Origin of the sequence: Bifidobacterium platyrrhinorum (assembly GCF_010667645.1) — a bacterium.
GTDB classification, from domain to species: domain Bacteria; phylum Actinomycetota; class Actinomycetes; order Actinomycetales; family Bifidobacteriaceae; genus Bifidobacterium; species Bifidobacterium platyrrhinorum.
Map to the genome: position 1 here is coordinate 78606 of NZ_WHZV01000001.1, position 186640 is coordinate 265245.

Consider the following 186640-nt stretch of genomic DNA (forward strand, 5'->3'; position numbering starts at 1 on the left):
CCCCCCCCCCCCCCCCCCCCCCCCCCCCCCCCGATTCGTTGAAGATCTATGCTACGCCGTAAGGCGGAAGGCTCACTTGTTGGTGACGGCCTTCTTCAGCAGGGAGCCGGCGGAGATGCGCACGCCGTAGGTGGCGGGGATCTCGATGGTCTCGCCGGTGCGCGGGTTGCGGCCGGTGCGGGCGGCGCGCTTGACGCGCTCGGCGGAGAACAGGCCGGTGAGCTTCAGGCCTTCGCCGGACTGCATGGCCTCGACGAACACATCCTGGAAGGCGTTGACGGCGGCCTCGGCCTGGGCCTTGGTCAGGTTGGACTTCTGGGCGATCTTCGAAACGAGATCAGACTTGTTGTATGCCATGAACAGCATCCTTCTTTGTCCGGGGACCGGCAACTTGGCCGCCGGTCCGTTTATTTCATCAATGATGATAGCGCATGATTGGGCCAAATACGGCATTTTCCAACGATTTCACGTGTCTCCGACGGCATTTTCGCCATGCCTGACCACATGGGTCCGCGATCGGTGAGACAGATATGGATGTTTCGCGTGGAATTGGCCGTTTTGCGCGGAATTCCAAGGATTTCGCGGTCAAATATGCGCTTTTGCCGGCGGGGCCACGACGGCCCTCCCCCGTTCGGTCCGGCATCGGCCCGTGGAACGTCCCGGACCGGGTGCCCCACGGGCCGGGACGTTCCACGGATCAGACCAGGTTGCGCCGGTCCAGCCACTTCATGGCCAACGCGCCCAGCGGGATGCGCAGCCAGTAGAAGACCACGCGGTGCAGCAGCGTGGCGGACAGCGCCACGCCCTGGGGCACGCCCACCGCCGCGAACGACACGGTGAGCGCCGCCTCCACGCCGCCCAGGCCGCCCGGCGTGGGCACGGCCGAACCGAGCGCGTAGGCGAGCATGAACACGAAGGTCGTCTCGATGGGGTTCGTGTTCACGCCGAACGCGAGCAGGGCCGCCCAGAACGCGAGCCCCGTGGTGACGTTCTGCAGCAGCGCGCCCGCCACGCTCACGGCGAGCTGCGTGGGCTGGCCGAGCACGTCGAGCAACTGGCTGAGATACCGTTTCGCGACCGGCACCACCCGCTGCATGGCCACGTGCCGCACCGGCGGGATCATCATCGCGACTGAGAACACGACGACCACGATGCCGAACACGATGGCCAGCGTGTTCGTCGGAATCATGCCGGAGAACGTGTTGCGGCCGGTGAACAGGCCGATGACGACGACGATCACCGCATACGTGGCGTAGTAGACGACCAGCGCGGCGCTCATGATCGCGGTCGCGGCCGTGTTGCGGTACCCGGACTTGCGCAGGAACTGGAGGTTCACGAACGAGGGGCCGACGCCGGCCGGCATGGACACGGTGGCGAACCCGCCGGCCACCTGGCTGGCGAACACGCCGGCAGCATCCCTCCGGCCGCGGTCCATGAGCGCGCCGAGCGACAGCGACGAGCCGATCCAGCCGCACAGGCCGAACGCGAGGCACACGAGCGCCATGACCGGATTGGCGTTGCGCACCGCGGCGATGATCTCGTCGGGCCGCATCTGCGTGAACACGACGACCGCTGCGACGATGAGCAGCAGCATCGTGATCATCGAACGCAGCGAGAACCGCGCCAGCGGCACCGGTTCCACGGCGACGTCCGCGGCGCCGGCGTCCTCCGCGGACGCGGCCGACGGTTCCGCATCGTCGTCGCGGCGTGGCGCGACGGCATCCCGCAACGCCTTCAGCGTGGACTTGTCCCACGACTCCAGCGCACGCGTGGGCGCCGGCACCGCGATCCGCTGGATGAACGGCGCGATCGCGGCGAGCGTCTCCCCGTCCCATGCGTCACGGGCCGCCGCCACCGCCTCGTCCACGCCGATCAGCGCGGCGAACAGCGCCAGCAGCTGCACCTTGTCCAAGGCGACGTTCGCAAGCGAGGACGCATCGTCGCCGTTCTGCCATCCGGCGATCACCGGCGTGCCGTCCTCGAAGCGCGACAGGACGTCGGGCGTGATGCGCCGGTGCGTGTAGCCGCGCCGGTTGGCGACGGCGAGATAGCGCATGTAGTCGACCGCGTCCGCGCGCGTGAGCGTGTTGAGGTTCGCCGGCAGTTCGATGGTGTGCGCGTTGAGCACAAGGATCGCGGACTCCTCGGTGTCGGCGATCGCGTAGGGCACGGGCGCCGGCAGCTTCACGTTGTGCAGTCCGAGCAGCATCGACAGGTGATGCTGGACCGCGTCGCGCGCCGAACGGTCGCGGCGCATCGCCACGCCGGAGAACCGCAGCCAGTTCCACAGCTGCCGCAGATACCCGGCGGTGTGGGTCTGCGCGTCCAGCACGGACACGACGTACCGCCCGCCGTCCTCGGTGTCCAGATCGTAGATGCGCGAGCCTTCGACCAGGTCGTCGTCGAGGGTGACGTGCAGCGCGCGCACGCCCGGCAGCGGGTCGTCGCGCCGGACCAGCGACGACGGGACCAATCCGACGCCGCGCAACGCCGCGACCAGGTCCTCGCCCCACACGCCCTTGTTTTGCGTGCCGACGGCGAAGCGGATGAGCATGCCGACCGTGCGTCCGCAGGCGAACGAGACGAGCATGCCGGTCACCGAATGCCATGAGAGCACCACCATGAGCGCGCCGGCGCCGTACAGGATGTTCCAGCCCCATTTGACGCCCGAACGCGTGCGTCGCGGGCCGGCCGTGGTGAGGAACGAGGCCATGCCCGCGTACATGTTCGGCAACAGGCCCGACCCGGACGCGGTGGCCGCGGAGACGAGCGACAGGGCGAGCGTCCTGTCCGCCAGGCCGGTGATGACGGTCGAGGCCAGCCACACCGTGCCGTAGCCGGCGAACATCGCCAGCGCGGAGACGGCAGCCTGCAGCCATTCGCGGCTGAACAGCAGCTGGCACAGGACCATGACCACGATGACCAGCGTGGCGAACTGCTGCAGCACGGTGGAGGGGATGCCCGCCAGCCAGTCGATGGCCCGGGCGGCCGTGTGCGCGTCCGATTCGACGCCGCGGGTCATGCCGCCCAGGTATACGGCGAACACCATGACGACGGCCGCCAGTCCGAGGGACATGGCGGCACGTGTCAGGTCACCGAAATCGTGTGTGCGCCGGGGCGCCACATCGTCGATGTGCACGGACATCGGTGGATACGACTCCTTGTGGAATCAGCGGTCGAAGGCGACGAGCTCCGACGCCACGCCCGTGTACGTGGCGGGGGTGAGCGCCTTGAGACGGGCCGCGGTCTCCGGGTCGAAGGACTGCTGGTCGATGAACGCCTCGACCTGCGCCTGGTCGATCGTATGGCCGCGCATGAGCTCCTTGACCTTCTCGTACGGCTTCTCCATGCCCGGCAGGCCGCGCAGCTCGCAGGCGCGCATCGCGGTCTGGATGGGCTCGCCGAGCACCTCCCAGTTCTCGTCGAGCTCGCGCGTGATGACGTGCTGGTTCGGGTGGATGGACTTCAGGCCGCCCATGAGGTTGTACAGGGCGAGCTGCGAGTAGCCGAGCGCCGAGCCGATGTTGCGCTGGGTGGTCGAATCGGTCAGGTCGCGCTGCCAGCGGGACTCCACCAGCGTGGCGGACAGCGTGTCGAGCAGCGAGCAGGAGAGCTCGAAGTTGGCCTCCGCGTTCTCGAAGCGGATCGGGTTGACCTTGTGCGGCATCGTGGAGGAGCCGGTGGCGCCCTTGACCGGCACCTGGGCGAACACGCCGCGCGAGATGTACATCCACACGTCCACGCACAGGTTGTGCATGATGCGGTTCGCGTGGGAGATGGTCGAGTAGAGCTCCGCCTGCCAGTCGTGGGATTCGATCTGCGTGGTCAGCGGGTTCCAGGTCAGGCCCATGCGGTTCTCGACGAACTCGCGGGAGACGGCGATCCAGTCGACGTCCGGGCAGGCGGCCAGATGCGCGCCGAACGTGCCGGTGGCGCCGTTGATCTTGCCCAGGTACTCCTGGTTCTCGATGTGCTTGAGCTGGCGGTTCAGACGGTAGACGTAGACGGCGAGCTCCTTGCCGAGCGTGGTCGGCGTGGCCGGCTGGCCGTGCGTGAGGGACAGCAGGGCGAGGTCCTTGTGCTCCTCGGCCTTGGCGGCGAGGTGGTCGATGATCTCCCTGAACGCCGGGGTCCAGACGTGCTCGACGGCGTTCTTCACGCAGCGGGCGATCGACAGGTTGTTGATGTCCTCGGAGGTGCAGGCGAAGTGGACGAGCGTCTTGAGACGGTCGTTGATGTGCGCGGAGCCGGCCGGGGCCTTGGCGAACTGGTCGTCGATGTAGTATTCGACGGCCTTCACGTCGTGGTGGGTGACGGCCTCGTGCGCGGCGTGCTGCTTGATGCCCTCGGCGCCGAAGTCCTCGGGGATGGACCTGAGGAACGCCTTCTCCTCCTCGGTGAACGGCTCGACGCCGTCGATGACCGGCCGGTTGCCGTTGCCCTCGAAGCCGTTGGCCAGGAGGATCATCCACTCCACCTCGACGCGCATGCGCTCGCGGTTGAGGGCCGGCTCGCTCAGGTATTCCACGAGCGGGGCGGTGGCGTTGTGGTAGCGGCCGTCGAGCGGCGTCAGTGCGATTGCGGGGGAAATATCGGTAAGCTTCATAACTCTTTAGGGTACTTGCAGCCGTGAACCGGTGAAACGCCGCCGATTTGTGCCATTGTGTGCGGTTTTCCTGTGCGATGTTGTGCTATTTGGCGGGTGGTTCGGGGGAGTCGTTCCCCGATTCGGCCCTTGGCCGTCCGCGCATGTTTACATGCCCGTTCCCCGTGACCGTATACTGGCGTGCGGCGTTCCCGCCCGGACCGCGCAGGTCAAGGAACGCCGACGCCGGGCGTCGTCGCGCCGCGGGCGCCATCGTCATCGCACCGTGCGCGGTCTTGGGAACCATCGAAGGGATCGTGGGAACAGCATGTCCGCCATCATCGATCGTCAGTCATCGCAATCATCATCGCAACCGTCGAACTTTGCCGCTCCGCAGGCCGCGCACGACGGGACGCGCCTCAAGTGGCGGCCGCTCGACATCGCCGTCGGCGCCACCCTGGGCGTCGCCTGCGGCGTGATCTTCTGGGGCTTCAACTTCGCGTACATGCCGATCTCGTCGTTCCTCGGCGCCGTGCTGCCGGGCCTGGCGAGCGTGACGCACGCCATGTGGTACTTCTCCGGCACGCTCGCCCTGCTCGTCCTGCGCAAGCCCGGCGCCGCCATGTACGTGAACGTGGTCGGCACGCTCGTCGAGACGGTGATCGGCAGCCAATACGGCATCGGGTTCGTGATCGTCTCCGCGCTGCTGCAGGGGGCGTTCGCCGAAATCCCGTTCCTCGTGACCCGGTACCGCGTGTTCAACCTGCCGGTGTCCATCGCCTCCGGCGCGATGGTCGCGCTCGAATACGGCTTCTACCTGCTGTTCTTCCGCTACCAGGGCGTGGCGCTCGCCAGCCCGCGCGGCATCGTGCACATGATTTCGGAGGTGGCCGGCGGCGTGGTCCTCAGCGGCGTCATGCCCTGGTTCCTCATGCTCGCCCTCGCCTCCACCGGCGTGCTCGACCGTCTCGCCTCCGGCCGCGCCCTGCTGCGCGTCCGCCCGCGGGCCTGACGCGTACTCTTCGGCTCCTTCTGCCGGGCCGCATACACAAGCGGCGGACCTCCTTTTCCGGAGATCCGCCGCTTCGTCATGTTCGCATGGATGACGTGGTTCAGATGCCGAGCGTCTCCTCGGCCACGGACCGCACCGAGTCGCCGACCAGCTCGGCCGTGTCCGACTTGGCCTGTTCGATGCGGCCGAAGAACGCGTCCGCCTCCTCGTAGGTCAGCGGGTGGCCCGTCTCCTTGGCGATCGCCATGACCTCGTCGATGGTTTGCGCCGCCGCGAGCTTCTCGTCCAGTTCCCGTTCGCTGATGCCAGTCATAGTCGGCTCCTTCACATGTCTCCCCGGCCGCGTCATCGGCGCCGTGCCGGCGGAATCGGGAACCCCGCCCTCGGGATTCCCCGGCTGGTTCCCGTTCTAGTCGTTTCCCGCGCCGGTGGGTAGCGGGTCCTCGCCGGCGTTTCCCCGGGTGGCGGGCGTGCTATGCCGTACCGCAGGACGGTCCGTGACGGCGGGCTGTAGCCGGAAAGGGGATTCCATGGACGACGGGGAGCGACGGTGGATAGGCGACACGTTGGAACGGCTCTCCCATTCGGCGTTCCGCGCGAAATTCACGCTCTCGGACAAGGACCGCGCCTACGCGCGCGCCAAGGGCAAGGCGGTCATCGACCGGCATGCGCGCGAGATGCTGCGCTCGCGCGTCGGCGACGCCACGCCGAACAACGACGGGCGGCAGACGCCATGGCGGGGCCATCCCGTGTTCACCGCGCAGCATGCCACCGCCACCTGCTGCCGCGGCTGCATCGAGAAATGGCACCGCATCCCCAAAGGGCGCGAACTCACCGACGCGGAGGTCGACCGGCTCGCCGACCTCGTCATGGCGTGGATCGAACGCGATCTCGTGAACCACCCGGTGCGTCCCAGGTGACATGGCCGCCTGTGTGGTGACCCCGGCCGGGCTCGAACCGGCGACCTACAGATTAGAAGTCAGTTGCTCTATCCAGCTGAGCTACGGGGCCAAACCCGACATATTGTAATGGCGGGACGGTGCGCGCGCAACATGGTGGCGCGATGCGGCGGCGTTCCGGCCGGACTCGGCGGCGTCCTCCGACGCCCGGCGGGGTGTGTGCCGGCCGGCCTGCGATCCGCGGGGCCCCGGATCGTCATGCACATATGATCATGCGACTTTGTTGTACAGGTGGTGGACAGGTTCATTGCCGCGTGGTACATTGCGAGGTATGACAGAGCAGTCGATCGGCAAAAGGAAACTGGCGTCCCAGCAGGTGGCGGACACCATCGCGCGGCGCATCGAACTCGGCGAGTTCCGCGACGGGGACCGTCTGGCCTCGGAATCCGACCTCGCCCGCGAATTCGGGGTGGCCCGGGGCACCATGCGCAGCGCGCTGGAGATCCTCAAAGGGCAGAACCTCGTCACCACCAAACCCGGCGTGGGCAGCTTCGTGTCCTACCACGGGCATGCGATGGAAAGCGTGCAGGGCTGGACGCGCGCGACCGCGCAGGCCGGTTCCCCCACCACCACGGAGCTCATCGAGACCGAGCGGATCGCGGCGCCCGACGAGCTGCGGCGGGCCTACGGCATGCAGGGCGACGTGCACCGCATCGTGCGCCGCCGCATGAGCGGCGCGGCGCCCGTCTCGCTGGAGATCTCCTACCTGCCGTGCAACGAGATCCTCGACCTGATCATGGAACGGGGCCTGCTCGGCGGGTCGATCTCCACCACGATGAAGGCGGCCGGCATGACGCCCTGCGGCGGCGTCCAGGATGCGACCGTCGCGTGCGTGCCCGCGCAGTACCGGTCATACCTTGATGTCGACGAGAGGGAGATGTTCCTCGAGGTGCGCCGCATCAGCTACGGCGAGGACGGGGAGCCGGTCGAATACGTGCTGTCGTACCTCAATCCGAGGCATTTCTCCCTGCATGTCGAATTCGGTGACAGGCCCGAAAGGGGGTAGTGGGCCGTTGCGGGGCGTGTTCCCGGCAGGGCTCCGTGGTCTGTAAAAAAAAGACATGCCGTACTAGACAGGTACTGTACAAGTTCATAAAACCGTGGTATGGTTGACCGCGTCAACACCGTGGTTGCCGCCACGCAAGGAAGCAAGGAAACATAGGAGAAAGCGACATGGAAACACTGTCCCGCGCGATCGGAGCGCTGACCGGACTGTCCCTGGGCGACGCGCTGGGCATGCCCACGCAGAGCATGTCCGCCGAACGGATCGCCGAGGAATACGGCGGAGGCATCACCGGGCTGGTCGACGCGACCGCCGCGCAGCCCATCGCGCCGAACATGAAGGCCGGGTCGGTCACCGACGACACCGAACAGGCCCTGCTCGTCGCGCGCCTCATCATCGAGGGCGAAGGCCACATCGACCCGATGCGCCTCGCCCACGACCTGCTCGACTGGGAGGACGACATGCGCGCCCGCGGCTCGCTCGACCTGCTGGGCCCCTCCACCAAGCTCGCGCTCGAACAGGTGCGCGCCGGCGCCGACATCTCCACGACCGGCCGTACCGGCACGACGAACGGCGCCGCCATGCGCGTCACCCCCGTCGGCATCGCCCACCGCGCCGGCGAGGCCGGCTTCGCCGACTACGTCTGGGAATCCTGCCGTGTGACGCACAACACCGTCAACGGCTTCCAGGGAGCCGCGCTCGTCGCCGCCGCCGTCAGCCACGGCATCGACGGAAGCGCCCCCCGCGAGGCCCTGGACAAGGCCATCGACGACGTGGCCGCCCTCGACGCCCCCGGCGCATGGAGCGCGAAGGCCAACGTGCTGGCGCGCACCCGCATCGCCATGTCGCTGGCCGACGAGCCGGACGACGCCGTGTTCCTGCGCCGCCTGCGCGAGGAGAACGGCACATCGGTCGAATCCAACGAATCCGTGGCCGCCGCGTTCGCCCTCGCCCGCCGCTACGCCGACGAGCCGGTCAAGGCGCTGTACGCGGCCGCGTCCATCGGCGGCGACACCGACACCATGGCCGCCATGGCCGGCGGCATGCTCGGCGCGGCCTGCGGCCCCGACGCCTTCCCCGCCGACCAGGTCGCCAAGGTGCGCGACGTCTCCCACCTCGATCTCGAACCCATCGCGTCTCGTCTCGTCGCCCTGCGCGGCTGACTCGTCCCGCAAAACCGGCAAAACCAACCACCCCCCCACTCAACGAGGAGAACCAACCATGTCAGACAACACCAACGCGAAGGCGGGAACGATCCTGTCGAAGGTGGAGCAACGCGGCATCGAACCGGTGCCGGCCGACCAGCGCAACGGCACCCCGGGACAGCTGTTCTGGGTGTGGTTCGCCGCCAACATCTCCATCCTGGGCATCCCGCTCGGCGCCACGCTCATCTCCCTCGGGCTCAACCTGTGGCAGGCCGTCCTCGCCGCCGCCATCGGCTCGTTCGGCTCGTTCGCGCTCGTCGGCCTCATCTCCGTGGCCGGACGCCGCGGCGGCGCGCCGAGCCTCACCCTGTCGCGTTCCATCTTCGGCGTGCGCGGCAACGCCGGCCCCACCCTGGTCGCCCTGCTCAGCCGCCTCGGCTGGGAGACCGTGAACACCATCACCGGCGCGTTCGCCCTGCTGTCCCTGATCTCCATCTGCTTCGGCACCTCCTCCGAGTACAAGGCCGTGCCCGCGCTCACCATCGGATGCATCCTCGTGTTCGTGTTCCTCACCGTGTGCATCTCCGCCACCGGCCACTCGTTCATCCTCACCGTGCAGAAGTGGGCCACCTGGATCTTCGGCGCGCTCACCCTCCTCGTCGCCGTCTACCTCGCCACCACCGTCGACTGGGGAAGCTTCATCGGCGCCAAGCCCGGCTCCATGAGCGCCCTCGTCATCGGCGTCGGCACCATCGCCGCCGGCACCGGCATCGGCTGGGTGAACTCCGGCGCCGACATGGCCCGCTACCAGAAGACATCCGTCTCCGCCGGCTCGCTCGTCCTCACCGCCGCCGCCGGCGCAGGCATCCCGCTGGTCATCGTCATCGGCCTCGGCTCCGCGCTCACCGCCGGCGACGCCTCGATCGCGGCCGCCGCCGACCCGATCGCCGCCGTGCGCGGCGCCCTGCCCGTGTGGGTGTCCGTCCCGTACCTCGTCGCCGCCTTCGCCGGACTGCTCATGTCGAACAACCTGTCCGTCTACTCGGCCGGCCTGACCACCATCACCCTCGGCATCCGCATCCCGCGCTACGCGGCCGTCGTCGTCGACGTGGTCGTCACCACCACCGGCGCCACCTACTTCATGCTCGGCTCCGACAACTTCTACGGCCCGTTCGTCACGTTCATCTCGCTGCTCGCCGTGCCGCTGAGCGCCTGGACCGGCGTGTTCCTCACCGACATGATCCGCCGGCGCCGCTACGACCCCGAGGCCCTGCTCGACCTGAGCGCCAAGTCCCGCTACTACTACTGGCACGGCGTCCGCCCCAGCGCGTTCGTCGCATGGCTCGCCGCGCTCGTCATCGGCTACCTGTTCTACGTGGCCCGCGTCTCCGCGGACGTGGTGTGGTTCTCCGGCCCGTTCGCCGACACCGTCATCGGCCGCAACGGCCTCGCATGGCTCGTCGCCCTGCTCGTCGGAGGTGTCCTGTACGCCGCGTTCGGCGGCCTGAGGATCGACGAGGCCGACACCGTCGAGGAGACGGCCGCCGGCGAGAACGGCAAGGAGGACTGACGATGGGCGCCACCCGCGAACCGAAGGTCCTGCACCTCGCCCAGGTCGTCGTCGACCTGACCATGCGCGTCGACCACCTGCCCGAACGCGGCGGCGACATCTTCGCCACCGAAAACGGCATCAGCGCCGGCGGCGGATACAACGTGCTCTACGCGGTGCGCCGCCTCGGCGCGCCCGCCGCCTACATGGGCGGCATCGGCACCGGGCCGATGGCCGACGTGGCGCGCAAGGCGCTCGCCGACATCGACGTCCCCGCCGAGGGCGCGACCCTGACCGACGTGGACACCGGCTACAGCGTGGCCATGACCGAACCGGACGGCGAACGCACGTTCGTCTCCACCCGCGGCGCCGAGACGATGGTGCCGGTCGACTCCTACGAGAGGATCGACCTGGTCGACGGCGACGTCGTGTACCTGTGCGGCTATTCATTCTCGCACACGTCGAACCGCGAGGCCATCATGCGCTTCGCGCGCCGCAACGCCGGCTGGGGCGGCACCGTCGTGTTCGACGTGTCCCCGATGGTCGAAACCATCCCCGACGAATGCCTCGAGACGGTCGGCCTTCTGCACCCGCTGTGGTCGATGAACGAGCGCGAGGGCGCGATCCTCACCGCGCGCTTCGGCCTCGAACCGGAATCCGGTTCCGCGGATGGCGGCATGACCGACCGCGACCGGTGCGCCGCGCTCGCCCGCCGGTTCGACTCGCCCGTCGTGCTGCGCGTCGGCGCGGACGGCGCCTGGTACGGCACGCCCGACGGCTCCGTCGAGCACGTGCCGCCCTACCGGGTGAGCGTCGTGGACACGAACGGCGCCGGCGACGCCCATGCGGGCGCCCTGTGCGCGGCGCTGTTCCTCGGGCGCCCGATGCGCGAGGCGCTCAGGCTGGCCAACTGCGCCGGTGCGCTGTCCACCACGCATCGCGGCCCCGCCACCTGCCCGCCGCTCGACGAGCTGGAGGCCGCCGCGGCCACGCTGTAACCGTGGGGTGCATGAATCTCATCGCATACGCATGATGGGGCCGACCGGTCGTTCCGGTCGGCCCCATCATGCGTATATGCGCAAAGGGCGCGGCGCCCCATGTGGAGACGGGTTGCGGAGCTACTCGCCGAGCGCCTCGTGAATGCGCCGCACGACCGCCTCCACGGTCAGCCCGTAGCGTTCGTCGAGATCGGCGAGCGGCACGCGGTCGGTGAACTCCTTGTCCGCGCCGACGTTGATGACGCGCATGCCGCCGTCCGCGCCCGCGGTGCGCCGGTTCGCGTAGTATGCGGTCACCTTCTCGCCCCAGCCGCCTTCCAGCTGGCCGTCCTCCAACGTGACGACGAGGCGGTGCCCGTCGCGCAACGATTCGAGCGCGGCCGTATCCAGCGTGGTGCACTGACGAGGATCGATGAGGGTCGCGTCGATGGGGGAGCGGCCGTCGGCCGCCGCGGACAGCGCCTTGACCACCCGTTCGCCCAACGGATGCGTGTTGCCGAGCGCGATGACCGCCACGCCGGATCCCGCCCGATCGGTGCGGTACGACAGCATGCCGGCGGGATCCCAGGCCGGGCGCACACCGGCGCCCTCCGACCCGCGCAGCACCTCCTCGGGGGACAGTTCGCGCCTCAGCGCGCGCTCCCTGTCCAGGATCGACTGGCCGGGCACGCGGATCACCACCGGGCCGTCGGACCGTCCGGGCGTGCCTGCCGGGGCCGTGGACCAGGCCAGGGCGTCGAGATAGTCGCGCGTCGAGGTGGGCGCGAGCATCGTCACCCCCGGGATGTTCGCGAACATCGCGACGTCGTACGCGCCGGAATGCGTGTTGTCCGAACCGGACAGGCCGCCGAGGAAATCGAGCACCGTGACGTGCGAACGGTTGAGGCTCATCTCCTGGAAGAACTGGTCGTAGGCGCGCTGGAAGAACGAGGCCGTCGTCGCCACCACCGGCGTGCCGCCCGCGCGGGCGATGCCGGAGGCGAACGCCACCGCGTGCGATTCGGTGATGCCGCAATCCACATAATGCGATCCGGCGCGTTCGCGGAATTCATGCGTGATGCCGTTCGAGCCCGGGGTGGCGGGCGAGACGACCACGAGCCCGGGCTCATGGGGGAAGCGGCGTTCCAGGGCCGCCATCGCCAGCTTGCCGTAATGCTTGCGCGGATCGTCCGGACGGCCCAGCGCCCTGTCGGGCGTCTGCCAGTGCGACGCCTCGCACTGGCCCTCGTGCGGCACGGCGTCCGGCAGGTCGCAATGGTCCGACTTCCACGGTTCGGCGTGCGAGACGTTGCCGGTGGCGGCGACGCCGGTATCGGTCGGGGGGACGGCGACGCCGGCATGGTCCGTGGCGCCGCCGCGCGACGCGCCCGGCGCGAATCCGGCGCCCTTGAGCGTATGGATGTGCACGACGACCGGATGGCCGATCCCCTTGACCTCCTCGAACGCCGCCACCAGCGCGTCCACGTCGTTGCCCTGCGCCACGTAACGGTAGTCGAGGCCGAACGCGTTGAACAGGTTCGGCTGGGCGGTGCCGTTCGAGGCGCGCAGCCTCGCCAGCGGGCCGTACATGCCGCCGAAGTCGCCGGCGATCGACATCTCGTTGTCGTTGAGCACGATGATGAGGTTGTCGCCCTGCTCGGCCGCGTTGTTCAACCCCTCGAACGCGACACCGGAGCTCAGCGACCCGTCGCCGATCACGGCGATCACATCGCCGATGCCCGCGTCGTCGGCGCCGCCGGAAGCGGCCAGCGCCATGTCGCGCGTCTTCGCCAGCCCGCAGGCGAGCGAGATCGACGTACCGGTGTGGCCGAGCGTGAACTGGTCGTGTTCGCTTTCCGCGGGGTTCGTGAACCCGGTCACCTCGTCGAAACGCGCCGGGTCGAGGTACGCTCCGGCGCGGCCGGTGAGCATCTTGTGCACATAGCTTTGGTGCGACACGTCGAACACGATGCGGTCGTGCGGCGAATCGAACACGCGGTGCAGGGCGACGGTGGCCTCCACCATGCCGAGATTCGAACCGATGTGGCCGCCGTGCGCATGGCCGTATTCCAGCAGCGTGGCGCGGATGTCGCGGCACAGGTCGTGCAGCCGGGCCCGGGAGAGCGCCTTGACGTCGGCCGGCCCCGAAATCCGTTCCAACATGCCATTCGCCATACGCGCATTCCCCTTCCCTGTGTTTCCTCTGCCGACGCAAGCCTAGACGCACCGGTGCCCCCGTCCGCGGCGCCTCGCGGCAATGCCCCCAACATCTCCGTAAATCCGAGGGGGCGTCCTTCCGGTCCCGGTACGCCGTGCCGTGCCGCGGCGCGTCGCCCTCCCGCACGGGCCGCGCGTGGGAGAATGAGGACGACACGACGCCGTATCCACCGATAGCGAAAGGAACGCCGATGAAGGCCGTATACGCTTCCCGCGTCAACAACGCCGACCCGCTCGCCGCACTCGCCGTGGGCGACCTGCCCGCGCCGGAGCCGAAGCCGTTGTGGTCCACCGTCACCGTCAGGGCCGCGACCGTCAACCACCACGACATCTGGAGCCTTCGCGGCGTCGGGCTGCGCGCCGAACAGACGCCGATGATCCTCGGCACCGACGCCGCCGGCGTCCTCGACGAGGACGTGCCCGGACGCGGCGGCCCCAAGGCCGGGGACGAGGTCGTGCTCTACACGTTCGTCGGCACCGACGGCGCCGGCGTGGCCCCCGGCGAGCGGCGCACCATCCTGTCCGAGAAATACCCGGGCACGATGGCCGAGAAGACCCAGGTGCCGGCCGCGAACGTGTTCGCCAAACCCGCGAACCTCGACTTCGCCGAGGCGGCGGCGCTCGGCACCAGCTGGCTCACCGCCTACTCGCTCGTGTTCCGCGCCGCCGATGCCAAGCCCGGCGACACGATCCTCGTGCAGGGCGCGGGCGGCGGCGTGTCCACCGCCGCGATCCGGCTCGCGCACGCCGCCGGACTGGAGGTGTTCGTCACGTCGCGTTCGGCGGACAGGCGAGAACGCGCGCTGGCGCTCGGCGCCGACGCCGCGTTCGAAACGGGCGCGCGCCTGCCGCGCAAGGTCGACGCCGTCATCGAATCGGTGGGGGCCGCCACCTGGTCGCACTCCGTGAAATCCGTGCGTCCCGGCGGCGTGATCGCCGTGTGCGGCGCGACCACCGGCGACCAGCCGGGCGCCGAACTCACGCGCGTGTTCTTCCAGGACATCCGCGTGCAGGGCAACACGATGGGCTCGCGCGAGGACTTCGCCCGACTGCTGCGCTTCGTCGAGCACACCGACCTGCATCCCGTGATCGACTCGACGTACGCGGGACTCGACGCCGCGCCGGAGGCGTTCCGCCGCGTGCTCGGCGGCGACATGTTCGGCAAGGTCGCCATCACCGTGTGAGCGCCGGCCGCAGCGGGGTGGGCGGGGGAGTACAGTGAGACCGTATTCTCAATAACGCGGAGGTAATGATAATGACGGACAGCAAGCCCGAAGTGGCCGTCGTCATGGGATCGTCCAGTGACTGGGAGACCATGAAGCGCGCCTGCGACATCCTCGACCAGTTCGGTGTGGCCTATCACAAGCAGGTGATCTCGGCCCACCGCACCCCGGAGCTCATGGCCGACTTCGCGCACAACGCGCGCGCCAACGGCCTCAAGGTCATCATCGCCGGCGCGGGCGGCGCCGCCCACCTGCCCGGCATGATCGCCGCGCAGACCACGCTGCCCGTCATCGGCGTGCCCGTGCGCTCCCACGCCCTGTCCGGCTGGGATTCGCTGCTCTCCATCGTGCAGATGCCCGGCGGCATCCCCGTCGCCACCACCGCCGTCGGCAACTCCGGCGCCACCAACGCCGGCCTGCTCGCCGTGCAGATGCTGTCCGCGTTCGAGCCGGAACTGGCGGACAAGCTCAAGGACTACCGCGATTCGCTCAAGGAGAAGGTGGCCGAATCCAATGCCCAGCTTGTTTGAGGAAACCCACGGCGCCACGCAGATGCTGCAGCCGGGCGCGACCATCGGCATCATCGGCGGCGGCCAGCTCGGCCGCATGATGGCCCTGAGCGCCAAGTACATGGGCTTCCGCATCGGCGTGCTCGACCCCACCCCCGACTGCCCGACCGCGCAGGTGGCCGACTTCCAGGTCGTCGGCGAATACGACGACAAGACCGCCATCCACGATCTGGCGGAGAAGTCCGACGTGCTCACCTACGAGTTCGAGAACGTGGACGCCGACTCCATCGACGAGGTGCGCCACCTGGTCGCCGCCCCGCAGGGCACCGACCTGCTGCGCGTCACCCAGGACCGCATCAACGAGAAGACGTTCATCAACAGGCACGGCATCGAGACCGCCCCGTGGCGCGAGGTCAACGACTTCGACGAGCTCGAGGCCGCCATCGACGAACTCCGCTACCCGTGCGTGCTCAAGACCCGTTCCGGCGGCTACGACGGCCACGGCCAGCACGTGCTGAGGAACGACATGGACCTCGAGAAGATCCGCGCCCGCGGCGACCGCGGCGGCGGTTTCCCCCCGTCCATCCTCGAGGGCTTCGTCGACTTCGCGTTCGAGGCGTCGATCCTCGTGTCCGGCAACGGCAAGGACTACGTCACGTTCCCGATCGTGCGCAACGACCACCGCAACAACATCCTGCACATGACGATCGCCCCCGCCGAGGTCGACCCCTCGATCGCGCGGACCGCGCACGAGATGGCGCTCGCGCTCGCCAAGGGCTTCGAACTGGCCGGCACGCTCGCCATCGAGCTGTTCGTCACCAAGGACGGCCGCGTGATCGTCAATGAGCTCGCGCCGCGCCCGCACAACTCCGGCCACTACACCATCGAGGCGTGCTCCATCGACCAGTTCGACGCGCACATCCGCGGCATCGCCGGCTGGCCGCTCATCCAGCCGAAGCTGCTCAGCCCCGCCGTCATGGTCAACGTGCTCGGCCAGCACGTGCTGCCCACGCGCGCGCAGATCGCCACGCACCCCGAATGGAACGTGCACGACTACGGCAAGGCGCAGCTGCGCCACAACCGCAAGATGGGCCACATCACCGTGCTCACCGACGACACCGCGCGCACCGTCGACGAACTCGAGGCGACCGGCTGCTGGGACGACCTCAAGGCCTACGCGCGCCCGTTCGTGCAGCCCGCCGGCGCCGCCTCCGCCAAGGAGGAGTGACCGTCCGGCATGGTTGAACACATCGAACGCCAGACCAGGCAGAAGGACGCGATCCATGCGGCGCTCGCCGGCTGCGACGAGTTCATCTCCGCCCAGGACCTGCACCGGCGCATGCAGGACGAGGGGTCGCGCATCGGACTGGCCACCGTGTACCGGCAGCTCAACGCGCTCGCCGACTCCGGCGCCGCCGACACGATCAGGCTCGACGGCCAGCAGCTGTTCCGTCTGTGCGGTGACGACGCGCACCATCATCATCTGGTGTGCAAGCGTTGCGGGCGCACGGTGGAGATCGAGCCGCCGGACGAGGCGTGGCTGCGTGGCGTGGCCGCCAGGCACGGGTTCACCGTCGAGAGCCATACGCTCGAGGTCTTCGGGCTGTGCCCGGAATGCCAGGAGGGAAGGACCGTCTGAGCGGGGCGTGGGGGGCCGGCATCATCGGATCATGGATTTCCGATGATGCCGGCCCCTCGCCGTTTTTGTGGGTTTTCGCATGGTGCTGCGGCGTGGTTGTACTCCCCGCCGTTTTCCTGGCTTCTTTGCATGGTGTTGTGGCATGGCCGTGCCCCTCGACGGACAATCGACGGTTCCCGATGCCGAGGGGCGTGGAATCCTGTCCCTCGGCGGGAATCCGCTTTCATTCCGCGTCGAGGGGCACAAGGCCGTGTCCCTCGACGGGAATTGGTCCTCACTTTGCGTCGGGGGACATGTGCCCGCAATTGTGATCGTTGGAAAATGGCGGTTTTCGATACGCCCGTTCTCGTCCGTGGCGTGGGGTCGTGCCCTTCGACGGGAATTCCTCCTCGTTTTGCGTCGAGGGGCATGGATTTCGCGTCCCCATGCGCTGCGTTGCGCGTGCCGCGGCCGCGCGGCTGCATCCGGCATGATGCCGCGGCCGCGCGGCGTGGAATGTGCATGTGCACATGCAGTACGTGCGAGTACATCCCATCGGGCGGTTGGCTGCGTCCGAATCCAGGCCGGTGGGGGCATTCGATTCCAAGGGCGACCGAAGATGACATAGCCCTGCGAAGAGCGAGGGGCATTCGCTTCCGGGGGGGGGGGACGATTTGCCATGGCGATTCCGTCCTGTGACACGCCGATTCATTGCTAATGATAATAGTTCTCAATATGTGTTATGGTGTGGTCTGTCATCAGGAAGCGGCCGGGAGGCGGCCGCGTAGAGAGGAAACATCCATCATGTCCATTCCGAACACCATCAAGGCATCCGTCATGCGCGGGCTGGCCGCCGTGGCCGCGATCGCGGCGATCGGCTCCGTCGCCGCATGCGGCTCCGGCGAGGCCGCCGACGGTTCGTCCGCGGGAAAGGTCGAGGTCGTCGCCTCCATCAACCAGTGGGGCTCCGTCGCCCGCGACCTCGGCGGCGACCACGTCGACGTCACCGCGATCATGACCAAGACCAATGTGGAGGCGCACGACTACGAGCCCACCGCGCAGGACGTCGCGAAGATCGGCGCCGCGAAGGTCGCCGTCGTCAACGGCGCCGACTACGACCCGTGGGCGTCCAAGGCCGCCGGATCCGCCAAGGCCACGCTGGTCGACGCCGCCGAGACGGGCGGGATCAAGGAAGGCGACAACCCGCACGTGTGGTTCTCGGCCAAGGTGCGTTCGGCCGCCGCCGACGCGATCACCAAGGCCTACCAGCAGGCCGATCCGGCCCACAAGGACGATTACGCCAAGCTCAACAAGGACTGGCACGCCAAGGAGGACCGGCTCGAGTCCAAGATCGGGGACGTCTCCGCCAAGACCAAGGGACTGCCGTACGCCGCCACCGAATCCGTGGCCTGGTACCTCGCCGACGATCTCGGGATGACGGACGCCACGCCGAAGGGATACAAGCAGGCCTCCGCCAACGAAAGCGAGCCGACCGCGGCCGACATCAACGCGTTCCGGAACGCGCTCGAGGACGGCGAATCCATCGACATGCTCGTCCTCAACACGCAGGAGGAGAACTCCACCACCAAGCAGATCATCTCCGCCGCCAAGGAGGGGGACGTGCCGACCGTCGAACTCACCGAGCAGATGCCGTCGCAGTACGACGATCTGCTCGACTGGATGGACGCTCTCGTCGACGATTTCGCGAACGCCGCCGCCAAGTAGGTGACGTCCGGAGCCGCCATCGCCGGGCGCGGCCCGGAATCCCTTGGGGTCGGGGTGCCCGCACGGGAATAAGGGTGTCTCGGGAACGGTCCGAGGCACCCTTTGCGTTAGGGTGATTGGTTAGGGAATCGTGTGGGATTCGTCCCTTCCATGGTTTCCCCAAGGTTAACGAAAGACAATATGCCTCTGGACGACAGGTGAACCGTGTCGCGGGAGGCGTCGGCGCGTGGGCCGGGGCCGGACACGGCTCCGGTGTCCGTCATACCGTGCCGCGGCACGGACGGATATGGGCAACCGAGACAACCGAGCGTATGGGTGAAGCAGACAGTATGAAGCAGGAATCGCACGGCAGGGACGAACGCGGCGTCGAACGGGACGCCCGAGCGACTGGCGCATCGGCCGGGGCGGCCGCCAAGGATGCGGGGACTCCGGATGGCGAGGACCGCGCGCGCGGTCGTATCTCGCCCATCCGTCCCAGGCCGTTCCCCGGCTGGCTGTACGGCGTGCTGTTCGTCCTGTTCGACATCGCCGCCGTCGCGATCCTCGAGGTCGGGGTGAGCCTCGGCGCCTCCTCGCGCGTCACCCTGTCCAGCCCGGAGGTCGGCTGGGACTTCGTCGGCAAGATGTTCAACGTCCGCGAACCCAACTTCGTGTTCCTGCTCAACGTCCTGCTCGTCGGCGTGCTCTATCTCGCGCTGCTCATGGTCTTCAACCGGTTCTGGATCGCCACGCCGGTACTGATCGCCGCGGCGATCGTCGTCGCCGTCATCGAGCATTTCAAGATCTCGATCCGCTACGAGGCCGTGCTGCCCTCCGACCTCAACTTCCTCAAGGCCGATGCGGGCAATCTCATGGGCTTCATGCCCGCCGGCGCCCATTGGGTGATCCTCGCGGCCATCGCCGTGTTCGCCGTGTTCGTCGCCGTGTTCGTGGCCCTCGACCGTCTCGACGCCCGTCGCGGCCGGCTGTTCCGCGGCTCCGACCGCCAGACCCGGTCGGCGGACGCGGTCGCCCGCCTGTTGCTCGTGCTCGTGCCCGGCCTGTTCTTCGGCCTGTACGCGATGCAGGTGAGCACCGTCGGCAGCTGGGCGAAGGGCCTCGCCACCGTGATGGGCGACAAGCCGTCCATGTGGGATTCCGTCTACGACGCGCAGCGCAACGGCCCGCTCGTCGCGTTCATGCGACAGGTCAACCCCAAGGTGATGGACAAGCCGTCCGACTATTCCGAGGAGACGATGAAGCAGGTCGTCGCCCGTTACGAGAAGGCGGCCAAGGACATCAACGCCTCGCGCAAATCCAGCCTGACCGACTCCACCGTCATCTACGTGCTGTCCGAATCCTTCTCCGACACCTCGCGCGTGCCGGGGCTGAAGACCAACAAGGATTCGATGCCCCGCATCCGCCAGATCAAGGAGCACACCACCTCCGGCCTCATGCTGTCCTCCGGGTACGGCGGCGGCACCGCGAACCTCGAATACATGGGCCTGACCGGCCTGTCCATGGCGAACTTCGATTCGTCGCTGACCAGCCCGTACCAGCAGCTCGTGCCCGGCGAGCATTGGACGCCCACCATCAACCAGATGTGGGGCGCCTCCAAGAACTCCATCGGCCTGCACCCGTACGAATCGTCCATGTACTCGCGCGCCACCAACTACAAGAAGTTCGGGTTCTCCCACTTCTACACGCTCACCGGGCCGGACGTCATCTCCCATCAGGACAGGATCGACGACAGCCGCTACGTCTCCGACGCCGCCACCTACCTCAGCACCCTGGAGGAGGTCGAGAAGTCCGATTCCAACCAGTTCCTGCAGGTCATCACCATGCAGAACCACATGCCCTACCACGGGTGGTACAAGAACAACGACTTCACCGCCGAATCCACCACCGGCACGCCGCTCGGCAAGGACGAGCAGGAGTCCATCGAGACCTATCAGAAGGGGCAGGCGATCACCGACGAGGCCACCGCCGACTTCCTCGACAAGCTCGACGCGATCGACAAGCCGATCACCGTCGTCTTCTACGGCGACCATCTGCCCGGCATCTATTCGTCCGCCAGCGAGGACGACGACAATTCGCTCGCCCTCCACCTGACCGATTACTTCATCTGGTCGAACAAGGCGTCCTCGTCGCAGGGCGAGAAGATCGACGGCGCCGCCTATTCGTCGCCGAACTTCTTCGTCGCGCAGGCCGCCGAGCACATGGACGCCAAGGTGTCGCCCTATCTCGCGTTCCTCACGCTCATGCACGAGAAGGTGGCCGCGATGGAGCCGCCGGTCGTCAACAAGATCCAGGGCTGGGACCGCATCCCCGAGGGCCAGGCGATCTACCTCGATTCCAAGGGCGACCCGATGGCCGAAAGCGACTTCGACCAGGAGACGAAGCAGCTGCTCGAGGACTACAAGCTCATCCAGTACGACATCACCGACGGCAAGAACTACCTCAAGGACACCGGTTTCATGACATTGCCGTAAAGCGGACGGCCCGGTGGGCCGTCCGTAGGCAATGTCGCGCGCTGACAGGCGCGCCGGAAAACGCGGGGCGCAGCCCCGTCCGTAATTGCGGTGCCGTTGCCGTAAAGCGGACGGCCCGGTGGGCCGTCCGTAGGCAATGTCGCGCGCCGACAGGCGCGCCGGAAAAACGTGGGGACGTCCCCCGCCGTCCGGCGACACCCGATTCCGTCCGTTGTTTTGATTTTCGCGGTTTCGGATGTACGTTATGACGGAGGTTAAACCTTTTACCCCATGATGGGCGCGGGTCTGGCCGACGTTGCAACGGCATGCGACGATCGAAGAAGATGAAACAACGGAGGAGTTGCCATGACGAAGAAGATCATCCTGGACTGCGATCCCGGGCACGACGACGCCGTCGCCATCCTGCTGGCGGTCGGCAATCCGAACATCGACCTGCTCGGCGTCACCACGGTGGGCGGCAACCAGAGCCTCGACAAGGTGACCTACAACGCGCGCGCCGTGCTGGAGAAGGCGCACGCCACCGACGTGCCCGTCCACGCCGGCTGCGACCGTCCGCTCGTGCGCAAGCAGGAGGTCGCCGCCTCCATCCACGGCGAGACCGGACTCGACGGCGTCGAACTGCCCGAGCCGACCCGCCCGCTGGACCCGGGCCATGCGGTCAACTGGATCATCGACACGATTATGAACAACGAGCCCGGCACCATCACGCTCGTGCCGACCGGCCCGCTGACCAACATCGCCATGGCCGCCCGCCTCGAGCCGCGCATCGTCGACCGCGTCAAGGAGGTCGTGCTCATGGGCGGCGGCTACCACGTCGGCAACTGGACCGCCGTGGCCGAATTCAACATCAAGGTCGACCCGGAGGCCGCCCACATCGTCTTCGAGGAGGATTGGCCCGTCACCATGGTCGGCCTCGACCTGACGCACCAGGCCCTGTGCACGCCCGCCGTGCAGAAGCGCATCGAAGGCGTCGGCACCGACCTGGCGATGTTCGTGTCCGGTCTCATGGACTTCTTCCGCAAGACGTACCAGGACAACCAGGACTTCATCGACCCGCCGGTGCACGACCCGTGCACCGTCGCCTACCTCATCGACCCGTCCGTCGTCACCACGCGCCGCTGCCCGGTGCACGTCGAACTGCGCGGCGAATACACGCTCGCCATGACCGTCGCCGACCTGCGCGGCCCCGAACCTGCCGCGGAGGAATGCCATACGCAGGTGGCCGTCAAGCTCGACTTCGACAGGTTCTGGGACCTGGTCACCGAGGCGATCAGGACGATCGGCTGATCCGGAACCCCGAAGAACCGCAAGAGACCAGAGAAAGGACCGGGAAGGACACACCATGACCGCAACCAACGCAACCAACGAAGCCGGCAACGGCGGAATGCTCGACAAAGGCGGCAAATCCGTCGTCGCGCTGATGACCGCCCTGATGGCCGCCATCTTCGCCTTCCAGCTCAACGCCTCCATGCTCTCGCCCGCGCTGACGACCATGAGGATCGAGCTGGGCACCACCGACGCGCAGATCGGCCTCACCCAGACCGTCTTCTTCACCTCCTGCGCCGTCTTCTCGCTGTTCCTGCCCAGGCTCGGCGACCTGCTCGGACGCAAGAAGGTGCTGCTCGGCATCCTCGCGCTCACCGCCGTCGGCTGCGTGATCTCCGCGCTCGCCGTGAACGTCGCGATGCTGATGATCGGCCGAGTGATCCAGGGCGTCGCCGGCCCCGTCGTGGCGATCACGCTCATCATGCTGCACGCCAAGGTCACCGAGGACCGCAAATACGCCAAGCTCATGGCCATCCTCACCTCCGTCAACGGCGGCATCGGCGGCGTCGACGCCATCCTCGGCGGATGGCTCGCCGGCACGTTCGGCTTCCGTTCCGTGTTCTGGGTGATGGTCGGCGTGGCCGTCCTCGCCATCATCCTCGTCGTGTGCTTCGCCGAGGAAAGCACCGCCAGCGAAACCCCGAAGATGGATTGGGCCGGCGTCGTGTTCCTGTCCGCCGCGTTCCTCGCCGCCTACCTCGCCATCAACGAGATCCAGAAGCTCGCCGCCGCCAACTGGCTGCTCGTGGCGGGCGAGGTCGTGCTCGCGGCCGTCCTGTTCGTGATCTTCTGGAACGTCGAGAACCGCCAGAAGCACCCGATGGTGACCACCCGCTACCTCAAGCAGCGCCGCACCTGGGGCCTGCTGCTCACCACGCTGCTCACCATGACCGGCGTCTTCGCGATCATGAACGGCATCGTCCCCGCCCTCGCGCAGGACCCGGACGCCGGCGCCGGCATGAGCGCCAGCGTCGTCTCCTTCGCCACGCTCACCCCGTACGCGCTGGTCGGCCTCGCCTTCGGCCCCGTCGCCGGCATCCTGGCCTCCAGGTTCGGGTTCCGCACCGTGCTGCGCGGCGGCCTGATCGTGAGCGTCGCCGGCGCGCTGTTCGGCGTGTTCGTATCCAACACGCCGACCGTATGGGCGCTGGTCGTCATGTCGGTCGCATTGGGCGTCTCCTACGCCGGCACCGCGAACATCATGCTCAACGGCCTCGGCGTCGTGCTCTCCCCGTCAGACAACCCCGGCTACCTGCCCGGACTGAACGCCGGCGCGTTCAACCTGGGCGCGGGCCTGAGCTTCGCGATCCTGTACGCCGTGCAGAACGCGTTCACCGCCTCCTCGGGCGCGACCGCCGGCTACGCGGCCAGCATGTTCGGCGGCGTGGCGCTGCTCGTGCTCGCGCTGCTCGCCTCGCTGTGCATCCCCAAGGTCGGCGAAGCCGAGTGACCGCATGACGATCGGGACGACGGGCCGGAATCGGATGCACCGCATCGCGCGGGAATCCGGTTCCGGCCCGTCGCGTCGTAGGAAAGGACAAGGCCGCATATGACCGACGACACGTTCCGCCGATTGAACACCACCTTCGAATCCGGGCGCACCAGGCCGCTCGCATGGCGTCGCGCGCAACTGGACGCGTTGCGGCGCATGATGCGCGAACGCGGCGACGACCTCGCCGAGGCGGTCCACGCGGACCTCGGCAAGCCCGTGGCCGAGACCACGCTCACCGAACTCGACCTAATCGCCGCCGAAGCGCGGTTCGTACGCGACCGGATGGGCTCGTGGGCGCGCCGACGGCCCGTGGCGATGCCATGGGCGCTGCAGCCGGCCCTCGGATGGACGGTGGCCGAGCCGAAAGGCGTCGTGCTCGTCATCGCGCCGTGGAACTATCCGGTGCTGCTGTCGCTTGGGCCGATGGCCGACGCGCTCGCCGCAGGCAACGCCGTGTGCCTCAAGCCTTCCGAACTGGCGCCGCGCACGTCGGCGCTGCTCGCACGGCTCGTGCCACGGTATCTCGATCCGGACGCGGTCGCGGTGGTCGAGGGAGGAGCGAAGGAGACCGGCGCGTTGCTCGCGCGGCCGTTCGACCATGTCTTCTACACCGGCGGCGAGCGTGTGGGGCGGATCGTGATGGCGGCGGCCGCGAAACATCCCACGCCGGTCACGTTGGAGCTCGGCGGCAAGTCGCCGTGCTTCGTCGACGGAACCTGCGACCTCGGCGTGGCGGCGCGGCGCATCGCGTGGGGGAGGTTCACGAACGCGGGCCAGACCTGCGTGGCGCCCGACTATGTGCTCGCCACGCCCGACGTGGCCGAGGCGTTGGCGGAACGCATCGGCGTGGCCGTACGCGAATTCTACGGGGAGGATCCCCGGCGTTCCCCCGATTACGGGCGCATCGTCAACGGGCGTCACGTCGATCGCCTGTGCGGTCTGCTGCCCGTACGGGCGGCGTCCGGCGACGGGGCGTCCGGCCCCCGCGGAACGCACGTGTTGCGTCGCGACCTGAGGGAGCCCCTCGTCAAGGCGGCGTCCGCCATAGGCGCCGTCATCGACATGGCGGGGCGTCGGCTTTCCCGCGGGGCTGTCGTTCCTGCGGGCGACGGTCCCGGATCCGGCACGGCGGATGGCATCGTCGCGGTGCCGGGCGTGGCGGATCCGGCCGGACGGGTGGTGTGCGGCGGCGTGGTCGACCGCGAGGCCCGTTACGTCGCCCCCACGGTGCTGTTCGGCACGAGCCCGGACGCTCCGGTGATGCGCGAGGAGATCTTCGGGCCGATCCTGCCGGTGCTGGTCGTGCGCGACGCGGACGAGGCCATCCGGTTCGTCAACGCACGTCCCCGGCCGCTCGCCGCGTACGTGTTCTCACGGGACCGTGCGACCCGTCTCGCGTTCGAGCGGCGCACTTCGTCCGGCGCCCTCGGGTTCGGTCTGCCGCTGGGGCATCTCATGTCCGCGCGACTGCCGTTCGGCGGCGTGGGTGCGTCCGGCATCGGCGCCTACCACGGCAAGTCCGGGTTCAACGCGTTCAGCCACGTCAAGACGGTGACGGTGAAACCGTCGCATCCGGACACGCTGCGTCTGGTCTATCCGCCGTTCGACGCGATGACGCGCCGTGTCATCGACGTGCTGCGTCGGTTGGGTTGATACGGGGTTTGTTGGGCCGATGCGGTCGGGGTCTTGCTGGACTGATGCGGACGGGGTTTGTTGGGCCGATGCGGGCCGGGTATTGCTGGACTGATGCGGGCCGGTGGGGATGGTCGGGCCGATTCGCATCGGACGGGGCCAATGGCCGCCCCACGCAGCGGCGGATATTACGGGAATCATCCCATTGCTCCGTAACATCCGCCGCTACGCATTCGCAAACGGCGGATATTACGGAGATGACCGGCTTGCTCCGTAAACAACGCCCCTGAGATGACGTAAGCGGCGGATTCCATGGAGCAATGGGATGATTCCCGTGGAATCCGCCGCTATGGCTATGGGCTGCCTCAAGCGAGGGAGGTGGTGCAGCTGCAAGGGATGCGCCGGAAGGTACGTCGACCAAGGAGCAACGCCGTTAGCACACCCTCGTCCATGCGTTCAGGTTCCTGAAGTGAGGAGGGTGGTGCAGCCGCAAGGCGTACCGGAAGGTGCGCCTTGCGAGGAGCAACGCCGCGGATGCGGCGCATTCCTCACTTCAGGGCCTTGAATCCGATGTCGTGGCGGTAGAACATGCCCTCGGTGGGCAGCGCGTCGATGATCGCGTACACCTTGTCCTGCGCGTCCTTGATGGTGGGCGCGGAGGTCTCGACGAAGAGCACGCGGCCGGAGGAGGCGACGAGTTCGCCCGCCTCGTCCTTGGCGACGCCCGCGTAGTAGACGTGGGAATCCTCGTCGACGTCGATGGCGGGGATCTTCGCGCCCTTGACGACGTTGGTCGGGTATCCGTCGGCGGCGAGCACGACGCCGAGGGTGACGCGGTCGTCATCCCAGGTGAACTCCGGGGTCTCTCCGTCGAGGATGGCGCTGATGCCGGTAGCCAGGTCGGAGGTGAGCTTCGGGAGCACGACCTCGGTCTCGGGATCACCGAAACGGGCGTTGAACTCGATGACCTTCGGGCCGTCGGCGGTGGCGATGAGGCCCGCGTAGAGGATGCCGGTGAACGGCGTGCCCTCGTCGGCCATGGCCTGCACGGTGGGGCGCACGATGGTCTCGATGGCCTCGTCGACGACGGACTGCGGGATCTGCGGCACCGGGCTGTAGGCGCCCATGCCGCCGGTGTTCGGACCCTCGTCGCCGTCGTAGGCGCGCTTGTGGTCCTGGGAGATCGGCATCGGCCAGAACTCGGTGCCGTTGACGAAGCTCATCAGGGAGAACTCCTGGCCCTCGAGGAAGTCCTCGATGACGACCTTGGCGCCGGCGTTGCCGAAGCGGTGGTCGACGAAGATGTCGTCGAGCGCATCGACGGCGGTCTCGACGTCCATGGCGACGGTGACGCCCTTGCCGGCGGCCAGACCGTCGGCCTTGACGACGATCGGCGCGCCGTGCTCGCGCACGTAGGCGACGGCCGGCTCGAGCGCGTCGAAGGTGGCGTAGGCGGCGGTGGGGATGCCGTGGCGTTCCATGAGCTGCTTGGCGAAGTCCTTGGAGCCCTCGATCTGCGCAGCGGCCCTGTTGGGGCCGAACGCCTTGAGGCCGGCGGCGGCGAAATCGTCGACGATGCCTTCGATGAGCGGCACCTCGGGGCCGACGAACGCCCAGTCGTAGCCGTTGTCCTTCATGAAGTCGATGAGCGCCGCGTGGTTCGACTGTGCGATGTGCGTGGTGCGGATGCCGTCGAGCTCCATGCCCGGGTTGCCGGGGGCGACGGTCACCTCCTCGACGCTGCCGCCGCGCTGGAGCGCGTGGGCGATGGCGTGCTCGCGCGCGCCGGAACCGATGACCAGAACCTTCTGACCCATATTCGAAGTCCTTTCACATGGTTGCGGCTCCCCTCGCGAGGGGAGCCGTGGAATGGATGGTGGTTTACTTGAGCGCGATCTGCGTGCCGTCGGCGTCCTTGACGATGGAGCCGATCACATAGCCGGCCTCGCCGTTGTCCTCGAGCAGCTTGACGGTCTCGTCGGCGCGGTCGGCGGGGACGGCGAGCACCATGCCGATGCCCATGTTGAAGATGTTGTACATCTCCATGTGGTCGATCTCGCCGGCCTTCTCCAGCACGTCGAAGATCGGCAGCACGGGCCAGGAGCCGAGGTTGATCTCGGCGGCGAGGCCGTCGGGGATCATGCGCGGCACGTTCTCGATGAAGCCACCGCCGGTGATGTGCGCGACGCCCTTGACGACGCCCGCTCCGAACAGGGGCTTGAGGGCCTTCACGTAGATCTTGGTGGGGGTGAGGAGCACGTCGCCGAGCTTCGCGCCGCCGAGCTCGTCCAGCTCGGTGTCGACGGTGTAGCCGGCCTGCTCGAACAGGGCCTTGCGCACGAGGGAGAAGCCGTTGGAGTGCACGCCGGTGGACGGCAGGCCGATGAGCGCGTCGCCTTCGGCGATGCCGGAACCGTCGACGATCTTCGACTTCTCGGCCACGCCGACCGCGAAGCCGGCCAAGTCGTATTCGTCCTCGTCGTACATGCCGGGCATCTCGGCGGTCTCGCCGCCGATCAGGCCGGAACCGGCCTGCACGCAGCCATCGGCCACGCCGGCGACGACCTGCTCGAGCAGGGCCGGGTCGTTCTTGCCGCAGGCGATGTAGTCGAGGAAGAACAGCGGCTCGGCGCCCTGGGCGGCGATGTCGTTGACGCACATGGCCACGCAGTCGATGCCGATGGTGTCGTGCTTGTTCGCCATCTTGGCGACCATGAGCTTGGTGCCCACGCCGTCGGTGCCGGAGATGAGCACCGGCTCCTGGTAGCCGAGGGAGGCGAGGTCGAACAGGCCGCCGAAGCCGCCGATGCCGCCGACCACGCCGGGGCGGTTCGTGCGGGCGACGTGCGACTTGATGCGCTTGACGACTTCGTAGCCGGCTTCGACGCTCACGCCGGCGTTCTCATATGCTTTGGGCATTGGGTTTGGTGCCTTTCTTGGGGCTGGTGGGTTGGGGCTTGTTACGTGTCAGGCGTTGTCCTGCGGACGCTCCTCGGGCTGCACGGTGTACTCGTTGCCGATGTACTTGCTCTTGTACAGCGCGAATTCGGGCAGGCGCACGCGGTCCTCGGGGGTGAGGGACTTGAGGAAGTCCTCCTCGTAGTCGTCGAGCGCGGTCGGGTAGTCGCCGTTGAAGTAGGCGACGCACAGGCCGCCGTACGGGGCGTCCGCGCCGAGGCCGATCGATTCGACCAGGCCGTCGAGCGACAGGAACGCGAGCGAGTCGGCGCCGATGTACTCGCGGATCTCCTCGACCGACTTGTGGCCGGCGATGAGCTCGCGCGTGGTGGAGATGTCGATGCCGTAGAAGCACGGGTACTTGAGCGGCGGCGAGCTGATGCGCATGTGCACCTCGGCGGCGCCGGCCTCCTTGAGCAGCTGGACGATGCGCTTCGAGGTGGTGCCGCGCACGATCGAATCGTCGATGACGACGACGCGCTTGCCCTTGACGACGCTGCGCACGGCGGAGAGCTTCATGCGCACGCCCTGCTCGCGCAGCTCCTGCGTGGGCTGGATGAACGTGCGGGCCACGTACTGGTTCTTGATCAGGCCCATCTCGTTGGGCAGTCCGGCGGCCTCCGCATAGCCGGATGCGGCGGACAGCGAGGAGTTCGGCACGCCGATGACCATGTCGGCGTCCACGCCGGATTCGGCGGCGAGGCGGGCGCCCATGCGCTTGCGGGCGGAGTGGACGTTCACGCCGTAGATGTCCGAGTCGGGGCGGGCGAAGTAGATGAACTCCATCGAGCAGATCGCCAGCTGCGTGTTGTTCGTGTACTGCACGATGCGGTAGCCGTGGTCGTTGACGACGACGATCTCGCCCGGGCGGATGTTGCGCACGAGCTCGGCGCCGACCACGTCGAGCGCGCAGGTCTCGGAGGCGAGCACGTAGGCGCCGTTCTTCATCTTGCCGAGGGAGAGCGGGCGGAAGCCGTTCGGGTCGAGCGCGCCGATCATCGCGTCCTCGGTCATGAGCAGGTAGGCGAAGCCGCCGTGGACGGTGTTCAGCGCCTCCTTGAGCTTGTCCATGAAGGTGCGCTGCATGGAGCGGCGGATGAGGTGCATGAGCACCTCGGTGTCCGAGTTGGAGTGGAAGATGGCGCCTTCGTCCTCGAGCTTGCGGCGCAGGGACGGGCAGTTGGTGAGGTTGCCGTTGTGGCACAGTGCCACGTCGCCGTCGTGGAAGCGGAAGATGAACGGCTGGATGTTGTCCGTGGTGCCGGAACCGGCGGTCGCGTAGCGGACGTGGCCGATCGCGCGGTCGCCCTTGAGGCGTTCGATCTCGCGCTCGTCGCCGAAGACCTGGGTCAGCAGGCCCAGGCCGCGGTGTCCGGTGAGGTGGCCGTGGTCGTTCGCGACGATGCCGGCGCCCTCCTGGCCGCGATGCTGCAACGCGTGCAGTCCGAAATAGGTGAGACGGGCGGCGTCGGGATGTCCCCACACGCCGAAGATGCCACATTCCTCATGAATGTCTTCGAGTTCAGCCGACAAGCCAAAGCTCCTTTTCAAACAGGGGGTTCACTAACTGTTTACCCTACCAATCGCCGGCTACATCGCCGGTGTCGCGCCGTTTCCGGGGGAGACTCCGCCATGACACACGGCGCTCGAACAAATGTTCGATTCTTTGCTATGATGGTTCGACGCGAAGGCGGGCGGGCGTCCATCCGCGTCCCCTCGCGCATGAACGCCACGGACGGAAGCGAGGTGATGACGATGGCCGCGTACGCATCGGCCGCGGGCCCCGGCCATGCTCGGGGAGACGGGCGCGTCTGCATCGCCATCGACCTCAAATCCTTCTACGCCTCCGTCGAATGCGTGGAACGCGGGCTCGACCCGTTGAACACGAACCTCGTCGTGGCCGACGAAACGCGCACCGACAAGACCATCTGCCTGGCCGTCTCGCCGTCGCTCAAGAGGCACGGCATCCCCGGCCGGCCCAGACTGTTCGAGGCGAAGGAACGCCTGCGACGGGTCAACGCGGCGCGGGCGGCCGCCGCCCCCGGCCGCCGACTGGCCGGGGAATCCTGCGACGCGCGCGACCTGGAACGCTCCCCATGGCTGAAGGCCTCGATGATCATCGCCAAACCCCATATGGCCCATTACCTCGAGGTCAGCGGCCGGATATACGGCATCTATCTCAGGTATGCGGCGCCCGAGCACATCCACGTGTACTCGGTCGACGAGGTGTTCATCGACGCCACGCCGTATCTGAAGGCGCTGGGCATGGCACCGCACGGGATGGCCGTGGCCATCGTGCGTGACATCCTGTCCGAGACCGGCATCACCGCCACGGCCGGCATCGGCACGAACCTGTACCTGGCGAAGGTTGCCATGGACATCGTCGCCAAGCACATGCCGGCCGATAAGGACGGCGTGCGCGTCGCCGAACTCGACGAGATGTCCTACCGACGGCTGCTGTGGGACCATCGCCCGCTCACCGATTTCTGGCGCGTCGGCCGCGGATACGCGAAACGGCTCGAACGGGCCGGGCTCATGACCATGGGGGACATCGCCCGATGCTCGGTGGGCCGCGCCTCCGACTACTACAACGAGGAGCTGCTCTACCGCATGTTCGGCGTGAACGCCGAACTGCTCATCGACCATGCATGGGGGTGGGAGCCGTGCACCATCGAGGACATCAGGTCGTACGAACCGGACGCGCACTCCACCAGCATCGGGCAGGTGCTCACCGGCCCGGCGGATTGGGGCACCGCGCGGCTCATCGTCAAGGAGATGGCCGACGCGCTCGCCCTCGACCTCGTCGGCAAGGGTGTGCGCACGAACCGGGTCACCCTCGCCGTCGGGTACGACATCGGCAGCCTCGACGCGGGCAAGCTCGACGATTGCGAGGATCCGGCGACGCGTCTGCTGGCCGAACGCGCCGCGGAAAGCTACCACGGCCCGGTGAGCGTCGACCATTACGGCCGCAAGGTGCCCAAACCCGCGGTCGGTTCGCTGGGGCTGGGGGAGTACACCTCGTCGTCCGCGCGCATCCGCAGGGCGATGGCCGCGCTGTTCGAACGCATCGTCGACCCGCGTCTGCTGGTCAGACGGCTCACCGTCGTCGCCGACGATCTCGCCACGGACGGCGATCTGGCCGCCGGCAAACGCTACGAGCAGCCCGACCTGTTCGCGCAGGGCGATGCCGGGGGTGATGGCCTGGGCGCCGCCGGATCGGCGGCCGGTATGACGGGTCGTTCCCGGCCATCGGCGTCGGGCGGGCGTCCCGGCGGGAACGATGGCGTCCGGTCCGGGGATGATTCCGGCGGGCGCGCCGATGGCGGAGCCGATCGCGACGCGGTGGACCGCACGCTGTTGGAGATCAAGCGACGGTTTGGGAAGAACGCGGTCGTCAAGGCCATGAACATGGAACCCGGCGCCACCGGTATCGAACGCAACAACCAGATAGGAGGGCATCACCGTTAGGCGGACAACCCGGTGGGTTGTCCGTAGGCGATGTGCGAGCCGACAGGCGAGCCTGCGTATGCGGGTGCAGCCTGTCCTTATCGACAGGAGACCGAGCGACATGGCATTGCATGAGACCCACCGATACGACGACATCATCGACATGCCGCACCACGTGTCGCGGCGGCATCCGCCGATGTCGCGCCACAAACGCGCCGCGCAGTTCATGCCCTTCGCGGCGCTGTCCGGCTACGACCGCGTCATCGAGGAGACCGCACGCCACGTCGAGGAGGAGGTCGCCGCGCGCGACGCCCAATACGACCGCGACTTCGGCGCATGACCGCGACCGGCGGCCGGCCGTATGGAAGGAAGCCGGGGCGCGGGCCGCCTTGCGGTGTAAGGTGTGTCGGCGTCGGTTCGGGCGAGAGGGGGCGCATGTCGGAGGTCGTCGTGGTGCTTGCGTTCTGCGCGATGCTGTTCGTCAGCGTCGCGCGGGGATGGTCCATCATCCCCGCGCTGCTGGCCGGCATGGCGTTGTTCGTCGGGTATGGGCTGGTGCATGGACGGACGTTGACCGCGATGGCCCGTCGTGCCGTGGGCAGCGTCCGTGCGGCGGGCATGATCCTCGTGACGTTCGCGCTCATCGGCATGATGACCTCCCTGTGGCGCGCCAGCGGCACCATCGCGTTCATCGTGGCCCACGCCTCGACCCTGATCCACGGCGTGACGGTCGTGCCGTTGACGTTCCTGCTGTGCTCGGCGATGTCGGTCCTGGTCGGATCGTCGTTCGCCAGCGCCGCGACCATGGGCGTGATCTGCATGTCGCTGGGGCTATCGATGGGCGCCGGTCCGGTCCTGCTCGGCGGCGCGGTGCTCGCCGGCGTGTACGTCGGCGACCGTTTCTCCCCGGTTTCCACCAGCGCCCTGCTCGTCGCGCAGCTCACGCACACCAACCTGTTCTCCAATCTCGGGCGCATGCTGCGCACCGGCGCGGCGCCGTTCGCGTTGAGCTGCGTCTTCTATGCCGCGACGGCCGTATACGACGCCGCATCCGGAAGCGGGACGATGGCGGCGGCCGGCTCCGGCGGCATTCCGATCGCCGGATTGTTCGCGAAGACGTTCGACCTGCACTGGTTCACCGTGACGCCGGCGGTCCTGGTGATCGTCATGGCGCTGTTGCGGGCGGACGTGCGTGTGACGATGATGGCGAGCATCGTCGTCTCCGCGGTGGTGTGCGTCGGTGTGCAGCGCATGGCATGGCGCGATCTCGCGTGGCTGGTCGTGGCCGGGTATCATGCCGGCGATCCGCGCGTCGGCGCGCTGCTCGATGGCGGCGGGGCGGCCTCCATGGTGAATGTGGCGGTGATCGTGTGCATCTCCTCCGCCTACGCGGGCATCTTCGCCGAAACCCGCATGCTCGACCGGCTGCGGCTCGCCATCGATGCGATGGGCGCGCATATCGGTGCGGCCGGTGCCACGGTGATGGTCGCGTCATGCGCCGCCGTGGTCTCCTGCAACCAGACGCTGACGATCATGCTCGCCCATCAGCTGGGTGCCGGCCTGTACGGCGACGACGAGGACGGTCGCGGCGAACAGGCCATTGACCTGGAGGATTCCGCCGTCGTCATCGCGCCGTTGGTGCCATGGTCGATCGCCGGCGCGGTGCCGCTGGCCACGATAGGCGCGCCCACGGTGAGCATCGTCGCCGCGACGTTCCTGTACCTGTTGCCGGTCACCCGTCTGATCGGTTCGGCGGTGTCATCCCGGCGTCGCGGAACGCCCGGCGATAGACGGTGACGAGCCCGTCCAGGCGCATCGATGCGTTGGCGGTGCTGGTCGAAGGCAACGGCGTCATCGGCACGTCGAAACCCGCATCGTCCAGACGCGGCGCGATGAGGCGGCGGTACAGCTGTGCCGCCTTGCCTCCGGTGGTGAACACGTGGGAGATCGGGGCGTCGCGCAGCATCGGGGTGATGTCGTTCGGCACGGCGTTGCGGATGCTCGCGTCGCTCGCCCCCGTGATGTCGCACGAGGCGATGACGTCCCACAGGGCCACATGATGCCGCAATGCGAACGCACGGCGCGATTCCGGCGTCGTCCCGACCCGGTCCGTCGGATCGTCCGGGTCGGCGAGCACCGCCTGAAGCACCGGCCAGAACCGGTTGCGCGGGTGCATGTAGTAGAACGACGCCTCACGCGATTTCGGGCTTGGCATCGAACCCAGCACCAACACCCGTGACGTCTCGTCCCATACCGGTCCGAACCCATGCTCCACATGCGTCATCAATCCGCTCATGCCGGCCATCGTAGCGTTGTTTCCCGCGTTACAGCTTTGGTTTTTATCTATCGATGATGTGCAAGGTAAGAATAAGATACTAATGGGCGCTTGATTTGGACAATCGCAGGTATCGGTTCGCTATGTCATCGAGCTGAGAGACGATCTGCGGGAACGGAAGATTAAGATCCAGCGTCCTCGCGGCAATCAGGTTGCCACCCATCGTGTATTCACTGCCGAGCACGATGCCGTCGTCGTTTTTCGCATACAGTAGCAGTCCTGATACGGCGTTGCCGAGATGCTCCTTTGAGGCCTTGTTCTTGACGTAGGTGAAGATCTGATACAGATTGCTGGAATGTAGTGTCTCCTTGCCGAAGCGCTGCTGCATGGTATGCGAGTAGTATTTCGCGTCAAGCAGCAGGATACGTCCCGCATAGGTCATGCATACGTCGGAGTGCATGACCGGAAGCCAGGGATCGTCGGCGATGACATCCCAGTCAATGTAGGCGGATGTTGTTGTAGCCTGTGGATATTCGTGCTGATAGTAGGAGAGGATGAACTTCTCATACAGGTGACTCATGCGCTTGTCGTCAAGAAAGTTCATGAGCCGTGGAGCTCCGGTACCAGGCCCGGGCAGCAGTCCCTTGGCAATGAACCAGCAGATGCCGAGCAGCATGCGATAGGTCTGATTGTTTCGGTCGAAACGGAATCGCCAATCCACCTGTCGCAGATCCACCGTAGACACGTCCGAGAAACAATCCAGGAGACGATGCAGTTGTCGGTTCCGGTCAGGTCTGATATCGGCGTGCGTGAGCAGGATCGTCGCGGATTTGATGATCCGGTTCATGTCCGTATCGTTGCAGAATACGTCGTACTCGCATACCAGACGTTTGGATATCGCATTGCGCGGCCGCATGGACTGTACCATGTCGATGCGGCCGCGCACCGTCATCAATGGCTCGGTCGTACGCCGGTATTCGTTGCGTAATCCCTGCTTGGCCAGTCGTAATAGTCCTCGGATCATGATGGCCGCGAACAGGTCCGCCGTATTGTCGAACCGTTCTCCAGCCATATCGTGGTATCCGTCACTGTCCAGTGTTTCGAAATAGTAGGTGAGCATGTGATAGATGTTGCGGATAGGAATCATCGTAATGACTCTTCCAACTGTTCGATCCACTTACCGGCCTTCTCCGTCTCGTCGAACCAGTATTCGCGAATCAGAGGTGCAAGTTCGTATCGGATGATGCCTTCGAGGGTGTCTAGGGTGGCGGTCTCCGCCGTCAGCCCGCACAGAAAACTGTGTCCTATCCTGAAACCTGGGCCGAGAGAGGGGTCCTTGGAGATTGTGTCGTTCAAGGACTTCACGCATGTGACCAACGCGGTGAACTGGTCGTTGCCGAGCGAGGCAGCGTATTTCTGGAAACCGGGTATATCGAAACCAGGCTGTAGTTCGATGAACGCGAATCTGCGCCGCAACGCATAGTCGATCATCGCTAGGCTGCGGTCGGCGGTATTCATCAGCCCGATGAGATAGAGGTTCGGCGGAACGCTGAACATTTCGTTGCCGTACATCAGCGGCATGGCGTATCGATCGCCGCGCTTGTCCGCCTCCACAAGCATGAACAGTTCGCCGAAAATGCGGCTTAGATTGCCTCGATTGATTTCGTCGATGATGAAATAGTACGCATTGTCCGGATCGGATTCGGCTTTCTTGCAGAATGAGTAGAAGAGCCCTTCGTGCAGTTCGTACCCGGTTTTGGTCGGGCGGTAGCCCATAATGAAATCCTCGTACGAATAGCTTTGATGGAACTGCACCATGGCGATTCGGTCTTCGTCCTTCTCCCCGATGATCGACCATGCCAACCGTTTTGCGGCATAGGTCTTGCCCACACCCGGCGCGCCCGTGAGAATGATGTTCCGCTTCCGCTGAAGTACGGCACAAATGTCGTCATACTGCTGGCCGTTCATATACACGTCGTCAAGGAATTGCGTCCGCGAGTAGGATTCCTGTGCGACGATGGGTGTGTCGTCCGTATCCTCGTCCGCGTACAATTCATCCAATTGACGGATTAGTTCGATCTTGTCGCTGATGTCGGTCAGCGTCTTACGAGGGGATACCTGACTGTCGATGGAGATGATTCCGAGATTCTTCCAATCGACCATTCGGGCGTTGCGATGGTCATCCTCGCGATCCGGATCGTATCGGTAGCCTTCCTTGACGACGCCACGCCCAAGAATTTCGGAAGGCTTTAGTCCTTGATAGGCGAACACCACGTCTCCCGGCTTCATGATATGGGAAAACTCCCAGATGGCCTTGCTGTTGTTCGTCTGAGTTGTGTCGGAAGGGTAATCGTGTTGAAGCTGCGCCTGGATATCCTTTCTCGAGGCGATGCTTCTGAAGTTGCCGAGATCGCCCCAGCCAAGGCGCATCATCCCATCCTTGACACATTCATCCCACAGCTCGCCGCGGGGACCCGGGCGGTATGCCCAGTAGCGGCGGCGGACCGTGTCGTTCCCCGAGAGTTCCTGGGACTTGCGTTGTTTGTTTTGCTGGTTCACGGCCTCGGACTGCGACATAGCCTTATCTGACAGTTCCGGAAAGGTTGTGTATTCGTATGAACCTGTGTTGAGAACGGCTCGGCACAGGTCAATCAGATGCATGTAGTCGGTTCCATGCGGGGTCTCATTCCTGTCGAACAGGAGCTTGGCTTGATTGATGAAATCCTTGGGCATGCATTCGGGCTGACAGAGAAACCACCTGCTGCGCCCATCGAGGGTGAGATAGTGTTCCGGTCGAATCCAGAACAGACCCATCGTGATGTTCCATTTGATGCCGATTTGTGGCCGCACCTGATCGAAAGCATCGGCAAACCGAGTTCGGGTCTCGTCGTTCGGGGAATCGGCGAAGTCGAGCGCCGCTTCGAACAGATGCCAAAGATTGTCGATGTCGTGTTCTCCTCGACCGGGTTTGAACCAATAGAACGTTGTTTTCTGATTGTTGGCGAGTGGAACGCCGGCGAAAGCATGTGGGACCGGAGCTTTCAGGGCGAACGCATCATGGAGTTTTTGAGCGATGGCGATGCGGTTCGCCGTGGTAAGACCCCGGTTGAACAAAGCGAAGAAGGTGAACGGGTCCATCTCGACGGTCTCGCCGTCGGTTTCCAGTTTCGGGAGGCCCATGCCGGCTCCGGCATACGCATTCTTCGCTATGGCATAGAGCTCGGTCCGGCGTGTGCGGTATGCGCGGAGCTCATCCGCCAACTGTGAGTAAAAATCAACCCAGGCATATGCATTACCGGTCATGAATCCTCGTTTCCTGCAGTCAGGGAGTTGGTCGGCGGCCATTGCCGATACTGCACATGGTATCTCGGCGGCTTTGTTTGGATGCATACGGATTGTGTTTTCTTCGGCATTTCGAGCGGGGTAAGACCGGGCTGGGAAATCGACAAATAGCAGGGGGGTGTCTTCCGTAATGCAGAAGACACCCCCCCTGTCGTGTTTCACGGCGGCTGAGAAGCCGCTACCCGATCAGGCGGCGAAGTACTCGACGCCGGCCTCGAAGATCGGCTGGTACTTGTCGCCGGGCACGTTCACGTACAGGCCGTTGCCGGAACGCTCCGAGTGGCCCATCTTGCCGAACACGCGGCCGTCCGGGCTGGTGATGCCCTCGATGGCGAGCATCGAGCCGTTCGGGTTGACGTCCAGGTCCATGCCGGGCACGCCCGCCTCGCTCACGTACTGCGTGGCGATCTGGCCGTTGGCCTTGAGGCGCGCCAGCGTCTCGTCGGAGGCGACGAAACGGCCCTCGCCGTGGGAGATCGCGACCGTGTGCACGTCGCCCACGCTGGTCTTCGCGAGCCACGGGGACAGGTCGGAGGCGACACGCGTGCGCACGAGGCGGCTCTGGTGGCGGCCGATCGTGTTGAACGTCAGCGTCGGGCAGGTGGCGTCCATGTCGACGATGTCGCCGAACGGCACCAGACCCAGCTTGATGAGCGCCTGGAAGCCGTTGCAGATGCCGAGCATCAGGCCGTCGCGGTTCTTGAGCAGGTCGCGCACCGCCTCGGTGACGGCGGGGGCGCGGAAGAACGCGGTGATGAACTTGGCGGAGCCGTCCGGCTCGTCGCCGCCCGAGAAGCCGCCCGGGATCATCACGATCTGGCTCTTGCCGATCTCCTCGATCAGCTTGGCGGTGGACTCGGCCACCGCGGCCGGCGTGAGGTTGTTGACGATCAGCGTGTGCGCCTCGGCGCCCGCGCGTTCGAACGCGGCGGCCGAATCGTACTCGCAGTTGTTGCCCGGGAACACGGGGATGATGACGCGCGGGCGCGCCACGCCGGAACCCACGTACACGGTCTTCTTCACGCCGGCCTCGGCCGCGTGGAAGTCGATCGTCTCGACGGTCTCGGTCTTCTCCGCGCCGCGCGAACGGTACGGGAACACGGATTCGATGCCGCCCTCCCACGCGTCCTGCGTGGCCGCGAGGTCGAGCGTCTCGCCGGCGGCCGTGAACTCGTAGGCCTCGGTGGTCACGCCGATCTCGCCGACCTCGACCAGGTTGGAGACGGCCGGGATCTTCTCGTTGTCCTTGAGCTCGACGATGAACGAGCCGTACGCCGGCTTGAACAGGTCGTCCAGCGTGATGCCGTCGTTCAGGGCCAGGCCGATGCCGTTGCCCACGGTCATCTTGAACAGCGCCTCGGCGGTGCCGCCGTAGCCCGGCGTGGAGACGGCCAGCGCGGTGCCGAAGTCGGTGAGCTCCTCGACCAGGCCGAACGCGTCGAGCAGCGCGTCCTTGTCCGGTGTGATGCCGTCGGCCAGATAGCGCGGCGCGATGCGCACGATGCGGTGGCCGGCGCCCTTGAACTCGGGGGAGGTGGCGCGCTTCATGTCGCCCACGGCCACGGCGAAGGAGATCAGGGTCGGCGGCACGTCGAGGTCCTCGAACGAGCCGGACATGGAGTCCTTGCCGCCGATCGCGCCGGCGCCGAGGTCGATCTGCGCCATCAGCGCGCCGAGCACGGCGGCCATCGGCTTGCCCCAGCGTTCCGGCTCGTCGCGCAGCTTCTCGAAGTACTCCTGGAAGCTCAGGTACGCCTTCTCATGCTCGAAGCCGGCGGCGACCAGCTTGGCGAGCGATTCGACGACGGACAGGTACGCGCCGGTGAACTGGTTCTTCTCCATGATGTACGGGTTGAAGCCCCAGGCCATCGCGGAGGCGGTGGTGGTCTCGCCGAACACGGGGAGCTTGGCGACCATCGCCTCGTTCGGGGTGAGCTGCCTGACGCCGCCGAACGGCATGAGCACGGTGCCCGCGCCGATCGTCGAGTCGAAGCGCTCCGACAGGCCCTTGTTGGAGGCCACGTTGAGGTCGGTGACCAGGGCGTGCATGCGCTCGGCCAGCGTACCGGTCGTCCATGCGGACGGCACCGAGTACGCCTGCTGCGCCTCGATGTGCACGGCCTGGTGCTTCGGCGCGCCGTTGGAGGCGAGGAACTCGCGGGTGAGGTTCACGATCTCGTCGCCGTTCCAGGTCATCACCATGCGCGGATCCTCGGTCACGGTGGCGATCACCGTGGCTTCGAGGTTCTCCTCGCGCGCGTAGCCGAGGAACTCGTCGACGTCCTCGGCGGCCACGTCGACGGCCATGCGCTCCTGCGATTCGGAGATCGCCAGCTCGGTGCCGTCGAGGCCCTCGTACTTCTTCGGGACGGTGTTGAGGTCCACGTACAGGCCGTCGGCCAGCTCGCCGACCGCCACGGACACGCCGCCCGCGCCGAAGTCGTTGCAGCGCTTGATGAGACGGCACGCGTCGCCGCGGCGGAACAGGCGCTGCAGCTTGCGCTCGACCGGCGCGTTGCCCTTCTGCACCTCGGCGCCGTCGAGTTCGAGCGATTCGACGTTGTGGGCCTTGGAGGCGCCCGTCGCGCCGCCGATGCCGTCGCGTCCGGTGCGCCCGCCCAGCAGGATGATCCTGTCGCCCGGGGCCGGGGTCTCGCGGCGCACGTGGTCGGCCGGGGTGGCGGCCACGACCGCGCCCACCTCCATGCGCTTGGCCACGTAGCCCGGGTGGTAGATCTCGTCGACCTGGCCGGTGGCGAGGCCGATCTGGTTGCCGTAGGACGAGTAGCCGGCGGCCGCGGTGGTCACGAGCTTGCGCTGGGGGAGCTTGCCCTCGAGCGTCTCGGAGACCGGCACGGTCGGGTCGGCGGCGCCGGTCACGCGCATCGCCTGGTACACGTAGGAGCGGCCCGACAGGGGGTCGCGGATGCAGCCGCCGATGCAGGTGGCGGCGCCGCCGAACGGCTCGATCTCGGTCGGGTGGTTGTGGGTCTCGTTCTTGAACAGGAACAGCCAGTCCTGCTGCTCGCCGTCGACGTCCACCTTCACCTTGACGGTGCAGGCGTTGATCTCCTCGCTCTCGTCGAGGCCGGTGAGGATGCCGTTCTTCTTGAGCCACTTCGCGCCGATCGTGCCCATGTCCATCAGGCACAGGGGCTTCTCGTCGCGGCCGAGCTCGTGGCGCAGCTCGAGGTAGCGCTCGAACGCGGCCTTGACGACCTCGTCGTCGATGGCGACGTCGGTCAGGATCGTGCCGAACGTCGTGTGGCGGCAGTGGTCGGACCAGTAGGTGTCGATGACCTTGATCTCGGTGATCGTGGGCTCGCGGCCCGCCTCGGCGAAGTACTTCTGGCAGAACTCGAGGTCCGCGAGGTCCATGGCGAGGCCGCGCTCGTCGATGAACCGCTGGCCGGCCTCGGCGTCCATCTCGTTGAATCCGGCGATGACCTCGACCTTGCCGGGGGTCGGCACGGCGGTCTTCAGCGTCTCCTTGGTCTCGAGGGACGCCTCGCGCGCCTCGACCGGGTTGATGACGTAACGCTTGATCGCCTCGACGTCCGCCTCGGTCAGGTCGCCTTCGAGGGCGTACAGCTTGGCGGAGCGCACGGTGGGGCGCTCGCCCTGCGAGATGAGCTGGATGCATTCGCTGGCGGAGTCGGCGCGCTGGTCGAACTGGCCGGGCAGGAACTCGGTGGCGAACACCTTCGCCGCGCCGAAGTCGGGCAGGTCGTTGGTGACGTCGTCCACCTGGGGCTCGCTGAACACGGTGGGCGTGGCCTGGGCGAACAGTTCGGCGCTGATGCCCTCCACGTCGTAGCGGTTCACGATGCGCACGGACTTCAGGCCGGCGATGCCGAGGATGGTCTTCAGTTCGCCTGCGAGCTGAAGGGCCTCGACGTCGAATCCGGGCTTCTTCTCCACGTACACGCGGAAAACCATGGGGTCCTGGTCCTTTCTGTGATTCGGTAAGGATTGGATGGGGTTGGGTTCGTTGGCAAAAGAGATATGGCTCCCCTTTCAAAGGGGAGCCATATGCGATGTCACTCGGCGCGCTCGATGCCCTCGGCCTCGGCCAGCTTGACCAGACGGCCGTAGATCTCCTCGTACGCGGGGATGATGTTGCCCAGGTCGCGGCGGAACAGGTCCTTGTCGAGGTGCTCGATCTTGCCGGACTTGTCCTTGAGGTCCCACAGGCGGCAGGTGTCCGGGGTGATCTCGTCGGCGAGCAGGATGGTGCCGTCGGAGGTCTTGCCCTCCTCGATCTTGAAGTCGACGAGCTGCACGTCGATCTTGGAGAAGATGTCCTTCAGGCCCTCGTTGACGGCGCGGGCGATGCGGGAGATCTCGGCCAGCTCCTCCTCGGAGGCGAGGCCGAGGGCCACGATGCCGTCGTCGTTGATGAACGGGTCGCCCAGATCATCGGACTTGAGGCAGAACTCGAGGATCGGCTTCTTGAGCGGGGTGCCCTCCTCGACGCCGTAGCGCTTGGCGAAGGAGCCGGCCGCGGTGTTGCGCATGATGATCTCGAGCGGGTACATGTCCATCTTCTTCACCAGCTGCTCGGTGTCGGACAGACGCTTGATGAAGTGGCTCTCCACGCCGCGCGCCTTGAGCAGGTCGAAGATGACGGAGGTGATGTGGTTGTTCAGGTTGGCCTTGCCTTCGATCTGGGCCTTCTTCGCGCCGTTGCCGGCGGTCGCCTGATTCATGTATTCGACCCACAGCACGTCGGGGTCGTCGGTTGCGTACATCTTCTTGGCCTTGCCCTTGTAGAGCATTTCCAGTTTCTCCATTACTCGCCTTTCAGGAGTGGAATATCTGGGTGAACTAACGGTAAAAGGGTACCAATCGCCGGCTACATGCAACACACGACCGCGGCGGATCGGCCCCGACGGGTCCCACGACGGAACGGGGCGGGAGCGGATGCGCGTGCGCGGGGACGCTACCGCACCTCGATCGTCAGCGCGTCGGCGACGCGGCCCGCCCTGGCGCGTGCGTCGGCCTCGTCCCCGCCGACCGCCAGCGCGACGGCCATGCGGCGGTGTCCGTGCACCTCCGGCTTGGCGAAGACGCGCAGGTCCGTGCCCGGCTCGGCGAGCGCACGGTCGAGTCCCGAGAACTCCGCCTCGCCGTCGCCGGCGATCACGATCGCGTGGCTGGCGGCCACCGCGCCCGCCGGCAGCGCGAGCGCGACGTGACCTTCCGTGACCGGCAGGCCGAGGATCGCGCGCGCGTGCAGCGCGAACTCGCTCAGACGCTGCGAGGCCATCGTCACCATGCCCGTGTCGTGCGGGCGCGGCGACACCTCGTTGAACAGGACCGAACCGTCGGTCAGCACGAACAGTTCCACGCCGAACACGCCCCAGCCGGTCTCGCCGCTCTCCTTCGCCTTCGCGACAAGCCCCTCGACGGCCGTGCGGGCGATGCGGCCCGCCTCGGCCAGCACGCCGTCGCCCGCCGCGGCCGGCTGCCACGACTCGCGGTAGTCGCCCGACTCCTGACGCTGCCCGATCGGCGCGCACGTCACGATGCCCGCGCTCGACGAGACCGTCAGCACGGTCAGCTCGTAGTCGAGCGGCGCCAACGCCTCGACGATCACGCGCGACACGTCGCCCTCGCCTGCGGCGCGACGGCCCTCCTGCGCCTCCGTCCATGCCGCGTCGATCGCGTCCGCCTCGCGCACGACCGACTGGCCGTGACCGGACGAGCTCATCACCGGCTTGACGACGCACGGATAGCCGACCTCGCCGGCGCCCGTGCGCAGCTCCTCCAGGGAGCCCGCGAAACGGTACGGCGTGGTCGGCAGCCCCAGCTCCTCGTGCGCGATGACACGCAGGCGCTCGCGGTCCATGCAGATCGCCGCGATCTCCGCGCTCGGCACCACCTGCACTCCGCGGGCCGCCGCATCGGCCAGCTCGGACGTGGCGATCGCCTCCACCTCGGGCACGACGATGTCCGGCCTCACCTCGTCGAACAGGGCGCGCAGCCGGGCGGCGTCCGCCATGTCGAGCACGCGGGACTCATGCGCCACCTGCTGGGCGGGCGCGCCCGCATACGAGTCGGCGGCGCACACCCACGCTCCCAGGCGCATGAGCTCAATCGTCACCTCCTTGCCGAGCTCTCCCGAGCCGAGGAACAGCACGCGCGTCGGCCGCGCGCCCAGCGGCGTGCCCAGCACGCTGCGGGGGGAGGGGGAGGGGAAGGAGGACAGGGAATCATTGGCAGTGTTCACGCTATCGGTCATGGGTCACATTCTCGCATCGACTCCCGATGAGGCGCGCCGGCACGTCGCGCCGTCGCCGGCCCATGGGGACGGGCGCGGTCCGCCGCGCCGTACGCCGCGCTGTCCTCCGGCCCATGGGACCGCGGGAACGGTCACGGAACGTTCACCGGCGTGCGGCGCGTTGATAACGCCCCATAAATACCGCGTATAGACACGCCGTTGCCGTCCGCCGGCGTGCGGCGTACGGTGAATGTCACCGATCGGTTGGGAATAAACGATCGGGCCAACGTTTTTCTTTCGGGGAACAACAGGTAGGGAGTCTTGGATGGGGAAGGGGAATCCGTCGTCCACAGGGGATCCGGTCATGGTTCCGATCTCACGCAGGGCGGCGGCGCTCCCGTCCAACCCGTTCGCCCAGGCCGACGCGCGCACCGCCGCCGCGATCCGGGCCGGGCGCGACGTCATCGACCTGTCCAAGGGCAATCCCGACGGGAAGCCTCCCGCGTTCATGCAGGACGCGCTCGCCCATGCGGCGCACGACCCGTCCCTGTTCCGCTACCCCGCGTTCGACGGGGTCCCCGCCTATCTCGACGCCATCGCGCACTGGTACCGCGAGCGCTACGACGTGGCGCTCGACCCGTCGTCCCACCTGCTCGCCACGGCCGGCGCGTCGGTGGGAATCTCCACCGTCATCGAAGCGCTCGTCGACGAGGGCGACACCGTCGTGGCCGTCGACCCGTACTATCCGCAATACGAGGGGTCCACCGCCGTCGCCAAAGGGGAGTTCGTGACGGTCCCCGCCGATCCCGGGCATGGATACCTGCCGGATCTCGACGCCGCCGACCCGGCGTTGTGGGACCGGGCGAAACTGCTCATCCTCAACTACCCCAACAACCCCACCGGCGCGGTCGCCACGCCGGAGTTCCACGAACGGGCCGTGGAACTCGCCCGCGAGCACCGGTTCGCGGTGATGAACGACTTCGCCTACGCTGGCATCGAATTCGGCGGAGACCCCTCGCCCAGCATCCTCGAGGTGCCGGGCGCGCTCGACGTGGCCGTGGAGCTCGGGTCGCTCTCCAAGATGTTCATGGTCGCCGGCTGGCGCGGCGGCTGGATCGCGGGCGCCCCCGGCATCCTCGCCGCGGCGAAGGCCGTCCACCGGCAGACCACCGTGCTCGCGCCCAGCGTCGTGCAGCAGGCCGGCGCGGTCGCGTTGGGCGGCGATTTGCGTTCCGTGGCGGTGCTCGGCGCGAACTACGCCCATCGTGCGCAGGTGCTCGCCGACGGACTGCGCGAGGCGGGATTCGACGTGGCGACGCCGCGTGGGGGCCTGTTCCTCTGGGCCCGCGTGCCGGACGGGTTCGGCACGTCGGACGAATTCACCGCCTGGCTCATCGAACACGCCGGCGTGGCCGTCATGCCCGGATCGTGCTTCGGCCCCGCCTCCGACGGTTTCGTGCGGTTCAGCCTGTTGAAGCCCGAATCCGACCTGTATCAGGCGGTCGCGCGCATCGGGCGCGCGCTGGCGTAGCCGGCGGGACGCCGCCCCTCCCCGTCGCGCGCCGTCATAGACTGGAGCAATGCGCGAACACGAATCGGAGAGGAACGGCCGCCGCCCGGCCGGCATCGAAGGTTTCGGAGCCGATGGGGTCGGCTTCGAGGAGGACATCGACCGGCCGCTGACCATCGCCCTGGTGGTCGACACGGTCGGCAACCAGGGCAACGGCACCTCCAATTCCGCCCTGCAATGGGCCGCCGAGCTCGAACGCCAGGGGCATCATGTGCGACTCGTCGGCATCGGGGCCCCCGAGTACCCGGCGCGCGTCAACAAGGTGCCGCTCGTCTCCTGGGTGGCCGCCAAACAGCAGATGCAGTTCGCCCAGCCGAGCGACACGCTGTTCCGCACCGCGTTCCAGGGCGTGGACGTCGTGCATGTCTACATGCCGTTCAAGTTCGGGCGCCGCGCGGCCAAGGTCGCCCGCCAGATGGGCATCCCCGTCACCGCCGGATTCCATCTGCAGCCGGAGAACGTGCTCTATTCCGCGGGGCCGCTACGCTACGTGCCCGGCATGGAACGGTTCCTGTACTGGCTGTTCCGCCAATGGCTCTACAAGCGGGTCGACCACATCCACACGCCCACGGAGATGACGGCCGGCCTGCTGCGCGAGCATGGCTACCGCGGCGTGACGCATGTGATCTCGAACGGCTATTCGCCGCGGTTCACCGCACGCGAGCCGCTCGACCCGGACGCTCCCGCGCACGTGCCGTTCCGCGTCGTCGCATCCGGCCGCCTCGCCCACGAGAAGGACCAGATCACGCTCATCAAGGCCGTTTCGATGAGCCGGCACGCCGGCGACATCCATCTGACCATCGCCGGCACCGGCCCGCTCAAGCGGTATCTCACGTTCCGCGCGCACCGCCGGCTCAGGCGCAACGCCGATATCGGCTTCCACCGCAACGCCGACATGCCTGCGCTGCTGCGCTCGTGCGACCTGTTCGTGCATTGCTCGATCGCGGACATCGAATCGGTGAGCGTCATCGAGGCGATGGCGTGCGGGCTCGTGCCGGTGATCGCCGCGTCGGAGCTGTCCGCGGCGAGCCAGTTCGCCCTGACGGACGAATCGTTGTTCCCGGTGCGCGACGCGGCGATGCTCGCGCGGCGCATCGACTGGTGGATCGACCACCCGGACGAGCTTGCGCGCTGGGGCGCGAAGTACGCCGAGCATACGCGCGAGCACTATTCGGTCGAGGCGTCCGTCCACCGGTTCGTCGACATGGAACGCGAGGCCATCGCTACAGCAGGGCGATGAGCCGCTCCGTCTCCTCGTCCGTGGTGGACCAGCTCGTGCAGATGCGCATCACCGTGTGCGTCTCGTCGGCCTTCTCCATGAAGCCGAGGCGCACATCCCGTCCGAGCCGTTCGATGGCCGTCCCGTCGAGCGTGACGAAGATCTGGTTCGTGGGCGCTTCGAAGGTGAGCGTATAGCCCTTCTCGCGCAGCGCGGCGCGGATGCGGTCCGCCTGCACGTTCGCGTTGCGGGCGATGCGGAAGTAAAGGTCGTCGGTGAACAGCGCGTCGAACTGCGCGCCGAGCAGGAATCCCTTCGCGAGCAGCGCGCCGTGCTGCTTGATCTCGGTGAGGAAATGACGCGGCGCGGCGGAACGCGCGTCGCGGTTCGCGAACACGACCGCCTCGCCGAACATCGCGCCGACCTTCGTGCCGCCGATATAGAAGACGTCGGCGATGTGCGCGAGGTCCCCGAGCGTCATGTCGCAGCCGGTCGCGGTCAGCCCGTAGCCGAGACGCGCGCCGTCGACGAACAGCGGCATGTCGTAGCGGTGCGCGACGTCGGCGATGGCCCGGAGTTCCGATTTCGAGTAGACCGTGCCGTATTCGGTCGACATGGAGACGTAGACGCAGCCGGGGAAGACCATATGCTCGTGGTTGCCGTCCGCATAGAAGGTCGCGCAGTACTCGTCGAGCTCGCGGGCGTCCATCTTGCCGTCGTGATGGGGGAGCGTGAGCACCTTGTGCCCGGAGTATTCGATGGCGCCGGCCTCGTGCACGTTCGGGTGGCCGGATTCGACGGCGACGACGCCGGCGTACGGCGGCGTGACCGCGTCGATGACCACCTGGTTGGCCTGCGTGCCGCCGACCAGGAACCACACGTCCGCGTCCGGCAGGCCGCAGGCCTCGCGGATTTTCCCCTTTGCACGGTCGCACAGTTCGTCCGAGCCGTATCCGGGGTACAGGTCGTCGTTGATGCGAGCGACGGCATCGAGGACCGCGGGATGCGCGGCACGGGAATAATCGTTTTCGAAGGAAAGCATGATGACGAGTGTAGTTGCCGGCGCGCCGATCGCCCGTTTCCCGCTCCCACGGGCGGGACTCCGTCGGCGGGCGGCGTGTACACCGGGATGGGGCCCGTGTCCCGCGCCCGCGGGCGGGACACGGTGGCGGGACCGTCCGAAGGTGGTTCTCCCGGGGGCGTCCGGCAAGAAGATGGCCCCCGGAACCGAAGGGAGAAGTTCCGGGGGCCATCTGTTTTGGGGAAGGAGGCGATGGTACGCTTTGCTGCTTTCGCCGCGCCGCCCTGCGCGGCCTCCTTGCAATGATGAACCACAAACAACCAGTACACGTGTGTTTTTCGCGGCCCGGCGCCTGCGCCGTGCTTCCATGCCGCGCCTCGGTGAATTCACCATCGATCGCTGTTCAGTTATCTCGAAGGCGTTGCGCCTGCGGCCTTACGGCTTTCTGCGCTTCGTTGCGACCTGCCGGATTCCCGGCCGATCTTAAACTCCGGCCTTCACTTGGAAGTATACCAAAAACCGAACATCGAATACAGGGTGACACGCCGGAAAGCCAATGCGCAGTAGGGGTGCGGGGTGTTTTTAAAACGAACACAACCGAACAATGTGACCGCTCCCATGTGCGTATGCGAGCGATTGAGGGTGTCGGTGCGGCTGTATCGGCATGGTCGCAGGGGGCGTCCGAGGCGGATGCGGCATCTGCGGCCATGCGGCCCGGAGGGTCGTTGCCGGCATGGGCGTTCGGATGGGCGCCGGGGTCGGTCGCATGTCCGCGGCGGGCCCGCCCGCCACCGGTGCGGTCGCTCGCGCTCGCGGCTGCCGGCGACGAAATCAATCCACTAAGTGTGAGGATCTGGGTGCGGTCGCTCGCGCTCGCGGCTGCTGGAGAGGCCGGTTGCGTCGTCGTCATCGGTGTGGTCGCATGGGCGGACGTCGTCGCGGATCGCGACGTCATCCCTTGGAATGCAACGCGACACGCCGTAGTTGGACAACGATGGAAACTCCTGTATTGTATTCACTCGTTGCCGACCGGCGCAAGCGGGTCGAAAGCACATGGTGGCTATAGCTCAGTTGGTAGAGCATCTGATTGTGGTTCAGAAGGTCGCGTGTTCGAGCCACGTTAGCCACCCCACCAAGGCCCCGAGGGAAACCTCGGGGCCTTTGCGTTTCGGAAAAGGAAGGATTGTCCCTCGACGGATGAACGCCGGGCGTTCGGCGCCGAGGGGCGAGGATCCTTGCCCCTCGATGAGAATCATGCCTTGTTGTTCGGCGAGGGGCGAGAGACAAAATAAAAACCGCTGGAAAATGGCGTTTTTCAATAGGGACTCTCTTCTTGCCGGCATGATTCCCGCCCCTCGGTGCCAAAAGATGCCTGCGTCGTGTCGAGGGGCAAGGAAGCGTGCCCCGCAATGTCGAAAGGTGCATGTTGATCATTGAGGGGCGGGGGAACAAATCCCGTAAGGCCAAACCACGATTATAGGCAACACAAAAGTTCCCAAAGTCCCGAAAGGCGCGTATCGACCGTCGAGGGGCGTGAGGGAGGTCGGCCTCCGTGGGGCGGCCTCATGCACGCGCGGGTCGGTGCCCAATCGTACGGGACGGGAATGCTAATGCTTTGGGGCCTCATGCACGCGCGGGTCGGTGAGTCATGCGGGGGAGAATGTCGGCCTCCGCGGGGAGGCGTCATGGCTCCTCACGGGGCTGGCGTGTCGTTGTCCTCGCGTTCCGTAATATGGATATTCGTGTGTGCCAGCGGCGTGCCTTATGTAACAGGCGTGCGGGCTGGGATATCCCGTGAATCGCATGGATCGCGCGCAGCAATGCGGCGGCGAGAGAGGAGCGGGCCATCGGGCCGGTGGGCAGTGGCTGACTTTCCGATTCGGGACAGGGGTTCCGGATGCACGGGGGAGTGTGGCTCACGGCGTTGCGGGCCTCACGGAACCAAGAGATAACACTGAATCGGAGAATTCAAGTTGCCTACTATCGAACAGCTCGTCCGTAAGGGACGTTCGCCGAAGCCGAAGAAGTCGAAGACTTTGGCGCTCAAGGGCAGCCCGCTGCGTCGCGGCGTGTGCACCCGTGTCTACACCACCACCCCGAAGAAGCCGAACTCGGCGCTTCGTAAGGTCGCCCGTGTGCGTCTGTCCTCCGGCATCGAGGTCACCGCCTACATCCCGGGCGAGGGCCACAACCTGCAGGAGCACTCCATCGTGCTCGTGCGCGGCGGCCGTGTGAAGGATCTGCCGGGTGTGCGCTACCACATCGTGCGCGGCGCGCTTGATACCCAGGGTGTGAAGGACCGCAAGCAGGGTCGTTCCCTGTACGGAGCAAAGAAGGCGAAGTAAGAGATATGTCACGTAAAGGACCCGCTAAGAAGCACGTCGTGCTGCCCGATCCGATCTACGGTTCGACCGTCGTCGCGCAGCTGATCAACAAGATCCTCCTGGACGGCAAGAAGTCCATCGCCGAGGACATCGTCTACTCCGCGCTCGACATGGTCAAGGAGAAGACCGAGCAGGAGCCGGTCGCCGTCCTCAAGCGCGCTCTGGACAACATCCGCCCGTCCCTCGAGGTGCGTTCCCGCCGAGTCGGCGGCGCCACCTACCAGGTGCCGGTCGAGGTCAAGCCGAACCGCGCCAACACGCTGTGCCTGCGCTGGCTGACCGACTTCTCCCGCGCCCGTCGCGAGAAGACCATGGCCGAGCGTCTCGCCAACGAGATCCTGGACGCCTCCAACGGCCTCGGCGCTTCTGTCAAGCGTCGCGAGGATACTCATAAGATGGCAGAGGCCAACAAGGCCTTCGCCCACTACCGCTGGTAATTCACTGGCCTGAGGAACACTAAGGATAAAGATGGCTGAAGAGCTTTCGGACCTTCATTTCGTCCGTAACATCGGCATCATGGCTCACATCGATGCCGGCAAGACCACCACCACCGAGCGTATTCTGTACTACACCGGCAAGAGCTACAAGATCGGCGAGGTGCACGACGGCGCCGCGACGATGGACTTCATGGCTCAGGAGCAGGAGCGCGGCATCACCATTCAGTCCGCGGCCACCACGTGCTTCTGGAACCGCCAGACCCACGACACCAAGGACAAGTTCCAGATCAACATCATCGACACCCCCGGCCACGTGGACTTCACGGCCGAGGTGGAGCGCTCCCTGCGCGTGCTCGATGGCGCCGTCGCCGTCTTCGACGGCAAGGAGGGCGTGGAGCCGCAGTCCGAGACCGTGTGGCGTCAGGCCGACAAGTACGGCGTGCCGCGCATCTGCTTCATCAACAAGATGGACAAGCTCGGCGCGAACTTCTACTACTCCGTCGACACCATCAAGGACAAGCTGGGCGCCACCCCGATCGTCATGCAGCTGCCGATCGGCGCCGAGAACGACTTCGCCGGCGTCGTCGACCTGGTCGAGATGAAGGCGTACGTCTGGAACGGCACCGAGGGCCTCGGCGCCAAGTACGACGTCACCGACATCCCGGAGGACCTCCAGGACAAGGCCGCCGAATACCACGAGCAGCTCATCGAGGCCGCCGCCGAAGCGAACGACGACCTGATGAACAAGTTCTTCGAGGACGGCGAGCTGTCCATGGAGGACGTGCGCGCGGGCGTCCGCCAGCTGACCATCGAGAAGAAGGCCTTCCCGGTCTTCTGCGGTTCCGCCTTCAAGGACAAGGGCGTTCAGCCGATGCTGGACGGCGTCGTCGACTACCTGCCGTCCCCGGAGGACGTGCCGGCCATCAAGGGCTTCGAGCCCGGCGACGAGTCCGTCGAGATCGACCGCAAGCCGTCCAAGAGCGATCCGTTCGCGGCCCTGGTCTTCAAGATCTCCACCCACCCGTTCTACGGCAAGCTCGTGTTCGTGCGCGTCTACTCCGGCTCCGTCAAGCCGGGCGACAACGTGCTCGACTCCACGCGCGGCAAGAAGGAGCGCGTCGGCAAGATCTTCCAGATGCACGCCGACAAGGAGAACCCGGTCGAGGTCGCCGACGCCGGCAACATCTACACCTTCGTGGGCCTCAAGAACGTCACCACCGGTGACACCCTGTGCGCCATGGACGCCCCGATCTCCCTCAACTCCATGACCTTCCCGGATCCGGTGATCCAGGTGGCCGTCGAGCCGAAGACCAAGGCCGACCAGGAGAAGATGGGCATCGCCCTCGCCAAGCTGGCCGAGGAGGACCCGACGTTCCAGGTCACCACGGACGAGGAGTCCGGCCAGACCCTGATCGCCGGCATGGGCGAGCTCCAGCTCGACATCATCGTCGACCGCATGCGTCGCGAGTTCAAGGTCGAGTGCACCCAGGGCAAGCCGCAGGTCGCCTACCGCGAGACCATCCGCAAGGCCGTCATGGACCAGGGCTACACGCACAAGAAGCAGACCGGTGGTTCCGGCCAGTTCGCGAAGGTCCTGATGAACTTCGAGCCGCTCGAGACCACCGAGGGCAAGACCTTCGAGTTCGAGAACGCCGTCACCGGCGGCCACATCTCCCAGGAGTTCATCCCGTCCATCGAGGCCGGCGTCAAGGAGGCCATGGAATCCGGTATCCTCGCCGGCTTCCCGGTCGTGGGCGTCAAGGCCACCGTCACCGACGGCCAGATGCACCCGGTCGATTCCTCCGAGATGGCCTTCAAGCTCGCGGGCTCCATGTGCTTCAAGGAGGCCGCCCCGAAGGCCAAGCCGGTCATCCTCGAGCCGATCATGGCCGTCGAGGTCCGTACTCCGGAGGAGTACATGGGCGAGGTCATCGGCGATCTGAACCAGCGCCGTGGCAACATCCAGTCCATGACCGACGCCACCGGCGTCAAGGTCATCGACGCCAAGGTCCCGCTGTCCGAGATGTTCGGCTACATCGGCGACCTGCGTTCGAAGACCCAGGGTCGCGCCATGTTCACCATGCAGATGGACTCCTACGCCGAGGTGCCGAAGAGCGTCTCCGACGAGATCATCAAGGCCCAGCGCGGCGAGTGACACGCGTCGCTACGTTGATTTGCGCCACGTCTCCGGTCAGCGGTAATATCGTGTACCGCTGACTGGGTTCTGGCTCCTTCAATGTGGCACGAAACCCAGAAACCCAGTAAACCTACGAAACGTCCAGGAGGACAAAGTAATGGCAAAGGAAAAGTACGAGCGTACTAAGCCGCACGTTAACATCGGCACCATCGGCCACGTCGATCACGGCAAGACGACCCTGACCGCGGCCATCTCCAAGGTGCTGCACGAGGAGTACCCGGATGTCAACCCGGAGTACGACTTCAACCAGATTGATTCCGCTCCGGAAGAGGCCGCCCGCGGCATCACCATCAACATCGCCCACATCGAGTACCAGACCGAGAAGCGTCACTACGCTCACGTCGACTGCCCGGGCCACGCCGACTTCGTGAAGAACATGATCACCGGCGCCGCCCAGATGGATGGCGCCATCCTCGTGGTCGCCGCCACCGACGGCCCGATGGCCCAGACCCGCGAGCACGTCCTGCTCGCCCGCCAGGTCGGCGTCCCGAAGATCCTGGTCGCCCTGAACAAGTGCGACATGGTCGACGACGAGGAGCTCATCGAGCTCGTCGAGGAAGAGGTCCGTGACCTCCTCGACGAGAACGGCTTCGATCGCGACTGCCCGGTCATCCACGTCTCCGCCTACGGCGCGCTGCACGACGACGCCCCGGACCACGAGAAGTGGGTCGAGCAGATCAAGAAGCTCATGGACGCCGTCGACGAGTACATCCCGACCCCGGTCCACGACCTCGACAAGCCGTTCCTGATGCCGATCGAGGACGTCTTCACCATCTCCGGTCGTGGTACCGTCGTCACCGGCCGTGTCGAGCGTGGCCAGCTGGCCGTCAACACCCCGGTCGAGATCGTCGGCATCCGCCCGACCCAGAACACCACCGTCACCTCCATCGAGACCTTCCACAAGACGATGGACTCCTGCGAGGCCGGCGACAACACCGGTCTGCTCCTCCGTGGCCTCGGCCGTACGGACGTCGAGCGTGGCCAGGTCGTGGCCGCTCCGGGCTCCGTCACCCCGCACACCAAGTTCGAGGGTGAGGTCTACGTCCTGACCAAGGATGAGGGTGGCCGTCACTCGCCGTTCTTCTCCAACTACCGTCCGCAGTTCTACTTCCGCACCACCGACGTCACCGGCGTCATCGAGCTGCCGGAAGGCGTCGAGATGGTCCAGCCGGGCGATCACGCGACCTTCACCGTCGAGCTGATCCAGCCCATCGCCATGGAGGAGGGCCTGACCTTCGCCGTGCGTGAGGGTGGCCACACCGTCGGCTCGGGCCGTGTCACCAAGATCCTCGCCTGATTCCCATCGGAGCGATCTTAGGACGCGCTTGAACTAGCGTTCTGAAAGGACCCCGGAACCCGCAACGGTTCCGGGGTCCTTTCGTATCCGCACGCATCCGCGGAAAGGCCGCTCGGACTCACCGCCATGCCATGACGTGTCGCGGTAGAGGGGTGGTGGCATAATAGCCAAGGCAAATTTTGGGTAAGCCCTCGACACTAGAAATAGGTGAGACATCGTGGCACAGACTACCAATGACATCAAGAACGGTTCCGTCCTGAACCTCGACGGCCAGCTGTGGAGCGTCCTCAAGTTCCAGCACGTCAAGCCGGGCAAGGGCCCCGCCTTCGTGCGTACCACCATCAAGAACGTGCTCTCCGGCAAGATCGTCGACAAGACCTTCAACGCGGGCATGAAGATGGAGTTCGAGACCGTCGACAACCGCAACCTCCAGTACTCCTACGAGGACGGCGACAACCTGGTCTTCATGGACATGACCACCTACGACCAGGTCTACGTGCCGAAGTCCATCGTCGACACCAAGTTCCTGCTCGAGGGCACCGACTGCATCGTGTCCTTCCACGACGACACCCCGCTGAGCGTCGAACTGCCGGCCTCCGTGGTCCTGACCATCACCCACACCGAGCCGGGCCTGCAGGGCAACCGCTCCAACGCCGGCACCAAGCCGGCCACCGTCGAGACCGGCGCCGAGATCCAGGTCCCGCTGTTCATCAACGAGGGCGAGAAGGTCAAGGTTAATACCACCGACGGCTCCTACCTGGGCCGCGAGAACTGATCGGCGAACCCGACCAGACGCAATCGAACCGGCAACCACCGCACACGCAAAGGACCAAGCTGCATGGCACGTTCCACCGCCCGCAAAAGGGCTCTGAACACGTTGTATGAAGCGGACGAGAAGGGCCAGGACATTCTGTCCCTGCTTGAGGAACGCATCGAGACCCCCGGCGCGCAGACCCCGCTGCCCGAGTACGCCATCGACATCGTCAAGGGCGTGGCCGAGCACCGTCACGACATCGACGCCACCCTGGACGAGCATTCGACCGGGTGGAAGGTCCGTCGTATGGGCGTGGTCGATCGCAACATCCTGCGCATCGCCGCCTGGGAGATCCTCTTCAACGATGACGTGCCGGACAAGGTCGCCATCGATGAGGCGTTGTCCCTCGCCAAGACCCTGTGCGACGAGGATTCCCCCGCCTTCATCCACGGACTGCTGTCCGCCATCTGCACGGCCAAGGAAAAGCCGATCGATTGATTTTTTCATGAAACGCCTCCCCGCAACACGGGAGGCGTTTTCATGACCGGAGACGGAAAACCCATGACCGGGCGGCGACCGCCCGGCGAACTTCAAACGGCCGCTTCGCCGCATGCGCGTGTCAGGGCGTGTGCGTCGGCGCTGGCCTATAACCTGAATTACGGATAACCCGAGAAAGATAAGGGGGATTTGGTGAGCGAGAACGCGAACTTTACCAAGGACGATGCGGTCCTTGTACTGGAGGATGGGCAGGTGTATGTGGGCGAGCCGTACGGCGCCCATGGCGCGACCACGGGCGAGATCGTGTTCGCCACCGGCATGACCGGATACCAGGAGACGCTCACCGACCCGAGCTACGACCGTCAGATCGTCGTGCAGACCTTCCCGCACATCGGCGACACGGGCGTCAACCATGAGGATCCGGAATCCTCCCGCATCTGGGTGGCCGGATACGTGGTGCGCGAACCCTCCCCGAACGTGAGCAACTGGCGCGCCGAGGGCAGCCTCGACGGCGATCTCGAGGCCAACGGCATCGTCGGCCTCGCCGACATCGACACCCGCAAGCTGGTGCGCCACCTGCGTTCCGCGGGCGTGATGCGCGCCGGCATCTTCTCCGGCGACGCGCTCCTCGGCGACGACGGCCGTCTCAAGGACGTCGACGACCTGCTCGAGGCCGTCAAGGCCACCCCGCGGATGCAGGGCCTGAGCCTGTACGACGAGGTCTCCACCAAGGAGGCGTACACCATCGAGCCGTGCGGCGAGTTCGAAGGCAAGGAGCCGCTGTACACCGTGGCCGCCGTCGACCTGGGCATCAAGGCGATGACCCCGCACCGCATGGCCGAGCGCGGCTGCCGCGTGCACGTCGTGCCCTCCACCATCACCTTCGAGGAACTGACCGCCCTCGATCCGGACGGCGTCTTCTTCTCCAACGGCCCGGGCGACCCGGAGCAGGCCGGCCCGGAGGTCGAGCTGCTGCGCAAGGTCCTCGACGCCGGCTACCCGTTCTTCGGCATCTGCTTCGGCAACCAGCTGCTCGGCCGCGCGCTCGGCTTCGGCACCTACAAGCTCAAGTTCGGCCACCGCGGCATCAACCAGCCGGTCAAGGACCTCACCACCGGCAAGGTGGAGGTCACCGCCCACAACCACGGCTTCGCCGTCGACGCGCCGATCGGCGAGACCGTCGACGCCCCGTTCGAGGGCGGCAGATACGGCAAGGTGTTCGTCAGCCACATCGACCTCAACGACGACGTGGTCGAGGGCCTGCAGTGCGTGGACATCCCCGCGTTCTCCGTGCAGTACCACCCGGAGGCCGCGGCCGGTCCGCACGACGCCGCGTACCTGTTCGACCGATTCTGCGATCTCATGAAGAACAACCCGCGCGATTCCCGCGCCGACTCCAAGGAAGGTAAGTGATATGCCGAAGCGCACCGACATCAAATCCGTGATGGTCATCGGCTCCGGCCCGATCGTGATCGGTCAGGCCGCGGAGTTCGATTACTCGGGCACCCAGGCATGCCGCGTCCTCAAGGAGGAGGGCATCCGCGTCATCCTCGTCAACTCGAACCCGGCCACCATCATGACCGACCCCGAGATGGCCGACGCCACCTACATCGAGCCGATCGCCACGCCGATCCTCGAGCAGATCATCGCCAAGGAACGCCCCGACGCGCTGCTGCCGACCCTCGGTGGCCAGACCGCCCTCAACGCCGCGATGGCGCTCGGCGAGGCCGGCGTGCTCAAGAAGTACAATGTCGAGCTCATCGGCGCGTCCCTCGACGCCATCGACCGCGGCGAGGACCGCGAGCTGTTCAAGAAGGTCGTCGACGAGGCGGGCGCCGAATCCGCGCGCTCCCGCATCGCCCACACGCTCGCCGAGGTGGACCGCATCGCCGACGAGTTCGGCTACCCGCTGGTCGTCCGCCCGAGCTTCACGATGGGCGGCCTCGGCTCCGGCATCGCGCACGACGAGGAGGAGCTGCACCGCATCGCCGGCGCCGGCATCCACTACTCGCCGACCGACGAGGTGCTCATCGAGGAGGGCATCGAGGGCTGGAAGGAATTCGAGCTCGAGCTCATGCGCGACCGCAACGACAACGTCGTGGTCGTCTGCCCGATCGAGAACGTCGACCCGGTCGGCGTGCACACCGGCGACTCCATCACCGTGGCGCCGTGCTTCACCCTGACCGACCGCGAGTACCAGAAGCTGCGCGACATCGGCATCGCCATCATCCGCGGCGTGGGAGTGGACACCGGCGGCTGCAACATCCAGTTCGCCATCCACCCCGAGACCGGCCGCATCATCGTCATCGAGATGAACCCGCGCGTCTCCCGCTCCTCCGCGCTCGCGTCTAAGGCCACCGGCTTCCCGATCGCCAAGATCGCGACCAAGCTGGCCCTCGGCTACACGCTTGACGAGATCCGCAACGACATCACCCAGTCCACGCCGGCCTCCTTCGAGCCGACCATCGACTACGTGGTCACCAAGGTGCCGCGCTTCGCGTTCGAGAAGTTCCCGGGCGCCGACCCGACGCTCACCACCTCGATGAAGTCCGTCGGCGAGGCCATGGCCCTGGCCGGCAACTTCCAGGAGTCCCTCGGCAAGGCCATGCGTTCCATCGACAAGCGCCACATGGGCTTCAACTGGGATGGCGACAAGCCGACGGCCGACGAGGTCGCCGAACTGCTCAAGGCGATCCACACGCCCACCGAGAACCGCTACCTCGAGCTCATGCGCGCCATCTGGGGCGGCGCCACCATCGAGCAGCTGTACGCGGCCACCAAGATCGACCCGTGGTTCCTCAAGCAGCTCACGCTCATCAACGAGACCGCGCAGGCGGTGCGCGAGGCCGAGACGCTGACGCGCAGGCTGCTGCGCCGCGCCAAGCTCGCCGGCCTGTCCGACCTGCAGATCGCGCACCTGCGCGGTCTGGGCGACGAAGGCGAGAACACCGTCCGCGAGCTGCGCTGGACCTACGGCCTGCGCCCCGTGTACAAGACGGTCGACACCTGCGCCGCCGAGTTCGACGCGGCCACGCCGTACTACTACTCCTGCTACGCGGACGAGACCGAGGTCAAGCCGCGCGAGCGCGAGGCCGTGATCATCCTCGGCTCCGGCCCGAACCGCATCGGCCAGGGCATCGAGTTCGACTACACCTGCGTGCACGCGGTGCAGGAGCTCGGCAAGGACTATGACACCATCATGGTCAACTGCAACCCGGAGACCGTTTCCACCGACTACGACATCTCCGACCGTCTCTACTTCGAGCCGCTCACCTTCGAGGACGTGCTCGAGATCTACGAGGCCGAGAAGAGGATGGGCCCGGTCAAGGGTGTCATCGTGCAGCTCGGCGGCCAGACGCCGCTGTCGCTCGCCGCGCGCCTCAAGGCCGCCGGCGTGCCGATCCTCGGCACCACCCCGGAGGCCATCGACCTGGCGGAGAACCGCGAGCTGTTCGGCGAGGTGCTCAAGAAGGCGAAGATGAACGCGCCGCGCTACGGCACCGCGCTGTCGCTGGAGGAGGCCCAGGAGGCCGCCCACTCGATCGGCTACCCGGTGCTCGTGCGCCCGAGCTACGTGCTCGGCGGCCGCGGCATGGAGATCGTCTACGACAACGCCCAGCTCGAGAAGTACGTGAACCGCGCCCTCGCCGAGGCGAAGGCCGACACGGTCGTCTCCGGCCGTCTGCCCTCCCCGCTGCTCATCGACAAGTTCCTCCAGGACGCCATCGAGATCGACGTCGACGCCCTGTTCGACGGCGAGGAGCTGTACATCGGCGGCATCATGGAGCACATCGAGGAGGCCGGCGTGCACTCCGGCGACGCCGCGTGCACCCTGCCGCCGTCCACGCTGTCCGACGACCAGATCCGCCGCCTCAGGGAGGGCACCTACGCCATCGCCAAGGGCTGCGACGTCAAGGGCCTGATCAACGTGCAGTACGCGTTCATGGCGAACACCCTGTACGTCATCGAGGCCAACCCGCGCGCCTCCCGCACCGTGCCGTTCGCCTCCAAGGCCACCGGCGTGGCGCTGGCCAAGGCCGCCGCGCGCATCATGGCCGGCGAGACCATCGCCGACCAGCGCGCCAACGGCCTGCTGCTGCCCAAGGGCGACGGCGGCGTCATGCACCGCGGCCAGCAGGTGGCGGTCAAGGAGTCCGTGCTGCCGTTCAAGCGTTTCCGCACGCCTGTCGGCAAGACCGTCGACATCCTGCTCGGACCCGAGATGCGCTCCACCGGCGAGGTCATGGGCTTCGACCGCGACTTCCCGCACGCGTTCGCCAAGAGCCAGCTCGCCGCCTACGAGGGCGGCCTGCCGACCCACGGCAACGTGTTCATCTCCGTGAACGACACCGACAAGCGCCAGCTGCCGCTGATGGCCGTGCGCCTCGTCGAGCTCGGATTCACCATCTGGGCCACCGAGGGCACCGCCTCCGTGTTGCGCCGCTACGGCATCGACTCGAAGATCGTGGACAAGATCTCCACCCGCGTCGACTCCGATCCGGAGGCGCCGGTGAAGGTCGTGCACGCCGAGGGGTCGATCGGCAAGAACGTCGTCGAGCTCATCGAGGACGGCGCGATCGACATGATCCTCAACACCCCGAACTCGCGCGGGTCGCGCTCCGACGGCTACTCCATCCGAGCCGCCGCCATCGCCGCCGACCTGCCGCAGTTCACCACCATCACCGAATTCTCCGCGGTGCTGCTGGCCATCGAGGCGGTCAAACGCAACGATTACCAGATCATGAGCATCCAGGAGCATTCGAAGCAGCTGTTCGCATTGGAAAGCAAGGATTTCTGATCAGGCGAAAGGATTCGCGATGAATGCCAGCCCCAAAGAGGAACGGAACAATGAACGGCTCGCGCGGCGCTCGGACTTCGGTCTGCGCCTGCGCAACTCGATGGACAAGTACGGCCCGCTGTGCGTGGGCATCGACCCGCATCGGAAGCTGTTGACCGATTGGGGCTACAACGTGGACGCCGACGGCGCGGAGATGTTCGCCATGCGCATGCTGCAGGCCGCGAACGGTCGCGCCGCCGCCGTCAAGTTCCAGTCGCCCATGTTCGAACGCTATGGTTCGAAGGGCTTCGCGGCGCTGGAACGCGTGCTGTACGCGGCGCGCCAGATGGGCATCATCACGATTGTCGATTGCCTGCACGGAGGCTTGTCCACCACGATCTCCGCCATCGCGGACGCCTACTTCAAGCCGGGCGCGCCGTTGAGGGCGGACGCGATCACGCTGCTGCCGTACTACGGCGCGCGATCGCTGCAGGGACTCATCGACGACGCGCTCGACAACGGCCGCGGCGTGTTCATCGCCTCCCTCACCTCCAACGAGGAGGGCAAGAGCCTGCAGAGTTCCATCCGCCAGGTCGGCGAATACGCCGGCAAGACGGTGGCCTACGGCATCGCCTCCACCGCGCAGAAGAACAACCGCGACGTGGACGGCATGGGCTCGGTCGGACTGGTCATCGGCGCCACCATCGGCCAGTGGATCAACGAGACCGGCGTCGACCCGGCCAAGTTCACCGGGCCGATCCTCTCGCCCGGCTACGGCTGGCAGGGGGCCGACGCCAAGGACCTGCGCACCGTGTTCAAGGGCACCAAGGGCAACGTCCTGGTGACCGTGTCTCGCTTCATCGCCTCGCACGGGCCTGACATCGCCGCGCTGAGCGAGGCCACCGAGGCCATTTCGCTCGACGTGCGGCAGGCCCTGCTCGAGGCGACCAGGATAGGCGACCTCGAGCAGCGGCATGGGGAGGAGCCGGAGCCCGCCCAGGCGAGCGGAGACGCGACCCCGTCGGGGGACGAAACCTCCGGTGACGGGACCTCCGACCACCAGGAGACCAGCGAGAAGACCAGGGAGAGCATCACCGTGAACGATACGACCACCACCGCGGCCGAAGCCGAGGAACCCGCCGGCAAGGCGGGGGAGAAGGAGCTGCACGGCGGCAGGCTGCTTGTGCTCACCGGCCCGGCCGGCGTGGGCAAGGGCACCGTCGAGGTCGCGCTGCGCAAGAAGCACCCCGAGGTATGGGTGTCCGTGTCCGCGACCACGCGCGACCCGCGTCCGGGCGAGGTCAACGGCGTGAACTACTGGTTCATGAGCGAGGAGGAGTTCGCCGCCAAGGAGAAGGCGGGCGAGTTCCTCGAGACCGCGCTCGTGCACGGCATGGCCCATTACGGCACGCCGCTCAAGCCCCTGGAGGAGCATATGGCGGTGGGCACCCCGACGATCCTCGAGATCGACCTGCAGGGCGCGCGGCGCGTCAAGGAGAAGGCGAAGGAGCTCGGCCTCGAGGTGATGACCGTGTTCATCGCCCCGCCGAGCTTCGACGAGCTGGTGCGCCGCCTGACCGGCCGCGGCACCGAGACCGAGGAACAGCGCAACCGCCGCCTCGAGACCGCCAAGGTCGAGCTCGCCGCCGAATCCGAATTCGACGTGACCATCGTCAACGAGCATGTCGAGCAGGCCGCCGACGAACTCTGGAACCTCATCGCCAAGGAGTACGGCGTCGACGCGTGATCCGATCCGGCCGTCGGCTGCGATACGGCCGCGATATGAATGAAGGCGGGCACCCCACAAGGTGCCCGCCTTCATTCATATGCGCGCCATCCGCGCGCATCGGCCCGGATCAGCCGACCGAGCGGCGCGACGTCTCGGCGCCGAAGAAACCGACGACGAGCATCGAGGCGATGGCGATCACGCTGATCGACACGAAGATGGACGTCGCGCCCAGCGCGGTGAGCATCCACCCCACGGCGATCGGCATGAGCACGTTGAGCAGCTTGGCGATCGCGTTGGCAAGGCCGACGCAGCGGAACCGCACCTTGGTGGCGAACAGTTCGGGCGCGTACACGGCCACCACGGAGGCCATCAGCGTGTACAGGCACATCATGAGCAGGAAGCCCACGACGATGGCGCCGGCCGTGGAGGTCTGGAAGGCGTAGAGCATGCCGAACACGCCGGTGAACAGGAACGCCGGCACGATGGTGCGCTTGCGGCCGATGCGGTCGATGAGCAGCGAACCGATGAGGCAGCCGACCGGGGCGCCCAGCATCATGAGCGTGGACGTGAGCAGCGAGCTGGACAGGTTGATGCCGCGCTTGACCAGGATCGTCGGCACCCACGAGGTGAACGCGTAGGAGCATACGTTGGTGGCGCCCACGGCGACGATGGCCACGAGCAGGCACACGCCGAGCGAACGGCCGCCCGCATTGCGTTCCTGCGCACGGGCGTCGGCGGCGGTGCCATCGAACTCCGGGTCGGAGCCGTTGGCCTCCAGCCGCCTCACGATCGCGTCCGCCTCGCCGTAGCGGCCGTGCACGGCCAGCCAGCGCGGGGACTCGGGGATGTCGCGGCGCAGCCACCAGATCACGGCGGCGATCAGGCCGATGCCGACGAACAGGGGGCGCCACGACCAGCGGGGGATGATCCATGCGCACAGCAGCATGGCGATCGGCACGCCGCAGTTCGCCACCAGGGAGACGATCGCGCACCAGTGGCCGCGGCGGTTCATCGGCGCGAACTCGTTGACCATGGCGAAACCGGTGACGATCTCGGCGCCCAGGCCGAGTCCGGCGCCCAGGCGGCACAGCGACAGGACGGTCATGTTCGGGGCGAACGCGCCCAGGAACGTGAACCCGCCGAACAGCAGCAGGTTGATCTGGTAGGCGACGCGGCGGCCCCTAAGATCGCCGACGAACCCGGCCAGCAACGAACCGATGAGCAGGCCGAGGAAGCCGGCCGACATGAACGTGGAGTTCTGCGCGACGGTGGACCAGTGCGTGGACAGGGCGCTGCTGGCGACCGCGCTGCCGATGTACACGTCGATGCTGTCCATCAGCATGCCGGCCGCGACCAGCGCGACGATGCGATGGAACATCGGGGTCTCGTGCGCGCGGTCCACGCGCGAGATGATGTCCTGAACCTGATGCGGATGATTGGCTGCGGCGGCCTTCCCGCCGTCCCGCTCCGCCGATGCGGAGGCGATCTGCCCTTCGGCAGTGGTCATGATGGGTACCTCTTGTATGTCATGAACCTCGGTCCGCGGATGACCGGCGCATGGTCGCCTGCCGTTGTGCGGGGCGCCCCGCGCCCGCCATCGGACCGTGATCCCGGAAAACCAAGCTTGCCGTTGTGCGGCAGTCTGTGAAAATCCTGCACGACAGATTAGGCGCGTGACGCACGGGAGCCCGCGACGGGTCATATAGTGACCGCCCGTCGCGGGCTCCCGTTCATAGGACGGACATGGCACGTCCCCCGCCCGTCCCCGGGGCGGGGGACGTGCCGGTTCACCGGCCGTCGGTTCCGGCCCCCTCCTCATGCCCGGCCGTCCGTGCGCGGCGTTCGGCGATGAGCCGGTCGGCGAGTTGCGGCTTTTCGGTGAGCTGGCCGGAGAAACCGGGGCGGATGTCCATGTGGAGCACGAGGCTCGTGCGGTAGCCCTGCTCCGCGAGCTTCTTCGCGGCCTCGCCGGCCACATGCAGCACCTCGTCCAGATCGCCCTCCACGTCGGTGAAGAGGGCGTTCGTCTCCTGCGGCAGGCCGGAGTCGCGGATCACCTCGATGGCCTGCGAGACGTACGGCGACACCTCGGCCCCCGCGCCCGTCACCGACACCTGGATGGCGGCCACCGTGTTGAGATACGGCTTGCCGGTCTTCGGGTCGATGGGGACCTCCTGTTTCACGGCGAAACGGTCAAGAGCCATCGGCGTCACCGGTCCTTCCACAGGTGGTCCATCGGTCCGGAACCGTGGCCCAGGTCGAGCATCGCGTTCAACGCACCGGTCAGGTATTCCTTCGCGTGCCGGATCGCCTCGGGCAGCGTCTCGCCCTTCGCGAGGTTCGAGGCGATGGCGGAGCTCAGCGTGCAGCCGGTGCCGTGCGTGTTCGGGTTGTCGACGCGGACGCCCTCGAACCATGTGACCGCGCCGCCGGTTTCGGCGAGCACGTCGTTCGCGTCGTTGGTGTGGTGACCGCCCTTGACGAGCGCCGCGCATCCGTATCGTTCGACGAGGTCGCGCGCCGCCTGCTCCATCGAATCGGCGTCGTCGATCGCGATGCCGGTCAGGACCTGCGCCTCGGGGATGTTCGGCGTGATGACGGTGGCGAGCGGGAACAGCTTCGACGTGAGCGCGGCGATCGCGTCGTCGCTGATGAGCTTCGCGCCGGACGTGGCGACCATGACCGGGTCGAGCACGACGTTCGTCGCGTGGTGGAACGTGAGCCGGTCGGCGATCACGTCGATGATGTCCGTCGCGGACACCATGCCGATCTTGACGGCCAGCGGCGGGATGTCCTCGAACACGGCGTCGATCTGGTCGGCGAGGATGTTCGGCTCGGTGTCCTGGATGGAGCGCACGCCGGTGGTGTTCTGCGCGGTGAGCGCGGTGATCGCGCTCATGCCGAACACGCCGTTGGCGAGCATGGTCTTCAAGTCCGCCTGCATGCCGGCGCCGCCGGACGAGTCCGAACCGGAGATCGCGAGCACGGGGGGAAGTGTGGTGGTTGCATGTGTTGGCATGACGTTCAGTCTAGTCGCGGGACGCTGGTTTTTCACCTGTTTCCGACTTGGTTTTCCTTGATTCCGGGCCGGTTGTGTGGTGTGATGGAACGGGCTTCGGATGAAGGCCGGAACCGAGCAGCGGGAGAGGGGAACCATGTCCGACGACGTGTTGCGCCGCGACGGCGTGCTGGCGCGCATCACCGGATTCGACGAGGGGCGCGTCGCCTATTACGCGACAATGCCGAACGGGCGGAGCACGCAGCTCACGTTCCCGCGGCAGGAGGTGTTCGACGTGGGCGACGTGCTGCTCGTCGGCGACGGCTTCTACACGAAGGTGCCCGCCTCCGTCTGGCCGGTGAAGCCCCGCGTCGGCGTCGTGCGCCGCGCCCTGGAGGACGCGGTCGTCCTGGAGACCTCGGACGGGCTGGAGCTCCTCGAAGGCGATTATCCGGTGGATATCGCCCCCGGCAACACGGTGGAGTTCACCGACCTGTTCGGCATCGAACGCGTGCTGTGGCCGACGGCCATCCGCCCCGGCGAATCCGACCATGACGACGACATCAAACAGTACCGGATCACGCCGAGCGCCGACCCGGACCTCACGTTCGCGTCGTTCGGCGGCTACGAGCAGGTCGTCACGCGCGCCAAGGAGCTCATCGAGACGCAGCTCGGCAACAGCGTGCAGATGCGCGCCATCGGCGCCAAGCCGATCAAGGGCGTGATCTTCACCGGCGCGCCCGGTACCGGCAAGACGCATCTGGCGCGCATCATCGCCAACGTGGCCGACGCGCAGTTCTATCTCGTCTCCGGTCCGACCATCGTGAGCAAGTACGTGGGCGACAGCGAGGAGACGCTGCGCATGATCTTCGCCGCCGCGCAGGCCGACCGGCGCGCCATCATCTTCTTCGACGAGATCGACTCGATCGCCTCCTCGCGCGACACCGACACGAACGGCGTGGGCAAGCGTCTCGTCGCCCAGCTCCTGACGCTCATGGACGGTTTCGCGTCCAAGGGCAACGTGGTGGTCGTCGCCGCCACGAACCGCATCGAGGACGTGGATCCGGCGCTGCTGCGCCCGGGCCGCTTCGACTGGCAGATCCCGTTCCCGATGCCGGGCGAGCATGACCGTCTCGCGATCCTCGAGGTGCAGGAGCGGGCGCTTTCCACCGAAGGGGAGCTGCCGCTCGCGGACATCGCGCGGCGCACCGAGGGCTGGAGCGGCGCCGAGGTGTGCGCGATCTGGACGGAGGCGGCGCTCGTCGCAGCCAAGGACCGCCGCGCCGCGATCCGCGCGAGTGACCTCACGACCGCGTTCGAGCGTGTCGAACGCCGTCCGGAGCTGCGCGCGCATAGGGGATAGGAGGAGGAACGGGACGGCACCCGCACCGTTGCGATCGGCGGTTGCGGAGACGGGCCCGGGACCTGCGGTCCTTTCGCGCCGACATGGGAAGAGCCGATCATATGACCGAGCCCCTCACCTTCACGGGTGAGGGGCTCGGTCATATCGGATCCGTCGGGGCCTCCGGATCACTCGGCGGCGGTGGAGTAGAGCTTGCCGCCCTGGGCGGTGTACTTCTCGCTCATCGCGTCGAGGCCGGCGCGGATCTCCTCGGGGCTCAGCACGTTGGCGGAGACGACGCCGTCGGCCGCGGCCGGCTGCGCGTCGGCGGCCACGCCGGCGAGCGAATCCTTCACGATCTGCTCCTGGGCTGCCGCGCCGCCGAACGCCTTGCGGATGTTCTGCGAGATGGCCATCGAGCAGAACTTCGGGCCGCACATCGAGCAGAAGTGCGCCATCTTGGCCGGCTCGGCGGGCAGCGTGTCGTCGTGGAACGCAATCGCGGTGTCCGGATCGTAGGAGAGGTTGAACTGGTCGAGCCAGCGGAACTCGAAGCGGGCCTTCGAGATCGCGTCGTCACGGTCCTGCGCGTGCGGGTGGTGCTTGGCGATGTCGGCCGCGTGGGCGGCGATCTTGTAGGCGATCACGCCCTGCTTGACGTCGTCCTTGTTCGGCAGGCCCAGGTGCTCCTTCGGGGTCACGTAGCACAGCATGGCGGTGCCGTAGCGGCCGATCTCGGTGGCGCCGATCGCGGAGGTGATGTGGTCGTAGCCGGGGGCGGTGTCGGTGGTGAGCGGTCCCAGGGTGTAGAACGGGGCGCCCTTGCACACGGCCTTCTCCAGCTCGATGTTCATGCGCACCGTGTCGAACGGCACGTGGCCCGGGCCCTCGATCATGACCTGCACGTCCTTCGCCCAGGCGCGCTCGGTGAGCTCGCCCAGCGTCATCAGCTCGCTCAGCTGCGCCGCGTCGTTGGCGTCCGCGAGGGAGCCGGGGCGCAGGCCGTCGCCGAGCGAGAACGCCACGTCGTACTTGGCGAAGATGTCGCACAGTTCGTCGAAGTGCGTGTACAGGAAGCTCTCCTGATGGTGGCGCAGGCACCAGTCGGCCATGATCGAGCCGCCGCGGGAGACGATGCCGGTGACGCGGTTCGCGGTGAGCGGCACGTAGCGCAGCAGCACGCCGGCGTGGATCGTCATGTAGTCGACGCCCTGCTCGCACTGTTCGATCACGGTGTCGCGGAACAGCTCCCAGCTGAGCTTCGAGGCGTCGTCCTCGACCTTCTCCAGCGCCTGGTACATCGGCACGGTGCCGATCGGCACGGGGGAGTTCCTGAGGATCCACTCGCGGGTGGTGTGGATGTCGTTGCCGGTGGACAGGTCCATCACGGTGTCGGCGCCCCACTTGGTGGCCCACGTGAGCTTCTCGACCTCCTCGTCGATGGACGAGGTGACGGCCGAGTTGCCCATGTTCGCGTTGAGCTTGGTGAGGAAGCGGGAGCCGATGATCATCGGCTCGGCCTCCGGGTGGTTGATGTTGCACGGCATGACGGCGCGGCCGGCGGCCAGCTCGGAGCGCACGAGCTCCACGTCGCAGTTCTCGCGGGTCGCGACGTACTGCATCTCCGGGGTGACGATGCCGTGGCGGGCGTACCACATCTGGGTGACCGGGTGGTCCTTGGCGCGCATCGGCTTGTGCGTGCGTCCGCGCCATTCCTTCGTGGCGCGGCCGCGCTTGATGGCGCGCTTGCCGTCGTCCTGGAGGTTGCGGGCGCGGCCCTCGTAGTCCTCGATGTCACCGCGGTCGCGGATCCAGTCGAGGCGCAGGGGCTTCAGGCCCTCCTTCGGATCGCACTTCGGGCCTTCGGTGTTGTAGTCGTGGAACGGCGGGTTCGGGCCGACGCCGGGCGTGTCGGAGAGCTTGATCTCCGTGTACGGCACCTCGAGGTCGTAGGAGCCGTACTGGTAGTCGAAGTGGACGGTCTTCGTCTTGCGGATGTGCGCCTTGTCGCGCTGCTTCGAGCCGCGGGCGGCGATGTCGACGCGCTGCTGCTTGGCGAGCTTCTGCGCCTCCTTCGCCTCCTTGGCGTTCGTGAACTTCCTCTCGGCGGCCTCGGCGCCCGGCTTGGCGGCGCCCTCCTGCGCGGCCTGCGTATCGGCGGCCGGCGTGTGGGTGACGATGCGCGGGGCGTAGCCGTGGCGCTTCTCGCCGCGCACGGCCTTCCAGCCCTCGACCATCGCGCGGGTGGCCTCCTCGGGGTTCTCGGCGCCCGCGATGGCGGAGACCGCGAACCAGCCGGCGGCCTTGGTGCCGGCGAGCATGGCCATGTCGTCCGCGGTCACGCCGCCGCCGACCACGACCGGGAACTCGCTGGCGGCGCAGATCGTGTCGATCTGGCGCGCGTCCAGGGTCTTGCCGGAGCCGTCGTTGCCGCCGACCGAGGCCTCGGGCTTGGTGGAGGAGACGTGCAGCGGGCCGGCGCCGATGTAGTCGATGCAGCCGTCGGGCAGCTCGTTGATGAGACGGACGAGGGACTCGGTCTCGGCGGACAGGCCGACGATCGCCTCGTCGCCGAGCAGGGCGCGGGCCTCGCGCGGCTCCATGTCGGTCTGGCCGATGTGCACGCCGTCCACCTTGATGCCCTTGCGTCGGGCCTGCCACACGACGTCCGCGCGGTCGTCGATGACGAACGCGACCGAATCGGACTTGGCGTTGTCTTCGATGATCTGCGCGACGTCGCGGGCCATCTCGGTCAGTTCGGAGGCGTCGGCGCCCTTGGCGCGCAGCTGGATGAACGTCGCGCCGCCGTGCAGGGCCTGGTCGACCACGTCGGTCAGCGGGCGGCCCTTGCAGTCGTCCGGCCCGACCACGAAATACGCGGAGAGGTCGAACGAATCGCGCATGGACGCGTAGGGGTATTCGTTGCTCATTGTCTGTTCCTTTGTGATTGGTTGGTGGAAGTGCGTCGCATCCCTCACGGGGCGGGATGGGGGAGAAGGGAAAGGGGACGGCGATGGGTGATGGCCGGCGCGGGCGCGGAAGGCAATGCCCGCGCCGGCCGCCGGTCAGTCGATGAGGATCTCGCTTGCGGCGACCTCGTCGGCGGTCGTGTTCCACAGGGCGTCGAGGAAGGCGACCTGGAACGAGCCCGGCCCGTGGCTGACGGCCTCGGCGGCCTCTCCCGCGCGGTTGTACAGCGCCGTCGCGGCCAATGCCGCGGTCAGCGGGTCGGCGACCGCCAGGTACGTGGCGGTCACGCCGCCGAGCGAGCATCCGGCGCCGGTGATCTTGGACATCATCGCGCTGCCGCCGGGCAGGCGGTAGACGGCATGGCCGTCGGTGACGAGGTCGACGGCGCCGGAGACCGCCACGGCGGCCTCGCCTTGCGGGGCGGAGGCGGCGAGGAAACGCGCGAGGAGCTTCGCCGGCCCGACCGAGGAGTCCACCTCGTCGACGGATTCGACGCCGGCCGGACGTGTGGCGGCGTCAGGGGAGAACAGGCCCCACATCGAGGCCAACGCGATGATCTCGGAGGCGTTGCCGCGCACGACGGTGGGCGGGGCGGCGCGGAAGGCGCGCAGGATCTCGGTGCGCGTCGCGCCGATGCCGGCGGCCACCGGGTCGAGCACCCACTTGTGCCCCGACTTGCGGAAGGCCCTCGCGATCTTCGGCAGCGCGTCCTTGTAGAAGGGCAGCAGCGTGCCCACGTTGACGTAGTCGGCGCCGGACATGGCCGCGGTGTCGATGACATCGTCCGGCAGGAAGCTCATCGCGGCGGTGCCGCCGGCGGCCAGCTGCGCGTTGGCGACGAGGTTGATGGTGACGAAATTGGTGAACGACTGCGCCATCGGCGTCGTGTCCCTCACCGTCTCCACGGCCCGTCTGATGCGCCCCCTGACGTCGTCGATGGCGTCGGCGGTACGAGATACGTCGCTCATATGGCTGTCACTGCTCCCTACGCTGGTCTTAACCAACAGGTTCAAAGGGTCGGGCGCGGGGCCCATCTCAACCCGGCGCGTTCCCGGGTTCCCCTGCATGTTTCGTTATCGGATTCGACGCTATGCGCCAATATGGACAAGATGTGACGAAAGGGCGTCCGCCGGGGCCGGAACCCTTGCGTGTCGGGCATCGGCGTGGTAAGGGCGCGGCCGTCTTCCCCCGGTCGCCGTATGCAGGTAGTCTGAACGGGTTGTAAGACCCCAAACCGTTCAAACCAGAAGGTGCATTGTGGCTCAGTCCAAACTTGATGAAGTCGTGTCCCTCGCGAAGCGTCGTGGTTTCGTGTTCCCCGCCGGCGAGATCTACGGCGGGACCCGTTCCGCATGGGATTACGGCCCGCTCGGCGTCGCGCTGAAGGACAATATCAAGCGCGAGTGGTGGCGTTCGATGGTCGTCACCCGCCCCGACGTCGTCGGCGTCGACACCTCCATCATCCTGCCGACCCCGGTGTGGGTCGCCTCCGGCCACGTCGCCGTGTTCAACGACCCGCTGGTCGAGTGCCTGAACTGCCACAAGCGCAACCGCGCCGACAAGCTGCAGGAGAGCTACGCCGAGAAGCACGGCGACAAGCTGCCGGAGAACGGCATGGCCGATATCGTCTGCCCCGACTGCGGCACCCGCGGCAAGTGGACCGAGCCGCGCGACTTCAACATGATGCTGCGCACGCACCTCGGCCCGGTCGAGGACGAGAACAGCCTGCACTACCTGCGCCCGGAGACCGCGCAGGGCATCTTCGTCGACTTCAAGAACGTGATGACCTCCTCGCGTTCCAAGCCGCCGTTCGGCATCGCCAACATGGGCAAGTCCTTCCGCAACGAGATCACCCCCGGCAACTTCATCTTCCGCACCCGCGAGTTCGAGCAGATGGAGATGGAGTTCTTCGTCGAGCCCGGCACCGACGAGGACTGGCACCAGTACTGGATCGACGCCCGCACCCAGTGGTATCTGGACCTCGGCGTCAAGCCGGAGAACCTGCGCCACTACGAGCACCCGAAGGACAAGCTGGCCCACTACTCGAAGCGCACCGTGGACATCGAGTACAAGTTCGGCTTCCAGGGCTCCGACTGGGGCGAGCTCGAGGGCGTCGCCAACCGCACCGACTTCGACCTGTCCGCGCACGCCAAGCACTCCGGCGAGGACCTGAGCTACTTCAACCAGGCCACCGGCGAACGCTACGTGCCGTACGTCATCGAGCCGGCCGCCGGCCTGACCCGCTCCCTGATGTGCTTCCTCGTCGACGCCTACGACGTGGACGAGGCCCCGAACACCAAGGGCGGCGTGGACAAGCGCACCGTGCTGCGCCTCGACCCGCGCCTGGCCCCGGTCAAGGCCGCCGTGCTGCCGCTGAGCAAGAAGCCCGAGCTGCAGTCCGTGGCCCAGGACCTGGCCGCCGACCTGCGCCAGAACGAATGGATGATCGACTACGACGAGTCCGGCGCCATCGGCCGTCGCTACCGCCGCGAGGACGAGATCGGCACCCCGCTGTGCATCACCGTGGACTTCGACACCCTCGACGACCACGCAGTGACGATCCGCGACCGCGACACGATGAACCAGGAGCGCGTCGCGCTCGACAAGGTCGCCGATTACGTGGCCGCCCGCATCGGCGAGAAGCGCACCCGCGTGCCGATGAAGCCGGTCTCCATGGGCGGCGAGGCGTGGCCCGACTCCGTGAAGATCAACGAAGCCGGCGGTCTGTACTAAGTTGACGTCCGCCAACGAAACCGTCATCGACGAGCGCGGGGACTCCCTCACCGGGGAGGATCCGCGCTCGCCGCGTCATACCGCGGCGCCGATGCCCGCCATCGCGCCCGTGCGCATCGGGGGCATCGAGGTGCCCACCCCGGTCGTGCTCTCGCCGATGGCCGGCGTGACCAACTGGCCGTTCCGCGTGATCTGCGAGGAATACGGCCCCGATGGCCTGTACGTCGCCGAGATGATCACCGCCCGAGCCCTCGTGGCCCGCAACCCCAAGGCCCTGCGCCTGTGCCGCTTCGCGCCCTCCGAGCGCGTGCGCTCGCTGCAGCTGTACGGTGTGAACCCCGCCATCGTCGAACAGGCGGCGAGGATCGTCGTCGACGAGGACATGGCCGACCACGTCGACCTCAACTTCGGGTGCCCGGTGCCCAAGGTGACGCGCCGCGGCGGCGGCTCGGCGCTGCCGTGGAAGACCGACATCTACACCGACCTCATCCGCCGCGTCGTCAGGGTGTGCGGCGAGGCCGGCATCCCGGTCACCGCGAAGATCCGCGTCGGCATCGACCATGACCACGAGACCTTCCTCGAAGCCGGCCATATCGCGCAGGAGGAGGGGTGCGCGGCCGTCACGCTGCACGCGCGCACCACCGCCGAATACTACGGCGGCCACTCCGACTGGAGCCGCATCGGCGAGCTCAAGGAACGGCTTGACATCCCCGTGTTCGGCAACGGCGACATCTGGGGCGCCGACGACGCGCTCGCGATGATCCGCGAGACCGGGTGCGACGGCGTGGCCATCGGCCGCGGGTGCCAGGGCCGGCCGTGGCTGTTCGCCGACATCAGGCACGCCTTCGAGGGGTCGGACGAACGGTTCAACCCCACGCTCGGCGAGGTGTGCCGTGTGATCCGCCGGCATGCGGGGCTGCTCGTCGAGTTCTACGACGGCGACGAGCGCATGGCCGTGCACGACCTGCGCAAGCATGTCGCCTGGTATCTCAAGGGGTTCCCGGTGGGAGGCTCCACGCGCAGGGCGTTCATGGAATGCGAATCCCTGGCCGACGTGGACCGCGAGATCGCCCGGCTCGACCCGGACGTCGAATTCCCCCCGCGCGTGGTGGACAAGCCGCGCGGGCGCGTGCGCTTCGCCAAGAAGGTGCATCTGCCGTACGGCTGGCTGGATTCGCGCACGACGAGCCACGAGGAGCGCGAGACGCTCTTCGGCGACGACCCCATGGACGCCAGCTACTGAAAAACCAACCCGCACCAAGCCCAAAATGCGTGTTACACGCGCGAAAATATCACACAATACGGCCTTGCCCTGCGCTAGTCTAGGGTGTAACCGTGAAGTGACAGGAGCCAAACGTGAGCGAGATCGCCCAGACTGAGTTCAACGACAAGACCAACATCAAGGTCGTCGGCGTAGGTGGTGCCGGCGGCAACGCCGTCAACCGCATGATCGCCGAAGGTCTGCAGAACGTTGAATTCCTTGCAGTCAACACCGATGCCAAGGACCTGCTGCGCTCCGAAGCGGACGTGAAGATCTCCCTGTCCGACCAGTCCAGCCGCGGCTTGGGCGCCGGCGCCGATCCTGAGAAGGGCGCCAAGGCCGCCCAGGACCACCAGTCCGACATCGAGGAGGCCCTCAAGGGCGCCGACATGGTGTTCGTCACCTGCGGCGAGGGCGGCGGCACCGGCACCGGCGCCAGCCCCATCGTCGCGCGCGCCGCGCACCAGCAGGGCGCGCTCACCATCGCGGTCGTCACCCGTCCGTTCTCGTTCGAAGGCCCCCAGCGCTCCGCGTCCGCCGAACTCGGCATCGACAACCTTCGCCAGGAGGTCGACGCGCTCATCGTCATCCCGAACGACCGCCTGCTCGAACTGTCCGACCGCTCCATCACGATCATGGACGCCTTCAAGACGGCCGATTCCGCGCTGCTGTCCGGCGTGCAGGGCATCACCGACCTGATCACCTCCAACTCCTACATCCACGTGGACTTCTCCGACGTCACCGCCATCCTGCGCGGCGCCGGCACCGCGCTGTTCGGCATCGGCTCCGCCCGCGGCGAGGACCGCGCCACCCAGGCCGCCGAGCTGGCCATCAGCTCCCCGCTGCTCGAGGAGAGCATCGAGGGCGCCCACGGCGCGCTCATCAACGTCGCCGGCCCCACCGACATCGGCCTGCAGGAGGCGTCCGCCGCCGTGGAGCTCGTGCGCAAGGCCATCCACCCCGAGGCCCAGATCATCTGGGGCCTCGCGCTCGACGACGCCTACGGCGACGAGGTGCGCGTCACCGTCATCGCGGCCGGATTCGACACCGCCAAGGAGGCCGCCATGAACGCCGCCTCCCAGCCGCTGACCGCGGCCCCCGTGCAGAACGCCGCCCCGGCCGTCCCCGCGGCCCCGGCCCAGCCGCAGCCCGCCCAGCCGGCTCCGAACGCCGCGCCGCAGCCGGCGCCCGGCGTGCAGCCCATCCAGCCGGTCCAGCCGCAGCCGGTCCAGCCGGAGACCCAGCAGACCCCGGTCCAGCCGGCCCCCGCGGCCCAGCCCGCATCGCCGTTCACCTTCGCCCCCGCGGGCGGCGCCACGCCGCAGCAGCCGTATCAGGAGTACCCGTACGCGCCCGACGCGAACGACCCGGGCGATCTCGACATCCCCGATTTCCTGCGCTGATCGTCGGACACCGACCGTTAGACGAAAGAAAGGACCTCAGACATGGCTGGGTTCATGAAGAACGCGATGTCCTACCTCGGCATGTCCGACGTGGCCGAGAGCGACGACGACTTCAACGTCGACGAGGAACCGGAGACCCCGGCCCCCGCGGGCCCGTCGTTCGATTCCGACCACACGGTGACGCCGATGCCCACCAAGCCCGCCGCGGCCGCCGCGGCGTCGCCGGCCCCGTCCGCGGCCACCGCCGGCCGTGGGCAGAACCCCTTCCAGGGCAGGCTCAGCCGCATCACCACCATCCATCCCAAGTCCTACGAGGACGCGCAGATGGTGGGGCGTGCGATCCGTGACGGCGTGCCCGTCGTGCTCAACCTCACCGGCGTGCCCGAGGCGATCGCGTACCGCATCGTGGACTTCTCGGCGGGCGTCGTCTTCGGCGTGCACGGCTCCATGGAGCGTGTCACCCCGCGCGTGTTCCTGCTCAGCCCCTCGCAGGTGAACATCAAGGTCGAGGAGCCGGCCGCCGCGAACACGGCGCGGGACCTGTTCGCCGACTGATCCCCTTTCCTTTTCGGCCGTCCCGTCTTCCCCGCGATGCGTTTCCCGCGGCGGTCGCCGCGGGGCATGCGTTCCCGGAACGGCCATGGTTCTCCATGCGTCCCTTCGGCATCCCGCCGGAGGGACGCCGTTATGTCCGGAGCGAACGTTCCGCAAGTCTTGGTACGGTGATGGCATGCTGTTGCTCCTGCTCAAACGCATCCTCGACGGAATCATCGACGCCTACATCACCGTGCTGTTCGTCCGCATGATCCTCGACTGGGTGTCCGTCCTCGCGCCGCGCTGGTATCCGAGGGGCGTCGTCGCATGGCTCATCGACGTCGTCTACCGTCTCACCGAACCGCCGCTGCGTTGGCTCAGGAGGTACATCCCGCCGCTGCGTCTGGGAGCCGTGGCGTTCGACATGGGCTTCCTCGTCCTCTATTTCCTGCTTGTCGTGCTGCGCGCGCTCGTCTGAACCGGTCCGCGCCCGTCCGGACACGTTGCATAAACGCGGGAAAACTGCGTGAATGCTGGGGGTACGTGGTAAGGTCATGTGTTGATACCAACGTAAGCGAGGCACAGCCCCAAAGCGAGGTGTAGATTTATGGCTCTGTTGACGCCTAAGGACATCAGGGAACGTACTTTCCAGACGGTGCGTTTCAAGGAAGGATATGACGTCGACGAGGTCGACGATTTCCTCGACCAGGTCACTGAGACCGTTGAAGCGCTCGGCAAGCAGGCCGTCGCCGGTCAGTCGACCCAGTCGCTGGGCCCGGACGTGACCGCCCTCAACAAGAAGATCTCCGAGCTGAACGCAACGGTGCAGCAGCTTCAGGGAGACAACGACAAGCTCAAGGCCGCCGCCCAGCAGGCCGCCGCGGGCGGCGACCAGGCGCAGGCCGTGGCCGCCAAGCTCGCCGAGGCCGAGGAGTCCAACCGCGCCCTCGCCTCCCAGAACGAGCAGCTCAAGGCCCAGGTGGACCAGCTGAACTCCCAGATCGACCAGCTCACCGCCCAGGCCGCCCAGGCCTCCGGCAACCAGGACGCCGTCGCCCAGCAGATCGCCGCCGTGCAGAAGGAGCGCGACCAGTTCCGCGCACAGAGCGAGGATCTGGGACGCAAGCTCGCCGCCTTCCAGCAGCAGGCCGCCGGTCTGCAGCAGCAGGCGCAGCAGGTCCAGGAGCTCACCCGTCAGCTCGAGGAGTCCAAGAAGCGCGAGAACCAGCTGCGCGAGCAGGTCTCCAAGGTCGAGCCCGACACCGAGACCGGCTCCCTGCGCAAGATCGCCGGCGCCGCCGCCGGCGCGGGCAGCGAGCCCGAGCGCGCCACCGCCATGCTCACCCTGGCCATGCAGCTGCACGACCAGTATGTGGACAAGGGCAAGGCGAAGGCCAAGGAGATCACCGAGAAGAGCCAGAACGATTACAACAACCTGATCGGCAAGGCCAACGACTACTCCAACCGCACCCGCACCGAGGCCGACGAGTACAACAAGCGCGTCCACTCCGACGCCGACGAGTACGCGAAGCGCACCCGCTCCGACGCCGACGCCTACTCCGTCAAGACCCGCCAGGATGCGGAGACCTACCTCGGCACCAAGCACAACGAGGCCGACCAGTACGAGGCCGAGGTCCAGCGCCGCGCCGCCGAGTACGACCAGAAGGTCCGCGCCGCCGCCGACGAGTACGGCAAGAAGACCCGTACCGCCGCCGACAACTACGGCGAGAAGACCCGCAACGAGGCCGAGGACTACGGCAAGAAGACCCGTACCGCCGCCGACGACTACGCCAACCAGGTGCGCGAGAACCTCACCAACGAAGCGAAGGCCATCGAAGGCAACATCCAGGGCCTCAAGCAGTTCGAGACCGAGTACCGCGCCCGCCTCACCGAGTTCCTCGGCCAGCTGGTCAACCAGGTGTCGGACAACAACACCTACAACCAGACCGAGCAGTCCGGCAACTGACGGTAGGTCGACACCCCGGTATGAACAAGGTTCACCATGGACGGCCGCGCGCTCGCGTGGCCGTCTTTGCATGTGTCGCGATCGTCGCCCTGGCCGCCGACCAGCTCACCAAACTGTGGGCGCTCGGCGCCCTGGGCGACGGCCGCACCGTCCGCGTGGTCCCCGGCCTGCTCTCGCTCACGCTGGTGCGCAACCCCGGAGCGTCCCTCGGGTTCGGTTCCGGCGCCACGTGGATGATCTCGTTGCTGGCCGTCGCCGCGTGCGTGGCCCTCGTGGCGCTCGCCGTGCGCACCGCGTCGATGGCGTGGTCCATCGCGTTCGCGTTGGCGTTCGCCGGCGCGCTCGGCAACCTCATCGACCGCGTCGTCTACGCGCAGGGCTTCCTCGACGGCAAGGTCGTCGACTTCCTCAACTACGGATGGTCGGTGGGCAACGTGGCCGACATCTTCCTCATGGTCGCGGGCGTCGCCATCGGCCTGATGATTCTGCTCAACGTGCCGTTCGGGGCGAAGGGCGCCTCCGCCGCGGGGAACGATGGGGCCCCGGGCGGGACCGGCGTGAAGGGCGAGTCGGCATGAGCCGCCTGGCCCCGGCGCCCGATGCGCTGATAGGGAGGCGTTTTGACGTCGCCGTATCCAAGATGCTCGGCGTCTCGCGTTCCAAGGCGGCTGAACTCATCGACACCGGCCAGGCCAGGGTACTGGGTCGCGCCATCGCCAAATCCGGCATCCTGCAGGCGGGGGAGACCGTCGAGTTCGATCTCGTGGAGGAACGCAAGGAGCCCGAGCCCATCGCCAACGACATGGCCGTCGTCTACGAGGACGACGACGTGGTGGTGGTCGACAAGCCGGTCGGCGTCGCCGCCCACGCGTCCGTCGGATGGACCGGGCCGACGGTGCTCGGTTCGCTGCGGGACCGCGGCGTGCACATCACCTCGTACGGCGCGGCCGGCCGGGAGGGCATCGTCTCCCGCCTCGACGTGGGCACGAGCGGGCTCATGCTCGTGTGCAAGTCGGATCTCGCCTATGTGGAGATGCGCCGTCAGTTCGCCGAACACGAGGTCGTCAAGACCTACCATGCGCTCGTTCAGGGATCGCTCAAGCAGGACAAGGCCACCATCGAGGCGCCGATCGGGCGCGCGAAGGTGTCCGATTTCCGCTTCTGCGTCACCCCCGCAGGCAAGCCGGCCGTGACCCACTGGGACGTGATGGAGCGGTTCGGTTCGGAGGCCACGCTCGTATCCGTGAATCTGGAGACCGGGCGCACCCATCAGATCCGCGTGCACTTCTCCTCCATCGGCCACCCGCTCGCCGGGGACCACATGTACGGCGCGAACCCGGTGCTGGCCGCCGAACTCGGTCTGGACCGGCAGTGGCTGCACGCCATGCAGCTCGAATTCCGCCATCCGCGCACCCGCATCTGGACGACCGTCACCTCGCATTATCCCGCCGATCTCGCCCACGCGCTGGGCGTGATGCGCACTCGTCACGCCGAGGACGCGGCCCGCGCGTCAGCCGCCGGCGACGCCGATTAGCGTCAGCGCCGCGAACGGCAGCAGCGTGCACGCGGCCACGGCCGACGCCACGGCCGCGCGCACGGCCACCGGTGCGCGGGCGCGTACGGATCGCGCCATCGAGGCCACGGCCATGCCCAGCGCGACCGTGGCGGCGGCCGGGGAACACATCAGCGATATCCCACCCGCCACCAAGGCCAGGACCAGCATCGGATCGTCGCCGTGCAACGCCACGGTGCCCAGCAGCCCGGCGGCCAGCAGCGCCGCCGAGACGAGCGCCAGCGCCAATGCGGGCGTCGCGAACCCATCCGTCGGGGGAGAGGGACGTCCCGCATCCGGGGTTCCGGCAGGGGACGTGCCGAACGGTGGTGGTTCGGTCATCGGAGTCTCCTTCGCGTCACGCCACGCGGTCCCGCCGCGTAGCGTCACGGTCCGGCGTGGCTCATCGTACGGGCGCGTCCATCACGGCGCCCTGGTCCCATCGTCGGCGATGACGGGCGCGGGATGCAACCACGGCCGGGGGATGTGTACGGAGCTCCTCCCGCAAATCTTCACATGCTCACCTGGACGGCAGGTCCGTGCCCGCCGTACCGCCGTATTCGCGCGCGAGATGCTCGCCGGTGAGCCTCAGCCGTTCGCGCAGCGACGACGGTTCGAGGATCTCGATGCCGCGGCCGTCGGCGTACTGCAGGGCCCACCACAGGGTGGCACGTTCGTTGGCGACGACGCGCACCTCGTATTCGGATTCGCCGGTGCGGGTCACGGACGCATCGTCGAACCAGTCGTAGAGGGGCTCGAGCGACCCGGTGATGCGCATGCGGATCGGCACCGCCTCGCCGGTGACCGGGTAGGGGCGTTCGTTCATGTGCGCCACGACGTCGAACGGGGTGCCCGGCACGGCGCTGAAGCTGTCGAGGCTCCGCTCGAGCGTGTGGTCGGCGTCGCTCATCGTCAGGTCGCGTAGACGTTCGACGTGCAGGTAGGACAGGTCGTCGTACGGGTGCATGTGGCACACCAGGTAGTACATGTTGTTCTTGTACATGAGATGGTACGGGTCCGCATGGTATTCGCGCGCCGTGCCGTCGGCGTCGCGGCGGGGCACGAGTTCGCCGTCGATGTCGTACGTGCAATAGCGGAACGTGATGGCGCGCTCGTGGGCGATGGCGTCGTCGAGCAGCTCGATGGTGTTGAGGAACTCGGTGTTGTGGTTCCTCGGCGTGGACATCCTCCCCGGGCCGTACGGCCGGTCGGCCCGTCCCGCGAACGCATGGACCTTCGCCACGAGGTCGCGCAGGTAGTCGCCGTCCGAACGGGAGAGCATGGCGCCGTCGGTGAGCAGGCGCATCTGCGCCGTGTCGAGGATCGGGTCGATGGTCCAGCCGGGGCGGGGGTCGGCGCTTTCCGCATGCGCGAGGTCGGCCCGGCCGATGCGCCGCACCCGCCGCCCGAACGGGGACATGGAGCCGAGCGTGCGCAGATGCCCGCGCACCGTCTTCTCGTTGACGTCCAGCGCCTCGGCGATCTCGGCCGCGGACAGGCCGTGCTCGCGGTCGGTGCGGGAATCGAGCAGTTCGAGGATCTCCACCACGATCTGCGCGGTCGAGGAGGCGGGCGTCTCCCGCCCCTTGGTTCGGGCCATCACGCGTTCCTTCCCATGGCGGACCGGATACGACTACCTGCGATTATAGGGAATCCGGCGGGTGCGGGAGGACGCCGCCGGGGCCCGTGGCGTTTCCGCGGAACGCCCCGCGGCACCGCGGGGACCGGGGAGGCCCGGCGAGGGAGTGAACAGGGCGTGCGGTAGTCTGGTGGGCATGGCAAATTCGGGAAACTTCGTGCACCTGCATAACCACACGCACTATTCGCTGCTCGATGGGGCGTCCAAGATCCCGGACCTGGCCAGGCACGCGGCCGAACTCGGCATGCCGGCCGTCGCCATCACCGACCACGGCAACATGCACGGTGCGTACGAGATGTACACGAACTGCGTGTCCGCCGGCGTCAAGCCGATCATCGGCATCGAGGCGTACGTCACGCCGGAGACCGCCCGCCAGGACAAGTCCCGAGTGCACTGGGGCACCGAGGACCAGCGCCGCGACGACGTCTCCGGCGGCGGCCTGATCACGCACATGACCATGTGGGCGGAGAACGACGAAGGCCTCGTCAACCTCATCAAGGCGAGCTCCGTGGCGAACCTCGAAGGACGCGTCATGCGCTACCCGCGTATGGACAAGGAGGTGCTCGCCACCTATGCGAAGGGCGTGATCGCCTCCTCCGGGTGCCCGTCGGGCATCATCCAGACCAGGCTCAGGCTCGGCCAGTTCGACGAGGCGCTGCGCGCCGCCGGCGAGTTCCAGGACATCTTCGGCCGTGACAACTTCTACATCGAGCTCATGGACCACGGCCTGAAGATCGAGAGGGAGGTCACCTCCGGGCTGCTCGACATCGCGAAGAGGCTGGGCGCGCCGCTGCTGGCCACGAACGACTCCCACTACGTACGCGCCGAGGACGCGGAGGCGCAGGACGCGATGCTGTGCATCAACTCCGGCTCGCACCTGGACGACCCGGACCGGTTCAAGTTCGACGGCACCGGCTACTACCTCAAGCCCGCCGAGGAGATGCGCGAGCTGTTCCGCGAGTTCCCCGAGGCGTGCGACAACACCATCGAGGTGGCGGAACGCTGCAACGTGATCTTCGACGACCACGAGGACGGCGCGTTCATGCCGCAGTTCGACTGTCCCGAGGGATGGGACGAGGCGTCGCTGTTCCTCAAGAAGGTCGAGGAGGGCCTGGAGCGCCGCTACGAGGGCAACGTGCCGATCGAGGTGTCCAAGCAGGCCGACTACGAGTGCGGCGTGATCTGCCAGATGCAGTTCTGCGGCTACTTCCTGGTGGTCGCCGACTACATCCAGTGGGCCAAGGACCATGGCATCATGGTGGGGCCGGGCCGAGGCTCGGCGGCAGGCTCCATGGTCTCCTACGCGATGGGCATCACCGAGCTCGACCCGCTCAAGCACGGTCTGATCTTCGAGAGGTTCCTCAACCCGGAACGCGTGTCCCTGCCGGATATCGACGTCGACTTCGACCCGGACGGCCGCCTCGACGTCATCGACTACTGCGGCGAGAAATACGGACGCGACAAGGTCGCCCAATGCGTGATCTACGGCGTCATCAAGACCAAGCAGGCGCTCAAGGACTCGGCGCGCATCATGGGCTACGAGTTCGCCATGGGCGACAGGGTCACCAAGGCGCTGCCGCCGAGCAAGAACGGCAAGGACGCGTCGCTCAAGGAGATCTTCGACCCCACGTCCAAGCGGTACGCGGAGGCGCGCGAGTTCCGCGAGCTGTACGAGTCCGACCACGACGCGCACCAGATCATCGACAAGGCGAAGACCATCGAGGGCCTGATCCGCCAGACCGGCGTGCACGCCTGCGCCACCATCATGGGAAGCGCGCCCATCACCGACACGTCGCCGCTGCTGGAACGCACCGACGGCACCGTGACCACCACGTTCGAATACCATACGTGCGAGACGCTGGGCCTGGTCAAGATGGACTTCCTGGGCCTGTCCAACCTCACGGTCATCCAGGACACCCTGAAGAACATCGTGGCCAACGGCAAGGAGGCCATCGACTACACGAAGATCCCGCTCGACGACAAGGCCACATACGAGCTGCTGTCGCGCGGCGACACGCTCGGCGTCTTCCAGCTCGATTCCGACGGCATGCGCTCCCTGCTCAAGATGCTCAAGCCCGACAACTTCAACGACATCTCCGCACTGATCGCCCTGTACCGCCCCGGCCCGATGTCGATGGAATCGCACATCAACTACGCCAAGCGCAAGAACGGGCTGCAGAAGATCACCCCGATCCATCCGGAGCTCGACGAGCCGCTCAAGCAGGTGCTCGATGAGACGTACGGCCTGATCATCTACCAGGAGCAGGTGCAGTCCGCGGCGCGCATCCTCGCCGGCTATTCGCTGGGCAAGGCCGACGTGCTGCGCCGAGCCATGGGCAAGAAGAAGCCCGAGGTGCTGGCCAAGGAGAAGATCCCGTTCTTCGCGGGCATGAAGGAGCACGGGTACTCGGAGGAGGCCGCGCAGGCCGTGTGGGACGTGCTGGTCCCGTTCTCCGGCTACGCGTTCAACAAGGCCCACTCCGCCGCCTACGGCCTGATCTCCTACTGGACCGCGTACCTCAAGACCCACTACCCGGTCGAGTTCATGGCCGCGCTGCTGCAGGGCACGAAGGACAACAAGGACAAGACCGCCCTGTACCTGGGCGAGGCGAGGCGCATGGGCATCCAGGTGCTCTCTCCGGACGTCAACGAGTCGCAGTTCGCGTATTCGGCCGTCGGCGACGTCGTCCGCTTCGGCCTGGGCGCCATCCGCAACGTGGGCGACAAGGCGGTGGCCGACATCGTCGCCGAACGCGGCGGCGAGCACGGCAGGTTCGTCAACTTCATGGACTTCATCCGCCGCGTGCCGCTGACCGCGCTCAACAAGCGCCTCGTCGAATCGCTCATCAAGGCCGGCGCGTTCGACTCCATCGACCCGAACCGCCGCGCCCTGTTCCAGATCCACGAGACCGCCATCGATTCGGTCGTGGGCCTGAAGCGCAAACAGGCGGAGGGCCAGTTCGACCTGTTCTCCGACGACGAGGACGGCGGCGCGGAGGCGATGGGTGACGCGTCCGTCACCGTGCCCGACGTGGAGGAGTGGGACAAGAAGACCAAGCTCAACTTCGAACGCGAGATGCTCGGCCTGTACGTGTCCGATCACCCGCTCTCCGGCATGACCGCCGTGCTCGCCGGCCTTCGCGAGATGTCCATCGCGCACCTCGTCGACCGGGCGAAGACGATGGGCGAGGGCCAGCAGGTCACGCTGGCCGGCCTGGTCACCAGCGTGGACCGGCGCGTGTCCAAGAAGGGCAACGCGTGGGCCATCGTCACCATCGAGGATCTGGAGAGTTCCATCCAGTGCCTGTTCTTCGGCAAGGTGTACGAGGCGGCGGCCGCCGAGCTGGCCGTCGACCAGGTGGTGCAGATCCGCGGGCAGGTGGAGCTGCGCGACGAGACCGTGTCGCTGCGCGCCACGGAGATGCAGGTGCCCGTGCTTGAATCGGTGGATGAGCGGCCGCTCGTCATCACGCTGCCCGAGGTGGCCCTCGACCGCACGCACATGATGCGTCTCGGCCAGGTGCTCACCGGCCATCCCGGCTACTGCGAGGTGAAGCTCGCCGTCCTCGACGAGAAGGGGGCCGCCGAGGTGTTCACCTTCGGCGACCGTTTCCGCGTCAAACGCGACACCTCGCTGTTCGCCGAGATCAAGATCCTCTTCGGCCCCGGCTGCCTGCCCGCGGCGTAGGGCCCCGCGGGCAGGACGTCGCCGGTCATCCGGTCATCCGGTCAGCGGCGCAGCGGTTTGAGCTGGAACACCTCGTCGGACTGGTCCGCCACGGCGGGGGAGTGCGTCACGATGATCACGCACCTGCCCTCCTCATGGGCGAGCGTGCGGAAGATCGCCATGATGTCGTCCTGCGTGGCCATGTCCAGGTTGCCGGTCGGCTCGTCCGCCAGGATGACGTCCGGATCGTAGCCGAGCGCGCGGGCGATGGCCACGCGCTGCTGTTCGCCTCCGGACAGGTGCAGGATGCGCTCGTTCGCGTATTCGGCGGGGAGCCTCACCTTGGCGAGCAGTTCGACGACCAGGTCGTGCTTCGGCCGGTCGAACGTCTTGCCCGACGCCTCCATCGACAGCGTGATGTTCTCCTCCACCGTCAGGGCGGGCAGCAGGTTGAAGCTCTGGAAGATCACGCCGATGTCGTGGCTGCGGAACCGGTAGCGGTCCGCCTTCGCCAGGTCGCCGCCGTTGTAGAGGATCCTGCCCCCGGTGGGCGTGGTGAGCCCGGACAGCAGCGAGAGCACGGTGGTCTTGCCGGCGCCGGACGGGCCGACGATCGAGATGACCCGCCCCGCGTGGAAGTCGTGGCTCAGGTCGTCGACGACCTTCTTGCCGCCCTTCGTGTACGAGTAGGAGACGTGGTCCATGGCGAGCACGGCGCGGGGTGCGGCGCCTTGTGCGGGCGTCTCCGTCGCGTTCCGCGGGATGGGGGCCTCGCCGGTGCCGGCGGGGACGGTCGTTCGGATGGTTTCGGTTTCGGTGGTCATGATGGTGTCCTTCTTCGGAGGGGGGTCAGGAACGGTCGGCGAGGATCTGGAGCGGCTCGTAGCGGATGATCGCCACGATGCCGGCCAGCGCGGAGACGAGCGTGAGGGCGAGGCCGATGAGCACGAGCTGGCCGACCACCTTGAGGTTCACGGTGGCGTCGATCTCGCTGACATAGTCGACCGCCTGCGAGAACCCGCCGGGGCCGCCGGAGCGCGCGGGCTGGGAGGACTGCGTGTCGGACGAGGAACCGGAATCGGAGGAGCCCGAGGAACCGTCCGAGGAATTCGACTGCCGCGACCCGGTCGAGGAACCGTCCGAGGACCCCGACGACGAGCCGCCGGGCGCGCCGGGCATGTCGGCGTCGCGGCCGAACTGCGCCTGGCGGCTGGACGCCTGGGACTCCTGCGAGGAGACCTGCTGGGCGAGCAGCTGGTTCGACACGGGCACCGAGGCCGCGGCGCCGCCGGCCACGCCGAGCGCGATGCCGATCATCGTGACGATGAGCAGCTCGACGACGAACTGCGCCGCGACCTTCGACTTGCGGATGCCGATGGCGGTGAGCACGCCCACCTCGTACTTGCGCTCGCGCACGTTGAACAGGTTGAGGACGATGAGCACCACGGCGCCCACGGCCAGCACGATGATCAGCAGCGTCAGCGCGAACCTGGCGAGGTTGTCGAGCGGCACGAGGCTGGACTCGTAGTTCTCCACGTCCGCCGAGGAGACGGTGTACGTGTCGTCGAGGCCCGCCTTCTCGACGTCCTTCGCGAAGGTCTCGTAGTCGTCCTTGCTGCCGAGCACGTAGGTGAAGCTCAGCTGGGTGCGGGATGCGGAGGTCTGCGTGGTGGCGGAGGAGTCCGTGGACGAGGAATCCGAGGAGTCGGAGGAGCCGGTCGATTCGGTGGACAGGCCGAGCTTTTTCAACGTGCTCACCGACGTGTAGATCGCGTTGTCCGGGTCGGAGGAGGTGCCGCCCATCGGACCGTTCGCGCCCGTGTTCTCGGAGGTTGTGTTCTTGTAGATGCCCACGATGGTCAGCTCGTAGGTCGTGTCGTCCCCGGACAGGTCGGCCACGGTGATCGTGTCGCCCACCTTCAGGCCGTTGAAGTCGGCCAGGGCCTTCGAGATGATCACATCGCCGTCGGAGGAGGAATCGTATCCGAACACCTTGCCGCCGGACATCGTGAACGTGCCGTTGGAGGCGGCGGCCACGGCCGAGTCGGAGGAGAAGCCCACGAGCGAGAAGTCCCCGGAGTCCATGCCCATGCCGCCGCCCTGGCCGACCATGCCGCCCGGGCCCGCGCCCTGGCCGTCGCCGGCGGACGACGCGTCGGAGGAGGCCGAGGAATCGGAGGAGCCGGACGAGTTCGCCTCGTTCGACGTGGTCGACTCCACCGGCTGGAACGCGTCCGTGGCGTTCACCGACGTGGTCTCCGTGTAGTACGTGGACACGCTCACGCTGGAGGCCTTCGCGTACTTCTCGTATTCGGACAGCGACAGCGAGGACTGGTCGAGCGCCTCGCGCATCGCGTCCACGTCCGGCTTGCCGGACGAATCCGACGAATCGGACGAATCCGATGATGATGACGCCTTCTGCGCCTTGCTCATCATCGCCTCGCGGTCCACGCCGATGGTGGCGGTCACGCTCGTGGAGCTCAGACCGTCCTCGCGGGCCGTTTCGGCCGCGCCGCGGATGGCCAGCCCGATCGTCGCGGCGGCCGCGATGATCGCGACGATGATGACGATGAGTATGTTGCGGCCTTTGTTGCGCACGACCGACCGCCATGCGTTCTTCAACACGAACATGGGTTGTTCCCCTATGCGTCCACGCGCGCGGCCCTGTGCCCCGCGCCTCTCGCCCCAGCATGGGACGCGAGCTTGGAAGCGGGCTTGCCCCATGCTGGACGTCGGTCGGTGGACTTCGGGGGTATCTCCTCCGCGTTCTCTGAATGGAAGCTGGATATGCCGTGCCGCCAGCGCCCGCCGCCGGTGCGCTCGCCGGCGTCGTCACCGTCCGACGCGATCGAACCCGGCGTGTTCGCCCGGCGCCTGGTCGGTGTGGTTCGTCATCCTCCCCTCGTAGTACAGCGTCTGCCTGAGCTCGCCTTCGATGATCCCGGCGAAGTGGCGTTCATGGGTGGTCACCGCCGGTCCTCCCAGATCGGAGGCGTTGCGGTACGCGGCCTGATGGTATTTGAGCCAATGGCTCAGTTCCTGCGTCTTCGACGGATCGGCCACCGGGGCGCCCGCATACGGGCTGTTCCCCCATACGTTGGAGGCGACGCCCGGCGAGCAGGAGCCGTCGGTGTTGAGCGTGGGCCCCTGCCGGTCCGGGGTAGGCTGCACGGTGCCGCGCACCGTCATCCATTGTTCGGTCGCCGGGTTCTCGGCGCCGTCGAGCGAGGCGACGAGCTCGTCCTCGATCTCGATGCTCGTCACCCACGTCTTCGAAGGAACCGGATGGTTCGCCACCGGGGAGCCGGCCGTCACGATATGCCGGATGTCAAAGCGTTCCGACTCGTCGGCGGCTATGGCGGCGGCCACGATGCCTCCCTGCGAGTGCCCGACCATCGCCACGGGCTCGTCGGGGCCGATGCCCGCCCGTTCCATCGCCTCGACCACCATGCGGGCGCTGTCGGCGCGCCGCCGGCGTTCGGGGTCGTCGCTCATCAGCTCCACGTTCTGCTCCCATCCGAACGGCGAATCGCCCCTGCCGTCCGTGCCCGGGATCGTGACCAGCCAGGCGTTCGTGCCGTCGGCGCGCTCGTAGCGCTGCACGGCGACGGTGGCGTAGCCGAGCCCGGAATCCAGGTCGATCCTCCCGAGGCGCTCCTCGGCGAGCCGGCGCAGGTTCTCCAGCGAGTCTTCCACCGAGGCGGACGCGCGCACGACCTCGGTGCGTGCCGTGACCTGCCGGACCTGGAGATGATCGCCCTGCACGATGTCCTTGAGGGGGCCGGTGACGTTGGCGATCTTGCCCGCGGCCTTGTTCACCTCGTCCGTATGGGGCACCCCCTTGCCCGGGACGATGCCGGCCACCAGCGCGCCGACGCCGCTCATATACCCCTCCTGGAACGTCGAGGTGACCCAGGACGAGGCGGCGGGGTTCGGCCGGCCCTCGACCAGCCAGCTTCCCGCCAGCCCGCCGACGGCGGCCGATCCCATGATCCACGTGGCCCATCCGGGCAGCAGCTGCGTCCCCGCCTGCGTGAGTTCGGTGACGGCGCGGCGCACGCCCGCCTCCGCCTCGGAATACAACCCGTGGGCGCGGATGAGCAGGTCCGCCATGCCGCGCATCTCGTTGCCGGTCCGCTCCAGCTCCCCGGCGCGGGACCGGCAGGCGGCGATCAGGCGGTCGTAGGGGAGTGTCTCATGGCCCTGCGCCGCCGCTGCGGGCGATCCCGAGGCCAGCGCGGGGCACAACGGCGCGCCGACCCGTTCCGAGCCGAGCCGTAGGGCGGCCTGCGACCATGCGGACGCCTGCGCGCACAGGCCCGCGCCCGCGTCGTCCAGCGCCGTGGCGGCGGCGCGGTATTCCTCCTGCGTGGCCGGCGACGATTGGTGTCCGCCATGGATATGGGAGACGATCTGCCAGTTCATCGAAACCTCCTCACACGATCCGTACGGTGGCGGCGGCGTCGCCGTCGTGCGCGTCCAACGCCGCGCGGATGGAGGTCAGACGGTCCCGGAACAGCAGGGCGGCATTGCCCTCCCAATCGATGCCGCGCGAGGCGGCGAGCGCCGTGCGGGCCGTGTCCGTGACCGTGGCCGTCGTGGCGGCGAGATCGATGATGCGTTGCCGGCCGGCTCTCGCCGTCTCGTGGCACCGGCAGCCGGAGGCTTCGAACATGGGCGTCGGCAACGCGCCGAAGGGCGACGGGGTCGTCGACCCGCCGGAGAGGGTGGCGGGGCCGAACGCCGTCGGCGAGCGTCGTCCGTGGAGCGTCGGCGGTCCGCCGTCGATGATGCATATGGTGTCCATGCCGCCATTGAACTGCGGATCGTCCGGTGCCGTCCAGCGTGCGCGGGGCATGTGGTCGGAGGTCCCGGTTATCCACATATCCGACAAGACCGTTGGCATGAACGGGGCCGGGAATACGGCGATGGCCCCCGACATGCGCCTGGAGGGCGCCGTCGGGGGCCATCGGTCCGGAAGCCCTCCACACGACGCATGGAGGACAGGGGGAGAGCCGGTCGGCCCGTCACCACGGTTTGGTGGTCTGGCTTTTCGTCGACTGGTCCTTGGTGGTGTTCCGCTGCTTGGTGTCGCCGTTCGACGGCGTGGACTGCTGGTTCGCCTTGAGCAGTTCCTCCACCTGTTGCTTCTGCTTCGCGGTCAGTCCGCCGCCCTGCTTCGCGTTGCGCGAGGAGCCCGAAGCGGTGCCGGACCCGGAGGCCGAGGAGGAGCCGGAACCGTCCGTGCCCTTCTGCCTGGCGACCTCCTTGACGGTGCGGCTGGTCAGTTTGCGGGAGACCTCCGCGTTCGATTCGATCGACCGGCGCACCTGGGGCACGAGCAGGAACCCGAGCGCGCCGGCGTCCTTGAACTGGGCGTCGGTCTGCTGCTGGCCGGCGCTGAGCGCGTCGAGGTCGGCATCGGCCTTGCCCGCCGTCTTCAGGTTCTCGTTGAGAGAGGCCGTGGCCTGGTTGAACCGCATGATCGCGGCGAGGTTCAACCCCGCGACGCCGGCCCCGCACAGGGCGATGACGGCGAGCGCCGCCAGGGCGATGCGCACGCCGAGCGAAGCGCGTGCCGCGGGCTTCGCGGGCCCGTCGGCACCGCGGTCCTCCCGCGTGGCGTGTGCGTTGCGTGATGTGCGTGCGCTCATAGCAGCCTCCTTGACAGGGCGAACTGTGCTCCGGCCTCCCAGGCCAGCAGCGCCGTCAGCGCGATGGCCAGCGGCCATACGACGGGCGTGAGCCTGGTGCGGCGTTTCGCGGTATCGGTCATCTTCCATGCGTCGGAGACCTTCGAGGACAGGGCGCGGTCCATCGTCGCGCCCGAGGAGAGGGCGAGATACGAGCCGCCCATCTCGTCGGCGATGTCCTTGAGGTTGCCCTCGTCCATCTTCGACACGCCGGGCTGCCCGGTGTCCGGGTCGGTGACCCATTCCTGCGTGTCCGCGGACGAATCCGACACGCCGTCGCTGATCTTCGGGATGTTGCCGCCCTCGGTCGACCCCACGCCGATGGCGTAGGCGTCGTCGAGGTAGCTGCGCAGCGTGGAGAACGTGCGGCGCGCCTTCGACGAGGTCTGTTCGCCGTCCGTGATCACGTACAGCACGACCGCGTCGTCGGGGTGGTCCTCGCGGATCTGCTTGAGGGTGGTGACCAGCTGGTCGAGCGGCGCGTCGAGCGTCGAACCGGCCGACACGCTCGTCGCCTCGGGCACGAGCGTGTTCGCCCAGCTGCGGATCGCGGGGGCGTCCGGGGTGAGCGGCACGTCCAGCGTGCCGGAGGCGCCGAAGCGCAGCGCGGCGAAGCTGGAGTCCGCGTACATGGACGTCAGGTCGTCCACGGCCTTGCGCGCTGCCTCCAGTCTGGTGATCTTTGCGTCGGAACCGTACGTGGCGTCGTCCACGGCCATCGATCCGGTCACGTCCACGGCGACGACCACATCGGTGGCGTTCACCGCGCGCGATGTCGTCGACGAGACCATGCTCGGCGTGAGGACGATCGCGGCGGCGAGCAGGCAGGACAGCGTGCGGCGCACGCACGAGCCGACCGTCTCGTCGCCGGCGGCGCCGCGGGCGTGCCGTATGACGCCGACGACGGCGAACAGGAGCATCACCGCGGCGAGGGGGCCTCCGACCGGCCAGCCGAACGTGGGGGAGAGCGTCCATGAACCCAGGGAACTCATCGCTTCAACCTCCAGACCACGATCAGCCAGCCGGCGAGCGCCACGACCAGGGCCGTGGCGAACCATGCGGGATCGTCCACCAGGGCCGCCTGCCGGGCCTTGCGGTTCTCGGATGCGCGGCGTTCGTCGATGTCGCGCACCAGCTCGTTGACGCTCGAACCGTTGGATTGGGTGAGGAACACGCCGCCATGCGATTCGACGAGGCGCTTCATCTCGGTGGTGGTCGCCTCGCCCTCGCTTTGCGTGGGGCCGGAGAACAGGCCGTCCACGGTGATCTTCGCCTTGCGGGTCAGGTCCAGCGCCTGGGCGAGCGTGTACGTGGGCGTGCCGGACACCACGTTGTCGGTGGCGAGCACGATCGACGCGGCGCGGGTGCGCGCCGTGCCCGAGGAGTCCGCGGAGGCCGAGCCGTAGGCGAAGCCGGGCAGCATCGCCGCGCAGGAGACCACGCCGTCACCGATCAGCGAGGTGGTGTCCTTGCGGTTCTGCGTGCCTTCGAGCCAATCGGCGATCCGCTGGTAGTCGGAGTCGCTCATATGGTCGATGTCGTCCTGCGATTCGACGCCCTTGAGCGCCTTCGACGCGGCGTCCAGCTGTTCGGTGACCAGATCGTAGTCGTCGGTCAGCGGGAACACGGTGCGCGAGGTCGAGTTGAAGATGCTCATGCCGATGCGCTCGCCCTCGAAATGCTTCACGAGGTCGCGGTACGTGTCGATCACCTGGCGGTCGTAGGGGAGCGTGGAGCCGGACACGTCGAGGCACAGCACGATGTCGCGGCTCGACGAGCGTTCCTCGCTGCGGTCGACGGTCGCGGGGCGTGCGATGAGCGCCACCGCCAGCGCGAGCGCGGCGACGAGCAGCGCGGCGGCGAGCCGGTTGAGCCACCGCCACAGGCGGAACAGCCTCGAGGCGCGTTCGGTGTTGAGGTCGTCGTCCAGGGAGAAGACGCGCAGCGCGTCGGAGGGGGTGCGGCGGCGCGCGAGCGCGACGATCAGGATGACGACCGCCGCCGCGGCGAGGCCGCCGGCCAAGGCGGCCCAGGGCCATTGCCATGACAACTGCATCAGCGTCCCCACCTTTCCACGAGATTCGACACCCAGCCGGCCGCCTCCTCGACGGTGACGCCGCGCGCGTGCGCGTCCACCGTCATGTCGGCGAATTCCGGCGGGTAGAGCGCCGCCACCGTCATGCGCAGCAGGTCGAGGCCCTGCCGGGTCGCGGGGTTGCGCGGTTCGCGGCGGATGTCGGTGAGCGTATGGGACTTCATGTCGCGCCCGGTCGCATCGGAGGCGAAGTCGCGGGCGATGGCCGCCAGTTCGGCGAACGCCTCCTCACGGTCCAGCGAACCGTCGGCGTGACGGGCCGTGACCTCGTCGATGCGCCCCCGCCAGTACGCCTTGTCGCCCATGGCGCGGTGGGCGCCGCGGGCGACGGCCTTCGGCTTCGCCCTTTTCGGACGGGACAGCACCACCACGCAGGCGATGAGCGCGGCCGCCAGCAGCAGGCATGCCGCCAGCACGGCGATGAACGGCCCCGTCAGGTCGATCTGGCCGACCGGGGTCAGGTCCTTCGAATCCAACGCGAGATTCGTCATGCGGCACCTCCCGTCGGATTCGGTCCGGAGCCCGTCCGCGGTCGGCCCGGCGTCACGCCGGCGATCGCGCGGGAGACCAGGCGCACGAACGCGTCGAACATCGCCTCGCTGGAGGCGGCGTGGATCATATGGCCCCCCGCATGCGCGAGCTCGCGCTCCAACGCGGCCGCCATGTAGGCGCGATGCGTGTCCACCTCGGCCGCCGCGCGCGCGTCGGCGAGGAAGGCGGGCAGGCGGCGCGCGCCCATGCCGTCGAGCACCGCCGCGCGGCGCGCGGCCGAGAACGGGTTGACGGTGGCGACGTCGATGAGCACGATCGGATGGGTGCGCGCGATCAGCCGGATCGCCTTGAGCTGGTCCTCGCCGAGCGCATGCTCGTCCGTGGCGAGGACGATCAGCGCCTGACGGTCCTTGATGCGCCGTGCGTAGGCGAGCAGGGCGTCGATGTTGCGGCCGTGGTCCCAATCCCGTTCCAGCGCGCGGTCCAGCGTGCGTTCGAACTGCGCGAACCCGCCGTTGAACGGCACGCGCGTGATGCTCGCGGCGTCGGAGAACACCAGCGACAGGTCGTCCGAGCGGCGCAGCGACAACGCGGCGAACATGCGCAGCGCGTTGGCCGCCACCTCGAACGCCCGTTCGCCGGACTCGCAGGCGCCGGTCATCTCGCGGCCCACGTCGAGCAGCATCCACACCCGCGAGGTGACCAGCCGCTCGCGGCGCACGACCATCGGACGGCCCTGCCTGGCGCTCGTCTTCCATTCGATGAGACGCGCCTCGTCGCCCGGCTCGTAGGCGCGCACGTCCATCAGCTCGTCCGACCCGCCGGGCCGGTGCGACGCATGCTCGCCCTCGATCACACCCAGCGCCTTGCGGACCGTGGGCAGGCTCAGCTGCGTGCCCAGCGCCTCGATCCTGGCCCTGACCGGATCGTCGGTTGCGGTGCCGATCATGGAACGGGGACCGCCTGGACGATGCGGTCGACGACCTGGTCGGCGGACACGCCGTCCGCCAGCGCCTCGAACGTGAGCACGATGCGGTGCCTGAGCACCTCGCGCACATACGACTTGACATCCTCCGGGACCACGTAGTCGCGGCCCTTGAGCAGCGCGTTCGCCTGGCCGATGCGCACCAGGGCGATCGAGGCGCGCGGCGAGGCGCCCAGACGCACCAGCGAGCCGAGGCCCTGCACGGGCCGGGATCCGGCGCCGCGCGAGGTCGCCGCCAGATCGACGGCGTACTGCATGATCGCGTCCGAGACGTGCACGCGGCGCGCCGCGGCGCGCAGGAACTCCACGTCGCGGATGGAGACCTGGTCGGCGGACAGCTGCGCCGGGTCGAACACGTCCGAGCCGCGGCGCGTGAGCAGCGCCAGCATGCGGCGTTCCTCGTCGGCGGTCGGATAGGTCATCACGGCCTTCATCATGAAGCGGTCCATCTGGGCCTCGGGCAGCGAGAACGTGCCCTCCTCCTCGATGGGGTTCTGCGTGGCGATCACCATGAACGGCTTCGGCAGCGCGATGCGCTCGCCGCCGATCGTGGTGGCGCCCTCGGCCATCGCCTCGAGCATCGCGGACTGGGTCTTCGCGTTCGAACGGTTGATCTCGTCGAGCAGCACGAAGTTGGCGTGGATCGGGCCGATCTGCGTGGTGAACCGCTGCGAGGCGAAATCGAAGACCTGCGTGCCCACCAGGTCGGACGGCATGAGGTCCGGCGTGCACTGGACGCGCTTGAACGTGCCGGACACGGAGGTGGCGAGCGTCTGGGCCGCCGTGGTCTTGGCCAGGCCGGGCACGGATTCGATGAGGATGTGGCCGCCGGCCACCAGCGTGAGGATCAGCGATTCGCGCAGGTTGTCCTGTCCGACGAGCGTCTGCGCGAAGCGGGCGCGGATGCGGTCGGCCAGCGCCGCGGCCCGCTTGACGTCATCCGCGGCCAGCGCGCTGGCCGCCACGGGGACCCGCATCGTGGCGGGCTGAGGGGGCATCTGTGGTTTCGGAGGGAAAATTGCCATGCGTTCCACTGTAACCACGTGCGGTGACCGTCTCTCAGGGCAGGCGCCAGTCGACCGGTTCGGCGCCCATGGCGACGAGCGCCTGGTTGGCCCGGGAGAACGGATGCGAGCCGAAGAACCCGCGGGAGGCGGACAACGGGCTCGGATGCGGGGATTTGATGATGACCGCGTTGGTGAGCAGCGGCTCGAGGCTCTGCGCGTTGCGGCCCCACAGGATGGCCACCAGCGGCTTCGGCTTGCCGGTGGCGGGGTCGACGCGAGCGTTCAGGGCCCGGATGGCGGCGTCGGTGACCTCCTCCCAACCCTTGCCGTGGTGCGAGTTCGGACGCCCCACCTGGACGGTCAGGCACCTGTTGAGCAGCAGCACGCCGCGTTCGGTCCATGGCGTCAGGTCGCCGTTGGAGGGCATGGGGGCGCCCGTGTCCTCGACGAGTTCCTTATATATATTGACCAGGCTCTTGGGCAGCGGGCGCACGTCCGGCGCCACGCAGAAGCTCAGCCCCACCGGGTGGCCCGGGGTGGGGTAGGGGTCCTGGCCCACGATGAGCACCTTGACCGAGTCGAAGGGGACGGTGAACGCGCGCAGGATGTTGCGGCTCGCCGGAAGCCACCGGCGCCCGGCGCGGTGCTCCTCGCGCAGGAAGTCGCCCATGCGGTGCACCACCGGCTCGACGTCGGCCAGCGCCGACGCCCAGCCGGGTTCGACCAGTTCGCTCAACGGTTTGATTCCACTCATGCGCATCACTTTACTTGCGTCGTCCTAGAATCGTGCATATCCGGTGCATGCCGCGTGGCGGGATCGCCGGCGGGGAGGCGCTGCCGTTACACTCGGTGGGTAGTTCGACGCGAATGGAGGTCAGCATGGCGAAGAGCGAGAAGGACGGGTCCGGGGCCTACGAGCCGGATGTGTTCGACAATCCGCCCAAGGGGCCCGCGGGGGTGCACCGCGGCTCCCGGTCGGCCTTCGCGAGGTTCATGCCGTTCGTGGCGGTCGTGATCGTGGCCGCGCTGTGCGGCGTCGGCGCCTGGGGCGTCTTCTCCGGCGAGATCGGCAAGATCTCCATGCCCTGGTCGTCGTCTTCGTCTTCATCGTCCGCCTCGTCCTCGTCTTCGTCCGCCTCGTCCGACGCCGCCAAGAAGGCCGCGGCGGCGAAGAAGGCCGCCGCCGCGAAGAAGAAGGCCGAGCAGGAGGCCGCGGCGAAGAAGGCCGCCGAGGAGCAGGCGGCGCAGCAGCAGGCCCAGGCCGAGCAGCAGGCGCAGGCCGAACAGGCCGCGCAGCCGGACAAGGCGGCATCCGTGCGCGTCATCAACGGCACCGGCATCTCGGGGTATGCCGCCACCAAGCAGGGCGTGCTCGCCTCCGCCGGGTACACCGACGTGGTGGCCTCCAACCCCACGGGCACCCTGCCGGGCGCCACCGTGGTGTGGTACGAGAACGACTCCGACAAGGCCACCGCCGAGGACGTGGCGAACACCCTCGGCATCTCCAACGTCCAGCAGGCCTCCGGCCTGGGCGCCACGGTCGTCGTGGTCCTGATGAGCTGAGCCTCGCGGCCCGCGGCGCCGATGCCCGCGGGCCGTTCCGTCATTCGGGCGCATCCCCCTCGGAGCCGGTGATTGACTTGTTGTTGACAGGGGTCGCGTCTATACTGGCCCTTTAGTCGCGAGGCGGGGGGAGCGCGGTGTTGTAGTTCTTTATTCCCTCCGTGTCGGGAGAGATTACAGCTCACACAGCTAAGGGAAGTGCAACATGGCGCAAGGAACCGTCAAATTTTTCAGCAACGGCAAGGGGTACGGCTTCATCACACCGGACGGTGGCGGTGACGACGTGTTCGTCCATTATTCGGTGATCCAAGGGGAGGGGTTCAAAACCCTCGACGAAGGCGACAAGGTCGAGTACGAGGCCGAGAAAGGGCCGAAGGGCATGCAGGCCACCAAGGTGGTCAAACTATGACCCTGTGATTTTGCCCACACTGAAATCCCCTGGTTCGTGAGGTTGAGGATTCGGACCCCTCAGGTTGCCCCGGTCGGTATGACGGGGCTTTTTTCATGCCCGGATTCATGCCCAAAGCGCAATCGCCGACGACGATGTTGGCACTCGGACGGGCGGAGTGCTAATGTCGCAGTTAGCACTCGGAGGTCGAGAGTGATAACCGGCGGCTGACGGCCGGTCGTCGCGGACGGCCATGCGGGTGAGAACCGGTACCCAAGCCATTTGGAGGAACAGACAACCATGGCAAAGATCATCGCTTATGATGAGGAAGCCCGTCAGGGCATGCTGGAGGGCCTCGACAAGCTCGCCAACACCGTCAAGGTCACCCTCGGCCCGAAGGGCCGCAACGTCGTGCTCGACAAGTCCTACGGCGCCCCGACGATCACCAACGACGGCGTCTCCATCGCCAAGGAGATCGACCTCGAGGATCCGTACGAGCGCATCGGCGCCGAGCTGGTCAAGGAAGTCGCCAAGAAGACCGACGACGTCGCCGGCGACGGCACCACCACCGCCACCGTGTTGGCCCAGTCCCTCGTGCACGAGGGCCTGAAGAACGTGGTCGCCGGTTCCAACCCGATCGCGCTGCGCCGCGGCATCGAGAAGGCCTCCGACGCCATCGTCAAGGAGCTCATCGCCGCCGCCAAGGACGTCGAGACCAAGGACCAGATCGCCGCGACCGCGACCATCTCCGCCGCCGATCCGGAAGTCGGCGAGAAGATCGCCGAGGCCCTCGACAAGGTCGGCCAGGACGGCGTCGTCACCGTCGAGGACAACAACCGCTTCGGCCTGGACCTCGAGTTCACCGAGGGCATGCGCTTCGACAAGGGCTACATCGCCCCGTACTTCGTCACCAACGCCGACGACCAGACCGCCGTGCTCGAGGATCCGTACATCCTGCTGACCTCCGGCAAGGTGTCCAGCCAGCAGGACGTCGTCCACGTGGCCGAGCTGGTCATGAAGACCGGCAAGCCGCTGCTGATCATCGCCGAGGACGTCGACGGCGAGGCGCTGCCGACCCTCATCCTCAACAACATCCGCGGCACCTTCAAGTCCTGCGCCGTCAAGGCCCCGGGCTTCGGCGACCGCCGCAAGGCCATGCTCCAGGACATGGCCATCCTCACCGGCGCCCAGGTCGTCTCCGACGAGCTCGGCCTCAAGCTCGACTCCGTCGACGTGTCCGTGCTCGGCCACGCCAAGAAGGTCATCGTCTCCAAGGACGAGACCACCATCGTGCAGGGCGCCGGCTCCAAGGAGGACATCGACGCCCGCGTGGCCCAGATCCGCGCCGAGATCGAGAACACCGACTCCGACTACGACCGCGAGAAGCTGCAGGAGCGTCTCGCCAAGCTGGCCGGCGGCGTCGCCGTCATCAAGGTCGGCGCGGCCACCGAGGTCGAGGCCAAGGAGCGCAAGCACCGCATCGAGGACGCCGTGCGCAACGCGAAGGCCGCCATCGAGGAGGGCCTGCTGCCCGGCGGCGGCGTGGCCCTCGTCCAGGCCGCCAAGAAGGCCGAGTCCGATGAGGCCGTCACCTCGCTGACCGGCGAGGAGGCCACCGGCGCCGCCATCGTGTTCCGCGCCATCGAGGCCCCGATCAAGCAGATCGCCGAGAACGCCGGCGTCTCCGGCGACGTCGTGATCAGCAAGGTCCGCTCCCTGCCGGACGGCGAGGGCTTCAACGCCGCCACCGACACCTACGAGGACCTGCTGGCCGCCGGTGTGACCGACCCGGTGAAGGTGACCCGTTCCGCCCTGCAGAACGCCGCCTCCATCGCCGGCCTGTTCCTGACCACCGAGGCCGTCGTCGCCAACAAGCCGGAGCCGAAGGCCGCCGCCCCGGCCGCCGGCGCCGACATGGGCTACTGATCGAGCGCCATGGTCCGATGACCCGGGTCGCATGACCCGTGTCGACCGAAGGGCTCCCGTCCGTCACCGCGGACGGGAGCCCTTTTCGCGTTGCCGCGACGTGCGGCGTCACCCGGCGAACAGCCGCGCCGCGGACGATTCGGCGTCGGAGTACAGCGTCGACGCCTGCGTGAGCGCCTGCTGCATCGCCTCCAACGCCGTCTCCATCTGCTGCTGGGACGCGCGCCATTGCGTCGCGAGCGACGCGAACCGGCTTGCCGCCGCTCCCCGCCACACGCCTTGCAGGGCGTCGAGGTTGGCGTACATGCCGGCCACGGCCTGGCGTATCTGCCCGACCGACGCCTGCACCGCGGCGCTCGAGGATCGGATCTGTTCGGAATCGACCTGGTATTGTGCCATGATCGTCATCTCCTTGTCTTCGTCGACCGATGGATCGTATTGCGGTGCACCGCGCGTCCGGCGCTTGGTGCAGCCGGTCGCTAAGGTGGAGTCTATGACGTTTGCACGGAATATCTCAGGAACAACGGGTGATGTGGTCGGAGCTCCCTCCAACGGCGTGTCGCGGGGCGTGAAATGGCTTGTCTGCGCGGTTCTGGCGCTGGCGTGCGCCTTGTGGATAACTCCCGGGGCCATGGCCGCGGACTCGGCGACGCTCACCGACAGCATCACCGACACGCAGAACCTGCTCGGCTCGAACGTGTCCGCCGTCACCGACCGGATCAAAAAGACCGAGGAGAAGACCGGCGTGCATGTGCGTCTGATGTATGTGGACAGCTTCCAGACCAAGAAGAAGACGAGCGACCTGGTGTGCGCCGCGCTGGAATCCACCGATCCGGCGCCCAACACCGTGCTGCTCGCCGTGGCCTCCGGGGACGGCAGCCTCGCCGTATGCGTCTCCAGGAACTCCGACGAGTGGCTGCGCGACCAGAAGACCGTCGACGCGCTGAGCGACGCCGCCATGCAGCCCCTGACCAAGCAGGGCGAACAGGACTGGTCCGGCGCCGCCATCGCGATGATGGAGGAGATCGAACAGCAGAAGCAGACCTCCACCACCTCCGGTTCCATTCGCATCGGCGTGATCGTCATGGGCGGCGTGCTCGCGGTGCTCGTGGTCGTCATCGTCGTCACCGTGATCGTCCGCCGGCGTCGCGAGGTCGCCGGGGACGCCAAGGATGTCAAGGACGTCAAGGACTCCGTCGTGGAGGGCCCCTCCGGCTCCGCCGACGGATCGGACGCGCCCGGGGAGGACGCCACGTCGGAGGGCGGGCGCCCGATGACCCGCCGCGAACTGCGCGAGGCGCGCAAGCGCAGACGCGGGCCGTTCCGCCGGTAGGATGCCATCCCGCCGTCGTCCCGCCTCCGGCCCGCGCCCGCCCGTTGCGGCCGGTCGGCGGGACGGACAGGCGGCAAGGAATATCCAGAACGCTTTCAGGAAACCCTCAGAGTGACGGTTCAAGCTGGGAGCCATGAGCAAGCCCATTGAAGCATCGATCGTCGTCGTCGACGACGAACCGTCCATCCGCGAACTGCTGGTCGCGTCCCTCCATTTCGCCGGTTTCGAGGTGAACACCGCCGCATCCGGCTCCGAGGCCATCGAGGTCATCGAGAAGGTCCAGCCCGATCTCATCGTGCTGGATGTGATGCTGCCGGACATCGACGGTTTCACCGTCACCCGCCGCATCCGCCAGGAAGGCATCGACGCCCCCGTGCTGTTCCTCACCGCCCGCGACGACACGCAGGACAAGGTGATGGGGCTGACCGTCGGCGGCGACGACTACGTCACCAAGCCGTTCAGCCTGGAGGAGGTCGTCGCCCGCATCCGCGCCATCCTGCGCCGCACGCGCGAACAGGTGGAGGACGACCCGATCATCCGCGTCGCCGACCTGGAGATCAACGAGGACTCGCACGACGTGACCCGCGCCGGGCGGACCGTGGACCTGAGCCCCACCGAATACAAGCTGCTGCGCTACCTCATGGACAACGCCGGGCGCGTGCTGTCCAAGGCGCAGATCCTCGACCACGTGTGGCAGTACGACTGGGGCGGCGACGCGGCCATCGTCGAAAGCTACATCTCCTACCTGCGTAAGAAGGTCGACGGCGTCGAGGTCGTGGGCGAGGACGGCGAGAAGCACAAGGTCACCCCGCTCATCGAGACCAAGCGCGGCATCGGCTACATGATCCGCGAACCGAAGTCATGATCGTCCACCCGCAGGGCATGCAGCCGGCCCAGGCGGCCGTCGCCGCCAAGGCCCCGGCCTCCGGCGCGCCGAACGGCAAGGCCGGCGGGCCGGAGGCCAAGGGGTCGCGACGCCGGTTCGGCGGGTTCTTCCTCGACCGTCTCGACCGCGTCTCCCTGAGCGCCAAGCTTGTCGCCGTCACGCTCGTCGTGCTCATCGTCGGCCTCGTCGGCATCTCCGCATCCATCCGCCAGCTCGCCGACAGCTACCTGCTCGACAAGACCGACACCCAGCTCAACTCGCAGAAGGACCTCGTCTTCCGCAACATCGACCTGCTGCGCGACAAAAGCAGCAACAACGGCCTGAACTCGTACTTCCTGCAGATCAGGTACGTCGAGAACGGCAAGCTGACCGACAAGATCGAGACCCCGCTGTACCCGATCCTCGAGGGCAACGTCGTCTCCACCCCGCAGCTGCCCACCAACAGCCAGATCACCGCCGACATGATCGGCAAGCCGTTCACCACGAACGCCGTGGTCACCACCACCTCCCGCATGGGCGCCGGCTCCGGTTCGGCCTCTTCGGGCGGGGCCTCCTCCGGGGCGCCGGTCGCCTCCATCGTCACGCCCGGACGCAAGGTCATCCAGGCGGCGAACTCGCCGTGGCGCGTGGCCGCCTACCAGTGGTACGACGACAACGACAACTACAAGGGCGTCGTGTTCATCGGTCTGTCGCTGGCCGACCAGATCGACCTCATCAACACGCTGACCAAGTACTGCCTGACCGTGGGCCTCGCCATCGTGCTGCTCGGCGGTTCGCTGGCCGCGCTCGTCATCCAGCGCACGCTCGACCTGCTCAAACGCATCGAGAAGACGGCGGCCAAGATCGCGGCCGGCGACCTGAGCCAGCGCGTGCCGTGGGCGCCGGAGAACACCGAGGTGGGATCGCTGTCCGCGTCCCTGAACACCATGCTCGCGCGCATCGAGACCAGCTTCCACGAACAGGAGCGGACCACGGCGAAGATGAAACGCTTCGTCTCCGACGCCAGCCATGAGCTGCGCACGCCCCTCGCCGCCATCCACGGGTACGCGGAGCTGTACACGATGCAACGCGGCATGCCCGGCGCGCTCGAACGCGCCGACGAATCGATCTCGCACATCGAGAAATCCAGCCAGCGCATGACCGTGCTGGTCGAGGACCTGCTCTCGCTCGCCCGCCTCGACGAGGGGCGCGGCATCGACATGACGCAGACAGTCTCGCTCACCACCGTGGTCGCCGACGCGCTCGACGACCTGCACGCGCTCGACCCCGAACGCGAGGTGACGCGCGGCACCGTCGCGTTCACGCCCGCCACCGACCTCGACCATCCCGCGTCCATCGCCATCGAACCCGGCGACATGGCGTCCGTGTCCCTCACCGGCGACGCCTCGCGCCTGCGCCAGGTGGTGACCAACATCGTCGGCAACATCCACCGCTACACGCCGGCCGATTCGCCCGCACGCGTGGGGCTCGGCGTCATGCCGGCGTCGATCACGCCGGAAAGCCTCTCCCGGATGCCCTCCGGCGACGAATCGATGCGCCACTTCCTCGAGGCGGCCGAGGTGGGACGGTCCATGAACACCGGGACCAACTACGCCGTGCTACGCTTCGAGGACCACGGCCCGGGCGTGCCGGAGGAATCCCGCGCCCAGATCTTCGAACGCTTCTACACGGCCGACCCCTCCCGCGCCCGCGAAAAGGGCGGCACCGGTCTGGGGCTCGCCATCGCACAGTCCGTGGTCAAGGCGCACAAGGGCCTCATCTGCGCCACGCCGACCGAAGGCGGCGGCCTCACGTTCACCATCGTGCTGCCCATCGGCCCCGTCGCGCCGGCCGCGGGCGCGCCGGCCGCCTCCGACGCCGCGCCCGGCGACGCCAGGTCGAGGGACAAGGGCAAGGGCCGGGAGAAGGGGCACCGCACCTCCTGGTTCTCCCGCTGAACGGCCGTCGCGCCGCGGCGCCTTCCCGCCGCCGCCCCGTTACGCCGAGGGCGTCGGCGGGGGAGTGCGGTAGAATGATTCGGCTTAAGGATTGTGACAGTAGGAAAGCGAGAGTGTACGATGCCCACCGGTCGAGTTCGTTGGTTCGATGCCGCCAAGGGTTATGGCTTCATCACCAGTGAGGAGGGCAGGGACGTGTTCCTGCCCGCGGCCGCGTTGCCCACCGGCGCCACCACGCTGCGCAAGGGCGCGAAGGTCGAGTATTCCGTAGTGGAGGGCCGCAGGGGCCCGCAGGCGATGGACGTGACGCTGATCGCGTCCGCCCCGTCGCTGGTCAAGGCCACCCGTCCCAAGCCGGACGACATGGCGGCCATCTGCGAGGACCTCATCAAGATGCTGGACGCCGCGGGCAACACCCTGCGCCGCCACCGCTACCCGTCCGCCGCCGAAAGCCGCAAACTCGCCACGCTGCTGCGCGCCGTGGCGGACAACTTCGACGTGGAGGACTGAGACCGTCCCATGACCGATACCATCGAATCCAACGTGCCCGGCGACCAGGGCGCCGCGACCGAACCCGACCCGCGCGATCTGGCCCGCGCCGTCGCCATGGAGGTGGCCGAGGAGCCCGAGCAGGTCGGCGACGTCGTCGACGTCATCGACCTGGGCGACGGCGTCGCCGATTTCCGTCTCGCCGCCCATATCCGCGGCTACGAGGGATGGCAGTGGTCGGTGACGCTCTACCATGACGCCGAGGTCGGCACGTGGACGGTGAACGAGTCGTCGCTGATCCCCACCGACGACGCGCTGATGCCGCCGGCGTGGATTCCGTGGAAGGACCGTCTGGAGCCCACGGATCTCGCCCCCACCGATTCGATCGGCACCGACCCCGACGACCCCCGTCTCGAGGACGGGTTCCGCAGGACCGTGCCGGCCGGGGACGAAAGCGACGCCGCGAGGACCGCGGGGGATGCGACGGCCGCCGCGGACGTCGGCGACGCCGGGGCGCCCGATGGGGCCGACGGGACCGGCGAGGCCGATGCCCGAGCCGACACGGAGGACGCCGCGTCGGACGGCGAAAGCGTGCAGGCCGACGCCGCCGCGGACGCCGAGGCGAAGGACTCCCCCGAGGACGTGGACGAGGCCGTCGAGGAATTCGACCTGTCCCGCAGGCACGTGCTCTCCCCGCTGGGGCGGGCGCAGACCGCGAAACGCTGGTACGAGGGCCCACGCGGCCCGAAGGCCATGTCCACGAAGACCGCGTCGGGCCACCTGTGCTCGACGTGCGGCTTCTTCGTGCCGCTCAAGGGCGAACTCAACCTGCTGTTCGGCGTGTGCGCGAACAAGTGGAGCCCGGACGACGGCCGCGTCGTCTCCGTCGATCATGGCTGCGGCGAGCATTCCGAGATCGAACCGCCGGAGCCGAGCAGGCTGTGGGTGCAGTCCAAGCCGGCGTTCGACGACCTGCACATCGACATCATCGCGCAGCAGCCGCGCGAGGACCGTGAGGACCTCGACGACGACACCGCCACCGAGGAGGACATCGAGGAGAACACCGAAATCGACGCCGACTCCGTGGACGTGGAGGAGAACACGGTCGATCCGGGCGACGGGCCCGAGCTCGAGGCCGTGGTCGACCTCGCCCCGCCCGAAGAGGACGACACGGCCTCCGACGGCGAGGCCGTGTCGGAGGACACGATCGCGGACGGGCCCGAGGCGACGGCGGAGTCCGTCGAGCCCGCCGAATCCGGGACCGACGAGCCGTCGGGAGAAACCGGACAGGACGAGGTCCCGACGACGGCGGATACCGACGACGCCGGGGAGGCCGCCGAGTAACGGCGCCCGGGAACAGTCCGTCGAAGACACGTGTGGGGTCCCGCGAAACGCAGGTTTCGCGGGACCCCACACACGTCCATCACGTCGAGCGCGCGGCCCGGAGCCCCGGCCGCCATGGAGGAACGGCCGGGACGCCGCGGCGCAACGCTTCGTTCCTATCGGTTCAGTGGACCACGGTGGTCGTGCATTCGGCGAAGTTCACGATCTGGCGCGACACCGAACCGAGGAAATGCGCGTCCAGACCGCTCAGCCCGCGCGAGCCGACCACCAGATGGCTCGCGTAGCGCGAGGCGGCCACCAGACCCTTCGACGCGGTGATGTGGAAGGCATGCGACCGCACCTCGAGGCCTTCGGGGACCGGCGTGTCCGCCAGCAGGCCGGCCAGCAGCTCCTCGGCGCGGCGCTGGCCCACCTCGATCGGCGCGACCGCGCGCTCGTACCCCGGCACCACGCCCAGGTCCTTCAACTGCCAGCAGAACAGCACGTGCAACGGGGCGTCATGCAGCCGCGCCTCGCGGATCGCGAACCCGAGCGCATGGCGCGACGTCTCGGAACCGTCCACGCCCACCACGACCGGCCGGCGGGACTCCTCGACCACGCCCTCGCTCGGCACGTAGTGCACGGTCTCCTTGACCGGCGTGAGCGCGTTGGCGATGTCGTCGGTCACCGACTCGTCCTCGCCGCCGGCCACGCGCACCACGGTGACCGGCACCTGCGCCTCCTCGGCGAGCGAGGCGGACAGCGACCCCATGAACCAGCGCGCCACGCGGCCCAGCGAACGCCGCCCCACCACGATCTGCTGGGCGTTCCTGCCGATCTGCAGCAGCGCGGCCGTGCCCGAGGCCTTCACCGAAGTGAGCTTGAGCCGTTCAGGGTCGAAATCGACCCCGCGCGAGGCCTCGTCCACCCATTCGCGCAGCTGGACGGCGATGTCGTGGCGCACCTTGGCCCACGCCTCCTCGCCGTCCGGTTCGGGACCCATGTCCCACGAATGCGTCCAGCCGAACACCGCGTCGACGCGCTGCCCGGTCAGTGCGGCCTCGCCCATCGCCCACTTGAGCGCGGCGAACGACTCATCGGAACCGTCCACGCCGACGACGATGTCGGCATCGGCCTGCCGTACGTTCATCATGAACCTCCCTTGGTCTTCGAGAACATCCACCTGGCACCAGCATATCGCCATGCATACGTCCTGAGCGGAATAACGGGACGAAACCGCCCAAACGTCACCGCGAATCGCTAGACTGGCGGGCAGTGTCAATCAAGGAAGGACAATAATGTTCGAACGGTTCACAGACCGTGCGCGGCGCGTGATCGTGTTGGCGCAGGAGGAGGCGCGCTCCCTCCAGCACAACTACATCGGCACCGAACATCTTCTGCTCGGACTGATCCGCGAGGGTGAGGGCGTGGCCGCCAAGGCGCTCGCCGCCAAGGGCGTGGAACTGGACGCCACCCGCAAGCAGGTCGAGGAGATGATCGGCAAGGGCAACGCGACGTCCAACGGCCACATACCCTTCACCACGCACGCCAAGCAGGTGCTCGAACTGAGCCTGCGCGAGGCGCTGCAGCTCGGCCACAGCTACATCGGCACCGAGCACATCCTGCTGGGCCTCATCCGCGAGGGCGAGGGCGTCGGCACCCAGGTGCTCATCAAGATGGACGTCGACCTGGGCGAGCTGCGCTCCGCCACCATCGACATGATCCGCGGCAACTCCGGCTCCGGCGACGGCAAGGGCGATCTGGCGAACGCCGGCGGCGTGGCCGACAAGTCCGCCAAGTCCGGCTCCGCCATCCTCGACCAGTTCGGTCGCAACCTCACGGCCGAGGCCGCCGAGGGCAAGCTCGACCCGGTCATCGGCCGCTCGAAGGAGATCGAGCGCGTCATGGTCGTGCTCTCCCGTCGCACCAAGAACAACCCGGTGCTGATCGGCGAGCCCGGCGTGGGCAAGACCGCCGTCGTCGAGGGCCTGGCGCAGAAGATCCAGGAGGGCGACGTGCCGGAGACCCTCAAGGGCAAGCAGGTCTACTCGCTGGACCTCGGCTCCATGGTGGCCGGCTCCCGCTACCGCGGCGATTTCGAGGAACGCCTCAAGAAGGTCCTCAAGGAGATCAAGACCCGCGGCGACATCGTGCTGTTCATCGACGAGATCCACACGATCGTCGGCGCCGGCTCGGCCGACGGCGCGCTCGGCGCGTCCGACATGCTCAAGCCGATGCTCGCGCGCGGCGAACTGCAGACCATCGGCGCGACCACCACCGACGAGTACCGCAAGTACATCGAGAAGGACGCGGCGCTCGAACGCCGCTTCCAGCCGATCCAGGTGCACGAGCCGACGATCGCCGAGACCATCGAGATCCTCAAGGGTCTGCGCTCGCGCTACGAGAACCACCACAAGGTGACCATCACCGACGGCGCCCTGCAGTCCGCGGCCGAGCTGTCCGCCCGCTACATCCAGGACCGCAACCTGCCCGACAAGGCCATCGACCTGATCGACGAGGCCGGCGCTCGCCTGCGCATCAAGCGCCTGACCACCCCGCCGGAGTTGAAGGAGCTCGACCAGAAGGTCGCCAAGCTCTCCGCCGAGAAGGAGCAGGCCGTCAAGGACCAGGACTTCGAGAAGGCCGCCTCCCTGAGGGACGACCTCGAGAAGATGCAGGCCGAGCTCAAGGAGAAGCAGAAGGCCTGGCACGAGGGCGAGTCCGACGTGAAGATGGTCGTGGACGAGGACGTGATCGCCGAGGTCATCTCCTCCACCACCGGCATCCCCGTGTTCAAGCTCACCCAGGCCGAGTCCAAGAAGCTCCTCAACATGGAGAAGGAGCTGCACAAGCGCATCATCGGCCAGGACGAGGCCGTCTCCGCGCTGTCGCGCTCCATCCGCCGCACGCGCGTGGGCCTCAAGGACCCGAAGCGCCCCGCGGGCTCGTTCATCTTCGCCGGTCCGACCGGCGTGGGCAAGACCGAGCTGGCCAAGACGCTCGCCGAGTTCCTGTTCGACGACGAGGACGCGCTCATCCGCGTCGACATGTCCGAGTTCTCCGAGAAGTACGCGGCCTCGCGCCTGTTCGGCGCGCCCCCGGGATACGTCGGCTACGAGGAGGGCGGCGAGCTCACCGAGAAGGTGCGCCGCAAGCCGTTCTCCGTCGTGCTGTTCGACGAGATCGAGAAGGCCCATCCGGACATCTTCAACACGCTGCTGCAGGTGCTTGACGACGGCCACCTCACCGACGGCCAGGGCCGTAAGGTGGACTTCAAGAACACCATCATCATCCTGACCACCAACCTGGGCACGCGCGACATCGCGAAGGCGGCCAACACCGGCTTCAACCTGGGCGCGAACACCGAGTCCAGCTACCAGCGCATGAAGGACCAGGTCAGCTCGGAGCTCAAGCAGCAGTTCCGTCCCGAGTTCCTCAACCGTCTGGACGACATCATCGTGTTCCGCCAGCTCACCGAGCCGCAGGTACGCCAGATCGTCGACCTCGACGTCAAGCAGCTCAACGACCGCCTGTTCGACCGCCACATGTCGCTCGAACTCACGCCGGCCGCCAAGGACCTGCTCGCGCAGAAGGGCTTCGACCCGCTGCTCGGCGCGCGTCCGCTGCGCCGCGTGATCCAGCGCGACATCGAGGACGCCATCTCCGAGAAGATCCTCATGGGCGAGCTCAAGGACGGCCAGCGCGTGGTCGTCGACGCGGAGGGCGAAGGCATCCTCGGCGAGTTCACGTTCAAGGGCGAGGACTTCGAGGAGCCGAAGACGGACACGGAAGGCGGCGAGGACAAGGCGCAGGGCGAACTCGTCGGCGCCTCCGCCGGCGCGCCCGAACCCGGCGAGACCCCGGCGACGGGCGATTCCGCGCAGGAGTGATCTCCACTCCGCCCGACCGGACCATGATCGAGGGGCGGCCCCCATACGGGGCCGCCCCTCGTCGTATTCCCGGCCGGACCGCGCACGGAGCCGACCGCATCGGCCGCGTGCGCGTCATGCAGATCGCCGCCGTGCTGTTCGTGCTCAGCGCGCTGTTCACCGGTCTGGCCGACAACATCGCCCTGTTCGTGATCTTCCGCATCGTCGGCGGCCTCGGCGTGGGCTTCACCTCCGCCATCGGCCCGGCGTACATTTCGGAGATCTCGCCGTCGTCCAGACGAGGGTTCCTCACCGGCTTCCAGCAGATGGCCATCGCACTGGGCATCGTCGCCTCGCTGGTCGTCAACGACTCCTACCTGCTCGGCTCCGGCAGCGCCGCCACCGTCTTCTGGGGCGGCCTCGAGACCTGGCGCTGGATGCTGATGACCACCGCCGTGCCCGGCGCCGTCATGCTCGCGCTCACGTTCGCCCTGCCCGAATCCCCGCGCTACCTGGTGATGAAGGGACGCCGTGACGAGGCGTCCAAGGTGCTCGCCGAGGTCGTGGCCGACGCGCACCCCGGGCGCACCATCGACCAGATCGCCTCCACCCTGCAGGGCGAGACCCAGCCCAAGGTCAGCGACCTCAAGGGCGACGTGTTCGGCCTCAAGGGCGTGGTCTGGGTCGGCATCGGCGTGGCCCTGTTCCAGCAGGTCTCCGGCGCGAACGTCATCATGTTCTACGATTCCAGCCTGTGGAAGGCCGTCGGCTTCAGCGAGTCCGCGTCCATGACCATCGCCGTCGTGCGCGCCCTGCTCGCCACCGCCGTCACCGTGCTCGGCATGCTCATCATCGACAAGGTGGGACGCCGCGCCATGCTCAAGGTCGGCTCGCTCATCATGGCAGCCCTGCTCGTCGTGGTCGCCGTGTGCTTCAGCCAGTCCACGATGACCGCCGACGGCGGTATCAACCTGCCGGGCGCATGGGCCGTCATCATGATCATCGGCGCCTACGGCTTCTTCCTCACCTACTGCGCCACCTGGGGCGTGGCGATGTGGGTCGTCATCGGCGAGATCTTCCCCAACCGCATCCGCGCCGTCAGCGTGGCGCTCGCCACCGCGGCCAACTGGGTGGGCAACTTCCTCGTCTCCACCACGTTCCCGCCGCTGCGCGACAGCCTCGGCCTGACCTGGACGTTCGCCCTGTACGCCGTGATGGCCGTGCTCGGCTACTGGTTCATCGCCAAGAAGCTGCCCGAGACCAACGGCGTCGAACTCGAGGACATGAAGGCGGACATCTGATGCTGCCGGATACGCAAGGAACCGACCTGCAGGGCGCCGACGCGCTCATGTTCGACAGGAACGACGGCCTCACCGAGGCGCAGAAGCGCATCGCGCGGGAATGGACCTACTTCGACGAGGACCTGGACGGGGCTGACCCGGCCATCGCCGCGCAGGTGCTGCGGCACCGGACGAACTTCGCCCACAACGACTTGCCGCGTTACGCGTTCAAACGCGACATCCCCGACGACGTGGTCCTCTACCGGGACATCCCGTACATGGACGACGGCCCGTCCGCCAAGGGCGCGGGGCGCGAGCATCTGCTCGACGTGCTGCTGCCCCGCGACGCCGTGGTGCGCGGCGGCGCGCCGATCCCCGTGATCCTCGAGATCCACGGCGGCGCCTTCTTCTACGGGTTCAAGGAGATCAACCGTGCCCACGCCATCGCATTGGCGCAACACGGGTACGCGGTGGCCAGCGTGAGCTACTCGCTCTACCCGGCCGTGGACTTCCTCGCCCAGCTGCGCGAACTCGCCGAGGTGACGCGGTGGATCCGCGAGGAAGGCGGCCGCTACCTCCTCGACGCCGACCAGGCGTTCATCACCGCCGATTCCGCGGGAGCCGTGCAGGGCCTGCACCTGTTGGCCGCGATGAACAACAAGGACTACGCCGACCTGATCGACGTGCATCCGGCGAGGCTCGGCGTCCTCGCGCTGGGCTTCAAGTCCACGATGCTCGACCTCGACCGGCTGTTCGACCCGGACGCCCGCGACGCCGGCGGGCTCGTCGAGGAACTGGCGCCGTTCTTCGCGAAGTACGCGGACACGGTGCGCGGCAGCGGGTTCGAACGGCTCGACGATGTGCTGCGCGCCGCCGGCATGCCGCCCACCTGGGTGGCGACCAGCACCGACGACTTCCTCGAGGCCACCAGCCTGGAGCTGGGCGCGCGGCTGCGCGACCTCGGCGTCGACCACCAGGTGCTCGACTACCGCGCCGGCTCGCGCGAATGCCTGCCGCACAACTTCATCGTCGGCATGCCCTGGCTCGAGGAGAGCCGCGACGCGGTCGACTCGATGATCGGCTTCTTCACCGACCATCTGACGCCGCGCACCAGCCTCGTCGCCAGCGAGTGACGGCGCCGCCCCGGCGCGATACGACGCGGGCGGGCCGTGACGGGAATTCCTCTTTCCTCCCGTCACGGCCCGCCCGTTTTTCACGTTCCGGCCCTGTGCCCCGTGGGCCGGAACCGTCCCATTCGCATGCAGGCGAGGCTCAGCCGCTGAAGTCGACCTCGCCGAGCTTCTCGATGAGCTTCATGTTCTCCGAATAGTCGACCGGGCAGGCGATGATGTCGATGCCCGAGCCGGAGCGCAGCGCGGCACGCAGCGTGGGGTAGAGCTGGTCGGCCGATTCGATGAGATGCCCCTTCGCGCCGAAGCTCATGCCCAGCTCCACCACGTCCGGGTTGTTGAAGTCCACGTACTCGTGGCTGCCGTCGTGGAGGTCCATCTTCCACTTGATCAGGCCGTACGCCTCGTCCACCCACACGAGGATCACGATGCGCGCGCCCACGCGCACCGCGGTCTCGATCTCCTGCACGTTCATCATGAACGAGCCGTCGCCCATCACGGCGAGCACCGGCCTGCCCGGATGCTCCAGCGAGGCCGCCACCGCGCCGGGCAGCGTCCATGCCATCGTGGACAGCGAATTGTCGATGACGCACGTGTTCGAATAGTAGGTGGGGTAGAGGCGGGCCATCCACATCTTCAACGCGCCCGTGTCCACGAGCGCGATGTCCGTGTCCTCCTCCATCGCGCGGCGCGTGTCCGCGACGATGCGCTGGGGCTTGAGCGGGAACGAGTCGTCGTTCGCGTACGACTCGTACTCGTCCGTCAGCAGCTCGTGGATCTTCGGATGGGAGACGCCGAACGTGACGCGGTCGCGCCGCAGCGCGTCGATGAGCGCCGCGAGCGTCGCGTCGATGTTGCCCATGATGTTCAGGGCGGTCGAGTAGTGCGCGTCCGTGTCCTCGATGAACGTGTTGATGTGGATGATGGTCTTATCGTCGTTCGGGTTGATCTTCTTCGGATCGAACTGCTGGATCGAGAAGCCCACGGCGATGATGAGGTCCGCCTCGTCGAACGCGAAGTTCTCGTAGTCGTGGCGCATGAAGCCGACCACGCCGAGCGCCAGCGGGATGCGGTCGGAGATGACGCCCTTGCCTTCGAACGTGGTGGCGACCGGCACGTTGAGCTGCTCGGCCAGGGCGAGCAGGCGGTTCTCCGCATGGCCGCGCGCCACGCCGTTGCCGGCGAGGATGATCGGGTGCTTGGCGCCGCGGATGATGCTCACGGCCCGGTCGATGGTGTCCGTCGTGGGCGCGAAGCTCATCGGGTTCGGCAACGGCAGCGGGCGCGCGTCGGCCGGTGCCGGCATCTCGGCCACGTCCTCCGGCAGGATCAGGCAGGTGGCGCCCGGGCGGTTGCGCTGGGCGATCGAGAAGGCCTTGCGCACCATCTCCGGCACGGAGGCCGGTTCCATCACCATCGAGGTCCATTGGGTCAGCGGGCGGAACACGCTCACCAGGTCGACGATCTGGTGGGACTCCTTGTACAGACGCGTCACGTTGCCCTGCGCGCAGATGGCGACCATCGGCGTGGTGCTCGCGTTCGCCTGCGCGACCGGCAGGGTGAGGTTCAGCGCGCCCGGGCCGAGCGTCGCCAGGCATACGCCCGGCTTGCCGGTCAGGTGGCCCTGGGTGGCGGCCATGAAGCCGGCGCCCTGCTCGTGGCGGGTGAGGATGAATCGGATGCGGCCGTCGCGTTCGATGGCCTCCATGAGCGGGATGTTCTCCTCGCCGGGGATGCCGTACATGGTCTCGACGCCCTCGTTGACCAGGCATTCGACGAACAGGTCGGCGACGGTGCGGAGGTGTTCCCGTGCTTGCTGCGGTTCGGTTGTTGCTGCGTTCACGGTAGGGAAGTGTAACAGGCAGGATGTGCGACGCCGTTCCACGGTATGTTGCCCGTTCCGCCTTTCGGACGGTCCGGCCGGCATGCCGCGGGACGGCGCATGGGGTGCGTCCGCGGGGCGGTTCAGCCCAGCAGGGCGAGGTCGGTGTCGATGCTCTCGTGACGGGTGAACAGCGTGCGTCCGCCCCTGACCGAGCGCAGCACCGAGCAGCGCTCGTACACCGCGTCGAACACGCTGGAGGCGTCGAGCACGATGAAGTTCGCCGGCTTGCCGGCCTCGAGGCCGTAGGAGTCGGTGATCCCGAGCGTCGTGGCGCCGTTGACCGTGAGGAACTTCAGCGCGTCGTCGATCTCCTCGAAGCTCATGAGCTGCGCCAGATGCAGCACGTAGTCGAGGATGAGCATCATGTTGCCGTTGCCCACCGGGTACCACGGGTCCTGCATGGAATCCTGGCCGAGCGACACGTTCACGCCGGCCTCGGTGAGCTCCTTGACGCGGGTGATGCCGCGGCGCTTGGGGAACGTGTCCTGGCGGCCCTGCAGGTACAGGTTCTCGGTGGGGGCGCACGCGAAGTTGAGGCGCGCGGCCTTGAGCAGCTTGGTCAGGTGGAAGAAGTAGGCGTTGTCCGCCGAGCCGAGCGAGCAGGTGTGGCTGGCGGTGACCTTCGGGCCGATGCCCGCGCGGTAGGCGAGCGCGGCGAGCAGCTCGACGTAGCGCGAGTTCGGGTCGTCGGTCTCGTCGCAGTGCACGTCGACGAGCCTGCCGTACTTGGAGGCGAGTTCGACGACCGTGTGCATCGAGCGCTCGCCGAACTCGCGGCACTGCTCGAAGTGGGGGATGCCGCCCACGCAGTCGGCGCCCATGCGCAGGCCCTCCTCGACCAGGTCGGCGCCGGATTCGCCGTTCGGGCCCTCGTACGAGTACATGCCCTCCTGCGGGAAGCTCACGATCTGGATGGTGACCGTGTCCTTGAGCTCCTCCTTGAGCTCGAGCAGCGCCTTGAGGGAGGTGAGGTTCGGGTCGGTGACGTCGGCGTGGGAGCGGATGAACTGCACGCCGTGGAGCATCTCCTTCCTGATGCCGATCCTGGCGCGGCGCTTGACCTCGTCGACGGTCAGGTCGGACTTGGTCTCGCTCCAGCGCTGGATGCCCTCGAACAGGGTGCCGGTCTCGTTGACGGCGCCGGGCTTGCGCGCGGTGAACACGTAGTCGAGGTGCAGGTGCGTGTCGCAGAACGGCGGGCAGACCAGCTTGCCGCCCAGATCCACCGTCCCGACGCCCGTCAGGTCGCGGCCCTGCGCGGCGAGCGACGCCTTGAGGTCGGGGCCGATGGCGGCGAACGCGCCGTCCTCGACCAGGATGTCCTGCAGCGGCGCGGTGTCCGCGGCGGTGCTGCCGGGCCTGCCGGTGGCGATATGCGCGTTGGTGAACAGTGTGGTGGTCATCGTCGTTCTCCTTGCATTGCATGTTGCGGGGCGGTTACGTCCGGGCGGCGCCCGCGTAACCGACTGCGGTTATTGTCGGCACCACGCTTTGCGGCGAGGTTACGCCGCGGGCGCGGGGACATTACCGAGAAATGGACGGTTTGTATGGTCGTGACGATCGAGGGGGCGCTGCGGGACGAGCGGTTCCGGCTTGCGCTGCCGCATGTCGAGGTCGAGGGCGCGGGGCTCGGCAGGCCGGTGCGCTGGGTGTTCACCAACGAGCGCGAGGACGTGGCGAACTTCCTGTCCGGCGGGGAGATGCTCGTCATCGAAGGCAGCGCGCTGACCCGCCCCGACCGGTCCATGACCGACCTGCAATACGCGAAAAGCCTTGTCGATGCGGGCGTGGCCGCGCTGGTGGTCGAGCTTGTGGAGGGCGTCACCGCGATGCCGCCGCGCATGCTCGACGCGGCGCGGCGCACCGGGCTCACGCTCGTCGGGCTCAAGGCCCGCGTGCCGTTCGTCGACCTGTGCCAGTCGGTGAACACGGCCATCGTGCGCGAACGGATGAGCTTCCAGCATGAGGTGGACACCATGTCCAATGCGTTGCGCGAGGGGTTGTCCCACGTGAACGGCATCGACGCCGTGGCCGGCGTCATCGCCGGGCTGTTCGGCGAGTCCGTGGCCGTCTTCGACGCCGACGGCCTGCTCGCCGCCGAGGCGGGAGGCCCGTTCCGCGCCGGCGAGCCCACCGTCGTCATCGCCCTGCGCGGCCGCCCGCGTCCGGTCGGTGCCCTCGAGATCTCCTGCCGGGCCTCGACGCTCGACGACGAACGCAGGCGCGCCGTCGCCTCCATCGTCGCCCCGGTCGCCGCGCTGCACCTCGACGGCGGCGCCCGCGTGGGCATGATCCGCCACCTGACCGAAGGCCCCGCCGACGGCGTGCACGCCACCGCCGCCGAGGCCGGCGACGCGCACGCCATGCTCGACGCGCTGGGATTCGCCGGATCATGCATCTACATGCCGTTCGCGTTGCGGTTCCGCTCCCTGGTCGAGGGGCTCGACGCCGTCTCGACGATGATCGAACGGTTCTGCGCGCGACGCGGATGCGACGTGGCCTGCGTGCTCGAAGGAGACGTCATGGCCGGCTGGCTGTCCGCCGCCGACCTGTCCGACGGGCTCGCCGAGTTCTCCGGCCGGTGCCTCGACGCGTTGGAGGGGCTCGGCGGCGACGGCATATACGTCGTGCACGGCAAGGTCGCGATGGACACCGTCGCGCTGGTCGACGGCTTCGCCGGCGTGAACGACGTCCTGCGCGGCGGGGCCCGTTACGGCGAGGTCGTCGGCACGATGGCCGCGGCCGTGGACCGTTTCGTCGCCACCGGCGACATGGACGAGGCGGTGCGCACGCTCATCGTGAGGACCATCGGGCACGACGTGCTCGACTCGCCCATGCTGCTGGATACGCTGTGCGCCTGCTTCGACAACCTCGACAACAAGACCGGCGCATGCGCCCAACTGGGCATCAGGCGGCAGACGCTGTACAACCGGTTGGACAAAGTGACCCAGATGATCGGCGTCGACCACAACGACCCGCGTGACTGGTCCACGCTGCTGTTCGCCGCCAAAATCGCCGAGGCGTGGCGGCGGGCGGGCGGCGCGCGGGACGGCGGCGGCCATGGTCAGTCTGTCCACCACGGCCCGGAAACCATGTAACCGGGGGTTCACCTGCGTGCAAATCCGGCGGCGCATAGTCGAGGCCAACGCGGCGCACCGATCGATCGGCCGCGACGGACGACAACCGAACACGAATACGACTTCACCACCGATACGGCCCCGCAGGGCCCGATCCCATGAAAGGACGGTGACATCATGACCACGGCGACGATCCCCTCCGCCCGACTGATGCACTCCACCACTGAAACCGAAGAACAGCGCATGGTCGGGAAGGTCGCGCTCTCCTCCTTCCTCGGCAACTTCATCGAATGGTTCGACTACGCCTCCTACTCCTACTTCGCCACGACCATCGCGCTCGTCTTCTTCCCCACCGGCGACCACACCGTCGCCATGCTGCAGACCTTCGGCGTGTTCGCGCTGAGCTTCGTCCTGCGCCCGATCGGCGCCCTGTTCTGGGGCAGCTACGGCGACAAGCGGGGACGCAAGGCCGCCCTCGCCCACTCCATCATGTTCATGTCCGGCGCGAGCTTCCTCATCGGCTGCCTGCCGTCCTATTCGGTGATCGGCGTGGGCGCGCACATCCTGCTCCTGCTGCTGCGCATGGTGCAGGGCTTCTCCGCCTCCGGCGAATACGCCGGCGCCGCCACCTTCCTCGGCGAATACGCGCCGACCAGCCGCCGTGGCATCTACTGCTCGCTGATCCCCGCCTCCACCGCCATCGGCCTGCTCGCCGGCTCCACGCTCGCCACGCTCATGACCGCCCACCTGGGCACCCACGCCATGGTCGGCTGGGGATGGCGCGTGCCGTTCCTGCTCGCCGGCCCGCTCGGCCTGATCGTCCTCTACATCCGCACCAAGCTGTCCGATTCGCCCGTCTACCAGTCCATGACCGACGCCCTCGACGCGAAGTCCGGCGCCGCCGCGGCAAAGAGCGGCATGTTCGCCCCGCTCGCCGAGCTCTTCCGCGACCACGCCAAGGCGCTCGTCATCAGCTTCGGCGCCTGCGTGCTTAACGCGGTCGGCTTCTACACCGTGCTCACCTACCTGCCCACCTACCTGTCCGACACCGTCGGCATGGACGCCACCAAGTCCGGCACCATCACCACCATCTGCCTGGTCGCCTACGTGTTCATGGTGTTCGGCATGGGCCACATCTCCGACATGTTCGGCCGCAAGAAGGTCCTCATCGGCGCCTGCGTCGCGTTCATCGCACTCACCGTGCCCGCCTTCCTCATCCTCAACACCTCGGGCTTCCTGCCGGTCCTCATCGTCGAACTCGCCATGTGCGCCACGCTCACCGCGAACGACGGCACCCTGTCCAGCTACCTGACCGAGACGTTCCCGACCTCCGTGCGCTTCACCGGATTCGCGTTCAGCTTCAACCTCGCCAACGCGATCTTCGGCGGCACCGCCTCCTTCGTCGCCACCGGACTGATCGCCCTGACCGGCTCATCCATCGCCCCCGCCTGGTACATGGTCGGCGTCGCCGCCATCGCCCTGGTCGCCATGATCCTGTCCCACGAAAACACCGACAAGGACCTCAACCACATCTGATCCCCGCGACGGGCCGGGCGGGAGGATACTTCCGCCGGTCCGCCGGACGGGCGGCTCCCCCCGGGCGGGGGAGCCGCGTCCTATATATGGACGCGTCCCGTGCGCCAAACCAGCCACGCGCGCACGCGCGACCACCGAACCCATAACACCCACAACACCCATCAAAGGAGTACAGCAATGGGCAGCAACCGCCGAATGGACCACATGACCTGGCCGGAATTCAAGGAGGCGAGGAACCGTCCCGTCATCGTGCCCATCGGATCGACCGAACAGCACGGGCAGCACCTGCCCATCGGCACCGACGCCATCCTCGCCGGACACGTGGCCGAGGACCTCGCCGAAAGGATCGACGGCACCGTGCTGCCCACGCTGAGCTACGGATACAAGTCCAAGCCCCTGTCCGGCGGCGGCCCGCTGTTCCCCGGCACCATCGACATGAACGGTGTCACCGTCATCGACCAGATGCACGACGTGCTCTCCGAGCTCATCGCCGACGGCTTCACCAAGATCGTCGTCATGAACGCCCACTTCGAGAACGAGGCGTTCATCGTCGAGGCCATCGACCTGGTCACCCGCGAGACCGGCGGCGTCGCCACCATCGTCGAGACCAACTGGTGGGACCCGCTGCCCCAAGACGTCGTCGACAAGGTGTTCGACGGCCTGGTGTTCCCCGGCTGGGCGCTCGAGCACGCCGCCGTCACCGAAACCTCGCTGATGCTGCATTACGCCCCCGAACTGGTCCACATGGACCGTGCGGTCGAGGAGGCGGGCGCCAGCGCCAAATCGTACGTGCGCTACCCGGTGCGTCAGGGCGACGTGCCCGCCCACGGCGGTCTGGCCAACCCGGCCGGCTCCAGCGCCGAACGCGGCAGGCTCATCGCCGACGCCTGCGTGGACGAGGTGGCGCGCGTGTGCGCCGCCGAATTCGGCGACTGATCCCCGGGGCCGGCCCCGGACCGGCCAAGACGCCACTAAGAATTCACCTGGCGGTAGGCCGGCGGGACGCATCCGTTCAACCTGCGGGCATAGCCTGCAAACGTGAGCAGGATGAAGTCGAGCCGGCGCACGAAGGCCGGCGGGCGGCCGGGGGCCGCCATCGCAGTCGTCACGTTTCTCGCCATAGCGGCCCTTGCGGTTCCCCACGCGTTCGCGTCGAACCCGGGGGCCGTTCCCTATGCCGACACGCCGCAGGGCTCCCAACGCACCGTCACTGTGGCCGACATCACCGACTTCCACGGGCACATCGAACGCGGCGAGGACGTCGCCGCCGGGTTCGCGCTCGCCGACGCGCACAACCCCGGCCACATGGTGCCGGTCTCCGCCGGCGACCTGGTGGGCGGCAGCCCCTACGAATCCGCGTTCGAACAGGACAGGCCCACGCTGGAGATGGCCAAGGCGTGGGGGCTGACCGTCTCCGCCGTCGGCAACCACGAATTCGACCGCGGCGTCGCCGACTTCGACGAGCGCATCGCCGCGCCCGCCAACGGCATCGACTGGCTGTGCGCGAACGTCTCCGCCGCCAACAAGTCCGCCGACGGCCGGCTCGACCGGGTGAAGGACTACGTGATCCGCAACGTCAACGGCAAACGCGTGGCGTTCGTCGGAGCCCTCACCGATGCGCTCGGCGCGGTCGCCACCCCGCGCATCACCGCCGACGCGGATCTCGGCGAGACCGCCGTGCACGCCATCAACCGCGTCGCCGACCAACTGAGCGACGGCGACGAATCCAACGGTGAGGCCGACGCGGTCGTCGCGCTGCTGCATGCCGACGCCTCCGCCGCCGCGGGAACCGGGGCCGACGGGCTCGACCGCAACGTCGACCTCGTCTACGCCGGCCATAGCCACGCCGTCAAACGCATGAGGACCGCCGCCGGCGCCCCCATCGTGGAGGCCGGAAGCTTCGGCAGGCAGATGGCCGTGCAGGACCTCGTCATCACCGGAGCCGGCCGGGCCGCGACCGTCGACGTGCGCGACGTGGACCTCGGCAACGGCATGACCCCCGCGAACGCCGCGGGCGTCTACGACCTCGCCGGCGTGTCCGGCTCCTCCGCGGGCGCCGCGCACGTGAAACAGGCCGCATGGGAGTCGGCGGGGGAGCCGTCCGCCCGCGTGCGCCGGGCACGCGCGGTCTGGACGAAGGCCTCCGCCGCGGCGCGCCGCGTGGGCTCCAAGGTGATCGGCACGATCGGCAGGGGCGCCTACTTCGGCAAGGTGCCGTCCGACGGCACCGAAAGCGCGCTCGGCGTGCTCGTCGCCGACGCCGAACGCGAGGCGGTCATGCGCGACCTGTACGCCGGCGACCGGATACCCGTCGTCGGATTCTCCAACGACGGGAGCCTGAGGACCGCGAACCTCGACGCGAACGGGGACGGGAGGATCACCCTGCGCGAGGCCGACAGCATGATGGCCCTGCAGTTCAAGGTGGCGAAGACCACGCTCACCGGCCGGGGGCTCAAGGCCGTGCTCGCCCAGCAGTGGCGCAGGCACGGCGGCAGGACCGTCGTCTCGCGGCTCGGCGTGTCGGGCAACGTGCGGTACCGGTACGTGACGGGAGGACACGCGCCCTCCGTGCCGGGGGAGGGGGGCGACGACCTGGGCGGCGCGTCGATCGTGGACCTCACGGTCGACGGACGCCCGATCGGCGACGACGACCTCGTCATCGCCGCGTCCAACTCGTTCCTCCTCCAGGGCGGCGACCGGTACACCGCGTTCCGCGCCGGCACCAACTACCGCGAGTTCGACGAGGGGTACGGCGCGGCGCTCGTCGACTATCTCGGCCGGCATCCGGGCGTGCGCGTCCCGCTGCCCGTCACCGGCACCGTGCTCGTGTGAGCGGGATCGCGGCCGATGGGGCCGCGGGACGCCGTGCCGATGCGACTGTTCGACCCCGCTGACGAGAGGCCGGACGGCGCGACCGGGGGCATACGGAAGGGGGGGGCGCCGTGAATTCACGGCGCCCCCCTTGGTCGGTGGCTTGCCCGGCGTGCGGAATCACTTCACCGCGTTGAGCCACTGCTCCTTGGTGGCCTTCTCGGCCTCGAGCTTCGCCTTCTTCTTCGGGTCGGACTCGGCGGCGATCTTCGCGTCGAGCTCGGCCAGCTGCGCGTTGAGCTGCTCCTCGAAGCTGGACTTGCGGGCGTCGGCCTCCGGGTCGGACTGCTTCCAGGCGGCGTCCTCCACGGCCTTGATCTGCTTGTCGACCGCGTCGAGACGGCCCTCGATGCGGCGCATGTCGTCACGCGGCACGTAGCCGATCTGGTCCCACTCCTCCTGGATCTTCGCGAGCTCCTGGCGGGCGCGCTTGGCGGCCTTCTCGTCGGCGACCGGCACGAGCGCCTCCGCCTTGACGAGCAGCGCCTCCTTGGCGGCCAGGTTCTCCTTCTCCGAGGAGCTGATCTGGTCGCGGTCGGCCTGACGCGCGTTGAAGAACGTGTCGGCGGCCTCGCGGAACTGCGCCCACAGGGCGTCGTCCTCGTTGCGGCCGGCGCGGCCCGCCTTCTTCCAGCGGTCCATCAGCTCGTTGAAGCGGCGGGAGGTCTCGCCCCAGGAGGTGGAGTCCTTCAGCTCGTTCGCCTCGGCGATGATCGCCTCCTTGGCGGCGCGGGCCTCCTTGCGCTCCACGTCGCGGGCCTGGGCCCACTTGCGGCGGGCCTGGTTGAACGTGGTGCGGGCGGCCGAGAAGCGCTTCCACAGCTCGTCGGCGTCCTTCTTGTCGATGCGCACGTTGTTGCGCTGGTGCTCCTGCCACTCGTCGAACAGGGCGCGGAACTTGTCCGCCGTGGAACGCCAGTTCGTGTTGTCGCCCAGGGACGCGGCCAGGGCCTCGGCCTTCTCGACGATGGCGGTGCGGCCCTCGATGGCCTTGGCCATGGCGGCCTTGCGGGCCTCGGCGATCTCGGCCTTCTTCTTCTCGCCGGCGGCCTTGAGCTCCTCGTACTGGGCCTTCAGCGCGGCGATGTCGCCGACGACGGCCGGCTCGGCCGTCTCCTCGGCGAGCATCTTCAGGGACTCGTCGATCTCGCGCGGCTTGACGTTGCGGGACTTGAGGCGGCCCGCCAGCGCGTCCAGCTTCGACTTGAGGTCCAGGAAGCGGCGGGCGTACAGGGCCAGCGCCTCCTCCTTGGAGACGTCCGGGAACTGGCCGACCTCGCGCTCGCCCTCGCCGTCCTTGACGTAGACGGTGCCGTCGTCGTCGACGCGGCCGAACGCCTCGGCGGCCTTCACCGCGGCCTCGGAATGGCCCTGCTGGGCCGGAGCGGCGACATGGGGCGCGGCGGCCGGCTTGTGCGCGAACGCGGCCGGGGAGGGCGCATGCGGCTTCGGCATGGCGGACGGTTTCGGGGCGGCCGGCGCGGCAGCGGGCTGCGCTGCCTGCTCGGCGTTCTCGGTGGTGTTCTCGTTTTCGGTGACGTTGTTCTCGTCGGCCATGGCCAGCTCCTTACAGCTTGGAAGTGTGTGCGGTGTGCGCCCCGCATCGTGAAGAATACGCGATGTTTGACGCAACCCTCACCTATTATATTGATTTCGTGGCTAAAGGCGCATCAATATCAGGATTTCCAGAGTGGCTCCCCTCTGAACGCGTTGTGGAGCAGCGTGTCATCGACACGCTCCGTGAGGTTTTCGAGCTCAACGGCTTCCTCGGCATCGAGACCCGTGCCGTGGAAACCGGGGCTTCCCTGCTGAAGAAGGGCGAGACCAGCAAGGAGATCTACCTGCTGTCCCGTCTGCAGGAGGTCGGCCGCGAGTCCGACACCCCGGTCGAGGAGCGGCTGGGTCTGCACTTCGATCTCACCGTGCCGCTGAGCCGGTACGTGGTCGAGCATTCCGGCCGGCTCGCCTTCCCGTTCAAGCGTTGGCAGATCCAGAAGGTCTGGCGCGGCGAACGCCCGCAGGAGGGCCGCTACCGCGAGTTCGTCCAGGCCGACATCGACGTGATCGGCCAGGGCGACCTTCCCGACCACTACGAGGTGGAGCTGCCGCTCGTCATGGTCTCGGCTCTTGAGCGTCTGCGCGCGTTCGGCCTGCCGAAGGCCACCGTGCACGCGAACAACCGCAAGCTGTCCGAGGGCTTCTACCGCGGGCTCGGCCTGACCGACATCGAGGGCGTGCTGCGCGAGATCGACAAGCTCGACAAGATCGGCGCCGACGAGGTCGCGAAGCTCCTCGTCGGGGAGTGCGGCGCGTCCGAGGCGCAGGCGCGCGCCTGCCTCGAGCTCGCCGAGCTGACCGCCGCCGACGGCGCCGAGCTCGCCGCGAAGTTCGACGCGCTGTGCGCGGCCCACGGCATCGCGGACGGTTCCGAGGCGTACGCGCTCGCCAAGCAGGGCCTCGACACGCTCGCGATGATCGTCGACCAGGCCGCGGCCATCCGCCCCGGCTCCGTGATCGCCGACCTCAAGATCGCGCGCGGACTCGACTACTACACCGGCTCCGTCTACGAGACCTTCCTCGACGGCGCCGCGTCCCTGGGCTCCATCTGCTCCGGCGGACGCTACGACAACCTCGCCTCGCAGGGCAGCCGCAAGTACCCGGGCGTGGGCCTGTCCATCGGCCTGAGCCGCCTGGTGAGCTACATGCTGCACACCGCCGGCGCCCACGCGAGCCGCGTCTCGCCGGCCAGCGTCCTCGTCGCCGTGTGGAACGAGGAGGACCGCGCCGCGTCCAACGCGATCGCGAACACGCTGCGCTCGCGCGGCATCGCCGCCGACGTGGCGCCCACCGCCGCCAAGCTCGGCAAGCAGATCAAGTACGCCGACAAGCTCGGCATCCCGTACGTGTGGTTCCCGGGCCAGGGGGGCGAGGGCGACGAGGTGAAGGACATCGTCTCCGGCGACCAGAACCCGGCCGACGCCACGTCATGGGAGCCGGATACTGTTAATGCCCGGCAAACCGTTGTTATTGACTGATTTTTTCGTCAAGCACTGAAAGAGGAAGCATGAGCCAGACGGCTTACAGAACACACCATGCCACCGAAGTCACCGAGGCGCTGGTCGGCGAGAAGGTCACCCTCGCCGGTTGGGTCGACCGTCGCCGCGACCACGGCGGCGTCGCCTTCATCGACCTGCGAGACTCCACCGGCCTCGTGCAGGTCGTCATCTACGACGAGGACATGGCCCGCCCGCTGCGCAGCGAGTTCGTCATCCAGGTCGTCGGCGAGGTCCGCCTGCGTCCGGAGGGCAACGAGAACGAGCATCTCGCCACCGGCAAGATCGAGGTCGTCGCCGAATCCATCGAGGTGCTCGCCAAGTCCGACGCCCTGCCGTTCCAGGTGTCCACCGCGCTCGAGAACGAGTCCGAGAACAAGCTGCCCGGCGAGGACGTGCGCCTGAAGTACCGCTACCTCGACCTGCGCCGCCCGTCCATGCAGCACAACCTCAAGCTGCGCTCCGACATGGCCAAGGCCGCCCGCCACGCCCTGGAGGACATGGACTTCACCGAGGTCGAGACCCCGACGTTCATCAAGTCCACCCCGGAGGGCGCCCGCGACTTCGTCGTGCCGGCCCGCCTCGTGCCCGGCTCCTGGTACGCGCTGCCGCAGTCCCCGCAGCTGCTCAAGCAGCTGCTCATGGTCTCCGGCGTCGAGCGCTACTACCAGCTGGCCCGCTGCTACCGCGACGAGGACTTCCGCGCCGACCGCCAGCCCGAGTTCACCCAGCTCGACATGGAGATGGCGTACGTCGACCAGGAGGACGTCATGGCCATGGCCGAGAAGGTCATCGCCGCCATCTGGAAGACCGCCGGCTACGAGGTCCAGCTGCCGCTGCCGCGCATCACCTGGCAGGAGGCCATGGACAAGTACGGCTCCGACAAGCCGGACCTGCGCTTCGGCAACCCGCTCGTCGAGCTCACCGAATACTTCAAGGACACGCCGTTCCGCGTGTTCCAGGCCCCCTACGTGGGTGCGGTCCTGTTCAAGGGCGGCGCCTCCACGCCGCGCCGCCAGTTCGACGCGTGGCAGGAGTGGGCCAAGCAGCGCGGCGCCAAGGGTCTCGCCTACGTGTCCTTCACCGAGGACGGCGAGCTCAAGGGACCCGTCGCCAAGAACCTGTCCGAAGCGGAGCGCGACGGCCTCATGGAGGCCGTGGGCGCCGAGCCGGGCGATGCCGTGTTCTTCGCCGCCGGCTCCCGCGAGTCCTCCCAGCTGCTGCTGGGCGCCGTGCGCGTCGAGCTCGCCTCCCGCGCGGGACTCCTGGACCCGAAGAAGTTCGCGTTCACGTGGGTCGTCGACTTCCCGCTGTTCAAGCGCACCGACGATCCGGACGACGACGACGTGGCGGTCGGCCACTCCAAGTGGACCTCCATGCACCACCCGTTCACCATGCCGTCCAAGGACTGGATCGACAGGTTCGACCAGGATCCGGAGCACGCCATGTCCGACTCCTACGACATCGTCTGCAACGGCGAGGAGATGGGCGGCGGTTCCGTGCGTATCCACCGCGACGACATCCAGGACCGCGTGCTCAACGTCTTGGGCATCTCCTCCGAGGAGGCGGCCGAGAAGTTCGGCTTCCTGCTCGAGGCGTTCAAGTACGGCGCCCCGCCGCACGCGGGCATCGCCCTCGGCTGGGACCGCACCGTGTCGATCCTCGCCGGCGCCGACACCATCCGCGACGTCATCGCCTTCCCGAAGGCGGGCGGCGGCCGCGATCCGCTGACCGGCGCCCCGGCCCCGATCTCGGCCGAGCAGCGCGCCGAGACCGGCGTCGACTACGACCCGGAAGAGGACGAGGACTGAGATAGTCCCCACCCGCCAAAGGGCGAGCCTCCTGTCGGGGCTCGCCCTTTGCGTATCCCGGTTCACGATTCGTCAAAGGCGGGAATCATGAACCCGACACCCGGTCCACAAACCATTCGTCATGGGAGACGACGACCAGCGCGCCCGGGTAATCGGCCAGCAAGCGGGCCAGCGACTCCTTCGACGACAGGTCGAGATGGTTCGTCGGCTCGTCCATGACGATCAATTGAGGACCGGCCGGCAACGCCAGGCACACCAGGAGCTTGCGCAGTTCGCCCGGCGACGGTGATCCCCCGGCCAACAGCCGGTCCGGGTCGGCGTTGAGCCGCGCGTACGCGCCCAGCACGCGGGCCCGGTCGCCGGAGGACAGCCCCTGCAAACGGCCCATCGCCGCAACGCGGTCATCGTCGGTGAGTTCCTGGGCGACAATCAGTTTCGGCACGTCGGCGACGTGCGCGAGCATCGTGCGCAACAATGTCGTCTTGCCGGTGCCGTTCGTCCCCGTCACCGCGACATGGTCGCACGGGCCGATCGAGATCGTCGGAATCACGAGTCCCGCCGCCGGCACGTCATCGGCGGCCGACGACAGTCGGATGCGTCCGCCCGAGACGACGGCCCGCGACAGCCTGGACGAGTCGAGACCCAAGCCGTCCTCGCCCACGGCTTCCGGCCCGGCATCGGCGGCGTCCCGTCCGTCGAACCGGATCACGCCCGACTCCAGTCGTATCAACTCGCGTCGCCGGCTCGGCGCGATATCCATCCAGATGTCGCCGTCGTAGCGTTTCGCCGCGACCGTGAGCTCCGCCTCGCGCCGCCGCGCCGCGTCCGCCCGGGCGTCGAGCCGCGCGTAGGCGCGGGTGACGCCGCGGTCGAGGCCGGTCATCTTCGCCAATTGGCGTCTGTCCCGCGCGTCGTGGTCGTGCCGGTCGATATGTCGGCCGTTGCGTTTCGCCGCCTCGACCTGCCGCACCTTGTCGAACCGTCTCGCGCGGGACGCCGCCAATCGGGCGGTCTCGCGCCGCGCCTCGGCCAGCGCCTCGGCGTCGGCGTCGTCGCGCGCCTCGATCGCCGCCGCGGTCCGCGTCCATCCGCCGGGATGGGTGTCGACGACGGTCACGTTGCGCGTGCCGACGTGACGTCGCGAGAAGACGACGCACCGGCCGCACACCGCGTCGATGAGAGACGCGTCGTGCGAGACGACGACGCCGATGCCGCGGTATACGCGCATCGCGTCGATGATGCGCGCCCGCGCCTCGGCGTCGACATGGTTCGTCGGCTCGTCGAGTATCAGCACGTCGGGGCGTGCGGCGAGCGCGCAGGCGAGCTGCATGCGCTTCCTCTCGCCGCCGGACAGCGTGTCGTAACGGTACGGCCAGTCATCGCCCACGCCAAGCGTGTCGCGTACGGCGATCGTCTCCGGCGACCAGTCGGCGGCGAACGCGTCGAGATGCTCCGGCGGGATGTCGACGCCCTGCGGGCAATGGCCGATGACGAGACGCTTCGGATCGGGCGCGACGGCGCCCTGATCGGGGGCGAGGGCGCCCCGTGCGATGGCCATGAGCGTGGATTTGCCGATGCCGTTGTCACCGACGACGGCGGTCCAGCCGTGCGGGAACGACACATCGACGCCGGAGAACAGCGGTTCCGGAGCGTCCGGATAGGTGAAGCCGATGCCGGTGAGGGTGAGGATGGAGGGTTGCATGAGGGTCACGCCTTTCGTTCTGGGCGTACCGCTTGGGATGATATGACGATGACGGCGGGGAACCGGATACGGTCAACGGGCCCAGCGCATATGTCGCCTGCGATCGGCCACGCCCGGACGGGCGGAAGCCGGAGCCCATTGACGGATGACGCGCGGCGGCACGCTTCGGCGCGTGGTTCCGCTGGAGTGCCGTCATCCTTCACAGGCGCAACTTGGGTGGGTTCCTTTCATAAGGGTCCCGTGGGGGACCCGACTGTCCGACGGGGGTAGTGTACACCATGCGCTGGTTCACGATTTCCGGTCCAAGCGAATCGTGAACCGGAGAACGGGTTATAGGCAACGGGTATAGGCCGGGCGGCGTGGGATGGACGGGCCGTCGTTATGGTGGGCGGGTGATGAAGCCATCGGCCCGGCGGCGGACCGGCCCGGGGCGATGGGCGGTCGGCATATACGAAGGGGGACACATGACGTTGGAGATACTGGACTGGCATGACGGGGACCTGCTGGCGAAGCCGGTGTTCGACAGGCTCAACGCACTCGTGGCGGCCGGCGTGCCCGAATCCAAGATCCTGGGCGTGACCATCAACACGGACGAGGAGTCGGACACCGACCTGTGGTGCCCGAAGTACGGCATACCGTTCGCGATCACCGGCAACGTGGTCGTCGTCCACACGCACAAGACCCGCAAGGCGCCGCCGCAGTTCGCCGCCGCGTTCGTCACCGCGGACACGCGCGCCGACCTCAACGGCGTCGTCAAGCACACGCTGGAGGTGTCGAAGGTGAGTTTCGCGCCCATCGCGGCCGCCGTCGAGGCGACGGGCATGGAGTCGGGCGGCATGTCGCCGATCGGTCTGCCGGAGTCATGGCCGCTGCTCGTCGACCAGCACATCCTGTCGATTCCGAAACTGTATCTGGGAAGCGGCATCCGCCCTTCGAAGCTCGTGGTGGACGGTTCGATCTTCGCCGACATCCCCGGCGTCACGTTCGTCTCCGGACTGGGCCGGCTACGTCCCGCGGCCCCGGCCGTGTGAGGGTCGGCGGCACGCGACGGCGTCCTGGCGTGAGCGTTCACATGCCCGATGGCCCGGAAACGGCGGAATGACGCCCGTCTCACATAGTGAAGAGACGTGGGGCGGCAGGTAGCCCTCTGGTAACACGCTGCGGTTATACTCGCGGGCTATGTCAGAGAAACAAGAAGAAACGCGACCCGTGGCGCCGCTGGTGCCGGGCGCCGAGACCTCCGGCCATCCGCTCGTCGAGCTGACCCACGTCGAAAAGCACTTCGGCGACCTGCACGTCCTCAAGGACATCAACCTCACCGTGAACAAGGGCGAGGTCCTCGTCATCGTCGGACCCTCCGGCTCCGGCAAGTCCACGATGTGCCGCACCATCAACCGACTCGAGACCATCGACTCCGGCGACATCCGCATCGACGGCAAGGCCCTGCCCCAGGAGGGCAAGGAGCTCGCCAACCTGCGCGCCGAGGTCGGCATGGTGTTCCAGTCCTTCAACCTGTTCGCCAACAAGACCATCCTCGAGAACGTGACGCTCGCGCCCATCAAGGTGCGCCACATGGACAAGAAGGAGGCCGAGCGGCTGGCCATGGACCTGCTCGCCCGCGTCGGCGTCGACTCCCAGGCCAACAAGATGCCGTCCCAGCTCTCCGGCGGCCAGCAGCAGCGCGTCGCCATCGCCCGCGCCCTCGCCATGCGCCCGAAGGTCATGCTCTTCGACGAGCCGACCTCCGCGCTCGACCCGGAGATGGTCAACGAGGTGCTCGACGTCATGGTCGAGCTCGCCCACGAGGGCATGACCATGCTGTGCGTCACCCACGAGATGGGCTTCGCGCGCAAGGCCGCGGACCGCATCGTGTTCATGGCCGACGGCCAGATCCTCGAGCAGAACACGCCGGACGAGTTCTTCGAGCACCCGAAGACCGACCGCGCCAAGGACTTCCTGTCGAAGATCCTCACCCACTGACGCACCGGGGAAGGGACAAGAAGGACAAGCAATGACGTTCAAACCATCAATGAAACGGATGGCGTGCCGCGTGGTCGCCGCCGTGGCCGCGCTGGCGTGCACGATGTCGCTGGCCGCCTGCGGTTCCGACGAGGCGGGCAAGATCCGCATCGGCATCAAGTTCGACCAGCCGGGCCTCGGCTTCAAGAAGTCCGGCACCTACGTCGGCTTCGACGTGGACGTGGCCAAGTACATCGCCAAGAAGCTCGGCTACTCCGAGGACGAGATCATCTGGAAGGAGGCCCCGTCCAAGCAGCGCGAGGCCATGATCCAGAACGGCGACGTGGACATGATCCTCGCCACCTACTCGATCACCGACGAGCGCAAGAAGGCCGTGTCCTTCGCCGGGCCGTACTTCGTGGCCGGCCAGGACCTGCTCGTGCGCAAGGACGACACGTCCATCAACGGCCCCGAGGACCTCAACGGCAAGCGCCTGTGCTCCGTCACCGGTTCGACCTCCGCCGCCACCGTCAAGGAGAAGTTCGCCTCCGAGGTGCAGCTCATGGAGCAGCCCGGCTACGCGGAATGCGCGACGGCCCTGTTCTCCGGCATCGTCGACGCGGTCACCACCGACGACATCATCCTCGCCGGCCTCGCCTCCGCCTCGCGCGGCAAGCTGCGCGTCGTCGGCAAGCCGTTCACGCAGGAATACTACGGCGTGGGCATCAAGAAGGGCGACACCAAGCTCGCCGCGCAGATCAACAACGCGATCGTCGACATGATCCAGGACGGCTCCTGGAAGCGTGCGATCAGTGACAACACCAAGGGCACGGCCTACACGCCGAACGCGGAGTACAACCCGCCGACGCCCGACGAGGGCGAGGGGGACAAGTGATGAACGGATTCCTCGAACTGTTCGGACAGTACGACGTGCCCGGCGCGTTCCTCGTCAACATCGAACTGACCCTGTGGAGCGCCCTGTTCTCGATGATCCTGGGCGTGATCCTCGTGGTCATGCGCATCTCGCCGATCTCGTCCCTCAGGGCCGTGGCCGGCGCCTACGTGGAGCTGTTCAAGAACCTGCCGCTGACCATCATCATGGTGTTCATGGTGCTCGGCGCGTACGCGCAGCTGAAGCTCACCTTCTCCAACACGTTCGCCACGAACTTCTTCTGGCTGGCCGTCATGGGCCTGAGCCTGTACACGGCCGCGTTCGTGTGCGAGTCGCTGCGCTCCGGCATCAACACGGTGCCGCTCGGCCAGGCCGAGGCGGCGCGCGCGCTGGGCCTGGGCTTCATGCAGTCCGCCACCGAGATCATCCTGCCGCAGGCGTTCCGCGGCTCGGTCGCCCCGCTCGGCAACACGCTCATCGCGTTGCTGAAGAACTCGACCGTCGCCGCCGCCGCATCCGTCTCCACCGAGACGTCGTCGCTGATGAGCCAGATGATCGAGTTCCGACCGGACGTCATCATCCAGATCTTCCTGATCTTCGCGTTCGGCTACGTGATCCTCATCATCCCGATCGGCATGCTCACCACGTACCTGTCCAACAAGCTCGCCGTGAGGAGGTGAGACGCACATGGCCGATACTTCCAATTCCGTCCTGTTCGATGCGCCCGGTCCCAAGGGCCGCCGCACCATCCGCACCATCAACTGGATCGCCGGCATCGTCTTCGCCGTGCTGGTCGTGCTCATGCTCATGCGTCTGCACAACCCGCCGGACGGCGAGAACCAGCTGAGCTGGGAGCTGTGGAAGCCCGCCCTCGAGAAGGAGGCGTGGACCGACTTCTACCTGCCGGGCCTGTGGATGACCGTCAAGGCCACCGTGCTCGCCGTGGTCGGCGCCGTCGTGTTCGGCCTCGTCTTCGGCGTGGGCCGACTCCTGCCGAACCCGCTCGTGCGCGGCGTCTCCGCCGTGATCGTCGAGTTCTGCCGCGCCGTGCCGGTGCTGCTGCTCATGATCTTCTTCTGGCGCTGGTTCGCCTTCGCCGGGTTCCCGAGCCCCTCGTACTGGGCGGTCGTCATCGCGCTCGTGCTCTACAACGGCTCCGTCGTCGCCGAGCTCGTCCGCTCCGGCGTCGGCAACCTGCCCAACGGCCAGCGCGAGGCCTCGCTCGCCCTGGGCCTGACCGAAACCCAGTCCCTCATCCAGATCGAGGTGCCGCAGGCCGTCTACGCCATGCTGCCCGCCGCCGTCACCCAGCTCGTCGTCGTCCTCAAGGACACGGCGCTCGGCTCGATCATCATGTACACCGACCTGCTGCAGGAATCGCGCCGCCTCGGCTCGATGTACTTCAACATCCTGCAGACGCTCGTCATGGCCGCGGTCATCTACTTCATCGCCTGCTGGCTGCTGTCCCGCCTCGCCGAATGGCTGCCGGAACGCATGCAGCAGCGCACGGCCGCGCCCGCCGAGCCCGAGCCCGTCGCGCCGATCGCCGCCGGCGACCCGTCGAACATCAACCAGATCGCCGTGGCCAAGGAGGTCGAGGAGCTGCCGCTCGGCGGCGCGCCCCGCCAGTACCACGTGCACCACCGCGGCACGAACGCGTCGATCCGCAACTGGCGTCGCACCCGTTACGAGCAGGGCTATGACGCCACGCAGCCCGAATCGCAGATCGACCCCGAGACCGGGCGCCTGATCCGCGACGAGGAGGCCGAACGCAAGGCGAAGGCCGCCAAGGCCGCGTGCCTCGCCGCCAAGGCCGCCAAGGAGAACGGCGGCGAGACGGCCGAACGCCACGACCAGTACGGCCACGGCGAAAAGCACGACCGCGCCGTCTTCAAACCGCATGGCGACATCGGCAAGAAGGGCCACGACGACATGGGCCATCGCCCGAGGATCTGACCGGCGACGGACCCCGGTCCGCGACGACGGGCACGGACTCGCCGGCCGCTAATCCGGCACGAAGAGTTCACCCACCGTTCGACCGGCGCCCGCGCTACGTAGCGAAACGGCGGATAGGTTAGGGAACATGACACCGTTCCCGAACCCATCCGCCGTCGTCGTATCCGCGTCCGTCCGCGCGTCCGTCCGCATGCTCGTCCGCAGGGTCGCGGCGGCGTTGGCCGCCGTCACGGCCGCCGCCGCGCTCGCCGTCGCGCCGATCCCCGGAACCGTTCCCGCCGCACGCGCCGACCAGCTGCCCAACCCCGACTGGGTGGCGCTCCTGTCCGACTACGAGAAGGACTACTGGAAGGTGCCCACCAGCGCGAAGGACGGCGGCAAGGTGCTCGACAAGGCCGTGATGAAACGCGACGAGGACCTCGCCGTCGCCATCAACCACAAGGGCGCGGAAAACGCCGACGCCGAAGGCCTCACCCCGCAACGCAAACGCGCGCTCGTCGACTCCGACCTGCTGCCGCGCGAGACCATGCCCGACGCGCTCGGCCCCGTGCTCGGCCGGTACATGAGCGAAGGCATCAACGAACATAAGCTCGGACGCGTCGTCGACCTGTTCCGCTTCAACGTGGCCTCCACCTACCTGTCCAAGCGGGCCGCCATGCACCCGCGTCCCTACCTCGACCGGTCGCTGAGCACCTACAACGGCACGAACGACCTCGCGGGGCTGCCCGCCACGCTCGACATCAGGGAATCCCCGTCCTGGGGCGAGCACATCCCCGGCTACTCCAACCTGCAGAAGAACAGCTCCTACCCGTCCGGGCACACGACCATGGCCTACTCGTGGGGCGTGGCGCTCGCCGGCATGATCCCCGAACTCGCGCCGCAGATCATGGCGCGCACCTCGGAGGCCGGCAACAACCGCATCGTGCTCGGCGTGCACTATCCGCTCGACATCATGGGCGGGCGCATCGGCGGTTCCGCGCAGAACGGGCAGTACTGGCACAACGAGTTCGGCACGTCGGTCGCGCCCGCCGCACGCCAACTGCGCGACTATCTCACCGCACGCTGCAGGGCCGACGGCCACGGCGCGACGCTCAAGGCGTGCATCGCGAACCTCAAGGCCGCCGGCGAGGGCGGCTACACGAACGGGTTCCTCGACCCCGTGGCCGACGAGCCGGTCAGGGACCAGGCGTCCGCCGTGCGCGTCTACGACAAGCGCATGACCTACGGCTTCGCGCAGGAGAAGTCCGAGAAGGGACGTCCGTTCACCGCGCCGCGCGGGGCCGCCGACGTGCTGCGCCTCGCATACCCCGAACTGCACGCCGACCAGCGCGACGCGATCCTCAAGGCCACCGCGCTCGACTCCGGCTACCCCCTGTGGAAGTCGTCCGAAGGCTGGCAGCGCATCGACTGGGCGAAGGCCCTGTGCGCCCGCGTCACGTTGGATGAGAACGGCGACGTCGTCAAGGTCGAGACCGCCGACGAGACACGTCTCGACGGGCCCGCCGTCGTCAACGCGCGATACGCGGACCGGGGAGGCCACCCCGCCTCCGACCGGGCGGCCGGCGAGAACGGCGACGGGCCGGCCGGCCCCGCCGGGTACGTCACGGACATGGAACGGCAGGCGTTGACCGTCGTCGCCATCGGGACCGTCGGGGTCGCCGCGGTCGCGGGCGCGATGCGGGTGCGCGCCGCCCGCCGACGCAGGGCGTGACGGGCCGTGGTCCCGCGGCGACACGGCCCCGGGGAGGGAGAGACGTCCGGTCGCGTCAGCCCAGACTCGACAGCGTGGGCGGGATCGTCTCGGTCAGCGGGTCGCCGAACGCGCGGTTCGACTGCGCGTACTTGAGCTGCATGCCGATGACATGGTCGGCGTAGACGATCTCCTTGATGTAGTAGATGTACCCGCCCTTCGCATAGCTCACGTAGATGGACGGGTCGGCGTTGAGGTCGTAGGTGATCTCCACGCCCGCGTTCGCCTCGACGCGCGCCATCTCGCCCGCCGCGGAACCGGTCGTGTTGGCCGCGCGCCACGTGGTGATCGTCACGCCGGAGCCGTTGAACGTGTACCCGGTGCCGTCCGACGTGTCGCCCGACTTGCGGAAGTTGTCCGGCACGCCGATCGAATAGCCGCCGGCCGTGTTCGCGTACTGCCTGAGCGTGGAGGACGGGGGAACGGAGGCGTCGGCGGAATCGGAACCGTCGGCGTCGTCGTCCGTGGCGCCGCGGTCGCGGTAGATGTAGCGGATGATGAGCTCGGACGGGTCGTCGCCGGCCGCGTCCACGATGTCCGCCACGGGACGCCTGCACATCTTCGGCGTGTACGTGACCTTCACCTTCGTGCCGTCCGACGTGACGGTGCGGGCGCGTGAACCGGAGAAGTCGAACGTGTTGTCGGCCATCACGTCGCCGTCGGCGTCCTTGAGGGTGATGCGCGCCTTCGGATCGTCGAAGCGGGTCGCCGAGCCGTCGGAACAGGTGGAGGTGACCAGGATCGTGACGACCAGATCGTTGCCGGACCGTTCGACGGACACGACCTGCATGTCCGGGTCGGCGTCGCATGAGGCGGCCGTCGCGCCGGACGACGACCCGTCGCCCGAGGATCGCGACACCGTGGCCTGCGGCGTGGCGTGCGTGCGCTCGTAGACGTTTCGTCCGACGAAGACGCCCGCGACGAGCATCGCGACGGCGAGCACGGCGGCGACGGCGACGAGCGCCGTCTGCCCGCCGGTCCACGGCCGGCGTGCCGTCGTTGCGGCCTGCCCCGGCGACGGCGTGGAGACCGCGGCCTGCGGCGCGGTCTGCGGCGGTCGGGGCACCGGCGGCATCGGATGCGCCGGCGGCGGCGTTCCGGGCGTGCGGTCCGGCGCCGCGTCCACCACGGTGGCGTCGGCGCCGGCGGGCACGAGATTGCCGCATTCCGTGCAGAACCGGTCGTCGTCCTCGAGCGGCGCGCCGCATGTGGGGCAGATCGTCATGATTGCTTCCTCTCCTCGACGCATGTTCCGTGCGTTTCCCTGTGGGGCGGCCGTGGAACCCACCGGGCATCATGGGCCGTCCTGTCTCAATAGTAGGCCGTGCCGCGGGCGTAGAATCGGAAGGCATGGGCAAGGACGACAGGAAAAACGGCAAGGGCGGCAGGGACCGTGCGGGGACGGGCAAGGATGCGCGCAAACGCGTCGACAAGGCGATGGACCGCGCCGAGGAGCTCATCGGCGCGGTCGAGGAGTCGGACAGCGTGGCCGAGCGTCTCGCCCGCGCCGCGAAATCCAGCGAACTGCTCAGCGCCGTATGGTCGCTGCCGCCGGCGCAGCGGCTCATGTTCCATCATGGCGTCGATCTGGGGGAGCTGGCCGCGACCGGCGCGGGGGAGACCCCCGGCTTCGACGGCGACAAATACGACGGCGAACGGTTCATCGACCTGAGTTCATCGGGCATCGCCCGCTACCAGCGGCTTCTGTACGCCAACGGCGTGAAGGGCTCGCCCAGGCGGCTGCTCATCGTGCTGCAGGGCATGGACGCCTCCGGCAAGGGCGGCATCGTGCGCCACGTGTTCCGCCAGGGCGACCCGATGGGCATCCGCTACCACGGCTTCGGCAAACCCACCGAGGAGGAGGCGTCGCACGGGTTCCTGTGGCGCGTGGAGCGACAGCTGCCCGACCCGGGGTGGATCGGCGTGTTCGACCGTTCGCACTACGAGGACATCGTCATGCCGCACATCTACGGCACCTTCCCCGAAAGCGTGTGGCGGGGACGCTACGACATCGTCAACGAGTTCGAGCGGGACCTGGCGGCCTCCGGATGCGCGATCATCAAGATCTTCCTCGTCTCCAGCCGTGAGGCGCAGCGCGGGCGCTTCCTCGCGCGCCTCGACGACCCCACCAAATACTGGAAGTTCGACGTGTCCGACCTGGACGCGAGGGACCGCTGGGACGACTACATGGACGCCTGGCAGGAGGTGTTCGAGAGGACCAGCACGCCCGCGGCGCCGTGGTATCTCGTCCCCGCCGACGAACGTTGGTATTCGAGGGCCGTCGTCTCCGAACTGCTGCGCACCACGTTGCGCAACATGAACATGACCTGGCCGCCGCTCGAGGCGCAGGTCGACCCGGATGATGCGCGCAGCCGCCTCGCGGCGTAGTCCCGCGCCCCGGGCCGGACGCCCCGGTGTAGACTGGACGGGAGGAAGTCTCCGGTCGACGAGGTCGTCGGCATGGTGCGGTTCGGGATGTTCGGGGTGTCGCGCGACCGGTGAAGCCACGGGAGGGGACATCATGCGGTTCTGTATGCAATGCGGTCGGAGGAACAGGGACGGGGCGAAATTCTGCGCGGGATGCGGCGCCTCGCTGGTGTACGAGTCGGCTTCGCGTCCGGCGGAACCCGGGACCGGGGGTGCGGCCGCGTCGATCGATGACGCCACGGTAGTCTCGTCCGGGGCTGGCCGGCCCCCGCAGGTCCCGTTGCCGCCCCGGGAGCAACAGCCTGCGTCGTCCGTCGGGGATGCCGTGACGGCCACGCCTTCCGTGTCGGCGGGTGAGGCGGTCACGGCGGAGGATTCGATGCCGGAGCGCGGGCGGACGGTCCCGACGCCGCGGGAATCGACGGCTAATCCGCGCCGCGGCGTGACGACGTTCGGCGAGCTGGCGCATGAGCATCGGGAACGGGACGAGGACGCGAAGGCCCGGGAACAGGCGCCGGCCGCCGGCGGACGGGGCGCGCGGGGCGACGAATCATACCGTCGCGGCGCGTCCATCGACACGAACACGAACGCCGCGGACAGCGGAAGCTTCGGCTGGGCGGTGCTCGGCTTCTTCGTGCCCCTGGCCGGGATCATCCTGTACTTCGTGTGGAAGACGGAACGTCCCTCCAACGCACGGCGATGCCGCAACGGCGCCATCGCCGGCATCGCGGCCAACATCATCTTCGGGCTCGTCATCCGCGCCGTGACCTACGCCGCCGTGCAGAGCCTCAACGACCAGATCACGTCGTCGCAGTCGGCGTCATCCGGATCGTCCGGCGGCACGACCGGGAACGACACGTCCGCATCCGGCGGGTCGTCGGCTTCCGGCTCCACGGCCTCGGACGACGGGTCGTACGGCGACCCCGACGACTGGCGTCTGTCCCTCGACGGGTTCGGCCCGGTCAGACTCGGCATGACCGCCGCCGAGGCGGAGGCGACCGGAGGATTCAAGTACATGGACGCCTGCGACGTGGGCGCGCTCTACTGGACGGGAGACGGCGGCAAGGCGGATGACCTCAATGTCGTGGCATGGCTCAACGAGCAGGGGTACGTGTGGAGCATCAGCACCGATGGCACGTCCACGGCGGACGGTGTCACCTCGTCCACCACGTTGTCCGACCTGAAGTCGATATACGGGAGCCGGCTCATCAAGGACAGCAGGCCGGACCACGACACCTATGTGGTGAACGGTTCCGGGTCGTATCTGCTGTTCACCATCAACGACGACACCGGAACGGTGGGCCATCCGAACCATATAGCCCAACTCATCGAGGGCAACGTCACGGCCGACACCGTCCCCAACGCGTTCAGCTGCAAGACCGCCTACCGCGACTGACTCGATCGGGTCGCGCAAGCGGGAGCGGAAAGGGACGGCCATGGCCGGTGCGCTCCTGCGGCTACACTCGTGAAGCATGATTGACGAGAAGGAATACGACGACATGGATCGCGACGACGCGACGCGCGACGACGCGGACACCGCGACCCGCTACGGGTCGCTGGGGCGGCTCGCCCCCGCATGGGACGGACACGAACGGGAATGCAACCTCACCGACGACGACATCTACGAGCGGTTCTTCGGCTGGGTGGAGGACGTCAAGGGCATCGAGCCGTGGCCTCACCAGGAGGAGGCCATCATGGACCTGCTCGCCGGCGACCACGTGATCCTCAACACGCCCACCGGCTCCGGCAAGTCGCTGGTCGCGCTCGGCATGCACTTCGCCGCCCTGTGCACCGGCCGCCGCTCCTACTACACGGCGCCCATCAAGGCGCTCGTCTCCGAGAAGTTCTTCGACCTGGTCGACGTGTTCGGCCGCGACAACGTGGGCATGATCACCGGCGACAGCCACATCAACGCGGACGCGCCGATCATCTGCTGCACCGCCGAGATCCTCGCCAACCAGGCGTTGCGCGAGGGCGAGCACGCCGACATCGGCATGGTCGCCATGGACGAGTTCCACTATTACGGCGACCCCGAGCGCGGATGGGCGTGGCAGGTGCCGCTGCTCACCCTGCCGCAGACCCGGTTCCTCCTCATGAGCGCCACGCTCGGCAACGTCGACGCGATCGCCGACAAGCTCTCCGACCTCAACGACGTGCCCGACGTGGACGTGATCGCCGACGCGCCGCGACCCGTGCCCCTGAGCTACGAATACACGCTCGACCCGCTGGAGAAGACCGTCGAACTCGCGTTCAGGAACGGCGAGACCCCCATCTACGTCGTCCACTTCTCGCAGGACGCCGCCTTGGAGACCGCCCAGGCGCTCGCCTCCACCGGCGTCTCCAGCAAGGAGCAGCGCGCCGCCATCGCCGAGGCCATCAAGGGCGTGAAGTTCACCACCGCGTTCGGCAAGATCCTGCAGCGGCTCCTTCGCACCGGCGTCGGCATCCACCACGCCGGCATGCTGCCGCGCTATCGGCGCCTCGTCGAACAGCTCGCCCAGCAGGGCCTGCTGCCCGTCATCTGCGGCACCGACACGCTCGGCGTCGGCATCAACGTGCCCATCCACTCGGTCGTGCTCACCGCCCTGACCAAGTTCGACGGCACGAAGATGCGCCGGCTTAGGGCCCGCGAGTTCCACCAGATCGCCGGCCGCGCCGGCCGCATGGGCTTCGACACCGAAGGCCTCGTCGTCGCCGAGGCGCCCGAATACGAGATCGAGAACCAGAAGGCCATCGCCAAGGCGGGCGGCGACCCGAAGAAGCTCAAGAAGGTCAAGCGCAAGAAGGCGCCCGAAGGCTTCGTCACGTGGAACCAGGGCACGTTCGACAAGCTCATCGACGCCGCCCCCGAAACGCTCGTCCCGCACCTCAAGATCACGCACTCGATGGTGCTCAACGAGGTCGAGCAGGGAGGCGACGCCCGCGCGCGCATCGACGACCTCATCGACGATTCCGCGCAGACCCCCGACCAGAAGGAGAAGCTCCACCAGCGCGCCGACGAGATCTTCCAGACCCTGTTCGACACCGACGTGATCGAGGTGCTCGAGGGCCGCGACGGCGGCAGGGACTACGTGATGACGCTCGACGTGCCCGACGACTTCGCGCTCGACCAGCCGCTCAGCCCGTTCCTGCTCGCCGCTCTGGAACTGCTCGACCCCGAGTCGGACACGTACGCGCTCGACGTGATCTCCATGGTCGAGGCCACGCTCGACGACCCCAAGCAGGTGCTGCGCGCCCAGGAGCGCGCCGCCCGCGACAAGGCCATGGCCGACATGAAGGCCGACGGCCTCGACTACGACGAGCGCATGGACCGCCTCCAGGAGATCACCTACCCCAAGCCCCTGGAGGACATGCTCGACGCGGCGTTCGACCAGTACCGCCACGACGTGCCGTGGGCCAACGACTACTGGCTGAGCCCCAAGTCGGTCGTGCGCGACATGGTCGAGACCGCCTCCGACTTCACCGGCTACATCGCCCGCTACAACATCGCCCGCTCCGAAGGCACGCTGCTGCGCTATCTGTCCGACGCGTACCGCGCGCTCGCCCGCACCGTGCCGCCGGAGAAGCGCGACGAGCAGCTCGACGACATCATCGCCTGGCTGCGCGTGCTCGTGCGCTCCATCGACTCCTCGCTGGTCGACGAATGGGAGAACGCGGGCGCGGACGGCTCCACGGACGCCTCCGAGGCGGCCGCCTCGCTCGCCGCCCCCGGCGCGCGCGACGCCGTCGTCGAGGACCGCCGCGGCCTCACGGTGCTTGTGCGCAACGCCCTGTTCCGCCGCGTGCAGCTCATGGACCTCGACGACCCGGACACGCTCGGCGCGCTCGACAAGGACTGGGGCTACGGCGTGCACGAATGGGAGGACACGCTCGACGACTACTACGACGAGCACGAGTACGTGAACACCGACGCGAAGGCCCGATCCGCGGAGCTCTTCATGCTCGACACGAAGCACGAGAAGGACGAGCATTCGTGGAGGGTGCGCCAGATCATCGACGACTCCGACGGCGACCACGACTGGGCCATCGAAGGCGTCGTCGACCTCGACGCCACCCAGGAGGGCGGCGAGGTCGTCTTCTTCGACTACAAGGTCGGCGACGAATGACCGACAACGACCTGTTCGCGGCGTCGGACGCGCCGGACGGGGTGACGCGTCCGCTCGCCGTGCGCATGCGCCCGCGCACGCTCGACGAGGTCATCGGGCAGTCCCACGTGCTGGGGGAGGGCTCGCCCCTGCGCCGTCTCGCCAACCCGGCGTCGAAGGGCTCGCTCACCGCGCCCAGCTCGATCATCCTGTTCGGGCCTCCCGGCGTCGGCAAGACCACGCTCGCCACGATCGTCGCCCGCCAGTCCGGCCGCGTGTTCGAGGAGCTGTCCGCCGTGACCAGCGGCGTCAAGGACGTGCGCGCCGTGCTCGACCGCGCGCACGAACGGCTCGTCGCGCGCGGCCAGGAGACCGTCCTGTTCATCGACGAGGTGCACCGCTTCTCCAAATCCCAGCAGGACGCGCTCCTGCCGGCCGTCGAGAACCGCGACGTCACGTTCATCGGCGCGACCACCGAGAACCCGAGCTTCTCCGTCATCAAACCGCTGCTCTCCCGTTCCGTCGTCGTCAAGCTCGAATCGTTGGAACCGGAGCAGCTCGACGACCTCGTCCGGCGCGCCCTCGCCTCCGAACACGGGCTCAAAGGCGAGGTGAGGGCCACCGACGAGGCGATCGGGGAGATCGTGCGCATGGCGGGCGGCGACGCGCGCAAGTCCCTGACCATCCTCGAGGCGGCCGCCGGCGCCGTCACCGGCGACAAGGCGCGCGAGAAGGGCAGGCGCCGACCGGTCATCACGCCCGACGTCGTCTCCACCGTGATGGACGTGGCCACCGTGCGCTACGACAAGGACGGCGACGACCATTACGACGTGATCTCCGCGTTCATCAAATCGATGCGCGGAAGCGACCCGGACGCGGCCGTGCACTACCTCGCGCGCATGATCCGCGCCGGCGAGGACCCGCGGTTCATCGCTAGGCGCATCATGATCGCCGCCGCCGAGGAGGTCGGCATGGCCGCCCCGCAGATCCTGCAGGTGACGGTCGCCGCCGCGCAGGCGGTCGCGCTCGTCGGCATGCCCGAGGCGCGCATCATCCTCGCCGAGGCGGCCATCGCCGTCGCCACCGCGCCGAAGTCGAACGCCAGCTACACGGCCATCAACGAGGCGCTGGCGGACGTGGACGCCGGGCACATCGGCGCCGTGCCGCTGTACCTGCGGAACGCCCCCACCAGGCTCATGAAGGAGTGGGGCAACCACGAGGGCTACAAATACGCGCACGACTGGCCGGGCGCGGTCGCCCCGCAGGAGTACCTGCCCGAGGACCTGCGCGGCCGGCGCTACTACCGGCCGAACGACCGCGGCTACGAGCGCGAGGTCGCCGCCAGGCTGGAACGCATCGAACCCATCCTGCACGGCGGCGATGACGGGGTACAATGTTGACGACCAATCAGCGGTCCATGGGGGACCGGGACGACGCCGGCGGTGTGTGGCGGGAAAGGAAGGGGCGATGACGCAGGACGAAGGCGCGGGGAAGATGATCCTCATCGTCGACGACGACCAGGCGCTCGGCGAGATGCTCTCCATCGTGCTCGAGAACGAGGGGTTCCGCACCACCACGTGCACGGACGGCCTGCGTGCCGTCGAGGTGTTCCCCACGGTCGCCCCCGATCTGGTGCTGCTCGACGTGATGCTCCCCGGCATCGACGGCACCGAGGTGGCGCGGCGCATCCGCGAATCCTCCTCGAACGTGCCGATCATCATGCTCACCGCCAAGTCCGACACCGTCGATGTGGTGGCCGGGCTCGAGGCCGGAGCGGACGACTACGTGCCCAAGCCGTTCAAGGTCGCCGAGCTGCTCGCGCGCATCCGCGCCCGGTTCCGCATCCGCGCCAAGCTCGCCGAGGCGGCCTCCGAGGGTGCGGGCGGCGCCGGCGAGGCCGACCCGCAGCGCATCGAACGCGGCTCCGTGGTCATCGACCGTCCCGGCCACACCGCCACCAAGGACGGCGTGGAGCTCAACCTCACGCCCATGGAGTTCGAGCTGCTCGCCGTGCTCGCCGCCGGCAGCGGCGAGGCGATCAGCCGCTCCACCCTGCTGAGGAAGGTGTGGGGATACGAGGGCAACGGCGACACCCGCCTGGTGAACGTGCACATCCAGCGTCTGCGCGCCAAGGTCGAGGACGATCCCGAGCGCCCGCGGATCATCGTCACCGTGCGCGGCATCGGGTACAAGTTCGTGCCCCCCCCCCCCGAACCCGCGGCCCGTCCATGAGCCGCGCCACCGCGCCCCGCGCGCGCATCGGCAGGCGGTTCAGCTGGCGCAGGCTCCTCAAATCCGGCCGCGCCGAGGTACGTCGCTCCCTGCAGGCGCGCACGGTGGCCATGGTCGTGATCGTCACGCTCGCCGTGGCCGTCGTGTTCTCCGTCGTGTCGATGGTCTCGGTGCGCTCCACGCTGCTCAACCAGGTCTCCACGCAGGCGCGCAACGACTTCTCCAACATGGTCGTGCAGGCGCAGTCCGGACTCGATTCGGCCGACGTGTCCGATTCGGTGCAGTACCAGCAGCTCGTCAACGACATCGCCTCGTCCCTGCAGAACGAGGGCCCGTCGAACCTCACCAGCGTGTACCTGTGGGGCAAGGACAGCGAAAGCCGCCTCATCGTGCCCGTCTCCACGGACCCCACCTACGAGTCCATCGTCTCCGACGACATGCGCTCCTCGGTCGGCTCCGACACGCACAACAAGGTGTTCTATCAGGCCGTCGCCCTCGACGCCGATCACGGCCCCGACGTGCCCGGCGCCGTGCTCGGCACCACGCTCGACTTCGGCGCGGCCGGCGGCATCGAGTTCTTCGCCCTGTTCTCCTACGAATCGCAGGAGAGCTCGCTCACCCAGATCCAGATCAACCTCATCGCCGTGTGCCTGGCGCTCAGCGTGCTCGTCGGCCTGGTGGTGTGGTTCACGCTGCACGGCATCGTGCGCCCGGTCAGCGAGGTGGCCGTCGCCGCAGAGACCTTCGCCGCCGGCGACCTCGAGGCGCGCGTGCCCGTGACCCGCAACGACGAGATCGGATCGCTGCAGGACTCGTTCAACACGATGGCCGACGCGCTCAACCAGAAGATCGACGAACTCGAGGAGGCCGGCGCCATGCAACGGCGCTTCGTGTCCGACGTGAGCCACGAGCTGCGCACGCCCGTCACCACGATGCGCATGGCCTCCGACCTGCTCGACAGCCGCAAGGACGAGTTCGACCCGTCCACGAAACGCACGGTGGAGCTGCTCGGCGGCCAGATCAACCGGTTCCAGGACATGCTCGCCGACCTGCTGGAGATCTCCCGCTACGACGCCGGCTACGCGGCGCTCGACCTGGTCGAGACCGACGTGCGCGAACCCATCCGGGACGCCGTGGACCAGGTGAAGGGCATCGCCGAGGCCAAACGCGTGCCCATCCACGTCTACCTGCCGAACGTCGAGGTGCTCGCCTTCATCGACGCCAGACGCATCATCCGCATCGTGCGCAACCTGCTCGCCAACGCCGTCGACTTCGCCGAGGACAACCCCATCGAGGTGCGTCTGGCCGCCAACCGCAAGGCGGTCGTCATCTCCGTGCGCGACCGGGGCGCGGGCATGGGGCCCGACCAGGTGCCCCACGTCTTCGACCGGTTCTGGCGCGGCGACCCCTCGCGCGCCCGCACCACCGGCGGCACCGGACTGGGCCTGTCCATCGCCATGACCGACGCGAGACTGCATCAGGGCACGATCCGCGTGCGCTCCGAACTCGGCGAAGGCACCTGGTTCCTCGTCATGCTGCCGCGCGACCCGGCCCGTGGGGCCGTCGCGGACACGGACCTGCCCGTCGACTTCCGCCACGGCACCGACCGCCCGCTCATCGTCGGCGGCTTCGGCGTCGCCGACAACCGCAGCGCCGACTACGTCAGACGCGCATCGGACGATGCGGATCCGTCCGCCGCGGACACGGCGGAAGGATCCGACGGGCCCGGCACGCACATCATCGACCACAGGGAGGAACGGCCATGAGGACGCCCCGCATCCCCCGCGCGCTCGCGGCCTGTGCCTGCCTCGTCGCGCTGGTCGCCCCCGCCGCCTGCTCCAGCCCCATCGGGCTGCCGTCCGCCGGCGGCGTGCAGGAATACGCGCCGGTCTCCCAACAGACGAAGCGCGTGTACACCAATCCGGAAGGGCCCGTCGCCGACGACCAGCCGGAAGGCATCGTCGAAGGCTTCTTCAACGCCATGCCCGCGGGGGTGCAGTCCGACGGCTACCGCGTGGCCCGCGAGTTCCTCACCCCCGCCGCGTCCTCCGGGTGGAAGGGCGACACCTCGGCCGTCGTCTACGACGGCACCCCGGTGTTCACCCGCAAGGCCAGCGCCCAGACCGGATCGCCCGAAGGCGGCGGCATCGTCGTCGAAGCGGAGCTCTCCGTGATCGGCACGCTCGACTCCCACGGCCTGTACACGCCCTCCGACGCCTCGCAATCCACCGTGATGACCTTCACCATGGCCAAATCCGACGGGCAGTGGCGCATCTCCCGCCTCGACGACGGCGTGGCCGTCTCCTCCGCCGACTTCGACCAGGTGTTCCGCCAGGTCTCCGTCTACCGCCTCGACGCCTCCGGCAGCCGCCTCGTGCCCGACGTGCGGTGGCTCAGCTGGCGCAACTGGCGCACGCTGGCGGTGCGCGAGACGCTCGAGAACGGAAGCTCCTGGCTGTCCGGCGCGGTGCGCGACGTCAACGACGCGAACGCCACGCTCGCCGTCGACAGCGTGCCGTTGGACAACGGCACCCCGCGCATCCAGCTGAGTGCCGACTTCCTCCGCCTCGGTTCCGACGAGCGCGCCCTGCTCGTGCGCCTCATCCGCCTCACCCTGGGCGACGGCGTGGCCAGCTCGCGGATCGAGGTCACCTGCGAGGGCAACGACTATTCGGACATCGACGGCTCGGTCGACCTCGTCGACCAGCAGCCGAGCGTCGGCCTGTACACGCTCACCGACGGGCGCGTCGTCTCGCTGGGATCGTCCAGTCCGCTGCGCGTGGGCGAGACCGGCTACGAGAGCGTCGACGGATTCGTGTTCTCCAAGAGCGGGGGAGCGGTGCTGCGCGACGACGGCGTCGTGGCCTGCCTCAAGGCCGACGCCTCCCCATGCGGCGTGATGTTCGACGGCACGCGCATGTCGTTCATCGCCGCGGGCACGGACGGCGAGGTCTGGGCCGTGGACGCCTCCGGCCACAGCCTGTACGTCTCGCGGGGCGGCGAGGAGCGCCACCTGTCCGTCCCCTGGCTCGGCGACCGGGCCATCCGCGCCGTCACCGTCTCGCCGGAGGGCGCCCGCCTCGCCGTCGCCGTCGACGATGGGGTGCTGCTCACCGGCGTCGCGCGCGACGGCGACCTGACGCCCGCCGGACTGTCCGACAAGGCCACGGCCGTGTCGCTCCAACGCGGCGTGACGATGCTCACCTTCTACAACGACCTCAACCTCGTATACGTCACCGAACCCGAGGAAAACGAATCCGGCACGGTGCAGCGGGCGTTCCGCCAGATCGCCCCCGGCCCCCCCGAGGACCAGCGCCTGCCGAGCGGCGCCACGGTGGTCGCGCTCGCCTCCGGGCAGGTGGCCCTGTACCGCAGGCTCGCCGTGCTCGACGGCGGTGGCACCGTGCGGTCCGTGTCCGGCTCGCTCGACGGCTCGTGGTCGATCGCCGACTCCCAGGTCACCGCGCTCGGCGAACAGTGAGCCGCCGGACGCGGATACGACGAAGGCCCTCCCATGGGGAGGGCCTTCGTCGCCGCGCATGCGGGCCGTTCCCCGCGTCGGGGACGGCCGGGACGGTCAGATGCCGCCGTACTCGCTCTTGAACAGCTCCTGCGGAACCTCGGAGTTCAGCGGGACCTCGTAGATGAGGTACTGCATGTTGAACGGGATGTTGAACAGGTGACGCTTGACGCCGTACACCTCCTCGGTGCCCAGGAAGTTGAAGTTGTCCGGGCATTCCGGCTCCCACTTGGCGAGCAGGTTGGCGGCGTCGCCGATGGTGGCGGCCACACCGGCGAGGTGCTTGATGCCATCCACCTGCTTGATGATGAGGAACACGGTATCCATGGGTCTCCTTTCGTGTGCGTTGTACGGCGCCACAACCTGCCCATGCGTTGCAAAGCGGGGCGGCGGCGCCTCGTTACGGCCCTCCCATTATTACTCGAAAACCGCGGAACCGCGCCGAAAACAAGGGCTTTGCAAAGGTTGTTACCAAACCGTTATCAAGACGTTATCGAAATGTTATCGCCATGGATTGAACATGCATGGCTGTTGCTTCATACTTGAACACGTCAACGACAGATGTTCGGACCGCCGGGGAACGAGCCCCGGGGGGTTTGACAACTCGAGGAGGAGTAAACCATGAAGAATTGGAAGAAGGCCGTGGCCCTTGTCGCTTCCGCCGCCGCGCTGGTGAGCGTCGCCGCCTGCGGTTCGGGCAGCTCCAGCAGCTCGGACAGCGGCAAGAAGACCGTCGGCTTCGTCGCCGTCGGCCCCGAGGGCGGCTTCCGTACCGCCAACGAGAACGACATCAAGTCCGCCTTCAAGTCCGCCGGCTTCGACCTGATCTACTCGCCGACCCAGAACAACGACCAGCAGAAGCAGATCCAGGCCTTCAACAAGTTCGTCAACGACGAGGTCGACGCCATCATCCTGTCCTCCACCGAGGATTCCGGCTGGGACGAGTCCCTGAAGAAGGCCGCCGAGGCCGAGATCCCGGTCTTCACCGTCGACCGTAACGTGGACGTCAAGGACTCCGAGGCCAAGAAGGCCATCGTCTCCCACATCGGACCGTCCAACGAGTGGGCCGGCGAGCAGGCCGCCGAGTTCGTGAACAAGAACTTCCCGGACGGCGCCAACGGCTTCATCCTCGAAGGCCCCGCCGGCCTGTCCGTGGTCAAGGACCGCGGCGCCGGCTGGGACGCCAAGGTCGCCAAGAACGTCAAGGTCCTCGAGTCCCAGTCCGCCAACTGGTCCACCGATGAGGCCAAGACCGTGACCGCCGGCCTGCTGGACAAGTACAAGTCCCAGAACCCGCAGTTCATCTTCGCCCAGAACGACGAGATGGGCCTCGGCGCCGCGCAGGCCGTTGACGCCGCCGGCCTCAAGGGCAAGGTCAAGATCATCACCATCGACGGCACCAAGAACGCCCTGCAGGCCCTCGTCGACGGCGACCTCTCCTACGTGATCGAGTACAACCCGATCTTCGGCAAGGAGACCGCGCAGGCCGTCAAGGACTACCTGGGCGGCAAGGACGTCAAGTCCGACATCCAGATCGAGTCCAAGACCTTCGACGCCACGTCCGCCAAGGAAGCCCTGGATTCCAACTCCCGCGCCTACTGATCCACGTTCCACCGCATCGGTGGATGAAGGATAAACGAACCTGAACATGATGGTGCACGGCTCAACCCGTGCACCATCATTCATGTTCGGCCGAAATATCACAAAACGGTAACAATCCCACTGTTCAAAGGCAACGAAATGACAGACAAAACCCCCATCGTCGTGATGAAGGGCATCACGATCGAGTTCCCGGGCGTCAAGGCCCTGGACGGCGTCGACCTGACGCTGTACCCGGGCGAGGTCCACGCCCTCATGGGTGAGAACGGCGCCGGCAAGTCCACGATGATCAAGGCGCTCACCGGCGTGTACAAGATCGACGCGGGCTCCATCACCGTCGAGGGCAAGCCGCAGCAGTTCAACGGCACGCTCGACGCGCAGAACGCGGGCATCGCCACCGTGTACCAGGAGGTCAACCTGTGCACGAACCTCTCCGTCGGCGAGAACGTCATGCTCGGCCACGAGAAGCGCGGCCCCTTCGGCATCGATTGGAAGAAGACCCATGAGGCGGCGAAGACGTACCTCAAGCAGATGGGTCTGGAGCACATCGACCCGCACACCCCGCTGAGCTCGATCTCCATCGCCATGCAGCAGCTGGTCGCCATCGCACGCGCCATGGTCATCAACGCCAAGGTGCTCATCCTCGACGAGCCGACCTCCTCCCTCGACGCCAACGAGGTGCAGGACCTGTTCGCCATCATGCGCAAGGTGCGCGACTCCGGCGTGGCCATCCTGTTCGTCTCCCACTTCCTCGACCAGATCTACGAGATCACCGACCGCCTGACCATCCTGCGCAACGGCAAGTTCATCAAGGAGGTCATGACCAAGGACACCCCGCGCGACGAGCTCATCGGCATGATGATCGGCAAGTCCGCCGAGGAGCTGTCCCAGATCGGCGCCAAGAAGGCCCGCCGCGCCATCGACCCCGGCGAGAAGCCGATCGTCGACGTCAAGGGCCTGGGCAAGAAGGGCACCATCAACCCGGTCGACCTCGACATCTACGCGGGCGAGGTCGTCGGCTTCGCCGGCCTGCTGGGCTCCGGCCGCACCGAGCTGGGCCGTCTGCTCTACGGCGCCGACAAGCCGGATTCGGGCAAGTACGAGCTCAACGGCAAGCAGGTCTCCATCAACGACCCGGCCACCGCGCTCAAGAACAAGATCGCGTACTCCACCGAGAACCGCCGCGACGAGGGCATCATCGGCGACCTGACCGTGCGCCAGAACATCCTCATCGCCCTGCAGGCGACCCGCGGCATGTTCAAGCCGATCCCGAAGAAGGAGGCGGACGCGATCGTCGACAAGTACATGAAGGAGATGAACGTGCGCCCGGCCGACCCGGACCGCCCGATCAAGAACCTCTCCGGCGGCAACCAGCAGAAGGTCCTCATCGGCCGCTGGCTGGCCACCCACCCGGAGCTCCTCATCCTCGACGAGCCGACCCGAGGCATCGACATCGGCGCCAAGGCCGAGATCCAGCAGGTCGTCCTCGACCTCGCCTCCAAGGGCATGGGCGTCGTCTTCATCTCCTCCGAGCTCGAGGAGGTCGTGCGCCTGTCCGACGACATCGAGGTCCTCAAGGACCGCCATAAGATCGCCGAAATCGAGAACGGCGACACCGTCTCGCAGTCGACCATCGTCGAGACGATCGCCAACACGAACGTGAAGAACTGAAAGGAGGGATGATGGCTGACAAGAAGCAAGAAGAGAAGACCAACGTCTTCAAGAAGCTGCTCTCCTCGAACATCACCGTCGAGGTCATCGCACTCATCCTGCTGATTTTGCTGTGCACCGTGTTCGATCACGCGTTCCTCGCCCTGAGCTGGAACGACAACACCGGCGGCCTCGCGGGCCCGATCATCACGATGCTCCAGGAATCCGCGCGATACCTGATGATTGCCACCGGCATGACCCTGGTCATCTCCACCGCGGGCATCGACCTGTCCGTCGGCTCCGTGATGGCCGTCGCCGGCGCCGCCGCCATGCAGGCCCTCACCGGCGGCATGAACGTGTGGGCCGCCATCCTGCTGGCCCTGGTCATCGGCCTGGCCGTCGGCTGCATCAACGGCGCGCTCGTCGCGTTCCTCGGCCTGCAGCCGTTCATCACCACGCTGATCATGATGCTCGCCGGCCGAGGTTTGGCGAAGGTCATCACCTCCGGCGAGAACACCGACGCCACCTCCGTGGCCGGCAGCGAGCCGCTCAAGTGGATGGCCAACGGCTTCATCCTCGGCATCCCGGCCAACTTCGTGATCGCCGTCGTCATCGTGATCCTCGTCGGCCTGCTGTGCCGCAAGACCGCCATGGGCATGTTCATCGAGGCCGTCGGCATCAACCCCGAAGCCTCTCGCATGACCGGCATCAAGCCCAAGCAGATCCTCTTCCTCGTCTACGCGATCTCCGGCTTCCTCGCCGCGATCGCCGGCCTGTTCGCCACCGCATCCGTGATGCGCGTCGACGTGGTCAAGACCGGCCAGGATCTCGAGATGTACGCCATCCTGGCGGTCGTCATCGGCGGCACCTCGCTGCTCGGCGGCAAGTTCTCCCTCGCAGGCAGCGCCGTCGGCGCCGTCATCATCGCCATGATCCGCAAGACCATCATCACCCTCGGCATCGATTCCGCCGCCACGCCGGCCTTCTTCGCCGTCGTCGTGATCGTGATCTGCGTGATGCAGGCTCCCAAGGTTCGTAACCTGAGCGCGGAACTCAAGCGCAAGCGCGCGCTCAAGTCCTCTGAAAAGGCGGTGGCAGCATGACAAACGCTACGGCAACCCCGGCCAAGAAGGCCGCGAAGAAGACGCGTCGCATCGACGCCCAGATGATCCCGACCATCGCGGCCGTGGTGATCTTCATCCTCATGATGATCATGGGCCAGGCCCTGTTCGGCACCTACCTGCGACTCGGCTTCATCTCCACCCTGTTCATCGACCACGCCTACCTCATCATCCTGGCCGTGGCCATGACCCTGCCGATCCTCACCGGCGGCATCGACCTGTCGGTCGGCGCCATCGTCGCCATCACCGCCGTCATCGGCATCAAGATGGCCAACGCCGGCGTCCCCTCCGTCGTGGTGATGATCGTCATGCTGCTGATCGGCGCCGTGTTCGGCACCCTGGCGGCGACCCTGATCGAGGAATTCAACATGCAGCCGTTCATCGCGACGCTGTCCACGATGTTCCTCGCCCGAGGCATCGCCTCCATCATCTCCACCGACTCGCTGACCTTCCCGGACGACAACAACTTCGATGTGCTCGCCGAGAACATCACGATCATCGACAACCCGAAGCTGAGCCACGACCTGTACTTCAACCTCGGCGTCGTGATCGCCCTCGTCGTGCTGGTGTTCGGCTACATCCTGCTGCACCACACCCGCATCGGCCGCACCATCTACGCGATCGGCGGTTCCCGCTCCTCCGCGGAGCTCATGGGCCTGCCCGTCAAGCGCGCCCAGTTCACGATCTACATCACCTCCGCGACCCTCGCCGCGCTGGCCTCGATCGTGTACATCGCCAACCTCGGTTCCGCGAAGAACACGGTCGGCGTGGGCTGGGAGCTCGACGCCGTCGCCTCCGTGGTCATCGGCGGCACGATCATCACCGGCGGCTTCGGCTACGTCCTCGGTTCCGCCCTCGGCGCCCTGGTCCGCTCCATCATCGACCCGCTGACCTCCGACTTCGGCGTTCCGGCCGAGTGGACGACCATCGTGGTCGGCCTGATGATCCTGGCCTTCGTGGTCCTGCAGCGTGCGGTGACCGCGGTCGGCTCCAAGAAATAGCGGTCGGCCGGCGGCCGTCCATGCGGCCACCGGCCCGGTCCTTCGGAACGACCGGGGGACAGCCGAATACCGAAATAATTGAAGAACAACCGAATACCGAAATAATTGAACAGGTCGGTGGGTTTTCCGGTCCGTTCCCTCCCATCGGGGCGGGAACGGACGGTACTCCGCCCCACCGGCCGACTCCTTTCTTCTTTTCCTTCCTTTCATCCACATGTGGGGCGTGCCCGATTCGTCGGACACGCCCCACATGCGTTTTCATCACCTATGCCATGCCGCCGGCACGGCCGATTCGGACCGGATCACGCGCGATGCGCGCGGATGCGGAACGCCGCGGCGAGGCAGGACCAGCCGACGACGCAGATCGCGATCATCGTGGCGAACACCCATTGGCCGCCCACCGCCGTGGCGTGCATGAACTCCGCGGAGCCCTCCGCACCATGGCCGGCCTGGGCGACGGCGAGGATCGTGGAGAACAGCGCGGTGCCCGCCGCGCCGCCGAACTGCAGCGCCGTGTTGAAGATCGCGTTGCCGTCGGGGGCGAACTCGTGGGGGATGGAGCCCAGGGCGCTCGTCATCACGTTGGAGTTGCCGAGCGCGAAGCAGAAGCCGAACACGAAGTAGAAGCCGGCGAGCATCGCCGGGGTCAGGTGCAGGGCGAACGCGAACAGCAGCACCGGACCGAGCGTCGCCACGCCGAAGGGGACGAGCACGGGGCCGACCGCGCCGAAACGGTCGTACAGCCAGCCGCCCACCGGCGCGCACACGGCGCCGACCAGCGCGCCCGGCAGCACCAGGGAACCGGCGAGGAACGCGTTCGTGCCCAGTCCCAGCTGCGCCACGTTGGTGATCACGTAACCGAAGCCGATGGACACGATCGGCATGACGAGGTAGGCGACCAGATGCAGCAGCACGACCGGGTCGCGCAGGATGCCGAGCCTGAGCAGCGGCGAGAACGCACGCTTCGTGAGCCAGCAGAACGCGAGCAGCGCGGCCAGGCCGACCACGACGCTCGTCGTGGCGACGACGGCGGGGCGCGTGGCGTCATGCCCGGCGACGGCGTTGCTCACCGCCACACCGGCCTGGTTGAGTCCCAGCACCATGCCGACGAGCGCGACGATGATGGAGGCCACCTGAAGCGGGTCGAGGTAGGCGTCCTCGGTGGGGGACCTCTGTTCGATGCACGCCAGGCCGAGCGCGCACGCGGCGAGGATGAACGGCACGGCGATCACGAAGATCGCGCGCCACGGCAGCACCGTCGTCACCGCGCCGCCGACGGTCGGGCCGATGGCCGGGGCGACCGTGATGACGAGCGATCCCACGCCCATGAGACGCCCGATCTTCGAACGGGGCGACTGTTCGAGGATGATGTTCATCATCAGCGGCGTGGCCACGCCCGAACCGACGCCCTGGATGACGCGCGCCACGATGAGCAGCGGGAAGGCGTTCGCGACGATCATGATGACCGAACCGACGAGCGCCAGGGCGACGGCCGCCACGAAGATCGCCTTCAGACGGAAACGACGCTTGAGGAACGACGACATCGGCATCGTCGCGGCCACGGTGAGCAGGTAGATGGTGGTGATCCACTGCACGGTGGCGGTGTCCACGCGGAACTCCCGCATGAGCTGCGGGAACAGCACCGTCATCACCGTTTCGGTGAGGATGCCGATGAAGGCGAGCGCGCCGGTGGCGACGATCGCGCCGATGAGTCTCAGGGGGATCCGTTCGTCCGTCATGCCGTTCGAGGCATGGTCGTCCCCGTGTTCTTGCTTCATATGCATATGCATTCCATATCGATGTACTGGTCGCGCGCCCGATCGGTCCCGCGCGAGATCGCCTGACTGTCCAGGATGCTGAAGCCGGCCCTGGCCGCATTGGCGCGGAGAGCTCCCGGCGTTGTGCAGTGTAGCGCGCCGTGCAGGACATCGGGGTCCTGCCGTCCCGCCGTCCCACCGGAACGGCGAGACCCCGCACGGCGTGTGCGCCGATGCGGGGTCTCGTTCGCGTCCGTGAGCGGCCGGGCGTTCAGTCCTGCAGCTCGTATCCGTCGGAATCCTTGTGCCACGGGCTTCCCGGCTTGCTGCACAGGATCAGGATGCCTTCGACCAGTCCCCAGATGGAGGCGGCCAGCGGGCCGATGATGATGATCCATCCGATGATGGTGAGCAGCAGCTGGGCGACCGCCTTGCCGGTGTTGCCCAGGTAGAAGTTGTGCACGCCCAGCGAGCCGAGGAAGATGCCGAGCAGGCCGGCGGCCAGCTTCGACTTCGTGCCCACGGGGCCGGCGGCGTACGGGGCCGCGCCGGCGTACTGCGGCGGCTGGCCGGTGTATCCGGCGTTGTACCCGGCGTACTGCGGTTGCGGCTGTGGCTGCGTGTACTGGGGCGCCTGCTGCTGCGCGCCGTACGGCTGGCCGTATTCGGGCTGCGCGTACGGCTGTTGGGGCTGTTGGGGCTGTGCATAGGGGGACTGCTGTCCGTAGGGCTGGCCGTATTCGAGCTGGCCGGTGTATCCGGCGGCCGCCGGCTGCTGCGGCACCTGCGGCTGGGCGGGGGCCGCGTATGCGGACGGTCCGGGCTCGGGCGCGCCATAGGAGGGCGTCGCGGGGACGGGCGGGACTTCAGGCGCGGCCGGTGCCTCGTAGGCCGGTGCCTCATAGGCCGGGGGGACGGGCGCCGGGGACTCCGGAGCCGCGGGCGCCGCCGGGGCCGTCGGCTCCGGCGGGACATAGGGTTCCTGCGCCTGGTTCGCGCCTTGCTGTGTGGGTTCCGGTACCGGTGCCGTCATGATGAAGTCCCTTCTCGAGGAGATGCGTGCTCTCGTTCTCGGCTTGCGCCTTGCAGCCATTGTCGCACGTTTCGCGCGGACATGCCCGTCCGGGCCCGCGGCAATCCGCCCGGGGCGCGGACGGGCGCCTGCTATTCGCGCACGAGGCGGATGTGCTCGACGTCGTTGCGCTTGGACCGGCGGTAGAGGGTGAAGCGGTTGCCGATGGTCTGCACGACCTCGGCGCCGAGCTGCCCGGCGAGGTTCTCCGCCGCCTCCTTGGCGGTCAGGCCGGAGCCGTCCTGCACGCTGAACTTCACCAGTTCGCGCTTCTCCAGCGTTTCGCTCGCCTGCTTGACGAGCGCGTCGGTCACGTCGTTCTTGCCGATGTTGACGAGCGGGTTGAGCGTGTTCGCGAGTCCGCGCAGCTGGCGGGTCTGCTTCTTGGTCAGTGCCATGATGGTTGCTTCCTTTGGTCTCCCGGCCGTCGCCGGGCTGTTCGTTGTCGTGCGGCCGTGCCGTGGGGGCCGGGCGCGGGGCCCGGCCGGCATCGACCTGTATTGTAGCGGGTGGTGTGGCGCCGGTCCTGTGCGGATGCGGTTCAGGCCAGGGCCTTGCGGATGCGGTTCAGGCTCGCGGGCTTCGGCGTGCCGAGTTCCTGCGCCCACAGGCTCACGTAGAACTCCTCGAGCAGCCAGCGTGCCGTGACCGCCTTGCGCATGAGCTCCTCATGCCGTGGCCCCGCCGGTTCGGCCTTCGCCCGGGCCATGGCCTTGTCGACGAGCTGTTTCGCCTCGTCAGCCTCCCACGCCCAGCGCACGTCGCGGTTCTTGTCCGCCTTGGCTTTGTTGAGGCGCATGAGATCGGCGTGCAGGTAGCGTTCGATGTGACGCAGCGAGGCCGGGGGAGCGGCGCCGATGAACCCGGGGAACACGAGCGTGGCGATGTGCTCGCGGATCGACTGGAGCACGGACAGCAGCGGCAGGTCCGCCTTGCCGGACACCGCTTTGTCCACCTCGGCATAGCGTCTGAGGATCGCGATCACGTCGTGTGCCACCTGGTAGACGGTGTCCTCGTACACCTCGCGCACGTTGAGCACCGCGTTCGCCAGCGCCTCGTCGTCGGGCAGCCGGTCCACGTCGGGCAGCAGCCGTTTGACGGCCGCCAGCTGCAGGTCCTCGACGAGCGCCTTCGTCGACTTGTAGGGGGCCGCGGCGAGCATGAGCGCCTCGGTGCCCAGCCAGCGCGACGAGACGCGTTCGTCGGGCAGCCTCAGCGCGTCGAGCGCGCCGCGCCACAGCATCGACGCGCGCGACTCGGTGGTCGCGCCCGCCTTGTGCAGCAGGTTCGCCTGTTCGACGAGCCTGCCCTGTCCGGCGGCCTGGTCGGCCTTGCGGCGCACGGCCTTGCGCGCGGAGACCTGCGCCTCCTGCGCGAACCTCACCTGCAAGGCCTTGAGGTCCTTGCCGGTGCCGAGCGTCCTGACCGCGGCCCTGCCGCGTCTGCGGCCGCGCCGGGCGTCGTCCAGCGGCTGCTCGACCGCGAACGTCATCTTCAGGTACGGGGAGAGCCGTTCGACGAGCTCCGGGCCCAGCACCTCCGGGTGGATCTGCGCGCCCACCGTCTCGATCGCGGCACGCGTGAACACGTGCGCGAGGTCCGGCCATGCGGCGTCTTCCGGCGTTCCCGCCGCGTCGTCGCCGGCCGCGGCGTCCTCCGGCGGCAGGTTCGGCTTGCGCTGCGAGCCGGAGCCGGGCAGGTCCGGGTAGTGTTCGTCGATCCACGCGCGGATTTTGCGCGTCGCATCCGGCGCGGGCACGAACTGCACGCGCAGCCTCTTCGGCAGCGCCTTGATCATCGCGAGGATGAGCTCGTCGAGCAGGCCGGGCACGTTCCACGTGAACTGTTCGGGCGTGATGCGCGACAGCGCCTTCAACGGCACGTGCACGGTGACGCCGTCCGCCTTGTCGGACGGGTCGTACACGTAGCTCAATCTCAGGTCGATCGGCTGGCCGTCGGTGCCGAGCGTATGCCAGTGGTCCGGATAGTCGTCGAGGCTCACCGATTCGGCGGACTGAAGACGCTCCACCTTGCTCGGGTCGAAGTCGAGCAGCGTCGGATGCGCGTCGTGCTCGCCCTTCCACCACTTGGCGAGGGCGGCGACGCTCGTCACGTCGTGCGGGATGACCGCGTTGTAGAAGTCGAACAGGTCCTCGTCGGACGCGGTCCCGGCGATCTGGCGCGTGCGGCTCGCGTCGTCGGCCGCCTCCTCCAGCTGTTTGAGGTTCTTGGCGACGAAGTCGTCGTAGCCGAATCGCTGCTGGATGTCGCCCTCCACGAGACCCTGCCGCAACAGGAAGTCGCGCGCCTCCGGCGGGTTGATGCGACCCCACTGCACGGTGCGGTCCTGTACGATCGGCAGACCGTAGAGGAGCACGCGCGCGCTCGCCACGGCCGAGCCGCGCGAACCGGACCAGTGCGGCTCCGCGTACGTGGTGCGCGTGAGCGTGCCGGCCAGCGGCTCCGCCCACGCCGGGTCGATGACCGCCGAATACCGGGCCCACAGGCGCGAGGTCTCCACCAGTTCGGTGGACATCACCCAGCTCGGCGTCGACTTGGCGACCGCGGAGGCGGGGAACAGGGCGAAATGCGTGCCGCGCGCGCCCAGATAGTCGTTCTTCGACATCTTCTGCGCGCGCTTCAGCGCCCTCGCCCGCGCCGCGCCCTTCAGGTGTGCGTAGTCGGAGGCCTTCGGCTCGCGCACCACCTGCATGCCCATCATCGACAGGAGGCCGGCGAGCATCGACTTGTGGATGCCCTCCGCGTCCCACGAGCAGCACAGCGAGTGCGCCGCCTGCTGGTTGATCGGCAGCTGGCGGATCTCGAGTCCGGCGCGCGAGGCGGGCAGAGGGTCGCCCACCTTGAACTTCATCTCACGGCACATCTGCGTCAGCTGGGCGACCAGGTCCTTCCACTGGCGCATCCTCAGCCAGCTGAAGTACTCGGCCTTGCAGATGCGGCGCAGCGCGTTGTTGCTCGGGTTGCCGTCGGCCTGGAACACGCGGTCCCAGATGTTCAGGGCCGTCAGGAAGTCGGAGGTCGGGTCCGCGTAGCGGTTGTGGATGCGGTCCGCCTCCTCGCGCTTCTCGTCCGGGCGTTCGCGCGGGTCCTGCAGGCTCAGGAACGCGACGACGACGAGCACCGCGGCCAGCGTGTTCGGCGACGTGGTGCGCGCCGCCTCGATCACCATGCGCCCGAGCCTCACGTCGATCGGGATGCGCGCCAATTGGCGGCCGATGTGCGTGAGCGTCACCTCGCCGCGTTTCCTCGCCACGGCCTTGAGCTCGGTGAGCTCGTTGAAGCCGTCGGAGACGGCCTTCACGTCCGGCGGGTCGATGAAGCCGAATCCGGTCACGTCCTCGGCGGTGCGCGCCACGCCCACCGACAGCATGTGCAGCACCACGGCGCCGAGCGAGGTCCTCAGGATCTCCGGCTCGGTGAAACGCGGACGCGTCTCGAAATCCTCGCGCGAGTAGAGGCGGATCGCGATGCCGTCCGCCACACGGCCGCAGCGGCCGCTCCTCTGGTTGGCGCTCGCCTGGCTGATCGGCTCGATCGGAAGCCTCTGCACCTTCGCCGTCTTCGAATAGCGGGAGATGCGCGCCGTGCCCGGATCGACCACGTAGCGGATGCCCGGCACGGTCAGCGACGTCTCCGCCACGTTCGTCGCGATGACGATGCGCTGGTGCGTGTGCGCCTCGAACACCCTGTGCTGGTCGACGGCGGACAGGCGCGCGAACAGCGGCATGATCTCGATGGCGTCCGCGCGGCGCATGTCCTCGGCGCGAGGGCCGTAGTGATGCCGCAGCGCCGCCTCGAACTCGTGGATGTCGCGCTCTCCGGACGCGAACACGAGGATGTCGCGCGGGCCCCGCTCGTGCGAGGAGTGGATGACGAGCTCGGCGCAGGCGCGCGCCACGGCCGTCGGCATGTCGGTGATGCCGTCGTCCTCGTACGACGGGTTCGCGTTGCGTGCCGGCCCGCGGCCCCCGCGCGACGGGCCGTCGTCCTCGCCGGCGATCGCGTTCGCCAGCTCCTCGTAGTCGGCGTCGCCCGGGCGCGCGCCCGTCGCGAAGCCCGGCACCTCGCGCATCAGCGCGGGCGCCGTGCCGAGCGGTTCGTAGACGACCTGCACCGGATAGGTACGGCCCGAGACCTCGATGACCGGCACCTTCTCGTGCAGGGCGTGCTCGAAATGCTCCTGGAACTTCTCCGAGTCGATGGTCGCGGACGTGATGACGAGCTTCAGGTCGCGGCGTTTGGGCAGCAGGGCCGTGAGGTAGCCGAGCAGGAAGTCGATGTTGAGGCTGCGCTCGTGCGCCTCGTCGATGACGATCGTGTCGTAGCGGCTCAGCTGCGGGTCGCGCTGGATCTGGGCGAGCAGGATGCCGTCGGTCACCACGCGCAGACGCGTGTTCGGCGAGCTTTCGTCGGTGAAGCGCACCTGATAGCCGATCTCGTCGCCGAGCCGTACGCCCATCTCGGAGGCGATGCGCTCGGCGACCGTGCGCGCGGCGATGCGGCGCGGCTGCGTGTGGACGATCTGCCTGCCGTGCGTGCCGCGCCCCAGCTCCAGCAGGATCTTCGGCAGCTGCGTGGTCTTGCCCGAGCCGGTCTGTCCGGAGACGATCACCACCTGGCTGTGACGGACGGCGTCGGCGATCTCGTCGCGCGCCGCCGAGACCGGCAATTCGGCTGGATATTCGAAACGCATGCTGATGGGCTGACTTCCTGTTGACTCTCTGCTGGCTGTGTCGTCCGGTCGCGCGTCGTGCCCGCGCGCATGGCCGAAAGCGCGTTACCTGCGCAAAACCTCAATGATACGGAATCCCTTGGAACTGGCGTATTTGCCCACCGCGTAACCCTCGCCCAGGGCATCGGCCAGCCAGGGGATGAGCGAATCCGAGCCGAGGTTCCTCTGCACGACCAGATACGCGGCTCCCGTCCCCGGCTTCAGGCGTGGCAGCCACGCCATGAGCAGGGTGTGCAGCGCCTCCTTGCCGATGCGGATCGGCGGGTTCGACCAGATCGCGTCGAACATGAGGTCCGCGGGCATCGCCTCGCACACGTCGATCGGCTGGTCGGCGAGCGGCGCGCCCTGCGCGTCCGTCGCCGTCACGCGCACGTTCGCGGCGCCGTTGCGCCGCGCGTTCGCCGCCGTCAGCTCCAGCGCGCGCTCGTTGACGTCCACCGCCCACACGCGCGCCTCGGGGGATTCGGCGGCCAGCGCCAGCGAGACCGGGCCCCAGCCGCAGCCGAGATCCAGCAGGTCGCCGTCCTCGGGCGGCTCGGGGGCGTGGCGCAGCAGCACCGACGTGCCCAGGTCGAGACGGGAACCGGAGAAGACGCCGTGCGACGTCTCGACGTCCATATCGTGCCCGCGCAACGCGACGTGCAGCGTGCGCCGCACGTCCTTCGACGAGGGTTCGGCCGAGAAATACTGTTCCGCCATCGTGTCGTGTCTCCTTCGTGTCCGCCGTCATGCCGGCCTCGCCGGCGCATGTCATCTCAATGATGATAATAAGGAACGATAGCTCCATCGAGATACCTTCACGGACCCGCGAAAGAGGTGGCCTTGACCCGTAGCGCCGAAACCATGGCAGAACCGCGCGAACCCGACGCCGGCGGCGGCGTCCTCGCCGAATCGTCCGAGGTCCTGCTTGACGAAGGACGGGTCGGGACGGCGGAACGCCACGACGAGGAATGGGCCGAGCGCGAGTCGCGCAACCAGTTGAAGCACGTCGCCGGTCTGGGCGAGCTCAAGGACGTCACCGAGGTCGAATACCGCAAGGTGCGCCTCGAGCGCGTCGTGCTCGTCGGCGTGTGGTCGAGCGCGAAGACGACGCAGGCCAAGGCCGAGGAGTCGCTGCGCGAGCTCGCCGCGCTCGCCGAGACCGCGGGCGCCGAGGTGTGCGACGGTCTGCTGCAGCACCGTCTCAAGCCGGACGCCGCCACCTATGTGGGTTCCGGCAAGGCGCGCGAGATCGCCGACATCGTGGCGCGCGAGGAGGCCGACACCATCATCGTCGACGACGACCTGCCGCCGAGCCAGCGCCGCGGGCTTGAGGACGCGGCCAAGGTGAAGGTGGTCGACCGCACGGCCGTGATCCTCGACATCTTCGCCCAGCACGCCACCAGCCGCGAGGGCAAGGCGCAGGTGGAGCTCGCACAGCTCGAGTACATGCTGCCGCGCCTGCGAGGCTGGGGCGGTTCGCTGTCCCGCCAGGCCGGCGGCCGCGCGGCCGGCGCCGACGGCGGCATCGGTTCGCGCGGCCCGGGCGAGACGAAGATCGAGATGGACCGCCGCGTCATCCGCACGCGCATCGCCCGCCTGAGGAAGCAGATCCGCGAGATGGCCCCGGCCCGCGAGGTCAAGCGCGGCTCGCGCCGGCGCTACGGGCTGCCCACCATCGCCGTCGTCGGGTACACCAACGCCGGCAAGTCGTCGCTGACCAATCGGCTGACCGGCTCGGCCGAGCTCGTCGAGAACGCGCTGTTCGCCACGCTCGACACGGCCGTGCGCCGCGCGAAGGCCCGCGACGGCCGCCTCTACGCCTACGTGGACACCGTCGGCTTCGTGCGCCGCCTGCCCACGCAGCTCGTCGAGGCGTTCAAGTCCACGCTCGAGGAGGTCGCCGAGGCCGACGTGATCCTGCACGTCGTCGACGGCTCCCACCCGGATCCGTTCTCCCAGATCGACGCGGTCAACGAGGTGCTCGCCGACATCGACGGCGCCGAGTCCATCCCGCGCGTCATCGCGTTCAACAAGGCCGACATGTGCGACGGGGCGACGCTGGAACGTCTCGCCGCGCTCGAACCGGACGCGCACATCGTCTCGGCGGCCTCCGGACTCGGCGTCGACGCGCTGCGCGACGCGGTCGAGGCGCTGCTGCCGGTGCCGAACGTGCACGTCGAGGCGCTGCTGCCCTACACGGCCGGCGCCCTGCTGTCGCGCGTGCGCGAATACGGCCATGTATCCGCCGTCGAATGGCGCGACGACGGCGTGCGGGTCGTGGCGGACGTCGACTCGCGTCTCGCCGCGCAGGTCGTGGCCGCCTCCGTCGACTGATCGCATGGGCCACATGGTGGTGTGACTTTGCCCACATTTTCGGCATAGTGTCAATGTGAGCGGTAACAACGTTGACGTTGCAAGGGTTTCGTCAAGCGTCGTCAGTCGTGACGTCACGTTGTGCGAGTACATTGGGACGCGTTGGTTGAATGATGCCCGTCCAACGGGCATTGACTCTAAGAGAGGTTCATTAACATGGCAGAATTGGTCAACAAGCCCACGAAGCTCGCTGTCATCGGCGCCGGCGCCGTCGGCTCCACCCTCGCGTTCGCCGCCGCCCAGCGCGGCATCGCCCGCGAGATCGTCCTCGAGGACATCGCCAAGGAGCGCGTCGAGGCCGAGGTGCTCGACATGCAGCACGGCTCCAGCTTCTACCCGACCGTCTCCATCGACGGCTCCGACGATCCGGAGATCTGCCGCGACGCCGACATGGTCGTCATCACCGCCGGCCCCCGCCAGAAGCCGGGCCAGTCCCGCCTCGAGCTCGTCGGCGCCACCGTCAAGATTCTCCAGGCCATCATCCCGAACCTGGTCAAGGTCGCCCCGAACGCCATCTACATGCTCATCACCAACCCGGTCGACATCGCCACCCACGTCGCCCAGAAGATCTCCGGCCTGCCCGAGAACCAGGTCTTCGGCTCCGGCACCAACCTCGACTCCGCCCGCCTGCGCTTCCTCATCGCCCAGCAGACCGGCGTCAACGTCAAGAACGTCCACGCCTACATCGCCGGCGAGCACGGCGACTCCGAGGTCCCGCTGTGGACCTCCGCCACCATCGGCGGCGTCCCGATGCTCGACTGGACCCCGCTGCCGGGCCACGAGCCGCTCGACGCCGACACCCGCGAGCAGATCCACCAGGACGTCAAGAACGCCGCCTACAAGATCATCAACGGCAAGGGCGCGACCAACTACGCCATCGGCATGTCCGGCGTCGACATCATCGAGGCCGTCCTCAAGGACTCCAACCGCATCCTGCCGGTGTCCTCCATGCTCAAGGACTTCCACGGCATCTCCGACGTGTGCATGTCCGTCCCGACCCTCATCAACCGCGCCGGCGTCAACACCGCCATCAACACCCCGGTCTCCGACAAGGAGCTCGCGGCCCTCAAGCGCTCCGCCGAGACGCTGAAGGAGACCGCCGCCCAGTTCGGCTTCTGATGAAAAACCGTTCTGCGGGGCGTTCTCCGCGTTGCGGAGAGTTCGACGCATCTTCGTGCGCCTTCGCTCTGCACGCCTTGGGACCGTACGCGTAGAACGCTTTTTCATGAAATGACCCCTGTACGGGTGCCTTGTGGCCCGTACAGGGGTTTTCTTTCCCGCTCCCGCCGGCGGGAGGTGCCGCACGCGGTCCTGCCAGGTATGGTCCGGCCCGCTAATCGTGGAGGTGCTCGTCGGAGGGGGAGTCGTAGCCTTCCGGCTCCAACTGGAACGTGGTGTGCGGGATCGACACGGGGAAATGCTCCCGCAGGCAATCCTGCAGCCGCTTGAGGATCAGGGCGCCCTGCTCCATCGTGAGCCCCCGCTCCACCACCACATGCGCCATGAGGAACGGCATGCCCGTCGACACCGTGCTCGCATGCAGGTCATGCACCGCCACCACATGCGGCACCTGTTCCATATGCTCGCGCACCTTGTCCAGATCCAACCCCTCCGGGGTCTCCTCCAACAGCACATGCACCGCATGATGGAGCAACGACGCCGCACGCGGGATCATCAGCAGGGCGATGACGCCGCCCGCCACCGCATCGAACCCCGACCAGCCCGTCGACATCATCACCAGGGCCGACAGCACCACGGCCACCGAACCCAGCGCGTCGTTCAGCACCTCGAGGAACGCCGCCCGCATGTTCAGGTTGTCGCCGCGCTGCGAAGCGAGAATGAAGATCGACGCCACATTCGCCGACAGGCCCAGAACGCCGACGAACAACAGCAGCCGCACATCGCCGATCCCATCGGGCGCCCCACCGAACAGGCGCATGCCCGCCTCCACCAGCGCATACACCCCCACGATGAAGAGGACCACCGCGCCGGCCGCGGCCGTCAGCACCTCAAGGCGCGCCCAACCCCACGTGCGCGTGCTGCTCGGCCTGCGACGCATCAGCATCGCCGTCACCGTCGAGGCAACCAGCACCGACATGTCCGTCAGCATATGCCCCGCATCCACCAGCAGCGCCAACGAGCCCGTCAGGAACGCGCCGGCCACCTCCACGGCGAACACCGAACCCGTGACCGCCAGCGTCGCCATCAGACGACGCTGATGCGCCGCCGATCCCGCGCCGGAGACGTCCCCCGGCGCGGACGAATGCACATGAGCCATGATCCCTCCCATACCGCGGTGATGAAACCGCTTCTCAATACCATTCACGATTGCCTGTGAAACGACGAGGACCCCGGCTCGATGCCGGGGTCCCAGTGACGAACGACTATACCACGTCCCATGCGGCGCACGCCATGACGCGGCGGCGCCCCGTGCGACGCGGACGTATGGGCGTTCACAGCTTGCGCAGCACCGTCACCACCCTGCCCATGATGGTCGCATGCGTGCCGTCGATCGGCGGATAGGCGGGATTGTGCGGCATGAGCCACAGATGCCCGCCCTCCCTGCGATAGGTCTTCACCGTGGCCTCCCCGTCCAGCAGCGCCGCCACGATGTCGCCGTTGACGGCGTCCTGCTGCTCGCGCACCACCACGAAATCCCCGTCGCAGATGGCGGCGTCGATCATCGAATCGCCATGCACCTCGAGCATGAACAGATTGCCGCCCGGGCCGGTGAGCCGTTCCGGAAGGCGCATCACGTCATCCACATGCTGCTCCGCGGTGATCGGGACGCCCGCCGCGATGCGGCCGACCAAAGGCACGTCGCGCGACTGCGCCACCGAGGCGGGCGGATCGACGGCGGGGGAGGGGAAGGGGATGACCTCGGCGGTGCGCACGGCCGCCCCGTCGGCGCCGCGCGATGTTCCCGACGATGCGGCGGGGGAGACGTTCCGCGCGGGTCCCAGGATCTCGATGGCGCGTCCCTTGTTCGCATTGAGGCGGATGAACCCCTTCTCCTCCAGCACCTGGAGCTGGTGCTTCACCGAGGACGGGCTCTTCAGTCCGGCGGCCCCGCCGATGTCGCGGAACGAGGGGGAGAAGCCCCGTTCGCTCTGATACGAGCGGATGGCCTCGAGAATCAGCCGCTGGCGGTCCGTGAGGGTGCTCGCGTCCGCGTCGGCGGCGCCCCGGGGATGGAACGGTATCGTGCTCACGGCGCACTCCTTTCAACGATAGTGACAGCATAGCGTGAATCGACGGTGAACTCAAACATTTGTTCGACGCGGCGGGTTGCGGCGTTCGAACAAATGTGCAACAATCAGTACGGATGTTCGATAGAACACATGTTCGAAAGGATGTGGTTGCCATGACGAGGATGTTGACGCGCGTGTTCGTGGTGGTATCGGCGGCGGCCCTGGCTTGGGCGGGAATCGGGCTGTGCATGCCCGTGAGGGCCACCAGCGCATCGGGACCGGTGGAGGTGACGAGCTACACGGTGCAGCCCGGCCAGTCGCTGTGGACCTATGCGGAGATGGCCACGCCCGAGGGAGGGGACGTGTCGAGCACGGTGGACGAGCTGATGCGGCTCAACGGCATGGACGGGTCCGCCCTGCGCGCCGGCCAGCGCATCATCGTGCCGAAACGGTGAGGGGGAGCCGAAACCCCGGCGTTGGCGCGTCCGGGGGCGTTCACGGTATGGTGGAGGTCATGCATTGCCCGTATTGCCATCATGCCGAGACCAAGGTCATCGAAACCCGCGTCAGCGAGGACGGATACTCGATCCGCCGCAGGCGCATGTGCCTGCACTGCAACAAGCGGTTCACCACGCTGGAGACGACCACCCTGCTGGTGGAGAAGCGCTCGGGCAGCCTCGAACCGTTCAACCGCGACAAGGTGATCTCCGGCGTGCGCAAGGCCTGCCAGGGCCGTCCGGTCAAGGAGGACGACCTCAAAAAGCTCGGCCAGCGCGTCGAGGAGGACCTGCGATCCACCGGTCAGGCGCAGGTCACCTCGGACGAGGTCGGCAAGGCCATCCTCAGGCCGTTGCGCGATCTCGACCAGGTCGCCTACCTGCGGTTCGCGAGCGTCTACCAGAACTTCGAGGACCTCTCCGACTTCCAGCGCGCCATCGACGCGCTCAAGGACTGAACGCACCGCGACGACGAGGCCCCGGCGAACCGATAGGAACGGGTCGCCGGGGCCTCGTCGTCGCGGTGCCGACGCACGGGCGCCGCCGCGTGCCTCCGTCAGGAGATCACGCGCATGCGGATGGTGCCCTCGATGGAGCGCAGCGCCTCCAGGGCGGCCTTCGACGGGCGCTGCGAGACGTCGGTGACCACGTAGCCGAGTTCGCCCTCGGTGCCCAGCGACTGCGCGGCGATGTTGATGTTCTCCTCGCCGAGCACGCGGTTGACGTGGGCGAGCACGCCGGGCAGGTTGGCGTGCAGGTGCGCGATGCGGGCCACGCCGCGGTTGTCGCCCAGGTTGATCTGCGGCAGGTTCACCGACAGGGAGGTCGACCCCTTCTCCCAGTAGTCCTCGAGACGCTGCGAGACGAAATGCCCGATGGACTCCTGCGCCTCGAGCGTGGAGCCGCCGATGTGCGGGGTCAGGATCATGTTGTCCTCGTCGGCCAGGGCGGTCTCGAACGGGTCGCCGGTCTTCTTCGGCTCGACCGGGAACACGTCCACGGCCGCGCCGGACAGGTGCCCGGAGTCGAGGTGCTGCTTGAGGGCGCCCAGGTCGGCGACGAAGCCGCGCGAGGCGTTGATGAAGATGGCGTCCTGCTTCATATGGGCGAACTGGTCCTCGCCGAAGAACCCGGTGTTCGACTTGCGGCCGTCCACGTGGATCGTCACCGCGTCCGACTGCTCGAGCAGCTCGTTGAGCGTGGCGCAGCGGTGGGCGTTGCCCAGCGCCAGCTTCTCCTCCAGGTCGTAGAACACCACGCGCATGCCCAGCGCCTCGGCCAGCACGCTCAGCTGGGATCCGATGTTGCCGTAGCCGATGATGCCGAGCGTCTTGCCGCGCACCTCGTGCGACCCGGTGGCCGTCTTGTCCCACACGCCGTGCTTGAGATGATGCGTGTGCGCGGGGATGCGGCGCATCAGGCAGATGATGTCGCAGACCACCAGCTCCACCACCGAACGCGTGTTGGAATAGGGGGCGTTGAACACGGCGATGCCCTGCTCGCCGGCGAAATCGAGGTCCACCTGGTTCGTGCCGATGCAGAAGCATCCCACCGCGGACAGCGTCGGACGCGCCTCGAGCACGCGGCGCGTCACGCTCGTCTTGGAACGCACGCCGACCAGGTCCACGCCCTCGAGCGCGTCGATGAGTTCGTCCTCGCTCAGCGCGCCCTTCATCGTCTCGACCTCGAATCCGTGGTCGCGCAGCGACTTGGCCGCATCCGGGTGAATGTTCTCCAGTAACAGTGCTTTAGGCATGTCTCCCACCTTAGAGTCCGAGGTCCTTTTCGTCCATCGCCGTCCGAACGATGGCCAGACGCTGCGTGGGCCTGGTCATCGCCACGTACAGGTCGGCGGCCGCCACGAGGCGGCTCGGCGCCTCCTGGTCGATGAGGCCGGGCTCGACGAGCACCACGGCGTCGTATTCGAGGCCCTTGACCGTCTCTGTGTCGCATACGTCCACCTGCCGGTCCCAGGGATCCTGGCCGGTGATGCGCCGCGACTCGTCCTCGCCGAGCGCGGCGCGCAGCGCGTCGGGGAGGGCCCGGCGCAGCCGGCCGAGCAGCGAACCGGGCGCGATGACGGCCACACGGCCCGTGCCGTCGGAGGCGACGAACTCGCGCGCCAGGGCGCCGGCCTCGTCCAGCGCCGCCGCGACGAGGCCGTCCGGGCCGTCGACGGTGCGGCGCGTCACCGCGTCCGGCATGCGCCGCACCGCATGCACGGTGGAGATGTAGAGCCCCTGCGCCTCGGCGAAACGCCCGGCGAGGTCGGAGACCTCCTGCGGATTGCGGTAGTCGATGGTCAGCTCGTTGAGGTCCCACCGGCCGCGGCCGAACAGGCGGTTCATCGTCTTCGGCCAGGAGCGGGTGCCGCCCAGCGCGCTGGTCTGCGCCACGTCGCCCACGATGGTGAACGAGCGGGACGGGCAGCGCCGCATGAGCATGCGCCAGTCCATCGCGGTGAGCTCCTGCGCCTCGTCGACGACGATATGGCCGTAGGTCCATTCGCGGTCGCGCCCGGCGCGCTGGGCCGTGGCCTCGGCGTCGTCCCCGTTGATCTGGTCGATGAGCATCTGCGAGGTGACCAGGCCGGTGCCGATGCCGTTCTGGGCCAACGTGTCCTTCGCGAACTGGAGCTGCTCGGCCTGCGCGGCCTCCTCGCGGCGCCTGCGCGAGGCGACCTTCGGGTCGTCGCCGAGCAGCTCGAGCGCCTCGTCGAGCAGGGGCACGTCGGAACGGGTGATCGGGGAGCCCTTCGGCCGGGTCAGTTCGGCGACGTCGGCGTCGTCCAGCCAGGGCGCGAACCGTCGCAGCTTCGCCGGCTTGGAGAACATGTCGTCGATGAGCCAGGGGCCGGTCATCGGCAGCCAGGCCAGGTTCAGGGCCACGCGCACCTTGTCGTTCATGCGCAGCAGCGAGACGGCGCGGTTGACCTCGTCCTGGTCGGGCGTGTAGTCGAGCTGCTCCTCGTAGCGGATGCGCATCGCCGTGATCATCGACTTGACGAACGTCTCGCGGGCCTTGTTGTGGGGCTGCCGCGTGCGGCGCGCGTCCGAGATCGCATGCTCCACGTCCACGGCGAGCATCGGCACCGTCACGCCGTTGACCTGCACGACCGGCAGATCGGCGGGCACGCGCTCGCGCGCCGCCACGGCGTTGCGGATCGCGTCGGCCATGCGGCGGTCGCCCTTGAGCTGCGCGGCGCGCGGGGTGTCCGCGGTGGTCGCGCTCACGCCGGGGATGAGGTCGCCGACGGTGCGCGAGACGACGCCGGTCTCGCCCAGCGAGGGCAGCACCTGGTCGATGTAGCGCAGGAACGCCGAGCTCGGGCCGACGACCAGCACGCCGGAACGTTCCAGCGTGCGGCGGTGCGTATAGAGCAGATAGGCGGCGCGATGCAGCGCCACGGCCGTCTTGCCGGTGCCCGGGCCGCCCTGCACGACCACCGCGCGGTCCATCGCCGCGCGGATGATGTGGTCCTGCTCCGCCTGGATGGTGGCGACGATGTCGGTCATCTTGCCGGTGCGGCGCGAGCTCAGCGAGGCGAGCAGCGCGCCCTCGCCGGTCAGCGTGCCCGACCGGGACGCCTCGCCGACCTGGTCGGAGTGCACGTCGAGCACCTCGTCCTCCAGCGCCACCACGTCGCGGAAGCTCAGGGTGATATGGCGTCGCATCACGATGTCGCCGTGATGCGACGGCGTCGCCTCGTAGAAGGGGCGCGCCGCCTCGGCGCGCCAGTCGGTGAGCATGGGCACATGGCCGGCGTCCGACAGGCCGATGCGCCCGATGTAGCGCTTCGATCCGTCCGCGGCGTCGAGCCTGCCGAAGACCAGCCGGTCCTCGACCGCGCGCAGCTGGGTGAGGCGGTCCTCGTACATCGTCGCGAACGAATCGCGTTCGGTGCGCTGCGTGGGCGAGCCGTGCGAACCGGCGGCGCGCACGGCGTCGAGACGGCTCCGTGCCTCGGCGCGCAACGCGTCCAGACGCTCGTATGCGCGGCTGACCGCGCGCTGTTCCTCCTCGATCTGCGAGGCGTAACTCGACATGTGCTTCGTTTCCCCTGTTTGTTCTGCCGGAAATGTAAGGCATACCAATCTACTCCCCGCCCCCAACGTCCATGGCGCCCGCACGCCCGTCGACGGTGAACTTCGGGTGAATTCGGGCGCTTCGGGGCCGACATGCAGGCAAAAGCGCGAATTCTGTGAGCGGGTGGGGAGAAATGGGGAGTTGTGGGGTAGAGTGGGGAAGCAGTGTGGTCGGAGTGTCCCCGGAGCGATGCGCGAAGGAGGTGGGGCGAATGACCGGCGAAACCGCGAACGGCTTGAACGGCAACGGATTCGACCCCGCCGCGGGGGCCGGCCAGGCGGCTCCGTCCGTGCAGGCGGCCGGAATGCAGGCGACCAACGGCATGCCGATGGCGAACATGGCCATGCCCGGCGCGATGGGCGGCATGAACGCGGCTGGCATGGGGTATGCGCCGGCCATGGGCGTGCCCGGACAGATGCCGATGGGCTCCCAGCCCATGGCGATGATGCCCGCGGACCCCTCCCAGGGGATGGGCCAGATGGGGCTGCCCCCGCTCCTGCTCGGCACCTACACGCCGAAGATCGACGCCAAGGGCCGCATGGCCCTGCCCGCCAGGATGCGCTCCCAGCTGGGCACGGGCCTGGTCATGGCCCGCGGCCAGGAGCGGTGCGTGTACCTGCTGCCGGCCATGGAGTTCCGCCGCATCGCGATGCAGATCCAGCGCACGTCGATGGGCAACAAGGCCGCACGCGACTACCTGCGCGTCTTCCTGTCCGGGGCCGTCGACCAGGATCCGGACAAGCAGGGGCGCGTGCTCGTGCCGCAGATGCTGCGCGACTACGCCAACCTGGGCAGCGACATCGTGGTCATCGGCGTGGGCACCCGCGCCGAGATCTGGAACCGCGAGGCATGGGAGTCCTACCTGTCCGACAAGGAGCAGGGCTACGCCGACATCGCGGACGACGTCCTGCCGGAGGTGGGGCTGTGAGACGCGAAACGACGACGAACGACGCGCCCGGTCGGGCGCGGCCGACGGAAAGGACGGAAGGGACGAGCGTGAACGCCGCAGACGAGAGGAGCCTGGACTCCATCCACCAGCCGGTCCTGCTCGAGGACTGCGTGCGGCTGGTCACCTCCGGGTTCGGCCCGGGCGCGAGGCCGGTGATCGTGGACTGCACGCTCGGCCTGGCCGGGCACGCCACCGCCTTCCTCAAGGCGGCGCCCCACGCGCGCCTCGTCGGCATCGACCGCGACGCCGAGGCGCTGTCCCTGGCCACCGAACGCATGGAGCGCGAGGGGCTGGCCGACCGGTTCACACCCGTGCACGCCGCCTTCGACGAATTCACCGAGGCGCTCGACGACCATGGCATCGGCCGCGTCGACGCCGTGTTCATGGACCTGGGCCTGTCCAGCCTGCAGATCGACGAGACCGAACGCGGGTTCTCCTACTCCCACGACGCGCCGCTCGACATGCGCATGGACGTGAGCCAGCCGCTCACCGCCGCGGCCGTGCTCGCCGACTACGACGAGCGTTCGCTGACGGACATCTTCAGGACCTACGGCGAGGAACGCTTCGCCCGCCAGATCGCCCGCGAGATCGTCGCCCGCCGCGCGCAGGGGGAGGAGCTGACCACCTCGGCGCAGCTCGGCGCGCTCGTCGACGAGGTGGTGCCCAAGGCCCACCGGCCGGCCGGCAACCCGGCGAAGCGCGTCTTCCAGGCGCTGCGCATCGAGGTGAACGGGGAACTCGACAAGCTTGCGCGGACCCTGCCGCAGATCGCCCTGCGGCTCGCCCCCCACGGGCGCATCGTCGTCGAGTCGTACCACTCGCTCGAGGACAAGACCGTCAAGACGTTCATGGCGTCCGGCCTCACCGCCGACGTGCCGCCGAACATGCCGGTGGTGCCGCCCGAGGCCCGCCCGTTCTTCCGCGAGCTGACCAGGGGCGCGCTCAAGGCCGACGAGGCCGAGATCGCCGCCAACCCCAGGTCCGCCTCCGTGCGCCTGCGCGCGGTCGAACTGGTCAGGCCGATACCGAGACGGCACATCGAACGATTCGAACAGGACGTGAACGCGTCGGGCGCCGCGGGGAGGCGCCGCCGCGGGGGGAGGAACTGACATGGCATCCACGGCACGCACGGTGCGTTCGAACGCCGCGGCGGCATCCCGGCGACCGGAGCCCGCGGCCAGGCCCGCCTCGCGTCCCGAGCTGCGCGTCGTCAACGGCGGCCGCGCCGACAAGGACGGCCTCGCCGCCGGGTTCGGCCGCGTCATGGAATGGGTCCGGACCCGGTCCGCGCCCACCGTGCACATCGTCATCGCGGTGGCGTTCCTCGCCTCCACGCTGGTGGGCGCGCTCATGCTGCGCACGCAGATGGTGTCCAACGCCTTCGAGGTCTCCTCTCTGGAGACCTCGATCAGCCGGCTCACCCAGGACGTGCAGGACGACCAGGCCAAGCTCGACCAGCTCCAGGCCTCGCTGCCGCAGAAGGCCAGCGACATGGGCATGGTCCCGCAGTCCAGCTCCGTGTCCATCGACCTCAACGGATACCGTCAGACCACGGAAGGCGGACAGCAATGAGGAGACCGAACCCGCGTTCGTTCGCCCGGGCCCACGGGTTGGACGGCTTCGTGACGCGCTGCCTCGCCGTCGGGATCGTCCTCGCCCTGATCGCCATGGCGTGCCTGGGGCAGCTGGCCTGCGTGCAGCTGTTGGAGGGCCGCGCCACCGCGCAGGCCGCCACCAACGCGCGCACCTCGAAGGTCGTGCAGCGCGCCAACCGCGGCCGGATCACCGACACCAACGGCACCGTGCTCGCCCAAAGCGTCGAACGCTACAACATCATCGGCGTGCCCGACGCGGCCACCTCGTTCACGCCGGTCGCCTGCGGCTCCAAGCAGGCCGAATCGCTCGGCTACTGCCATGAGGTCGACGGCAAGCCCGTGGGCGCCACCGGCGCGGCCGCCGTCGCCCGGCTGCTCGCGCCCGTGCTCGACATGGACGCGATGGAGCTCGGCGCCGAACTCAACGGCACCGGCCAGTACGTGGTCATCAAGAAGGACGTCACCCCGCAGGTCAAGCGCCAGATCGACAAGCTGGGCCTGTACGGCATCGTCTACGGCGAGCTCAGCAGCGAACGCGTCTACGCCGAGCACACGCTGCTCGGCGCCCTGCTCGGCGGCGTCGGCGACGACGGCGAGGGCGCGGCCGGGCTCGAGAAGAGCCTCAACGGCACGCTCAAGGGCACCGACGGCTACACCGTCTACCAGCAGGGCAACGGCGGCGAGGTCATCCCCGGCACCGTCACCGAATCCAAGGCGGCCACCGACGGCAAGGACGTGGCGCTGACCATCGACGCCGACGTGGACTGGTACGTCAAGAAGGTGCTCACCGAGGGCGTCTCCTCCAGCCACGCCCAATGGGGCATCGCCTGCGTCGAGGACACGCAGACCGGCGAGATCATCGCGCTCGAGGACTCCGACCAGATCAAGGCCGGGACCGACGCCGCCAAGCTCAACGCCTCGCGCGCCGTCAGCCAGACCTTCGAGCCCGGATCCATCGGCAAGGTGCCGGCGCTGGCCGCCATCCTGCAGAACGGCGCGCACAAGATCACCGACAAGTTCACCGTGCCCTACGAGTACACCAAGAACGGGCAGAAGTTCCATGACGCCGTCGAACACGGCAACGAGCATTGGACGCTGGCCGGCATCCTGCAGAACTCCTCGAACGTCGGCATGGTCATGGCCGCGCAGAACGTCACCTCGCAGCAGCGCTACGACATGCTCACCAAGTTCGGCATCGGCCAGTCCACGGGGCTGGACCTGCCCGGCGAGTCCAACGGCACGCTCGGCACCCCCGAATCGTGGGACGGCCGCACCAAGGACACCGTGCTGTTCGGCCAGGGCTACGCGGTCAACGCGCTCCAGCTCACGCGCGCCGTGTCCGTCATCGCCAACGGCGGCGTCAACCGCCGCCAGTCGATCGTCAAGTCGGTCACCGACGCGGACGGCCACGTCACCGACATGGTCCACAACGAGGCGACGCGCGTCATCGACGAGAACGTGGCCGCCGAGATCCGCAACGCGATGGAATCCGTCGCCGAGGAATACAAGAACACGGCCGGCGTGGACGGCTACCGCGTGGCCGCGAAGACCGGCACCGCCGAGGTGGCCGGCGCCAACGGGCAGCTCACCTCGATCATCGCGGACTTCTCCGGCATCATCCCGGCGGACAACCCCCGATACGTCGTCACCGTGGTCATGCTCGACCCGGACGGCATGTATGGTGGTACCACATCGGGCAAGCTGTTCGCGCAGATCGGTGAATTCCTCATGCAGAAGTACGAGGTGCCGAACTCGTCGCCCCGCACGGATGCTATCCCGGTGGATTGGTGAACGGATCGGTACGAGGACAGGTGAAAGGCAGACTATGAGCGCAGTGAGCGAGTCCATCATGCAGCGCATGACACTCGGGCATCTCGTCGAACACTACGGATGGGACCTGGTGCCGCCGTTCGCCAAGGACGTGACCGTCACCTCGCTCGCCGACGACATCGCCTCCGTGGCCCCCGGCGCCCTGCTGTACTCCGAGGGCGACCTCGACGTCGAGGCGCTGCGCCAGGCGCGCCGGCGCGGCGCCTATGCGGCCATCGTGCCCGATTCCACCCGCGCCGTCCTGCCCGACGACGACCCGGACATGCCGCTGCTGTTCGCCTCGCCCACCAGCGCCGAGCTCGGCGGCCTCGCCGCGCAGATGGCCGGCAACCCGTCCAACACACTCGCCGTGTTCGCCGTCAGCGGCGGCACACCGCAGGAGAGCGTGGCCATCGTCGACAAGCTCGCGCGCTTCCTGCACATGCTCGGCAACCCGGTGGGCGTGATCAGCGTGGGCGGCTCGTATTCGCTGGAACGCGAGCTCGACTTGGACTACCCGCTCGGCATCCTCGACATGCAGCGCACGCTCGCCGTGTGCGCCGAGGACGGCGCCGCGGCGGTGGTCATCGCACTGGACGACCTGACCGTCGCGCCGCACGCCCTCGAGGCGGTGAACGTCGACGTGTTCGGCTCCCTGACCCCCGCCCCGGTGAACGCGGACCGGGCGGTCATCGAACGGATGCAGGCCGAATACGGTTTCCGGGCCGACGAACAGATGCACGTCACCAGCCGCACCGAGGAGTCGGACACGCTCGCGGCCGCGGCGGCGGGCGGCGACGACCCGGCGGAGCGTTCGCGCCTGTCCATGGCCATCGCCATGGTGCTCGCCGCCGGCGTGCGCCGCAACAACATCCGCAACGCGTTGCGCGTGGCCGGGGACCTGGGCTGAGGGCCGCGCCGGACGGCGCGGGGACCGGGCCGGGCCCGCATGAAGGAGGGGCCCGCGTCGCGGGACCCGCATACGAACAAGCTTGACAACAGCATGACAAGAGGAGCAGGTGTGGACAGCACGATGATGCCGATGACCATCGATGAGATCGCCCAGGCGACCGGGGGGCGCGTCGTCCCCCCGGCGGGGGGAGCGGTCCCCGAAGGGGCCGTGGCGCTGCATGTGGCCAGCGATTCGAGGCTGATCGGCTCCGGCGGCGTGTTCGTGGCCATCAAGGGCGAACGCGTCGACGGACACGATTACGTGGGCCGTGTCGGCGAATCCGGCGCGGTCGCCGCGATCGTCGACCACGAGGTCGCCGGGGCCGAGGTCCCCCAGGTCGTCGTCGACGACACCGTCGGGGCGCTGGGGGCGCTCGCCCGCCACAACATCGCACGCCGCCGCGCCACCGGACGCCCGTTCACCATCGTCGGGCTGACCGGTTCGGTCGGCAAGACCACCACCAAGGACCTGCTCAAGGCGCTGCTGTCCACCATGGGGCCCACCGTCGCCCCCGTCGGCTCGTTCAACAACGAGATCGGACTGCCGCTCACGGCGCTGACCGTGGGGGAGGGCACCCGCTATTTCGTCGCCGAGATGGGGGCGAACCATGTCGGCGAGATCGCCAGGCTGACCACCATCGCCCCGCCGGACGTGGCCGTCGTGCTCAAGGTGGGCGTCGCCCATCTGGGCGAATTCGGCTCGGTGGAGCGTATCGCCCAGGCGAAGTCGGAGATCGTGCGCGGCCTGCTGCCCGACGGCGTGGCCGTGCTCAACACGGACGACGCGCACGTGGAGGCCATGGCCGCCATCGCGCCCGCCGGCGTGCTGCGTTTCGGCGTGGACCCGGCCAACGCGGACCGCGACGCCCTGACCGCGCGCGACGTCGCCACCGACGCGTTCGACCGCGCCTCCTTCACGCTCGTCGCCGCCGACGGCGCGCAGGCGCACGTGGACATGGGCATCCCCGGCGCCCACAACGTGATGAACGCGCTGGCCGCCGCCACCGTGGCCCGCATGCTCGGCATGGGGCTGGACGACATCGCCCGCACGCTCGGCGAGCAGCGGCGCATCAGCCCGCACCGCATGGCCGTCTCCACCGTGGACCGCGACGGCGCCTCCTTCACGCTCATCGACGACTCGTTCAACGCGAACCCCGATTCCATGCGCGCCGGCCTCGACGGCCTCGCCCGTTGGGGGGCCGGCGAAGGCGAGGAGCCGTACCGCGTGGCCGTGCTCGGCGCAATGCTCGAGCTCGGCGGCGACGAGCAGGGGCTGCACCGCGAGATCGGCGCCTACGCCGCAGGGCTGGGCCTCGACCGCATCATCACCGTGGGCAGCGCGAAGGACCCCGGGTTCGACGCCCTCGCCGAGGCCATGGCGCACGGCGCCCGCGAATCGGCCGCGGCGCAGCAGGAGGACGGCGTGCCGGTCGACTGGGTGCACGACGCCGACGAGGCCGACGCGCTCGTGACCGCCGTGGCGCGCGAACACGCCGGCACGGTGGTGCTGCTCAAGGGCTCGCACGCCTCCGGGCTGAGCACGCTGGCGGAACGCTGGCAGAAGGACGCCCGCTAGCGGCGGGATCCGGGAACAACAGGGACGACAGGGAAGAGAGACCTCAAGTGATTGCGCTCATCATTGGAATCCTGGTGTCGTTGATCGTCATGATCGTCGGCACCCCGATGCTCATCCGCCTCGTGCACAAGCTGCACTACGGCCAGTACATCCGCCAGGACGGCCCGCAGTCGCATCTGGTCAAACGCGGCACCCCGACGCTCGGCGGCGTGGTCATCAACCTCGCCATCCTGCTGGGCTGGGGCGCCTCGGCCCTCTACCGTTACCTGCACAGCGGCGACGTGCCCTCCTGGTCCGCCGTGCTCGTGCTCTTCGCCATGCTCTCCATGGGCCTGCTCGGCTTCATCGACGACTTCGCCAAGGTGCGCAAGAAGCAGAACGAGGGCCTGACGGTGCGCGGCAAGTTCATCGGCCAGTTCGTCTTCGCCACCGTCTACGCGGTGCTCGCGCTCCTCATCCCCACCAAGAACGGGTTCCCCAGCGCGCAGGCCGGCATGAGCTTCATCGAGAAGCCCTTCCTCAGCTTCGACTTCGCCGGACGCGCCGTCGCCATCGTCATCTTCGTCATCTGGGTGAACTTCCTCATGGCCGCGTGGACGAACGCCGTGAACCTGACCGACGGTCTTGACGGCCTCGCCGCCGGCTCCTCGATGATCGCGTTCACCGGCTACGGCGTCATCGCGTTCTGGGAGAGCTACCACCTCAAGGGCGCCGGCCACGCCGGCTTCGCCTACGGCGTGTCCGACCCGCTCGACCTGACCATCATCGCCGTGTGCGCGGCCGTGGCCTGCATCGGTTTCCTGTGGTACAACACGAACCCCGCCGAGATCTTCATGGGCGACACCGGCTCGCTCGCCCTGGGCGGCCTGTTCGCGGCGCTGTCGATCGCCACGCACACCGAGTTCCTCGCCGTCATCATCGGCGGCCTGTACGTCATCGAGGCGATGAGCGACGTCATCCAGGTCGGCTACTTCAAGGCCACGCACAAGCGCGTGTTCAAGATGGCGCCGATCCACCACCACTTCGAGCTGTGCGGGTGGCAGGAGTCGAAGGTCGTCGTGCGCTTCTGGATGATCGAGCTCATGTTCGTGCTCATCGGCCTCGTCGTCTTCTACGGCGACTGGGTGACCCGCTCCGGCCTGCTGTTCGGCTGACGCCGGGCGGCGCCGCACGCGGGCCCGCGCCCGCGCGGCGGCCCCATGCGCCATACGCGTAATATGCGGCTGGGATAATGCCGCTGGAATCGTCCGGACGCCCCGAACGCGGCGTCCGGCACAAGGATCAGGGGGTCTGATATGGATATCGCAGGCAAGACGGTCGTCATCGCGGGGCTCGGCGTCTCGGGCACGTCGCTGGCCGAGGTGCTCGACGAGCTCGGCGCGCATGTGATCGGGGTCGATGAGCGCAAGCCCGGCGCCGATCTGCACTCCTTCGACGAGGTGGACTGGGACAAGGTCGACTACGTCATGTCGTCGCCGGTGTTCAACCCGCGCACGCCGTTCGTCCTCGAGGCGCAGCGCCGCGGCATCCCGGTGATGAGCGAGGTCGAGTTCGCGTGGCGCCTGCGCGTGGACTCGAAGCGCACGGGCCGGCCGGCCGCGTGGATCGGCATCACCGGCACGAACGGCAAGACCTCCACCACGGAGATGACCTCCGCGATGCTCACCGCCTGCGGCTACGACGCGCCCTGCGCCGGCAACATCGCCTCCGGCAACATGGCCATGTCGCTGTCGCGCTGCGCCACCAACCCCGCGCACGACGTGCTGTGCGTCGAACTGAGCTCGTTCCAGCTGCACTTCACGGATTCGCTCGAACTCGACTGCGCCGCCATCACCAACATCGCCGACGACCACCTCGACTGGCACGGCGGCCGCGAGAACTACGCCGCCGACAAGGCCAAGGTGTTCCACGGCGTGCGCCGCGCGCTCGTCTACAACGCGGACGACGCCCTCGTCACCGCCAAGGCCGGTGCCGCCGAGCCCGCCCCCGGATGCCTGAAGGTCGGCTTCACGCTGCACGGGCCCAAGGCCGGGCAGATCGGCGTGGCCGACGGCTGGATCGTCGACATGAGCGGCGTCGCCGGCGGCCGGGTGGGCGAGGCCGTGCGCGTCGCCCCCATCGCCGAATTCGAACACCTCACCGAACCCGACGGCACCATCTACCCGCACCTGCTCGCCGACGCGCTCACCGCGCTGGCCCTCGTGCTCGGCTACGGCGCCGACAGGGCCAAGGCGCTCGAGGCCCTCAAGGCGTTCCGTCCCGGCGGCCACCGCATCGAGACCGTCGCCGCCACCGACGCCGACGCCTCCGGGCGCACGATCCGCTTCGTCGACGACTCCAAGGCCACGAACGCGCACGCCGCCAACGCCTCGCTCACCAGCTTCGCCGACGGCTCCGTCGTGTGGATCGCCGGAGGCCTCGCCAAGGGCAGCCGGTTCGAACACCTCGTCGCCGACCGCAAGGACACCATCAAGGCCGCCGTCATCATCGGCAAGGACCAGCGGCCGATGCTCGACGCGTTCGCGGCGTCCTCGCCCGAGACCCCGCTGACCGTCATCGACCCCGATCCGAACGACACCGTGATGGAGCGTGCGGTCGAGGCCGCCGGCGCGTACGCCGAGCCCGGCGACGTGGTGCTCATGGCCCCCGCCTGCGCCTCGATGGACCAGTTCGTCTCCTACGCCGACCGCGGCAACCGCTTCGCCGAAGCCGCCCGCCGTTGGGTGAGGTCGCATGGCGAACACTGACCGCGCCCGTCCGGGGATGCGCAGCCTGTTCAACCCGCTGTGGTGCTACCACGGCTTCCGCATGGCCGTGCTGGGGCTGAGCGTGTTCGGCGTGATCATGGTGTTCTCCTCGTCCGCCGTCTCCGCCGCGTCCTCCGGCAAATCGCCGTTCACCGACTCGCTCAGCCAGCTGGTGTTCTGCGTGCTCGGCCTCGTCGTCGGCGTGGTCGTCAGCGTGCTGCCGGTGCGCACGTACCGGCGTCTGGCGTTCCCCGCGGTGTGCACGGCGATCGGCCTGCAGCTGCTCACCTTCACGCCGCTGGGCGTGGGCCAATACGGCAACTACGGCTGGATCGGCATCGGCTCGGTCACCTTCCAGCCCGCCGAATTCGTCAAGCTGTCGCTGTGCATGTGGCTGCCGTCCGCCCTGATCGCCGCCCGCAAGGCGGCCGCGAAGGCGCATGGCGCCAAGGAGCGGTTCGCATGCTACGGCGTGGTCCTCGCCGTGTACGCGCTGTGCCTGGCGCTCGTGCTCGGCGGCAAGGACCTCGGCACGGCCATGATCATCGTGTTCATCGGCATCGTGGCGTTCCTCGTCGCCGGGTTCCCGGGCCCGTGGCTGGCGGGGGGCGTGCTCGTCATGTCGGCGCTGGTGGTCGCGCTCATCGCCTCCAGCCCGAACCGGCGCGACCGCGTCCTCGCCGCGTACACGCAGTGCTCCCCGTCCGACACGCAGGCCATCTGCTACCAGTCGATGCACGCCCGGTACGCCATCGCCTCCGGCGGGCTCCTCGGCGTCGGCCTGGGCAATTCGCGCGAGAAGTGGAACTACCTGCCCGCCGCGCACAACGACTTCATCTTCGCGATCATCGGCGAGGAGACGGGCTTCCTCGGCTCGGCGATGGTGATCCTCATCTTCGTGATCCTCGGCTGGTGCCTCGTCTTCAGCGCCCTGCAGGCCAAGGACCGCTACAGCGCCATCGCGCTCATGTGCATCACCGTCTGGCTGGTCGGCCAGGCGCTCGTCAACATCGGCGTGGTCGTCGGCCTGTTCCCCGTGTTCGGCGTGCCCATGCCGTTCGTCTCCGCGGGCGGCTCGTCGATGCTCATGTGCCTGATGGCCGCCGGATTCGCCATGGGGCTCATGCGCCAGCAGCCGCAGATCAGGGCCGACGTTTCCCGCCTCTAGACGGTTCCTTCTGGACGGTCCCCGCCGCCCCTCCGTCCGCCGCCCCGGCCGGCGCCCGTCCCGCATGCCGTGCCGCGACGGCGTCCGGGCCATGCGCATGACTATGCTCGATACCCATGAAGCATATCGTCCTCGCCGGCGGCGGCACCGCCGGACATGTCAACCCGCTGCTCTCCGTCGCCGACGCCATCAGGGGGATCGACCCCGAGGCTCGGGTGAGCGTCGTCGGCACCGCCGTCGGACTCGAGAAGGACCTCGTGCCGGCCGCCGGATTCGAGCTCGACACCATCGAGAAGGTGCCCTTCCCGCGCAGGCCCAACCTCTACATGCTGAGGTTCCCCGCCAAATGGAAGGCGGAGACGCGCAAGGTGCGAGACATCCTCGAGGCGCGCGAGGCCGACGTGGTCGCCGGTTTCGGCGGCTACGCCTCCGCCCCCGTGTACGCCACCGCGCACCGGATGGGCCTGCCCATCGTCATCCACGAGCAGAACGCGCGCGCCGGCATGGCCAACAGGCTGGGCGCCCGCTGGGCCGACTTCATCGGCACCGTGTACGAGGGCACCGGGCTGAAGGCCGGCCGCGGCGGCGTCGTGGAACGGGTCGGACTGCCGCTGCGCCCCGCCATCGCCGCGCTCGTCGGCGAGCTGGAGGCCGACCGCGCGGGCGTGCGCCGCAGGGCCGCCGCCGAACTCGGCGTGGACCCGGACCGCCCGCTCGTCCTCGTCACCGGCGGATCGCTCGGCGCCGTGAGCCTCAACCGCGCGGTCGCCGCCGCGGCCGGCGACATCCTCGCCCATGCGCAGGTCGTGCACCTGACCGGCAGGGGCAAGGCCGACGAGGTCAGGACGCTCGTCGGGGTCAACGCCGGCGACGGCCACCTCGCCGGCCTGCGTTTCAACGACGGCGACGCCGCGGGGGAGGGCGACTACCACGTCGCCGAATACCTCGAACGCATCGACCTGGCGTTCGCCTGCGCCGACCTCGTGATCTGCCGTTCCGGGGCGGGCACGGTCGCCGAACTCACCGCGCTGGGCCTGCCTGCGGTCTACGTGCCGCTGCCGATCGGCAACGGCGAGCAGCGGTTCAACGCCCAGCCGGTCGTCGAGGCCGGCGGCGGCGTCATGGTCGCCGACGCGGACCTCGACGCCGCGTGGGTGCGCGATCGGATCCCCGCATTGCTCGCCGACCCGGAGCGCCTGCGGGCCATGGGCGCCAAGGCGTGGGAATACGGCATCCGCGACGCCGCCGACACGATGGCCCGCCGCATCCTCGACCTCGCCGCGGGGCGGGGCGAGGCCTGAACGCACCGACGCACGGGCGGGGAGGGTCCCCGCCTACGACATAATGGATAAGGCCTTTTCGCATGGCCGGACAATCCCACAAGGAGCACGTTTCGTGAGCGCAGACATCACTTCGTCCATCATTCTCGACCCCGCACGCGCGGCCTTCCGACCGGAGGAGACCATCGACGTGCTGGGGGCCACGCATTTCATCGGCATCGGAGGCGCCGGCATGTCCGTCCTGGCCGAGATGCTCCACGAGCGCGGCGTGCAGGTCTCCGGATCCGACCGCGAACGCAGCGCCAAGACCGACCGCCTCACCTCGCTCGGCATCGCCGTCGAATTCGGCCAGAAGGCGGAGAACGTCGCCGGCGCAGACACCATCGTCTATTCGAGCGCCATCAAGCCGGACAACCCGGAGATCGTCGCCGCGCACGGCTCCGGCAAGCGCATCGTGCACCGCAGCGACATCCTCGCCCTGCTCATGCACGGCAGGCGCGCCGTCACCGTGGCGGGCGCGCACGGCAAGACCACCACCAGCTCGATGCTCGCCCATGTGCTCGAACGTTGCGGCGAGGAGCCGAGCTACGCGATCGGCGGCTCCATCCAGGGCCCCGACGGCACGACCATCGACGGCGGGCACGTCGGCGCGGGCGCGGCGCTCGTCGCCGAGGCCGACGAATCCGACGGCAGCTTCGAGAAGTACCGTCCCGAGATCGCGATCATCACCAACTGCGAGGCCGACCACCTCGACCACTACGGCGACGAGGCGCACTACCGCGCCGCGTTCGTCGAACACGCGGGCCACGCCACCGGGCACGTCGTCATCTGCGCCGACGACGCCGACGCGCTCGCCGTGCTGCGCGCCCTCGACCCGGCGGTCGCGGCGCGCGCCATCGCCTACGGCACCACGGACCCGGCCGAGGCCGGCGACCTCGACGGCGCCGCCTACGTGCACATCGAATCGGAGAACGAGACCGCCGGCACCGGCGCCGAACACTTCACGCTGCACCTGCCTGAAGCGGTGACCGGCGGCGAGCCGGTCGACCAGCCGGTCACGCTCGCCGTGCCCGGACTGCACAACGCACGCAACGCCGCCGCCGCGATCTCCGCCGCCGTGCTGCTCGGCGTGGGCCCGGCCGCGGCCGCCGCCGCGATCGCCTCGTTCCGCGGCGCCTCGCGCCGCTTCCAGGTCCGCGGCGTCGTCAAGCAGGTCACCGTCGTCGACGACTACGCGCACCATCCCACCGAGATCGCCGCGCTGCTCGACGCCGCGCGCCGCCGCTACCCGGATTCGACGATCCGCGTGCTGTTCCAGCCGCATCTGTTCAGCCGTACGAAGTTCTTCGCGCGCGAGTTCGCCCGGGCCCTCGCCAAGGCCGACGACGTCATCGTCACCGGCGTGTTCCCCGCGCGCGAGAAGCAGGAGGACTTCCCCGGCGTGGGGCCGCTCACCATCGTGCGCGAGAGCCAGGGCATGACCGGCGTCGAGTTCCGCGCCGTCGACGACATGAGCCTCGCGGCGCGCATGATGGCCATGCGCGCGCACCACGGCGACGTCGTGTTCACCGTGGGCGCCGGCGACATCACCGACATGGACGAGGTGATCCTGCACGCGCTCGAGGCCCACCGCGAAAGCTGCGAGTGATGGCCGGAAGGGTCGTCAGATCCGACGGGCCCGCCCCGGCGGGCGGCGGGAACGCGCGTTCCGCCTCCTCCGGGCTCGTCCGGTCGGCGAAGGGGACCGCGGCGCGCAAGCCCGCGAAACCCGCCGGGGCGTCCGCTTCCGCCACGCGCGCCGGACGCAAGGGGCGCGTGGTCGAGGGGAGCGCCGCCGCGCGGGCCGCGCGGGAACGCAAACCCGTCTCGCGTTCGGAACCGGGGCAGTTCGTCGACGCGCGCAGGCTCGCCAGCGAGGACCTCGTCGCCAGGACGCTTGAGGAGAACACCGGCACGCTGGGGCTGGCCACCAGGCCCAAGGTCGTCGACTTCACCGCGCGCGCCAGGGAACGCAAGCGCGTCGGCGCGCGCATCGTCGTCCTGCGCGTGCTCGCGGGCGTGCTGGCCGCGGTGTCGGCGATCGGACTCGGCTGGTTGCTGTTCCTCTCGCCGGTGCTGAGGCTCGAATCGTCCCAGGTCACCGTCACCGGGGCGAACGAGTGGGTGAGCGAGACACAGATCCGCTCCATCGTCGGCGAACAGACGGGCAGGTCGCTGCTGCTGGTCGACACGAACGCCATGACCGAGAAGATGGGCTCCATCCCGGGCGTCACGAGCGCCGAGGCGACGAAGCGCTACCCGCACGGCCTCCAGGTCGCCATCAAGGCGCAGCGGCCCGCCGCCATGCTCAAGGAGAAGGGGTCGGACTCGCTCACCGCCGTGGACGCGAAGGCCCGGGTGCTCAATTCGGTCGCCGGCGCCTCCGCCGAGGGCGTGCCGGTCATCGAGGTGGGCGACGTGGACCGCGGTCTCAAGAGCCGCGCCGTCAAGGAGACCCTCCAGGTGCTCGACGCGCTGCCCGAATCGCTGCGCACGAAGATCACCAAGGTGACCGCCGGCACGCAGGATTCGGTGACTACCGAGCTCGACGGCGGCGCGCACGTGGTCGTGTGGGGCGATTCGTCCGACATGAAGCTCAAAAGCGCGGTCGTCGACAAGATCCTGTCCGATCCGAACGTCATCGGCGACAAGACGCAGGTCGACGTGTCCGCGCCGTTGCGCCCCGTATTGCGCTGAGGGCATAGGGGCCGCCGTCGATTTGCGTGTCGGGGGAACGGGTTGTACTCTGAAAAGTCCGGTCGCAAGGCCGGGCTTGATAATTCAAGAATGGGGATGATCGGTTTCGACGGTGACCTGTTCGTCGCAGGGAAGCGTGCCGAGAACGCCGGGTCCGCTCGTGGATGCCCCCGGCAAAAGAATAAGTGCTAAATCTAACCGCACTGAGTTCGCTCTCGCTGCCTGAGCTTCGCGCCAGGATTAACCAGTGAGCAGCCGCTCCGTTCACTCCCTCTCGTCTTCGGGGGGATGCTGAGCGTCGTTTAGAGGACTAGCCGATGTGGTTGAGTCTCAGGGCCGCATCGGGACTTTGACTGCGAATATGCCCGCCAACAGTCGTCCACGACATCGTTGGGGGCAGAAAAACCGCCGCATGGCCAGTGGACTACGCACGTAGAAGACTGAGGGTACGGTCACCGGACCGGGGTTCAATTCCCCGCATCTCCACCAGGCAGAAGCGCCGCTCCGCAAGGGGCGGCGCTTCTGCGTTTTCCGCCCGCCCTTGCGTCCCGCGAGTCCGAGGGGCCTTTCGGTGCCGTCCATGCGGCGGAACGCCGTGATTTGACATGCGTGTCGCGATTCGCGACAATGTCACTAAAGCGCTTTAGTTCCCGGCGGGGACGACCGGCGCCAACGAACGCGCCTTCCGCACGGGAGGCGGACACGACGAAGTGGCCGTTCAATCGGCGGCGACAAGGAAGTGGCAGACATCGAATGTTCCTGAAACCCGAACAGCAACTCGAACGATGCAAACGCATCATCCGGCAGCGCGTCGACCCGCACATCCATCCGGTGGCGGCGCACCTGACGGTCGAGGCCTTCGACATCCCCGGCGAGCCGATGCCGTCGGCCGAATTCTTCGCCCGGCTCGACGCCGGGGACATCACGTTCTCCCCGTTCGAGCTCGGCCACGAGTGGGGCACCACCTGGGGCACGGTCTGGTTCCGCCTGACCGGCCGCGTGCCCGAAGGGCTGCCGAACGGCCGCCCGCTCGAACTCAACATCGACCTGGGCTGGTACCCGCACTCCTGCGGCGGCCACATCGAAGGCCTCGTCTACCGGCCGGACGGCACCGCCGTCAAGGCCGTCCACCCGCTCAACCACTGGGTGCCGTTCATGTCCGCCGACGGCAAGGCCCAGGTGCCCGTCGACTCCGACGGCCGCTTCACCCTCTACCTCGAAGCCGCCAGCAACCCGCTGCTGCTCGGCGTGCCGCCGTTCATCGAGACCGAGCTCGGCGACCACGCCACCGGCAGGCCGGACGAGCCCTACGTGTTCAAGGCCGCTGACCTGACCGAATTCGACGCCGACTACGAGAACTATTCCGTCGACCTCGACGTGGTGAGCTCCCTCATGCGCTTCGCCGACAAGCAGTCGCCGCGCTACTGGCAGCTCGCCAAGGCCCTGCAGCGCTCGCTCAACGCGTTCGACGAGCGTGACCACGACTCCGTCCGCGCCGCGCGCGCCGCCCTCGCCGGCGTGCTCGCCAAGCCCGCCAACGCCTCCGCGATGAACGTCAGCGCCATCGGCCATGCGCACATCGACTCGGCGTGGCTGTGGCCGGTGCGCGAGACCCGCCGCAAGGTGGCCCGCACCGTCTCGAACGCTTTGGCGCTCATGGACGCCGACCCGGACTTCAAGTACGCGATGAGCTCCGCCCAGCAGTACGCGTGGCTCGAACAGGACCATCCGGACATCTTCAAGCGCATGCTGGGACGCATCGCCGAGGGCCGGTTCATCCCCGTGGGCGGCATGTGGGTGGAGGCCGACGGCATGCTGCCCGCCGGCGAATCGCTCATCCGCCAGATCTCCTTCGGCAGGCGCTACTTCAGGGAGCATCTCGGCGTGGAACCCAAGGGCGTGTGGCTGCCCGACAGCTTCGGCTACACGGGCGCCTGGCCGCAGATCGCCCGCCGCGCCGGCTACGAATGGTTCCTCACGCAGAAGATCTCGTGGAACGACACCACGAAGTTCCCGCACCACTCGTTCATGTGGGAGGGCATCGACGGCTCGCGCATCTTCACGCACTTCCCCCCGGCCGACACCTACGCCGCGTGGTGCAAGGTCGACGAGCTCGACTACGCCGAGAAGAACTTCCAGGACAAGGACCTCGCCGACCGTTCGCTCCTGCTCTTCGGCTTCGGCGACGGCGGCGGCGGCCCCACCCGCAACATGATGGAGCACCTGCACCGCTACCGGGACCTCGAGGGCGTCTCCCGCGTGACCATCGAGCCGCCGGACGACTTCTTCTCCAAGGCGCGCACCCAGATCGAGCAGAACGCCGGCGACGAGACCCCCGTCTACAAGGGCGAGCTGTACCTCGAGCTCCACCGCGGCACGCTCACCTCCCAGCAGGACATGAAGCGCGGCTGCCGCAGCGAGGAATCCCTGCTGCGCACGGTCGAATACCTGGGCGTCGCCGCTTCCCTCGCCGACCCGGGATACGTCTATCCGCGCGAGGAGATGGACCGCATCTGGAAGACGCTGCTGTTCAACCAGTTCCACGACGTGCTGCCCGGCTCGTCCATCGCCTGGGTGCACCGCGAGGCGCGGGAGGACTACCGCCGCGACCTCAAGCGCCTGGGCGAGATCGCCGGGGACATGTGCGCCGTGATCCGCCGCGCCGACCCGAAGGCCGATCTGCTGCGCGAGGCGCGCATCGCCCAGTACCGCGCCGACGGCGCCTCGTGGCGCGTCCTGCCCGTGGACGCCGCCGGCGACGCCGCGCCGGTGGCAGTGACGACGGGCGCCGACGGCTCCGTGACCCTCGCCAACGGCCTGCTCACCGCGAAGGTGGAGGCCGACGGCGCCGTCTCGTCGCTCAGGGACGAGACGCACGGCCGCGAACTCGTGCCCGCCGGCGCGCGTCTGGGCCGCTACGAGCTGCTCAAGGACGAACCCGCTGTCTGGGACGCCTGGGAGATCGAACGCGAATCCCTGCTCATGGGCGAGGGGATGGACGGCGCCGTCACGTCGTCGTCCGTCGACGACTCCGGCGCGGGCCACGTCACCGTGCGCACGGCCGACGGCGACACGGTCATCGTGACGACGGTCACGCTGCGTCCCGGCTCCCGCACGCTCGACTTCCACGCCGACGTCGACTGGCACGAACGCGAGCGCTTCCTCAAGGTCGACCTGCCGCTGGGCGTCGTCGCCGACCGTGCGATCTACGACTGCCAGTACGGACTGGTCGAACGCCCCGTCGTCAAGAACAGCGCGTCCGACGAGGCCAAATACGAAAGCAGCACCAACCGGTTCGCGATCCTGCGCGAGGCCGGCTATGCGGCCGCCGTCGTCAACGGGTCCATCTACGGCTCCGACGCCGCGCCGATCGCCGGCGACGCCGCACGCGGCCTGGGCGCCGGCACCATGTTCCGCCTGTCGCTGCTGTCCGCGCCGACCTTCCCCGACCCGCGCACCGACATCGGCTCCCACGCGTTCGACTGGGCGGTCGTCGCCGACGCGACCGTCGGGCGCGTCAACGACGCCGCATGCGCCCTCAACGCGCCGACGCTGCACGACGTGCCCGACATCGCGCCCGTTGTCACGGTCGAATCCGAGGACGGGACCGTGGTGCTCGACTGGGTCAAGCCCGCCGACGACGGTTCGGGCGACGTCATCGCCCGCGTCTACGAGGCCGCCGGCGGCCACGCCCGTGCGCGCCTCGGCGTGTCCGACGCGCTGCGCGGCGCCACCGTGCGCGAGACCGACGTGCTCGAGGGCGACGCCCTGGCCGCCGACCTGCCCAGGGTGCTCGCCGGAGAGCCGGCGGCCGACGGCGCGCCGTTGGAGTTCGGCCCGTTCCAGCTCGCCACCCTGCGCATCGCGCGCCGGGGCTGACCCGGTCCCGGGGGGGGGGGGGGGGGGGGGGGGGGGGGGGGGGGGGGGGGGGGGGGGGGGGGGGGGGGGGGGGGGGGGCG

139 protein-coding genes, 2 tRNA genes, 1 other RNA gene, 3 pseudogenes and 1 riboswitch are annotated in these 186640 nt (G+C 68.0%); of the genes and pseudogenes, 94 read left to right on the plus strand and 51 right to left on the minus strand.

The genetic code is table 11. The features are described from left to right. Positions 1-72: 72 nt before the first annotated feature. From GFD21_RS00325 to purB, 3 genes are all read right to left on the minus strand, one after another. Complete coding sequence (locus GFD21_RS00325; protein ID WP_055426949.1) at positions 73-357, minus strand: HU family DNA-binding protein; 285 nt, start codon at positions 355-357, stop codon at positions 73-75. A gap of 340 nt (positions 358-697) precedes the next feature. Continuing rightward, positions 698-3145 carry a lysylphosphatidylglycerol synthase transmembrane domain-containing protein gene (locus GFD21_RS00330; RefSeq protein ID WP_163195943.1) on the minus strand — a complete coding sequence of 816 codons (2448 nt, stop codon included), beginning with the start codon at positions 3143-3145 and terminating at the stop codon, positions 698-700. 24 nt (positions 3146-3169) lie between these two features. Next, positions 3170-4606 carry an adenylosuccinate lyase gene (gene purB, locus GFD21_RS00335; protein WP_163195944.1) on the minus strand — a complete coding sequence of 479 codons (1437 nt, stop codon included), beginning with the start codon at positions 4604-4606 and terminating at the stop codon, positions 3170-3172. A gap of 307 nt (positions 4607-4913) precedes the next feature. Here purB and GFD21_RS00340 point away from each other — a divergent pair, with 307 nt between their 5' ends. Next, the gene (locus tag GFD21_RS00340; protein WP_163195945.1) at positions 4914-5597 is read left to right on the plus strand and encodes an ECF transporter S component; all 684 of its coding nucleotides are present in this window, start codon (positions 4914-4916) and stop codon (positions 5595-5597) included. A 100-nt stretch (positions 5598-5697) separates the two neighbouring features. Here the strand turns inward: GFD21_RS00340 and GFD21_RS00345 are convergent, their stop codons facing one another. Continuing rightward, positions 5698-5910: a Nif11 family protein gene (locus GFD21_RS00345; protein ID WP_163195946.1), complete on the minus strand. Its 213-nt coding sequence runs from the start codon at positions 5908-5910 to the stop codon at positions 5698-5700. Positions 5911-6127: 217 nt separating this feature from the next. Here GFD21_RS00345 and GFD21_RS00350 point away from each other — a divergent pair, with 217 nt between their 5' ends. After that, positions 6128-6517, plus strand: coding sequence for a DUF4186 domain-containing protein (locus tag GFD21_RS00350; protein ID WP_163195947.1), 390 nt, complete (start codon positions 6128-6130; stop codon positions 6515-6517). A 14-nt stretch (positions 6518-6531) separates the two neighbouring features. On the opposite strand, the gene GFD21_RS00355 is transcribed toward GFD21_RS00350, so the two are convergent. Further along, positions 6532-6608: transfer RNA gene (locus tag GFD21_RS00355), tRNA-Arg, on the minus strand. 219 nt (positions 6609-6827) lie between these two features. On the opposite strand from GFD21_RS00355, the gene GFD21_RS00360 reads away from it, so the two are divergent. From GFD21_RS00360 to GFD21_RS00375, 4 genes are all read left to right on the plus strand, one after another. Further along, complete coding sequence (locus GFD21_RS00360) at positions 6828-7562, plus strand: GntR family transcriptional regulator (protein ID WP_163195948.1); 735 nt, start codon at positions 6828-6830, stop codon at positions 7560-7562. 167 nt (positions 7563-7729) lie between these two features. After that, entirely contained in the window at positions 7730-8722 is a 993-nt protein-coding gene (locus GFD21_RS00365; protein WP_163195949.1) for an ADP-ribosylglycohydrolase family protein, read from the plus strand. 58 nt (positions 8723-8780) lie between these two features. Beyond that, on the plus strand, positions 8781-10274 hold the full coding sequence (locus GFD21_RS00370; RefSeq protein ID WP_163195950.1) for a purine-cytosine permease family protein: 1494 nt from the start codon (positions 8781-8783) through the stop codon (positions 10272-10274). A 2-nt stretch (positions 10275-10276) separates the two neighbouring features. Then, complete coding sequence (locus GFD21_RS00375) at positions 10277-11251, plus strand: PfkB family carbohydrate kinase (protein WP_163195951.1); 975 nt, start codon at positions 10277-10279, stop codon at positions 11249-11251. A gap of 120 nt (positions 11252-11371) precedes the next feature. On the opposite strand, the gene GFD21_RS00380 is transcribed toward GFD21_RS00375, so the two are convergent. Beyond that, positions 11372-13393: a 1-deoxy-D-xylulose-5-phosphate synthase gene (locus GFD21_RS00380; protein ID WP_263862620.1), complete on the minus strand. Its 2022-nt coding sequence runs from the start codon at positions 13391-13393 to the stop codon at positions 11372-11374. Between the two features lie 245 nt (positions 13394-13638). On the opposite strand from GFD21_RS00380, the gene GFD21_RS00385 reads away from it, so the two are divergent. The 9 genes from GFD21_RS00385 to GFD21_RS00425 all read left to right on the plus strand — a co-directional run bounded on the left by GFD21_RS00385 (position 13639) and on the right by GFD21_RS00425 (position 25464). Continuing rightward, positions 13639-14631 carry a zinc-binding dehydrogenase gene (locus tag GFD21_RS00385; RefSeq protein ID WP_163195953.1) on the plus strand — a complete coding sequence of 331 codons (993 nt, stop codon included), beginning with the start codon at positions 13639-13641 and terminating at the stop codon, positions 14629-14631. 71 nt (positions 14632-14702) lie between these two features. Then, entirely contained in the window at positions 14703-15200 is a 498-nt protein-coding gene (gene purE / locus GFD21_RS00390; protein ID WP_163195954.1) for a 5-(carboxyamino)imidazole ribonucleotide mutase, read from the plus strand. Next, the gene (gene purK, locus GFD21_RS00395; RefSeq protein WP_163195955.1) at positions 15184-16407 is read left to right on the plus strand and encodes a 5-(carboxyamino)imidazole ribonucleotide synthase; all 1224 of its coding nucleotides are present in this window, start codon (positions 15184-15186) and stop codon (positions 16405-16407) included. Before purE ends, purK begins: the two co-directional genes overlap by 17 nt. A 9-nt stretch (positions 16408-16416) precedes the next feature. Continuing rightward, entirely contained in the window at positions 16417-16818 is a 402-nt protein-coding gene (locus GFD21_RS00400) for a Fur family transcriptional regulator (RefSeq protein WP_163195956.1), read from the plus strand. 783 nt (positions 16819-17601) lie between these two features. Further along, entirely contained in the window at positions 17602-18522 is a 921-nt protein-coding gene (locus tag GFD21_RS00405; protein WP_163195957.1) for a metal ABC transporter solute-binding protein, Zn/Mn family, read from the plus strand. Between the two features lie 329 nt (positions 18523-18851). Further along, entirely contained in the window at positions 18852-20993 is a 2142-nt protein-coding gene (locus GFD21_RS00410) for an LTA synthase family protein (RefSeq protein ID WP_163195958.1), read from the plus strand. 345 nt (positions 20994-21338) lie between these two features. After that, positions 21339-22280 (plus strand): uridine-preferring nucleoside hydrolase UriH, encoded by a 942-nt coding sequence (gene uriH, locus GFD21_RS00415; RefSeq protein ID WP_163195959.1) that lies wholly within the window; start codon positions 21339-21341, stop codon positions 22278-22280. A 97-nt stretch (positions 22281-22377) separates the two neighbouring features. Beyond that, entirely contained in the window at positions 22378-23769 is a 1392-nt protein-coding gene (gene uriT, locus GFD21_RS00420; RefSeq protein WP_163196495.1) for a uridine transporter UriT, read from the plus strand. A 99-nt stretch (positions 23770-23868) separates the two neighbouring features. Then, on the plus strand, positions 23869-25464 hold the full coding sequence (locus GFD21_RS00425) for an aldehyde dehydrogenase family protein (RefSeq protein WP_163195960.1): 1596 nt from the start codon (positions 23869-23871) through the stop codon (positions 25462-25464). 527 nt (positions 25465-25991) lie between these two features. Here GFD21_RS00425 and purD read toward each other — a convergent pair. The 3 genes from purD to purF all read right to left on the minus strand — a co-directional run bounded on the left by purD (position 25992) and on the right by purF (position 29934). Then, a complete protein-coding gene (purD, locus tag GFD21_RS00430; RefSeq protein ID WP_163195961.1) occupies positions 25992-27260 on the minus strand; it encodes a phosphoribosylamine--glycine ligase in 1269 nt (422 codons plus the stop codon). Positions 27261-27324: 64 nt separating this feature from the next. Next, positions 27325-28362: a phosphoribosylformylglycinamidine cyclo-ligase gene (purM, locus tag GFD21_RS00435; protein ID WP_163195962.1), complete on the minus strand. Its 1038-nt coding sequence runs from the start codon at positions 28360-28362 to the stop codon at positions 27325-27327. Positions 28363-28410: 48 nt separating this feature from the next. After that, on the minus strand, positions 28411-29934 hold the full coding sequence (gene purF / locus GFD21_RS00440; protein ID WP_163195963.1) for an amidophosphoribosyltransferase: 1524 nt from the start codon (positions 29932-29934) through the stop codon (positions 28411-28413). A gap of 222 nt (positions 29935-30156) precedes the next feature. Between purF and GFD21_RS00445 the strand changes: the two genes are divergently transcribed. The 3 genes from GFD21_RS00445 (at position 30157) to GFD21_RS00455 (ending at position 33645) form a co-directional block, all read left to right on the plus strand. Then, positions 30157-31869, plus strand: coding sequence for a Y-family DNA polymerase (locus tag GFD21_RS00445; protein ID WP_163196496.1), 1713 nt, complete (start codon positions 30157-30159; stop codon positions 31867-31869). A gap of 100 nt (positions 31870-31969) precedes the next feature. Further along, positions 31970-32188 (plus strand): hypothetical protein, encoded by a 219-nt coding sequence (locus tag GFD21_RS00450; RefSeq protein ID WP_163195964.1) that lies wholly within the window; start codon positions 31970-31972, stop codon positions 32186-32188. A gap of 95 nt (positions 32189-32283) precedes the next feature. After that, entirely contained in the window at positions 32284-33645 is a 1362-nt protein-coding gene (locus tag GFD21_RS00455) for a Na+/H+ antiporter NhaC family protein (protein WP_163195965.1), read from the plus strand. Here GFD21_RS00455 and GFD21_RS00460 read toward each other — a convergent pair. From GFD21_RS00460 to purT, 6 genes are all read right to left on the minus strand, one after another. Next, positions 33581-34144, minus strand: coding sequence for a DNA-deoxyinosine glycosylase (locus GFD21_RS00460; RefSeq protein WP_191996801.1), 564 nt, complete (start codon positions 34142-34144; stop codon positions 33581-33583). The two genes, GFD21_RS00455 and GFD21_RS00460, sit on opposite strands and share 65 nt — an antisense overlap. 79 nt (positions 34145-34223) lie before the next feature. Continuing rightward, positions 34224-35270: a 5-methylcytosine-specific restriction endonuclease system specificity protein McrC gene (gene mcrC, locus GFD21_RS00465; RefSeq protein ID WP_163195966.1), complete on the minus strand. Its 1047-nt coding sequence runs from the start codon at positions 35268-35270 to the stop codon at positions 34224-34226. Beyond that, positions 35267-37426: an AAA family ATPase gene (locus GFD21_RS00470; RefSeq protein WP_163195967.1), complete on the minus strand. Its 2160-nt coding sequence runs from the start codon at positions 37424-37426 to the stop codon at positions 35267-35269. Before GFD21_RS00470 ends, mcrC begins: the two co-directional genes overlap by 4 nt. 225 nt (positions 37427-37651) lie before the next feature. Continuing rightward, the gene (locus GFD21_RS00475) at positions 37652-41404 is read right to left on the minus strand and encodes a phosphoribosylformylglycinamidine synthase (RefSeq protein WP_163195968.1); all 3753 of its coding nucleotides are present in this window, start codon (positions 41402-41404) and stop codon (positions 37652-37654) included. 101 nt (positions 41405-41505) lie between these two features. After that, complete coding sequence (purC, locus tag GFD21_RS00480) at positions 41506-42258, minus strand: phosphoribosylaminoimidazolesuccinocarboxamide synthase (RefSeq protein ID WP_163195969.1); 753 nt, start codon at positions 42256-42258, stop codon at positions 41506-41508. A 149-nt stretch (positions 42259-42407) separates the two neighbouring features. Beyond that, positions 42408-43709, minus strand: coding sequence for a formate-dependent phosphoribosylglycinamide formyltransferase (gene purT, locus GFD21_RS00485; protein ID WP_163195970.1), 1302 nt, complete (start codon positions 43707-43709; stop codon positions 42408-42410). Between the two features lie 343 nt (positions 43710-44052). On the opposite strand from purT, the gene GFD21_RS00490 reads away from it, so the two are divergent. Next, positions 44053-45219: a pyridoxal phosphate-dependent aminotransferase gene (locus tag GFD21_RS00490; RefSeq protein ID WP_163195971.1), complete on the plus strand. Its 1167-nt coding sequence runs from the start codon at positions 44053-44055 to the stop codon at positions 45217-45219. Positions 45220-45268: 49 nt separating this feature from the next. After that, a complete protein-coding gene (locus GFD21_RS00495; RefSeq protein ID WP_163195972.1) occupies positions 45269-46498 on the plus strand; it encodes a glycosyltransferase in 1230 nt (409 codons plus the stop codon). On the opposite strand, the gene GFD21_RS00500 is transcribed toward GFD21_RS00495, so the two are convergent. Beyond that, positions 46482-47519, minus strand: coding sequence for a threonine aldolase family protein (locus tag GFD21_RS00500; protein WP_163195973.1), 1038 nt, complete (start codon positions 47517-47519; stop codon positions 46482-46484). The genes GFD21_RS00495 and GFD21_RS00500 overlap by 17 nt on opposite strands. Positions 47520-48554: 1035 nt before the next feature. Here GFD21_RS00500 and GFD21_RS00505 point away from each other — a divergent pair. The 11 genes and pseudogenes from GFD21_RS00505 (at position 48555) to gmk (ending at position 61589) form a co-directional block, all read left to right on the plus strand. Next, positions 48555-48630: transfer RNA gene (locus tag GFD21_RS00505), tRNA-His, on the plus strand. An 841-nt stretch (positions 48631-49471) separates the two neighbouring features. Continuing rightward, positions 49472-49843, plus strand: coding sequence for a 30S ribosomal protein S12 (rpsL, locus tag GFD21_RS00510; protein ID WP_003825774.1), 372 nt, complete (start codon positions 49472-49474; stop codon positions 49841-49843). Positions 49844-49848: 5 nt separating this feature from the next. Beyond that, positions 49849-50319, plus strand: coding sequence for a 30S ribosomal protein S7 (rpsG, locus tag GFD21_RS00515; RefSeq protein ID WP_163195974.1), 471 nt, complete (start codon positions 49849-49851; stop codon positions 50317-50319). A gap of 31 nt (positions 50320-50350) precedes the next feature. After that, positions 50351-52474, plus strand: coding sequence for an elongation factor G (gene fusA / locus GFD21_RS00520; protein WP_163195975.1), 2124 nt, complete (start codon positions 50351-50353; stop codon positions 52472-52474). Positions 52475-52613: 139 nt separating this feature from the next. Beyond that, positions 52614-53813 carry an elongation factor Tu gene (gene tuf / locus GFD21_RS00525; RefSeq protein WP_163195976.1) on the plus strand — a complete coding sequence of 400 codons (1200 nt, stop codon included), beginning with the start codon at positions 52614-52616 and terminating at the stop codon, positions 53811-53813. 217 nt (positions 53814-54030) lie between these two features. Beyond that, on the plus strand, positions 54031-54588 hold the full coding sequence (gene efp, locus GFD21_RS00530; RefSeq protein WP_163195977.1) for an elongation factor P: 558 nt from the start codon (positions 54031-54033) through the stop codon (positions 54586-54588). 63 nt (positions 54589-54651) lie between these two features. Continuing rightward, entirely contained in the window at positions 54652-55065 is a 414-nt protein-coding gene (gene nusB / locus GFD21_RS00535; RefSeq protein ID WP_163195978.1) for a transcription antitermination factor NusB, read from the plus strand. Positions 55066-55257: 192 nt separating this feature from the next. Further along, positions 55258-56478: a glutamine-hydrolyzing carbamoyl-phosphate synthase small subunit gene (gene carA, locus GFD21_RS00540; protein WP_404801538.1), complete on the plus strand. Its 1221-nt coding sequence runs from the start codon at positions 55258-55260 to the stop codon at positions 56476-56478. A gap of 1 nt (position 56479) precedes the next feature. Continuing rightward, complete coding sequence (carB, locus tag GFD21_RS00545) at positions 56480-59863, plus strand: carbamoyl-phosphate synthase large subunit (protein WP_163195980.1); 3384 nt, start codon at positions 56480-56482, stop codon at positions 59861-59863. 19 nt (positions 59864-59882) lie between these two features. Beyond that, positions 59883-60812 (plus strand): annotated as a pseudogene (pyrF, locus tag GFD21_RS11010) (orotidine-5'-phosphate decarboxylase); the annotation flags it as partial. A 192-nt stretch (positions 60813-61004) separates the two neighbouring features. Beyond that, complete coding sequence (gene gmk, locus GFD21_RS11015; RefSeq protein ID WP_225431569.1) at positions 61005-61589, plus strand: guanylate kinase; 585 nt, start codon at positions 61005-61007, stop codon at positions 61587-61589. 109 nt (positions 61590-61698) lie between these two features. Here the strand turns inward: gmk and GFD21_RS00555 are convergent, their stop codons facing one another. The 3 genes from GFD21_RS00555 to thiD all read right to left on the minus strand — a co-directional run bounded on the left by GFD21_RS00555 (position 61699) and on the right by thiD (position 64590). Beyond that, a complete protein-coding gene (locus GFD21_RS00555) occupies positions 61699-63078 on the minus strand; it encodes an MFS transporter (RefSeq protein WP_163195982.1) in 1380 nt (459 codons plus the stop codon). 280 nt (positions 63079-63358) lie between these two features. Then, positions 63359-63775 carry a thiamine-binding protein gene (locus GFD21_RS00560; RefSeq protein ID WP_163195983.1) on the minus strand — a complete coding sequence of 139 codons (417 nt, stop codon included), beginning with the start codon at positions 63773-63775 and terminating at the stop codon, positions 63359-63361. A gap of 5 nt (positions 63776-63780) precedes the next feature. Further along, the gene (thiD, locus tag GFD21_RS00565) at positions 63781-64590 is read right to left on the minus strand and encodes a bifunctional hydroxymethylpyrimidine kinase/phosphomethylpyrimidine kinase (RefSeq protein WP_163195984.1); all 810 of its coding nucleotides are present in this window, start codon (positions 64588-64590) and stop codon (positions 63781-63783) included. A gap of 100 nt (positions 64591-64690) precedes the next feature. On the opposite strand from thiD, the gene GFD21_RS00570 reads away from it, so the two are divergent. Further along, positions 64691-65932, plus strand: a complete 1242-nt coding sequence (locus GFD21_RS00570) for an ATP-binding protein (RefSeq protein WP_225431508.1) — start codon at positions 64691-64693, stop codon at positions 65930-65932. Positions 65933-66099: 167 nt separating this feature from the next. Here GFD21_RS00570 and thiC read toward each other — a convergent pair whose 3' ends face one another. Next, on the minus strand, positions 66100-68841 hold the full coding sequence (thiC, locus tag GFD21_RS00575; RefSeq protein WP_163195985.1) for a phosphomethylpyrimidine synthase ThiC: 2742 nt from the start codon (positions 68839-68841) through the stop codon (positions 66100-66102). Positions 68842-68976: 135 nt separating this feature from the next. Further along, on the minus strand, positions 68977-69849 hold the full coding sequence (locus GFD21_RS00580) for a hydroxyethylthiazole kinase (protein WP_163195986.1): 873 nt from the start codon (positions 69847-69849) through the stop codon (positions 68977-68979). Continuing rightward, positions 69847-69954, minus strand: a riboswitch (TPP riboswitch). Its footprint overlaps the gene before it by 3 nt. Before the next feature lie 184 nt (positions 69955-70138). On the opposite strand from GFD21_RS00580, the gene GFD21_RS00585 reads away from it, so the two are divergent. The 8 genes from GFD21_RS00585 to GFD21_RS00620 all read left to right on the plus strand — a co-directional run bounded on the left by GFD21_RS00585 (position 70139) and on the right by GFD21_RS00620 (position 78312). Beyond that, on the plus strand, positions 70139-71614 hold the full coding sequence (locus GFD21_RS00585) for a glycine--tRNA ligase (protein WP_163195987.1): 1476 nt from the start codon (positions 70139-70141) through the stop codon (positions 71612-71614). Positions 71615-71705: 91 nt separating this feature from the next. Beyond that, the gene (gene dusB / locus GFD21_RS00590; RefSeq protein WP_404801546.1) at positions 71706-72857 is read left to right on the plus strand and encodes a tRNA dihydrouridine synthase DusB; all 1152 of its coding nucleotides are present in this window, start codon (positions 71706-71708) and stop codon (positions 72855-72857) included. A gap of 113 nt (positions 72858-72970) precedes the next feature. After that, positions 72971-74278 (plus strand): cell division protein FtsZ, encoded by a 1308-nt coding sequence (gene ftsZ / locus GFD21_RS00595; RefSeq protein ID WP_163195989.1) that lies wholly within the window; start codon positions 72971-72973, stop codon positions 74276-74278. 42 nt (positions 74279-74320) lie between these two features. Further along, complete coding sequence (locus tag GFD21_RS00600) at positions 74321-74833, plus strand: cell division protein SepF (RefSeq protein WP_163195990.1); 513 nt, start codon at positions 74321-74323, stop codon at positions 74831-74833. Positions 74834-75008: 175 nt separating this feature from the next. Then, positions 75009-75290 carry a YggT family protein gene (locus GFD21_RS00605; protein ID WP_163195991.1) on the plus strand — a complete coding sequence of 94 codons (282 nt, stop codon included), beginning with the start codon at positions 75009-75011 and terminating at the stop codon, positions 75288-75290. Positions 75291-75419: 129 nt separating this feature from the next. Next, complete coding sequence (locus GFD21_RS00610) at positions 75420-76778, plus strand: DivIVA domain-containing protein (RefSeq protein WP_163195992.1); 1359 nt, start codon at positions 75420-75422, stop codon at positions 76776-76778. 20 nt (positions 76779-76798) lie between these two features. Next, positions 76799-77356, plus strand: coding sequence for a signal peptidase II (gene lspA / locus GFD21_RS00615; protein WP_163195993.1), 558 nt, complete (start codon positions 76799-76801; stop codon positions 77354-77356). Next, positions 77353-78312: an RluA family pseudouridine synthase gene (locus GFD21_RS00620; protein ID WP_163195994.1), complete on the plus strand. Its 960-nt coding sequence runs from the start codon at positions 77353-77355 to the stop codon at positions 78310-78312. The genes lspA and GFD21_RS00620 overlap by 4 nt, the downstream gene beginning before the upstream one ends. Here GFD21_RS00620 and GFD21_RS00625 read toward each other — a convergent pair. Both GFD21_RS00625 and GFD21_RS00630 read right to left on the minus strand, forming a co-directional pair. Then, positions 78289-78672 carry a hypothetical protein gene (locus GFD21_RS00625; RefSeq protein ID WP_163195995.1) on the minus strand — a complete coding sequence of 128 codons (384 nt, stop codon included), beginning with the start codon at positions 78670-78672 and terminating at the stop codon, positions 78289-78291. The genes GFD21_RS00620 and GFD21_RS00625 overlap by 24 nt on opposite strands. 178 nt (positions 78673-78850) lie before the next feature. After that, on the minus strand, positions 78851-79930 hold the full coding sequence (locus GFD21_RS00630) for a helix-turn-helix transcriptional regulator (RefSeq protein WP_163195996.1): 1080 nt from the start codon (positions 79928-79930) through the stop codon (positions 78851-78853). A 175-nt stretch (positions 79931-80105) separates the two neighbouring features. Here GFD21_RS00630 and dnaE point away from each other — a divergent pair, with 175 nt between their 5' ends. Continuing rightward, on the plus strand, positions 80106-83657 hold the full coding sequence (gene dnaE / locus GFD21_RS00635; RefSeq protein WP_163195997.1) for a DNA polymerase III subunit alpha: 3552 nt from the start codon (positions 80106-80108) through the stop codon (positions 83655-83657). A gap of 41 nt (positions 83658-83698) precedes the next feature. Here the strand turns inward: dnaE and GFD21_RS00640 are convergent, their stop codons facing one another. The 11 genes from GFD21_RS00640 to GFD21_RS00690 form a co-directional block, all read right to left on the minus strand. Beyond that, the gene (locus GFD21_RS00640) at positions 83699-84460 is read right to left on the minus strand and encodes an ABC transporter ATP-binding protein (RefSeq protein WP_163195998.1); all 762 of its coding nucleotides are present in this window, start codon (positions 84458-84460) and stop codon (positions 83699-83701) included. Between the two features lie 25 nt (positions 84461-84485). Then, entirely contained in the window at positions 84486-86267 is a 1782-nt protein-coding gene (locus GFD21_RS00645; RefSeq protein ID WP_163195999.1) for an ABC transporter permease, read from the minus strand. Between the two features lie 201 nt (positions 86268-86468). After that, the gene (locus tag GFD21_RS00650; protein WP_163196000.1) at positions 86469-88061 is read right to left on the minus strand and encodes an alpha/beta fold hydrolase; all 1593 of its coding nucleotides are present in this window, start codon (positions 88059-88061) and stop codon (positions 86469-86471) included. Between the two features lie 10 nt (positions 88062-88071). Next, the gene (locus GFD21_RS00655) at positions 88072-88443 is read right to left on the minus strand and encodes a hypothetical protein (protein WP_225431511.1); all 372 of its coding nucleotides are present in this window, start codon (positions 88441-88443) and stop codon (positions 88072-88074) included. A gap of 220 nt (positions 88444-88663) precedes the next feature. Further along, positions 88664-89290 carry a DUF6466 family protein gene (locus tag GFD21_RS00660; protein ID WP_225431513.1) on the minus strand — a complete coding sequence of 209 codons (627 nt, stop codon included), beginning with the start codon at positions 89288-89290 and terminating at the stop codon, positions 88664-88666. Continuing rightward, the gene (locus GFD21_RS00665) at positions 89287-90312 is read right to left on the minus strand and encodes a VWA domain-containing protein (protein WP_163196500.1); all 1026 of its coding nucleotides are present in this window, start codon (positions 90310-90312) and stop codon (positions 89287-89289) included. Before GFD21_RS00665 ends, GFD21_RS00660 begins: the two co-directional genes overlap by 4 nt. 5 nt (positions 90313-90317) lie before the next feature. Beyond that, positions 90318-91385 (minus strand): vWA domain-containing protein, encoded by a 1068-nt coding sequence (locus tag GFD21_RS00670; protein ID WP_163196002.1) that lies wholly within the window; start codon positions 91383-91385, stop codon positions 90318-90320. After that, positions 91385-91915: a hypothetical protein gene (locus GFD21_RS00675; RefSeq protein ID WP_163196003.1), complete on the minus strand. Its 531-nt coding sequence runs from the start codon at positions 91913-91915 to the stop codon at positions 91385-91387. The genes GFD21_RS00670 and GFD21_RS00675 overlap by 1 nt, the downstream gene beginning before the upstream one ends. After that, positions 91912-92865, minus strand: coding sequence for a DUF58 domain-containing protein (locus GFD21_RS00680; RefSeq protein WP_163196004.1), 954 nt, complete (start codon positions 92863-92865; stop codon positions 91912-91914). The genes GFD21_RS00675 and GFD21_RS00680 overlap by 4 nt, the downstream gene beginning before the upstream one ends. After that, on the minus strand, positions 92862-93926 hold the full coding sequence (locus GFD21_RS00685) for an AAA family ATPase (protein ID WP_163196005.1): 1065 nt from the start codon (positions 93924-93926) through the stop codon (positions 92862-92864). Before GFD21_RS00685 ends, GFD21_RS00680 begins: the two co-directional genes overlap by 4 nt. A gap of 34 nt (positions 93927-93960) precedes the next feature. Beyond that, positions 93961-94668 (minus strand): uracil-DNA glycosylase, encoded by a 708-nt coding sequence (locus tag GFD21_RS00690; RefSeq protein WP_163196006.1) that lies wholly within the window; start codon positions 94666-94668, stop codon positions 93961-93963. 119 nt (positions 94669-94787) lie between these two features. Between GFD21_RS00690 and GFD21_RS00695 the strand changes: the two genes are divergently transcribed. The 3 genes from GFD21_RS00695 (at position 94788) to groL (ending at position 97785) form a co-directional block, all read left to right on the plus strand. Next, a complete protein-coding gene (locus GFD21_RS00695; RefSeq protein ID WP_163196007.1) occupies positions 94788-95471 on the plus strand; it encodes a LytR C-terminal domain-containing protein in 684 nt (227 codons plus the stop codon). 205 nt (positions 95472-95676) lie between these two features. Next, positions 95677-95880 (plus strand): cold-shock protein, encoded by a 204-nt coding sequence (locus tag GFD21_RS00700; RefSeq protein WP_163196008.1) that lies wholly within the window; start codon positions 95677-95679, stop codon positions 95878-95880. A gap of 279 nt (positions 95881-96159) precedes the next feature. Then, on the plus strand, positions 96160-97785 hold the full coding sequence (gene groL, locus GFD21_RS00705; protein WP_163196009.1) for a chaperonin GroEL: 1626 nt from the start codon (positions 96160-96162) through the stop codon (positions 97783-97785). A gap of 108 nt (positions 97786-97893) precedes the next feature. On the opposite strand, the gene GFD21_RS00710 is transcribed toward groL, so the two are convergent. After that, entirely contained in the window at positions 97894-98184 is a 291-nt protein-coding gene (locus GFD21_RS00710; protein WP_163196010.1) for a WXG100 family type VII secretion target, read from the minus strand. Positions 98185-98416: 232 nt separating this feature from the next. Between GFD21_RS00710 and GFD21_RS00715 the strand changes: the two genes are divergently transcribed. The 5 genes from GFD21_RS00715 (at position 98417) to GFD21_RS00735 (ending at position 103774) form a co-directional block, all read left to right on the plus strand. Next, on the plus strand, positions 98417-99118 hold the full coding sequence (locus GFD21_RS00715) for a TPM domain-containing protein (protein WP_163196011.1): 702 nt from the start codon (positions 98417-98419) through the stop codon (positions 99116-99118). 133 nt (positions 99119-99251) lie between these two features. After that, the gene (locus GFD21_RS00720; protein WP_163196012.1) at positions 99252-99983 is read left to right on the plus strand and encodes a response regulator transcription factor; all 732 of its coding nucleotides are present in this window, start codon (positions 99252-99254) and stop codon (positions 99981-99983) included. After that, complete coding sequence (locus GFD21_RS00725; protein WP_225431515.1) at positions 99980-101941, plus strand: sensor histidine kinase; 1962 nt, start codon at positions 99980-99982, stop codon at positions 101939-101941. Before GFD21_RS00720 ends, GFD21_RS00725 begins: the two co-directional genes overlap by 4 nt. A 120-nt stretch (positions 101942-102061) precedes the next feature. Beyond that, positions 102062-102451: a cold-shock protein gene (locus GFD21_RS00730; protein WP_163196013.1), complete on the plus strand. Its 390-nt coding sequence runs from the start codon at positions 102062-102064 to the stop codon at positions 102449-102451. Between the two features lie 9 nt (positions 102452-102460). After that, positions 102461-103774: a DUF3027 domain-containing protein gene (locus GFD21_RS00735; RefSeq protein ID WP_163196014.1), complete on the plus strand. Its 1314-nt coding sequence runs from the start codon at positions 102461-102463 to the stop codon at positions 103772-103774. 163 nt (positions 103775-103937) lie between these two features. Here the strand turns inward: GFD21_RS00735 and GFD21_RS00740 are convergent, their stop codons facing one another. Next, positions 103938-104903 carry a universal stress protein gene (locus tag GFD21_RS00740; RefSeq protein WP_163196502.1) on the minus strand — a complete coding sequence of 322 codons (966 nt, stop codon included), beginning with the start codon at positions 104901-104903 and terminating at the stop codon, positions 103938-103940. A 148-nt stretch (positions 104904-105051) separates the two neighbouring features. On the opposite strand from GFD21_RS00740, the gene GFD21_RS00745 reads away from it, so the two are divergent. Genes GFD21_RS00745 through GFD21_RS00755 form a run of 3 tightly spaced genes read left to right on the plus strand, consistent with a single transcriptional unit; the run spans position 105052 to position 110035 of the window. Next, entirely contained in the window at positions 105052-107643 is a 2592-nt protein-coding gene (locus GFD21_RS00745) for an ATP-dependent Clp protease ATP-binding subunit (protein ID WP_163196015.1), read from the plus strand. Between the two features lie 23 nt (positions 107644-107666). Then, complete coding sequence (locus GFD21_RS00750) at positions 107667-108923, plus strand: sugar porter family MFS transporter (protein WP_225431516.1); 1257 nt, start codon at positions 107667-107669, stop codon at positions 108921-108923. Next, on the plus strand, positions 108923-110035 hold the full coding sequence (locus tag GFD21_RS00755; protein WP_163196016.1) for an alpha/beta hydrolase: 1113 nt from the start codon (positions 108923-108925) through the stop codon (positions 110033-110035). The genes GFD21_RS00750 and GFD21_RS00755 overlap by 1 nt, the downstream gene beginning before the upstream one ends. 139 nt (positions 110036-110174) lie before the next feature. On the opposite strand, the gene GFD21_RS00760 is transcribed toward GFD21_RS00755, so the two are convergent. Beyond that, positions 110175-111959, minus strand: a complete 1785-nt coding sequence (locus GFD21_RS00760; RefSeq protein WP_163196017.1) for an acetolactate synthase large subunit — start codon at positions 111957-111959, stop codon at positions 110175-110177. Positions 111960-111997: 38 nt separating this feature from the next. Continuing rightward, a complete protein-coding gene (locus tag GFD21_RS00765; protein ID WP_163196018.1) occupies positions 111998-113320 on the minus strand; it encodes an amidohydrolase family protein in 1323 nt (440 codons plus the stop codon). Positions 113321-113464: 144 nt separating this feature from the next. On the opposite strand from GFD21_RS00765, the gene GFD21_RS00770 reads away from it, so the two are divergent. The 4 genes from GFD21_RS00770 (at position 113465) to GFD21_RS00785 (ending at position 119362) form a co-directional block, all read left to right on the plus strand. After that, complete coding sequence (locus GFD21_RS00770; protein WP_163196019.1) at positions 113465-115015, plus strand: PucR family transcriptional regulator; 1551 nt, start codon at positions 113465-113467, stop codon at positions 115013-115015. A 156-nt stretch (positions 115016-115171) separates the two neighbouring features. Next, the gene (locus GFD21_RS00775) at positions 115172-116530 is read left to right on the plus strand and encodes an MFS transporter (protein ID WP_163196020.1); all 1359 of its coding nucleotides are present in this window, start codon (positions 115172-115174) and stop codon (positions 116528-116530) included. Positions 116531-116707: 177 nt separating this feature from the next. Then, entirely contained in the window at positions 116708-117466 is a 759-nt protein-coding gene (locus GFD21_RS00780; protein WP_163196021.1) for a creatininase, read from the plus strand. A gap of 111 nt (positions 117467-117577) precedes the next feature. After that, positions 117578-119362: a bifunctional metallophosphatase/5'-nucleotidase gene (locus GFD21_RS00785; RefSeq protein WP_163196022.1), complete on the plus strand. Its 1785-nt coding sequence runs from the start codon at positions 117578-117580 to the stop codon at positions 119360-119362. Between the two features lie 159 nt (positions 119363-119521). Here GFD21_RS00785 and GFD21_RS00790 read toward each other — a convergent pair whose 3' ends face one another. Then, positions 119522-120958, minus strand: coding sequence for a DUF349 domain-containing protein (locus GFD21_RS00790; protein ID WP_163196023.1), 1437 nt, complete (start codon positions 120956-120958; stop codon positions 119522-119524). Positions 120959-121056: 98 nt separating this feature from the next. Here GFD21_RS00790 and hisS point away from each other — a divergent pair, with 98 nt between their 5' ends. After that, complete coding sequence (gene hisS, locus GFD21_RS00795) at positions 121057-122436, plus strand: histidine--tRNA ligase (RefSeq protein ID WP_163196503.1); 1380 nt, start codon at positions 121057-121059, stop codon at positions 122434-122436. A gap of 29 nt (positions 122437-122465) precedes the next feature. Next, positions 122466-124265 carry an aspartate--tRNA ligase gene (gene aspS / locus GFD21_RS00800; RefSeq protein ID WP_163196024.1) on the plus strand — a complete coding sequence of 600 codons (1800 nt, stop codon included), beginning with the start codon at positions 122466-122468 and terminating at the stop codon, positions 124263-124265. An 85-nt stretch (positions 124266-124350) separates the two neighbouring features. On the opposite strand, the gene GFD21_RS00805 is transcribed toward aspS, so the two are convergent. Next, positions 124351-125967 carry an ATP-binding cassette domain-containing protein gene (locus tag GFD21_RS00805; protein ID WP_225431579.1) on the minus strand — a complete coding sequence of 539 codons (1617 nt, stop codon included), beginning with the start codon at positions 125965-125967 and terminating at the stop codon, positions 124351-124353. Between the two features lie 464 nt (positions 125968-126431). On the opposite strand from GFD21_RS00805, the gene GFD21_RS00810 reads away from it, so the two are divergent. From GFD21_RS00810 to GFD21_RS00835, 6 genes and pseudogenes are all read left to right on the plus strand, one after another. Then, complete coding sequence (locus GFD21_RS00810; protein WP_163196026.1) at positions 126432-126998, plus strand: YbaK/EbsC family protein; 567 nt, start codon at positions 126432-126434, stop codon at positions 126996-126998. A gap of 148 nt (positions 126999-127146) precedes the next feature. Next, complete coding sequence (locus tag GFD21_RS00815) at positions 127147-127947, plus strand: amino acid ABC transporter ATP-binding protein (RefSeq protein ID WP_163196027.1); 801 nt, start codon at positions 127147-127149, stop codon at positions 127945-127947. 31 nt (positions 127948-127978) lie between these two features. Then, complete coding sequence (locus GFD21_RS00820) at positions 127979-128821, plus strand: glutamate ABC transporter substrate-binding protein (protein ID WP_163196028.1); 843 nt, start codon at positions 127979-127981, stop codon at positions 128819-128821. Further along, positions 128821-129498 (plus strand): amino acid ABC transporter permease, encoded by a 678-nt coding sequence (locus GFD21_RS00825; protein WP_163196504.1) that lies wholly within the window; start codon positions 128821-128823, stop codon positions 129496-129498. The genes GFD21_RS00820 and GFD21_RS00825 overlap by 1 nt, the downstream gene beginning before the upstream one ends. Before the next feature lie 7 nt (positions 129499-129505). Next, positions 129506-130603 (plus strand): annotated as a pseudogene (locus GFD21_RS00830) (amino acid ABC transporter permease); the annotation flags it as partial. Positions 130604-130964: 361 nt separating this feature from the next. Beyond that, the gene (locus tag GFD21_RS00835; protein WP_163196505.1) at positions 130965-132485 is read left to right on the plus strand and encodes an acid phosphatase; all 1521 of its coding nucleotides are present in this window, start codon (positions 130965-130967) and stop codon (positions 132483-132485) included. A gap of 55 nt (positions 132486-132540) precedes the next feature. On the opposite strand, the gene GFD21_RS00840 is transcribed toward GFD21_RS00835, so the two are convergent. After that, positions 132541-133749, minus strand: a complete 1209-nt coding sequence (locus GFD21_RS00840) for a zinc ribbon domain-containing protein (RefSeq protein ID WP_163196029.1) — start codon at positions 133747-133749, stop codon at positions 132541-132543. Positions 133750-133961: 212 nt separating this feature from the next. Here GFD21_RS00840 and GFD21_RS00845 point away from each other — a divergent pair, with 212 nt between their 5' ends. From GFD21_RS00845 to GFD21_RS00875, 8 genes and pseudogenes are all read left to right on the plus strand, one after another. Continuing rightward, positions 133962-134912, plus strand: coding sequence for a PPK2 family polyphosphate kinase (locus tag GFD21_RS00845; RefSeq protein ID WP_404801547.1), 951 nt, complete (start codon positions 133962-133964; stop codon positions 134910-134912). A gap of 145 nt (positions 134913-135057) precedes the next feature. Beyond that, positions 135058-135114 (plus strand): annotated as a pseudogene (locus tag GFD21_RS11370) (zinc-ribbon domain-containing protein); the annotation flags it as partial. A gap of 279 nt (positions 135115-135393) precedes the next feature. Next, positions 135394-136347: a PLD nuclease N-terminal domain-containing protein gene (locus GFD21_RS00850; protein WP_263862622.1), complete on the plus strand. Its 954-nt coding sequence runs from the start codon at positions 135394-135396 to the stop codon at positions 136345-136347. A 103-nt stretch (positions 136348-136450) separates the two neighbouring features. After that, the gene (locus GFD21_RS00855; RefSeq protein ID WP_163196032.1) at positions 136451-139057 is read left to right on the plus strand and encodes a DEAD/DEAH box helicase; all 2607 of its coding nucleotides are present in this window, start codon (positions 136451-136453) and stop codon (positions 139055-139057) included. Then, positions 139054-140436: a replication-associated recombination protein A gene (locus GFD21_RS00860; RefSeq protein WP_163196033.1), complete on the plus strand. Its 1383-nt coding sequence runs from the start codon at positions 139054-139056 to the stop codon at positions 140434-140436. Before GFD21_RS00855 ends, GFD21_RS00860 begins: the two co-directional genes overlap by 4 nt. Positions 140437-140503: 67 nt before the next feature. Then, entirely contained in the window at positions 140504-141268 is a 765-nt protein-coding gene (mtrA, locus tag GFD21_RS00865) for an MtrAB system response regulator MtrA (RefSeq protein WP_191996803.1), read from the plus strand. Continuing rightward, positions 141265-143034 (plus strand): MtrAB system histidine kinase MtrB, encoded by a 1770-nt coding sequence (mtrB, locus tag GFD21_RS00870; protein ID WP_163196034.1) that lies wholly within the window; start codon positions 141265-141267, stop codon positions 143032-143034. The genes mtrA and mtrB overlap by 4 nt, the downstream gene beginning before the upstream one ends. After that, positions 143031-144749 (plus strand): LpqB family beta-propeller domain-containing protein, encoded by a 1719-nt coding sequence (locus GFD21_RS00875; RefSeq protein ID WP_163196035.1) that lies wholly within the window; start codon positions 143031-143033, stop codon positions 144747-144749. The genes mtrB and GFD21_RS00875 overlap by 4 nt, the downstream gene beginning before the upstream one ends. Before the next feature lie 96 nt (positions 144750-144845). Here GFD21_RS00875 and GFD21_RS00880 read toward each other — a convergent pair whose 3' ends face one another. Next, positions 144846-145115: a hypothetical protein gene (locus GFD21_RS00880; protein ID WP_163196036.1), complete on the minus strand. Its 270-nt coding sequence runs from the start codon at positions 145113-145115 to the stop codon at positions 144846-144848. A gap of 294 nt (positions 145116-145409) precedes the next feature. On the opposite strand from GFD21_RS00880, the gene GFD21_RS00885 reads away from it, so the two are divergent. The 4 genes from GFD21_RS00885 to GFD21_RS00900 all read left to right on the plus strand — a co-directional run bounded on the left by GFD21_RS00885 (position 145410) and on the right by GFD21_RS00900 (position 150159). Then, a complete protein-coding gene (locus GFD21_RS00885; RefSeq protein ID WP_163196037.1) occupies positions 145410-146390 on the plus strand; it encodes a substrate-binding domain-containing protein in 981 nt (326 codons plus the stop codon). 138 nt (positions 146391-146528) lie between these two features. Continuing rightward, the gene (locus GFD21_RS00890; RefSeq protein ID WP_163196038.1) at positions 146529-148058 is read left to right on the plus strand and encodes a sugar ABC transporter ATP-binding protein; all 1530 of its coding nucleotides are present in this window, start codon (positions 146529-146531) and stop codon (positions 148056-148058) included. Positions 148059-148066: 8 nt separating this feature from the next. Next, complete coding sequence (locus GFD21_RS00895; protein ID WP_404801539.1) at positions 148067-149140, plus strand: ABC transporter permease; 1074 nt, start codon at positions 148067-148069, stop codon at positions 149138-149140. Continuing rightward, positions 149137-150159, plus strand: coding sequence for an ABC transporter permease (locus tag GFD21_RS00900; protein WP_163196040.1), 1023 nt, complete (start codon positions 149137-149139; stop codon positions 150157-150159). Before GFD21_RS00895 ends, GFD21_RS00900 begins: the two co-directional genes overlap by 4 nt. Positions 150160-150461: 302 nt before the next feature. Here the strand turns inward: GFD21_RS00900 and GFD21_RS00905 are convergent, their stop codons facing one another. The 5 genes from GFD21_RS00905 to GFD21_RS00925 all read right to left on the minus strand — a co-directional run bounded on the left by GFD21_RS00905 (position 150462) and on the right by GFD21_RS00925 (position 158440). After that, positions 150462-151937, minus strand: coding sequence for an MDR family MFS transporter (locus GFD21_RS00905; RefSeq protein WP_225431583.1), 1476 nt, complete (start codon positions 151935-151937; stop codon positions 150462-150464). 250 nt (positions 151938-152187) lie between these two features. Next, a complete protein-coding gene (locus GFD21_RS00910; protein WP_163196041.1) occupies positions 152188-152949 on the minus strand; it encodes a TM2 domain-containing protein in 762 nt (253 codons plus the stop codon). Between the two features lie 131 nt (positions 152950-153080). Next, a complete protein-coding gene (locus GFD21_RS00915; protein ID WP_163196042.1) occupies positions 153081-153386 on the minus strand; it encodes a YhbY family RNA-binding protein in 306 nt (101 codons plus the stop codon). A 143-nt stretch (positions 153387-153529) separates the two neighbouring features. Beyond that, positions 153530-157702: a DUF3418 domain-containing protein gene (locus GFD21_RS00920; protein ID WP_163196043.1), complete on the minus strand. Its 4173-nt coding sequence runs from the start codon at positions 157700-157702 to the stop codon at positions 153530-153532. A gap of 84 nt (positions 157703-157786) precedes the next feature. Continuing rightward, positions 157787-158440 carry a class I SAM-dependent methyltransferase gene (locus tag GFD21_RS00925; protein ID WP_163196044.1) on the minus strand — a complete coding sequence of 218 codons (654 nt, stop codon included), beginning with the start codon at positions 158438-158440 and terminating at the stop codon, positions 157787-157789. A 144-nt stretch (positions 158441-158584) separates the two neighbouring features. Between GFD21_RS00925 and hflX the strand changes: the two genes are divergently transcribed. Both hflX and GFD21_RS00935 read left to right on the plus strand, forming a co-directional pair. Next, entirely contained in the window at positions 158585-160057 is a 1473-nt protein-coding gene (gene hflX, locus GFD21_RS00930) for a GTPase HflX (protein ID WP_163196045.1), read from the plus strand. A gap of 195 nt (positions 160058-160252) precedes the next feature. Beyond that, complete coding sequence (locus GFD21_RS00935; protein ID WP_163196046.1) at positions 160253-161215, plus strand: L-lactate dehydrogenase; 963 nt, start codon at positions 160253-160255, stop codon at positions 161213-161215. Positions 161216-161429: 214 nt separating this feature from the next. Here the strand turns inward: GFD21_RS00935 and GFD21_RS00940 are convergent, their stop codons facing one another. Beyond that, positions 161430-162374: a cation diffusion facilitator family transporter gene (locus tag GFD21_RS00940; RefSeq protein WP_163196047.1), complete on the minus strand. Its 945-nt coding sequence runs from the start codon at positions 162372-162374 to the stop codon at positions 161430-161432. Between the two features lie 175 nt (positions 162375-162549). Continuing rightward, positions 162550-163308 carry a transcriptional repressor LexA gene (lexA, locus tag GFD21_RS00945; RefSeq protein WP_163196048.1) on the minus strand — a complete coding sequence of 253 codons (759 nt, stop codon included), beginning with the start codon at positions 163306-163308 and terminating at the stop codon, positions 162550-162552. Between the two features lie 152 nt (positions 163309-163460). Between lexA and GFD21_RS00950 the strand changes: the two genes are divergently transcribed. Beyond that, on the plus strand, positions 163461-163742 hold the full coding sequence (locus GFD21_RS00950; protein WP_225431518.1) for a LysM peptidoglycan-binding domain-containing protein: 282 nt from the start codon (positions 163461-163463) through the stop codon (positions 163740-163742). A gap of 59 nt (positions 163743-163801) precedes the next feature. Then, positions 163802-164242, plus strand: coding sequence for a transcriptional regulator NrdR (gene nrdR / locus GFD21_RS00955; RefSeq protein ID WP_163196049.1), 441 nt, complete (start codon positions 163802-163804; stop codon positions 164240-164242). A gap of 98 nt (positions 164243-164340) precedes the next feature. Here the strand turns inward: nrdR and serA are convergent, their stop codons facing one another. Both serA and GFD21_RS00965 read right to left on the minus strand, forming a co-directional pair. Then, complete coding sequence (gene serA, locus GFD21_RS00960) at positions 164341-165540, minus strand: phosphoglycerate dehydrogenase (RefSeq protein ID WP_163196050.1); 1200 nt, start codon at positions 165538-165540, stop codon at positions 164341-164343. 10 nt (positions 165541-165550) lie between these two features. Further along, complete coding sequence (locus GFD21_RS00965; RefSeq protein WP_163196051.1) at positions 165551-167830, minus strand: HelD family protein; 2280 nt, start codon at positions 167828-167830, stop codon at positions 165551-165553. 461 nt (positions 167831-168291) lie between these two features. Here GFD21_RS00965 and mraZ point away from each other — a divergent pair, with 461 nt between their 5' ends. The 14 genes from mraZ (at position 168292) to GFD21_RS01035 (ending at position 186560) form a co-directional block, all read left to right on the plus strand. After that, entirely contained in the window at positions 168292-168798 is a 507-nt protein-coding gene (gene mraZ, locus GFD21_RS00970) for a division/cell wall cluster transcriptional repressor MraZ (protein ID WP_404801548.1), read from the plus strand. A gap of 68 nt (positions 168799-168866) precedes the next feature. Then, positions 168867-169928, plus strand: coding sequence for a 16S rRNA (cytosine(1402)-N(4))-methyltransferase RsmH (rsmH, locus tag GFD21_RS00975; protein WP_318643705.1), 1062 nt, complete (start codon positions 168867-168869; stop codon positions 169926-169928). A gap of 1 nt (position 169929) precedes the next feature. After that, a complete protein-coding gene (locus tag GFD21_RS00980) occupies positions 169930-170391 on the plus strand; it encodes a hypothetical protein (protein WP_163196053.1) in 462 nt (153 codons plus the stop codon). Beyond that, entirely contained in the window at positions 170388-172205 is a 1818-nt protein-coding gene (locus GFD21_RS00985; RefSeq protein WP_163196054.1) for a peptidoglycan D,D-transpeptidase FtsI family protein, read from the plus strand. Before GFD21_RS00980 ends, GFD21_RS00985 begins: the two co-directional genes overlap by 4 nt. Positions 172206-172239: 34 nt before the next feature. Beyond that, a complete protein-coding gene (locus GFD21_RS00990) occupies positions 172240-173133 on the plus strand; it encodes a UDP-N-acetylmuramyl peptide synthase (RefSeq protein ID WP_163196055.1) in 894 nt (297 codons plus the stop codon). Positions 173134-173256: 123 nt separating this feature from the next. Continuing rightward, positions 173257-174750 (plus strand): UDP-N-acetylmuramoyl-tripeptide--D-alanyl-D-alanine ligase, encoded by a 1494-nt coding sequence (locus GFD21_RS00995; protein WP_163196510.1) that lies wholly within the window; start codon positions 173257-173259, stop codon positions 174748-174750. Between the two features lie 47 nt (positions 174751-174797). Then, positions 174798-175904, plus strand: coding sequence for a phospho-N-acetylmuramoyl-pentapeptide-transferase (mraY, locus tag GFD21_RS01000; RefSeq protein ID WP_163196056.1), 1107 nt, complete (start codon positions 174798-174800; stop codon positions 175902-175904). 141 nt (positions 175905-176045) lie between these two features. Further along, the gene (murD, locus tag GFD21_RS01005; RefSeq protein ID WP_163196057.1) at positions 176046-177497 is read left to right on the plus strand and encodes a UDP-N-acetylmuramoyl-L-alanine--D-glutamate ligase; all 1452 of its coding nucleotides are present in this window, start codon (positions 176046-176048) and stop codon (positions 177495-177497) included. Further along, positions 177484-178665 (plus strand): FtsW/RodA/SpoVE family cell cycle protein, encoded by a 1182-nt coding sequence (locus tag GFD21_RS01010; protein ID WP_225431520.1) that lies wholly within the window; start codon positions 177484-177486, stop codon positions 178663-178665. Before murD ends, GFD21_RS01010 begins: the two co-directional genes overlap by 14 nt. Positions 178666-178781: 116 nt before the next feature. Continuing rightward, on the plus strand, positions 178782-179966 hold the full coding sequence (locus GFD21_RS01015) for a UDP-N-acetylglucosamine--N-acetylmuramyl-(pentapeptide) pyrophosphoryl-undecaprenol N-acetylglucosamine transferase (protein WP_163196058.1): 1185 nt from the start codon (positions 178782-178784) through the stop codon (positions 179964-179966). Positions 179967-180087: 121 nt separating this feature from the next. Next, positions 180088-181593: a UDP-N-acetylmuramate--L-alanine ligase gene (gene murC, locus GFD21_RS01020; protein ID WP_404801549.1), complete on the plus strand. Its 1506-nt coding sequence runs from the start codon at positions 180088-180090 to the stop codon at positions 181591-181593. Continuing rightward, entirely contained in the window at positions 181593-182681 is a 1089-nt protein-coding gene (locus GFD21_RS01025) for a cell division protein FtsQ/DivIB (RefSeq protein ID WP_163196060.1), read from the plus strand. Before murC ends, GFD21_RS01025 begins: the two co-directional genes overlap by 1 nt. A gap of 92 nt (positions 182682-182773) precedes the next feature. Then, positions 182774-183170: a transfer-messenger RNA gene (ssrA, locus tag GFD21_RS01030) on the plus strand. A gap of 264 nt (positions 183171-183434) precedes the next feature. Continuing rightward, the gene (locus GFD21_RS01035; protein ID WP_163196061.1) at positions 183435-186560 is read left to right on the plus strand and encodes an alpha-mannosidase; all 3126 of its coding nucleotides are present in this window, start codon (positions 183435-183437) and stop codon (positions 186558-186560) included. Positions 186561-186640: the final 80 nt, after the last annotated feature.

What these genes read in the sequence shown, in the direction of transcription:
- GFD21_RS00675 (WP_163196003.1), bottom strand. Translation starts at nt 91,915, where the DNA reads ATGACGAATCTCGCGTTGGATTCGAAGGACCTGACCCCGGTCGGCCAG.
- GFD21_RS00915 (WP_163196042.1), bottom strand. Translation starts at nt 153,386, where the DNA reads ATGGCACTGACCAAGAAGCAGACCCGCCAGCTGCGCGGACTCGCGAAC.
- GFD21_RS00325 (WP_055426949.1), bottom strand. Translation starts at nt 357, where the DNA reads ATGGCATACAACAAGTCTGATCTCGTTTCGAAGATCGCCCAGAAGTCC.
- GFD21_RS00785 (WP_163196022.1), top strand. Translation starts at nt 117,578, where the DNA reads ATGAAGTCGAGCCGGCGCACGAAGGCCGGCGGGCGGCCGGGGGCCGCC.
- mtrA (WP_191996803.1), top strand. Translation starts at nt 140,504, where the DNA reads ATGACGCAGGACGAAGGCGCGGGGAAGATGATCCTCATCGTCGACGAC.
- GFD21_RS00500 (WP_163195973.1), bottom strand. Translation starts at nt 47,519, where the DNA reads ATGCTTTCCTTCGAAAACGATTATTCCCGTGCCGCGCATCCCGCGGTC.
- GFD21_RS00890 (WP_163196038.1), top strand. Translation starts at nt 146,529, where the DNA reads ATGACAGACAAAACCCCCATCGTCGTGATGAAGGGCATCACGATCGAG.
- GFD21_RS00770 (WP_163196019.1), top strand. Translation starts at nt 113,465, where the DNA reads ATGGTCGTGACGATCGAGGGGGCGCTGCGGGACGAGCGGTTCCGGCTT.
- GFD21_RS00815 (WP_163196027.1), top strand. Translation starts at nt 127,147, where the DNA reads ATGTCAGAGAAACAAGAAGAAACGCGACCCGTGGCGCCGCTGGTGCCG.
- mraZ (WP_404801548.1), top strand. Translation starts at nt 168,292, where the DNA reads ATGGGCTCCCAGCCCATGGCGATGATGCCCGCGGACCCCTCCCAGGGG.
- GFD21_RS00490 (WP_163195971.1), top strand. Translation starts at nt 44,053, where the DNA reads ATGGTTCCGATCTCACGCAGGGCGGCGGCGCTCCCGTCCAACCCGTTC.
- GFD21_RS00620 (WP_163195994.1), top strand. Translation starts at nt 77,353, where the DNA reads ATGAGCCGCCTGGCCCCGGCGCCCGATGCGCTGATAGGGAGGCGTTTT.
- fusA (WP_163195975.1), top strand. Translation starts at nt 50,351, where the DNA reads ATGGCTGAAGAGCTTTCGGACCTTCATTTCGTCCGTAACATCGGCATC.
- GFD21_RS00940 (WP_163196047.1), bottom strand. Translation starts at nt 162,374, where the DNA reads ATGGCTCATGTGCATTCGTCCGCGCCGGGGGACGTCTCCGGCGCGGGA.
- GFD21_RS00570 (WP_225431508.1), top strand. Translation starts at nt 64,691, where the DNA reads ATGAAGGCCGGAACCGAGCAGCGGGAGAGGGGAACCATGTCCGACGAC.
- purM (WP_163195962.1), bottom strand. Translation starts at nt 28,362, where the DNA reads ATGCCCAAAGCATATGAGAACGCCGGCGTGAGCGTCGAAGCCGGCTAC.
- GFD21_RS00905 (WP_225431583.1), bottom strand. Translation starts at nt 151,937, where the DNA reads ATGAAGCAAGAACACGGGGACGACCATGCCTCGAACGGCATGACGGAC.
- GFD21_RS00695 (WP_163196007.1), top strand. Translation starts at nt 94,788, where the DNA reads ATGGCGAAGAGCGAGAAGGACGGGTCCGGGGCCTACGAGCCGGATGTG.
- groL (WP_163196009.1), top strand. Translation starts at nt 96,160, where the DNA reads ATGGCAAAGATCATCGCTTATGATGAGGAAGCCCGTCAGGGCATGCTG.
- GFD21_RS00725 (WP_225431515.1), top strand. Translation starts at nt 99,980, where the DNA reads ATGATCGTCCACCCGCAGGGCATGCAGCCGGCCCAGGCGGCCGTCGCC.
- GFD21_RS00745 (WP_163196015.1), top strand. Translation starts at nt 105,052, where the DNA reads ATGTTCGAACGGTTCACAGACCGTGCGCGGCGCGTGATCGTGTTGGCG.
- GFD21_RS00750 (WP_225431516.1), top strand. Translation starts at nt 107,667, where the DNA reads ATGATCGAGGGGCGGCCCCCATACGGGGCCGCCCCTCGTCGTATTCCC.
- GFD21_RS00385 (WP_163195953.1), top strand. Translation starts at nt 13,639, where the DNA reads ATGAAGGCCGTATACGCTTCCCGCGTCAACAACGCCGACCCGCTCGCC.
- GFD21_RS00840 (WP_163196029.1), bottom strand. Translation starts at nt 133,749, where the DNA reads ATGACGATCTGCCCCACATGCGGCGCGCCGCTCGAGGACGACGACCGG.
- GFD21_RS00825 (WP_163196504.1), top strand. Translation starts at nt 128,821, where the DNA reads ATGAACGGATTCCTCGAACTGTTCGGACAGTACGACGTGCCCGGCGCG.
- GFD21_RS00680 (WP_163196004.1), bottom strand. Translation starts at nt 92,865, where the DNA reads ATGATCGGCACCGCAACCGACGATCCGGTCAGGGCCAGGATCGAGGCG.
- GFD21_RS00375 (WP_163195951.1), top strand. Translation starts at nt 10,277, where the DNA reads ATGGGCGCCACCCGCGAACCGAAGGTCCTGCACCTCGCCCAGGTCGTC.
- GFD21_RS00880 (WP_163196036.1), bottom strand. Translation starts at nt 145,115, where the DNA reads ATGGATACCGTGTTCCTCATCATCAAGCAGGTGGATGGCATCAAGCAC.
- GFD21_RS00805 (WP_225431579.1), bottom strand. Translation starts at nt 125,967, where the DNA reads ATGCAACCCTCCATCCTCACCCTCACCGGCATCGGCTTCACCTATCCG.
- GFD21_RS00600 (WP_163195990.1), top strand. Translation starts at nt 74,321, where the DNA reads ATGGCTGGGTTCATGAAGAACGCGATGTCCTACCTCGGCATGTCCGAC.
- GFD21_RS00990 (WP_163196055.1), top strand. Translation starts at nt 172,240, where the DNA reads ATGAGCGCAGTGAGCGAGTCCATCATGCAGCGCATGACACTCGGGCAT.
- dnaE (WP_163195997.1), top strand. Translation starts at nt 80,106, where the DNA reads ATGGCAAATTCGGGAAACTTCGTGCACCTGCATAACCACACGCACTAT.
- GFD21_RS00700 (WP_163196008.1), top strand. Translation starts at nt 95,677, where the DNA reads ATGGCGCAAGGAACCGTCAAATTTTTCAGCAACGGCAAGGGGTACGGC.
- GFD21_RS00720 (WP_163196012.1), top strand. Translation starts at nt 99,252, where the DNA reads ATGAGCAAGCCCATTGAAGCATCGATCGTCGTCGTCGACGACGAACCG.
- GFD21_RS00740 (WP_163196502.1), bottom strand. Translation starts at nt 104,903, where the DNA reads ATGAACGTACGGCAGGCCGATGCCGACATCGTCGTCGGCGTGGACGGT.
- GFD21_RS00925 (WP_163196044.1), bottom strand. Translation starts at nt 158,440, where the DNA reads ATGGCGGAACAGTATTTCTCGGCCGAACCCTCGTCGAAGGACGTGCGG.
- GFD21_RS00645 (WP_163195999.1), bottom strand. Translation starts at nt 86,267, where the DNA reads ATGTTCGTGTTGAAGAACGCATGGCGGTCGGTCGTGCGCAACAAAGGC.
- GFD21_RS00685 (WP_163196005.1), bottom strand. Translation starts at nt 93,926, where the DNA reads ATGGCAATTTTCCCTCCGAAACCACAGATGCCCCCTCAGCCCGCCACG.
- GFD21_RS00460 (WP_191996801.1), bottom strand. Translation starts at nt 34,144, where the DNA reads ATGAGCGGATTGATGACGCATGTGGAGCATGGGTTCGGACCGGTATGG.
- GFD21_RS00710 (WP_163196010.1), bottom strand. Translation starts at nt 98,184, where the DNA reads ATGGCACAATACCAGGTCGATTCCGAACAGATCCGATCCTCGAGCGCC.
- purB (WP_163195944.1), bottom strand. Translation starts at nt 4,606, where the DNA reads ATGAAGCTTACCGATATTTCCCCCGCAATCGCACTGACGCCGCTCGAC.
- GFD21_RS01010 (WP_225431520.1), top strand. Translation starts at nt 177,484, where the DNA reads ATGGCGAACACTGACCGCGCCCGTCCGGGGATGCGCAGCCTGTTCAAC.
- GFD21_RS00670 (WP_163196002.1), bottom strand. Translation starts at nt 91,385, where the DNA reads ATGCAGTTGTCATGGCAATGGCCCTGGGCCGCCTTGGCCGGCGGCCTC.
- thiD (WP_163195984.1), bottom strand. Translation starts at nt 64,590, where the DNA reads ATGCCAACACATGCAACCACCACACTTCCCCCCGTGCTCGCGATCTCC.
- GFD21_RS00450 (WP_163195964.1), top strand. Translation starts at nt 31,970, where the DNA reads ATGGCATTGCATGAGACCCACCGATACGACGACATCATCGACATGCCG.
- GFD21_RS00860 (WP_163196033.1), top strand. Translation starts at nt 139,054, where the DNA reads ATGACCGACAACGACCTGTTCGCGGCGTCGGACGCGCCGGACGGGGTG.
- GFD21_RS00730 (WP_163196013.1), top strand. Translation starts at nt 102,062, where the DNA reads ATGCCCACCGGTCGAGTTCGTTGGTTCGATGCCGCCAAGGGTTATGGC.
- GFD21_RS00425 (WP_163195960.1), top strand. Translation starts at nt 23,869, where the DNA reads ATGACCGACGACACGTTCCGCCGATTGAACACCACCTTCGAATCCGGG.
- GFD21_RS00715 (WP_163196011.1), top strand. Translation starts at nt 98,417, where the DNA reads ATGGCCGCGGACTCGGCGACGCTCACCGACAGCATCACCGACACGCAG.
- GFD21_RS00760 (WP_163196017.1), bottom strand. Translation starts at nt 111,959, where the DNA reads ATGCCGGCCGGACCGTCCGAAAGGCGGAACGGGCAACATACCGTGGAA.
- GFD21_RS00475 (WP_163195968.1), bottom strand. Translation starts at nt 41,404, where the DNA reads ATGGTTTTCCGCGTGTACGTGGAGAAGAAGCCCGGATTCGACGTCGAG.
- GFD21_RS00765 (WP_163196018.1), bottom strand. Translation starts at nt 113,320, where the DNA reads ATGACCACCACACTGTTCACCAACGCGCATATCGCCACCGGCAGGCCC.
- GFD21_RS00370 (WP_163195950.1), top strand. Translation starts at nt 8,781, where the DNA reads ATGTCAGACAACACCAACGCGAAGGCGGGAACGATCCTGTCGAAGGTG.
- GFD21_RS00625 (WP_163195995.1), bottom strand. Translation starts at nt 78,672, where the DNA reads ATGACCGAACCACCACCGTTCGGCACGTCCCCTGCCGGAACCCCGGAT.
- GFD21_RS00820 (WP_163196028.1), top strand. Translation starts at nt 127,979, where the DNA reads ATGACGTTCAAACCATCAATGAAACGGATGGCGTGCCGCGTGGTCGCC.
- GFD21_RS01015 (WP_163196058.1), top strand. Translation starts at nt 178,782, where the DNA reads ATGAAGCATATCGTCCTCGCCGGCGGCGGCACCGCCGGACATGTCAAC.
- GFD21_RS00910 (WP_163196041.1), bottom strand. Translation starts at nt 152,949, where the DNA reads ATGACGGCACCGGTACCGGAACCCACACAGCAAGGCGCGAACCAGGCG.
- GFD21_RS00605 (WP_163195991.1), top strand. Translation starts at nt 75,009, where the DNA reads ATGCTGTTGCTCCTGCTCAAACGCATCCTCGACGGAATCATCGACGCC.
- mtrB (WP_163196034.1), top strand. Translation starts at nt 141,265, where the DNA reads ATGAGCCGCGCCACCGCGCCCCGCGCGCGCATCGGCAGGCGGTTCAGC.
- thiC (WP_163195985.1), bottom strand. Translation starts at nt 68,841, where the DNA reads ATGAGCAACGAATACCCCTACGCGTCCATGCGCGATTCGTTCGACCTC.
- GFD21_RS00560 (WP_163195983.1), bottom strand. Translation starts at nt 63,775, where the DNA reads ATGGCTCTTGACCGTTTCGCCGTGAAACAGGAGGTCCCCATCGACCCG.
- purE (WP_163195954.1), top strand. Translation starts at nt 14,703, where the DNA reads ATGACGGACAGCAAGCCCGAAGTGGCCGTCGTCATGGGATCGTCCAGT.
- GFD21_RS00875 (WP_163196035.1), top strand. Translation starts at nt 143,031, where the DNA reads ATGAGGACGCCCCGCATCCCCCGCGCGCTCGCGGCCTGTGCCTGCCTC.
- GFD21_RS00610 (WP_163195992.1), top strand. Translation starts at nt 75,420, where the DNA reads ATGGCTCTGTTGACGCCTAAGGACATCAGGGAACGTACTTTCCAGACG.
- GFD21_RS01025 (WP_163196060.1), top strand. Translation starts at nt 181,593, where the DNA reads ATGGCCGGAAGGGTCGTCAGATCCGACGGGCCCGCCCCGGCGGGCGGC.
- GFD21_RS00380 (WP_263862620.1), bottom strand. Translation starts at nt 13,393, where the DNA reads ATGTTGGAACGGATTTCGGGGCCGGCCGACGTCAAGGCGCTCTCCCGG.
- GFD21_RS00405 (WP_163195957.1), top strand. Translation starts at nt 17,602, where the DNA reads ATGTCCATTCCGAACACCATCAAGGCATCCGTCATGCGCGGGCTGGCC.
- purT (WP_163195970.1), bottom strand. Translation starts at nt 43,709, where the DNA reads ATGACCGATAGCGTGAACACTGCCAATGATTCCCTGTCCTCCTTCCCC.
- GFD21_RS00410 (WP_163195958.1), top strand. Translation starts at nt 18,852, where the DNA reads ATGAAGCAGGAATCGCACGGCAGGGACGAACGCGGCGTCGAACGGGAC.
- GFD21_RS00660 (WP_225431513.1), bottom strand. Translation starts at nt 89,290, where the DNA reads ATGAGCGCACGCACATCACGCAACGCACACGCCACGCGGGAGGACCGC.
- GFD21_RS00735 (WP_163196014.1), top strand. Translation starts at nt 102,461, where the DNA reads ATGACCGATACCATCGAATCCAACGTGCCCGGCGACCAGGGCGCCGCG.
- purK (WP_163195955.1), top strand. Translation starts at nt 15,184, where the DNA reads ATGCCCAGCTTGTTTGAGGAAACCCACGGCGCCACGCAGATGCTGCAG.
- purC (WP_163195969.1), bottom strand. Translation starts at nt 42,258, where the DNA reads ATGGAGAAACTGGAAATGCTCTACAAGGGCAAGGCCAAGAAGATGTAC.
- GFD21_RS00400 (WP_163195956.1), top strand. Translation starts at nt 16,417, where the DNA reads ATGGTTGAACACATCGAACGCCAGACCAGGCAGAAGGACGCGATCCAT.
- GFD21_RS00345 (WP_163195946.1), bottom strand. Translation starts at nt 5,910, where the DNA reads ATGACTGGCATCAGCGAACGGGAACTGGACGAGAAGCTCGCGGCGGCG.
- GFD21_RS00895 (WP_404801539.1), top strand. Translation starts at nt 148,067, where the DNA reads ATGATGGCTGACAAGAAGCAAGAAGAGAAGACCAACGTCTTCAAGAAG.
- GFD21_RS00965 (WP_163196051.1), bottom strand. Translation starts at nt 167,830, where the DNA reads ATGTCGAGTTACGCCTCGCAGATCGAGGAGGAACAGCGCGCGGTCAGC.
- GFD21_RS00690 (WP_163196006.1), bottom strand. Translation starts at nt 94,668, where the DNA reads ATGCGCATGAGTGGAATCAAACCGTTGAGCGAACTGGTCGAACCCGGC.
- GFD21_RS00920 (WP_163196043.1), bottom strand. Translation starts at nt 157,702, where the DNA reads ATGCGTTTCGAATATCCAGCCGAATTGCCGGTCTCGGCGGCGCGCGAC.
- GFD21_RS00845 (WP_404801547.1), top strand. Translation starts at nt 133,962, where the DNA reads ATGGACCGCGCCGAGGAGCTCATCGGCGCGGTCGAGGAGTCGGACAGC.
- GFD21_RS00580 (WP_163195986.1), bottom strand. Translation starts at nt 69,849, where the DNA reads ATGAGCGACGTATCTCGTACCGCCGACGCCATCGACGACGTCAGGGGG.
- GFD21_RS00630 (WP_163195996.1), bottom strand. Translation starts at nt 79,930, where the DNA reads ATGGCCCGAACCAAGGGGCGGGAGACGCCCGCCTCCTCGACCGCGCAG.
- GFD21_RS00885 (WP_163196037.1), top strand. Translation starts at nt 145,410, where the DNA reads ATGAAGAATTGGAAGAAGGCCGTGGCCCTTGTCGCTTCCGCCGCCGCG.
- serA (WP_163196050.1), bottom strand. Translation starts at nt 165,540, where the DNA reads ATGCCTAAAGCACTGTTACTGGAGAACATTCACCCGGATGCGGCCAAG.
- GFD21_RS00445 (WP_163196496.1), top strand. Translation starts at nt 30,157, where the DNA reads ATGGCCGCGTACGCATCGGCCGCGGGCCCCGGCCATGCTCGGGGAGAC.
- rpsG (WP_163195974.1), top strand. Translation starts at nt 49,849, where the DNA reads ATGTCACGTAAAGGACCCGCTAAGAAGCACGTCGTGCTGCCCGATCCG.
- murD (WP_163196057.1), top strand. Translation starts at nt 176,046, where the DNA reads ATGGATATCGCAGGCAAGACGGTCGTCATCGCGGGGCTCGGCGTCTCG.
- GFD21_RS01035 (WP_163196061.1), top strand. Translation starts at nt 183,435, where the DNA reads ATGTTCCTGAAACCCGAACAGCAACTCGAACGATGCAAACGCATCATC.
- GFD21_RS00900 (WP_163196040.1), top strand. Translation starts at nt 149,137, where the DNA reads ATGACAAACGCTACGGCAACCCCGGCCAAGAAGGCCGCGAAGAAGACG.
- GFD21_RS00365 (WP_163195949.1), top strand. Translation starts at nt 7,730, where the DNA reads ATGGAAACACTGTCCCGCGCGATCGGAGCGCTGACCGGACTGTCCCTG.
- GFD21_RS00755 (WP_163196016.1), top strand. Translation starts at nt 108,923, where the DNA reads ATGCTGCCGGATACGCAAGGAACCGACCTGCAGGGCGCCGACGCGCTC.
- GFD21_RS00980 (WP_163196053.1), top strand. Translation starts at nt 169,930, where the DNA reads ATGGCATCCACGGCACGCACGGTGCGTTCGAACGCCGCGGCGGCATCC.
- mcrC (WP_163195966.1), bottom strand. Translation starts at nt 35,270, where the DNA reads ATGATTCCTATCCGCAACATCTATCACATGCTCACCTACTATTTCGAA.
- GFD21_RS00470 (WP_163195967.1), bottom strand. Translation starts at nt 37,426, where the DNA reads ATGACCGGTAATGCATATGCCTGGGTTGATTTTTACTCACAGTTGGCG.
- dusB (WP_404801546.1), top strand. Translation starts at nt 71,706, where the DNA reads ATGCCCGCCATCGCGCCCGTGCGCATCGGGGGCATCGAGGTGCCCACC.
- GFD21_RS00495 (WP_163195972.1), top strand. Translation starts at nt 45,269, where the DNA reads ATGCGCGAACACGAATCGGAGAGGAACGGCCGCCGCCCGGCCGGCATC.
- GFD21_RS00855 (WP_163196032.1), top strand. Translation starts at nt 136,451, where the DNA reads ATGGATCGCGACGACGCGACGCGCGACGACGCGGACACCGCGACCCGC.
- uriT (WP_163196495.1), top strand. Translation starts at nt 22,378, where the DNA reads ATGCTCGACAAAGGCGGCAAATCCGTCGTCGCGCTGATGACCGCCCTG.
- GFD21_RS00455 (WP_163195965.1), top strand. Translation starts at nt 32,284, where the DNA reads ATGTCGGAGGTCGTCGTGGTGCTTGCGTTCTGCGCGATGCTGTTCGTC.
- GFD21_RS00340 (WP_163195945.1), top strand. Translation starts at nt 4,914, where the DNA reads ATGTCCGCCATCATCGATCGTCAGTCATCGCAATCATCATCGCAACCG.
- hflX (WP_163196045.1), top strand. Translation starts at nt 158,585, where the DNA reads ATGGCAGAACCGCGCGAACCCGACGCCGGCGGCGGCGTCCTCGCCGAA.
- aspS (WP_163196024.1), top strand. Translation starts at nt 122,466, where the DNA reads ATGAGCCAGACGGCTTACAGAACACACCATGCCACCGAAGTCACCGAG.
- GFD21_RS00350 (WP_163195947.1), top strand. Translation starts at nt 6,128, where the DNA reads ATGGACGACGGGGAGCGACGGTGGATAGGCGACACGTTGGAACGGCTC.
- GFD21_RS00655 (WP_225431511.1), bottom strand. Translation starts at nt 88,443, where the DNA reads ATGGACACCATATGCATCATCGACGGCGGACCGCCGACGCTCCACGGA.
- GFD21_RS00950 (WP_225431518.1), top strand. Translation starts at nt 163,461, where the DNA reads ATGACGAGGATGTTGACGCGCGTGTTCGTGGTGGTATCGGCGGCGGCC.
- GFD21_RS00640 (WP_163195998.1), bottom strand. Translation starts at nt 84,460, where the DNA reads ATGACCACCGAAACCGAAACCATCCGAACGACCGTCCCCGCCGGCACC.
- uriH (WP_163195959.1), top strand. Translation starts at nt 21,339, where the DNA reads ATGACGAAGAAGATCATCCTGGACTGCGATCCCGGGCACGACGACGCC.
- GFD21_RS00780 (WP_163196021.1), top strand. Translation starts at nt 116,708, where the DNA reads ATGGGCAGCAACCGCCGAATGGACCACATGACCTGGCCGGAATTCAAG.
- purD (WP_163195961.1), bottom strand. Translation starts at nt 27,260, where the DNA reads ATGGGTCAGAAGGTTCTGGTCATCGGTTCCGGCGCGCGCGAGCACGCC.
- nusB (WP_163195978.1), top strand. Translation starts at nt 54,652, where the DNA reads ATGGCACGTTCCACCGCCCGCAAAAGGGCTCTGAACACGTTGTATGAA.
- GFD21_RS00775 (WP_163196020.1), top strand. Translation starts at nt 115,172, where the DNA reads ATGACCACGGCGACGATCCCCTCCGCCCGACTGATGCACTCCACCACT.
- lspA (WP_163195993.1), top strand. Translation starts at nt 76,799, where the DNA reads ATGAACAAGGTTCACCATGGACGGCCGCGCGCTCGCGTGGCCGTCTTT.
- tuf (WP_163195976.1), top strand. Translation starts at nt 52,614, where the DNA reads ATGGCAAAGGAAAAGTACGAGCGTACTAAGCCGCACGTTAACATCGGC.
- GFD21_RS00835 (WP_163196505.1), top strand. Translation starts at nt 130,965, where the DNA reads ATGCTCGTCCGCAGGGTCGCGGCGGCGTTGGCCGCCGTCACGGCCGCC.
- GFD21_RS00360 (WP_163195948.1), top strand. Translation starts at nt 6,828, where the DNA reads ATGACAGAGCAGTCGATCGGCAAAAGGAAACTGGCGTCCCAGCAGGTG.
- GFD21_RS00935 (WP_163196046.1), top strand. Translation starts at nt 160,253, where the DNA reads ATGGCAGAATTGGTCAACAAGCCCACGAAGCTCGCTGTCATCGGCGCC.
- GFD21_RS00995 (WP_163196510.1), top strand. Translation starts at nt 173,257, where the DNA reads ATGATGCCGATGACCATCGATGAGATCGCCCAGGCGACCGGGGGGCGC.
- GFD21_RS00810 (WP_163196026.1), top strand. Translation starts at nt 126,432, where the DNA reads ATGACGTTGGAGATACTGGACTGGCATGACGGGGACCTGCTGGCGAAG.
- GFD21_RS00555 (WP_163195982.1), bottom strand. Translation starts at nt 63,078, where the DNA reads ATGACCACTGCCGAAGGGCAGATCGCCTCCGCATCGGCGGAGCGGGAC.
- nrdR (WP_163196049.1), top strand. Translation starts at nt 163,802, where the DNA reads ATGCATTGCCCGTATTGCCATCATGCCGAGACCAAGGTCATCGAAACC.
- GFD21_RS00650 (WP_163196000.1), bottom strand. Translation starts at nt 88,061, where the DNA reads ATGAACTGGCAGATCGTCTCCCATATCCATGGCGGACACCAATCGTCG.
- carB (WP_163195980.1), top strand. Translation starts at nt 56,480, where the DNA reads ATGCCGAAGCGCACCGACATCAAATCCGTGATGGTCATCGGCTCCGGC.
- GFD21_RS00330 (WP_163195943.1), bottom strand. Translation starts at nt 3,145, where the DNA reads ATGTCCGTGCACATCGACGATGTGGCGCCCCGGCGCACACACGATTTC.
- GFD21_RS00790 (WP_163196023.1), bottom strand. Translation starts at nt 120,958, where the DNA reads ATGGCCGACGAGAACAACGTCACCGAAAACGAGAACACCACCGAGAAC.
- GFD21_RS00985 (WP_163196054.1), top strand. Translation starts at nt 170,388, where the DNA reads ATGAGGAGACCGAACCCGCGTTCGTTCGCCCGGGCCCACGGGTTGGAC.